Source organism: Arthrobacter sp. 01L42 (assembly GCF_056400005.1).
This window is the reverse complement of sequence record NZ_JBFTSL010000008.1, coordinates 1-201,091: the sequence shown is the minus strand read 5'-3', so window position 1 is coordinate 201,091 and position 201,091 is coordinate 1. Positions and strand designations below refer to the sequence as shown.

184 protein-coding genes, 4 tRNA genes, 1 pseudogene and 2 riboswitches are annotated in these 201,091 nt (G+C 66.1%); of the genes and pseudogenes, 104 read left to right on the top strand and 85 right to left on the bottom strand.

Annotated elements, in window-relative coordinates; all coding sequences use genetic code 11:
- Positions 1-312: 312 nt before the first annotated feature.
- Positions 313-1,275 carry an acyl-CoA thioesterase gene (locus tag AC1DN2_RS09680; RefSeq protein ID WP_476850152.1) on the bottom strand — a complete coding sequence of 321 codons (963 nt, stop codon included), beginning with the start codon at positions 1,273-1,275 and terminating at the stop codon, positions 313-315.
- 62 nt (positions 1,276-1,337) lie between these two features.
- On the opposite strand from AC1DN2_RS09680, the gene AC1DN2_RS09675 reads away from it, so the two are divergent.
- The gene (locus AC1DN2_RS09675; RefSeq protein ID WP_459385058.1) at positions 1,338-1,997 is read left to right on the top strand and encodes a DUF8185 domain-containing protein; all 660 of its coding nucleotides are present in this window, start codon (positions 1,338-1,340) and stop codon (positions 1,995-1,997) included.
- Between the two features lie 22 nt (positions 1,998-2,019).
- Here the strand turns inward: AC1DN2_RS09675 and AC1DN2_RS09670 are convergent, their stop codons facing one another.
- Positions 2,020-2,478: a globin gene (locus AC1DN2_RS09670; RefSeq protein WP_476850151.1), complete on the bottom strand. Its 459-nt coding sequence runs from the start codon at positions 2,476-2,478 to the stop codon at positions 2,020-2,022.
- 4 nt (positions 2,479-2,482) lie between these two features.
- Entirely contained in the window at positions 2,483-3,142 is a 660-nt protein-coding gene (locus tag AC1DN2_RS09665) for a mechanosensitive ion channel family protein (protein ID WP_028277840.1), read from the bottom strand.
- Positions 3,143-3,279: 137 nt separating this feature from the next.
- Between AC1DN2_RS09665 and AC1DN2_RS09660 the strand changes: the two genes are divergently transcribed.
- Positions 3,280-4,305 (top strand): NAD-dependent epimerase/dehydratase family protein, encoded by a 1,026-nt coding sequence (locus tag AC1DN2_RS09660; protein WP_476850150.1) that lies wholly within the window; start codon positions 3,280-3,282, stop codon positions 4,303-4,305.
- Positions 4,306-4,312: 7 nt separating this feature from the next.
- On the opposite strand, the gene AC1DN2_RS09655 is transcribed toward AC1DN2_RS09660, so the two are convergent.
- Together AC1DN2_RS09655 and pepN are read right to left on the bottom strand one after the other, a co-directional pair.
- On the bottom strand, positions 4,313-4,798 hold the full coding sequence (locus tag AC1DN2_RS09655; RefSeq protein ID WP_476850149.1) for an OsmC family protein: 486 nt from the start codon (positions 4,796-4,798) through the stop codon (positions 4,313-4,315).
- A gap of 86 nt (positions 4,799-4,884) precedes the next feature.
- Complete coding sequence (gene pepN / locus AC1DN2_RS09650; RefSeq protein WP_476850158.1) at positions 4,885-7,440, bottom strand: aminopeptidase N; 2,556 nt, start codon at positions 7,438-7,440, stop codon at positions 4,885-4,887.
- A 378-nt stretch (positions 7,441-7,818) separates the two neighbouring features.
- Here pepN and AC1DN2_RS09645 point away from each other — a divergent pair, with 378 nt between their 5' ends.
- The 3 genes from AC1DN2_RS09645 to AC1DN2_RS09635 all read left to right on the top strand — a co-directional run bounded on the left by AC1DN2_RS09645 (position 7,819) and on the right by AC1DN2_RS09635 (position 10,443).
- On the top strand, positions 7,819-8,820 hold the full coding sequence (locus AC1DN2_RS09645) for a hypothetical protein (protein WP_230009138.1): 1,002 nt from the start codon (positions 7,819-7,821) through the stop codon (positions 8,818-8,820).
- Positions 8,821-9,034: 214 nt separating this feature from the next.
- Positions 9,035-9,526, top strand: a complete 492-nt coding sequence (locus AC1DN2_RS09640) for a ribose-5-phosphate isomerase (protein WP_476850148.1) — start codon at positions 9,035-9,037, stop codon at positions 9,524-9,526.
- Complete coding sequence (locus AC1DN2_RS09635; protein WP_476850147.1) at positions 9,526-10,443, top strand: Fpg/Nei family DNA glycosylase; 918 nt, start codon at positions 9,526-9,528, stop codon at positions 10,441-10,443. Before AC1DN2_RS09640 ends, AC1DN2_RS09635 begins: the two co-directional genes overlap by 1 nt.
- A 96-nt stretch (positions 10,444-10,539) precedes the next feature.
- Here the strand turns inward: AC1DN2_RS09635 and AC1DN2_RS09630 are convergent.
- A tRNA-Gly gene (locus tag AC1DN2_RS09630) sits at positions 10,540-10,610 on the bottom strand.
- Positions 10,611-10,741: 131 nt separating this feature from the next.
- Here AC1DN2_RS09630 and AC1DN2_RS09625 point away from each other — a divergent pair.
- From AC1DN2_RS09625 to AC1DN2_RS09600, 6 genes are all read left to right on the top strand, one after another.
- Positions 10,742-10,816, top strand: a tRNA-Pro gene (locus AC1DN2_RS09625).
- Between the two features lie 68 nt (positions 10,817-10,884).
- A complete protein-coding gene (tig, locus tag AC1DN2_RS09620; RefSeq protein WP_476850146.1) occupies positions 10,885-12,279 on the top strand; it encodes a trigger factor in 1,395 nt (464 codons plus the stop codon).
- Positions 12,280-12,586: 307 nt separating this feature from the next.
- The gene (locus AC1DN2_RS09615) at positions 12,587-13,225 is read left to right on the top strand and encodes an ATP-dependent Clp protease proteolytic subunit (RefSeq protein WP_028277848.1); all 639 of its coding nucleotides are present in this window, start codon (positions 12,587-12,589) and stop codon (positions 13,223-13,225) included.
- 38 nt (positions 13,226-13,263) lie between these two features.
- Complete coding sequence (locus tag AC1DN2_RS09610) at positions 13,264-13,923, top strand: ATP-dependent Clp protease proteolytic subunit (protein ID WP_026266422.1); 660 nt, start codon at positions 13,264-13,266, stop codon at positions 13,921-13,923.
- A 131-nt stretch (positions 13,924-14,054) separates the two neighbouring features.
- On the top strand, positions 14,055-15,338 hold the full coding sequence (clpX, locus tag AC1DN2_RS09605) for an ATP-dependent Clp protease ATP-binding subunit ClpX (RefSeq protein ID WP_243177221.1): 1,284 nt from the start codon (positions 14,055-14,057) through the stop codon (positions 15,336-15,338).
- A 113-nt stretch (positions 15,339-15,451) separates the two neighbouring features.
- Positions 15,452-16,057, top strand: a complete 606-nt coding sequence (locus tag AC1DN2_RS09600) for a mycothiol-dependent nitroreductase Rv2466c family protein (protein WP_459386006.1) — start codon at positions 15,452-15,454, stop codon at positions 16,055-16,057.
- A 521-nt stretch (positions 16,058-16,578) separates the two neighbouring features.
- Here the strand turns inward: AC1DN2_RS09600 and AC1DN2_RS09595 are convergent.
- Together AC1DN2_RS09595 and AC1DN2_RS09590 are read right to left on the bottom strand one after the other, a co-directional pair.
- Complete coding sequence (locus tag AC1DN2_RS09595) at positions 16,579-16,725, bottom strand: hypothetical protein (RefSeq protein ID WP_155855732.1); 147 nt, start codon at positions 16,723-16,725, stop codon at positions 16,579-16,581.
- A 1-nt stretch (position 16,726) separates the two neighbouring features.
- Complete coding sequence (locus AC1DN2_RS09590) at positions 16,727-17,200, bottom strand: DUF6325 family protein (protein ID WP_243177222.1); 474 nt, start codon at positions 17,198-17,200, stop codon at positions 16,727-16,729.
- A 286-nt stretch (positions 17,201-17,486) separates the two neighbouring features.
- Between AC1DN2_RS09590 and AC1DN2_RS09585 the strand changes: the two genes are divergently transcribed.
- Positions 17,487-17,780: a putative quinol monooxygenase gene (locus tag AC1DN2_RS09585; protein WP_290370347.1), complete on the top strand. Its 294-nt coding sequence runs from the start codon at positions 17,487-17,489 to the stop codon at positions 17,778-17,780.
- A 90-nt stretch (positions 17,781-17,870) separates the two neighbouring features.
- Here the strand turns inward: AC1DN2_RS09585 and valS are convergent, their stop codons facing one another.
- A complete protein-coding gene (gene valS, locus AC1DN2_RS09580; protein WP_476850145.1) occupies positions 17,871-20,489 on the bottom strand; it encodes a valine--tRNA ligase in 2,619 nt (872 codons plus the stop codon).
- 106 nt (positions 20,490-20,595) lie between these two features.
- On the opposite strand from valS, the gene AC1DN2_RS09575 reads away from it, so the two are divergent.
- The 3 genes from AC1DN2_RS09575 (at position 20,596) to AC1DN2_RS09565 (ending at position 23,041) form a co-directional block, all read left to right on the top strand.
- Positions 20,596-20,985, top strand: coding sequence for a DUF488 domain-containing protein (locus AC1DN2_RS09575; protein WP_476850144.1), 390 nt, complete (start codon positions 20,596-20,598; stop codon positions 20,983-20,985).
- A 27-nt stretch (positions 20,986-21,012) separates the two neighbouring features.
- Positions 21,013-21,804: an SDR family oxidoreductase gene (locus AC1DN2_RS09570; protein ID WP_476850143.1), complete on the top strand. Its 792-nt coding sequence runs from the start codon at positions 21,013-21,015 to the stop codon at positions 21,802-21,804.
- 172 nt (positions 21,805-21,976) lie between these two features.
- Entirely contained in the window at positions 21,977-23,041 is a 1,065-nt protein-coding gene (locus tag AC1DN2_RS09565) for a glycerophosphodiester phosphodiesterase (protein WP_476850142.1), read from the top strand.
- On the opposite strand, the gene AC1DN2_RS09560 is transcribed toward AC1DN2_RS09565, so the two are convergent.
- The gene (locus AC1DN2_RS09560; protein ID WP_476850141.1) at positions 23,038-24,099 is read right to left on the bottom strand and encodes an endonuclease/exonuclease/phosphatase family protein; all 1,062 of its coding nucleotides are present in this window, start codon (positions 24,097-24,099) and stop codon (positions 23,038-23,040) included. The two genes, AC1DN2_RS09565 and AC1DN2_RS09560, sit on opposite strands and share 4 nt — an antisense overlap.
- A 444-nt stretch (positions 24,100-24,543) precedes the next feature.
- On the opposite strand from AC1DN2_RS09560, the gene ileS reads away from it, so the two are divergent.
- The 4 genes from ileS (at position 24,544) to ndk (ending at position 30,214) form a co-directional block, all read left to right on the top strand.
- A complete protein-coding gene (gene ileS, locus AC1DN2_RS09555; protein ID WP_476850140.1) occupies positions 24,544-27,906 on the top strand; it encodes an isoleucine--tRNA ligase in 3,363 nt (1,120 codons plus the stop codon).
- 3 nt (positions 27,907-27,909) lie between these two features.
- On the top strand, positions 27,910-29,268 hold the full coding sequence (locus AC1DN2_RS09550; protein ID WP_223917442.1) for a bifunctional folylpolyglutamate synthase/dihydrofolate synthase: 1,359 nt from the start codon (positions 27,910-27,912) through the stop codon (positions 29,266-29,268).
- 3 nt (positions 29,269-29,271) lie between these two features.
- Positions 29,272-29,727 (top strand): DUF4233 domain-containing protein, encoded by a 456-nt coding sequence (locus AC1DN2_RS09545; protein WP_476850139.1) that lies wholly within the window; start codon positions 29,272-29,274, stop codon positions 29,725-29,727.
- Between the two features lie 73 nt (positions 29,728-29,800).
- Positions 29,801-30,214: a nucleoside-diphosphate kinase gene (gene ndk / locus AC1DN2_RS09540; RefSeq protein ID WP_018773361.1), complete on the top strand. Its 414-nt coding sequence runs from the start codon at positions 29,801-29,803 to the stop codon at positions 30,212-30,214.
- A 142-nt stretch (positions 30,215-30,356) separates the two neighbouring features.
- Here the strand turns inward: ndk and AC1DN2_RS09535 are convergent, their stop codons facing one another.
- From AC1DN2_RS09535 to AC1DN2_RS09520, 4 genes are all read right to left on the bottom strand, one after another.
- The gene (locus tag AC1DN2_RS09535; protein WP_476850138.1) at positions 30,357-31,022 is read right to left on the bottom strand and encodes a hypothetical protein; all 666 of its coding nucleotides are present in this window, start codon (positions 31,020-31,022) and stop codon (positions 30,357-30,359) included.
- Positions 31,019-31,741 (bottom strand): dienelactone hydrolase family protein, encoded by a 723-nt coding sequence (locus AC1DN2_RS09530; RefSeq protein WP_476850137.1) that lies wholly within the window; start codon positions 31,739-31,741, stop codon positions 31,019-31,021. The genes AC1DN2_RS09535 and AC1DN2_RS09530 overlap by 4 nt, the downstream gene beginning before the upstream one ends.
- A 64-nt stretch (positions 31,742-31,805) precedes the next feature.
- On the bottom strand, positions 31,806-32,351 hold the full coding sequence (locus AC1DN2_RS09525; protein WP_043436539.1) for a flavodoxin domain-containing protein: 546 nt from the start codon (positions 32,349-32,351) through the stop codon (positions 31,806-31,808).
- Between the two features lie 165 nt (positions 32,352-32,516).
- Positions 32,517-33,188 carry a vitamin K epoxide reductase family protein gene (locus tag AC1DN2_RS09520; RefSeq protein WP_028277864.1) on the bottom strand — a complete coding sequence of 224 codons (672 nt, stop codon included), beginning with the start codon at positions 33,186-33,188 and terminating at the stop codon, positions 32,517-32,519.
- 482 nt (positions 33,189-33,670) lie between these two features.
- On the opposite strand from AC1DN2_RS09520, the gene AC1DN2_RS09515 reads away from it, so the two are divergent.
- The 20 genes from AC1DN2_RS09515 (at position 33,671) to AC1DN2_RS09420 (ending at position 54,168) form a co-directional block, all read left to right on the top strand.
- Positions 33,671-36,958: an Rne/Rng family ribonuclease gene (locus AC1DN2_RS09515; RefSeq protein WP_476850136.1), complete on the top strand. Its 3,288-nt coding sequence runs from the start codon at positions 33,671-33,673 to the stop codon at positions 36,956-36,958.
- Positions 36,959-37,106: 148 nt separating this feature from the next.
- Positions 37,107-37,204, top strand: a riboswitch (TPP riboswitch).
- A gap of 69 nt (positions 37,205-37,273) precedes the next feature.
- Positions 37,274-38,821, top strand: a complete 1,548-nt coding sequence (locus AC1DN2_RS09510) for a bifunctional hydroxymethylpyrimidine kinase/phosphomethylpyrimidine kinase (RefSeq protein ID WP_476850157.1) — start codon at positions 37,274-37,276, stop codon at positions 38,819-38,821.
- Positions 38,822-39,223: 402 nt separating this feature from the next.
- On the top strand, positions 39,224-39,532 hold the full coding sequence (gene rplU / locus AC1DN2_RS09505) for a 50S ribosomal protein L21 (protein WP_018773353.1): 309 nt from the start codon (positions 39,224-39,226) through the stop codon (positions 39,530-39,532).
- A 61-nt stretch (positions 39,533-39,593) separates the two neighbouring features.
- Entirely contained in the window at positions 39,594-39,857 is a 264-nt protein-coding gene (gene rpmA, locus AC1DN2_RS09500) for a 50S ribosomal protein L27 (RefSeq protein WP_009372867.1), read from the top strand.
- Between the two features lie 117 nt (positions 39,858-39,974).
- On the top strand, positions 39,975-41,564 hold the full coding sequence (gene obgE, locus AC1DN2_RS09495; protein ID WP_079555434.1) for a GTPase ObgE: 1,590 nt from the start codon (positions 39,975-39,977) through the stop codon (positions 41,562-41,564).
- Entirely contained in the window at positions 41,554-42,741 is a 1,188-nt protein-coding gene (gene proB, locus AC1DN2_RS09490) for a glutamate 5-kinase (RefSeq protein WP_476850135.1), read from the top strand. The genes obgE and proB overlap by 11 nt, the downstream gene beginning before the upstream one ends.
- A 26-nt stretch (positions 42,742-42,767) precedes the next feature.
- Entirely contained in the window at positions 42,768-44,153 is a 1,386-nt protein-coding gene (locus AC1DN2_RS09485; RefSeq protein WP_476850134.1) for a glutamate-5-semialdehyde dehydrogenase, read from the top strand.
- A gap of 80 nt (positions 44,154-44,233) precedes the next feature.
- Positions 44,234-44,473, top strand: a complete 240-nt coding sequence (locus AC1DN2_RS09480) for a hypothetical protein (protein ID WP_230011093.1) — start codon at positions 44,234-44,236, stop codon at positions 44,471-44,473.
- Positions 44,474-44,528: 55 nt separating this feature from the next.
- Positions 44,529-45,212, top strand: a complete 684-nt coding sequence (gene nadD / locus AC1DN2_RS09475; RefSeq protein WP_476850133.1) for a nicotinate-nucleotide adenylyltransferase — start codon at positions 44,529-44,531, stop codon at positions 45,210-45,212.
- Positions 45,213-45,219: 7 nt separating this feature from the next.
- Complete coding sequence (locus AC1DN2_RS09470; RefSeq protein ID WP_476850132.1) at positions 45,220-46,506, top strand: hypothetical protein; 1,287 nt, start codon at positions 45,220-45,222, stop codon at positions 46,504-46,506.
- A gap of 64 nt (positions 46,507-46,570) precedes the next feature.
- A complete protein-coding gene (gene rsfS, locus AC1DN2_RS09465) occupies positions 46,571-46,972 on the top strand; it encodes a ribosome silencing factor (protein ID WP_018773346.1) in 402 nt (133 codons plus the stop codon).
- A 162-nt stretch (positions 46,973-47,134) separates the two neighbouring features.
- Positions 47,135-47,207 (top strand) — tRNA-Ala (locus AC1DN2_RS09460).
- 180 nt (positions 47,208-47,387) lie between these two features.
- A tRNA-Ala gene (locus AC1DN2_RS09455) sits at positions 47,388-47,463 on the top strand.
- A gap of 219 nt (positions 47,464-47,682) precedes the next feature.
- Positions 47,683-48,504 (top strand): amino acid ABC transporter substrate-binding protein, encoded by an 822-nt coding sequence (locus AC1DN2_RS09450; protein ID WP_476850131.1) that lies wholly within the window; start codon positions 47,683-47,685, stop codon positions 48,502-48,504.
- Between the two features lie 36 nt (positions 48,505-48,540).
- Positions 48,541-49,206: an amino acid ABC transporter permease gene (locus AC1DN2_RS09445; protein ID WP_230008768.1), complete on the top strand. Its 666-nt coding sequence runs from the start codon at positions 48,541-48,543 to the stop codon at positions 49,204-49,206.
- Positions 49,193-49,990 (top strand): amino acid ABC transporter ATP-binding protein, encoded by a 798-nt coding sequence (locus tag AC1DN2_RS09440; protein WP_476850130.1) that lies wholly within the window; start codon positions 49,193-49,195, stop codon positions 49,988-49,990. The genes AC1DN2_RS09445 and AC1DN2_RS09440 overlap by 14 nt, the downstream gene beginning before the upstream one ends.
- Positions 49,991-50,074: 84 nt before the next feature.
- Positions 50,075-50,434, top strand: coding sequence for a zinc ribbon domain-containing protein YjdM (locus AC1DN2_RS09435; RefSeq protein ID WP_476850129.1), 360 nt, complete (start codon positions 50,075-50,077; stop codon positions 50,432-50,434).
- A gap of 14 nt (positions 50,435-50,448) precedes the next feature.
- A complete protein-coding gene (locus AC1DN2_RS09430; protein ID WP_476850128.1) occupies positions 50,449-51,564 on the top strand; it encodes an NAD(P)-binding domain-containing protein in 1,116 nt (371 codons plus the stop codon).
- Positions 51,565-51,664: 100 nt separating this feature from the next.
- The gene (locus tag AC1DN2_RS09425) at positions 51,665-52,810 is read left to right on the top strand and encodes a class I SAM-dependent methyltransferase (protein ID WP_476850127.1); all 1,146 of its coding nucleotides are present in this window, start codon (positions 51,665-51,667) and stop codon (positions 52,808-52,810) included.
- A gap of 155 nt (positions 52,811-52,965) precedes the next feature.
- Positions 52,966-54,168, top strand: a complete 1,203-nt coding sequence (locus tag AC1DN2_RS09420; RefSeq protein ID WP_476850126.1) for an ROK family transcriptional regulator — start codon at positions 52,966-52,968, stop codon at positions 54,166-54,168.
- Between the two features lie 15 nt (positions 54,169-54,183).
- Here the strand turns inward: AC1DN2_RS09420 and AC1DN2_RS09415 are convergent, their stop codons facing one another.
- Positions 54,184-54,381, bottom strand: coding sequence for a hypothetical protein (locus AC1DN2_RS09415; RefSeq protein ID WP_018773338.1), 198 nt, complete (start codon positions 54,379-54,381; stop codon positions 54,184-54,186).
- A gap of 431 nt (positions 54,382-54,812) precedes the next feature.
- Between AC1DN2_RS09415 and AC1DN2_RS09410 the strand changes: the two genes are divergently transcribed.
- Both AC1DN2_RS09410 and metE read left to right on the top strand, forming a co-directional pair.
- Complete coding sequence (locus AC1DN2_RS09410; protein WP_476850125.1) at positions 54,813-55,787, top strand: methylenetetrahydrofolate reductase; 975 nt, start codon at positions 54,813-54,815, stop codon at positions 55,785-55,787.
- A gap of 58 nt (positions 55,788-55,845) precedes the next feature.
- Positions 55,846-58,188: a 5-methyltetrahydropteroyltriglutamate--homocysteine S-methyltransferase gene (gene metE / locus AC1DN2_RS09405; protein ID WP_476850124.1), complete on the top strand. Its 2,343-nt coding sequence runs from the start codon at positions 55,846-55,848 to the stop codon at positions 58,186-58,188.
- A 191-nt stretch (positions 58,189-58,379) separates the two neighbouring features.
- Here metE and AC1DN2_RS09400 read toward each other — a convergent pair whose 3' ends face one another.
- Positions 58,380-58,886 carry a DUF2004 domain-containing protein gene (locus AC1DN2_RS09400; RefSeq protein ID WP_026537142.1) on the bottom strand — a complete coding sequence of 169 codons (507 nt, stop codon included), beginning with the start codon at positions 58,884-58,886 and terminating at the stop codon, positions 58,380-58,382.
- 113 nt (positions 58,887-58,999) lie between these two features.
- Here AC1DN2_RS09400 and AC1DN2_RS09395 point away from each other — a divergent pair, with 113 nt between their 5' ends.
- Positions 59,000-60,397: an aldehyde dehydrogenase family protein gene (locus tag AC1DN2_RS09395; protein WP_476850123.1), complete on the top strand. Its 1,398-nt coding sequence runs from the start codon at positions 59,000-59,002 to the stop codon at positions 60,395-60,397.
- A 430-nt stretch (positions 60,398-60,827) separates the two neighbouring features.
- Here the strand turns inward: AC1DN2_RS09395 and AC1DN2_RS09390 are convergent, their stop codons facing one another.
- From AC1DN2_RS09390 to AC1DN2_RS09380, 3 genes are all read right to left on the bottom strand, one after another.
- Positions 60,828-61,907 (bottom strand): NAD-dependent epimerase/dehydratase family protein, encoded by a 1,080-nt coding sequence (locus AC1DN2_RS09390; RefSeq protein ID WP_476850122.1) that lies wholly within the window; start codon positions 61,905-61,907, stop codon positions 60,828-60,830.
- Positions 61,904-62,914, bottom strand: a complete 1,011-nt coding sequence (locus tag AC1DN2_RS09385; RefSeq protein WP_476850121.1) for a beta-1,6-N-acetylglucosaminyltransferase — start codon at positions 62,912-62,914, stop codon at positions 61,904-61,906. Before AC1DN2_RS09385 ends, AC1DN2_RS09390 begins: the two co-directional genes overlap by 4 nt.
- A 432-nt stretch (positions 62,915-63,346) precedes the next feature.
- Positions 63,347-64,729 (bottom strand): PIG-L family deacetylase, encoded by a 1,383-nt coding sequence (locus tag AC1DN2_RS09380; protein ID WP_476850120.1) that lies wholly within the window; start codon positions 64,727-64,729, stop codon positions 63,347-63,349.
- 515 nt (positions 64,730-65,244) lie between these two features.
- On the opposite strand from AC1DN2_RS09380, the gene AC1DN2_RS09375 reads away from it, so the two are divergent.
- The 10 genes from AC1DN2_RS09375 (at position 65,245) to AC1DN2_RS09330 (ending at position 77,496) form a co-directional block, all read left to right on the top strand.
- Positions 65,245-66,582 carry a glycosyltransferase gene (locus tag AC1DN2_RS09375; protein WP_476850119.1) on the top strand — a complete coding sequence of 446 codons (1,338 nt, stop codon included), beginning with the start codon at positions 65,245-65,247 and terminating at the stop codon, positions 66,580-66,582.
- 270 nt (positions 66,583-66,852) lie between these two features.
- Positions 66,853-67,308, top strand: a complete 456-nt coding sequence (locus AC1DN2_RS09370; protein WP_476850118.1) for an acyltransferase — start codon at positions 66,853-66,855, stop codon at positions 67,306-67,308.
- Between the two features lie 14 nt (positions 67,309-67,322).
- Positions 67,323-67,877, top strand: coding sequence for a serine acetyltransferase (locus AC1DN2_RS09365; RefSeq protein ID WP_476850117.1), 555 nt, complete (start codon positions 67,323-67,325; stop codon positions 67,875-67,877).
- Positions 67,877-69,040, top strand: a complete 1,164-nt coding sequence (locus AC1DN2_RS09360) for a glycosyltransferase family 4 protein (RefSeq protein ID WP_476850116.1) — start codon at positions 67,877-67,879, stop codon at positions 69,038-69,040. Before AC1DN2_RS09365 ends, AC1DN2_RS09360 begins: the two co-directional genes overlap by 1 nt.
- 651 nt (positions 69,041-69,691) lie before the next feature.
- Positions 69,692-70,555, top strand: a complete 864-nt coding sequence (locus tag AC1DN2_RS09355; RefSeq protein ID WP_476850115.1) for a glycosyltransferase family 2 protein — start codon at positions 69,692-69,694, stop codon at positions 70,553-70,555.
- Position 70,556: 1 nt separating this feature from the next.
- Positions 70,557-71,567 carry a glycosyltransferase family 2 protein gene (locus tag AC1DN2_RS09350; RefSeq protein WP_476850114.1) on the top strand — a complete coding sequence of 337 codons (1,011 nt, stop codon included), beginning with the start codon at positions 70,557-70,559 and terminating at the stop codon, positions 71,565-71,567.
- Between the two features lie 314 nt (positions 71,568-71,881).
- Positions 71,882-72,871, top strand: a complete 990-nt coding sequence (locus AC1DN2_RS09345) for a glycosyltransferase family 2 protein (RefSeq protein ID WP_476850113.1) — start codon at positions 71,882-71,884, stop codon at positions 72,869-72,871.
- 67 nt (positions 72,872-72,938) lie between these two features.
- Positions 72,939-74,384 carry a lipopolysaccharide biosynthesis protein gene (locus AC1DN2_RS09340; RefSeq protein WP_476850112.1) on the top strand — a complete coding sequence of 482 codons (1,446 nt, stop codon included), beginning with the start codon at positions 72,939-72,941 and terminating at the stop codon, positions 74,382-74,384.
- A 4-nt stretch (positions 74,385-74,388) separates the two neighbouring features.
- The gene (locus tag AC1DN2_RS09335; RefSeq protein WP_476850111.1) at positions 74,389-76,632 is read left to right on the top strand and encodes a hypothetical protein; all 2,244 of its coding nucleotides are present in this window, start codon (positions 74,389-74,391) and stop codon (positions 76,630-76,632) included.
- A 63-nt stretch (positions 76,633-76,695) separates the two neighbouring features.
- Positions 76,696-77,496: a glycoside hydrolase family 16 protein gene (locus tag AC1DN2_RS09330; RefSeq protein ID WP_476850110.1), complete on the top strand. Its 801-nt coding sequence runs from the start codon at positions 76,696-76,698 to the stop codon at positions 77,494-77,496.
- A gap of 61 nt (positions 77,497-77,557) precedes the next feature.
- Here the strand turns inward: AC1DN2_RS09330 and AC1DN2_RS09325 are convergent, their stop codons facing one another.
- Positions 77,558-78,469, bottom strand: a complete 912-nt coding sequence (locus tag AC1DN2_RS09325) for a LysR family transcriptional regulator (RefSeq protein WP_476850109.1) — start codon at positions 78,467-78,469, stop codon at positions 77,558-77,560.
- 317 nt (positions 78,470-78,786) lie between these two features.
- On the opposite strand from AC1DN2_RS09325, the gene AC1DN2_RS09320 reads away from it, so the two are divergent.
- The 10 genes from AC1DN2_RS09320 (at position 78,787) to AC1DN2_RS09275 (ending at position 88,887) form a co-directional block, all read left to right on the top strand.
- Entirely contained in the window at positions 78,787-80,217 is a 1,431-nt protein-coding gene (locus AC1DN2_RS09320; RefSeq protein WP_476850108.1) for an NAD(P)/FAD-dependent oxidoreductase, read from the top strand.
- A complete protein-coding gene (locus tag AC1DN2_RS09315) occupies positions 80,214-80,975 on the top strand; it encodes a DUF1365 domain-containing protein (protein ID WP_476850107.1) in 762 nt (253 codons plus the stop codon). The genes AC1DN2_RS09320 and AC1DN2_RS09315 overlap by 4 nt, the downstream gene beginning before the upstream one ends.
- Complete coding sequence (locus AC1DN2_RS09310; protein WP_476850106.1) at positions 80,972-82,429, top strand: class I SAM-dependent methyltransferase; 1,458 nt, start codon at positions 80,972-80,974, stop codon at positions 82,427-82,429. Before AC1DN2_RS09315 ends, AC1DN2_RS09310 begins: the two co-directional genes overlap by 4 nt.
- A gap of 408 nt (positions 82,430-82,837) precedes the next feature.
- The gene (gene nrdH / locus AC1DN2_RS09305; protein WP_018773329.1) at positions 82,838-83,083 is read left to right on the top strand and encodes a glutaredoxin-like protein NrdH; all 246 of its coding nucleotides are present in this window, start codon (positions 82,838-82,840) and stop codon (positions 83,081-83,083) included.
- Between the two features lie 166 nt (positions 83,084-83,249).
- Positions 83,250-83,654 (top strand): class Ib ribonucleoside-diphosphate reductase assembly flavoprotein NrdI, encoded by a 405-nt coding sequence (nrdI, locus tag AC1DN2_RS09300; RefSeq protein ID WP_223916943.1) that lies wholly within the window; start codon positions 83,250-83,252, stop codon positions 83,652-83,654.
- 65 nt (positions 83,655-83,719) lie between these two features.
- A complete protein-coding gene (nrdE, locus tag AC1DN2_RS09295) occupies positions 83,720-85,840 on the top strand; it encodes a class 1b ribonucleoside-diphosphate reductase subunit alpha (RefSeq protein WP_476850156.1) in 2,121 nt (706 codons plus the stop codon).
- Between the two features lie 37 nt (positions 85,841-85,877).
- Positions 85,878-86,672 (top strand): NUMOD3 domain-containing DNA-binding protein, encoded by a 795-nt coding sequence (locus tag AC1DN2_RS09290; RefSeq protein ID WP_476850105.1) that lies wholly within the window; start codon positions 85,878-85,880, stop codon positions 86,670-86,672.
- Positions 86,669-87,643: a class 1b ribonucleoside-diphosphate reductase subunit beta gene (nrdF, locus tag AC1DN2_RS09285; RefSeq protein ID WP_223916933.1), complete on the top strand. Its 975-nt coding sequence runs from the start codon at positions 86,669-86,671 to the stop codon at positions 87,641-87,643. The genes AC1DN2_RS09290 and nrdF overlap by 4 nt, the downstream gene beginning before the upstream one ends.
- Before the next feature lie 494 nt (positions 87,644-88,137).
- Positions 88,138-88,395, top strand: a complete 258-nt coding sequence (locus tag AC1DN2_RS09280) for a hypothetical protein (protein WP_476850104.1) — start codon at positions 88,138-88,140, stop codon at positions 88,393-88,395.
- 66 nt (positions 88,396-88,461) lie between these two features.
- The gene (locus AC1DN2_RS09275) at positions 88,462-88,887 is read left to right on the top strand and encodes an acyl-CoA thioesterase (RefSeq protein ID WP_476850103.1); all 426 of its coding nucleotides are present in this window, start codon (positions 88,462-88,464) and stop codon (positions 88,885-88,887) included.
- Between the two features lie 552 nt (positions 88,888-89,439).
- Here AC1DN2_RS09275 and AC1DN2_RS09270 read toward each other — a convergent pair.
- Both AC1DN2_RS09270 and AC1DN2_RS09265 read right to left on the bottom strand, forming a co-directional pair.
- The gene (locus AC1DN2_RS09270; protein WP_476850102.1) at positions 89,440-90,009 is read right to left on the bottom strand and encodes a hypothetical protein; all 570 of its coding nucleotides are present in this window, start codon (positions 90,007-90,009) and stop codon (positions 89,440-89,442) included.
- A gap of 308 nt (positions 90,010-90,317) precedes the next feature.
- A complete protein-coding gene (locus AC1DN2_RS09265) occupies positions 90,318-92,726 on the bottom strand; it encodes an alpha/beta fold hydrolase (protein ID WP_476850101.1) in 2,409 nt (802 codons plus the stop codon).
- A 69-nt stretch (positions 92,727-92,795) separates the two neighbouring features.
- On the opposite strand from AC1DN2_RS09265, the gene AC1DN2_RS09260 reads away from it, so the two are divergent.
- Both AC1DN2_RS09260 and AC1DN2_RS09255 read left to right on the top strand, forming a co-directional pair.
- Positions 92,796-93,428: a TetR/AcrR family transcriptional regulator gene (locus AC1DN2_RS09260; protein ID WP_476850100.1), complete on the top strand. Its 633-nt coding sequence runs from the start codon at positions 92,796-92,798 to the stop codon at positions 93,426-93,428.
- Positions 93,429-93,454: 26 nt separating this feature from the next.
- On the top strand, positions 93,455-94,315 hold the full coding sequence (locus AC1DN2_RS09255; RefSeq protein ID WP_476850099.1) for a 3-hydroxyacyl-CoA dehydrogenase: 861 nt from the start codon (positions 93,455-93,457) through the stop codon (positions 94,313-94,315).
- A gap of 98 nt (positions 94,316-94,413) precedes the next feature.
- Here AC1DN2_RS09255 and AC1DN2_RS09250 read toward each other — a convergent pair whose 3' ends face one another.
- The 3 genes from AC1DN2_RS09250 to AC1DN2_RS09240 form a co-directional block, all read right to left on the bottom strand.
- Positions 94,414-95,220, bottom strand: coding sequence for an SDR family oxidoreductase (locus tag AC1DN2_RS09250; RefSeq protein WP_476850098.1), 807 nt, complete (start codon positions 95,218-95,220; stop codon positions 94,414-94,416).
- Between the two features lie 250 nt (positions 95,221-95,470).
- Positions 95,471-95,851 carry a nuclear transport factor 2 family protein gene (locus AC1DN2_RS09245; protein WP_476850097.1) on the bottom strand — a complete coding sequence of 127 codons (381 nt, stop codon included), beginning with the start codon at positions 95,849-95,851 and terminating at the stop codon, positions 95,471-95,473.
- Between the two features lie 271 nt (positions 95,852-96,122).
- A complete protein-coding gene (locus AC1DN2_RS09240; protein WP_476850096.1) occupies positions 96,123-97,625 on the bottom strand; it encodes a phospholipase D family protein in 1,503 nt (500 codons plus the stop codon).
- 386 nt (positions 97,626-98,011) lie between these two features.
- On the opposite strand from AC1DN2_RS09240, the gene AC1DN2_RS09235 reads away from it, so the two are divergent.
- A complete protein-coding gene (locus AC1DN2_RS09235; protein ID WP_476850095.1) occupies positions 98,012-98,317 on the top strand; it encodes a hypothetical protein in 306 nt (101 codons plus the stop codon).
- 139 nt (positions 98,318-98,456) lie between these two features.
- Here the strand turns inward: AC1DN2_RS09235 and AC1DN2_RS09230 are convergent, their stop codons facing one another.
- The 11 genes from AC1DN2_RS09230 to AC1DN2_RS09180 form a co-directional block, all read right to left on the bottom strand.
- Positions 98,457-98,975 (bottom strand): DUF2087 domain-containing protein, encoded by a 519-nt coding sequence (locus tag AC1DN2_RS09230; protein WP_476850094.1) that lies wholly within the window; start codon positions 98,973-98,975, stop codon positions 98,457-98,459.
- Between the two features lie 103 nt (positions 98,976-99,078).
- Positions 99,079-99,507, bottom strand: coding sequence for a nuclear transport factor 2 family protein (locus AC1DN2_RS09225; protein ID WP_476850093.1), 429 nt, complete (start codon positions 99,505-99,507; stop codon positions 99,079-99,081).
- Positions 99,498-100,304 (bottom strand): MBL fold metallo-hydrolase, encoded by an 807-nt coding sequence (locus AC1DN2_RS09220; protein WP_476850092.1) that lies wholly within the window; start codon positions 100,302-100,304, stop codon positions 99,498-99,500. Before AC1DN2_RS09220 ends, AC1DN2_RS09225 begins: the two co-directional genes overlap by 10 nt.
- Before the next feature lie 116 nt (positions 100,305-100,420).
- The gene (locus AC1DN2_RS09215; protein WP_476850091.1) at positions 100,421-100,915 is read right to left on the bottom strand and encodes a MarR family winged helix-turn-helix transcriptional regulator; all 495 of its coding nucleotides are present in this window, start codon (positions 100,913-100,915) and stop codon (positions 100,421-100,423) included.
- 260 nt (positions 100,916-101,175) lie between these two features.
- Positions 101,176-101,979, bottom strand: coding sequence for an SDR family oxidoreductase (locus AC1DN2_RS09210; RefSeq protein WP_476850090.1), 804 nt, complete (start codon positions 101,977-101,979; stop codon positions 101,176-101,178).
- Between the two features lie 23 nt (positions 101,980-102,002).
- Complete coding sequence (locus AC1DN2_RS09205; RefSeq protein ID WP_476850089.1) at positions 102,003-103,355, bottom strand: MFS transporter; 1,353 nt, start codon at positions 103,353-103,355, stop codon at positions 102,003-102,005.
- Between the two features lie 75 nt (positions 103,356-103,430).
- Positions 103,431-104,432 carry an alcohol dehydrogenase catalytic domain-containing protein gene (locus AC1DN2_RS09200; RefSeq protein WP_476850088.1) on the bottom strand — a complete coding sequence of 334 codons (1,002 nt, stop codon included), beginning with the start codon at positions 104,430-104,432 and terminating at the stop codon, positions 103,431-103,433.
- Between the two features lie 251 nt (positions 104,433-104,683).
- Positions 104,684-105,226 carry a 2,4'-dihydroxyacetophenone dioxygenase family protein gene (locus AC1DN2_RS09195; protein WP_476850087.1) on the bottom strand — a complete coding sequence of 181 codons (543 nt, stop codon included), beginning with the start codon at positions 105,224-105,226 and terminating at the stop codon, positions 104,684-104,686.
- Between the two features lie 182 nt (positions 105,227-105,408).
- Complete coding sequence (locus AC1DN2_RS09190; protein ID WP_476850155.1) at positions 105,409-106,341, bottom strand: LacI family DNA-binding transcriptional regulator; 933 nt, start codon at positions 106,339-106,341, stop codon at positions 105,409-105,411.
- A gap of 454 nt (positions 106,342-106,795) precedes the next feature.
- Positions 106,796-107,776 carry a porphobilinogen synthase gene (hemB, locus tag AC1DN2_RS09185; protein ID WP_476850086.1) on the bottom strand — a complete coding sequence of 327 codons (981 nt, stop codon included), beginning with the start codon at positions 107,774-107,776 and terminating at the stop codon, positions 106,796-106,798.
- Between the two features lie 218 nt (positions 107,777-107,994).
- Positions 107,995-108,921 (bottom strand): alpha/beta hydrolase, encoded by a 927-nt coding sequence (locus AC1DN2_RS09180; protein ID WP_476850085.1) that lies wholly within the window; start codon positions 108,919-108,921, stop codon positions 107,995-107,997.
- Positions 108,922-109,006: 85 nt separating this feature from the next.
- Here AC1DN2_RS09180 and AC1DN2_RS09175 point away from each other — a divergent pair, with 85 nt between their 5' ends.
- A complete protein-coding gene (locus AC1DN2_RS09175; protein ID WP_476850084.1) occupies positions 109,007-109,345 on the top strand; it encodes an ArsR/SmtB family transcription factor in 339 nt (112 codons plus the stop codon).
- Positions 109,346-109,936: 591 nt separating this feature from the next.
- Here AC1DN2_RS09175 and AC1DN2_RS09170 read toward each other — a convergent pair.
- Together AC1DN2_RS09170 and AC1DN2_RS09165 are read right to left on the bottom strand one after the other, a co-directional pair.
- Entirely contained in the window at positions 109,937-110,908 is a 972-nt protein-coding gene (locus AC1DN2_RS09170) for a diacylglycerol kinase catalytic domain-containing protein (protein ID WP_476850083.1), read from the bottom strand.
- A 9-nt stretch (positions 110,909-110,917) separates the two neighbouring features.
- Positions 110,918-111,979 carry an SPFH domain-containing protein gene (locus AC1DN2_RS09165; protein WP_476850082.1) on the bottom strand — a complete coding sequence of 354 codons (1,062 nt, stop codon included), beginning with the start codon at positions 111,977-111,979 and terminating at the stop codon, positions 110,918-110,920.
- A gap of 106 nt (positions 111,980-112,085) precedes the next feature.
- Between AC1DN2_RS09165 and AC1DN2_RS09160 the strand changes: the two genes are divergently transcribed.
- Entirely contained in the window at positions 112,086-112,820 is a 735-nt protein-coding gene (locus tag AC1DN2_RS09160; RefSeq protein ID WP_476850081.1) for an NUDIX hydrolase, read from the top strand.
- Positions 112,821-112,948: 128 nt separating this feature from the next.
- Here AC1DN2_RS09160 and AC1DN2_RS09155 read toward each other — a convergent pair whose 3' ends face one another.
- The gene (locus AC1DN2_RS09155; RefSeq protein WP_476850080.1) at positions 112,949-114,499 is read right to left on the bottom strand and encodes a M1 family metallopeptidase; all 1,551 of its coding nucleotides are present in this window, start codon (positions 114,497-114,499) and stop codon (positions 112,949-112,951) included.
- A 248-nt stretch (positions 114,500-114,747) separates the two neighbouring features.
- Here AC1DN2_RS09155 and AC1DN2_RS09150 point away from each other — a divergent pair, with 248 nt between their 5' ends.
- The 3 genes from AC1DN2_RS09150 to AC1DN2_RS09140 are packed head-to-tail and all read left to right on the top strand — an operon-like array spanning position 114,748 to position 118,207.
- Positions 114,748-115,275 (top strand): PadR family transcriptional regulator, encoded by a 528-nt coding sequence (locus AC1DN2_RS09150; protein ID WP_476850079.1) that lies wholly within the window; start codon positions 114,748-114,750, stop codon positions 115,273-115,275.
- A complete protein-coding gene (locus AC1DN2_RS09145; protein ID WP_476850078.1) occupies positions 115,272-115,985 on the top strand; it encodes an ABC transporter ATP-binding protein in 714 nt (237 codons plus the stop codon). The genes AC1DN2_RS09150 and AC1DN2_RS09145 overlap by 4 nt, the downstream gene beginning before the upstream one ends.
- The gene (locus tag AC1DN2_RS09140) at positions 115,982-118,207 is read left to right on the top strand and encodes an FtsX-like permease family protein (RefSeq protein WP_476850077.1); all 2,226 of its coding nucleotides are present in this window, start codon (positions 115,982-115,984) and stop codon (positions 118,205-118,207) included. Before AC1DN2_RS09145 ends, AC1DN2_RS09140 begins: the two co-directional genes overlap by 4 nt.
- 33 nt (positions 118,208-118,240) lie before the next feature.
- Here AC1DN2_RS09140 and AC1DN2_RS09135 read toward each other — a convergent pair whose 3' ends face one another.
- Positions 118,241-118,543 carry a DUF4193 domain-containing protein gene (locus tag AC1DN2_RS09135; RefSeq protein ID WP_476850076.1) on the bottom strand — a complete coding sequence of 101 codons (303 nt, stop codon included), beginning with the start codon at positions 118,541-118,543 and terminating at the stop codon, positions 118,241-118,243.
- Positions 118,544-118,706: 163 nt separating this feature from the next.
- Here AC1DN2_RS09135 and AC1DN2_RS09130 point away from each other — a divergent pair, with 163 nt between their 5' ends.
- Together AC1DN2_RS09130 and AC1DN2_RS09125 are read left to right on the top strand one after the other, a co-directional pair.
- Positions 118,707-119,087 carry a DUF7793 family protein gene (locus AC1DN2_RS09130; protein WP_476850075.1) on the top strand — a complete coding sequence of 127 codons (381 nt, stop codon included), beginning with the start codon at positions 118,707-118,709 and terminating at the stop codon, positions 119,085-119,087.
- Between the two features lie 179 nt (positions 119,088-119,266).
- Positions 119,267-119,587: a hypothetical protein gene (locus tag AC1DN2_RS09125; RefSeq protein WP_476850074.1), complete on the top strand. Its 321-nt coding sequence runs from the start codon at positions 119,267-119,269 to the stop codon at positions 119,585-119,587.
- A 159-nt stretch (positions 119,588-119,746) separates the two neighbouring features.
- Here AC1DN2_RS09125 and AC1DN2_RS09120 read toward each other — a convergent pair whose 3' ends face one another.
- Positions 119,747-120,457 carry a hypothetical protein gene (locus AC1DN2_RS09120; protein ID WP_476850073.1) on the bottom strand — a complete coding sequence of 237 codons (711 nt, stop codon included), beginning with the start codon at positions 120,455-120,457 and terminating at the stop codon, positions 119,747-119,749.
- An 81-nt stretch (positions 120,458-120,538) separates the two neighbouring features.
- Between AC1DN2_RS09120 and AC1DN2_RS09115 the strand changes: the two genes are divergently transcribed.
- The 3 genes from AC1DN2_RS09115 (at position 120,539) to cls (ending at position 123,218) form a co-directional block, all read left to right on the top strand.
- A complete protein-coding gene (locus AC1DN2_RS09115) occupies positions 120,539-121,009 on the top strand; it encodes a MarR family winged helix-turn-helix transcriptional regulator (RefSeq protein ID WP_476850072.1) in 471 nt (156 codons plus the stop codon).
- A gap of 75 nt (positions 121,010-121,084) precedes the next feature.
- A complete protein-coding gene (locus tag AC1DN2_RS09110; RefSeq protein WP_230011149.1) occupies positions 121,085-121,273 on the top strand; it encodes a hypothetical protein in 189 nt (62 codons plus the stop codon).
- Between the two features lie 478 nt (positions 121,274-121,751).
- Positions 121,752-123,218, top strand: coding sequence for a cardiolipin synthase (cls, locus tag AC1DN2_RS09105; RefSeq protein WP_476850071.1), 1,467 nt, complete (start codon positions 121,752-121,754; stop codon positions 123,216-123,218).
- An 82-nt stretch (positions 123,219-123,300) separates the two neighbouring features.
- Here cls and AC1DN2_RS09100 read toward each other — a convergent pair whose 3' ends face one another.
- From AC1DN2_RS09100 to AC1DN2_RS09075, 6 genes are all read right to left on the bottom strand, one after another.
- Positions 123,301-123,987, bottom strand: a complete 687-nt coding sequence (locus AC1DN2_RS09100; protein WP_476850070.1) for a TM2 domain-containing protein — start codon at positions 123,985-123,987, stop codon at positions 123,301-123,303.
- Positions 123,988-124,509: 522 nt separating this feature from the next.
- Positions 124,510-125,838: a wax ester/triacylglycerol synthase domain-containing protein gene (locus AC1DN2_RS09095; protein ID WP_476850069.1), complete on the bottom strand. Its 1,329-nt coding sequence runs from the start codon at positions 125,836-125,838 to the stop codon at positions 124,510-124,512.
- A gap of 234 nt (positions 125,839-126,072) precedes the next feature.
- Positions 126,073-126,621: a hypothetical protein gene (locus AC1DN2_RS09090; RefSeq protein ID WP_476850068.1), complete on the bottom strand. Its 549-nt coding sequence runs from the start codon at positions 126,619-126,621 to the stop codon at positions 126,073-126,075.
- A gap of 2 nt (positions 126,622-126,623) precedes the next feature.
- Positions 126,624-127,181, bottom strand: coding sequence for a hypothetical protein (locus AC1DN2_RS09085; protein ID WP_223916843.1), 558 nt, complete (start codon positions 127,179-127,181; stop codon positions 126,624-126,626).
- Positions 127,182-127,311: 130 nt separating this feature from the next.
- On the bottom strand, positions 127,312-129,531 hold the full coding sequence (locus AC1DN2_RS09080; RefSeq protein ID WP_476850067.1) for a transglycosylase domain-containing protein: 2,220 nt from the start codon (positions 129,529-129,531) through the stop codon (positions 127,312-127,314).
- A 14-nt stretch (positions 129,532-129,545) separates the two neighbouring features.
- A complete protein-coding gene (locus AC1DN2_RS09075; RefSeq protein ID WP_476850066.1) occupies positions 129,546-130,001 on the bottom strand; it encodes an LURP-one-related/scramblase family protein in 456 nt (151 codons plus the stop codon).
- Between the two features lie 285 nt (positions 130,002-130,286).
- Between AC1DN2_RS09075 and AC1DN2_RS09070 the strand changes: the two genes are divergently transcribed.
- Positions 130,287-130,787 carry a TetR/AcrR family transcriptional regulator gene (locus tag AC1DN2_RS09070; RefSeq protein ID WP_459385007.1) on the top strand — a complete coding sequence of 167 codons (501 nt, stop codon included), beginning with the start codon at positions 130,287-130,289 and terminating at the stop codon, positions 130,785-130,787.
- Between the two features lie 2 nt (positions 130,788-130,789).
- Here the strand turns inward: AC1DN2_RS09070 and AC1DN2_RS09065 are convergent, their stop codons facing one another.
- Complete coding sequence (locus AC1DN2_RS09065) at positions 130,790-131,806, bottom strand: alpha/beta fold hydrolase (RefSeq protein ID WP_476850065.1); 1,017 nt, start codon at positions 131,804-131,806, stop codon at positions 130,790-130,792.
- Between the two features lie 272 nt (positions 131,807-132,078).
- Here AC1DN2_RS09065 and AC1DN2_RS09060 point away from each other — a divergent pair, with 272 nt between their 5' ends.
- Positions 132,079-133,401 (top strand): right-handed parallel beta-helix repeat-containing protein, encoded by a 1,323-nt coding sequence (locus tag AC1DN2_RS09060; RefSeq protein WP_476850064.1) that lies wholly within the window; start codon positions 132,079-132,081, stop codon positions 133,399-133,401.
- Positions 133,402-133,423: 22 nt separating this feature from the next.
- On the opposite strand, the gene nicT is transcribed toward AC1DN2_RS09060, so the two are convergent.
- Positions 133,424-134,533 (bottom strand): Nickel transporter NicT, encoded by a 1,110-nt coding sequence (gene nicT, locus AC1DN2_RS09055; protein ID WP_476850063.1) that lies wholly within the window; start codon positions 134,531-134,533, stop codon positions 133,424-133,426.
- A gap of 203 nt (positions 134,534-134,736) precedes the next feature.
- Between nicT and AC1DN2_RS09050 the strand changes: the two genes are divergently transcribed.
- Both AC1DN2_RS09050 and AC1DN2_RS09045 read left to right on the top strand, forming a co-directional pair.
- Positions 134,737-135,252 (top strand): mycothiol transferase, encoded by a 516-nt coding sequence (locus AC1DN2_RS09050; protein ID WP_476850062.1) that lies wholly within the window; start codon positions 134,737-134,739, stop codon positions 135,250-135,252.
- Positions 135,253-135,264: 12 nt separating this feature from the next.
- A complete protein-coding gene (locus AC1DN2_RS09045; RefSeq protein ID WP_476850061.1) occupies positions 135,265-136,383 on the top strand; it encodes an aminotransferase class V-fold PLP-dependent enzyme in 1,119 nt (372 codons plus the stop codon).
- Between the two features lie 50 nt (positions 136,384-136,433).
- Here the strand turns inward: AC1DN2_RS09045 and AC1DN2_RS09040 are convergent, their stop codons facing one another.
- Positions 136,434-137,474 (bottom strand): Gfo/Idh/MocA family protein, encoded by a 1,041-nt coding sequence (locus tag AC1DN2_RS09040; RefSeq protein ID WP_476850060.1) that lies wholly within the window; start codon positions 137,472-137,474, stop codon positions 136,434-136,436.
- A 105-nt stretch (positions 137,475-137,579) separates the two neighbouring features.
- Positions 137,580-138,275 carry a maleylpyruvate isomerase family mycothiol-dependent enzyme gene (locus AC1DN2_RS09035; protein ID WP_476850059.1) on the bottom strand — a complete coding sequence of 232 codons (696 nt, stop codon included), beginning with the start codon at positions 138,273-138,275 and terminating at the stop codon, positions 137,580-137,582.
- 157 nt (positions 138,276-138,432) lie between these two features.
- Between AC1DN2_RS09035 and AC1DN2_RS09030 the strand changes: the two genes are divergently transcribed.
- The 5 genes from AC1DN2_RS09030 (at position 138,433) to AC1DN2_RS09010 (ending at position 145,460) form a co-directional block, all read left to right on the top strand.
- Positions 138,433-138,837, top strand: a complete 405-nt coding sequence (locus AC1DN2_RS09030) for a nuclease-related domain-containing protein (protein ID WP_476850058.1) — start codon at positions 138,433-138,435, stop codon at positions 138,835-138,837.
- 458 nt (positions 138,838-139,295) lie between these two features.
- A complete protein-coding gene (locus tag AC1DN2_RS09025) occupies positions 139,296-142,793 on the top strand; it encodes an Ig-like domain-containing protein (protein WP_476850057.1) in 3,498 nt (1,165 codons plus the stop codon).
- 231 nt (positions 142,794-143,024) lie between these two features.
- A complete protein-coding gene (locus AC1DN2_RS09020) occupies positions 143,025-143,453 on the top strand; it encodes a nuclear transport factor 2 family protein (protein ID WP_476850056.1) in 429 nt (142 codons plus the stop codon).
- 183 nt (positions 143,454-143,636) lie between these two features.
- Positions 143,637-144,608, top strand: coding sequence for a dienelactone hydrolase family protein (locus AC1DN2_RS09015; RefSeq protein ID WP_476850055.1), 972 nt, complete (start codon positions 143,637-143,639; stop codon positions 144,606-144,608).
- A 174-nt stretch (positions 144,609-144,782) separates the two neighbouring features.
- Complete coding sequence (locus AC1DN2_RS09010; RefSeq protein ID WP_476850054.1) at positions 144,783-145,460, top strand: glycoside hydrolase family 16 protein; 678 nt, start codon at positions 144,783-144,785, stop codon at positions 145,458-145,460.
- Between the two features lie 9 nt (positions 145,461-145,469).
- Here AC1DN2_RS09010 and AC1DN2_RS09005 read toward each other — a convergent pair whose 3' ends face one another.
- Complete coding sequence (locus AC1DN2_RS09005; RefSeq protein WP_476850053.1) at positions 145,470-145,808, bottom strand: hypothetical protein; 339 nt, start codon at positions 145,806-145,808, stop codon at positions 145,470-145,472.
- Between the two features lie 304 nt (positions 145,809-146,112).
- On the opposite strand from AC1DN2_RS09005, the gene AC1DN2_RS09000 reads away from it, so the two are divergent.
- Positions 146,113-146,766: an aspartate/glutamate racemase family protein gene (locus AC1DN2_RS09000; protein WP_230010018.1), complete on the top strand. Its 654-nt coding sequence runs from the start codon at positions 146,113-146,115 to the stop codon at positions 146,764-146,766.
- 91 nt (positions 146,767-146,857) lie between these two features.
- Here the strand turns inward: AC1DN2_RS09000 and AC1DN2_RS08995 are convergent, their stop codons facing one another.
- The 3 genes from AC1DN2_RS08995 to AC1DN2_RS08985 form a co-directional block, all read right to left on the bottom strand.
- Positions 146,858-147,973 (bottom strand): glycoside hydrolase family 16 protein, encoded by a 1,116-nt coding sequence (locus AC1DN2_RS08995; RefSeq protein ID WP_476850052.1) that lies wholly within the window; start codon positions 147,971-147,973, stop codon positions 146,858-146,860.
- 190 nt (positions 147,974-148,163) lie between these two features.
- Positions 148,164-148,295 (bottom strand): hypothetical protein, encoded by a 132-nt coding sequence (locus AC1DN2_RS08990; protein ID WP_476850051.1) that lies wholly within the window; start codon positions 148,293-148,295, stop codon positions 148,164-148,166.
- Between the two features lies 1 nt (position 148,296).
- On the bottom strand, positions 148,297-148,902 hold the full coding sequence (locus AC1DN2_RS08985; RefSeq protein ID WP_476850050.1) for a hypothetical protein: 606 nt from the start codon (positions 148,900-148,902) through the stop codon (positions 148,297-148,299).
- Between the two features lie 125 nt (positions 148,903-149,027).
- Here AC1DN2_RS08985 and AC1DN2_RS08980 point away from each other — a divergent pair, with 125 nt between their 5' ends.
- On the top strand, positions 149,028-149,732 hold the full coding sequence (locus AC1DN2_RS08980; protein WP_476850049.1) for a DNA alkylation repair protein: 705 nt from the start codon (positions 149,028-149,030) through the stop codon (positions 149,730-149,732).
- A 58-nt stretch (positions 149,733-149,790) separates the two neighbouring features.
- Here the strand turns inward: AC1DN2_RS08980 and AC1DN2_RS08975 are convergent, their stop codons facing one another.
- Both AC1DN2_RS08975 and AC1DN2_RS08970 read right to left on the bottom strand, forming a co-directional pair.
- Complete coding sequence (locus AC1DN2_RS08975; protein WP_476850048.1) at positions 149,791-150,996, bottom strand: cation:proton antiporter; 1,206 nt, start codon at positions 150,994-150,996, stop codon at positions 149,791-149,793.
- On the bottom strand, positions 150,993-151,241 hold the full coding sequence (locus AC1DN2_RS08970; protein ID WP_223916806.1) for a hypothetical protein: 249 nt from the start codon (positions 151,239-151,241) through the stop codon (positions 150,993-150,995). The genes AC1DN2_RS08975 and AC1DN2_RS08970 overlap by 4 nt, the downstream gene beginning before the upstream one ends.
- 201 nt (positions 151,242-151,442) lie before the next feature.
- Positions 151,443-151,645: riboswitch (cyclic di-AMP (ydaO/yuaA leader) on the top strand.
- 7 nt (positions 151,646-151,652) lie between these two features.
- Here AC1DN2_RS08970 and AC1DN2_RS08965 point away from each other — a divergent pair.
- Positions 151,653-152,339: a hypothetical protein gene (locus tag AC1DN2_RS08965; protein ID WP_476850047.1), complete on the top strand. Its 687-nt coding sequence runs from the start codon at positions 151,653-151,655 to the stop codon at positions 152,337-152,339.
- A gap of 145 nt (positions 152,340-152,484) precedes the next feature.
- Here AC1DN2_RS08965 and AC1DN2_RS08960 read toward each other — a convergent pair whose 3' ends face one another.
- From AC1DN2_RS08960 to AC1DN2_RS08940, 5 genes are all read right to left on the bottom strand, one after another.
- Positions 152,485-153,492 carry a sensor histidine kinase gene (locus tag AC1DN2_RS08960; RefSeq protein WP_476850046.1) on the bottom strand — a complete coding sequence of 336 codons (1,008 nt, stop codon included), beginning with the start codon at positions 153,490-153,492 and terminating at the stop codon, positions 152,485-152,487.
- Positions 153,485-154,162 (bottom strand): response regulator transcription factor, encoded by a 678-nt coding sequence (locus AC1DN2_RS08955; protein WP_476850045.1) that lies wholly within the window; start codon positions 154,160-154,162, stop codon positions 153,485-153,487. The genes AC1DN2_RS08960 and AC1DN2_RS08955 overlap by 8 nt, the downstream gene beginning before the upstream one ends.
- Positions 154,163-154,167: 5 nt before the next feature.
- On the bottom strand, positions 154,168-154,911 hold the full coding sequence (locus tag AC1DN2_RS08950; RefSeq protein ID WP_476850154.1) for a DedA family protein: 744 nt from the start codon (positions 154,909-154,911) through the stop codon (positions 154,168-154,170).
- Positions 154,912-154,913: 2 nt separating this feature from the next.
- The gene (locus tag AC1DN2_RS08945; protein ID WP_476850044.1) at positions 154,914-155,723 is read right to left on the bottom strand and encodes a phosphatase PAP2 family protein; all 810 of its coding nucleotides are present in this window, start codon (positions 155,721-155,723) and stop codon (positions 154,914-154,916) included.
- 162 nt (positions 155,724-155,885) lie between these two features.
- Complete coding sequence (locus tag AC1DN2_RS08940) at positions 155,886-156,443, bottom strand: dihydrofolate reductase family protein (RefSeq protein ID WP_476850043.1); 558 nt, start codon at positions 156,441-156,443, stop codon at positions 155,886-155,888.
- Positions 156,444-156,593: 150 nt separating this feature from the next.
- On the opposite strand from AC1DN2_RS08940, the gene AC1DN2_RS08935 reads away from it, so the two are divergent.
- Positions 156,594-157,700, top strand: a complete 1,107-nt coding sequence (locus AC1DN2_RS08935; RefSeq protein ID WP_476850042.1) for a serine hydrolase — start codon at positions 156,594-156,596, stop codon at positions 157,698-157,700.
- A gap of 27 nt (positions 157,701-157,727) precedes the next feature.
- Here the strand turns inward: AC1DN2_RS08935 and AC1DN2_RS08930 are convergent, their stop codons facing one another.
- The 3 genes from AC1DN2_RS08930 to AC1DN2_RS08920 are packed head-to-tail and all read right to left on the bottom strand — an operon-like array spanning position 157,728 to position 164,534.
- Entirely contained in the window at positions 157,728-160,868 is a 3,141-nt protein-coding gene (locus tag AC1DN2_RS08930; protein ID WP_476850041.1) for an efflux RND transporter permease subunit, read from the bottom strand.
- A gap of 1 nt (position 160,869) precedes the next feature.
- The gene (locus AC1DN2_RS08925; protein WP_476850040.1) at positions 160,870-161,337 is read right to left on the bottom strand and encodes a hypothetical protein; all 468 of its coding nucleotides are present in this window, start codon (positions 161,335-161,337) and stop codon (positions 160,870-160,872) included.
- Positions 161,334-164,534 (bottom strand): efflux RND transporter permease subunit, encoded by a 3,201-nt coding sequence (locus AC1DN2_RS08920; RefSeq protein ID WP_476850039.1) that lies wholly within the window; start codon positions 164,532-164,534, stop codon positions 161,334-161,336. Before AC1DN2_RS08920 ends, AC1DN2_RS08925 begins: the two co-directional genes overlap by 4 nt.
- A gap of 287 nt (positions 164,535-164,821) precedes the next feature.
- Here AC1DN2_RS08920 and AC1DN2_RS08915 point away from each other — a divergent pair, with 287 nt between their 5' ends.
- Entirely contained in the window at positions 164,822-165,016 is a 195-nt protein-coding gene (locus tag AC1DN2_RS08915) for a DUF1918 domain-containing protein (protein ID WP_476850038.1), read from the top strand.
- A gap of 15 nt (positions 165,017-165,031) precedes the next feature.
- Here AC1DN2_RS08915 and AC1DN2_RS08910 read toward each other — a convergent pair whose 3' ends face one another.
- The gene (locus AC1DN2_RS08910; protein ID WP_476850037.1) at positions 165,032-166,486 is read right to left on the bottom strand and encodes a DUF5129 domain-containing protein; all 1,455 of its coding nucleotides are present in this window, start codon (positions 166,484-166,486) and stop codon (positions 165,032-165,034) included.
- A gap of 103 nt (positions 166,487-166,589) precedes the next feature.
- Between AC1DN2_RS08910 and AC1DN2_RS08905 the strand changes: the two genes are divergently transcribed.
- From AC1DN2_RS08905 to AC1DN2_RS08890, 4 genes are all read left to right on the top strand, one after another.
- The gene (locus AC1DN2_RS08905) at positions 166,590-167,156 is read left to right on the top strand and encodes an LpqB family beta-propeller domain-containing protein (RefSeq protein WP_476850036.1); all 567 of its coding nucleotides are present in this window, start codon (positions 166,590-166,592) and stop codon (positions 167,154-167,156) included.
- Positions 167,153-168,817 (top strand): DUF5671 domain-containing protein, encoded by a 1,665-nt coding sequence (locus AC1DN2_RS08900; protein ID WP_476850035.1) that lies wholly within the window; start codon positions 167,153-167,155, stop codon positions 168,815-168,817. Before AC1DN2_RS08905 ends, AC1DN2_RS08900 begins: the two co-directional genes overlap by 4 nt.
- Positions 168,818-168,944: 127 nt before the next feature.
- Positions 168,945-169,142 carry a YegP family protein gene (locus AC1DN2_RS08895; protein WP_223916785.1) on the top strand — a complete coding sequence of 66 codons (198 nt, stop codon included), beginning with the start codon at positions 168,945-168,947 and terminating at the stop codon, positions 169,140-169,142.
- Positions 169,143-169,192: 50 nt separating this feature from the next.
- Positions 169,193-169,660, top strand: coding sequence for an SRPBCC family protein (locus AC1DN2_RS08890; RefSeq protein WP_476850034.1), 468 nt, complete (start codon positions 169,193-169,195; stop codon positions 169,658-169,660).
- A 69-nt stretch (positions 169,661-169,729) separates the two neighbouring features.
- Here the strand turns inward: AC1DN2_RS08890 and AC1DN2_RS08885 are convergent, their stop codons facing one another.
- Complete coding sequence (locus tag AC1DN2_RS08885; RefSeq protein ID WP_476850033.1) at positions 169,730-170,770, bottom strand: isopenicillin N synthase family dioxygenase; 1,041 nt, start codon at positions 170,768-170,770, stop codon at positions 169,730-169,732.
- 151 nt (positions 170,771-170,921) lie between these two features.
- Here AC1DN2_RS08885 and AC1DN2_RS08880 point away from each other — a divergent pair, with 151 nt between their 5' ends.
- The gene (locus tag AC1DN2_RS08880; protein WP_476850032.1) at positions 170,922-172,037 is read left to right on the top strand and encodes an alkaline phosphatase family protein; all 1,116 of its coding nucleotides are present in this window, start codon (positions 170,922-170,924) and stop codon (positions 172,035-172,037) included.
- Positions 172,038-172,043: 6 nt separating this feature from the next.
- Here AC1DN2_RS08880 and AC1DN2_RS08875 read toward each other — a convergent pair whose 3' ends face one another.
- From AC1DN2_RS08875 to AC1DN2_RS08865, 3 genes are all read right to left on the bottom strand, one after another.
- On the bottom strand, positions 172,044-173,234 hold the full coding sequence (locus AC1DN2_RS08875) for an alkaline phosphatase family protein (RefSeq protein ID WP_476850031.1): 1,191 nt from the start codon (positions 173,232-173,234) through the stop codon (positions 172,044-172,046).
- Positions 173,231-174,499, bottom strand: coding sequence for an alkaline phosphatase family protein (locus AC1DN2_RS08870; protein ID WP_476850030.1), 1,269 nt, complete (start codon positions 174,497-174,499; stop codon positions 173,231-173,233). The genes AC1DN2_RS08875 and AC1DN2_RS08870 overlap by 4 nt, the downstream gene beginning before the upstream one ends.
- Before the next feature lie 95 nt (positions 174,500-174,594).
- Positions 174,595-175,305 (bottom strand): endonuclease/exonuclease/phosphatase family protein, encoded by a 711-nt coding sequence (locus AC1DN2_RS08865; RefSeq protein ID WP_476850153.1) that lies wholly within the window; start codon positions 175,303-175,305, stop codon positions 174,595-174,597.
- Positions 175,306-175,500: 195 nt separating this feature from the next.
- On the opposite strand from AC1DN2_RS08865, the gene AC1DN2_RS08860 reads away from it, so the two are divergent.
- On the top strand, positions 175,501-176,304 hold the full coding sequence (locus AC1DN2_RS08860; protein ID WP_230010034.1) for a thioesterase family protein: 804 nt from the start codon (positions 175,501-175,503) through the stop codon (positions 176,302-176,304).
- Here the strand turns inward: AC1DN2_RS08860 and AC1DN2_RS08855 are convergent.
- Entirely contained in the window at positions 176,301-176,690 is a 390-nt protein-coding gene (locus AC1DN2_RS08855) for a DUF2177 family protein (protein WP_223916770.1), read from the bottom strand. The genes AC1DN2_RS08860 and AC1DN2_RS08855 overlap by 4 nt on opposite strands.
- Positions 176,691-176,706: 16 nt before the next feature.
- Here AC1DN2_RS08855 and AC1DN2_RS08850 point away from each other — a divergent pair, with 16 nt between their 5' ends.
- A complete protein-coding gene (locus tag AC1DN2_RS08850) occupies positions 176,707-177,453 on the top strand; it encodes a lipoate--protein ligase family protein (protein WP_476850029.1) in 747 nt (248 codons plus the stop codon).
- On the opposite strand, the gene AC1DN2_RS08845 is transcribed toward AC1DN2_RS08850, so the two are convergent.
- From AC1DN2_RS08845 to AC1DN2_RS08835, 3 genes are all read right to left on the bottom strand, one after another.
- Positions 177,411-179,039: a carboxyl transferase domain-containing protein gene (locus tag AC1DN2_RS08845; protein WP_476850028.1), complete on the bottom strand. Its 1,629-nt coding sequence runs from the start codon at positions 179,037-179,039 to the stop codon at positions 177,411-177,413. The genes AC1DN2_RS08850 and AC1DN2_RS08845 overlap by 43 nt on opposite strands.
- Positions 179,033-180,286, bottom strand: coding sequence for a CaiB/BaiF CoA transferase family protein (locus tag AC1DN2_RS08840; protein WP_476850027.1), 1,254 nt, complete (start codon positions 180,284-180,286; stop codon positions 179,033-179,035). The genes AC1DN2_RS08845 and AC1DN2_RS08840 overlap by 7 nt, the downstream gene beginning before the upstream one ends.
- Before the next feature lie 82 nt (positions 180,287-180,368).
- The gene (locus tag AC1DN2_RS08835) at positions 180,369-181,778 is read right to left on the bottom strand and encodes an SLC13 family permease (protein ID WP_476850026.1); all 1,410 of its coding nucleotides are present in this window, start codon (positions 181,776-181,778) and stop codon (positions 180,369-180,371) included.
- A gap of 123 nt (positions 181,779-181,901) precedes the next feature.
- Between AC1DN2_RS08835 and AC1DN2_RS08830 the strand changes: the two genes are divergently transcribed.
- The gene (locus AC1DN2_RS08830; RefSeq protein ID WP_476850025.1) at positions 181,902-182,609 is read left to right on the top strand and encodes a FadR/GntR family transcriptional regulator; all 708 of its coding nucleotides are present in this window, start codon (positions 181,902-181,904) and stop codon (positions 182,607-182,609) included.
- 6 nt (positions 182,610-182,615) lie between these two features.
- The gene (locus AC1DN2_RS08825; protein WP_476850024.1) at positions 182,616-183,941 is read left to right on the top strand and encodes a carboxylesterase family protein; all 1,326 of its coding nucleotides are present in this window, start codon (positions 182,616-182,618) and stop codon (positions 183,939-183,941) included.
- Between the two features lie 29 nt (positions 183,942-183,970).
- On the opposite strand, the gene AC1DN2_RS08820 is transcribed toward AC1DN2_RS08825, so the two are convergent.
- From AC1DN2_RS08820 to AC1DN2_RS08810, 3 genes are all read right to left on the bottom strand, one after another.
- Positions 183,971-184,633, bottom strand: coding sequence for a hypothetical protein (locus AC1DN2_RS08820; RefSeq protein WP_476850023.1), 663 nt, complete (start codon positions 184,631-184,633; stop codon positions 183,971-183,973).
- Positions 184,630-185,163, bottom strand: a complete 534-nt coding sequence (locus tag AC1DN2_RS08815; RefSeq protein ID WP_476850022.1) for an N-acetyltransferase family protein — start codon at positions 185,161-185,163, stop codon at positions 184,630-184,632. The genes AC1DN2_RS08820 and AC1DN2_RS08815 overlap by 4 nt, the downstream gene beginning before the upstream one ends.
- Positions 185,164-185,318: 155 nt before the next feature.
- A complete protein-coding gene (locus AC1DN2_RS08810; protein ID WP_476850021.1) occupies positions 185,319-185,576 on the bottom strand; it encodes a hypothetical protein in 258 nt (85 codons plus the stop codon).
- A 235-nt stretch (positions 185,577-185,811) separates the two neighbouring features.
- Between AC1DN2_RS08810 and AC1DN2_RS08805 the strand changes: the two genes are divergently transcribed.
- A complete protein-coding gene (locus tag AC1DN2_RS08805) occupies positions 185,812-186,798 on the top strand; it encodes a GNAT family N-acetyltransferase (RefSeq protein WP_476850020.1) in 987 nt (328 codons plus the stop codon).
- 23 nt (positions 186,799-186,821) lie between these two features.
- The gene (locus tag AC1DN2_RS08800) at positions 186,822-187,373 is read left to right on the top strand and encodes an N-acetyltransferase family protein (protein ID WP_476850019.1); all 552 of its coding nucleotides are present in this window, start codon (positions 186,822-186,824) and stop codon (positions 187,371-187,373) included.
- A gap of 45 nt (positions 187,374-187,418) precedes the next feature.
- Here the strand turns inward: AC1DN2_RS08800 and efeB are convergent, their stop codons facing one another.
- Together efeB and efeO are read right to left on the bottom strand one after the other, a co-directional pair.
- Positions 187,419-188,831: an iron uptake transporter deferrochelatase/peroxidase subunit gene (efeB, locus tag AC1DN2_RS08795; RefSeq protein ID WP_476850018.1), complete on the bottom strand. Its 1,413-nt coding sequence runs from the start codon at positions 188,829-188,831 to the stop codon at positions 187,419-187,421.
- Complete coding sequence (gene efeO, locus AC1DN2_RS08790) at positions 188,828-189,748, bottom strand: iron uptake system protein EfeO (protein ID WP_476850017.1); 921 nt, start codon at positions 189,746-189,748, stop codon at positions 188,828-188,830. The genes efeB and efeO overlap by 4 nt, the downstream gene beginning before the upstream one ends.
- Before the next feature lie 219 nt (positions 189,749-189,967).
- On the opposite strand from efeO, the gene AC1DN2_RS08785 reads away from it, so the two are divergent.
- Both AC1DN2_RS08785 and AC1DN2_RS08780 read left to right on the top strand, forming a co-directional pair.
- Positions 189,968-192,526, top strand: a complete 2,559-nt coding sequence (locus AC1DN2_RS08785; RefSeq protein WP_476850016.1) for an AMP-binding protein — start codon at positions 189,968-189,970, stop codon at positions 192,524-192,526.
- Positions 192,527-192,558: 32 nt separating this feature from the next.
- Positions 192,559-193,047 carry a hypothetical protein gene (locus AC1DN2_RS08780; protein ID WP_476850015.1) on the top strand — a complete coding sequence of 163 codons (489 nt, stop codon included), beginning with the start codon at positions 192,559-192,561 and terminating at the stop codon, positions 193,045-193,047.
- On the opposite strand, the gene AC1DN2_RS08775 is transcribed toward AC1DN2_RS08780, so the two are convergent.
- Both AC1DN2_RS08775 and AC1DN2_RS08770 read right to left on the bottom strand, forming a co-directional pair.
- Entirely contained in the window at positions 193,037-194,326 is a 1,290-nt protein-coding gene (locus tag AC1DN2_RS08775) for a cytochrome P450 (RefSeq protein WP_476850014.1), read from the bottom strand. The genes AC1DN2_RS08780 and AC1DN2_RS08775 overlap by 11 nt on opposite strands.
- 54 nt (positions 194,327-194,380) lie before the next feature.
- Positions 194,381-196,012 carry an FAD-dependent oxidoreductase gene (locus AC1DN2_RS08770; RefSeq protein WP_476850013.1) on the bottom strand — a complete coding sequence of 544 codons (1,632 nt, stop codon included), beginning with the start codon at positions 196,010-196,012 and terminating at the stop codon, positions 194,381-194,383.
- Positions 196,013-196,303: 291 nt separating this feature from the next.
- Here AC1DN2_RS08770 and AC1DN2_RS08765 point away from each other — a divergent pair, with 291 nt between their 5' ends.
- Positions 196,304-197,092: a GNAT family N-acetyltransferase gene (locus AC1DN2_RS08765; RefSeq protein WP_476850012.1), complete on the top strand. Its 789-nt coding sequence runs from the start codon at positions 196,304-196,306 to the stop codon at positions 197,090-197,092.
- Between the two features lie 28 nt (positions 197,093-197,120).
- Here the strand turns inward: AC1DN2_RS08765 and AC1DN2_RS08760 are convergent, their stop codons facing one another.
- Positions 197,121-198,563: an AAA family ATPase gene (locus AC1DN2_RS08760; protein WP_476850011.1), complete on the bottom strand. Its 1,443-nt coding sequence runs from the start codon at positions 198,561-198,563 to the stop codon at positions 197,121-197,123.
- Positions 198,564-198,619: 56 nt separating this feature from the next.
- The gene (locus AC1DN2_RS08755) at positions 198,620-199,378 is read right to left on the bottom strand and encodes a VOC family protein (RefSeq protein ID WP_476850010.1); all 759 of its coding nucleotides are present in this window, start codon (positions 199,376-199,378) and stop codon (positions 198,620-198,622) included.
- Between the two features lie 108 nt (positions 199,379-199,486).
- Here AC1DN2_RS08755 and AC1DN2_RS08750 point away from each other — a divergent pair, with 108 nt between their 5' ends.
- Positions 199,487-199,897, top strand: coding sequence for a hypothetical protein (locus AC1DN2_RS08750; RefSeq protein ID WP_476850009.1), 411 nt, complete (start codon positions 199,487-199,489; stop codon positions 199,895-199,897).
- Positions 199,898-200,404: 507 nt separating this feature from the next.
- Here the strand turns inward: AC1DN2_RS08750 and AC1DN2_RS08745 are convergent.
- Both AC1DN2_RS08745 and AC1DN2_RS08740 read right to left on the bottom strand, forming a co-directional pair.
- Entirely contained in the window at positions 200,405-200,905 is a 501-nt protein-coding gene (locus tag AC1DN2_RS08745; RefSeq protein WP_476850008.1) for a DinB family protein, read from the bottom strand.
- Between the two features lie 72 nt (positions 200,906-200,977).
- Positions 200,978-201,091, bottom strand: a pseudogene (locus AC1DN2_RS08740) (IS30 family transposase); the annotation flags it as partial.

Here is a 201,091-nt window from a genome sequence, read left to right as displayed (position 1 = left end):
GTGCTCTTGAGCCGGTCAAACACGAGGAAGAACTCTTCCTTCTGCTCCTGCGTGTATTTCCTGCTGGTTCGTGGTTCACCCGTTAAAGACGACACGGTCGTTGCAACTCCCAAAAATTCTGGGTGTTGCAACGACCGCTAGAACCCAAGCTGAACTGTTTCAGGGGGAGCCGGCTTTTTGTGTGCGGTGGGCCTGTGTGCCGTTGACGCTGTGTGCCGTTGACGCCGTGTGCCGAGGACACCGTGTCCCAGCCGCTGCTGGGGAGTACTGGCAGCCCTCGGCCTTGCGGATCTGGTGCTGCAGCGCCCTCGATCAGACGGCGGCCTGCACGGCGCCCTTCTCTGTGTTCTTCAGGTCGGTGTTTTTGAAGTCGTTCGGGACGCGGATCATGCCTTCCTGGGCCACCGTCGCCACGTGCCGGCCGTCCCGGCTGAAGATTTTGCCCGTCGCGAGGCCCCGTGCGCCCTGCGCGCTGGGCGATTCCTGGACGTACAGGAGCCACTCGTCGACCCTGACCGGCCGGTGCCACCACATGGCGTGGTCCAGGCTTGCCACGGACATCCCCGGCGTAATCCAGCTCATGCCGTGCTTGCGGAGGATGGATTCGAGCAAGGTGTAGTCGCTCGCGTAGGCCAGGGCCGCCCGGTGCAGGCCGGCGTCGTCGGGCATCGGACCGAAAGTCTTCATCCACACGGCGTTGCGGGCTTCCCGGGGTCCTTTGGCCGAGACATACAGTGCCGGATCGACGTGGCGGATGTCGAACGGCCGCTCGTAGGCCCAGTGCCGGGCCACGGGGTGATCGAACTTGCCCAGCAGGTCGGCCGTGCTCGGCAGCGATTCGGGGTCCGGGATCCCGGCGGGCATCTCGGACTGGTGCTCGATCCCCTCGTCCTCGGCCTGGAAGGACGCGATCATCGACAGGATGGGCATGCCCTCCTGATAGGCGTGGACCCGGCGGGCCGAGAAGGACCGCCCGTCGCGCAGTCGCTGCACACCGAAGGTGATCGGCTTGTTGGCGTCGCCGGGCCGGAGGAAGTAGCCGTGCATGGAGTGCACGCTGCGGTCCGGATCGACGGTGCGGCTGCCGGCTATCAGGGACTGCGCCAGCACCTGGCCGCCAAAGACGCGCTGCTTGGGCTGTTGCTGGGACGGACCCATGAAGATGTCCTCGTCCGTCCGGGCGCCCTCGAGCTCGCCGAGGTTGAGAAGTTGGATGAGCGAGGAGGTGGGGTCCTGGGTCGGGAGCCCCAGCAGTCCGGCTTCGGCTTCAGTCATGGTCTGACTCTAGACGGCGTCCAGCGCCGCTCCAAAGAAGCGCAGCCGGTAGAGTCAGTAGTGTGTCTGATGTCCTAACCCAGCCCCTGCAGTTCACCGATCCCCGCGACCTCGACGACCTGCGCACCTTCGCGACGCGCGCCAAGTCCATTGACGACGGCGCCATCCGGCTCCAGGCCGCGGGCCCCGTCCTGGCCGCCTACGTCTGCGTCCTGCGGCCCCGGCTCCTGGGCGAATCCACCCCCACCATCCTGGGCCTGCGGACCATGGCGCTGGCACAGCCGGCGGACACTGACGTGACAGTGCCGCTGTCCGCCGTGCTGGACCGCCTGGCACGGGCGGGGGAGCACGACGTCGAACTTCCCGTCCCGCCGGTGACCGTCAGCGAGTCGTGGGCCGGGATCGGCGCGCCGCGCGCCGGCTGGGAACTGCTCGGCACCGTCCAGGACACTGCCCTGCGGACCGCAGCGGAGGCCGGGATCAGGGAGATCGCCGCGATCATTCCGGACAAGCCCGGTGCGTTGATCGTCAACAATGCCAGGGCAACGGTCTGGGGCCGGGAACTGCCCGACGCCGGCGGCCTGCCGGCCGGGGCCGCGTTCGCCGCGCTCACCCTGGGCTTCCTGGCAGAGAGCGAACAACGGCTCTACCGCGCCGGGCGCTGGTTCCGGCTCAGCGGCACCCGCGGCCACGTGCTGGTCCGGACCGGCACCGGGCTCTAGGAAGCTCCGGCGCCCTCCGCGCTCAGGCCTCCGACGGGCTGTTCACCATGGACAGGGCTGCCCGCTCCATGTAATCCCAGAGCGTTCCCTCATACAGCGGCGGCAGTTTCAGGGCATCCACCGCGGCACGCATGTGGAACAGCCAGCGCTCCTTGGCCTCCGGCGTCACCCGGAACGGCATGTGGCGCATCCGCAGCCGCGGATGCCCGCGCTCCTCGCCGTACGTCGTCGGCCCGCCCCAGTACTGTTCCAGGAACATCAGGAAGCGCCGCTTGGCCGGGCCAAGGTCCTCTTCCGGGTACATGGCGCGCAACAGCGGATCTGTTGCGACGCCGTCGTAGAAGACGTCGATGAGCTTCACAAAGGTCTCGTGGCCGCCCACGGCGTCATAGAAGTTGTCCGTGTAGCCGGGCTGGCTGAACGGATCGTTCTGCAGCAGCTGCCTGGGCTGGCTGGGTTCGCTGGCGCTGGGAATCGTCATTTCACTATTCTCCGGCCTTCTGCTGGGGTGCGCTGTCGGCCTCGTCCGCCGGGGACGTCTCGGGCGGAATGTATGTGCCCTGGGAGCGGTTGCCCACGCGCAGGATTTCGCCGTTGCGCAGGTACCAGATGGTGCCGTCGTCGGCCCGGACCCGGGTGATCCGCAGGTTCATGGCCTCGACCGTGCCCACCACCTCGGAAGTCTCGATAATGTCGCCAATGCCGTACTGGTCCTCGAAGGTAATGAAGATGCCGGCGAGGAAGTCGCGGATCAGCTGCTGGGCCCCGAAGCCGATCGCCACACCGAGGATCCCGACGCTCGTCAGGATGGGAGCCACGTCCACGTTCAGGTACTTGAGCACGTACACGATGGTGAGGACGGCGATCAGGACGCCGACCACGCTGCGGAGCAGTGCGCCGATTGTCTCTGCCCGCTGGACGCGGCGTTCATGGTCCAGGGCGCGGAACGCCGGAGCCACCCAGCGGAAGTGCGACTTCTTGAAAAGTGTGCTGCCCGCCGCGACCCGTTTGGTGATTCCGGTGATCACGAAGGATGCCACCAGCCACACGGCGACGCCGATGCCCAGGCTGATGAGGCCGCCTGGCAGGTTGACAGCCGAGATGTCCGGTGCGGTGATGGGTTCGATGGTGGTCAGGCTGATCATCGGTGAGGGAAAACTCCTTGTTTACTGCAACCCTGCTGCCGGCCGGCAGCAGGGCTGGGCGTCCGGAAAGGCAGCTGGCGTTCGCCGGGCGCATAACGCTCTGGTCTACTTCAACATTAGCGCCGTAGCGTGGCCCCATGCGCATCCTGGTCCTTGGCGGCACTGTCTTCCTGTCAGCTGAAATAGCCCGGCAGGCCCTCGCCGCCGGTCACGACGTTACATGCCTGGCCCGCGGTACCGCCGCCGCGCCGCCCGACGGCGCCACCTGGCTGCGCGCGGACCGCGCGCAGGGGAAGGCCGCGTACCAAGGGGCCGCCGGCAGCGGCGGGTGGGACGCCGTCGTCGACGTCTCGCGGGACCCCGCCCAGGCACGGGAGGCCCTCGAGACGCTGGCCGGCTCGGCCCGGCACTGGACCTTCATCTCCAGCTGCTCGGTCTACGCTGACCACTCAGTGGCCGGCGAGGCCGAAGACGCCCAGATGCTCCCGCCGCTGGCCCCGGGCACGGAACTGACCATGGATAACTACGGCGAGGCCAAGTCCGCGATCGAGCACCTGACCCGGGAACTGGCAGGGGACAAGGCGCACCTCTGCCGCGCCGGCCTGATCGGCGGCCCCGGGGACGGCTCCGACCGCTACGGGTACTGGCCGGCCCGATTCGCCCGGGACAACGATCCCGTCCTGGTCCCGGACATCCCCGCCGACGCCACCCAGATCATCGACGTCCGCGACCTCGCGGCCTGGATCCTCACCGCCGCCGAAAACGGAACCACAGGGGCGCTGAACGCCGTCGGTGAGCCGGTGCCCTTTGCCGCCTACTTGGAGGAAGCCCGCCAGCTGGCCGACGCCGACTCAGAGGTGGTTGTCGCCCCCGAGGACTGGCTGGCGTCGCACGGTGCGAACTACTGGGCCGGCCCGGACTCGCTGCCGCTGTGGCTGCCGCCAGGCCACGAGGGCTTCGCGACCCGCAGCAACGACGCTGCCCGGACAGCAGGGCTGCGGCTCCGGCCCTGGATGGACACGCTGCGGGACACCCTGGCGGATGAACGCCGCCGCGGACTCGGCCGTGAACGCAAGGCCGGAATGAGCCCGGAGACGGAGCGCCGGCTGGTGTCCGAGTACCGGACAGAGGCCTCGGCCGGCCCGGCTGACGGCGCCGCCTGAAAACTATTCAGTCAGCCTGGCCCTCCACCACAGCCGTCGGCTCGTGCAACACCGGGAAGTTCACGCTGCGGGCGATGAAACAGACCTTGTTGGCCTCCACGTGGAGTTCCTCGAGGACATCCGGTGCCGCCGCTTCCGCCACCGTCACCCGGGGCTTCAGCGTGACGGATTCGAACTGCCCGCTGCCGTCCCTGTTGGTCCGCATCAGGCCCTCGGCCCGGTCCTCGTAGGCCGTCACCACAACGCCGTGCTTCACGGCCACGTGCAGGAAGGAGAGCATGTGGCACTGCGAGAGCGCGGCAAGCAGGAGCTGTTCGGGGTTGTAGCGCTCCCGGTCCCCGTGGAAGGTCGGATCGGCCGAGCCGCGCAGCACCGGCAGCCCGGGGATCTCGACGTCGTGGTCCCGTGAGTAACCGCGGTACGAGGACGTACCGGCCCCGCGGTTCCCGGTCCAGCGGACGGTCAGCGCATAGTGATGTTCGTCAAGGCTCATGACTCCAGCCTAGAACGACAGAACCCCGGCGCCGCACAGGGGCGGCGCCGGGGTTCCAGGCTTTCGGGGGTCCGGTGCCTTGGTCGTTAGCCGACGTCGGCCTGGCGGGCGCGCAGGGCGCGGGCAACGCCGTCGCGGTTCTCCAGCATCATCCGGCGCAGCGCCGCACTGCCCTCCGGCAGCGAGGCCAGGAACTCATCCGTGCGGTCCACCGTGGCCTGCGTGGTCAGCTGGGCCGGGTAGAGCCCGACGACGATCTGCGAGGCAAGCGCGTGGGTGCGGCTGGCCATGATGCCGGGGACGGCCTCGAAGTACTTCTCGGCGTACGGCTCGAGCAGGGACGTGTCCAGGACCCGGGTAAAGCCGGTCACCGCGGAGCCCTGCAGGGCGTTGGACAGATCGCCCTTGACCACAATCGATTCCCAGGCCTCGGCCTTGGCCTCCGGGGTGGGGATGGCGGCCTTGGCCAGGGCCGCCGCGTTCTGGCCGTTGGAGGTGTTGTCGTGCTCCAGTTCCTCGTCGATCCGCTCCTGCCCGGCGCGGCCGCCGGCCACGAGGGAGGCCAGCAGCTCCCACCGCAGGTCCTGGTCCACGCTCAGCCCATCGAGGGAAAGTGAGCCGTCCAGCAGCCCCGAGACCGTGTCCAGCTGCCCGGCACTGCGGGCCAGCAGGGCGTAGGACTTCACGAACTGCAGCTGGGCGTCCGAGCCGGCCGGCACCGCCGAGGCGAGCTCCCAGAGCTTGTCGGCCGCGGCCACGGCGGTCGCCTCCTGGTGCTCCTCGGCCACGTAGAAAGTCAGCGTGGTGGCCAGCTGCCGGAGCTGGACCAGGATCACGGAGGAATCGGATTCCTCGGCAATGTTGGCGAGGATCAGCTCCACGTACCCGCGGGCCGGGGACTCGCCGTCGCGCGCCGCATCCCAGGCCGAGCCCCACACGAGCGTGCGGGGGAGGCTCTGGCTGAAGTCCTTCAGGTGCGCCGTTGCGGTGGCGAGGGACTTCGGATCCAGGCGCACCTTGGCATAGGCGAGGTCGTCGTCATTGAGCAGGATCAGGTCCGGCTGGGCCAGGCCGGCCAGGGCCGGAACTTCGGTGCGCTCGCCGTCGACGTCGAGCTCCTCGCGGTGCACCCGCTCCAGCTTGCCGGCCCCGTTGAGGTTGTAGAAGCCGACCGCGAGGCGGTGCGGGCGCAGGGTCGGTTCGCTCTCGATCGCCGACTGCACGATGGCGAAGGACTCGATGGTGCCGTCCGCGGCCGCCGAGATTTCCGGTGTCAGGGTGTTCACGCCGGCGGTCTCCAGCCAGAGCTGCCCCCACCGTTCCAGGTCGCGGCCGCTGGCCTTCTCGAGTTCGGCCATGAGGTCGCTGAGCTCGGTGTTCTGCCAGGCGTGCTTGCTGAAGTACTCCCGCACCCCGGACATGAATTGCTCCGGGCCCACCCAGGCGACGAGCTGGCGCAGCACCGACGCGCCCTTGGCGTAGGTGATCCCGTCGAAGTTCACCTCGACGTCCTGGAGGTCGTTGATCTCGGCGAAGATCGGGTGCGTGGTGGGCAGCTGATCCTGCCGGTAGGCCCAGGACTTCTCCACGGAGGCGAACGTGGTCCAGGCGTGGCCGAACTCGGTGTTCTCGACGGCGGCCAGGTGGGACATGTATTCGGCGAAGGACTCGTTGAGCCAGAGGTCGTTCCACCAGCGCATGGTGACGAGGTCGCCGAACCACATGTGCGCGAGCTCGTGCAGCACGGTGATGGCGCGGCGTTCCACCTGGGCGTCGGTGACCTTGCCGCGGAAGACGTAGCCTTCCAGGATGGTGACGGCCCCGGCGTTCTCCATGGCGCCGGCGTTGAACTCCGGCACGAAGAGCTGGTCGTACTTCTCGAACGGGTACGGGCAGCCGAACTGGGCCTCGAAGAACTCGAAGCCCTGCCGGGTGAGTTCGAAGATGTTGTCCGCATCGAGGTACTGCATGAGCGACTTGCGGGCGAAGATGCCCAGCGGGGTGACCTTGCCCGCCGCCGACGTGACCTCGCTGCGCACCGACTGGTACGGCCCGGCGATCAGCGCGGTGACATAGGAGGACAGCCGCGGTGTCGGCGTGAACTCCCAGACAGAGCGGGCGCCCCCATCCGCGCCGGGGATGGTCTCCACCGGCACCGGGGTGGGGGAGTTGGACACGACATCCCAGTGCGAGGGGGCGGTGACGGTGAACGTGAAGCTGGCCTTCAGGTCGGGCTGTTCGAAGACGGCGAACATGCGCCGCGAATCCGGAACCTCGAACTGGGTGTACAGGTAGACCTCGTTGTCCACCGGATCCACGAAGCGGTGCAGGCCTTCACCGGTGTTCATATACGGGGCGTCGGCGACCACCAGCAGGTGGTTCTCGGCCGCGAGGTCCGGGAGCTGGATCCGGACGCCGTCGGAGACCTCGGCCGGATCCAGTTCGCGGCCGTTGAGGCTCACGCTGTGCACGGCGTGGGTGACGGCGTCGATGAAGGTCGACGAGCCCGGCTTGGCCCGGAACTTCACGGCCGTGGTGGAGCCGAAGACCTTCTCGCCGCGGGTCAGGTCCAGGCTGACCTCGTAGGAGTCGACGTCGATCAGGGCGGCGCGCTCGCGGGCTTCGGCGCGGGTCAGGTTCATACCGGGCAAAGGGGCCTCCAGAAGAAGATGGATACTGCCGGCCGGCCGCGGCCGCGGTCGCCGGCGATACTGTGAAATTATTCTTTCACGTTAGCGGCCCTTGGCAAGTTAGCCCGGTCACAACCGGCCCCAAGGCCTCGGCATCCAGCCCACGATTTGCCACGAATGGCCGCTTAGCCGATGCCCTTGGCGGCCATTCGTGTCAGATGGGTGCGGTTGGGGCGGCCACGTTGACGTTGCCCCGGCGGTCTCTTCTTGCTCGTGGCGAGGTCCGGGCGCCGGACTACGTGCCTGATCCCACATTTGCTTCCCGTCCAGCTCCTGACCTGCGCGCACGTCCCCAGATCCATCAAGGGGCGTCCGCGGTAGCGTTGGAGCATGGGAAAGATCCGTGACTCCGTCGATGCCAGGGCGTTGCGCTTTGCCATCGGTTTCCCCCTGATGCTGGCGGCAGGATTCGTGGTGTGTGCGCTTCTGGTACGCCCGGATCTGCCCGAGCCGCTGGCCGTCCGCTGGACCGCCGCCGGTGCCGCCGACTTCGCGCCGTTCGTGACGGTCGCGGGAGCCGGAGCCTCGCTGATCGTGGTGATTGGCTGGGCCGTGCTGCTGCAGGCCGTGCCGCTGTCGCGCCCCGCGATGATGCGCCGCATCATGATGGGCGCCGGCCTGTCCATGAGCCTGTTCGTCACCACAGTCCTTGCCGCCGTGCTTGTGGGCCAGCTGGGCCTGCCCGATGCGCGGGGATCCCATGTGGACGCCTCGGTCCTGGCCCTCGGCAGCGGCGCGGCCCTCGGCCTGGGCGTTGTGATGGGTTTTGTCTTCAAGGCCGACGAGCGCTGGTCCGTTGATGACGACGTCGCCGTCCGGCAGGCGCTCGAGCGTGAACAGGATCCGGATTTGGCCAGGGACCGGGTCAGCCTCTGGGTCCACGCCCGCAGCTCCATCTTCGTCATGCTCGGCATCGCAACGCTTCTGCCGGCCGCCCTCCTGACCGTTGCCGTGCCGTGGCTGTCTGTCCTCCTGGTGGCGGCGGCCCTGGTGGCCGCGGCGTTCCTGGTGGCCCGGATCCGGGTCGACCGCGGCGGCCTGCACGTCTTCGCGGCAGGCTTCGTCCGGGTCATGGAAGTTCCGGCCGCGGCCATCGACGCCGCGACGCCCAGGGACGTCACGGCGGCGGACTATGGCGGGTGGGGCTACCGGACCCATGGCAACACCACCGCGATGCTGGTCAGCAGCGGCCCCGCGGTGGTCATCGACCGCTCGGACGGGCGCCGGCTGGCGGTGAGCGGCGGCAGTGCCACCGCGGCGGACAATATCGCCCAAACGCTGTCCCGGGTGGCGGACAGGGCCCGGCGGAACGGCGGGACCACCGCCGTGTAGCACGGCCGTGTAGACGGCGGTGTCGGTCCCCGGTGGAGTAGGACGGTGGAGCAGGACGGCGGAGTACGACGGCGTGCCGGGCCTGTGTAACACGACCGTCCAGTGAGGGGTCTGGCGGGCTGCAGCAAGGTCCCGGGAGGCCCGGCCTAGTACGCTTGGACCAGACCCCAACCGCCCCGGCCGCCGCCCGGCGCCGCAATCGAACGGAACAGCCGTGACCATTTCTGACCTGCCCCGCGTGCACATTGCCACCGACCACGCCGGAATGGAGCTCAGCGCCCACCTGGTCAGCCACCTCGGCGCCAAGGGCTATGAGATGGTGGACCACGGACCGAAGGTCTACGACGCCCTGGATGACTACCCGTCGTTCTGCATCAACGCCGCCCTCGCCGTCGTCGCGGACCAGGAGGCCGGAACCCACGCCCTCGGCATAGTCCTTGGCGGCTCTGGCAATGGCGAGCAGATCGCCGCCAACAAGGTCAAGGGCGTCCGTGCCGCGCTGGCCTGGAACCTGTCCACCGCCCAGCTGGCACGTGAGCACAACGACGCCAACGTCGTCGCCGTCGGCGGCCGCCAGCACAGCGTCGACGAGGCCACGGAAATCATCGAGGCGTTCCTGGCCGAACCCTTTAGCAACGATGAGCGCCACGTCCGCCGGATCGGCAAGATCGCCACGTACGAGCGCACCGGCGAGGTCATCGACTAGTGCCGGAGGGGCATTCCGTCCACCGGCTGGCCCGCCAGTTCGGGGACGTCTTCGCGGGGGAACGGCTCGCGGTCTCCAGTCCGCAGGGCCGGTTTGCCCAGGGCGCGGCGCTGCTGGACGGCCACACCCTTGTCAGTTCCGTGGCGCACGGGAAGCACCTCTTCCTGGAGTTCGGGCACGGGCTTCTCCTCCATGTCCATCTGGGCCTCTATGGCGCCTGGGATTTCGGCGGTGACGCCACCTTCCGCGGCGCCTCCAGCATTGGCGCGCCCCGGAAGGTGGGGGAGCGGGAAGTCTACGACGACGCTGAGGCGGCCGGGCTGGCCGCATATGAGGGCCCGCCCGCGCCGGTCGGTGCCGTCCGCGTCCGGCTCGCCGGCGCGCACGGCTGGGCCGATCTCCGCGGCGCGACCACGTGCGAGGCGATCACGGACGCGGAAGCGGCGGCCGTACTGGCGCGGCTCGGCCCGGACCCGCTGCGGAACCTTCCGGGAGACCGGGACACCTTCAGCGCCACCGTGGCGGCCAAACGCACACCGCTGGCGGCCCTGCTGATGGACCAAAAGGTGATTGCCGGCGTCGGGAACGTCTACCGGGCCGAACTCCTGTTCCGGCAGCGGCTCAACCCCTGGCTGCCCGGCGCCGAACTGTCACCGGACGCGGCCCGCCGGCTCTGGGACGACACCGCGGCCATGATGACCGACGGCGTCCGGGACGGCCGGATCATCAGGACGCCGCCGCAGTACTGGAACGGGGCCGGAGCCGGCATATCCCGCGGCGTCCTGCCGGCCCCGGAGGAGGCGCACTTCGTCTACCGGCGGCACGGACTCGGCTGCAGGGACTGCGGAACGCCGGTGGCGCTGACCGAGCTCGGCGCCCGGAAGCTCTACTGGTGCCCGGCCTGCCAGCAGGCCTGAGCCGGTACGCCTGCCCTTCCAAGCCCCGGTCGCCGGGGCCTGGAGAGGAACGAAAAAAAGCCCCTCCGGAGAGGGGCTTTTTTCGTCATATTTCTGAGGGGACGACGGGAATCGAACCCGCGTAATCAGTTTGGAAGACTGAGGCTTTACCATTAAGCTACGTCCCCGGGATCTCACTGGAACTCCAGCAAAACTTCCGGGCGGCTGTTCAAGCCGGATACAACTAAACCCAATTCAAGGCCCCGGTGTCAAATGTGCAAATCGGCACAGTATGACCGTAGACTGTTCTGTGCACTTACGGGGTGTAGCTCAGCTTGGCTAGAGCGCCTGCTTTGGGAGCAGGAAGTCGCAGGTTCAAATCCTGTCACCCCGACTCTGCAAGCACTGCCAGCACGTGGCAATGCAGAACCCCATACCCCCCACACCAGGAGTACTTAGACTGTGAAGAGCGCTGTCGAGAACCTCACCCCCACGCGGGTCAAGCTCAATGTTGAGGTCCCCTTTGAGGAATTGAAGCCCAGCATCGCAGAGGCATACAAGACTGTTGCTTCGCAGATCCAGGTCCCCGGTTTCCGCAAGGGCAAGGTCCCCTCCAAGCTCATTGACCAGCGCGTTGGCCGCGGCTACGTCCTGGAGACGGCCATCAACGAAGGCCTCAACGGCTGGTACCAGGCCGCCGTGCAGGAAACCGGCATCCGCCCGCTGAGCCGTCCCGAGGTCGAGATCACCGAGGTTCCGGACCCGTCCGCCACCGACGGCGAGCTCAAGTTCCACGCCGAGGTTGACATCCGCCCCGAAATCGAACTGCCCGACTACGCAGGCATCAAGGTTGAGGTCGCCGCCGCCGAGTCCTCCGACGCCGACGTCGACAAGGCCCTGGACGAGCTCCGCGGCCGCTTCGGCACGCTGAAGTCCGTGGACCGCCCGGCCGCCGATGGCGACTTCCTGACGATCGACATCGCAGCCTCGATCGACGGCGCCGATGTTGACTCCGCTTCCGGCCTGTCCTACCAGGTTGGCGCCGGCACCATGCTCGAAGGCCTCGACGAGGCCGTCACCGGCCTCAGCGCCGACGAGGACGCCATCTTTGACACCACGCTGGTCGGCGGCGAGCACGCCGGCGAGTCCGCTCAGGTCAAGGTCACCGTCAAGGCCGTCAAGGAGCGCGAGCTCCCCGTCGCCGACGACGACTTCGCCCAGCTCGCCAGCGAATTCGACACCCTGGCCGAACTCCGTGAGGACCTCGCCAAGCAGGCCGCTGAGTCCAAGATTGTTGACCAGGGCGTCGAGGCCCGCGACAAGGTCCTGGACAAGCTCGTTGAGCTCGTCGAGGTTCCCGTCCCGGCGTCGATCGTCGAAGAGCAGCTCGAGCAGCACTTCAACGCCGAAAACGCCCACGGTGAAGGCGAGCACGACACCGAGGAGCACCGCGCCGAGGTCAAGGCCAACACCGAGCGCGCCTTCCAGAACGAGATCATCCTCGACGCCATCGCGGAGAAGGAAGAAGTCAACGTCAGCCAGAACGAGCTGATCGACTACATCGTCACCACCGCCAGCCAGTACGGCATGGACCCGAACCAGTTCGCCCAGATCATCGATCAGAGCGGCCAGGTGCCCATGATGGTTTCCGAGGTCCGCCGCCGCAAGGCACTGGCCGTCGTGCTGGGCCAGGCCGAGGTCACCGACTCCGAGGGCAACAAGGTTGACCTGAGCGACTTCGTCCGCCCCGGCGACGAAGCCGCCCCGGCCGCCGAGACCGTTGAGGACGAAGCGGCTTCGGCAGAAGCCAGCACCGAGGCCACGCCGAGCGATGACCCCGCAGCAGTGAAGTTCTAGCAGTCACTGAGGCTTAGAACAGTCGGCCCCCGGATCACCGATCCGGGGGCCGTCTGTTTAAGCCCCCGCCTTCGGCCATGCCCGGCCGGCACGGTCTGTTCGGGAGCCGGGAAGGGCCCGCATCCAGGACCCGGCGCGCGGGGTCCCGGCAATCGTGCGCCGTCAGCGAACAGCCCGGCGCCAGCGAACAAAGCGGGCGTGAAAACGGTTAGTGTCGCTGTAGGAAAGTTCAGTGATGTCGTCCAGTGGCGTCACCGTCGCCAGCGAGAGGTAAGTACATATGTCACAGCAAGCAGGGGCACCCCGGATGGCCACGGTCGATCCGGCAGCCCAGGATAACTACATTTACAACCGCCTGCTGAAAGAGCGCATCATCTGGCTCGGCTCCGAGGTCCGCGACGATAACGCCAACGCGATCTGCTCCCAGCTGCTGCTGCTCTCGGCGGAGAATCCTGAAAGGGACATCTACCTTTACATCAACTCACCCGGCGGCTCCGTCACCGCCGGTATGGCCATCTACGACACCATGCAGTTCATCCCGAACGATGTTGTCACGGTCGCCACCGGCCTCGCCGCGTCCATGGGCCAGTTCCTGCTCTCCTCCGGCACCAAGGGCAAGCGCTACGCCACCCCCAACGCCCGCATCCTCATGCACCAGCCCTCCGGCGGCATCGGCGGCACGGCGTCGGACATCAAGATCCAGGCCGAGCTGATCCTGCACATGAAGAAAGTCATGGCCGAGCTGACCGCGGACCAGACCGGCCAGAGTGTGGACACCATCCTCAAGGACAACGACCGCGACAAGTGGTTCACGGCCCCGGAAGCCCTCGAATACGGCTTCTTCGACAAGATCGCCGCACACGCCGGATCCGTGGCAGGCGGCGGCGGAACCAACGCCAACGGCTCCGGGAACAGCGGCGGCGCTGCGACAGCCACCGAGAACTGACCGGCAGGTAGACAGCAATGAATTCAGGAGCAATGAACATGAACTACAACTTCGGTTCGACTGCCGGCAACCTGCCGAGCAGCCGCTACGTGCTGCCCCAGTTCGAAGAGCGCACCCCCTACGGCTTCAAGCGCCAGGACCCGTACACCAAGCTGTTCGAGGACCGCATCATCTTCCTCGGCGTCCAGGTCGACGACGCCTCGGCCGACGACGTCATGGCCCAGCTGCTGGTGCTCGAGTCCACCGACCCGGACCGCGACATCACGCTCTACATCAACTCGCCTGGCGGTTCCTTCACCGCCATGACCGCGATCTACGACACCATGACGTACATCCGGCCCGAGATCCAGACCGTCTGCCTCGGCCAGGCGGCCAGCGCCGCCGCCGTGCTGCTCGCGGCCGGCACGCCGGGCAAGCGCCTCGCACTGCCGAACGCCCGCGTACTGATCCACCAGCCTTCGCTGTCCGGCGGACAGGGCGGGCAGGCCTCGGACCTCGAGATCCAGGCCGCCGAGGTCATGCGCATGCGCTCCTGGCTCGAGGACACGCTGGCCAAGCACTCCGGCCGGACGCCGGAACAGGTCAACAACGACATCGAGCGGGACAAGATCCTCACGGCCGCCGAGGCCATGCAGTACGGCCTCATTGACCAGGTCCTCGATTCCCGCAAGATCAAGCCCCAGGCAATCGCGCGCTAATCAGCAATCCGCGGCGCCGGTGCGGCATTCTTACTTGGCCGCACCGGCGTCCGCTTTCCACCCAACGGGCCCAAAGTGACCTAGAGTGGAACATGTCACAGCCAGCAGCAAGCTACTAAAGGGGTTCACACATGGCTCGGATTGGCGAGAGCACAGATCTGCTGAAGTGTTCTTTCTGCGGAAAGAGCCAGAAGCAGGTCCGCAAGCTCATTGCCGGGCCCGGCGTCTACATCTGCGACGAGTGCATCGAACTCTGCAACGAGATCATCGAAGAGGAACTCGCGGAAGTAGCTGACCTGGGCAGTTTCGAGTTGCCCAAGCCCCGCGAAATCTTTGATTTCCTGCAGGAATACGTGATTGGCCAGGAACCCGCCAAGCGTTCGCTCGCCGTCGCGGTGTACAACCACTACAAGCGGATCCAGGCCGGCCACGCGCCGAAGAGCGGCAGCCTCGCCGACGGCGTGCACCACGACGACGTCGAGATCGCCAAGTCCAACATCCTGCTGATCGGACCCACCGGCTGCGGCAAGACCTATCTGGCCCAAACCCTCGCCCGCCGCCTCAACGTCCCGTTCGCCGTCGCCGACGCCACGGCCCTGACCGAAGCCGGCTACGTCGGTGAGGACGTTGAGAACATCCTCCTCAAACTCATCCAGGCCGCCGACTACGACGTCAAAAAGGCCGAGCAGGGCATCATCTACATTGATGAGATCGACAAGATCTCACGCAAGAGCGAGAATCCGTCCATTACCCGGGACGTCTCGGGAGAGGGCGTGCAGCAGGCGCTCCTGAAAATCCTCGAGGGCACGGTGGCCTCGGTCCCGCCGCAGGGCGGACGCAAGCACCCGCACCAGGAATTCATCCAGATCGACACCACCAACGTGCTCTTCATCGTGGCCGGCGCCTTCGCGGGGCTCGAGGACATCATCGGTTCGCGGTCCGGGCGCAAGGGCATCGGATTCGGCGCCCCGCTCAACGAGGTCAAGAACACCACGGATTCCTACGGCGAGGTCATGCCGGAAGACCTGCTCAAGTTCGGGCTGATCCCGGAGTTCATCGGCCGGTTGCCCGTCATCACCACCGTCTCCAACCTGGACCGCGCCGCGCTCATCCAGATTCTCTCGACGCCGAAGAATGCCCTCGTCAAGCAGTACCAGAAGATGTTCCAGCTCGACGGCGTCGAGCTCATCTTCGAGGACGAGGCCCTCAACACCATTGCCGACCAGGCGCTGGAGCGCGGCACCGGGGCCCGGGGGCTTCGCGCCATCATGGAGGAAGTCCTGCTCCCGGTCATGTTCGACCTCCCCAGCCGCGACGACGTCGCCAGCGTCGTGATCACCGAAGAGGTCGTGACCAAGAAGGCGGCGCCCACGATGATCGCCCACGACGAGGTCAAACGGCGCAAATCCGCCTGATCCGGAATATTAACGCGGCATAGGTCGCTGTAATTTTTAGCGCGCCGTGTGCGTGATCCGCGCCGGCGCTTTCCCCGCAGACTTCCCTAAGGAGAACACCTGTGTCTGAAACCATGACCAACAAAGCCGACTTCTGGTTCGACCCGATGTGCCCCTTCGCCTGGGTCACCTCCCGCTGGATCGGTGAAGTCGAAGAAGTCCGCGACATCAAGACCGAGTGGCATGTCATGAGCCTCGCCGTGCTCAATGAGGGCCGCGAGGAACTGCCCGAGCAGTACCGCGAGTTCATGAAGAAGGCGTGGGCTCCGGTCCGCGTCATCACCGCCGCCGCTGAACAGCACGGTGCCGAATTCATCAAGGCGCTCTATGACTCCATGGGCACCAAGATCCACAACGAAGGCATCAAGGACATTGACGAGGTCATCGCCAAGTCGCTGGCCGAGGCCGGACTGCCGGCCGAGCTTGCCGCCGCGGGCCAGAGCGACGAATTCGATGCAAAGCTGCGCGCCAGCCACGAGGCAGGCATCTCGCTGGTCGGACAGGACGTGGGCACACCCGTCGTCGCCTTCAACGGCACGGCCTTCTTCGGCCCGGTCCTGACGCGCATCCCGCGCGGCGAGGAAGCAGGACAGATCTGGGACGCCACGGTGACCCTGGCATCCTTCCCGTACTTCTTCGAAATCAAGCGCAGCCGTACCGAAAGCCCGGTCTTTAACTAGGCCTGAACACGCCGGGCCGGGCCGCTGCCCGGCCTCCCGGGAGCCCCGGCAGAACTACTCCGATGTAGTTCTGCCGGGGCTCTTGTGCACAGCAGGCCGGAGGACAACAATGGAACTTACCCACTTCGAAAGAAGAGGGACGCAGGAACCAAAGATTCAGTGACACTCATCCGACGCAGCCTTCGGCAAAGTCAGATGATGGCTACCAGTGACGAGGTAGGAAGACCTGAAAGTCTAAGGATCCCGCCAGATTGTCTATGACGTCACGTGACAATCGAAAAGTCGAAGCCCCACCAACGGCTAACGCTGATGGGGCTTCCCCTTTGCCCAAAAACACCTTGCCCAAAAACAGTGCGGCCCAAAGCAGTGTGACCAAATTCGTCAGATCGCCGTCCAGGGGCGCTTCCCCGGTTGGGGGAGCGGGCATTGTTCAGGTGCGCACGACCCGGGAGGAGTCATGCGCACCTGCGGGTGCCCGGGGCCGGCTCCGCGTTGTCAGTCGCGGGGGTCAGCCGCGGGTGTTAGTCGCGGCGGTCTTCCCGGCGGTCGCCGCGGTCGTCACGGCGGTCTTCCCGGCGGTCGCCGCGACGGTTGATCCCGTGGGCGACGACAACGGCCCCGCCGACGGCGGCTGCGGTCCTGCGTCTGCGTCGTGCTGCCAGTGGCATGTCAGGCTCCTTCTATCGCTTCTTCAGGGGACTGGTCTTCGGCATCGGCCTGGAAGGCGGCGATGACGGCCTGGGTCGGGATCCGACCGCTGGCCACGAGTTGGCCGCCGGCCTTGCGGACTGCCGTGCCGAACGGGGCCGCCCACAGGTTCTCCCAGACGAGCACCGCGGCGGAGTGGCCGGGCGCGATCGTCTCGGCCAGGTCCATGACATCCTGCTCAGAGAGCACCATGGCCAGGTCGGCCTCGGCCGTGCGCACCTCGCCGAGCTCGCTCGGGTCCAGATCGGAGATCTCCGCCGTCTCGAGAGTGCCGTCCTCCATCTTCCTCAGGAACACCATGTCGAGCACCCTGACGAGGTCACGCTGGACCAGGTCCTCCAGGAACGGGGCGATCTGGCCCTTGCCGAAATCGGGTCCGGGGAATTCAACGACGATCCAGTCGACCGGCCCCAGTTCATCGAGTGTCTCAGTCATGCGTATGACCTCCGCTTCTTCTTGGGGTTCGAGGCGATCCGACGGACCGCTGCACCTTCATTCTGTGCCCCCGGTGAGGTGCGGCGCCTCACCCGTGCCGGGTGACCTCACTCCTCAGCGGTAGGACTTGCTTGTGCCGCCCCGGGTTCCGGGCCGAAGGAACAAGCCCGGCGGCCCGGCTGTTGCTTCCAATGACGGGGCAGCGGTCCCCGTGCCGTGATCTCCGGGCAACCCGCCCGGTTGTACCCGGTTTTGTCCTGTCCCCACCTGCGAACATTGGAGCGCCATGCCCGTTACAGCCCATCTCGACTTGAACGTCAAAGCCGAAGCCCTGCCCACGGCGCCCGCGGTGCTCCGCGATATTCTCTCCGATACGCGCGCCTTTGACGGCTGCCTCGGGGTCGACGTGCTGGTCGACAGCGCGGATCCGGCGCATTTTCTCGTGGTCGAACAGTGGGTATCGATGGAACACGACGCCGCCTATCGCGCCTGGCGCGCAGGCGACGGCGCGAGCGGGCTGGCAGAACTCCTGGCCGCCCCGCCGGTGCTGACGCACTTCGAGACGTCCTTCGCGGTCTGAGCCTCCCCGCGACGCCGAAGGGGCCCCGCCGGATCAGAATTGCTTCTCTGAACCGGGCCGAGGGCCCCTTCGTGTTGTTTCCGCCGGAGACTACGCCTGGACGGGCGGCTCGGCAGGTGCCAGCACGACGTCGCTGACGGCCAGTTCACCCTCGCCGGCGACAAGCGCCAGTTCACGGGCGTTGGCCGCGGCCTTGAGGTCGGCGAGGCCGGCCTTGAGCTGGGTCGTGCGGGATTCCGAGGCGGTGATCGTCGCGGACAGCACCTCGGTGCGCTGCTTGACCTTGGCCTCGGACTTGGCCTTGCGAATGCCGCTGAGCGCGGTGCCGACCGTGGCCAGGAGGGTAGTGTCGCCGTCGACCGTGATGGCGGAGGGCCACTGGGCGCGGTGCACGGAACCGGTGCGCCACCAGCTCCAGACTTCCTCCGTGGCGAACGGCAGGAACGGCGCGAAGAGCCGCAGGAGGGTGTCCAGGCTCGTCGCGAGGGCGGCCAGCACGGATGCCTGCTGCTCCTCGCCTGCCGCACCGTAGGCACGGTCCTTGATGAGTTCCACGTAGTCGTCGGTGAAGTTCCAGAAGAAGCTCTCGGTGATCTGCAGCGCCCGGGCGTAGTCGTAGCCCTCGAATGCCTTGGTCGCCTGCTCGACGACGTCGGCGAGCTGGGCCAGGACGGCCCGGTCTAAGGGGTTGCTCAGCACGGACAGGTCGCCGGAGACGACCGAGTCCTCGGTGGCGCCCAGGTTCAGGACGAACTTGGAGGCGTTGAGCAGCTTGATGGCCAGGCGGCGGCCGATCTTCATCTGCGCGATCTCGTAGGCGGTGTCCGCGCCGAGCTTGGCCGAGGCAGCCCAGTAGCGCACGGCGTCGGAGCCGTACTCCTCCAGCACATCCGTGGGCACAATGACGTTGCCCTTGGACTTGGACATCTTCTTCCGGTCCGGGTCCAGGATCCAGCCGGAGATGGCCGCGTGCTTCCACGGTGCGGTCTTCTGCAGCGCGTCGGCGCGGACGGCGGAGGAGAACAGCCAGGTCCGGATGATGTCATGGCCCTGCGGGCGCACGTCGAAGGGGTAGACCTTGGCGAAGAGCGCCTCGTCGGTGCTCCAGCCGCCCACAATCTGGGGGGTCAGGGAGGACGTGGCCCAGGTGTCGAGGACGTCCGCGTCGCCGGTGAAGCCGCCGGGCACGTCGCGCTGGGCTTCCTCGTAGCCGGGGGCCGCATCTGCCGCGGGGTCCACGGGCAGCTGCGCGTCCGACGGGACGATCGGTGCGTCGTATTCGGGGTTGCCGTCGGCATCCAGGGGGTACCAGACCGGTACCGGCACGCCGAAGAAGCGCTGGCGGGACACGAGCCAGTCGCCGTTGAGCCCCGAGATCCAGTTCTCGTAGCGGGAGCGCATGAAGGCGGGGTGGAACTCGATCTCGTTGCCGCGGCCGATCAGCCGTTCGCGCCGGTCCTCGTCGCGTCCGCCGTTGCGGATGTACCACTGGCGTGAGGTGACGACCTCGAGGGGCTTGTCGCCCTTCTCGAAGAAGTTCACCGGGTGCATGATCTTCTTGGGCTCGCCGTCAAGCAGTTCCGCGGCGGCCAGGAGCTCCACCACGGACTCCTTGGCACTGAACACCGTCTTGCCGGCGATGGCCGCGAAGTTGGCGCGGCCTTCTTCGGTGGTGATCCACTCCGGGGTCTCGCCGATGATGCGGCCGTCGCGGCCCACGATCGCGCGGGTGGGCAGCTGCAGTTCGCGCCACCAGGTGACGTCGGTGAGGTCGCCGAAGGTGCAGACCATGGCGACGCCGGAGCCCTTGTCTGCCTTGGCCAGCGGGTGGGCCTTGACCTCTACCTCGACACCGAACAGGGGAGAGGTGACCTTCTTGCCGAACAGCGGCTTGTAGCGCTCGTCGTCGGGGTTGGCCACGAGCGCGGCGCAGGCGGCCAGCAGCTCGGGGCGGGTGGTTTCGATGAAGATCTTTTCGCCGTCTTCGGTGAAGAAGGGGTAGCGGTAGTAGGCGCCAGCGACTTCGCGGTCTTCGAGCTCGGCCTGGGCCACGGCGGTGCGGAACGTGACATCCCACAGGGTGGGGGCCTCGGCCATGTACGCGTCGCCTGCGGCCAGGTTGGCCAGGAAAGCGCGCTGCGAGATGGCGCGGGACTTGTCATCGATCGTCCGGTAGGTCAGATCCCAGTCCACGGACAGGCCCAGGGTCTGGAACAGGTGCTCGAAGACCTTCTCGTCCTCGACCGCGAGCTCCTCGCACAGCTCGATGAAGTTCTTGCGGGAGATGACGTCGAAGTCGCGCTGGTTCTTGGCGGGCTCGGCCGGGGGGCGGTAGCCGGCGTCGTAGGCGATCGCGGGATCGCAGCGCACCCCGTAGTAGTTCTGCACGCGGCGCTCGGTGGGCAGGCCGTTGTCGTCCCAGCCCATGGGGTAGAAGACGTTCTTGCCGGTCATGCGCTGATAGCGCGCCAGGACGTCGGTCTGGGTGTAGGAGAACATGTGTCCCACGTGGAGGGATCCCGATGCCGTGGGCGGGGGAGTGTCGATCGAGTAGACCTGCTCCCGGGTGGTGTCCGGGTTGAACTTGTAGGTCCCTTCGCCAAGCCAGCGCTGCGTAAGCGCCTCTTCCAGCCCCTCCAGGGCGGGCTTGTCCGGAACGTTGATGGGGGCGGTGGTGGGCGTGTCTGTACCCTGATTGTCTTCAGCCATGGGCCAATTCTTCCACTAACTCCCATCCCCTGATGTACGGGATGCGGCCGGCGGCGGGATCTCCGGGTGTGGGCGCCGCCCAAGTAACGTGAAGTAGCATGCGCAGATGGGCAATTCTCAGGGTAATTCTGCCGGAACCTTCGTGATCAAGCGCATCTACGACGACCCTTCCGACGACGACGGCTGCCGGGTCCTGGTGGACCGGCTCTGGCCCCGCGGAGTCAGCAAGGAACGGGCCCACCTGGAGCTCTGGCTCAAGGACGTGGCACCGTCTGCACCGCTGCGCAAGGAATTCGGGCACATGCAGGAACGGTTCGCGGACTTCCGGGCGGCCTACGAAGCCGAGCTCGAGGGCAACTCGGCCGTGCAGACGCTGTACGGACTCGCGGCGGAGCACGGGAAAGTGACGCTGCTGTTCGGTGCACGGGACCCGGAGACCAACCATGCCCGGGTGCTGCAGGAGTTCCTGGAGCACGGCAGCAGCAGCAGGAAATGAGCCCGGCATTGCCGTTACTGTGGTGCCATGACTGAGGGAATCGACAACAACACACAAGAATTCACTGCAGCAGGAGCCAAAGCAGCAGTAGTCACCGGCGCCAGCACCGGAATCGGCGAGGCCACGGTGCGTGCGCTCCGCAAGGAAGGCTGGACCGTGTTCGCCGTCGCCCGCCGTGCCGACCGGCTCGAAGCGCTCGCCGCCGAAACCGGCGCCATCGCCCTTCCCGCCGATGTGACCGACGACGCCGATGTGGCCCGGCTGCTCGATGAGGTGACCCGCGCCGGCGGCATCGACACGCTGATCAACATCGCCGGTGGTGCCCGCGGCGCCGACAAGGTCGCCGGGGCCAAAACCGAGGACTGGGAATGGATGTTCCAGGTCAACGTGCTGGGCAGCATGAAGCTGATCCGCGCGTTCCTGCCCATGCTGCGTGCCTGCGGCGAGGGAACCGTGCTGAACCTGACCTCCACGGCCGGGCTCGCGGCCTATGAGGGCGGCGGCGGCTACAACGCGGCCAAGTTCGCCCAGCACGCCCTGACCGGCGCCCTGCGGCTCGAAGAGGCCGAGCACAACCTCCGCGTGATCGAGGTGGCCCCCGGGCTGGTGCAGACCGAGGAATTCGCCCTGAACCGCCTCGGCGACCAGGACGCGGCGGCCAAGGTGTACCAGGGAGTCGAGAAGCCACTGACCGCCGAGGACGTGGCCGATGTGGTCCGCTACGCCGTCGTCGCGCCGCACCACATCAACCTGGACCAGATCGTGATCCGCCCGGTGGCGCAGGCGGCCAACTACAAGCTGATCCGCAAGAACCAGTAGGGCGGGGCCAGGAGCGGGGCCAAGGGCGGGGCAAGGGGCCGGGACATCCGGCTGCGACACCTGACGTTCACCGAGGCGTGGGGCGCAGGTCAGGCTGCGCTGGTCCGGAGTTGGCCGGGGTTGGGCAAGGTGGCGCATGCAACTGCACACCACCAGAGTGGAGAACTTTCCCATGCGAACCCCGACGAAGCTCGGCGCTGCCGTACTCAGCGCAGCCCTGCTCCTCGCCGCCGCTGCCCAGGCAAACGCCGCCGAGGCCCACGCGGCCGACACGAACCCCAACAGCCAGGGCAACCACTTTGACCTCGAGGCCCATCGAGGCGGCATCGGCTTGACTGTCGAGTCAACCCTGGCGTCCTTCGCCAAGGGGATCGAGACCGGCGTTTCCACCCTCGAACTGGACCTCCAGATCACCAAGGACGGCCACGAGGTCATCACCCACGACCGCAAGATCAGCGGCCAGAAGTGCCTGGATACGGCTCCTGTCACGCCGAACGACCCACAGTTCCCCTACGTGGGCAAATACATCAAGGACCTGACGTTCGCGCAGGTCCGCAGCCTGGACTGCGGCACCCTCACGCTGCCCCAGTTCCCGGGCCAGGTGGCCTCGCCGGGCGCCAAGATGCCCACGCTGGCCGAGGTCTTCGCCCTGGCGGACTCGCACCGCGCCAGCCAGGTGAAGTTCAACATCGAAACCAAGGTCGAGGCAGGGGCGCCGCAGGAAACGGCCCCGCGGGAGCAGTTCGTCGACGTCGCGCTCCGCGAAATCAAGGCCGCCCACATGCAGAGCCGAGTCTCAATCGAGAGTTTCGACTGGGGCTCACTGCGCCTGGTCCAGCAGCGCGATCCCCAGATCCGCACCGTGGCCCTGACCAACAAGGACTTCCTCCAGGCAGGCCAGCCCGGCAAGTCGCCGTGGCTGGGCGGCATCGACGCCGATGACTTCGGCGGTGACCTCGTCGCCGCAGCCTCGTCCCTGGGCTTCGACGCCATCTCTCCCGTGCACGGCACGCCGCAGGACGGCGCCGTGACGGATCCGGGCTATGTTCCCTACGTCACCGCCGACATGGTCCGCCGTGCCCATGCGGCAGGCATGCAGGTCATTCCGTGGACCGTTGATGACAAGCCCACCATGCGGGCGCTCATCGGTGCCGGCGTGGACGGGCTGATCACGGATTACCCGGACCGGCTCCGTGACGTGATGGCCGAGTCCGGCATGAAACTGCCGCGCAGCTAGTCCGCCGCGGGGACGGACAACGTGGCCAGGACCGCCGCGTGGTCCGTCCCGGCCACCGGCAGCACGGCATAGCCGCTGCTGCCCACCTGCGGGCTGGTCACGATGTGGTCGATCACCACGCCCGGCAGCGGGGGCCCGGCCATCGGCCAGGTCGGAACCAGCCGTGCCAGGGCGGCGGCGCCCGCGTCGACGCGGGGGCCGCCGGGCCCGGTGCCGTCAGGGCCCTGAAGGATCTGGCGGAACTCGGCGTGGTCGAGGGTGGCGTTGAAGTCGCCCAGCAGCAGCATGCTGCCGGGACGGGCGGCAAGGCGGCCCAGGGCAGCCAATTCACTCCGCCACTGCCCGGCCCGGCCCCACACCGGAGCCTTGGTGTGCACGTTGGTCACGGTGAGGGGGGCCGGCCGGCCGCCGGCGTCGAGCTCCAGCTGCACCGTTGGCATGTGGAAGGCGGAACCGTCCACGGTGTCCACCGGAATGATCGGGCGTGAGGAGTACACGGCGCCGCCGCCCGCGCCGTCCCTCGAGCGGCTGATCCGGTGCGGAAGCAGCGCGTCCAGCCCCTCCGCGTCCAGCCGTTTTTCCAGGTCCGGGGAGAGTTCCTGGACGGCAAGGAGCCCGACACCGTTTTCACGCACCAGCCGGACAACTTCCGCGGCGTCCGCCTGGCCTTTCCAGGCGTTGAGGCTCATGACCGTAAGTTCCGCCGTCGGCGCCGGGGCTGTGGACTGTGCCTGCCCCGTGCTCCGTTGCTCGCCAGGCAGCGAATCCGCCTGTGGGGGCAGAAGCCTGTCCGCCACCCGGTCCGGCGGGAACAGCCACAGCAGCTGGAGGGCCAGGAGGGCGCCGGCCGGGAGTGCCGCCCAGGGACGCCGCCCCGGCAGCGCGAGCAGGAGGGCCGCGCCCGCAGGGAGCGCGAACCAGGGCGTGAAGGCCACGAGCTGGACCACCGGGGCCGGCCAGGGCCCCGGGACCGCCCGGAAGATGGATACCACCGCAACGGGCGCGGCGCAGAGGACAGAGGACACCTGCCACCGGCGGCTCGCGCTGCGGCGCTTCACGGGTAGGCCCGGGGCGGCCGGGGGACGGTCATGGCATGAGTCTATGCAGTCGGACCGCCGGCGTCGCCCCTCACAGCGGAGTTAGTAGCTGTGAAATGCAGTCGCACTGCCCGTCACTGCAGCGGGGCAGTGAAACGCACTATTTTCTCCGGTACCATCGACGTAGCAGCTTTGACCCGGCCATCACCGGTGAGCTTCCGGAAGAACACCCTCGCGTGAGGTGGAGATTTAGTCGCCACGGTGCGTGCACGGGCCAGTAGAACCGGACGGGTAAGCCCGTCACAGCAGTAATGAGCGGCCGACGCCGGTGCAGAACCTTTCGCGAAGGGGAGCGGACCGGTGGCGGTAAGTGAGGTGGTACCGCGGTCCGTGGTGTCGGAAGACAACAGGGCCGTCCTCGCATCCTGAATGCATGTGTTCACCAGCTCAACCCAGGATGTCGAGATGACTTATTACCCCAAGGCCTCCGCCACAGGCGCCGGCTCCACCACCTCTGCGTCAAACGCGGCTTCCAACGCAGTTTCCAACACCTCCGGGGTGTCTGCCTCCGTGAAGTTCCCGGAGATCGAAGAGCGCATCCTCAAATACTGGGACCAGGACGGCACCTTCCAGGCGAGCATCGACCAGCGGGATGCTGGTCAGGACGGGTCCAACGAGTTCGTCTTCTACGACGGCCCGCCCTTCGCCAACGGCCTGCCGCACTACGGCCACCTCCTGACCGGCTACGCCAAAGACCTCGTGGGCCGCTACCAGACCCAGCGCGGCCGCCGCGTGGAGCGCCGCTTCGGCTGGGACACCCACGGCCTGCCCGCCGAGCTGGAAGCCATGAAGCAGCTGGGCATGACGGACAAGACCCAGATCGAGGCCATGGGCATCGACAAGTTCAACGACGCCTGCCGCGCCTCCGTCATGAAGTACGCCGACGAATGGAAGAGCTACGTCACCCGCCAGGCGCGCTGGGTGGACTTCGAAAACGACTATAAGACGCTCAACGTCGAGTACATGGAGTCCGTGCTCTGGGCCTTCAAGCAGCTGCACGAAAAAGGCCTGACCTACAACGGCTACCGCGTCCTGCCGTACTGCTGGAAGGACGAGACGCCGCTGTCCAACCATGAGCTGCGCATGGACGACGACGTCTACAAGAACCGCCAGGACCAGACCGTCACGGTCACGTTCCCCATCACGGCAGGGGACTCGGAGCTGTCCAGGCAGCTCGCCGGGGTACAGGCACTTGCCTGGACCACCACGCCCTGGACGCTGCCCACCAACCTGGCGCTCGCCGTCGGGCCCGACATCAGTTACGTGGTCCTGCCGGCCGGCCCGCACGGGATCAAGGCCGCGGCGGCCGACGCCCCCGTCACGGGCAGCTTCCTGCTGGCCGCGGACCTCCTGGCCGCCTACGCCAAGGACCTCGGCTACGGCGACGGGGCCGAGGGTGCCGCCGCCGCGGAAGCCGCGATCACCTCCCGCCACACCGGCGCCGAGCTCAACGGCTTGAGCTATGAGCCGCTCTGGGACTACTTCCACGACGCCGAAAAGTACGGCACCGAGAACGCCTGGCGCTTCCTCGTGGCCGACTATGTCACCACCACCGACGGCACCGGCATCGTCCACCAGGCCCCCGCTTACGGCGAAGACGACCAGAAGATCTGTGAAGAGGCCGGCATCCCCGTTGTCCTCTCGGTCGACGAAGGCGCAAAGTTCCTGCCGCTCTTCGGCCACGGCGACCTCGCCGAAATCGCCGGGCTGCAGGTATTCGAGGCCAACAGGCCCATCACCCAGGTGCTCCGCGCCCAGGGCCGCCTGGTCCGCCAGGCCAGCTACGAGCACAGCTACCCGCACTGCTGGCGCTGCCGCAACCCGCTGATCTACCGCGCCGTGTCCTCCTGGTACGTCGAGGTCACCAAGTTCAAGGACCGCATGTCCGAGCTCAACCAGGACATCAACTGGATCCCGGGCAACGTCAAGGACGGCCAGTTCGGCAAGTGGCTCGCCAACGCCCGCGACTGGTCCATCAGCCGCAACCGCTACTGGGGCAGCCCCATCCCCGTCTGGCAGTCCACCGACCCGGACTACCCCCGCACCGACGTCTACGGCTCCCTGGCCGAAATCGAGGCCGACTTCGGCCGCCTGCCGCTGAACAAGGCCGGCCAGGTGGACCTGCACCGGCCGTTCATCGACGAGCTCACCCGCCCGAACCCGGATGACCCCCGCACTCCGGAAGAAGGCCAGTCCGTGATGCGCCGCGTCGAGGACGTCCTGGACGTCTGGTTCGACTCCGGTTCCATGCCCTACGGCCAGGTCCACTACCCGTTCCAGAACGAGGAATGGTTCGACACGCACAACCCGGCGGACTTCATCGTCGAGTACATCGGCCAGACCCGCGGCTGGTTCTACATGCTGCACATCCTTTCCACCGCGCTGTTCGACCGTCCGGCCTTCCGCAACGTCATCAGCCACGGCATCGTGCTGGGTTCGGACGGGCAGAAGATGTCCAAGAGCCTGCGCAACTACCCGGACGTCTCCGAGGTCCTGGACCGCGACGGCTCCGACGCCATGCGCTGGTTCCTGATGTCCAGCCCGATCCTGCGCGGCGGCAACCTCGTGGTCACCGAGCAGGGCATCCGCGACGGCGTCCGTCAGGTCATACTGCCGCTGTGGAACGTTTACAGTTTCTTCACGCTGTACACGAACGCGGCAGATGGCGGGCGCGGGTACGACGCGAAGCTCCGCTACGACGGCTACGCCGACACCCTGGACCAGTACCTCATGGCCAACACCGGGGACCTTGTCCGGAACATGACCACCCAGCTGGACAGCTACGACATCTCCGGCGCCTGCGACGAGCTGCGCAGCTACCTGGACATGCTCACCAACTGGTACGTCCGCCGCAGCCGCCAGCGCTTCTTCGACGAGAGTGTGGACGCCTTCGACGCGCTCTACACCGCGCTGGAGACCGTCACCCGCGTGGCCGCCTCTCTGCTGCCGCTGATCTCCGAGGAGATCTGGCGCGGCCTCACCGGCGGGCGTTCCGTGCACCTGGCCGACTGGCCGGATGCCGGACTGTTCCCGGCCAACCCGGGCCTGGTCGAGGCGATGGACCGGGTGCAGCAGATCTGCTCCACCGGCTCCTCGCTGCGCAAGGCCGCGAACCTGCGCGTGCGCCTGCCGCTGCAGGAACTCACGGTCGTGGCACCGGGCGCGGACGCGCTGGGCGGCTTCGCCGCCGTCGTCGCCGATGAACTGAACCTGCGCTCGGTCCGCCTGCTGGACGCCGAGAGCGCCTCCCCGGAGGAGTTCGGCATCGAGCAGAAGCTCGTGGTCAATGCCCGGGCCGCCGGCCCGCGCCTGGGCAAGAACGTCCAGCAGGCCATCAAGGGCTCCAAGTCCGGCGACTGGTCGGTCAGCGACGCCGGGGTGGTCACCGCCGGCGGCCTCGACCTCGAACCGCAGGAGTACACCCTGGAAACCGTCGTGGCCGAGGCCGCGGAAGGCGAAGGCTCACGCGCGGCCGCCGTGCTTCCCGGCGGCGGCTTCGTGGTCCTCAACACCGAGGTCACCCCGGAGCTGGAGGCCGAGGGCCTGGCCCGTGACATGGTCCGCGCCATCCAGCAGGCCCGCAAGGACGCCGGACTCAATGTCAGCGACCGGATCAGCACGTCCGTCACGGCGAAGCAGGACGTCGTCGAGGCGCTGCTGGCCAACGCGGAGCTGGTCAAGACCGAAACCCTGACCGTCGAGCTGGAAACCCTGGCGGCCGACATCAAGGACCCACAGGTCAGCGTTGCCAAGAAAGTTGGAGCCTAAACCATGACCGATGAATTCTCCGTTGAAAGCGTCTACGCCGAGCTGCTGGGCCGGGCGCCGGAAAACAAAATGGAGCCGCGGCTCGCCCCGCTGCACCGGGCCATGGAAATCCTGGGGGAGCCGAACAAGGCGTTCCCGATCATCCACGTCACCGGCACCAACGGCAAGACCTCCACGGCCCGGATGATCGAGGCCGGGCTGCGCGCCCACGGCCTGAGCACCGGCCGCTACACGAGCCCGCACCTGTCCAAGGTCACCGAGCGGATCAGCATCGACGGCGCCCCGGTGCCGGATGAGACGTTCGTCCGGATCTGGGACGAGATCCGTCCCTACCTGCAGATCGTGGACGGCGAACTCGAGGCGGCGGGCCAGCCCCGGCTGACTTACTTCGAGTGCCTGACGATCCTGGGCTTCGCGGTCTTCGCTGACCAGCCGGTCAACGTCGCCGTGATCGAAGTGGGCCTGGGCGGCATCACCGACGCCACGAACGTCGGCGATGGCCAGGTGGCCGTCGTCACCCCGATCTCGCTGGACCACACCGATCTGCTGGGCGACACCACCGGGGACATCGCCTACGAGAAGGCCGGCATCATCAAGCCCGGCAGCTTCCTCATCAGCGCGGCGCAGCCGGTCGACGCGGCCCAGGTCCTGCTGGAAAAGGCCAAAGAGGTCAACGTGCCGTTCCGCTTCGAGGGCGTGGAGTTCGGCGTCGAATCCCGCACCGTCGCGGTCGGCGGCCAGATGGTCACCATCCAGGGCATCGCCGGACGCTACGAGGACCTGCTGGTGCCGCTGCACGGCGCGCACCAGGCCGAGAACGCCGCCGTCGCCATTGCCGCGCTGGAAGCGTTCTTTGGCGGGGAAAAGGCGATCGACGCCGAGATCCTGCAGGAGGCCTTCGCCTCAGTCACCTCCCCGGGACGGCTTGAGGTGGTCCGCACCGCGCCGACCATCATCGTGGACGCGGCCCACAACCCGGAGGGCATCCGGGTCTCCGCCGAGGCCATCCACGAGGCCTTCAACTTCACCAAGCTGGTGGTGGTGGTCGGCGTTCTGCGGGAGAAGGACGCCGAGGAGATCCTGCGCCAGCTCAAGGAATCCCTGGGCGGCCTCGCCACCGAATACTGCTTCACCCAGTCCAACTCGCCCCGGGCCGTCCCGGCCGAGGACCTGGCCGAAATCGCGGTTGACCTGGGCTTCGGCGAGGAGAACATCCACGTCGCCGGGAAGCTCGATGATGCCCTCGAATGGGCCGTGGAACGGGCCGAAGCCGACGACGAGCCCGCCGGCGGGGTCCTCGTGACCGGCTCCATCACGCTCGTCGCGGATGCCCGGATCCTGCTCGGAAAGGCGGACGCTTAAGCGATGGCGAAACTCACCAAAGCCCAGCGCGAATGGCGCCCGGGCATGCCCAAAAAACGACGGTCGACGAAGGTCATGTTCGCCTCCACGGTCCTGTTGCTGGAAGCGTTCGTGGTGCTCTTCGGGACACTGGCCGTCTTTGGACTGCACCGGAACGAATATCCCGCGGCCCTGGTCTTCTCGGTGGGGATCGGCCTCTGCCTGGTCTTCATCTTCACGTGCGCGGTCCTCTCGAAGCCGTGGGGAGTGGCCCTCGGCTGGATCCTGCAGCTCGTGCTGATCCTGTGCGGCCTCGTGGAACCTGCCATGTACCTCGTCGGCGCGCTCTTCGCCGTGGCGTGGTGGTACGGGATCCGGACCGGCATCCGGATTGACCGGGAAGCTGCCCAGCGGGAGCGCGAGCAGGCTGACTGGGATGCGGCCCACCCCCAGGGCCCCGCGCCGGGAAAGAGCGCCTGAACGTCCATCCCGGGCACCTGGCCCGAACCCCGTAGACTTGACCCAAATCCCACCCCAACACATTGGAGCAGCTGTGAGCATTGAGCGCACCCTCGTCCTGATCAAGCCCGACGGCGTCGCCCGCAACCTGTCCGGCGCCATCCTGAGCCGGATCGAAGCCAAGGGCTACACCCTGGCCGAGCTCAAGAAAGTCGACGCAAGCCGCGAACTGCTGGAGCAGCACTACGAGGAGCACGTCGGCAAGCCGTTCTACGAGCCGCTGGTTGAGTTCATGCTCAGCGGCCCCGTGGTCGCCGCGATCTTCGAGGGCCACCGCGTGATCGAGGGCTTCCGCACCCTCGCCGGCACCACGGACCCGACGACGGCGGCGCCCGGTACCATCCGCGGCGACTTCGGCCGCGACTGGGGCCTGAAGGTCCAGCAGAACCTGGTCCACGGCTCGGATTCGGCGGAATCCGCCGAGCGCGAGATCAAGATCTGGTTCTAGCCCGAATTTCGGGACGGCCTCCGCCAGCGAGGGGACGGTTAAGGCCAATGTTCGTACCGGACATTGGCCTTAACCGTCCCCTCGCCGTTTGGGACCTCGCGGCGGGTGGGGCTTCGCTGCGTGCTCCGGGTCCGGAGACCTCTCATCGGCTGGCGAGGCGCACTAGATTCGAGAACTGACGGGTCTGCATGACCCAGTGCGCGGGCTCCAGCATGGCAATGCTCATGATAGGTTGCAGCCATTGTGGCCGTAGCGACCAGTACCCGCTGACCACCAGCCGGGTGCGCTCACCCGCGGCCTCCCGCAGCTCGAATCCCCAGAGCGAGTCGGTGTAATAGCGCGGCCGGGTTCGTGCCGGGTCGAATGGACGCCCGCGGAGATCGACCGACATACGCAGGCCCAGGAACCTCTCGGGTTCAAGCGCCGCGACCGCCCACCACTCGCTGCCGTCGGGCTTCGCCGCCAGACGGTCACCGATGGCGATGTCCTGCCACTCCGGATGGATGCGCCCTGCGCTGCGGCGCCCGAAATTATCGAGACGGTCCCAGCTGTACCAGCCGGCGCGATCCGTTCCCATCTGCACCAGCCAGGGCCACACGCGGGAAGGGGGCGCATCGATGGTCACCGCCATGGTCGCGCTTCGGGTGCTGCCCGGAATCAACCCGGCGCCCGGGTAAGGTCCCCGCGCTTCGTCAACGGTCGCACCCCAGCGAAGCAGGCGTGGCCGCGCAACGGCCAGGTATCCGGTGGTGAAAACGGCCACGGCACCCGCTGCCAGCAGGGATCCCCTCGGTGCAGGGTGCATCATCGCGCTTCCCCCTCAGTGATCAGGTGTTCCCGGAAGAACCCGAGGATGCGCAGGCGCGCGTCCTCGGCGGAGGGCTCGTGGTAACCGGCAGCGACCAGCTTCGCGAGCAACTTGTCCCCGAACGTGAGGTCCGACGGGCCATGCCTGTTGAGGAAGCCGTGACCGGCGTCGGGATAGACCTTGATGTCATGCTCTATTCCGGCCTCGGCGAGCAGCGGCTCCAGACGCGCCGGCACCTTGCGCACTCCGGGCCAGCGGTCCCTGGCGCCGTAGCTGCCAACGATGGGACAGGCGCGGGGCATTGCGCGGGCGGTCTCGTCATCCAGTCCGCCGTAGTTGACGCTTGCCGCGGCGAAGTCATGGTCCGGGGCCAGCATGAGGGCGAACCCGCCGCCCATACAGAAACCGATCACGCCGATCCGGCCGGTGCAGCCGTCCCGTCCGGCCAGCCAGGCGCGGGTGACGTCCAGGTCACCGAGGGGCCGCCAGCCGCGGATGAGGGACCACAAGCAGGCCGTCCTGGTGCCCCAGTAAAACAGGTCAGGTGCCACGGCGAGGAACCCCTCGCCGGCCAGCCAGTCGGCCTGGTCTCTGGTGTCACGGCTCAGGCCGAGTGCGTCATGGATGACGACGACGCCGGGCCACGGACCGGTACCGGCCGGCGTCGCCGCGTAGGCAGGCATGTCCCCTCGTTCGGCGTGAATGCTCACAACGGTCATGGGTCCTCCCGTGCACGCCCCACCGAGCCGGGCGCCGCGGCCGGGATGCGCAGTCCCGACGGCATTAGCCTGTGATGCTGCCTGAAGACGTGGACGAAGCAGGTTTAGCGAGTTGGGCCGTAATCTGATCCGTCCATTCGTCGACTGCCGCCCAGTCCCGCAAATCCCCAAATCGGCCGCCGGTGAGCCGGAACAACACCCGGAGCGGTGCCGGCATCTGGCCTGCCTGGTAGACGCCGGAGAAGAGTTTGTGGCCTCGAAGTGGAACTTCTTTGATCAGGACTTCTGCCAGACGTTCCTGTTGCATTGCCGCGCCGCGCCGGCGTATGGGCTTGGGCAGCGCATCCGCCATCCCTACACTGAAGGCCCAGACGGGCCGACTGGCCAACTCGCGGGCGTGGTGTTTGAAGAACAGCAAAGCCGGGGGCAGCCAGGCCTGGTTGTGGACGGCGCTGCCGACGACGACAGCCTCATAGCGGGAGAGGGCCCCGACGTCCTCCACGGACCGGCACTCTACCTCGCCCAGTGCACCCGCCATGCGGGATGCCATATGTTGTGCCATCTCCCGGGTGGAGCCCAGGGCGCTTGCGTAGGCAATTAGAACAGTCATCAAGAGGCCTCCGGTCTTCCTTCCTCCAGCCTTATGTAACCTGCGCGCGCGGGGTCGTGCCATAAGTCCCGACATGGGCCCGGACCCTCTCACCGAAGAGACGGCTAAGGCCAATGCCCAGCGCGAGCATTGGCCTTAACTGTCTCTTCGATGCGGTTGGGGCGTTTAGTAGCCGGAGGTTCCGATGAAAACCTGGATGAAGGCGAAGAAGATCGTCGCGACGACGGCGACGTACAGCAGCGCCGTAATGATCCAGCCGGAGTCGCCGATCACCTTGGTGGGACCGGCGGGCAGGGCAATCACGCCGTGGGAGATGTTCCGGACGCTCACCCAGACGAACAGCGGGATCATCACGGCCCAGACGATCATGCAGAACGGGCAGAGGATGTGGATGGCGTACAGGGCCTGGGACCAGAGCCAGACCACGAACGCGAAGCCCAGCGTCACGCCCGCCTGGAGCCCCAGCCAATACCACCGGGAAAACCGGGCGCCGGCGAGGATACCCATGGCCGTGGTGATGATCACGGCGAAGGCGACGATTCCGATGAACATATTGGGGAAGCCGAACACGGAACTCTGCGGTGTCTGCATGACCTGGCCGCAGGAGATCCACGGGTTCACGTCGCAGACCGTGACGTGGTTCGGGTCCTTCAGGACCTCCAGCTTCTCCAGCACCAGGGCCCCGGATGCGAGCCAGCCGATGACGCCGGTGATCAGCAGGAGCCAGGCGAACGGGCGGTCGCGGGTCATCGTGGGAAGGGGCCGCGCCGCGGGGGCCGGGCCGGAACCCGGTTGGTGCACGGTCGCGTCGCCGGCGGTGCTGGAGATGCTGGGCATGGAAATTGAGTCCTTTTTTAGTCGTCTTGACCGGGTGCTTCTTGCCCCGATTGTAACGCCGGAGGCTGAGCAGCGCCGGAGAACGGCCCCGGCCGCCGCGCCCGGCTGCACCTGTTGCACTTCCGGCCCCGCCTGCCCCTGCTTTCACGGCTCCTGTGAGACAATGATCGTGGCTGGAACCCGATCCACATCCGGATTCCGGTCCGGCGATTTTGTTTCAAGACCGCCAATGATGAGCAGGGAGCTGCGGATCCTCTGATTCCAGCTGTCCCGCAATGCCATTGGACGGCACCTGGTTGTGGCGTGTAGGTCAACGGGTTCCAAAACAATCTCGCCGGCCCTCCAGGGCTGCCGCACCCCACTGCCGGTGCGAACCTGAGGGTATCCAATTGACTTCTGTCAATGCCTGCGGGTGTTGACGCATATTTGCCCCAAGGGGCGCCGAATGTGGCGGCGCATCAGGGGCAGGAGTGTCGCCACATATGGATAATGACCAGGTAGTAGCCGGAAACGAAGAACTAGTAGTCACCGGGGAAGCGCAGGGAACTGCTGAAGCAGAGGCTCCGGTAGCGCCGAAGAGGGCCGTACGGACCCGCCGGAAGGCGCCCGTCGCCAAGGTCAACGCCGCGGAGGCGGCCGAGGCTGTCGCCGAAGCCGCGGCCCTGGCCGACGCGGCCGGTTCAGATGAGCCCGTCCGGGGCCGCCGTAAGCCGGCCAACGTCGAAGCAGCCGGATCTGAAACTGTTGAACCCGAAGCTGCTGTATCTGAAACTGCTGTATCTGAAACTGCTGCAGCCGAGACTCCGGCCAAGGCGCCCGCGCGGCGCACCCGGACCCGGAAAGCTGTAGCAGCCCCGGAACCGTTGCCTGCCTTCGCCGGCGACGCCGAAGCCGGCGCACCTGCCGCGGCAGAGGCCCCCGCAGCAGCTGGCACTGACGCAGCTGCCGCCGCAGAAGCCCCCGCACAAACGGCCGCAGAGACGGTTGCGGAAAAGCCGGTCCGGCGCCGCGCCAGCCGTGCCAAGGCCGCCCCGAAGACCGAAGACGCACCCGCAGCAACGCTCCCGGCCGAAGAGGCCCCCGCGGCGGAAGCACCCACCGCGGAAACCGCCGCAGCCCAGCCTGAAGAGCCGGAAGCCCGCCCCGAGGAAAGCCCGGCCGCGTCGCTGTTCATGGAACCGGGTGCCCTCACTTCCGTCATCTTCCAGGCCCCGGACCTGAGCACTGTGGTGCGTCCGGCCCCCGTTGCCGCCGCAGCAGCTGAGCCCGAGGACGAGGAAGGCGACGAGGACGAGGACGCCGGCAACCGCCGTCGGCGCCGCAGCCGCGGCCGGCGCGGCCGCACCCGCACCTCTGCCGAGTCCGACACCGAGTCGGAAGGCACCGAAGAAGAGGGCGACGAAGGTTCCGAGGTAATCCTTGAAGACGGTGTGACCTCCCGCCGCCGCCGCCGCCGTCGCCGTGGAGACCAGGACCTCGAGCTGACCGGCGGGGAAGGCGACGATCCGCCCAACACGGTGACCCGCGTCCGTGCGCCGCGTGCCATGGCCGAGGCGCCGGTGAACAACCGCGTCACATCCGTCAAGGGCTCCACCCGCCTGGAAGCCAAGAAGCAGCGCCGCCGCGAATCCCGCGACACCGGCCGCCGCCGTACCGTCATCACCGAGGCCGAGTTCCTGGCCCGCCGCGAGTCCGTGGACCGCCAGATGATCGTCCGCCAGCGCGACGACAGAATCCAGATCGGTGTCCTTGAAGACGGCGTCCTGGCCGAGCACTTCGTGTCCAAGACCCAGCAGGACTCCCTGATCGGCAACGTCTACCTGGGCAAGGTCCAGAACGTGCTGCCCTCCATGGAAGCCGCTTTCGTGGACATCGGCCGCGGCCGCAACGCCGTGCTCTACGCCGGTGAAGTGAACTGGGAGTCCGTCAACCTCGAGGGCAAGCAGCGCCGCATCGAGAACGCGCTAAAGTCCGGCGACTCCGTGCTGGTCCAGGTCACCAAGGACCCGGTCGGCCACAAGGGCGCCCGTCTCACCAGCCAGATCTCACTGCCCGGCCGGTACCTCGTGTACGTGCCCGGCGGTTCCATGACCGGCATCTCCCGCAAGCTGCCCGACGTCGAACGCAACCGCCTCAAGCGGATCCTCAAGGACCGCCTGCCCGAGGACGCGGGCGTCATTGTCCGCACCGCGGCCGAGGGAGCTTCCGAGGAAGAGCTGACGCACGACATCAACCGCCTCCGCGCGCAGTGGGAAGGCATCGAGAGCCAGTCGACGTCCACCAAGATCCTCGCCCCCGAGCTGCTCTACGGCGAACCTGACCTGACCATCAAGGTGGTCCGGGACGTCTTCAACGAGGACTTCTCCAAGCTGATCGTCTCCGGCGAGGAAGCCTGGGACACCATCGAGGCCTACGTCACCTACGTCGCGCCGGACCTCGTGGGCCGGCTCGAGAAGTGGACCAAGGACACGGACATCTTCGCGGCCGGGCGCATCGACGAGCAGATCCACAAGGCCCTGGACCGGAAGGTCTTCCTGCCCTCGGGCGGTTCGCTCGTGATCGACCGCACCGAAGCCATGACCGTGGTGGACGTTAACACCGGCAAATTCACCGGCTCCGGCGGCAACCTCGAGGAAACCGTCACCAAGAACAACCTGGAAGCGGCCGAGGAAGTCGTCCGGCAGCTGCGCCTGCGCGACATTGGCGGCATCATCGTGATCGACTTCATCGACATGGTGCTCGAATCCAACCGCGACCTCGTGCTGCGCCGCATGGTGGAGTGCCTGGGCCGGGACCGGACCAAGCACCAGGTGGCCGAGGTGACCTCGCTGGGCCTCGTGCAGATGACCCGCAAGCGGATGGGCACCGGGCTGCTGGAAGTCTTCGGCGAACAGTGCGAAACATGTGCGGGCCGCGGCATCGTCACCCACGACGAGCCGGTGGAGCACCGCCGCGCCAACACGGTCGCCGCGGAGCACTATGTGCCGCGCACCGAGGCGCAGCCTGCTGCCCGCCCGGAACGCAAGAGCCGTCGCCGCGGCCGGGGAGGCCAGGGCGGAGAGACCGCGCCGGCCGCACCCGCGCCCGTCCACGCCGAACCCACCGAGGCCGAACGCCACGCCAAGGCCGAGGCCACCCGTGCCGCGCTGGCCAACATCGCTGCCGCAGCGCACGCCGCGCACCTGCACGACGGGGAGGCAGCCGCAGCCAGCGACGCCGGGGCCCGCCAGGCCGCCGTCGACGCCGTCACGCAGCTCGCAGCCGCCGACGAGGCAGCCGGCCGCCCCGCAACGGTGCTGACGTTTGGCGGCGAGCAGGTGGCCCTGCCCTTCGTCGAGCACGCGGAGGACGCGCCGTCACCGGCCCTGACCCTGGACCTGCTGACCGAGGCCTTCGCAAACCTGGGCGAAGCCGAGGCCGGCAAGCCGGACCAGGCCGCCGGCCTGGCGGCCGGTCAGGCAGCAGCTGTTGCCGCACCGGAAGCCACGGCGCCCGAGGCGCCGTCGGCCGTCCGCGCTGCGGAGGCGCCGGCGTCACGCACAGCTGACACCACGACGCTGCGCGGCCGCCGCGGGCGCCGCAACCGGAGTGCCAGCCGCGCCCAGGGCGCAGCCAACGAAACCTCCGTGGAGCACCGCGAGGCAACCCGGCCGGCCGCGGCCGGATCGGTCCACGAGGCCAAGGCTCCCGCTGCGGCCGGGCCTGCGTCCATCCCGGCCGGCAACGAGCCGATCATCCTCGGCGTCGGCGTGCCGGCGTCGGAGCTGTAGTCCTCCGCGACTGACCACGTCCCCGTCCGGTCATTATTTCGACAGGTCGGGCCGCGGGTCCGGGTCATGGCAGACGTAACATACGTCCGCCCGGGCCCGGGCCCGCTCGTGCGTTAACGGGTCCTCCGGGTGGCAAGGGCTAGGCTGGAACACTGACACGGGGTGCCGGGCATCGGGCCGGCTGAGATCCAGACCCGTTGAACCTGTCCGGTTAGCACCGGCGAAGGGATGTCTTCCTTGTCCGCGAAATCGAATCCGTCCGAGTTCCTCCCGCCCAATTTTCTGCACAACGAGTCTCTGCCGGCCCCGCCGCGCATTCCCCGCGTGCTGGCCATCGCCGGCTCCGATCCCTCCGGCGGGGCCGGAATCCAGGCCGACCTGAAGAGCATCGCGGCGAACGGCGGCTACGGCATGGCCGCCATCACCGCCCTGACAGCGCAGAACACGCAGGGCGTGCGCGCCGTCCACGTCCCCCCGGCGGCGTTCCTCACGGCGCAGCTGGACGCCATCAGCGACGACATCGGCATCGACGCCGTCAAGATCGGCATGCTCGGTGACGCCGCCGTGATCGACGCCGTCCGCGGCTGGCTGGAAAAGGTGCGCCCCGCCGTCGTGGTCCTGGACCCGGTGATGGTCGCCACCAGTGGTGACCGGCTCCTGCAGGAATCGGCCGAGGCCGCCCTGCAGGCCCTCCTGCCGCTGGCGGACCTCATCACGCCCAACCTCGCCGAACTCGCCATCCTGCTCAAGGAACCCGTCGCTGCCGACTGGTCCGAGGCCCTGGCGCAGGGCAAGCGGCTGGCCGCCCTGACCGGCACCACCGTCCTGGTTAAGGGCGGACACCTCCAGGGCGCCGAGCCGGGGGACGGGTATGCCCACGACGCCGATGCCCACGACGTCGACGGCACCGGCGCCGGCACCGGCTGCCCGGATGCGCTGGTCAACACCGGCGGCCTGCTCGGCCAGGAAACGGTGGTGGTGCCGGGGGAGCGGATCGCGACGCGCAACAGCCACGGCACCGGCTGCTCCCTGTCCTCGGCCATGGCCACCGTGCAGGCCCGGGTGGGGGACTGGGAAGCGGCGCTGCGGGAAGTCAAGCCGTGGCTGCTGGGCGCGCTCCGCGAAGCCTCGGCCCTGGACGTCGGCTCCGGCAACGGCCCGGTCCACCACTTCCACCACCTGCAGCACCTCCAGGGCGGGCAGGGTCCGGCGGCGGGGGAGTTCGCCGCAGCCCTGCGCGCAGGAGCCGCGGGCCATCTTGAGGCGATCTACGCCCTGGACTTCGTCCGCGGGCTGGCCGACGGCACCTTGCCCGAGCACGAGTTCGCGTACTACCTCGCCCAGGACGCCATCTACCTCAACGGCTACTCCCGGGTCCTGGCCCGGGCCGCGGCGATTGCCCCCACCGAGGCCGAGCAGCTGTTCTGGGCCCGTTCGGCGCAGACCTGCCTGGAGGTCGAATCCGAGCTGCACCGTTCCTGGCTCAGCACGCGCCTCACGGCCTCCACCCTGGGCCCGGTCACGAAAGCGTATGTGGACCACCTGCTGGCCGCCTCGGTCTCCGGCAGCTATGGCGTCCTCGTGGCGGCGGCGCTGCCCTGCTTCTGGCTCTACGCCGAGGTCGGTTCCACGCTGCACCGGGAGTTCCTGGCCGGTGGCGCCCCCGGGGAGCACCCCTACGCCGGCTGGCTGCGGACCTACGCCGACGAGGACTTCGCCGCCGCGACCCGGCAGGCCATCGCGTACACGGACACGGCGGCCGGGCGGGCATCGGAGAGCGAGCGGCAGGCCATGGCCCTGGCTTTCCGGCAGTCATCGCGCTACGAAGTGGACTTCTTCGACGCGCCGCGGCTGTACGCCTGACGCGAGCTGGTCCGGACTACCGGTACGATGGTGGGGCACGGTTCCGGAAGTCGTTGCGGCAACACAGCTCAAGATGGTCAAGATCCCGGCCAAGAACATTGGCAGGGACTTTGCATCAAGATGTTGTGGCGCCTATCACGGACTACCCGCCGGAACCAGCCTCATTTGCGGCCGAAGACAAAATTAGCGTATTCTAGATCTTCGGTGCTTACGCCAACACTTGGGTTATGACCCTGAGAACGGTCCGCTTGGAATTCCAAATGGATTTGTTCCGGGGATAGCTCATGGGTTCCCCCGGGGAATCCACCGGCGTTGAGGCACAGCGTGAGCCGGTCCAAAGAATTTGGCCCCTGGTTCCGCACGCAAATCTAGTAATAAACGTCGAGAGAAGTGAGTTCCCCAGTGGTGTACGCGATTGTCCGCGCAGGCGGCCGCCAAGAGAAGGTTTCCGTTGGAGACTTCGTTACCCTGAACCGCGTCCCCGGTGGAGCCGGCAGCACCTTTGAGTTGCCCGCACTGCTCCTGGTGGACGGTGACAAAGTCACGTCTGCTGCTGCGGACCTGGCCAAGGTAACGGTTACGGCTGAGATCCTCGAAGACCTCCGTGGTCCGAAGATCGTCATCCAGAAGTTCAAGAACAAGACCGGTTACAAGAAGCGTCAGGGCCACCGTCAGGAACTGACCAAGGTCAAGATCACCGGTATCAAGTAACTCTTCGTTACTGTTCAGGTTCCAGCAGATTCCCCAGAATTTTTGAAGGCAGGCATTTCAAATGGCACATAAAAAAGGCGCGAGTTCCACTCGCAACGGTCGTGACTCCAACGCCCAGTACCTCGGCGTCAAGCGCTTCGGTGGCCAGGTAGTTTCCGCAGGCGAGATCATCGTCCGCCAGCGCGGCACCCACTTCCACCCGGGCGCCGGCGTAGGCCGCGGCGGGGACGACACCCTGTTCGCCCTGACCCCCGGTGCTGTCGAGTTCGGCACCCGCCGTGGTCGCCGCGTTGTGAACATCGTGGCTGCTGCAGCCGCAGAGTAACAATAAGTTCTAAATCGGTGGGGCGGGCCATTAGGTCCGCTCCACCGGTGTTTTAACCGCATTACAATCATCTTGGGCGCCTTTGGGGGTCCGGGGAACAGCACTGAGGAGATCCACGTGGCGAGCTTTGTAGACCGGGTAGTACTGCACGTATCCGGCGGTACCGGCGGTCACGGCTGTGTCTCCGTCCACCGTGAGAAGTTCAAGCCCCTCGGCGGTCCCGACGGCGGCAACGGCGGCAACGGCGGCGACGTCATCCTGCGCGTGGACCCCCAGACCACCACCCTGCTCGACTACCACCACGCGCCCCACCGGCACGCCACCAACGGCGGCCCCGGCATGGGCGACTGGCGCGGCGGCAAAAACGGCGAAACCCTGATCCTTCCGGTGCCGGTGGGCACCGTGGTGAAGTCCAAGTCCGGCGAAGTCATCGCCGACCTCGTGGCCGAAGGCGACGAATACATCGCCGCCGCCGGCGGGATTGGCGGCCTCGGCAACGCCTCCCTGTCCTCCCAGAAGCGCCGCGCGCCCGGCTTCGCGCTGCTCGGCATCGAAGGCGAATCCAGCGACGTCGTCCTGGAACTGAAGTCCATCGCCGACATCGCCCTCGTCGGCTTCCCCTCCGCCGGCAAGTCCAGCCTGATCGCCGCAATGTCCGCCGCCCGGCCCAAGATCGCGGACTATCCCTTCACCACCCTCATCCCCAACCTGGGTGTCGTCCAGGCCGGTGAAGTCCGCTTCACCATTGCCGACGTCCCCGGCCTGATCGAGGGCGCCAGCGAGGGCAAGGGCCTCGGCCACCACTTCCTGCGCCACGTCGAGCGGTGCGCCGCCCTGGTGCACGTGCTGGACTGCGGCACGCTCGAATCGGACCGCGATCCGCTCTCCGACCTCGCCATCATCGAGGCCGAGCTGGAGAAGTATGCCGTCGACATGAGCTACAGCGGGTCCGACGGCGAAGTCGTACCGCTGAACCACCGCCCCCGCCTCGTGGCCCTGAACAAGGTTGACCTGCCGGACGGCAAGGACATGGCCGAGTTCGTCCGCCCGGAGCTCGAATCCCGGGGCTACAAGGTCTTCGAAATCTCGGCGACGAGCCACGAAGGCCTCCGCCAGCTTGGCTTCGCCATGGCCGAAATCGTCAAGGCCGCCCGCGACGCCGTCGCCGCGACCCCGCCGAAGGTACACGCCCCCGTGCTGCGCCCCCGCGCCGTCAACGAGACCGGCTTCACGATCCGCCGCGAGGAAAAGAACCTTGAGCCGCTCTTCCGCGTCCTCGGCGACAAGCCCGTGCGCTGGGTCAAGCAGACAGACTTCACCAACGAGGAAGCGATCGGCTATCTCGCCGACCGCCTGGCCAAGCTCGGCGTCGAAAATGAACTGTTCAAGCAGGGCGCCAAGCCGGGCGACATGGTGGTCATCGGCGAGGACGACGGCGTCGTCTTCGACTGGGAGCCGACCATGATGGCCGGTGCTGAGCTGCTCGCCTCCCCCCGCGGCACCGACGTGCGCTTCGCCGACATCGGCGACCGCCCGACGCGTGGCCAGAAGCGCGACGAACAGCAGGAACGCCGCGACGCCAAGGCCGCCGCCCGCGCCGAGCTCGAAGCCGAACGCAAGGCCGGCATCTGGACCGAATCCGTCAGCAGCCGCCGCGCGCGGCAGCCGCTCAAGGAGAGTGGACTGGGCGAAGCCGATGACGAGTAAGGCCGTCGTCGAGCACCGGTCCCAGCCGCTCAGCGCTCAAGACCTCAAGGCCCAGGCCATCAACGCCCCGGACCGCACCGCGCTGTCCGGGGCGCGCCGGATCGTCGTCAAGGTCGGGTCGTCCTCGCTGACGTCCATCAAGGGCGGGATCTCCGAAGAGGCCCTGACCGGGCTCGCCGACGCCCTGGCGCACAAGCGCAACGCGGGCGCGGAGATCATCCTGGTGTCCTCCGGTGCGATCGCCGCCGGCCTCGCCCCGCTCGGCCTCGAGAAGCGCCCCCGCGACCTCGCCACCCAGCAGGCCGCCGCCAGTGTGGGCCAGGGCCTGCTGATGGCCCGCTACACCCACGCCTTCGGCGCGCACGGTGTCACCGTCAGCCAGGTGCTGCTGACCGCCGATGACTTCATGCGCCGCAGCCAGCACACCAACGCGTTCCGCGCGCTGGACCGGTTGCTGAACCTCGGCGTTGTCCCGGTGGTCAACGAAAATGACACCGTAGCCACCCACGAGATCCGCTTTGGCGACAACGACCGCCTCGCTGCCCTGGTGGCTCACCTGGTCCGCGCCGACGCGCTCGTGCTGCTCTCCGACGTCGACTCCCTGTACGACGGTCCGCCGTCGCACGGCGCGAAGCGGATTCCGCACGTCTCCGGCCCCCACGACCTCGACGGCGTCTCGATCGGCAGCACCGGCAAGGCCGGTGTGGGCACGGGCGGCATGGTCACCAAGGTCGAAGCCGCCAGCATCGCCGCAGGGTCGGGTATCCACGCCCTCGTAACATCCACGGCCAATGCGGCCGCCGCGCTGGCCGGCGAGGACGTGGGCACATGGTTCTCCGTCAACGGCGCGCGCAAGCCGATCCGGCTCCTGTGGCTGGCCCACCTGGCATCCGTGCGCGGCACCCTGGTGCTCGACGACGGCGCGGTCAAGGCCGTCCGCGACCGCCGCACCTCGCTTCTGCCGGCCGGAATCGCCGCGGTGAAGGGCGACTTCGAGGCCGGCGACGCCGTGGAGATGGTGTCGCTGGACAACACGGTGATTGCCCGCGGGCTGGTCAACTATTCGGCCGCCGAGCTGCCCCAGATGCTGGGCCGCTCCACCCATGAGCTCGGCAAGGCACTGGGCCGCGGATATGACCGCGAAGTTGTTCATGTTGACGACCTGGTGCTGGTCTAGGTTCCCCCGACGCCTAAACTGGAAGCATGACTGAGGCCCTGACTTCCGCTGCCGTGACTGATGTGCCTGCCGGCACCGTTCCCGCCGGTAACGCCGCGCCCGCCCAAGGGTTCGCCGCGGCGCCGGATCCGGCGGCGGCCCCTGGCACGGCAACGGAGACCGAAGCAGCCGTCCACGCGGTCGCAGACCGCTCACGCCACGCCGCCCACAGGATGGCACGCGCCAACCGGGCCTGGAAGGACCGGGGCCTGCGCGCCGTCGGCAAGGCGCTGGTGGATCACAAGCATCAGATCCTGGCCGCCAACGCCAAGGACGTCGCGGCCGGCCGGGCCGCCGGCACCAGCGCCGCCCTGCTGGACCGCCTGACGCTGACCGAGTCACGCATCACGGCCCTCGCCGCCGCACTGGAAAACCTCGCCACCCTGCCCGACCCCGTCGGGAACGTGGTGCGGGGCCAGACTCTCCCCAACGGGCTGCGCCTGCGCCAGATCAACGTACCCATGGGCGTGGTGGCCGCGATCTATGAGGCCCGCCCGAACGTCACCGTCGACATCGCCGGACTGGCCCTCAAGAGCGGCAACGCCGTCATCCTGCGCGGCGGATCCGCCGCCGCTGCCACCAACGCCGCCCTGATCACCATCCTCCGGGATGCGCTGGAATCAGTGGGCCTGCCCGCCGACGCCGTCCAATCCGTGGACCAATACGGCCGCGACGGCGCCAACGCGCTCATGCGGGCGCGCGGCCGGGTGGATGTGCTCATTCCCCGCGGCGGGCGCGAGCTGATCCAGGCCGTCGTGACGAACTCCTCCGTGCCGGTCATCGAGACCGGTGAAGGCAACGTCCATATCTTCCTGGACGCTTCCGCCAGCGAGGAAATGGCCGTGGACATCCTCCTCAACGCCAAGACCCAGCGGCCCAGCGTCTGCAACACCGTCGAAACGCTCCTGGTGCACTCCAAGTCCACTGTCCTTCCCGCGGTAGCCGCCGCATTGCGGGCTGCCGGGGTCACCCTGCACGTGGACCAGCGCATCCGCGCCGCCCTGCCGGCCTCGGTCCAGTCCGTGCCGGCCACGGAAGACGACTGGGCCACCGAATACATGAACCTGGACCTGGCCGTGGCCATGGTGGACAGCCTGGACGAGGCCGTCAGGCACATCCGCAAGTGGTCCACCGGCCACACCGAAGCGATCCTGACCAACGACCTCGCCAACGCCGAGCGCTTCATCGCCGAGGTCGATTCGGCGGCCGTGATCGTGAACGCCTCCACCCGCTTCACCGACGGAGGCGAGCTCGGCCTCGGCGCCGAAGTGGGCATTTCCACCCAAAAACTCCATGCCCGCGGCCCCATGGGACTGACCGAGCTGACCACGACCAAGTGGATCGTGCAGGGCGAGGGCCAGATCCGGGGCTAGCAACGCTGTAACATGGAACGGAAGACCGGAACGGCGGACACCTCCGCCGTCGTCAAATTTTGAACTCACTAGGGGAGAACATGCTGTCGCAGCAGATCGCCACTTTCGTCGCCGCCGCCGGCGAATCGGGCCACGAGGAACTCGCACCGCTCATTGCACCGCCGTTTGTCATTGGCGGCACCATGTTCGCGATCCTGGTGGTCCTGCTGCTGATCACCCTGTCCTACTCCAACCTGGGACGGCGCCACGTGGCTGTCGAGGAGCACTCGGACCCGCACCGCCAGCACCCGAACAAGCACGATCACGGCCAAGGTCACTAATATTTCCGCCCCCACGAAGCAGCGCGGCGCCCAGCGCCGCCTGCGTCTGGGTGTGATGGGCGGCACGTTCGACCCCATCCACCACGGACACCTTGTCGCGGCCAGTGAGGTCGCGGCCAAGTTCGACCTCGACGAAGTCGTTTTTGTGCCCACCGGCCAGCCCTGGCAGAAGATGGCCAAGAAGGTCAGCGAAGCCGAGCACCGGTATCTCATGACAGTCATCGCCACGGCCTCGAACCCGCGCTTCACCGTGAGCCGGGTGGACGTGGATCGTCCGGGACCGACCTACACGATCGACACCCTGCGTGACCTGCGGACCCTGCGTCCGGACGCCGATCTGTTCTTCATCACCGGCGCGGACGCCCTGGCCCAGATTTTGTCCTGGAAAGACATCGATGAACTCTGGTCCCTCGCGCACTTCGTGGGTGTAACCCGGCCGGGCCACGTCCTGGACGGCATGGGCCGCAAAGACGTCAGCCTCCTGGAGGTCCCGGCCATGGCCATTTCCTCCACGGATTGCCGCACGAGGGTGGCCGAAGGCAACCCGGTCTGGTACCTCGTGCCGGACGGGGTGGTCCAGTACATCGCCAAGTATGGCCTGTACCACGCCAGCCCCGACGCCGATCGCCTCGAAGCCGGACACGCCGGGACCGCCAACGCCGGAAACGGCGCGGCAGGGACTGCCCCCGCACAGCACGATCCAGCCTTTGAGATAACCCAACCAGCCAGCACTGAATGAGTTTGCCATGAGTCAGGAACAGCCTCCCATCCGCAGCCGCCGCGAATTGCGGCAGGCCAGAGATGAACGTCTGGACACTCCGGGCCCGGGCGAGCCGACGGAGGCCGAAATCACCGGCCGGAGCCGTCGCGTTGCCGACGCCCCGGTGGACTCTGTGCGTGCTGATTCTGTGCCCGCTGGCACTGAGCGGTCTTCCCAGGTCCGGGCACGGGACCGCGCCGCGCTGCGGACCATCAAGGAACTCGCAGAGAAGGAAGGCCAGCTGGCCGGCGGAGGGCCGCCCACGCGACGCCAGTTGAGGCTTTTGGAGCTGGCGACCGAAACGGCCCCGGCCACCCAGGCCAACACCATTGTCCCGGTGTCGCCGCGGACCCGGGCCACCCCGGTGGTTTCCCCGGCTCCGAAGGATGCCGCCTCCAAGGACGCCGCCCCGAAGGGCGCCGCCGCTGGGGCGGCCGCCCCGGCGCCCATGGACCCCGCTGCGCCCAAGGCTCCCGCGGCCGACGGCGCCGGACCGGGCGGGGCGACGCCCGAGGGCATGACCGTGGAGCAGGCGCTGGCCGCCCGCGAACTCCTCGCGGAGCAGGCCAAGAACCAAGTGGCCAAGATGGAACACATTGCGGCCACGGATCCGGATGCCGTTGATCCGGCCGTCCTGGCCGAGCAGATCGCCCTCGCCGAGCGTGCCGCGATCCTGAACCGCCGCGCCGCCGCCAAGCAGAAGCTTGCCGAACAAAACAGTCAGCCGGCGGCGCCCCGCAACGATCCGACCACGGCCAACAACCTGGCCATGGTCACACCCTTGGAATTCGAGAAGGTTCCCGGCGTGGAGCGGCCCGTCATGAAGCGCCCTGCCACGTCGTACGTTCCGGTTGTCACCAACCCGGGTCCGCGCGTGGACGCGCCACGGAAACCCGGCCTGCGGCGGCCGGGCATCTCCCGCCAGAAGGCCGCAGGTCCCGCCACGGGCTCTGCCGCTGGCAGGGCCGGCGTCCTGGCCCGTGCGGAAGCAGCAGCAAAAGCCGGAAAGGCAGGGTCGGCAAACGCGGCAAACGCGGCAAACGCGGCAAACGCGGCAAACGCGGGAAATTCGGCGGGGGAGGCCGAGGAAAGACTCGTGGGCGGGGAACCCGTGGCCGCGAATGCCGCCTACGGGCTCGAACCCCTGGATGCCGCTACCGCCGGACTCGGCCGGGCGCGCCGCCTGCGCATGCTCCAGCTCGGCGTCCTGGCGGTGGGGATCGTTGCCCTCATCGCCGGCATCACGCTGATCGTCACCGGGCTGGCCCACTAGGTCTCAGGCCGCCACTGGCGCCACATTTTCATCACCATAATTTTTCATCACTACAAGGAGTCCCGTGACTGCAACCGATTCATCCATCACTACCGCCCGCCACGCAGCCCGCGCTGCCTCGGAGAAGCTTGCCGAGGACATCGTGGCCCTGGACGTCAGCGAACGGCTGGCCCTGGCCGACGTCTTCCTGATTGCCTCGGCCCCGAGCGAACGCCAGGTCAACGCGATCGTGGACGGCATCGAGGACGAGCTCTCCAAGTTTGACCAGAAGCCCGTCCGCCGCGAGGGCCGCTCCGGCGGCCGCTGGGTGCTGCTGGACTACTCCAACGTCGTCATCCACGTCCAGCACGAGGAAGACCGCGTGTTCTACGCCCTCGAACGCCTGTGGAAGGACTGCCCCGTCGTCGATCTGCAGCTCGGCGACGACGCCTCCGCCAAGGCCACCGCCGGCACCGACACGGAGTAACGCCCGCGTTCAGGCCACCTCCGGACGCCAAACCGGGCCGAATATGCCCGATTTGGAATTTTCCGGAGGGCTGGTCTAAGATATTTGAGTTGCTTCGGAGAAATCCGGACAAAAAACCGGAACATCGCACGTCGGCAGACATGCTCGGAGCAGCGAAAATTCGGGGCTGTGGCGCAGCTGGTAGCGCACCTGCATGGCATGCAGGGGGTCAGGGGTTCGAGTCCCCTCAGCTCCACCGGATAATCCGCCGGAATCGAAAGATTCCGGCGGATTTTTTTGTGCCCGGTTCCATGCTGGATTTTGTGCCCCGTTCCACGCCCTGTTCCATGAGTCAGCGCGCCGATTAGCGCGAACGCGATTTGTGGTTTAGGCTATTCAGGTTGCTTCAGGGAGGACGAAACTTCCAGGCAAATGAGGGGCTGTGGCGCAGCTGGTAGCGCACCTGCATGGCATGCAGGGGGTCAGGGGTTCGAGTCCCCTCAGCTCCACCAGAAAGGGAATCACCGCCAGGCGGTGGTTCCCTTTTTCGTACCCTCCGCAGCTATGCGGGACTTCGAAAGTCGCATCCGTCAAGACCGTCTCATGACCGGACGTCATAAACTGTCATTTAGGCTCTCCACCCTGAGCTGGACCTTGCTATCGTCGCTAGGAGACAGCCGCCATGCGGCTTAGCTGGAAGGCCATTTCCGGCTCCACGACTAAGGAACATCATGAAGCGCACACGACTTTCCGTTATTGGCCTCATCGCTGCTGCAGGACTCGCCCTGGCAGGTTGCGGGTCGGCGTCCACTACCCCGGCCAGCTCAGCGCCGGCAGCCGGTGCGGACACCTCCCTCAGCGACGTCAAGAGCGCAGGCGTGCTCAAGGTCGGCACGGAAGGCACCTACAAGCCGTTCACGCTCCACGCCAACGGCAGCGGTGAACTGACGGGCTACGACGTGGAGATCATGAACGCCGTCGCCGCGAAGCTGGGCGTCAAGCCCTCCTACCAGGAGACGCAGTTCGACGCCATCTTCGCCGGCCTCGACGCCAAACGGTTCGACGTCGTCGCCAACCAGGTTTCCATCACCGACGAGCGCAAGGCGAAGTACGACTTCTCCACCCCGTACACGGTGAGCACCGGCGTGATCGTCACCAAGTCGGACAACGACAGCATCCACTCCTTTGACGACCTCAAGGGCAAGACCACGGCGCAGTCCCTGACGAGCAACTGGTACAAGCTGGCGCAGCAGAGCGGCGCCAACGTCGAGGCCGTCGAGGGCTGGGCGCAGGCAATCACGCTGCTCAAGCAGGGCCGCGTCGATGCCACCATCAACGACAAGCTGACCTACCTGGACTCCCAGAAGACCGACCACGACGCCGACATCAAGATTGCCGCCGAGACCACCGACAAGTCGCTGAGCGCGTTCACCCTGCGCAAGGGATCCACCAGCCTGACCGATGCCATCAACAAGGCCCTCGGCGAGCTGGCGGCCGACGGCACCCTGACGAAGATCTCCCAGAAGTACTTCGACGCCGACGTCTCGAAGTAGCCCTGTGCAAGCCGCAGAGAAACGCCGCGTCCGGGCATGAGCATCAACTGGGAACTCGTGTGGTCATCGCTGGGCCCGCTCCTGACGGGTGCGATCTTCGGCACCATTCCCTTGGCGCTGGCCTCGTTCAGCCTGGGCCTGCTGCTGGCTCTGGTGGTGGCCCTCATGCGGCTGAGCCGCAACCGCCTGGTTTCGGCGGTGGCGCGGACCTACATCTCCGTCATCCGCGGAACCCCGCTTTTGGTCCAGCTGTTCGTCATTTTCTACGGGCTCCCTTCCGTCGGAATCACCATCAGCCCCTGGCCCAGCGCCATCATCGCGTTTTCCCTGAACGTCGGCGGCTATGCCGCGGAGGTCATCCGGGCGGCCATCCTGTCGGTTCCGAAGGGCCAGTGGGAGGCCGGCCACACCATCGGAATGTCGCGCCGGCAGACGCTCGTGCGGATCATCCTGCCGCAGGCCGCCCGGGTATCGGTTCCGCCGCTGTCGAACACCTTCATCAGCCTGGTCAAGGACACGTCGCTGGCGTCGCTGATCCTCGTCACCGAACTGTTCCGCGTGGCGCAGCAGGTGGCGGCCTTCAGCCAGGAGTTCATGCTCTTATATCTGGAGGCGGCCGTGATCTACTGGATCATCTGCCTCGTTCTCGCCAGCGGACAGTCCGTCCTGGAGAAGAGATTGGACCGCTATGTCGCCCACTGAACCGCAACCCTCTGACGTTCCTGTCCCGGACGAGCCGCTCCTGACCGTCACGGGCCTGCGCAAGTCGTTCGGCCACCATGTTGTGCTCAAATCCATCGACCTTGAAGTCCGCCGCGGCGAAGTGGTCACGTTGATCGGGCCGTCGGGATCAGGAAAAACGACAGTTCTGCGCTGCCTGAACGGCCTCGAAGTGCCCGACGCCGGCGTCGCCGAATTCGCGGGGCAACTGACCGTGGACTTCGCCACACCGGTGGCGAAGAAGCAGGTGCTGGCCTTGCGCGACCGCAGTGCCATGGTGTTCCAGCACTACAACCTCTTCCCGCACAAGACCGTCCTGGAGAACGTGATCGAGGGCCCGGTCCAGGTGCAGAAGCGGCCCAAGGCGGACGCGATCCAGGAGGCCCGGGACCTGTTGGCCCGCGTCGGCCTGACCGGCAAGGAGAACAGCTACCCGTTCGAGCTCTCCGGCGGCCAGCAGCAGCGCGTCGGCATTGTGCGTGCCCTCGCCCTGCGCCCGCAACTGCTGCTCTTCGACGAGCCCACCTCTGCGCTGGACCCCGAGCTCGTGGGCGAGGTCCTGACCGTCATCAAGGAACTCGCTGACGAAGGCTGGACCATGGTGGTGGTCACCCACGAGCTCGCGTTCGCCCGTCAGGTGGCCGACGAGGTCATCTTCATGGACGGCGGCGTGGTGGTCGAACGCGGCCACCCCGACACCGTTCTGCGGGACCCGCGGGAGGAACGCACTCGGCAGTTCGTAGACCGCCTGCTGAACCCGTTCTAGGGCGCCCCGCCAGCGGCGAGAAAAAGCGGCGGGAATAAGCGGCAAGAATTCGGGCGGGCACAGGCGGCGACTAAACTTGGTCGGGTGAACGACTCCCTGCCCCCGTGCCCCGAATGCTCCAGCGAATACACCTACGAAATGGGGGCGCTCCTGGTCTGCCCGGAGTGCGCGCACGAATGGTCCGCATCCGCGGAGACTGACACAGAGGCCGACACCCCCGCGGCCGCGGTCATCAAGGACGCGGTGGGCAACGTCCTCGCCGACGGCGACACCGTCACCGTGGTCAAGGACCTGAAAATCAAGGGCAGCTCCACCGTCATCAAGGTCGGTACGAAAGCCCGCGGCATCCGCCTGGTCAACGGTGTTGGAGACCACGACATCGACTGCAAGGTGGACGGCGTGGGCCCCATGCAGCTCAAGTCCAGCGTCGTCAAGAAGATCTGACCGGGGACACGACCGTGACCGCAGAGACGGTGCGGGCGGCCGACGTCGTCGTGGTCGGCGCCGGCCAGGCGGGCCTGTCGGCGGCCTACCACCTTCAGCGCCGCGGCTTCGTCCCGGCCGGCGCTGACCCGGCCGGCCCGGCCGCGGCCGGGACGTACATCGTGCTCGACGCCGAGGACGGGCCCGGCGGAGCCTGGCGGCACCGCTGGAAGAGCCTGCTCATGGCCACGGTGAACGGCATCAGCGACCTCCCGGGAATCCCGCAGCCCGATGTGGACCCCGCCGAGGCCAGCTCCAGTTTCCTCACCCGCTATTTCGGCGGGTACGAGCACGACCTCGGCCTCGCGATTGAGCGGCCGGTCAAAGTGCAGTCGGTGAGCCGCGAGGACGATGACCCCGCCGGGCGGCTGAGCATCGCAACCTCCCGCGGCCGGTTCTCTGCCCGCGCCCTCATCAACGCAACCGGCACCTGGACCCGGCCATTCTGGCCCATCTATCCGGGCCAGGCCAGCTTCCGCGGCCGGCAGCTGCACGTCGCCGACTACGTATCCGCCGACGAATTCCGCGGGCAGCACGTCATCGTCGTCGGCGGCGGGATCTCGGCCGTCGGGCTGCTCGATGAGATCTCCAAGGTCACCACCACCACATGGTTCACGCGCCGGGTACCGGTCTGGCGCGAGGCCGCGTTCGACCGGCAGGCCGGCCACGACGCCGTCGCCCTGGTCGAGGAGCGGGTGCGCCAGGGCCTGCCGCCGCAGAGCGTCGTCTCCGTGACGGGCCTGATCTGGACCCCGGCCCTGCGCGCCGCCGCCGCTCGCGGCGCCCTGGACCGGCACCCCATGTTCACCGCGATCGAACCCGACGGGGTCCGGATGACTGACGGCAGCTTCCTGGCCGCCGGGGTCATCCTGTGGGCCACGGGATTCCGGGCCGAACTCGAACACCTCGCCCCGCTGCACCTGCGCGGACCCGGCGGCGGCATTGCAATGAACGGCACCCAGGTCGCGGGCGAGCCGCGGGTGCACCTCGTCGGCTACGGGCCTTCCTCGTCCACCATCGGGGCCAACCGGGCCGGCCGGGCCGCCGTCGCCGGAATCGTCACCCTGCTGGCCCGGTCCGGTATAACGTAAAACGTAAGACCTGCAGAGCAGCGCCGGGGGAGGCCTCACACCCGGCTCCCACTGCCAGCACCCATACCCAAGCCCGACAAGAAACGGCGGCACAACGCGCGTGGCGGACAACAGCTTCGAATCCCTCTTTGCCCGGCTGAGAAGATTCCCCGACGTCGAGGCCGACAACCTGCAGGCCTGGGACGCGACGGACAGACTCCTGCTGGACTCTGCCCTTGAGATGCCCGCGGCCGGCCTGCTGCAGCCCGGCGCCCGGCTCGCCGTGGTGGGGGACCGGTACGGTGCCCTGACCCTCGGTGCACTGGCCCTCGGTGCGGACGCCGTGCGCGTCCAGCAGGACCTCATCACCGGTGAACGGGCACTGCGGGCGAACGCCGGGGCCCTGGGCATCGACGGCGGCTTCGAGCACCTCCCGCTGGGCGCCGAACTGCTGGAGGGAGCCTCCCTGGTCTTGCTGCAGTTGCCCCGGTCCCTGGCGGAACTTGAGGAAATCGCCGACGCCGTGGCCCGCTACGCGGCGCCCGAGGTGGTGCTGGTCGCGGGCGGACGCGTCAAACACATGAGCCTGGGCATGAACGCCGTCCTGGCGCGCTACTTTGAGGATGTCCAGCCCCAGCTGGCGCGGCAGAAATCACGGCTCCTGCTGGCCCGGAGCCCCAGGCCGGTCCCGGCCGCGCTGCCCTTCCCGGTCACTGAGGTCAACGCCGAACTGGGCCTCACGGTCTGCGCCCGGGGCGCCGTCTTTGCCGGCACCGGGCTGGATATCGGGACCAGGTTCCTGCTGGACTTCCTGCCCCGGATGCCGCACGCCACCCATGCCGTCGACCTTGGCTGCGGCACCGGAATCCTCGCCGCGATGTACGCCCGCGCCAACCCCGGCGCCCGCGTCACCGCGACCGACCGGTCCGCCGCAGCTGTCGACTCAGCCCTGGCCACCTCCCGGGCAAACGGCCTGGACGGTCGGATCGACGTGCTTCAGGACGACGCCATGAGCTCCCTCCCGGACGCCAGCGCGGACCTGGTGCTGCTCAACCCGCCCTTCCACCTGGAAGCGGCGGTCCACTCCGGCGCGGGGATCAAGCTGATCGAAGCGGCCGGCAGGGTGCTTGCCCCCGGCGGGGAGCTCTGGACCGTGTTCAACAGCCACCTGCACTACCGGCCGGCCCTGGAACGGCTGATCGGTCCCACCCGCGAGGCCGGCAGGAATCCAAAATTCACGGTCACGGCCAGCACCCGGCGGCCTTGACGCAAGAAACTTTGTGTCGGTAAAGCGCAAGTGTGGGCGCACGCCTGCACGTAACGTACGATTCTGACAACTGCTGTGCGTGGCCAAAACGTTTAGAGGTATCAGTGACCGAGTTCCGGCAACCCTCGCCGAGGCGAGGGACCAACCTACCGAAGATGGGCGACTTCAACCTCACAGTCATCCTCGACGCCATCCGCCGCACGCCCGGCGGGCTGAGCCGGGTGGAACTGGCCCAGATTGTCGGACTCTCGCCGCAGACCATCTCCAACATTTCCCGGCGCCTGCTCGACCAGCACCTGATCGTCGAGGCAGGCAAGGAAGGCACCGGACCGGGCAAGCCCAGGACCATGCTCCGGCTGAATCCCGCGGGGATGTATGCCGTGGGCGTCCACCTGGACCCGGCCGTCCTCACGTTCGTCGTGCTGGACCTACTCGGCGCCGTCGTCCGGCACTCACGGATCACCACCCCGCCCGGCACCGACCCCAGGGCTGTCATTGACACCATCGCGGGCGAAATCAAGAGGCTCATCCTGGACTCCGGGGTGGACCCGGACCGGATCGCCGGGCTCGGGGTTGCGTCGCCGGGGCCCATCGACCTCAACGAAGGCGCCGTCGTGGACCCGCCGCTGCTGCCGGGCTGGGACCACGTGGGGCTGCGGGATGGCCTCGCGGAAGCCACGGGCCTGTCGACACTCATGGACAAGGACGTCACCAGCGCAGCCGTGGCCGAAACCTGGGCCGGGGGCCCCAGCGGCGAGGGCAGCTTCGTCTTCATGTATATGGGGACCGGGATCGGCTGCGGGATCGTGCTCAACGATGAAGTCGTCCGCGGGACCTCGGGCAACGCCGGGGAAATCGGGCACATCATCGTCGACCCGGGCGGTGCCCTCTGCGACTGCGGGCAGCGCGGCTGCGTGAAGTCCTCCGTCATTCCGCAGGTCCTCGTGGCGCAGGCTGAGGCGGCCGGGATATTGAATGGTTCACGCCAGGACAGGAGCGCACCGGCAGTTCAGGAACGGTTCGCCGAGTTGTGCGCGATCGCCGACGCCGGCAACGACGAGGCCAAGGAAATCATTCGTGGGTCCGCAGTGCTCGTGGCCCGTGCGGTGTCGGTCGTCACCAACGCCCTGGACGTGGACCGGGTAGTGTTCGGCGGCCCGTTCTGGACCTGCCTCTCAGCGGCTTACCTCGAGCTGGTCCCCGGACTGGTTGAGGCGAACAGTGCCACCCGGAGGATCCATGGGATCGAAGTCGTGGGCACGGGGGTAGGCGAGGACGTCGGCGCCGTCGGTGCGGCCTGCCTTGTGCTTGAACACACGCTGGCCCCGCGTTCCCAGCGCCTGCTCCTGGGCGACTAGACAGGCTAACCGGGCTCAGTCGATGTCCTCAACCACCGTCCCATACGGGATGGTGTCATCCAGATGCGCCTGGTGGCCGTGCGGGAGCACGAGAATCCGGACCCCGTGCAACCTCTCTGCCGCCGACTGCATGAGGACTGGCCGGACGGTGTTGATGAAGCTCTCGCTCTTGCCGGCGAGGTACTGCTGATAGCTGGCTGGAAGCTGGATCATGGCAACAGGATAGTCCTGCCCGGATGCGTTGGGGAGAGCGGGCCGCGTGGGGCGAAAATGGCACCTTGGGCGAACATTGTTCTGCCCGGCGCCGCAAACGGCCGTAAAGGTGCGTCTTAATTCGGGGACCGACTTGAAGGGCCCCACGGCCCGGCCTTAGAGTTCTATACAAGTTACCTCAGTAACGTGTCAGCGATCCTCCGCTGAAAGCTGCCCCCGGGCGGCCCAGGAGGGTGTGGGTGCCCCCATGTGGGTCTGACATTTGCTCACGGACAACTTCGTATCAGGCGTAACAGTCGCGGCTGCGCCCTGCTGAAGTTCCCTCCGTGTTCCCCAAACTCAATTCACTGACGACGGAGTTCCCGTTTCTGGTTCCGGTCCTTCGGGGCTTCCGGATCTCCCGGCGGCAGTGTTCAAAGCCAAGGACGCAAATGTCACCACCAAGCCTTATCGATACCCATCCCAATCTTGCCGGCGCGGCCCCTGTTGCGCTGTCCTACGAGCTGTTCCCGCCGCGGTCGCCCGCAGCCGCGGAATCCCTTTGGACCACCATCGGCGAACTGGAAGCCACAGACCCGGACTACGTGTCCGTGACCTACGGCTCCAACGGCTCCAACCGCAGCACCGCCGTCGATCTCGTCAACCGGCTCGTGCAGGAAACGACGCTCCGGCCCCTGGCCCACCTGACCTGTGTGGGGAATTCCCCGCAGGAACTGGCGGAGATCATCGGCGAACTGCTCGACGTCGGCGTCCGCGGCATCCTCGCCCTCCGCGGCGACCGGCCCAAGGATGGAGAAACCCCGCCGCCGGGATCGCTCCGGTACGCCCAGGACCTGATCGAACTCATCCGCCGCGTGGAGCAGCGCCGTTCGGCGCTGTTGTGCGCCGGCAGGGTCGCGGTCGGCGTCGCCGCCTACCCGACCCGGCACCCGGAATCCCCGAGCGAGGCGCACGACGTCGAGGTCCTGCTGGCCAAGCAGCGCTCCGGCGCCGACTTCGCCATCACCCAGGTCTTCTTCCACACCGAGCAGTACGCCGACCTCCTGGCCCGGGCACGCCGGGCCGGGGTGACCATCCCGATCATTCCCGGGGTCATGCCGCTCACCAGCCTCCGGCGGCTCGCCCGGCTCGGGGAACTGACCGGCGTCGAACCGGCCCCGGAACTCATCGAACGCCTCGCGGCTGCCGACACCGACGCCGAACGGACCCGGATCGGGGTCAGCGCCACCGTTGATCTCGCCAACGCAGCCCTGGACGCCGGAGCCCCCGGCATCCACCTCTACACGTTCAATGAGCACGCCGCGGCCCTGGACGTGCTGGACAAACTCGCGCTGCCCCGCCCGCACCGCGGCAACAAGAACAGCGGCAACCGGCACACGGCCAGCCGCCGCCAGCTCGCCAGCTGACCGCGCCAGGAAAACACAACTTCCCTCCGCACCACACCACCAACACTTAGGACTTCCCATGACTGCAGTGAACACCCCCAACCCCACTCCGTTCCCGGCCGCCTCGATCCTGGGCTACCCGCGCATCGGCCGCCGCCGCGAACTCAAGAAGGCCGTCGAGGCCTACTGGGCCGGCAAGATCGACGCCGCAGCCCTGGGCGCGGCCGCCAAGGAAATCCAGCTCGGCACAGCCAAGCGGCTCCAGGGCCTGGGCCTGACCGAAGCCGCCGCGGTGCCCGGCACCTTCTCCTACTACGACCAGGTGCTCGACGCCGCCGCCCACCTCGGCGCCGTGCCCGCCCGCTTCGGAAACCTCCTCAACGCGCAGGGCCAGCTCGACATTGACGGCTACTTCACCCTGGCCCGCGGCAACAAGGACCAGCAGCCGCTGGAAATGACCAAGTGGTTCGACACCAACTACCACTACCTCGTGCCGGAAATCGGGCCGGAAACCAACTTCGCGCTGACCTCGAACCGGATCGTCGAGGAATTCGAATACGCTCTCGCCAACGGCGTCGAGACCCGCCCGTACATCGTCGGCCCGGTCACGTTCCTGCTGCTGAGCAAGGCCTCCGACGACGCCCCGGCCGGCTTCAGCCCGCTGTCCCGCCTGGAGGACGTCCTCCCGGTCTACACGGCGCTGCTTCAGAAGCTCGCCGCCGCCGGCGCCAGCTGGGTCCAGCTCGACGAGCCCGCCCTCGTGGTGGACCAGGACACCCCGGCCGTGGAAATCCAGGCCGCCGTTGCCCGTTCCTACGAGGCCCTGGCCGCCGCGGCCCGGCGTCCGCAGCTTTTCGTCTCCACCCCGTACGGCGCGCTCAACGGCCAGCTCGGCACTCTCGCCGCCACCGGCATCGACGCCCTGCACCTGGACGTCTTCAAGGGCGAGGTCCCGTCCGCCGCTGCCCTGGCCGCGCTGGGCAACAAGACCCTCGTCGCTGGCGTCGTGGACGGCCACAACATCTGGCGCAACGACCTCGCCGCCTCCGCGAAGAAGATCGCCGAACTGAAGAAGTCGGTGGCCAAGCTGGCCATCAGCACCTCCACCTCCACGCAGCACGTCCCGCACGACGTCGACGAGGAAGTCCAACTCTCCGAGCAGCTGCGCAGCTGGCTGGCCTTCGCCGACCAGAAGGCCGTTGAAGTCGTCACCCTCGCCGGTCTGCTGACCGACGAGGCAGCCGTCCAGCCCGCCATCGACGAGACCACCCGCGTCATCGCCTCCCGCGCCGAGGCCGAAGGCGTCCGCCGCGGCGACGTCCGGGCCCGCACCGCCGCCCTGACCGGCGCCGACTTCAACCGCTCCGCCTACGCCGTCCGCGAGGCAGCCCAGGAGAAGGCGCTGCACCTGCCGCCGCTGCCCACCACCACCATCGGCTCCTTCCCGCAGACCGGCGAAATCCGCACCGCCAGGGCCCGCGCCAACCGCGGCGACCTCACCACGGAGCAGTACGAGCAGCTTATGAAGGACGAGATCAAGCGCGTCGTGGAGCTGCAGGAAGAGCTCGGCTTCGATGTCCTGGTCCACGGCGAGCCCGAACGCAACGACATGGTCCAGTACTTCGCCGAGAACCTCGAAGGCTTTGACGTCACCGTCCACGGCTGGGTCCAGTCCTACGGCTCGCGCTGCACCCGACCGTCCATCCTGTGGGGCGATGTCACCCGCAGCGCCCCGATCACGGTGAAGTGGGCCGAGTACGCGCAGTCCCTGACCAGCAAGCCGATGAAGGGCATGCTCACCGGCCCGGTCACCATCCTGGCCTGGTCCTTCGTCCGCGATGACCAGCCGCTCGGCGAGACCGCCAACCAGGTGGCGCTGGCCCTCCGCGACGAGATCGCCGACCTCGAGGCGGCCGGCATCAAGGTCATCCAGGTGGACGAGCCCGCCCTGCGCGAGCTCCTGCCGCTGCGCAAGGCCGACCAGGCCGCGTACCTGGACTGGTCCGTGAAGTCCTTCCGGCTCTCCACCGCAGGTGCCGCGGACGCCACCCAGGTCCACACACACCTGTGCTACTCCGAGTTCGGCGCCATCATCGACGCGATCGACGGCCTCGACGCCGACGTCACCTCGATCGAGGCCGCCCGCTCCCGCATGGAGGTCGTCCACGACCTCGAGTCCCACGGCTTCGGCCGCGGCGTTGGCCCGGGCGTCTACGACATCCACTCGCCCCGCGTCCCGGGCGAGCAGGAAGTCACCGAACTGCTCAGCACCGCCGTCAAGCACGTCCCGTCCCGCCAGCTCTGGGTCAACCCGGACTGCGGCCTGAAGACCCGCGGCTACGCCGAGACTGAGGAGTCCCTGCGCAACCTCGTCACGGCCACCAGGACGGTCCGCGCCGAACTGCTCTCAGCCGCCAAGTAACAGGCCACCAGGCAAGCAGCCGTCAGAGCCCGCTCCACGGACAAACGACGCCGGCCGGTCACCCTCCAAGGTGACCGGCCGGCGTCGTACGTTCTTGATCATCGATTGCTGGGCAGCCGCCGTTTTGCGCGCCCGGAAGGGCATCTACGGAGCAGTCGATGCAGGATTACCAGCGACTCAGGATGCCCGGGTCAGGACTCCCAGAGGATTTCGTCGTCGACGACGCCGTCCTCATCCGCGGAAGCGACGAGGACCTCGTCGGTGAAGTGCTGGCCCAGCGTGAAATCGAGGACGAAGTAGCGTTCCGGCTGGCCGGGGTAGATGCCCACGTGGCCGAGCTTGAGCGCCTTGAGGAAGACCTCGTCGGTCAGCTGGCTCTTGTCCTCGACGCCGAAGACCTTCTTGAGGTGTTCGTCCTTGATCGCGTTGCAATGGAAGTGGCGGTACTCCTGCGGACTGGTGCCTTCCTGGTCCAGTTCCTCGGCGATCATTTCGCGGACCTGGTCCACGAGTTCGGGCAGGAAGCGCAGGCGGTAGTCAACTTTATGCATGGCCGCTTCATCGAAATGGTCATGCGCGTTGACATTCAGGTCAAGCTCCACGGTCTGGCCCGCCAGCTCATGCGTGGCGGTGAGATTATGCTCCCGTCCGTGGTTGAGCTCGACCTCGCCGAAGTGCTTGCTCGCTACCTTGTTCATATCTTCAACATAGTCCTGAAAACCGGACCATTCCAGCGTTGGCAGGGTTTTCCGTACCGGAGTCACATCCGGTACCGGACCGGCGGACGGCCGCATGACTGTACATTGATCGGATGCAGCATGTAATCTCACCCGTCGGCCGTGCCCGGGCCGCGTTCGACGCCGGGACCACCCGCCCGCTCACCTGGCGGCTGGATCAGCTGCGCCGGCTGCGGCGCATGCTCGCGGAGCGGCACGCGGACTTCGCCGAAGCCCTCGCCCGCGATCTGGGCAAGCACCACACCGAGGCGCAGCTCGCGGAGATCGGGTTCGTGGACGCCGAGGCGGCGCACCTGGAGCGGCACCTCGAAGGCTGGCTGCGGCCCCGCCGCGTGCCGGTTCCTTTGACAGTGCGGCCGGCCCGCGCCTGGACCGAACTCACCCCGCTGGGCGTGGTGCTGGTGATCGGGCCGTGGAACTACCCGCTGCAACTGCTGCTCGCCCCGCTCGCCGGCGCCCTGGCCGCGGGAAACACCGTGGTCCTCAAGCCGAGCGAACATGCCCCGGCCACCTCGGCCGTACTGGCCCGCTGGATTCCCGAATACCTGGCCGGCGCCGCCGAAGTGGTTGAGGGCGGCATCCCGGAGACCACCGCCCTCCTGGCCGAACGCTTCGACCACATCTTCTTCACCGGGGGAGAAGCCGCGGCCAAGGTGGTCATGCGCGCGGCGGCCGAGCACCTGACCCCGGTGACGCTGGAGCTCGGCGGCAAGTCCCCGGCCTACGTCGATGCATCCACGGACCTGGCCACGGCGGCCAAACGCATCGCCTGGGGCCGGTTCATGAACGCCGGGCAGACGTGCGTCGCACCCGACTACGTCCTGGTCCGGGAGGAGGTCCTGGAGCCGCTGCAGGCCGAGCTGATCAAGGCCGTTACGGCGCTCTTCGGACCGGACCCGGCGGCGAGCCCGTCGTACGGCCGGATAGTCGATGACCGCCACTTCGCACGGCTCGCGGCCCTCGCCGACGCCAGCACGGTGGTGCACGGCGGACAGCGCGACGCCGCCAGCCGCTACTTTGCGCCGACCCTGCTGCGCCCGGCGCCCGGCGACGCCGTCATGGCGGAAGAAATCTTCGGACCCCTGCTGCCACTGGTGCCCGTGGACGGGCTCTACGCGGCCATCGAGGAGGTCAACGGGCGCGCCAAGCCGCTGGCACTCTACGTCTTCAGCAACGATCCGCAGACGCGCCGCGCCTTCGCCGGGCGGACCTCGTCGGGGGCCCTGTGCTTCGATGTACCGGCGGCCCACCTGTCAGTCCCCGGGCTTCCCTTCGGCGGGGTCGGCGGCAGCGGCATGGGGGCCTATCACGGGGAACATTCGGTGCGGACGTTCTCGCATGAGCGCCCCACCCTGGACAAGCCGCTGTGGCCGGACACGCTGGAACTGATCTACCCGCCGTACACCCGGACCAAGCACCGCATCATCGACGCACTCGTGGCGCCGGTCGGGAAGCGGGCCAGGAGGCGCTGAACGGCGCCGGCCTAACGGGGGCTTCAGCTCAGTCCTTTCGACCTCGACCCACCGCTGCCCGTCGTCCCACGGCTCCGCGTGGCCGAGCTGGGCCATGTCCTCGAAGCTCGCTCCCACGCCGTGCATCTGGAGGGTGCCGCCAAGCTCGTCCGTGGCTGCGCCGACGGCAGCTTCGAAATCGACGGGTTATCGGACGCGAGACGGGACTTTGAATAGTTTGCGCTCATGGCCTCATATGTCTGTATCGAGCCCCAGAGCCCCAGCGCCCCGGGCCAGACGGTTCGTGCCGTCCCGACCGTGTGAATCGAAAGCCCAAACGCTTTTCTGCTGCTGACACTGCTGCCAGAACGGAAAGAGCTAACCGCCTGCCTCACATCCTTCACGCGCCTCAGGAATTACAGGCCGGGCCAAAAGCGACGTCGCGCCTCGCTCAAGAGTGCTGCGTGCCGATCCATTCCAGGAGACGAGCGACCCCTTGGGCCGCGTTTGTTTGAGGGACATAGCCGAGCTGTCCTTTTGCGTCGGCGATGTCGGCATAGGCTGCACGGACGTCGCCGTGCCGAAATGCGCCTGTGATGGCAGGGGCCGGTGCACCCGTTTGCCTAGCAATCTCGTCTGCCAGTTCGAATAAGGTCAATGGTTCGCCGGATCCAATGTCCACCGTCAAATGCCCATCAATTTCGCTTCCGCATGCCGAAGCTAGCGCGGCGACCACGTCCTCGATGAATACGAAATCCCGCACAATGTTTCCGTCCTCGTATACCGGAATCGTCTTGTGATCACGCCCCAATTGTGCGAAGAGGCTGACGATGCCCGTATAGGGGTTGGTCAGAGACTGACCAGGACCATAGACATTCTGCAATCGGAGAACTGACAGGCTGCTACCACGGGCGCTCGCCCAAGCGCTGAGGATATGTTCCTGGGCGAGCTTTGTTGCTGCGTAAACATTGCTTGGGCGCGGTTCAACAATGCTCGCTCGATGCGCGAGAGGAACCGGACGGCCTGAGGATTCGACCGGGGGTGCCGGATCCCATTGTGAACGCTGCAACTGGGCAAGATCTCGCGCTGCTGCATAGAACTCGGTACCGTCTCGTTGAGCCCACTGTCCTTCCCCGTAGACTGCCCTGGACGACGCCAGCACAAAGCGTTCAGGTACATGCCCGGCACGGCTAAGGCCGTCGAGCAATTCGGTTGTTCCCACTACATTTACGCGACTGTGCCTGCTTGCTTCTGTCAGCGACTGCCCAGTACCCGTCTCAGCGGCGAGGTGAACAATCAGGTCCGGTTGAATCATCCTGAACAGCGCGTCCCATTGGGAAGGAACTGTTACATCGAACGGCAGGGTGACTGCTTCGGCAGGCAGTGAATCTGGCCACCCGCTCCGGTGAACCTGGGGATGCAAGGAATCAACGAGGGTGACTTCGGACCCTTGCTGAATGAGGCGGCCGGCCAGTTTCGAGCCGATGAACCCGGCACCACCTGTGATGAGGACGGACTGGTGACGTTTCATACTTTCTCCTCAGAGCTATCCGTGATGACGGAATCCAGCTGGTCCAGCACATCGGTATCGTGCGCACCGAACTTTCTGGCAAACAGTGCGTCCGAGGAACGCAGGTATTCAAGATCTCGCGAGCTGAAGACGTCCGGGCGACCAGATTGTGGGTCAGACCACCGGATAGCGTGCAACGGAGTGTTCTCTACCAAAATATTCTTATCGTTGAACAGGATCGTGGCGGTAGCCGATTCAAGCGGGATCACCGTGCGAATGTAATAGCGCACGAATTCAGGGTGGCGGTCGACGTAATCGACTACGTGTTGCATAGCCTTTTTCGAGAGCGCGAACCAGCAGTCGTTGTACCAGCACGGAAAGTCAGACGAGAACGGAGACCTCCGCTGCCTGATGCCGATTCGGGTCGGCAACCCCAGAACGGCAGGCGTTGTGTATATCGCGACCCGGCGTTGATGTCTCATGACGGCGCTAATGAACAGTCCGCGAAGATGACCCAGCTGGGACTGCCAACTGGCTGGCAGCCAATCCCCAATTCCGAGGTCTGGCACGGAGTAATACCTGTACATGTACCGAATGTCGCATTCGTGGCGTACGTCCGGGTCCTCTATTTCATCGATGCGCTGCCCACGGATAAAGGCGTCGGCACGACTTGCAGTCAACCGCTGGCGCAATACGCGGAGTGGGGCAATAGGGTAGTCCTGCTCAGAAAGGAGCATTACCCAGTCGACTTCAAGGTGGTCCAGAATCCATTTGAATGCCCGCCATCGGGCAGATTCCAGAGTCATGTCGCCCCAAACAATAGGCTCTTCGCTGTGGACGAAGTGCACATGAGGCGTGCTGTCAAATAATCCAGGACTCAATCTTTGCTGGAAGGAATCGTGGTGGATGACGATGGGCGAATCCGGCTCCGCTGTTCGCAGTGTTTGAACCAGCCGGAATAACTGCTCCCCCGAGCCGTATGAAGTGATGAAGTATGCGATCCGAAGATCACCAGCCGAAGACGTCACCGCGTGCCCCTATTCAAGTCATGCGCAGGACTTTGTCCCGCCAGGTTGCAGGAGGGAATGCGGCGAAAAGCCCACGGCGGGTCCGGAGCCTCATTCAGTGCGGGAATAGCCATGCTCACTGACGGCGACGGCGACGCAACGCTGGACGGGGGGAGAGAACTCGAAATTCGATTCGGAATGGACACAAATCTCTCCATTTCATGGGATCCATGGGTATTGGGGCACGATTCTTCGCCAGGGGGTTGGTGGGGCGGTACCGGAAAGTATCGGCCCGCGTGGGCTGTTCCCCATTCTTCTTGCCGATGGCTTTGCCTCGACTGACTCAGCCTATGATCGGGGTCTCCGAGCGGAACGAGTAGCTCCTACTTGTTTTTCGACCCGAGCATTACTTACCCGGGTCCGCCGGCCGATTCTGGCCCACCGCGGATGCGGTCAAGGCAAGGTTGGGCTGGAGTAGGCCTGGAGTTCCGCCAGACCCACATTGAAAGTCGTGCCGCTGACGGCGGTGACAGTTAGTCGCAGACTGGTTGTGGAGCGCGCAGCGAAGTCTATGGACGTGGCCTGCCCGGCATTGTTCAGGGAGGGCACGGCTACAGTGCTGCCGTCAGAGAAGATAAGGTTGGCGGCCGTGATCTGGTCGTCGGTGTTGGGCCGGTCGTACAGCACTACCCGGTTCAGGGTCACGGCGGCGGGGAATGCCAGGTTTAGGTAGCTTCCAGTCTTGCCGCCTGCGGTGGCCCATTCCCGCATGTAGTCGCCGGGGTAGCCGTCGATGACCCCGTCGATTGCCTTCGCCGCGGTCTGGCCGTCGGCGGAGTTCTGGGAACTGGCGGTGGCGGTCGCCGAAGCCGCGACGTTACCAGTACCCGGCGTCGGGGTGGGAGTCGGGGTGGGCGTGGGGGTGGGCGTGGGACTCGGGGTCGGCGCAGGCAATGCGACGGTGTATTGCCGGGAGAACCAGGCGCCCTCGGCGCGCGAGGAACACGCGGCGGCGGTGTTGCAGGTGTTGAAATCGAATTGCGCGTAGGTCAGGAAGGCTTTGGTCTTGGTGGTCAGATCGGGATCCGAAACGTTGGACGCTCGTTGGGCGGTGCCATACCCCTCAAATCCGGTGATCGTGTGAGGCCTTGTGTACTGCTGTTGCGCTGCCAGCACGAGATACCCGACGGTGTGGTGGTCGCTGTGGTCCCCGTCTGAATAACCGCCGGCGAAGTCAAGCGTGGCAATCTGGTCCGGCTGGTAGCTGTTCATCAATGTCAGCAGGGTACTCCCCAGCGTGGAGAGGGTGTAGGAGGAGGACCTGTCGACGGCGGTGATCCTGTTCAACGCGCCGAGATACAGTTTTTGCAGACTTTGGAAACCGTACCTGGACCCGCCACTTCCATCGAGCCACCCGTCGGGCAAGCGCATGAACGCCAGGGAAATGTTCGTAGCCCCGGAAAGCGTGGCCACAGGAATCGGGTGGCCGCCGATCCCGGCGTCCGCCGTCGTCCAGGTGTTCCCGACTCCGGCCAGCTGCGCGTAGGCGGCCTTAACCCCGCTCTCCCGCGATCTCCAATAGCTGGCGGTGTTGTTCGCATCGCCCGCAGTGAGATATACGGTGCGCACACACAAGCCGTTGCGAATCGCCGAGATGAGTGTGGGACTCATGAACAGCAGGTCGTCATCCTGGTGGGCGACAACGTTCATCACCGTTCCCGAGGTGCATCCCGTCGCCGCAACGGCGCCGGGGGCAACCGCGCTCGCCGGGAGGGCAACGATCGCCACGAAGGCCAGGACGACTTGGGAGAACCGGCGAAGCCGGGGGAAAAGCATTTGACTCACCTCACTGGTTATCAAGCAACTGCTGGTGAAGGCGGACGTTTCCACTTTTCGAAACCCGTTTGCGGAAGCACGCAAATGCCTCGGTTGCTCCTTACTATCGCGATGGCGCCTCTCCTTGTCAACGTTCCGCGCGGCAGCGGAAAAGACGCGAACGGTGCTGTCAGCGCGTTTCTGCCAAGGACGCGGGGACGTTGTGACAGTTCAAAGTGAAATGTTGCGGCTTCGCGGGCACCGCCTCGGCCAGCGGATAACAAGTGGGCTTACTTTCCGGAGCAGCTCGAAAATTCCTTAGCCAGTCACGCACTTTGCAAAATAAAGCCCCACCAGCGATGGTTTTGTGTCCGATCATGAAGGACACTGTGAACGGCTAATTAGACGCCGTAGCTGGGCGATTGCCTCGATCAAAGGGATGTTTCGTCCGAGGTGTTACATAAACGATTGTCAGCAGGTACGTTCAGAAGGATCCGAAGCCACGACGAGCTGCTCAATCAGCCCTAGGAGACCCTGTGAAGAGTACTGTGACAGCGGAACCCGGTCCGACCAGGGTTCTGGTCATCGATCTCGATCTGCCGATACCGGTGTTGGAGGCGGACGATCGGTATCAGTCGGTGCTGGTTATCGGCACTCGGGAGGATATCCCGTGCGGCGCCGTCCATGTCGACCTGGGCCCGAACAGGCCGGCCATCGCGGAGCAGCTGGAATGGCTGTTCGCCACGGCCGTCGGCGCCGTCCCGGCCCCCGCTGTACCCGACACCGCGTTGCCGGCCATCACAGTGGTCGTCCCCACCATCGTCGGCCGTCAGGAGGACCTGCAGCTGCTGCTGGACGGCTTCGCCCATGTCGACTACCCGCATGTCGAGTTTCTGTTGGTCGACAACCGCCGGGCCCTCCCGGATGACGATCCGCTGCCGGGACTGATGGCTGGCCGCAGCCGGATTCGCGTGATCCGCGAAGTCCAGCCGGGCATTTCAGCTGCACGCAATGCCGGGGTGTCGGCGGCAACGGGCGAAATTGTTGCGTTCACCGACGACGACGTGTTGGTCGAGCCGGGGTGGCTGCGGGCAATCGGCAGTCGGTTCACCAACGAGCCCTCTCTGGACGCCGTCACCGGCCTCATTCTGCCAGCAGAGATGGAGACCTCGGCGCAAATATGGTTCGAGCGGTACTACGGCGGATTCAGCGGTGAGCGCACATTCTCGCCGCTGACGTTACGGGCCGCGCCGGGGCCGAAGTGGTTGCGCGGGTCCCGTACCGTCGTCCAAGACGCTGCCGGCAACCGCGTCCGGGATTTCGCTGTCTATGGCGCGGGAGCCTACGGCGCAGGAGCCAATATGGCGTTCCGGCGGTCGACGTTGTTGAGGCTGGGGGGATTCGACCTCGCCTTGGGCACAGGGACCCCGGCCCGTGGCGGTGAGGATCTGGCCATGCTCATCAAGATTCTCTGGAGCGGCGGAGTAGTCGGGTACGAACCTGCCGCTGTCGCCCACCACCGGCACCGCCGGGAGGTCGACGAACTGCTGCATCAACTCCGCGGCAACGGGCTGGGCTTCACGGCGATGCTGACCTCGCTGATTCTGTCTGACCGCCGTCATCTGCTCGGGTTAGGATCCCAATTGCCGCTCGCCGGGTGGCGGATGCTCCGGCAAAGCCTCGCAAGAATCCGCGGAATGAAGGTGGGCGCCACGGCTCCGGCCCACGGCCCGAACATCGAGTTGTACCCCCGTCACCTAGTCATCAACGAGCTTCGCGGCTATCCCAAGGGGCCTCTGGCCTATCTACGCAGCCGCAGGCAGATGAAGGCCTGGAGTCCATCGACAGCATCGGGTCCTCCAGCGAAGCCCTGAGAGAGGCCTACACCCCAAGATTCCGAGCGAACAGGACGATCCATGTCAGTAGCCGAAAACCAGCGCCCGGCGCCTGCAAATGTTACCCACTCCGACCCGGCCCCCAGTATTTCAGGACCGACCGGACGCGGCCGCTTGGCGGGAATTGCCGCCCGGCTGCGCGAGGACGTCGAGCGGGCAACCCACTTCACCCTTTTCAGTTCCGTCGGCGGGTCCCCCTGGCTGCCTCGGGACTGTCGGCGGCGGCTGTACAACCTGGCCGGTGCTTCGATGAAATCTCCGCCCGGCATGATGTTCAAGCTCGCCGGGAAGGCTGCGAACCTCACAGTTGGCTCCCTGGTCTACATGAACCGGGGCGTCTTCATTGAGGCCAACGCGCCTGTGACAGTCGACGATTACTCCGGCTTCGGGATGGAAGCCATGGTCCTGACCAGCCATCATCCGATGACGCATGGTCGTATTCAGCCGGAGGCGGTGGGACGGCCGGTGAAGATTGGCAAGCGCGTCTGGGTCGGGGCCCGCGCAGTAATCCTTCCGGGTGCGGTGATCGACGACGACGTGGTCATCGCCGCCGGAGCCGTCGTGGCCGGCACGTGCGAGTCGTACGGTGTCTACGCTGGTGTGCCGGCCCGCCGTATCCGCGATTTCTCCCCGCACGAAGGCGAATGCGCTCTCCCGAAGAGTGAGTTCCCTCACGTCCGCGACGGGGCGGGAAGCTCACAATGAAGAAAGGTGGGGCCGTGGCCAACAAAGATGTTGCTGCACCGCAGACCCTCGTGAAGTGGGTATTCCAGGACTGGAGCGTCAACGCGGGGTATCGAGACTCACAGCTTGTCCTGGCGTGGTTCCGGCTCGCGCAATGGGGGTTTCGCCGCTGGGGCGCCGTCGGCAACCTGTTTGCCGTCGTCTACCGGCTGTTCACCTCGCTGTTCATCAGTGTTGAACTGCCCGCCGAGATACAAGTAGGGCCCCGCCTCCGGCTCTATCATCCGCACAGCGTTGTCTTGAACCCGGGGGTGACCTTAGGAGCGGATTGTATCCTCCGCCAGAACGTCACGATCGGCAACGTCATTCGACGCGACGGCACTGAAAAGGGTGTGGCATCGGCGGGCGACGGCGTCGAGTTCGGAGCAGGATGCGTCGTCGTGGGCGGCATTCACGTCGGAAACCACGCTCGAATAGGCGCGTTGGCGCTGGTCACTGAGAGCGTTCCCGAGAGAGGGGTGATGACCGGAAATCCTGCCCGTCTGGTTCGAATAGACGACCCTGATCATCGGCGGGCGGCGGCATCTTAATGAGGACGAGAATAACAGCGGACCGAAAGCGGTTGAACCCGGGAGGGCCGCTGCGGATCCTGGCCCATCTCCGCTCACTCGAACCTCTCGGCGGGGTCGAGATCTGCGTCCTGGAGGATGCCCTTGCACTTGCTGGTCGACGTCATCAGGTCGACATCATGTTCGGCACCGACGGTGTGCTGCGCGCCCCCTACGAGGCCGCCGGCGTCGGCTTGGAGGGCGGTTTCTCCTTCGACTTCCAACCCCAGCGGGCCGTCCGGGACCTCGCAGGCTTCGCAGGCGCCGCTCTCTCGGCGCGCAGGCAGCGTCCAGATGTGTTGTGGCTGAACAGGTTCGAGCACATCATCTGGGGTCAGGCCGTCGCGCGGGCCGCGGGGTGCGCCTTGGTCTGCCATCTGCACGCCCCGCCAATGTTTCGGCGGCTTCGCGAATTGACTTCCGGGGTGGCCCACTTTATCGCGGTCTCCGATTTCGTCCGCGACGCCTACATAGACGGCGGGGTGGATCCGGCCAAGATCACCACCGTGCACAACGCCATCCCGATGGACCACTACCCCTTCGGTGGCGCCGATGAGCGGGCCCGTGCGCGTGAACAGCTGAACCTGCCCGCCGGTGGCCCCATCGTGCTGTGCTACGGACAGTTGACGGCTGCGAAAGGTGTGTCTGACCTGCTCCGGGCGTGGTCGATCCTTAAACAGCGCGGCGTTGAGGGCACCCTGGTAATGGTGGGTCCATCGCCCGACAGCGACGATTTTGCCGTCCGACGGGGGCTGGACGGGCTGGACCCGCGTTTCTACCGGACTTATCCGATGACCCGCGACGTCATTCCCTACCTGCATGCCAGCGACGTCGTGGTATTCCCGACTCGGCTGCCAGAGACGTTTGGCCGCGTCGTTGTCGAGGGTATGGTTACAGGCCGTCCGGTGGTCGCCTCGCGTGTGGGCGCGGTGCCCGAAATTCTGAGCGGCCCGATGGCGGAGTTCCTGGTCGAACCTGAATCACCAGCTGATTGGGCCGAGAAGCTCGAGTCGCTGCTGGATTGGCGGGTCACCAGACCATTGCTCGGTGTGGAATGCGCCGAGTGGGTGGCAAAGCGGTTCCCGTTTGCGGCGCATGTAGACGCCGTCGAACGGATTCTCCTCGAGCACGGTCGAAGGCGTTAGACCCGAATCCTCGCCATAGCCCGGCGCCGGTTCGAAGCGCCGCACTCGTCTCCGCCGGTGCCCCGGCGGAGACGCCCTTCGTCACGCACCGCGGCTCTCCGCCCCGCCATCGGACCGGCTGGCGGACCACCCGCCGGCTCGCCGTCCGATCGCCGAGGACCTGGCGGAGCCAGACCCGTCTAGCTCCTTGCTCGCCGCCGGTGGGCCCGTGCTGCGGTCAAATATTACGTATTCAGCTCAATTGTGTCGGGTGCCACTGGGAAGCAGTTACGAGTCCTTAATCACAATTAGCATTCCTGCGTCCGGTCCCGCTGCCTACGCGAGTAGTTGGGAACATGCCCTATTACGGCCAAGTTCCACCGGGATACCGGGCTCCATGGCCGTACCGGGTCCCACCTCTCGGTCTGGACCTCATCGGCGGACCAAGTAGCAAGAGCCCTGTTCCCGCCAAAAAGACGAGTACTACGTACTCGGTTGTACCCCTCTAGCAGGCTTTTAGGCTCGTCTTGCCCGGGCATGGTCTCCCTTGCGAATGAAATTGAAATGTAAGGATTCCGCCGGACGCGCCTCTTGAAAGCGTCCCGAGAGCAAATTTGCGCTGTTTAGCAATTCTGGCGCGACGGCGCCGACTAATCCTCCAGAAATCATGAAGTGGTGAGGCTTGTGTCTATTCCCAGTCAATTTCCAATCTCTCAATCAGAACCCGGTACCTGGTCGCCGACTGCATCCGTCAGCGTAGTCATACCCACTTTGAATGAGGCAAAGAACCTGCCGTGGGTCCTCCGTCGCATGCCCTCGTACGTGGATGAGGTGGTCATCGTGGACGGGCGTTCGACCGATCACACTGTCGCCGTTGCCAAGGCTCTCCGCAGTGACGTCGTCGTGGTGGCCGAGCCCCGGAAGGGGAAAGGTGTTGCCGTCCGTGCGGGTCTGTCCGCCGCGTCGGGCGACATCATCGTCATGCTCGACGCTGACGGCAGTATGGACCCCCGCGAGATTGGGTGGTTCGTTTCCCCTCTTCAGCATGACTACGACTTCGTCAAAGGCTCGCGCTACGTCACCGGCGGCGGTTCCGAGGACATCACCTTGCTGCGGAGCGCCGGCAACCTCGCGCTGACGGCGTTGGCGAATGCCGTGCTCCGCAGCAACTACTCAGATCTTTGCTACGGGTACATCGCCATGCGGAGGGAATGCCTGGATGTTCTCCAGCTGGAATCCGACGGCTTTGAAATCGAGACAGAGCTGATTGTTCGGGCTGCCAGGGCGGGCCTGCGTATCGCCGAGGTTCCGAGTATCGAACTTGACCGGATATCGGGAAATTCGAACCTGCAGACGTTCCGCGACGGGTGGCGCGTCCTTCGCACGCTCGCGCGGGAGTGCGCCACGTGGGAGGCGCCCACGGCAGGGTCCCGCCCCGAGGCCCTTCGAAGGCTCAAGTACGCCTACCCGGACGTCCGCTTCCCGCGGACGCCCACGGACCCGCAAAGCATTCTGGCGGCGGCGGGAGGAATCTGACATGACCACTGCAATAGAACCCTCCAACGCTTCGGTAGTCATTTGCTCTTATACGGAGGACCGCTGGGATTTGTTGATGAACGTCCTGGACTCGGTAGCCGCGCAGACACTGGTCCCTCAACAGGTGATCCTGGTGGTCGATCACAATGTCGACCTCTACAAGCGCCTCGTTGCCACTGTCACGGATGTGATGCTCGTGGAGAACAGTGGGCCGCGAGGTCTGTCCGGAGCCCGCAACACCGGGGTAGGCCTGGTGGCGTCCGACATCGTGGCCTTCCTGGACGACGACGCCGTAGCGGCACCAACGTGGCTGGAGCGGCTGACAGCGCTCTACGCTGACCCGGATGTGCTCGCCGTGGGCGGGCGTGTTGAACCGGTGTGGGAAACGGGCCGCCCGGCCCATTTCGGCCAAGAGCTTGACTGGATTGTCGGGTGCAGCTATCGCGGTATGCCCAAGGTCGCTACCGAGGTGCGAAACATCATCGGGGCAAACATGTCCTTCCGCGCTGAAGTCATTCGCCAGGTCGGCGGATTCAATGTCGCACTCGGACGTCAGGGCACCAAGCCGGTGGGTTGCGAAGAGACCGAGATCTGCATCCGCTCCGTCATGGGGTCACCGGGGTCGCGGGTGGTCTACGAGCCGGCGGCCTTGGTCCACCACCACGTGCCGGCTCAGCGGGCAACTCTCAGATACATGCTGGCTCGCTCCTGGTCTGAGGGCACGTCCAAAGCCCAGATGAGCCATGTGGTGGGTCACAAGCGTGCTTTGGGCTCTGAGCGGCGGTACGTCCGCAACATCCTGCCGCGCGCGGTATTTGGAGGAGTGCGCGACTGGAGCCGCGGCACGGAGCCTGGGGGCCTCGCGCGGGCGGCAACCGTCCTGGCCGTGCTGGCGTGCACAGCTGCCGGCTACGTCCGCGGGCGGCAACTCGCCGCCGGCTCGGAACCGCAGCGCGCCATCTCGCGCACCGGACACGCCGAAGACTCTGCCATGGTCGGGGTAGGGCAATGAGCGGGCACCTTACAGAGGCGACGCAGGGAATCGAGGGGACTGACCTTCACCTCGTCCCGGCCATGGAAAGCCAAAATCCTCCGGACTGGCCGGGGGCGCGATGGGTGGGTTCCGTCGACTTGTTGAGCCTGCAACAGCATTCCCAACTTGTGCTGTTGGAATCTGACGGGTACGAGCGTGCCAGGTTGCTCTTACGCCAGGGTTCCCTTGTGCATGGCTTTGTCGACGTCGATGCCCCAGGCGGCCGAGTCGAACGCGGTGCGCTCGAGACCGCGGTGGGGCATCTGCCACAAGCACCCGCTGCCCCGGCTGCGGTGTCCACACCGTCAATCACCGTCGTCGTTTGCACCAGGGACCGGGACTCGTTGCTCCGGGCCTCTCTTGCCGGCATTCTGCGCCTCGATTACCCGAATTTCGACGTAGTAGTGGTGGACAACGCGGCCCGGACGACGGCCACACGGGACATGGTGCGCGAAGAGTTTCCGGATCCGCGGGTCCGGCTTATCGAAGAACCCATTCCAGGGCTCTCCCAGGCACGCAACACGGGGCTGCGCCACGCACACGGAGATATCGTGGCTTTCACGGACGATGACACCTCGGTGGACGGGGCCTGGCTCATGGAAATCGCGGCCGGCTTCGAACGCGCCCCGAATGCTGCGTGCGTTTCCGGGCTCGTAGCCAGCGGCGAGCTGCGCTCGGAAACCCAGGCGTACTTCGACGGGCGCGTCAGCTGGGCGGACAACGTCGAGCCCAGAGTATTCTCGCTCGCCGAACCTCCCGCCGATCTGCCGATGTTCCCATTCACGGTAGGCGCCTTCGGTACCGGAGCGAACTTCGCACTTGATCGCCGCACAGCGCTAAGCCTGGGCGGCTTTGACACGGCCTTCGGCGCCGGCACCCGCACGGGAGGCGGAGAAGACATCGACATGTTTACGCGGGTGCTGCTTGAGGGGCACTCACTGGTGGTGCAACCCTCCGCCATCGTCTGGCACCGCCATCGGGACGATTTTGCGGAGCTGCGCAGCCAGGCCCAGGCGTACGGCAACGGCCTCGGGGCCTGGATCACGAAAATTCTCCTGAACCCCCGGACTGCCCGCATGGCCCTCGCCCGCAGCCCGCACGCGCTCCGGCGGCTATTCTCGTTGGGTCAGCCCGCGGAGGGACAGGCCGTCCAGACGGAAAAAAGGGGTGACGGCAACGACCGCAAGATCGCCGAGCTCGGCCGCCTCGAACTTCTCGCGGTCGCTGCTGGCCCGCTGAATTACTTTCGTCAGCGCGCAGCCGGCGAGGGCGTGATTAAGTGAATGAGTTTAGTTCTCCGTCTCCAGGGAGCGGGTTCGACACTGTGCACGGTGAGAGGACGGCTGGATCATGAGCCAGGCGCAGAGCGAGGCAAGACCAAAAGCAGAGCAGCAGGGGGCATCAGATCTGTTTGGTCGAGGCATGCTGTACGTGCTCGGCCTGGCTCTGCAGTTCGTGGTGTCGGCCCTTATTTCGCCTGTTCTGGCGCATCTGCTGCCAGTAGCGGAGTTCGGGGCCTTGGCTACGGGGATTACGCTCCATCAGATCATTGTGGTTTTTGCAATGGTCGGAATGGATCAGGCACTGTTGCTGCAACGTATGGAGGATCGAAATTCGAAGGCCGCCCGGGGATTGATCGCGGTGAGCATAGCGATCGCCGTGATCGTTACCATTTTATTCCTCATAACCGCCCCCGCCTGGCGGATGGCACTAGGACTCGGTGACTACGCCGAGCTCCTCAACGTGATCATTCTCTGGACCGCGCCAACGGTTGCGGTCCAAGCGATGCTTGCTTTCTTGCTGAGCGAAGACCGAATACAACACTTCTTCATCATCAGCGTCCTTGCCACGGTCGGCGGGCAACTTCTTGGCCTCATCCTGCTGTTAACGGTGAGCAAAGACGCTTCGACTTTCGCGCTGGGAACGGTGGGCAGCCAATTTGTTGCTATGGCACTGGCCATAGTGTTTACAGGACCGAGGACCCGCGGGCTCGTCAACTGGCCGGTCACTAAACGTGCAATAAGACTGGGTCTGCCTCTCACCGCGGCAAGTATTGCCCTTTTCCAGCTCAACGCCGGCGACCGACTTGTCATTCAGGTGATCCTGGGGCCCGAGGAGGTGGGCCGGTATCAAGCTGCTTATGTCATGGGGTCGATTGCCCTTCTCCTCCTTTCCTTTACAAGCGGTGCGTGGACGCCAATCTTTGCTGCCATGAGCGACCATTCCGCACGGTGGGCTGCTGCGACGCATTCGAGGGATGCTCTGTACCGGCTCCTCCTGCCAGCGACCGCGGGCATGACCATGGCTGCGCCCCTGGCCCTTCAAGTGCTCTTGCCAGCCAGTTTCCGCCCGGAGGAGCTCACGATTGTTGTGTTCCTGGTCTGCCTCGCAGCTTTCCCAGTCGCCTCTGGCTGTACTTCTGGCCGGCTGCTGGTGATCTTGCGCCGCGGTAAGACGATAGGTCTGCTGACCAGCATCGCCGCCGTCGCGAGTCTGTTGCTAAATTTTGTCCTCGTCCCGCTCTGGGGAATCGTCGGAGCAGCTGCGGCGACCGTGTTGACGTATGCCCTCCTGGCGGCCCTCCAAAGGATGGTCCTTCCGGCAGAGCCGGTTTGGCGGAAGGTGCCGGCACGGCTCACCGCCGCAATTTTTGTCGTGGTCTCCGCCTGCGCCGTTTCGATCTTCCTTCCCCAAACGCTGGAGTGTAACCTGACGCGTGCGGTCATCGCGCTCGGTTGCCTGCCGTGGCTTATTGCAGAGGGCAAGCGTGCGCGCATGTCCATGCAGGAGGTTTAGCCTCATGAATTCATCGTTAGTAGACAACATGCTCGCCCGCACGCCCGTGTCGCCCGTGGTCAGGGCTTCGTCAGCCTATGACCGATTGCTCGCGCTCTGTGGGGTCTTGGCTGCCGGCCTGATCATGGCGAATCTTAGCCACCCGGCTCTTGCCGTGTTCGAATTTGCCGTCTGGATGATTTTGCCGGGCTGGGCCGTTGTGCGCTGGCTTCCTGTCGCGGACCCCTTCGCGCGCATGGTCTGGACAGGAACGACGAGCGCTGTGCTGGCCGCGGTCGCCGGCCTCGTCATGGCCTGGACCGGCAATTGGCATCCGCAACCGGTGGCCGCCGGCCTGCTCCTGGCAGCATCCGCGGCGGTCGTCTTCACCCGCGGAAGGGCAGAATTTCATTCCGCTCCTGCTCGTTGGTGGCTGAGCAGGCTGACCGAGCGCAGCTTCACCGGGTTCCTTCCGTGGCTGATCCTGGGGGCCGCCACCCTTCTCTGGGGCGTCGCGCTGGCGATGACCAACACTGGCCCTCTGGACGACTTCGGCCTACTGACCAAGCTTCCCGCAATCTGGTACGCGGCAGTGGCCATCGTTTTCGGCCTCTGCATTTGGGGTCTGGTGGCAAAAGCGATCACCCCGTCGTGGATCATGGGCTCCTCGCTTACGGCGCTCGTCATCATGCTCTACGGGTCGGCAAGCTTGCTTTCAAGCGTTCCCCGACTGGCATGGACCTACAAGCACATTGCCGTCACAGACTTCATCAGCGCCGCCGGCCGGGTTGATCCTTCACTCGACATCTACAACCGGTGGCCGGGCTTCTTCTCCGCCAGCGCTTTTCTCGGTCAAGCCTTCGGGTATCCCGATGCCCTCGCCTACGCCTCGTGGAGCGAGACCGCATCCGCGCTGGTTGATGTCTTTATAGTGGTTGCCATCGCCCGTGCGCTCTCCATCAATCCCCGGGTCTATTGGACCGCCGGGCTGGTATTCGCCCTGAGCAACTGGGTTGGACAGAACTATTACTCCCCGCAGACCTTCGCCTATACCCTGTACCTGACCATGTGCCTCACGATGCTCACATTCCTTCGCGGCTCACCCATCAAGGTAGTGGGTGCGCTCGAACGGTGGTGGACGCGACGTGGCCGAGTCGTGGAGCCGTCTGGCGACCCCACCCCCCGGCCCCTGCGAATCGCGGCCATCATCGCGGTTCTCGTTCTGCAAGCAGTTATTGCGGCAAGCCATCAACTCACACCGTACCTGGCCGTCCTCGGTCTTCTTCCTCTCTTTGTGCTCGGATTCTTCAGGCCCAAGTGGGTCGGTCCGGCCCTCCTGGGGATTGCGATCATCTACCTGCTGCCGAACTGGGACTACGTCGGCAATAGGTTCGGCTTCTTCAACGGGTCCGACGCGGTCGCCAATGCCACCAACAGGCCGGCTGATGCTGTGCCGAGTACCCCACCAGAACGATGGCAAGAGATCGGATTGATGGTGCTCTCCGCCCTGACGGGCATTCTCGCCAGCTTGGGCTTCATCCGTAATTTGCTCAACGGCCAGGTGCGGACGACATTACTGGTCGGCTGGTTGGCGATCGCCCCCGGATTTGTACTTTTCGTCCAGGCCTACGGAGGGGAAGCCATCCTTCGCGTCTACCTGTTTGCCCTGCCGTGGCTGGCCATTGGCGTGGGATGGTTCTTCTGGTCAGGCCGCCGCGTTTGGTCAGGTCGTCACGCCAATCGCCGGAGATCTGTCCCGGCAGTGATATCGCTTTCTGCCATGGCACTACTCTTCACATTCACCTACCTGCAGCCCGAACTGGACCACCGGGTTCCGGAAGGCGAAGTCAGTGCGGCCAAGTGGCTTGACGCTCACGTGCAGCCCGACGATCTGATAATGGGGATGCATCCGGCTCTATGGCAACGGTTTCCGTTTGCCATCGGCGCGAACTACTACAGTTACGTCGCGACCGGGATGGGCGCCGCTTCCGTGTCCGACCTGCTGGGGGCTGCACCGGATACATTCGGTGTCGCCGAAGTCAAGGAATTCGTAGCTGACTATTCTCCCAGCACGACCAAGACCTATATCATCTTCTCCGACAGCGAAGAGCAGAACGCGGTCCGCCTTGACGGGCTCGATGCTGCGGTGCTGCCCCGAGCCGAGCAACAGCTGGTCAGCGGAGGTGTGGAGAAGGTGCTGGACACTGGATCGGTTCGGGTCTATCGTCTAGTAACCCCTGGCGGGGAAGTGAGTTCGCTGAGTCCGTGACCAGGTCCTACAGGTCAGCGCTCCAAGGAATTTTCCAAGCTTGGTCCCAAGGGTTAGGGGCGAATGATGAATTTCAGAGCCAACGTACTGCGATCCTTAACGGCCATTGCGTCTGGAATTGTCATTTTGGCTGCCTCCTCGGGGGTGACGACTATGCCAACAGGCGACATTCCTGGATGGAGGCAGACTTATGCGCAAGACTTCAACACCCCGGCTGCCTTGGGCCGGATCGGTAGCGTCTATGGTCAAGAAATGCGAGGCTACTCGGGCCTGACGGACACCTCCGGCAACGGAACCTACAGTCCTGATCTTGTTTTGTCAGTTTCAGGGGGAAGACTCGATTATTTCCTTCATACCGCCGGAGGTAAGCCGCGAGTGGCTGCTGTCGTGCCGTTTGGCTATGACGGACAAAAGTACGGCAGATATTCCATCAGATTCCGCTCGGACTCTCTTCCAGGCTACAAGATTGCCTTTATGCTCTGGCCAACAAGCAATGATTGGAACGAGGGAGAAATTGATTGGCCGGAGGGTAATCTGAACGGCGCAATGCTTGCAACGTCAAGAATTAAGGGGTCCCTTGAAGGCGGAGTAATGGCGGTGGACCCGCCTATCCATAGCTACTCGCCGACGGACTCTTCTGGTTGGCACGTTGCGACAACCGAGTGGAGCCCTGGAAAGGTCAAGTGGTTCTGGGACGGTGAGTTGGTCAGCGAGACTACTTTGCCGTCCGGTGTGCCGGACACTACCTTCCGCTGGACCCTGCAAGCCGAGACTGAGGTCGGCGACGGCGCGACCTCGCCGTCCGACCAAATTGCGGGTCACCTTCAGATCGATTGGGCCGTTCAGTACGCCTACGCTCCGTGAGGCCAGCGCAGCGTATAGAACTAGCGCGCTGCCAAGCCATAACGCAGGTGGGAAGCGTTGGCTATTTTGTCTCGGGCCGGTGCATCGTCTCGGCCAGCAGCTCCACGAAGAGCTGGACCTGGGCCGTCCGTTTCTCATTGATCAGCAGGGCGAAAACATTCCGTGCCAGCCGGATCTCCGGCACATCGAGGACCACCACGCCGGCAGGCCGGTGCCGCAGGGCGAGGTCGGGGACCAGGGCGGCGCCGAGCCCGGCGGCGGCCATCTCAAGGCTCGCGTGGAAGTCATCGCTGTAGGCCACCACGCGGGGGTGCAGGTTGCAGCTCGCGAAGAGCCGTTCAATCACCGTGGCGTCGGACGTGCCGGGGTGGTGCATGATCCAGGGCATGTCCGATAGATGCGGCGCGGCGACCTTGGAATCCGTGCCGATGCCCCAGGCCGCCGGCAGCACCACGCGGAAGTCGTCGTCGCCGATCCACTGCCGGTCCACGGTGTGCGGCCAGGCGAGGCCGGACTGTCCCACCTGGTACACCAGGGCGACGTCGAGTTCGCCGCCGGTCCGCAGCCCCTGGATGGTCTGGGCCGGTTCCGCGACCGAGACCCGCAGGTCGATGCCGAGCTTCTTCCAGGCCGGGTTCCGCAGGATCGGCGGCAGCACATAGGTGGCGAGGCTCGGGAAGATGCCCAGCCGCAGCTCCTGGCTGGGACTTTCCTGCGCCCGGGAGGCGGCGGCCATCAGCGTCTCGATGTCCGTCAGGACCTTGGCGGCATGCCGGGTCATGACGACGGCGGCTTCGGTCGGCTGGATGCTGCGGGCCGCGCGCTGGAACAAGGTGACGCCGGTGTCGCGTTCCAGTGCCGACATTTGCTGGGAGACGGCCGAAGCCGTGTAGCCCAACCGGGTGGCGGCGGCCGCAAACGATCCAAGCCGGATCACTTCCACAAGGGTCCGGAGATGGACGGGGTTGATCAAGGGCTGCCCTTCGCCTGGTTGCGGGTCCACGGAGACGGGACCGGAATTCCCGCTTCATTGTGGCATACCCGGCCCTCCGGCGGCCGTGCCGGTCTGCGTGCTGATGTGTCTGCCGGAAGGTCCGCACGGAAAGTCTGCGCTGCGCGGCCGGGCCCATGCAGGAGAATCCGAGGAACCCAACTCGAGTGGCAGCTGACGGCGTCACTGGCGAGGGTCTGACAGCAGAACTGAAAAATCCCACATTCATACTCATCCGGCCGCCCGACGGCACCGAATTGCCCATAAGAGACTTCGGGCCAGACAACAGGAGCAGATCAGTGTCGCAAGCAGCAGGGATTCCGGCAGGCCGGCGCGTCGCCGTCATCGGCAGCGGAGTGGCGGGGCTGACCGCCGCGTACGTGCTGAACGGGCAGGACCGGGTAACGCTCTTCGAGGCCGACTCCCGGCTCGGCGGCCACGCCCACACCCACGATGTGCCGCAGCAGAACGGACCCACGCTGGGCGTGGACACCGGCTTCATCGTCCACAACGAACGGACGTATCCCACGCTCCTGCGCCTGTTCGCCGAGCTCGGCGTCGAAACCCAGGACTCCGAAATGAGCATGTCCGTCCGCTGCGACGGCTGCGGGCTGGAATACGCCGGCGCACGGGCCAAGGGGCGCGGGATCATTCCCCGGCCGTCCACCCTGCTGCGTGGCCGCTACCTGCGGATGCTGCTGGAAATCACCCGGTTCCACCGCCGGGCCCGCGCCCTGCTGGCCGAACCCGCCACAGGCACGGCAGTCGCCGGACACGAGCTCACCCTGGGGGAGTTCCTGGCCCAGGAGAAGTTCAGCAGCTATTTCATCTCGCACTTTATGACCCCCGTGGTCAGCGCCGTTTGGTCCTGCGACCCCACCACCGCGCTGGCCTACCCGGCCCGCTACCTGTTCACCTTCCTGGGCCACCACGGCCTGCTCGGCGTCAAGGGCTCCCCGCAATGGCGGACCGTCACCGGCGGCTCGCGCAGCTACGTCAACAAGGTCGCCGCGACCCTGCCGGACATCCGGCTCGCCAGCCCGGTCACCACGGTGCACCGGCACGCCGACGGCGTCGACGTCACGTCCGCGCTCGGTGCCGGGACCGTGCGCGAGACTTTTGACGCCGTCGTCATCGCCACCCACCCGGCGCAGGCCCTGCGCATGCTCACCGACGCCTCGGCGGCCGAGCGGGCCGCCCTTGGCGGCATGCCCTATTCGGTGAACCAGACGCTCTTCCACCGTGACGAGGCCGTGCTGCCGGCCAGCCCCAACGCCCAGGCCTCCTGGAACTACCGGCTGCCGTCCTGCGACGCCCGGCCGGACAAGGTCCTGGTCAGCTACGACATGACCCGGCTGCAACGGCTGGAGACCGTCGACGGCGGCCGGTACATCGTCAGCCTCGGCGAATCCGAGCTGATCGACGACTCCACGGTTCTGGACCGGATGGTCTACGAGCACCCGCAGTACACCCCGGAGTCGCTGGCGGCGCAGCAGCGGATCCTCGGACTCGGCGACGGGCGGCTGGCCTTCGCCGGCGCGTACCACGGCTGGGGATTCCACGAGGACGGCGCCCTGTCCGGCCTCAAGGCGGCCGCCCGGCTCGGCCGCGACTGGGGCCCGGTCAACAGCGACACTGTTAACATCGGCACGGTGGCCGTGGACCCGGACCTCGCGCCGCCCGCAGTCCAGCCGGCCGCAGTTCCGCCGGCCGCGGTGGAGGTGCCATGAGCGCGCCGGCCACCATCCATCCGGCCGGCCTCCACGGCGCGGCTATCTACCGCACTGCCATCGCCCATGTGCGGCGGACTCCGCTGCGCAACGCGTTTACCTACCGCAGCTACAGCTGGTATGTCGACGTCGACCATCTCCCGCAGCTGCCGCGCCTGCTGCGGCCGCTGGCGGGATTCCGGGTGGAGGACCACCTCGGTGATCCGGACGGCACCCTGCGCGGCAACGTGGAAAGCTACCTTGCCACCCAGGGGATAAAGCCCGACGGCGGGCGCATCACCATGCTTGCCAGCGCCCGGGTTTTCGGGCACGTGTTCAACCCGCTGAGCGTGTTCTGGTGCCATAGTGCCTCCGGTGAGTTGCGCTGCGTCGTCGCCGAGGTTCACAACACGTACGGGGAGCGGCACTGCTACCTCCTCGAAACCGACGCCACGGGCAGGGCGAGCGTCCCGAAGGCGTTCTACGTCTCGCCGTTCAACGACGTCGACGGCGAGTACCGCATGAAGCTCCCCGAACCAGGCGAACGGCTCGCCGTATCGATCGTCCTGGAACGGGAGGGACAGCAGCCCTTCATCGCCACCATGGACGGCGTCCGGCACCAAGCAAGCGTGCGGAACATCGTGTCCGCGGCGCTCGCCGTACCCGCGGCCCCGCTGCGTGTCGCGGCGCAGATCCGCTGGCAAGGCATCAAACTGTGGGCGCGCCGCCTGCCCATCATCAAAAAACCACACCACCCTTCACAGGAGGCAGTTCAGTGACAATGACCGAAGCGACCGGATCCGGTACGGGACGGGCACAGGGCACCACGCACAGCGGCGCAGTAAACGGCAGCGCAGTTGCCGGCAGCGCCGTCGACAGCGGGCTCGTCACCAGCAGGGTGCCCTACACCGTTCCCCAGCCTCCCGCCACCATCGACGCCGCCATCTGGCCCAGCATCGCCACGGTGCCCTCGAGCCTCAAGGCCCGTGTTGCCGGACGCGCGGCGGACGCCATCTTCAAGGCTGCCGTGCGCAGGCTGCCGCTGGAAGTCCGGTACCCGGATGGCACAGTATTGGGCAAAGCAGCACTGGGCACGGCTCCCTCCGACCAGGTACCCGCCGGCACCGCCCCTGGCGAGGCTGCCGCCGGCTATCCCGTCATGACCATCAACCGACCCGTTGCCTTCGCCACCCGCCTCGGCGACGGCGGCCTGATCGGCCTGGGCGAGTCCTTCATGGCCGGCGACTGGGACGCCGATGACCTCACCGCCGTCATGGAGGTGTTTGCCTCCCGCGTCGGCACGCTCGTTCCCGAGCCGCTGCAGAAGCTGCGCGGCCTGTACCTGCCGCGCCAGCCGCGCAGGGAACGGAACACGGAGAAGAACACCCGCTCCAACATCTCCCGGCACTACGACCTCTCCAACGAGCTCTTCGCCTCGTTCCTGGACAGCACCATGACGTACTCCAGCGCCCTCTTCCCGGAAAGCGGCGACGCCCTGCGGAACGTGGCCTGGGACGGGCTGGCCGCAGCGCAGCAGGCCAAGATTGACCGGCTGCTGGACAGGGCCGGCGTGAAGGAAGGCACCCGGGTCCTGGAAATCGGCACCGGCTGGGGAGAGCTTGCCCTGCGCGCCGCCGCCCGCGGCGCCACCGTCTACTCCGTGACGCTCTCCAGCGAGCAGCAGGAACTGGCCCGCCAGCGCGTGGCCGAGGCCGGCTACGCCGACGCCGTCACGATCGAGCTCAAGGACTACCGCGCCGTGGAGGGCGAGTACGACGCCGTCGTCTCGGTCGAAATGATCGAGGCCGTCGGCTTCGAATACTGGGCCACCTACTTCCAGACCATCGAGCGGGTCCTGGCTCCGGGCGGCAAGGTGGCCATCCAGGCCATCACGATCGCCCACGACCGGCTCATGGCCACCCGCACCAGCTACACCTGGGTGCACAAGTACATCTTCCCGGGCGGGGTCATTCCGTCCGTCCGCGCCATCGAGGACATCACGGCGAAGCAGACCGGACTGCGCGTCCGCGAACGCCTCGCCATGGGTGAGCATTACGCCCAGACGCTGCGGCTCTGGGAAGAGCGGTTCATGGCCCGCGAGAACGAGGTGGGGGCCATGGGCTTCGACGCGGTCTTCCAGCGGATGTGGCTGTTCTACCTCTGCTACTCCCGGGCCGGGTTTGAAACGGGCTACCTCGACGTGCAGCAGATCGTGCTTGACTCCGCCTCCTAGCCCCGGTGTTAGAACAATCACGAATCGCTTGAGGCGGGCACCACGGTGCCCGCCTCTTTCGTGTGCCCGGACACCAGATGTAGTGGCCGGCGCCACCAATCCGGGTCCCCGCGGCGGCGCGCGACACGCCGTCTGCGGTGCGACACGCGGGCGTGATTAATGTGGCTAACTACTCCACAGGGTGTGGATTTCGTCCGCCAAAATGGCGGAAATCCGGACATTTGGCGGGCCCCCTCCTGTGGATTAAAGGTGGGTTAAATGACATACTTGTAATACATCATCTTGGGGTCCACATGAGGCTCTTGCACTACATGTAGTATCGACATACAGTTCCAGCAGAGCATCAGCGCGGGACATCCGGAGCCGGGATTGCGCTCCACAGAAGACTTCAACAAAGGGGACAGGACCATGACCGTTACGGTTTACACGAAGCCGGCCTGCGTTCAGTGCAACGCGACCTACCGCGCGCTGGACAAGAAGGGCATCGCCTACCAGAGCGTCGACATTTCCCAGGACGCGGAAGCCCTTGAGCGCCTGAAGTCCCTGGGCTACATGCAGGCCCCCGTTGTCGTCACCGACCAGGACCACTGGTCAGGTTTCCGCCCGGACAAGATCGAAGAACTGGCGCAGGCTGCCGCCGTCGCTGTAGCCTGAAACGCCCTGTCGCCTGAAAGCCCAGGACGCCGCTACCAGGGAAGAATTCACGGTAGATGAGGTGACCACCGTGGCTGTAACAACTGAAGATCGGGTGGCTGCCACGGCTGACGGCGGGGAAGCGGTCAGCACGGCAGCACCGGCCACCACCACGCACTGCCGGCTCATCTACTTTTCCTCCACCTCCGAAAACACCGCACGCTTCGTTGCGAAGCTGGGCGTCGACGCCGCCAGGATCCCCCTTTACCCGAGGGACGCTCCGCTGGTGGCCCGGGAGCCCTACGTTTTGTTGCTCCCGACCTATGGGGGCACCGGGGGAGAGGGATCTGTTCCAAAGCAGGTCATCAGGTTTTTGAACGATCCGGGCAACCGGAAGCTGATCCGCGGAGTGATCGGCGCAGGAAACACCAATTTCGGGGACAACTACTGCATGGCAGGGGACATCATCGCCGCCAAGTGCAAGGTCCCGCACCTATATCGCTTCGAACTCATGGGGACGCCGGAAGACGTCAACCGCGTACAACAAGGATTGGAAGAGTTTTGGACACGACTGTCGCAGACAAAGCAGTAACTGAAGGCGCAGGCCTGCACACGGGCACCGGCACCGCCGCCGCCGCTGTTGAGAAGAAGCACGAGATGCCGGCCGCCTACAAGGGCCTGGGCTACCACGAGCTGAACGCCATGCTGAACCTCTACGGCCCCAACGGGGAAATCCAGTTCGAGGCCGACCGCGAGGCCGCGCACCAGTACTTCCTGCAGCACGTGAACAACAACACCGTGTTCTTCCACGACCTCGAGGAAAAGCTCGACTACCTCGTCAAGAACGAGTACTACGAGCGCGAAACCCTCGACCAGTACACGATGAACTTCATCCGCGAGCTCTACAACCGCGCATACAAGAAGAAGTTCCGCTTCGAGACCTTCCTCGGCGCGTTCAAGTTCTACACCTCCTACACGCTGAAGACGTTCGACGGAAAGCGCTTCCTGGAGCGCTACGAGGACCGCGTCTGCATGGTGGCCCTGCACCTGGCCCGCGGCGACGAGAAGCTCGCCACCCAGATGGTGGACGAGATCATCGAAGGCCGCTTCCAGCCGGCCACCCCGACGTTCCTGAATGCCGGCAAGCGCCAGCGCGGCGAGCTGGTCTCCTGCTTCCTGCTCCGCATCGAAGACAACATGGAATCGATCGGCCGGTCCATCAACTCCGCCCTGCAGCTCTCCAAGCGCGGCGGCGGCGTCGCCTTCGCGCTGACCAACATCCGCGAGGTCGGCGCGCCGATCAAGCAGATCGAGAACCAGTCCTCCGGTGTCATCCCCGTGATGAAGCTCCTCGAGGACAGCTTCTCCTACGCCAACCAGCTCGGTGCCCGCCAGGGTGCCGGTGCGGTGTACCTGCACGCGCACCACCCGGACATCTACCGCTTCCTGGACACCAAACGCGAGAACGCGGACGAGAAGATCCGCATCAAGACCCTCTCGCTCGGCGTCGTCATCCCGGACATCACCTTCGAGCTCGCCAAGCGGGACGAGGACATGTACCTGTTCTCCCCGTACGACGTCGAAAAGGTCTACGGCATGCCGTTCTCCGACGTCTCGGTCACCGAGAAGTACTACGAGATGGTGGACGATTCCCGGATCAAGAAGACCAAGATTAAGGCGCGCGAGTTCTTCCAGACCCTCGCTGAGATCCAGTTCGAATCCGGCTACCCGTACATCATGTTCGAGGACACCGTGAACCGGGAAAACCCGATCGACGGCAAGATCATCATGTCCAACCTGTGCTCGGAGATCCTCCAGGTCTCCCAGCCCACCACGTACCACGATGACCTGTCCTACGACCAGACCGGCAAGGACATCTCCTGCAACCTGGGTTCGCTGAACATCGCCAAGACCATGGACTCGCCGGACTTCGGCCTGACCATCGAGACGGCCATCCGGTCCCTCTCGGCCGTCTCGGACATGTCCAACATCACCTCGGTGCCCTCGATCGCCCGCGGCAACGACCAGAGCCACGCGATCGGCCTCGGCCAGATGAACCTGCACGGCTACCTGGCCCGCGAGCGGGTCCACTACGGTTCCGAAGAGGGCCTGGACTTCACCAACATCTACTTCTACTCGGTGGTGTTCCACGCGGTCCGCGCCTCCAACCTGCTGGCCATCCAGACCGGCCAGACCTTCGGCGGCTTCGAGAAGTCCAAGTACGCCTCCGGCGAGTTCTTCGACAAATACACCGAGCAGGAATGGGTCCCGCAGACCGAGAAGGTCGCCGAGCTGTTCAAGAACATCCACATCCCCACCCAGGATGACTGGCGCGAGCTGAAGGCCTCCGTCATGGAGCACGGCATATACAACCAGAACCTGCAGGCTGTGCCGCCCACCGGTTCGATCTCGTACATCAACAACTCCACCTCCTCGATCCACCCGGTGGCGTCCAAGATCGAGATCCGCAAGGAAGGCAAGCTGGGCCGCGTGTACTACCCGGCGCCGTACCTGACGAACGACAACCTGGAGTACTACCAGGACGCGTACGAGATCGGCTACGAGAAGGTCATCGACACGTACGCCGCCGCCACGCAGCACGTGGACCAGGGCCTGTCCCTGACGCTGTTCTTCAAGGACACCGCCACCACGCGCGATATCAACAAGGCCCAGATCTACGCCTGGAAGAAGGGCATCAAGACCATCTACTACATCCGTCTCCGCCAGCTCGCGCTGGAAGGGACCGAGGTGGAAAATTGTGTCTCGTGCATGCTTTGATCAACTGAAATCGGCTGATTTTGAGTGATCGGTTGAAATGATGGAAACGACGACGGCGACGGGCGGCTTGGTCTACGGCATCCGGCTTAGGCGGGAGGCCGAGTACCGTTATGTCGGTATCACGACTAAGACGGCCAGTCGTCGTTTCCATCAGCACCTGCGAGTGGCTGCTGAGGGCCGCAGGACGCCGTTCTACGATTGGCTTCGAAAACACGATCCGGCTGATCTGATCGCGGACGAGCTGGATTGGATTGAAGGTCTGCCTGAGCTGGGGCGGGCGGAGATCGAGTGGATCAGCTACCTGCGACGCGAAGGGGATCGTCTTCTGAACATTGCGGATGGCGGCCTGGGGCCGACCGGCGTCGTTTGGACCGAAGAACAGCGTGAAGCCGCCCGGTTGAGGTCAACGGGGCGAAAGGGGCTCAGCCGTTCAGGTGCCGATAACCCGTTTTACGGCGGCAAGCACAGCCTGGAGCAGCGGAAGAAGTGGGCGGAGGACCGCAAGGGAACTAACTCCGGACCGGAGAACCCGAACTTTGGGAAGTTCGGCCCGGAGCATCCAAGTTTTGGGCATTCGGTCGGTGACGAAACCCGCAAAGCACTTTCAGAAGCCAAGAAAGGTGCCGGCAACCCGAACTTTGGGAAGAAGGCCAGTGCCGAAACCCGTGCGAAAATGTCAGCCGTACGGAAGGGCCGTCCGATGCCTTCCAGCCAGCGAAACGCCCACACCAGACATCACACCAACAGAGGCATAGAGAAAGCCGACTGCAAGTATTGCGTCGAGGACTCAGCCAAACCAAGTCTCTCTTCAGAAAGCGAGTCGGAGTCATGACAGAAAAAGTAAAGCTTCTCAGCCACGTTGAAGCCATTAACTGGAACCGCATCCAGGACGACAAGGACGTGGATGTCTGGAACCGCCTGGTCAACAACTTCTGGCTGCCGGAGAAGGTGCCGCTGTCCAACGACGTGCAGTCGTGGGCGACGCTGACCCCGGACGAGCAGCAGCTCACCATGCGCGTGTTCACGGGCCTGACCTTGCTGGACACCATCCAGGGCACCGTCGGTGCCGTCTCGCTGATTCCGGACGCCCTCACCCCGCATGAAGAGGCTGTCTACACGAACATCGCGTTCATGGAGTCCGTGCACGCCAAGAGCTACTCCTCAATCTTCTCCACGCTGGCCTCCACCAAGGAGATCGACGAGGCGTTCCGCTGGTCCACCGAGAATGAGAACCTTCAGAAGAAGGCCCAGATCGTCATGGACTACTATCAGGGCGACGACCCCCTCAAGCGCAAGGTGGCCTCCACGCTGCTGGAGAGCTTCCTGTTCTACTCGGGCTTCTACCTGCCGATGTACTGGTCCTCGCGGGCCAAGCTGACGAACACGGCAGACCTGATCCGCCTGATCATCCGCGACGAGGCCGTGCACGGCTACTACATCGGCTACAAGTTCCAGAAGGGCCTGGAGAAGGTTTCCGAGGAGCGCCGGCAGGAAATCAAGGACTACACCTTCGAGCTGCTCTTCGAGCTGTACGAGAACGAGGTCCAGTACACGCACGACCTCTACGACTCCGTCGGCCTGGCCGAGGATGTCAAGAAGTTCCTGCATTACAACGCCAACAAGGCCCTGATGAACCTGGGCTACGAGGCCATGTTCCCGGCCTCCGTAACGGACGTGAACCCGGCGATCCTCTCGGCCCTGTCGCCCAACGCGGACGAGAACCACGACTTCTTCTCGGGTTCGGGTTCGTCTTATGTGATTGGCAAGGCTGTCAACACTGAGGATGACGACTGGGACTTCTAGTCTTCTTTTGTGAGATGTCGACCTAGTTTGAAGAATGGCACCCTATTTGGAAGAAACGCATCGTCTAGTTGGAAGTCTTCCAAATAGCTGTCACTAAAGCGGGCCTCGCACGGCAAATCGAGCAGGGCCCGCTTTGTGCGCTCTCAGCGGCTCTTGGCTTGTTGACGACTGCGCAGGGAGTCGGTTCCAGCGGACTTTTTGGAGTGCAGGCAGCGCATCGCTCGCTCCTGTTGTGCTCATTGAAACCTGGACGGCCCCGCACGCCATACGCGTGCGGGGCCATTTTTGCGGGACGCGACCCCAACATTTCCGCTTCATGGGCAAAGCTCACCCTTCAGGCGCTCACCGCTCAGGCCAGTGGCGCGCCGGTCCTACTCCGCCGTCCGTTACGGGCGGTCCTTCCCGTCCGGCTCGAGGAGGGCCTAATTGGCGGCGTCGCAAAGCCTCGATAGCCGGGCGGCGCTGGTGGAGTGTGACGGGTTTACCCTAGTTGCATGGAGAACCAGAGGGGCCCGTTGTATCTGGACGTCGCGGCGAAGGGCCTGTCCCTGGCGGGCGTTGTGATGATGGTTTTTGGGCATGGCGGTTGGTTCACCGTCGGTCTTTCCCTCGTGTTCATCGGCGTGCTGATTGGGGCATGTGCCGTGGTGGCCGTCCGTCGGGTGCGGTCGCCTGCCGGTCCCGCCCGCCCCACACTTTTCGGCTCGTGGGGCCGAAGGGGCGGCTCCTCAGACGAGGATACGGGCTCCTGAACCGCGGGGCGGATCGGCTGCTTGCGGCTTCGCGGAGCAGTATTGTGGCAAGCTAAGGGGCGCTGAATGGCGAAGGTACCGATTGTTTACAAGAGCACGCACCGGGTCAAGTTCTCCGAGCTCGACCCCTACAACCACGTGAGCACGGGGGAATACGCGACCTATTACGCAGATCACCGGATGGAGGGCCTGCGGGACTATGTCGGTTGGGATCTGGAAACGCTGGGCACATTGCCGTTCATGGTCTGGGTCCGGAGAATGGAGATCGACTTTCTGCGGCCTGCTCGGGGCGATCAGGAGATCACCATCATGTCGTTCGTGCGCGAGTTCCGCGGGCCCGATGCGCTTATCGAGTGCGCCATGGTCGATTCCGGCGGAACGAACGTGTCGCGCTGCGTCATGACCGTTGCCCACGTCGACAAGGAAACGAGTCGCGCGACGGACTGGCCGGCCGACGTCATGGCGCTGTTCTTCGAAAAAGAAGCCCCATGAGCGCTTCGGGTCGGTCTATGAACCGTTTATCGGTGACGAATGGTAACCACTCTCGGAACCAGGGACGAACAGGACCTTCGGTGACTACCTAGAGGCCGGAGTCGCGGGTCGCAGTTTTAACCGCTGGCAGAGATGTCGTTGACTTGCAGTTCGGCCGCAACCTCAAGGCGTGATCTGGGCGCCGGTCCACGGATTCGTGGGAGAGCTTGATGGGTTGATCGAGCTCCACCCGCACCCGCACGAGGATTCCTCGGTCCCTGGCTTTGAGCGGCATCGGAGGCTCCGAGTTCGGTGGGCTGGTAGAAGGACGCTCCCTGTGTCCGGCTCAGTGGGATAGGGCCGCGCCGTGCCCTTATTTGGCCAGCGCGAACTTCAACGATGCCATCCGGGCCTTGGGCTACGGTCGATCTGGCGCGACTGGAATGGATTGAGCCCAAACCCTGCGGCGGCCATCTGCCCGTGGGCTCTGGTTCGGCCTGTTGAAGTGTTCGTGGACCCTGACCTAAAGGTCCGGCCCGGCCGCCAGTGAGGCGGCCGGGCCGGGTCCGTCGGTCAGGTGTAGCTCAGGCTGACCAGCAGTGCTTTGAGTTGGGTGTATTGGGTTGTCGCCATCCAGGCTTTCGCGGCCTCCCTGTTCGGGAACCCCGGGTCGCCGAAAAGGACCCGGGTGAACAGTCCGCCGTTGGCAGTGGGGACGAGATTGCACCATGATGCGACGCCCTCGCCCCCCTTCAGCGACCGGGGATCAGTTAGCCCCATGAAGTAGGCATCGCCGTCACCAAAGGATTCCACAGCGAATCCGAAGACGGGCTTCCTGCCGTCCGGCGCCGTCATACCGGAAACTGCCTTGTGATCGAACACATGACGCGTCACGGGACCGCCAGTACACCCTGCAGTGACGCCGTTGGCCAGGAAGAGCAGATCGTTTCCCGCACCGTCAGCAACGATGACCTCAACGCCGGGGAGGCCGGCGGGCGGGTGCACGGTTCGCACGGTCCACGTCTCCGGATAGGCGAACGAGATGTGTCCGTCCGGGAACGTGAAGGTCTTCAGCGCGGCAGACCCGTGCTTGGCCGCTGAGGCGGGAACCTCCGACGCCGGTACCGCCCTGGCGGCAGGCACCGTCGGTCCTGCAGTGGAAGCAGGTGGGAAAGTTAACGTCGCCGTGCGGTCTGCCATGGTACTCACGGCAAGGCTCGAAGTGGCGGCCGGAGCCCCTGGCTGTGGCCCACAGCCGGCAAGGGCGAGGCCGATGGAAGAACCTGCGATGGTGACGGCAGTGAAGAGTCTGGCGCGATGTGAATGCATGGTGTAGCCCCCAATTCTTATGACGGCGGGCCGAATGTCCCGCTTGAAAGCAAAGTTTCCGGGACGCTGCCAGTAATTACAGCCAGGGCAAGTTATTTATGCCTTCCGATCGCCCACACGCCTCAGATGGCCGCCGCCTGCCTCCCCGCCGGCACCCGTGACAGGAAGTCCTCCACCACCGCGGCGAACTCGTCGGGCCGTTCGATCTGCGGCATGTGCCCCGTCTTCGAGAATGTGTACGACTCGGCGTGTGGCAACGCTGCCACTGCCGCCTCGAGGTGGCTGAACGGGAGGATGTGGTCGTGGTCACCCCAGACCACGAGCGTGGGAGTCTCCGATTGCGCCAACGCCCCGAGGAGGGCTCTCCGCCACCCGGCCCTGACGCCAAAGATGGTTCCGAGGTCGCGGGCGACGTCGAGGAGGGTTTGGCGGTGGGACGCCCGCTGCGACAAAGCGAACGCGTGGTCAATGCGGGCGTCGGTCACCAGTGCTTTGTCGTAGAAGATCGACTGGACGGTGCGGCGCGAAGCCACTGGATCCGGACGCAGCAGCAACGCCGCGAGCGGCCCGACCGCGAGCAGGCGCAATACCAGTGCAACCTCCTTGCCAAACCCGGCACTGTTCGCAAGAACCAGCGCCGAGACACGGTCCGGGTGTTCGGCGGCCAGTTTCATGGCGACGGCCCCGCCCAGCGAGTTTCCCATCACGGGGAGCGGCTCGTGCACCCCGACGGCGTCGAGGAAAGCCGGCAAGACGTCGGCCAGCTTCGCCAACGTCGCCGGCCCGGAAAGCCGTTCCGAGTAAGCAAATCCGGGCAGGTCCACGCTGTAAACGGCGTGGCGTGCCGAGAGCCGCTCGTGCTGCCCGTTCCAGTCCTCCAGGCTCTGGCCGATCCCGTGCAGGACCAGCACCGGGTCGCCGATGCCGGTCTTCCGGTAGCGCAACCGCGTGCCTGCGACGTCGACGTATCCCGTTCCCGGGAGCGCCAGGGGATCCCGGTGCACACATGGCGCCCCGCCGGACGCCCGCACCTGTTGTCCGCGCCGACCGAAACGGACCCGGTCGGTCAACCTGCCGGCCCTCAGGAGGGCAAAGTCTCGGAAGTAATTCTGGTGCAGCCGCCACGGTGAACCGGCACCCTGCCGCGGCAGCTGATCGGCCCCGCGGAAAATGTAGCCGGCCTTCAGGTCAATCAGGGAGGACAGCTCACCGTTGGCGACATCGGCAGGCGCCGCGGGCACCATCCAATGCAGTCCCCGCCGGTCAAGATGCTTCAGCAGCCGGCAGACGTAGCCTGCGACCAGATCCGCCTTCAGGGTCCACGATGCATTGGTGTACCCGATGGTGAGCGCAAAGTTGGGCACGCCGTCGAGCATCATGCCCTTGTAGGTCAGGGTCTTGCCCACGTCCACGGGCTCGCCGTCGACGGTGAGCGTCATCCCGCCAATCACCAGCAGATTCAATCCCGTCGCCGTGACGATGACGTCGGCCGGGATCGACCCGCCCGAGACCAGGTCAATCCCGTCCGGCGTGATCCGGGAGATCCTGTCGGTCACGATGTCGGCAGTGCCTGCGCTGATCGCGCGGTAGAGGTCCCCGTTGGGGATCGCGCAGACCCGCTGGTCCCACGGCTGATACGACGGCGCCAGGTGCGTGTCCACCGCAAAGCCCTGCGGCAGCTTGGCGACCGCCGACTTGCGCAGGATCGCTTTCATGGTCTCCGGCCGCCGTCGGCTGAGCTGGTACGTGAACATCGAAAAGAGAATATTCTTGACCCGAACGACGTCGTACGCCAGTTGCGCGGGCAGCTTGCCCCGGAGGCGGTCGGCCAGATGGTCGCGGGACGGCACGGGGGCGATGTACGTGGGGGAGCGCTGCAGCATCGTCACCTTCGCGGCTGACTTCGCCATGGACGGCACAAGTGTCACCGCGGTGGCCCCGCTGCCGATGATCACCACCTGCTTGCCCTCGTAATCGAGGTCGGCCGGCCAGTGCTGCGGGTGGACGATCGATCCGGCGAAGGTGTCGGCGCCCTCAATGGCAGGGGTAAACCCCTCGTCATAGCGGTAATAGCCCGAGCACACAGACAGGAAAGAGCATGTGAACGTGACCGCCTCGGCGGTGCCGGGTCCCGGGTCGCCGTGCCGGTATTCGCCCTCGGATGTGCGGACGGCCGTCACCGTCCACAGCGCGGTGTCGCTGGACCAGCCGGCAGAGACCACCCGGGTGTTCAGCCGGATCTGCGGAGACAGGCCCTCGTCCGCAATGGTCGCCTCGATGTAGTCGCGGATCGAATCGCCGTCGGCGATCGCCTTGACACCGGCCCAGGGCCGGAAGGAATAGCCGAGCGTGTACATGTCGCTGTCGGAGCGGACGCCCGGGTATCGGAAGAGATCCCAGGTGCCGCCCACCGTGCCCCGGGACTCCAGGATCGCGAAGGTCTTCCCTGGTGTTTCGCGTTTCAGCCGGCTCGCGAAACCTATGCCGCTCAGCCCGGCTCCGACAATCAACACATCCACGTGCGCGCTCATCACGCCAAGCTATCGACTTAAAGTCGAGAGAGTCAACACCGTGTTGATACCTCGCGTTAGGATGGGCGCATGGCTCCACGTGGAAGACGTACAGCACGGGTCTCGGGGGATGAACGCCAGGACGCGATCCTCACAACTGCCGAGGCGCTCCTTGGCGAGCGGTCCTTCGACGACGTTTCGATCGAGGAGCTGGCCCGCGGCGCCGGCATCTCGCGCCCCACCTTCTACTTCTACTTCTCGTCCAAGGATGAGATGCTGCTGGCCCTTCTGGACCGGGTGATCTCCGAGGTAGAGCACCGTGTCAGTGAGTTGCCGCGAAATTTCGAAAGTGACCCCGCGGGAGCCTGGACGCGCTCCATTGGCATGTTCGTTGAGGTGTTCGTGGCGCATCGCGGCGTCGCCACCGCGGCGATTGCAGCGCGGGCCCGCAACGACGAGGTGCGCGCCCTCTGGTCCAAATCGATGCAGTCCTGGGTCGATTTCTCGAGCGATGTCATCTCGTCGGAGCAAGCCCGAGGGGCCGCGCCGGACGGCATCGACGCCCATGACCTGGCCGTAAGCCTCAATCTCATGAACGAGCGGGTGATCACCGCCGTCCTCAACCGGGAGATTCCCGCGATCGCGGAGTCCCATGCCCTGGACGTGTTATCCACCATCTGGATCCGCAGTATCTATGGGTCCGTCAACCCCGGCCGTTCCTAGCGCCCGGGTGGAAAGGAAGAACCCGCATGCCCCACCAGATCAAGACCCTGACCGTGCTCGGCACCGGAGTGCTCGGTTCCCAGATCGCCTATCAGGCCGCCTTCCACGGATTCGCTGTCACCGCCTACGACGTCGACGGCGACGCCCTGGAGAAGGCCCGGGCGCGCTTCGCCCGGCTTGTCGGCATCTACCGGGCGGCCAACGTCGGCGGTGCCGGAGAGAGCAAAGCCGAGGCAGCTCTTGAAAACCTCCGCCTTACCTCCAACCTCGGGGACGCCGTCGCCGATGCAGACCTTGTGATCGAGGCCGTTCCTGAGCTGCTCGAGGTGAAGCGGGACGTCTACCGCACGCTCGCAGATCTGGCCCCCGCCAAGACCATCTTCGCCACGAACTCATCAACTTTGCTGCCCAGTGATCTCAAAGATTCCACCGGCCGCCCCGACCGCTTCCTCGCCATCCATTACGCCAACAACATCTGGGCGCAGAACATCGCCGAGGTGATGGGCACCGACGAAACCGATCCCGCCGTCTTCGACGCCGTCGTCGACTTCGCGCGAAACAGCGGGCTGGAGCCAATCGAGATCAGGAAGGAGAAGGCCGGCTACGTGCTGAACTCCCTGCTGGTCCCGCTCCTGAACGCGGCCGCCGGCCTGCTGCTGCAAGGCGTCGCCAGCCCGGAAACGATCGACAAGACGTGGCGCATTGCCACCGGAGCGCCGAGCGGTCCGTTCCAGATCTACGACGTCGTCGGGCTGGGAACCGCCTACAACATTGCCGCCTCATCGCCAGACCCCGGATCGCAGGCCTTCGCTCGGTACCTCAAGGACAACTACATCGACCAGGGCAAGCTCGGCGTCGAGACGGGCGAGGGTTTCTACACCTACTAAGTCTTCGCGTGGGCTGACGGACGGTGCTGGCGGACGGTGCTGACGAACGGTCTAGCGGAGGGGGAGTGGCTGCGGAACCGCTTTTTACACGGACCCGGTCAGCCCTGGCGGTTCGTGTCCAGGACGGTGACGTCCAGGGGCATGCGCCTGGCGCGACGGAGGCGTCCGGCCAGCACGTTGCGCACGCCGCGGGTCACCATGGTCGTCTTGGTCAGATACCGGAACTCGGCGGCGTCCGACGTTACCAGGTCCAGCAGCGGCCGCGCGGCGTCGTCAGGGGTCTGCCCCCACAGCCCGACGACGACCTGCAGCCCGCCCAGTCGATGCTCGTACCCGGGCTGGGACGTGACGTGCCCCAGCATGTCCGTGATCACCAGGCCCGGATTCATGCCATGCACCCGGACGCCGGTGCCCTTGGTCTCCACCCGCAACGTCTCGGTGAACTGGCGGACCCAACGCTTGCTTGACGCATACGCGTTCTGCAGCGCCACCGGCCCCTGGTCGCCGTGGCCGTACACGTTGACGAGGTCGCCGCGACCTTGGCCGATGAACACCGGCAACGCCACCCTCGACCCGTGGAACGTGCCGAGGATGTTTGTGCGCACCACTTGCGTGAAGTCCTCGACCGGCGTGGAGGCCGTCGGCCCGAAGACACCGGAGGCTCCGGCGTTGTTGACCCAGATGTCGAGCGTCCCGCGGCTAAGGGCCTCGTCGCGCAGGGCCTCGACGTCGGCCAGTTCACCGGTGTCGCACTGACGCCCGAATGCCACGATCCCTTCAACGTGCAGCCGCTCGACGGCGGCCGCGACGTCGGCGTCCGACCTGGACGCCAGCACCACCGTCGCACCCTGATGCCCCAGCAACCGGGCCATGGCCAACCCCAGGCCGCGCGTCGAGCCAGTCACGACTGCCACGCGACCGCGGAGGACATCTCGTCGCGAACCCATGCTTCTCTCATACGCGTAGTGACCGGGGAGAGCAAGGGCGCAGGCGTGGCGACAGTTCCGAGGTGGTTGTCCGCCGGGTGGTTCCCCGGCGGCGCTGTTCCATCGCAACGGGGCAATTGCCGGGGTCTGTCGGGACGCCGCGGACGGATTTAGACTGAATCATTTCGCGACGCCGGCGGGCTGGCGATGCTGAGCGGGCAACCGAAGATCAGCGGCCGCCTTGTCGTACGTAGTCGGCGGGATCGTAGTGGATCCGGAGTGTCGAGATCTTGCCGTTGTCGAAGCGGAAGAACTCTGCGAGCCGGACAATCCCTGCCGGCATGCGGGCGTCGTAGAGTATCGCGGAGCCATCTGCGCCGTGGACCTCTTGGAGGATCTCGAGGTCCGACACCGTGGCGATGAAGCCTTTTACGCCTTGGCAGAATCCGGCGGCCCCTGTGCGCTTCCCTGCGATCGGACCTTCAAATTCGAGGTCGTCGACGAGCAAAGTGCGCAGCTCGCCGTCGGGGTCGAACGCATCTATGCCGGCGGCCAGGATCCGGTAGTAGCGCTGGAGTACGTCTGGCGCAGCCTTGCTCAGCGTGGACATCGGCAGCTCCTCCCTAAGATTGAAATCTTCAAGCTCTGCACATCCATGAGGCGGAGAACGCGGTTCAATGTGGACCGGATCGTCGCCGGTCAGGTTATAGCCGTTGAGTACAGAAGTCACGACGTCGAGGAGGACTGCCGCTGCGGCGTGGTGCTCGCCGTCGTCTGTCTGGGATGCACGAAGGCTGAGGCGGAGACGCAACAGCGTGGCGGGGCTACAGTCCCCGGAGTCGTTCAGGCGTTCTGCTGGTTCGCGGCCGTCAGCGTCTTGCCTAGAACTGGGTAGTGCCGCGCAGCCGGCGGGGGCGGCCGTCTGGGTCCAAGAGGAGGCGGTTCATCGGATCGGCCCAGAGGCGTTGGCGGGCCGACACCGGCTCTGGAGTGTGGTGGCGCGCGTGTCCGGCGGGTCGGGGGGAGCGGCGGCCGGCTTCATGCCATTGGTCGAGAGCGTCTGCGGTGGTGTTCCAAAGTTTGAGCCCGGCCGCCGGGTCGACGAGCTGGGGATCGTTCTGCTCCAGGCCCAGGTGTTCGGCCCAGAGTTGGAGCCGGAGCTCGTGGGCCAAAGGCCGGAATGTATCGCGGCTGTTGTATGTGCCGGGCGCCTCCCGGTTGTCGACAGTCGTGTCGAGTACGGCGCAGGTGAGCTCGCTGTCGTTGGTCCAGGACCGGCGGTTGAAGTTGTCTGAGCCGCAGGTGAACCAGGTGTCGTCGATGATGCAGATCTTGGCGTGGACATAGATCGGAGTTCCCGCGCGGTTCTCCAGGTCGAACACGCCGACCCTGTCGGGCGCGACCCGACGCAGCATGCTGATGGCACGCAGTTGCCCGATCCGGGCCGCCGGCCCTGCGAGAGGCCCGTCAGCGTCGGGGTAACGGGGCACGACGGCGATCACGTTCAGGTCGGGATTCCGGTCGAGGGCCTCCGCGATTCCGGCTGCGACCTCTTTCGACCACAGGTACTGATCCTCGACGTAGATCAGCGAGCGGGCGCGGGCGAAGGCTTTCGTGTAGGCGCGGGCAATGCTGCGTTCCCCGTCGGGCGCGAACGGGAACGGGGGACGTTTCACCCCGTAGGTGCGCAGCAGCTGCACGGCGTGCTTGCCCGCCGGTGGCGGTGGCGGTGCAGTGGCCGGGAGCGGTTCGGGGTGCCGGGGCATACGGGCCAGACGTTGCAGCAGCATCCGGTAGGGGGTGCGCCGGTCCAGAGGATGCGGGTCGTTCCACCGTTCAGCAAATACTGCCAGGACATCTGCGACCACGGGGCCACGCAGTTCGAGGGCGGCATCGTGCCATGGCGGTCGTTTCCCGTACCGGGAATCCATGCTCACGGCCTGCGGGTCTCCCGCGTGGTCGGCATCGTCCCGACGGCTGTGCGAAAGGTCGATCCCGCCAACGAACGCGACATCCCGCGACGGGTTGTCACGACGGCGGATGACGAAGATTTTTTGGTGATGGGAGCCAAACAGGCGTACACGCTGATCCAGCAGCACCTCTCCGCCCGCGTCGTTGACCTGACGGCTTAGGAGCTCATTGGATCGGCCGCTGATCGGGGCCGACACGCGCTCTCCATGGGATCTCCAGACAAGGCCCCGCACTTCCACTCCCTCACGGGCCAAGCCAGCGAGCACCTCACCGATCGACGGTCCGTCCGCCAGCAGCCGCTCGTCGGCGTCGCCACGCCAGTCGGTGAACCACACGCGGTCCCCGGCCTGCAGAGCCGTCAACTCCTCATGCAGCCGGGCGAAGTAGGTCGCGCCATGAATCAGGGGCCGCACAAGATTGCCCTCCGACCACGGCGGCGATCCGGCATCGCCCGCGTGTACGTCTGTGGCCAAATTCCCCCGCTCGGCGCGGCTCAGAAACCACGTACCAGCATCACTGTCCACTCAGTCCTTCTTTCGGCGCCCGAGCCCAGGGCACTAGTGTCCGGTCTTCAACGTAGCGACTGTGCTGCCTAATGTCACCGACCGGGTCAAAGGTGCACGGTATCAGCGGACCAGCGGAATGCCCGCTCGTGTTGGGCGCCCACTTGAACTGATACGAAGGGATTGCTTGTAAGGAAGGCGGCGCAGCACCGGATCAAAGCCGCTCTCCGGCCCTACCGGGATGACGCTGGACGGCCTATCGTGGTCCTGACATAGCCCGAGGGAAAGGAACGACGATGTTCACCCTGCAGATTAGCTATCCGGTCCGGGACTACGAGGCCTTTAAGAGTGTCTTCGACAGCGATCCCGCAGGCCGCGCCGCCTCCGGCGCCCGGTCTGTCCGCTTGTTCCGGGACACAGAGGACCAGAACAGCGTAGCCGTGCTCCTTGACTTCGACACCAGGGACGCCGCGACCGGCTTTCTGGCAAAGTTGCGCAGCCAGGTGTGGGACAAACCCGAGGTCATCGGGCAGCTGATGACGGCAGCGCCGACAGCCAGGATTCTGGAAGAAATGGCCCGTGAGGGCCAGGGCGCGGGCTGACCGCTGAGAATCATGCTGGACTCGCGGTGGCACAAGAAACCGCGACATCCCGTGGGTGCCAATGTTGGCTCTCGGGCAGGTTTGGGCGCTATGAGAGCGTCGAGTTCAAAGCCCACGTAATGCCCGCATGGAGCCCGCGTTATGCCTGCCGGGAGTATGAGGAACCCGAGGCCGTCCGTTCCAGTAGTCCGAAGTCGATCATGTAGCGGCGCAGCATGACGACGTCATCGGTATAACTGAGCAGTCGTTCATTAACCTGCTTTTCCGTTAGGTGTTCGCCCGGCTCAAAAGCTTCGCTGACGATCCAGGCCAGGAGCTCCCGCCGTTCCGTCATGTTGGCTGGATACCTCTCGATCCGCCCCAAGCGCATGAAGCGGGCCAATCCGGTCTGCGGCTGCCGCCGGGGTTGCTGTGTGAGGAGGTCGCGGAAGATCGCCTCGGGTGCCTCAAGGTCACTGGCGGCATTGCTTTCCACAAGTCCTGACTCAAGGAGGGCAGCGATGGCCCGGTTTCGCCGGTGGTCATTCAGGTCCGCAAGCACGTCGGGGAGCTTGGCGCCGAGCACTATTTGCGCGTAGGCGGTCCGAGCGTCCGTGTTAGCGAGGGCTGCCACTACACGCCGCCAGTGCGGTCCACTCACCATCGTCGTTCCGGTCACAGCGTTTTCCTCACTCTGCATTTGCCCCCGCGGGCAGGCCGGCTTCGGGATCCAGGTCCGGTTCAGCCGACCTTGAGGGTCAAAAACGAAAGTCGTCGCAGACTTATACCAACACGCTTGCTTCGACGACTTTTGCGGTGTCGACAAATTGTTCGAAGCGGACGATGAGCCCGCCGCGGACGATGAAATGGTGGGCCACCCGGACGTTCAGGGGGTTCCCGGTTGCCCGGTGCGTGGCGGTGTACCTGGCGAGGACAACTACGTTTTCACCCTCTACGATGTACGTGTCGTCGTGGGCTACCCAGCCGTCCCAGTCCCGGCCGAGAATTTCCATGACATTGGAAGTGACCCCGTCGGGGGTGCGGTAGGTCCCTGCGAGGGGGAAGCCGGCCATCTCAGTCCATTCAACATCCGGGGCCATCGTGGCGCGGAGCGCTTCGAGGTCACCGGCTGCTGAAGCCAGATACTGCCGGCGGACGACATCGCGCGGGGAGGTTGAGCGGGCAAGTTCGGTGATGTCACTCAGCCCCATGTCATTTCCCCCTTGGCGACCTTGGGTCCGATTTGCGCCGCGATCAACATCCCGGAATTCGGGTAGCTTTCGATCAGGGCAGCCGTAACGGCCGCGGCATTTGCTGAGCGGGCGAGGATCCGTTCGAATTCCTGGAGGTAGGACCGTGTGTAGTCGATGGCTGTGGAATCGTTGGCCGTTCCCGGCAGCCGGTGGCCTGCGATGACGAGATCCGGGTTCAGGGCCCGCATCTGGTCAAGTAGTTCGATCCAAGCCGAGCGCTGTTCGGGGGTGGCCGTGTCTGCTGTCCAGACGTGTTCTTCCTGGAAGACAAGGACTCCACCGACGACTGCATTCTGATCGACGTTGTAGAGGTAGTGCCTGTCCGGTAGCAGGTCAGAGCCGCCTCGGAGTTCGAAGCGGTACCCGTCGAGTTCGATCGCGTCTGCACTCAGGGGCGCGATCGTTGCCAAGCGGGTCGGAAGATTGGCACCCAGTGCTGCCCACGCCTGGAGTTTACCTTCGTAGGTTGCCTGGATGTGCTCGATGACGATCGGTGTCGCCAGGACTGTGGCATTTGGGAACGCATCGGCGATGACTTCCAGGCCGAAGTAGTAGTCAGGGTCAGCGTGGCTGATGAAAACGGTTTCCAGTTCTTTACCGGAGTCCAGGATGGCCGCGACGAGACGGTGACCGTCGGCCCGGGTGAAGCCGGCATCCACGAGGAGGGCCTTTGATGGGCCGGTGATCAATGTTGCTGACTTGTTGGGTGAACCTGCGGGGAAGTCGAGATCCAAGACTTCAAAATGCAGCGACATGCTGGTGAACCTTTCTCGGATGCCCCGGAGTGTCCGAAGCGAGTCGCGCAGATACGCTTACTCAAATCCAACAATAGCTGACTAGTCAGCTATTCCCTAGGGATAAGACCGTTCGATCATGGCATGATCGGCAGGTGCTGTGCAGCGTTTTTGCTGATCTTCTTCACGGCCGCTGAGAACACCTCGGCTTCTGCGGGTGAGAGCAGGTCGAGCATGTACCGTTCAATATTTTCCACGTGGCGGGTGCTTGCCCGGAGGAGGACGTCTTCGCCATGTGTGGTGAGGCGGATGAGCTGGACCCGGCCGTCGACAGCAGAGCTCTCGCGTTCAATAAGGCCCAGCGCTGACGCCCTCTGCACCAGTCGGGTGGCTCCGCCAGACGTCAATACCCGCGCCTGCGCGATGTCACGCACTGGAATTCCCTTGTTGCCGCCCCTTGCCACCAGGAGGAGAAGTTCAAAGAGTGAATGGCTGAGCCCGAACTCCTGTTCCAGGGCGCGGCCGAGGAGAAACTCCAGCCGGTTCGCCGCACCCAGTAGGCGCCCGAAGACCAAGATGCGATGATCGTTGGCAGCCTCTTGGCCTGATCCAAATTCCGTTGCATTGTTCACCGTCCAACAGTAAGCGGAACTAACGGAGTGTCGCTTGCCTCTTGTCTAATTCGGGGGGCGAGAATCAGGAACATCACGAATGTCTATATCAGCGATTTCCTGCGTGCGGGAAGTCCATGAGTAATTCTGGACCGGAGGCCCGACCCCTCGCAGGTCGTTCACCCCGGCACAAAACTGGCCGGTTTGGAGGCCTATCAGCGGGCCCGGCCGGAGGGGCGAATCGAGCCGGCGGGATCGTGGTGGACAGCTTGGCGGCCGACTTAGCGGGAAAGCCAGCCCCCGTCGACGTTAATGACGGTTCCCGATAGATAGGTGGACGCCGCGGACGCGAGGTAGACCGCGGCCCCGCCGATTTCGTCGGGTTGTCCCCAGCGGCCTATAGGCATGCGGCTGCGCATGGCCTGGTACCGCGCAGGGTCTTCGCGGTGGGCTGCGGTGAGCTCTGTTTCCATGTATCCGGGGGCTATACCGTTGACTCTGATTCCATGGGGGGCCCACTCGTTGGCGAGGGCACGGGTCACTCCCAGGAGTCCGTGTTTGGATGCCGCATAGGAGGGTACTTCGACGCCTCCTTGGAAGGCATTGATGGAGAGGATGTTAATGATGCTTCCGGGCCGGTCCTCGTCGATCAGGGAGCGCGTGAACGCTTGGGAGAGCACGAAAGGTGTAGTCAGGTTCAAACCGATCACGGATTCCCAGTCTTCGAGGGTGGTTGCGAGCGCAGGACCGCGCCGGATCAGTCCGGCGTTGTTGACGAGGATGTCGGGCCCGTTCCCGGTTTCCTTGGCCCAGGTGATGATTTCTGCGGCCTGGTCCGGCGAGAGATTGGCAAGGTTCTGCGACCGGATCCGGCACCTGACGCCTTGCCCTTCCAGTTCGTCCTTGAATTCGTTCAGAGGCGAGAGGTCCAGCGCCATGACTTCTGCTCCGGCAAGTCCTAGGGCAGTGGCTACCGCACGGCCCAGTCCTCTGCCGGCGCCTGTGACGAGGGCAGTTTTGCCGTGCAGGGAGAAGGGGTTCGCCACGAGTGGCTGTCCGGCCGCAAGGGTTGCAGTGTTCCCCATTGCTGAACCGGGTCCGGCGGGCTTCATTTCGTGGTCTCCGGTTCGAGTACGCGGTCGTGCCGCAGTGATGATTTGGCGGTTTCCTTTGCCACAAGTGCTGCAATAAAGGTGATTGTTGCCGCTGTGCCGAGGTAGATGCTGACACCGAGGGTGTTTTTCTGGTCCACGCTGCCGAGAATGGCGATGGAGATGAGAGGTGCCAGTCCGCCGGCGAAGACCGATGCCAGCTGGTAGCCGAGGGAGGCGCCGCTGTAGCGGACGCTGGTGCCGAACAGTTCAGAGAAGAACGCTGCCTGGGGAGCGTACATGAACGTGGTGCAGACGAGGCCGACGACAATGGCAAGGATAATAAGTCCGTCGTTACGGGTGTTGATGAGCGGGAAGAAGACAAAGCCCCAAAGACCCGTGCCTGCCGCTCCGGCCAGGTAAAGGGGCCGGCGGCCTACGCGGTCGGACAGGGATCCGATGATCGGAGTGAGCACGAACTGGGCCACAGAGCCGATCAGCACGCCGGCTATGGCGACATCCTTGCGCATGCCCAGATACGTGACCATGTAGGTGATGACGACAATGCTGAAAATGTAGTAGGCGATGTTTTCGGCCAGGCGCATGCCCATGGCGATGGCAACCTCACGCGGGTATTTGCGCAGGACCTCGAAGATTGGGGCCTTGGTCTTCTCGCGCATGGATGCTGCCTTCTTGGCTTCGGCAAAGACGGGGGACTCCTCGATACTCAGGCGAACCCAGAGCCCGACAAGCACCAGCAGGGCGCTCAGGAGGAAGGGGATGCGCCAACCCCAGGCCAGGAAATCGCTGTCTGACTGCACTGCGGCCAGCAGCCACAGCACGACTGCGGCGATCAGGTTGCCCAGGGGTACGCCGGCCTGGACCCAGGAGGACCAGAATCCACGGTGCCGGTCATCGCCGTGTTCGGCGGCCATGAGGACAGCTCCGCCCCATTCACCGCCCACTGCGAAGCCTTGGAGCAAGCGGCAGAAGACGAGAAGCAGTGGAGCGGCAACTCCGATCATGGCGTAGGTGGGCAGCAGGCCAATGGCGAAAGTGGCCGCACCCATGAGCACCAGGCTGATGACGAGCATCTTCTTGCGGCTTACGCGATCTCCGAAGTGACCGAAGATGATGCCGCCCAGCGGCCGCGCGACAAAGCCGACAGCGTAGGTGCCGAAGGCCAGAAGCACTCCGGTTGCCGGGTCCTGGCTGGGAAAGAATACCGCTCCGAAGACCAGCGCTGCGGCTGATCCGTAGAGAAAGAAGTCATACCATTCGATGGCCGTTCCGATAAGGCTGGCAAATACGACCTTGCGGATGGGCGTCCGTGCGACGGCGACGGACGTCTGGGTGTGTGCGTTAACCATTGGGGGTCTCCGTTGGATGTGTCACGATGCTTGATGATGGCTTCTGGTTACGGTCAGCGTTGACCTGCAGGCGCCTTAGGGAAGGAGCACGACCTTGACGGCTTCGGCGTCGGCTGCCGCTTGGAGTGCGCGAGTGCCCTCGGTCAGCGGGAAGGTAGTCACCAGTGACGCCCACATGTCAGGCGCTGCCTCCAGCGCTGCCAGCGCGTTACGGTAGTCGAGGGCGACTGAGCCGTAGCTCCCGACAAGTTGAATCTCGTTCCTGGCCAGCACATTGATGTCCACTGCCGGGATCGACGGGAACAGTCCGGCGACGACGATGGTTCCACCCGGGCCAATATTTGCCACCGCAGATGACAATGCCTGGGCCGCGCCCGATGCTTCCAGCCAACCGTGCAACCCTCCCGGGGTCACATCCTCTGCCAGGATGGTATCTAGACCAAGTAACCGGGCCAGGGGCAGGCGCTGCTCTTCGTCGCGTGCTGCGCCGAGAAGCGTAACCCGATGCCCGCGCTGGTTCAGGAGCAACGCGGCCATGAGGCCTATCGGCCCGGGACCGCTAACCATGACACGGGCCTGGGCCGGTATTGATTGCTCCAGGCGTGTCACCGCGCGCAGGGCCACGGACAGCGGCTCTGTGAGGGCGAGAACCGCAGCGGGCAGATCATTGTCCACCGGCACGGCGCGGTATTCAGGGATGGAGAAGAGATCTGCGGCGGCTCCGTCAAATGAAAGCCCCAGCACGGTTCGATCCAGGCAAAGTTGACGAGTTCCACGACGGCACAGATCGCAGGATCCGCAGCCGTCGATGGCAATGGGCACAATGCGTTGACCGATCCACTGGCTGTCCGTTCCCGCTCCGATACCTACAACGACGCCGACCGCTTCATGACCCAGTGTCACCGGGCAATGCACCCATTCGTAACCCGTATCCTGACGCCACGCATGCACATCGCTGCCGCAGAGGCCGCAGGCCAGTGTCTGGACAAGGAGCTCGCCGGGAGCCGGGTCGGGCTTGGGATGCTCCTGCACCTGCACGTCTTTCGGTGAGGTGCTTTGTTTTCTAAGGGCTTTCACGGTCAACCCTGTACGAATTTGTTCATCGGTTCTTCTCCTTCGAAGTTCCGCAGTCGGTGGTAACGGCTGGTCCGTCGGCGCCGAACAGCGCCGGGGCAGGTTGACAGCGTCATTGATGTATCTGGATGCCGCCCGGTGCCGCTCCTGGCTGAAGTGGCCGCAGGAGCAGCACCGGACTCGGCCCCGGGTTGCGGCCGGTTGGTGGCGATTCCGGGAATCGCGGTCCGGCCCCCGAGGGGAGAGGAGGCCTCTTAGCGGATGAATTGGTCGACGTAGTCGGCGCCAAGGCCTACTGCTTCGTAGTGTGCCCGGGCAAGGGCAATCTTGGTGAAGACATCCTCAATGCCCGTCGGGTTGCCGTCGGGATCCACGTAGATGTAGGTGCCTGTGACGTGGAACAGGGTGGCCATTTCCTCGACCCCGTCAGGAACGACGAGCGTGTGGATATCGCCCGGTGTTTCGAAGGCGTAGGTGCCTTCTTCGGCCCACCATTCGTGCTCCAGGTAGTGCCATCGACCCTTCAGGGTGATCGCGTGAACCGGCCCGGCGTGCCTGTGGCGGGAGAGGATCCCGGATTTGCGCACGCGCAGGATGTTCACGAAATATCCCTGGCTCGCCGAGAGAATCAGCGGGCGGAAGGACACGTCCCTGGACTGGGGCACCCACAGGCGCTCGTCCGCGTCCAGGTCGAGTGCACCGGGCACGATGACGTCATCGATGATGCCGTAGGGCTGCTCGCCGCGGTAAGGAACGGCAGCCTCATCCATGGTTGCTTCAGCAGCATTCGCAGTCATTCTTCTCCTTCGAAGTTTAGGAACCGATGTGGATGTCACATCACTTGCGGAACTGAATCGATTAAGTTCGAACATGGCTAAAACCCGTTTTGCTGAATCGATTAAGTTAAGTATTCATGCCATCGACCCGGTGCGCAAGAGCTCTCGAGGATTTTTCTTGCCGGCTCACATTCGAGTGTGACTTAGCGTGTTGTGTCCCTGACTTGAAGGACGTGGGGGAGCACTATGCGCTCGGGGGGCCCGTCGTATCCCTGGATTCTGCGGAGCAGCAGTTCGAAGCCGCGCCGGCCCATCATTTCGCGGGGGACCGTCACTGTGGTCAGCTGCAGCGGCCCGGCGCTGGAGAAGCTCATGTCGTCGAATCCGGCGACCGCCAAATCCTCCGGTACCCGGAGCCCCCGTTCCCGGCAGACGTCGAGGACACCCACCGCGATCATGTCGTTGCCGCACAACACGGCATCAACCTGATGCCCGGCGCTCAAGAGCGTCCGGGCCCGAGCGGCCCCGGATTCCCGGGTCAGCGCACCCCACAGCCCGTCCTCGTTCACAACGGTCGCTCCCGCCATCGCCAGGCCCTCCCGGAAGCCCCGCTCACGGTCTCGGGAAACACTAGACGCGCCGGCGCCGCCGAGCACCGCGACTCTTGTCCGGCCTGTCTCCGCCACATGTTGTGCCAGCTCCCGGGCCGCAGCCAGATTGTCGACCACCACCGAATCGGCGGCAGCTCCCTCGAGCACTCGATGCAACTGTACGAAGGGGACACCGCGTCGGGTGAGGCTTTCAAGCAAGTCGCGGTCCTGATCGGCTACAGAGGTGAAGAGCAGGCCGGCCGAATTCCTGTCAAGCTGGGCCATTGCCGCTTCGGTCTGGCGCTCCCCATTTATGCCGACGTTGGAGACGAATACCTCGAAGCCCTCCAGGGTGGCTGCGGCGATCACTCCGCTGGCAAGATCAGGGTAAAACGGGTTGGCTATGTCGGCGAAAAGCAGGCCGACGGCATCTGTCCGTCCGCGGCGCAATTGCTGGGCTACTTTGTTGGGGCGGTACCCCAGGTCTTCCGCAGCAGTGAGGACGCGATCGCGTAGATCATCACTAACCCCGGGCCGCCCGCTCATTGCATAGGACACTGACGCGGATGAGACACCCACCCGCTGTGCAACGTCGCGGATGGTAACGCGCACGCTCTTATCCGGGCCTGACCGTGCTTCCGTCACCATAGACATCAGCTTATCCGTTTAAGAAGATTTGCGAGATGCGCTTTCTCCTTCGGCGGCGCTTAGCCATTTGGGCGTTTCTCCTGAGGTGCGCGCCGATGCGGCTTTCCTCTCCACGGAAGCCGGCCACCTGCTAGCCCGATGCCGAGTTTAGGACTTCGGGATACAGCAACTCGTCGGCTTGCCATCTCATCAAAGGATCCCTACTGAGACGGAACAGTGGCCTCAGGAGGCTAAGCGGGCCTCGCACGGAAACGGACCACGTGCTGGCCGGCTCTCGAGCTTGGGCCTATATTCCTTCAGCCAGCTGTGGCATTAGCCGGTAGGGCGCGTGGGATTGCTGGGCCGCCGTCCGTCATGCTTCTTTCAGCCACGCCGCGGCCTCGGATGCCCAATACGTGAGCATCATGTCGGCCCCGGCGCGTTTAATCCCAAGCAGCGACTCAAGGACGGCGCCGCGGCGGTCGATCCAGCCGTTGGCGGCCGCAGCTTCGATCATCGCGTACTCGCCCGAGATCTGATATGCCGCGACCGGTACTGTGCTTGTTGCGGCGACGTCCGCCAGGATGTCAAGGTAGCTCATCGCGGGTTTGACGATCACGATGTCGGCGCCTTCTTCGACGTCGAGTCTGACCCCGGTCAGTGCTTCGCGGCGGTTACCGGCGTTCATCTGGTAGGTTCGCCTGTCCCCGGTCAGTTGTGAATCGACAGCCTCTCTGAAGGGGCCATAGAACGCTGACGCGTACTTCGCTGCGTAGGCCATCACGGCGGTGTTCGTATGGCCCGCGCTCTCCAGCGCCCGGCGAACGGCCCCGGTGCCGCCGTCCATCATGCCGGAGGGAGCCACGATGTGTGCCCCGGAGTCGGCCTGGGCGATGGCCATCCGGCCATAGAGTTCCAAGGTGGCGTCATTGTCCACGTATCCCGTGTCGTCCAGTACGCCGCAGTGTCCGTGGTCGGTGAACTCGTCCAGACACAGATCACTCATCACGACGAGGTCATCGCCCACCTCCGCCCGGACATCGCGGATAGCTGCGTTCAGGACACCCTCGGGGTCCAGGGCGGCCGAGCCAACAGGGTCCCGGTGTGCCGGAATCCCGAACAGCATGATGCCGCCCAGTTCCTGTTCGGCGGCTCGTGCGGCGGCTCGCTTGAGCGAGTCTGTGGTGTGCTGCACGACGCCGGGCATGGAGCCTATGGCTGCGGGTTCGGTAAGGTCCTCCCGGATGAAGGCCGGCAGGATCAGTTCAGAGGCAGTGAGGCGGTACTCGGCTACCAAGCGCCTGATGGCGGGCGAACGACGGAGGCGCCGGGGTCGTGTCCGGGGAAAGCTCATGTCCTGTCCTTTTCTCTTTTATTGGCGGGTGTAGGCCCGTGTGTGGGCTTCGGCGGTTGATTAGCCGAGCAATCTGGGGGAAGAGTTGTTCGAGGTGACCTCCACGTTGAGCGTGTGACGAGGAGGTCGATGTGTAAGGGCGCAGCCATTTTGGATCGGGCTGACGATCTGTTGTTGCCCATCTTGCAGGGCGCCTCAACGGCGCCCCGATGATGTACCTACCGGGCGGGCAGCGCCGCGAGCAGGAACCGGGCCGCGTCGTCGAGGGCCTTGCGCCCCTCGGGGAGCCGGTCCTGGTGCATGTGCCAGACGTGGAACATCTCGGGCCAGACGTCCAGGCTCACTCGCACGCGATTCTCGGCCAGGTGCCCGGCGAGCCGGACTGCGTCGCTGAGCATGAGTTCGTTCTCCCCGATTGTGACCAGGATCGGGGGCAGTCCGCGTACGTCGGCGAAGACCGGGGATGCGTCCGGGTCATTCGGCAGTGCCCCGCCTAGGAAACTGCGTGCCAGCAGGTCCAGGACGGCCTTGCTGTTCAGCGGGTCGAGGCCTTCCCGGCTGGTCATCGACGCGCCTGTGTGCTCCAGGTTCGCCCAGGGTGACAGGGCAACCCCGGCTGCCGGCAGCGGCAACCCCAGATTGCGTGCCTTGATCATCACCGTGACTGTCATGGCGCCGCCGGCCGAATCACCTGCGACCATCAGACGCTCCGGGTCCTGACCCTGCTCCAGCAGCCAACGGTACGCGTCGACGGTGTCATTGATCGGCGTGGGAAAGGGGTGTTCCGGAGCCAGCCGGTAGTGCGGCAGGAACACCCGGGCGTTTAGTCGAACTGCAAAGTTTCCGGCGAGGCCGTGGTAGCCCGCCGGGCTGCCGACGATGTAAGCACCTCCGTGGATGTAGAAAAGGGCCCGGTTGTCCTCCACGGTCTCGGGCGTCACCACGATTCCTGGGATCCCTCCCATGTCCACCTCTTCGACGGTGACCCCTTCTGGGGTGGGATGGGCGGCCAGCATCTCGTCGTATGCGGTGCGCAGTTCATCGAGGGTCGTGTCCGACGGTTCTCCGCGGAGCAACGGGGGAAGGGCGGCCAGGCTGGAGCTCCAGTTGTGAACAGCGGTGGAAACTTCTGTGGTGATAGGCATGTTCGTTCCTTTCGAGGGGGAGGTTTAAGTTTTAGCACGTTCATCGGTAAATTGCGATATGACGATTTTGAGGTAGTCTTATGGAGTGCCTACAGATGAGAACCCAGGGACCCAGCTCCAGCAGGATGAGCTGCTTGCAGCACTGCGCGCACTCTCCAACCCACACCGCCTGGCGATCCTGCAGTGGCTCCGCGACCCTGTGACGAATTTTGAAGAACAGAAAGTCGACGCCACACGCTACGGGGTGTGCGTCTCAAGCATCAGGAAGCGTTGCGAGGTCTCCCAGTCCACCGCCTCGCAGTTCATGGCTACCCTCGCAGACGCGGACCTCGTGCAGACCACCCGCATTGGACAGTGGACGTACTTCGCCCGCAATGAGGCGGCCATCGACCGTTTCCGGTCCTCCGTGGCCACGGCTCTCTAAGCCTTCACAACCACTTGTCGCGGGAAAAGTGAGTGAAGGCAATGAGCCTGCTCGGCATCCCGGTGGGGCGCGTGCCGGGGCACCGGCCATGCTGACAGCACTACGCCGTAACCACGGGCGCGTCCAGGAGGCGGTAGGCCGGCGCTTGATATTCCGGCGCGGGTGCCTGGGCAGGTGCAGGCGCGTACACCGGCGCCTAGTAGGGGTTGGGGTTCTGGAAGAATTGGGCTTGGGGTGGCGGGGCAGTCGTGCCGCCCGCGTTGAAGGTGCCGATTCCGCCGGTACCTCCGCCGCTGAAGACCGGAGCACAGAAGCCCGAGCCGCCGCCCATTTCGTTCCCGCCTTGGCCGGCCGGTCAGGTTCCGGCGCTGGCCGGCACGGACGTGAGCAGCGGGCCGGCCGCAGCCAGCAGGACAGCGGCAGCGGTACCTGAGGTCTTCAAAGTTTCTCCCCAAGGACGGGCCCTGATCGGCGGCCCCTGAGTGATTCTGGCCGATGACCGGCGCGGACTCGAGGCCAGCGCGCTGGCCTTCGCGAACCGTGGCAAGTACGTGGGTGACCCCGCTTTTGTCGGTGTCCCCACTGCCGCGCTCACTGACCCGATTTTCGGCCAGGAGCGCGCCTGTCAGATTGACCCGCTGCAGGAGGCGCTAGCCGGAATTCCTGCCCCACCAGCCGCAGTGGCCGTTCGCCCAACTGGACCGTGATTTCCTGACCCCAGGATGCGGTGAGGTGGTCGTCCTCCATGCCGTCGCCGAACACCACGAGCTGGTCGGATGCAACGGTGACGCGGAGTCTTTCGCCTGCCTCCAGCGCACCCTCGGTCAAGGATGTGCCGGTGATGGGGGAGGGCCATGCCTCCCGGACGAACCACGCCAGTCGGGGGTCTGTTGGCGCCGGCAGGGTGCGCCCGCCGCGTTCGAGGGCGATGGAGGCGCACCAGCCCGTGGCGCCCGTGCCCGTGGAGACGATCAGGCCCGAGGAAGAGTGACGTTCAGCCTGGCCGGCCGGGGTCGTGAGCTGGTATCGGGCCGACTGGTGCGAGGCGTGCCCGATGAAGACCTCGTTGAGCCCCGAGAGCTCCTGCCCGTCATCGAGCCGTGCTGTCACTGTGGCGAGGTCCTGGCACTGCAGCCGCTCAACGGCGCCGGCCACAGCGGCGTCGTGCAGGAGCCTTGCGGCCGCCTCGGGCGAGTGTCGAACCAGAACCCCCGGGTTTGCTCCCGGTTCCGGATCGATCCCGATGACGGGCTGGGCGTTGAGGTACTTCGCCATGTTGGCCACGAGCCCGTCCTGACCGACCACGGCGATGACGTCCTCCGGTGTAAGCAGGAACCTGCTGAGGTCCGCGCGTTCCACTTCGGCGTGCCGCCATTCGGCCGGAACTGCGACGCGGACCGTCGCCAGGGCCGTGGTGAGCCGGTCGTGGCGCTCCTGCGCGTCTTGGAGGGTGCGGCCACGGGTGCGGAGGAAGAATTCGGCCTGGCCGCGGGTGGCGTGCCTGTCCAGGAGTTCCTGGAGTTCGGTCCGGCGGTGGACGATGACGAGGCGGGGGTTTGCCATGTCGGGATCCTAGTGTTCGAAGCTGCCGGCGGTGCTTGCCGCCACGCCGGCGGCAGCAGCCGGAGCCGCGCCGCTCGCGGGCTCCCTGAACAGCCCGGCCAGTGCCCCGCTGAGAAGGTCCGGCGTGATGGTGAGGTTGCCAATGTTGGGCAGTGATCCGGCTGCGTCGCGCAGGGCCAGTGCCAGCAGGGTGGCCTGTTCCATGCCGCTGTAGACCTCCATGGTGGCGGCCTCACGCGCCGCGGTTGCTTCGCCGACAATCCGGACCTGGTTCGCTTCGGCGGTTGCGCTGATACCTTTGCGTTCGGCTGAAGCCTGCGCCTCGATGAGTCCCGCTGCGGCTTTTTCCTCGGCCTGACGCCGGGCGTTGGCGCCTTCTTGGGCAACCAGGTGTTCGCGTCTGGTGGCCAGCTCGATCTGGCTCGCCATCTCATTCTCGGAGATGGTTCGTTCGCGTTCGACGGCGACCGCCCGGCGTTCGTACAAGGCGCGGTCTGCCTCGGCCTGGAGCTGTTCCCGGACCGGCGTCTGCAAGGCCCGTTCGACGTCGGACTCCGGCCGGACCGCCAAGACCTGCACGCCCAGGATCTCGATGCCGGTGGACAGGAGCCGGGCGTCAGCGCTCAGGGCCCCGGTGAGGATGGTGCGGAGCTGGCTGACTCCGCGTTCCAGTGCCTCGGCCAACGTGGTGGTGGCGATCTGGTCGATGGCGTGGCTCTGGCACAGCTGGCCGATGATCGTGGCCACCTGCTCCTTCCCAGTCGCAGGCGCCGCAGCGGCCGTCTGGAGGCCGAAGTCCAGCCGGTTGGAAACGGCCACCGGGTCGATGAAGCGGTAGGTCACGTTGGCTTGGACGCTGACGTCTTGGTGGTCACGGGTGATGGCGTGGAAGAGGGTGGGCAGTTCCTGATCATCCACAGGAACCTCGCTGAGCACAGAGTTAGCCGGCCGGAACCAGAAGGCCTGGCCGACTCCCCGGTGCCGGACCTCGCCCTTCTGCAGGTGGACGACATAGCCGGTGGGGCTGCCCAGGAAGTGGCTGATCCAGGGGTAGCGCTTGATGCTGGCCATGTGATTCTCCTAAACCGTTCGATGTTGTCGTCAATCTGACGATAACTAACTTTAGGGCTGCTTTTGAATTATTGTCAAGATGACGATAAGTGCCTACGATGGGTTCATGCCTGAATCCCACCCGGCGCCAGCGCGCTTCCCGGTGACGGTCGACGTCGTCGCCCTCACCGTGACCGACGACGTCCTGAACGTCCTGCTCATCACCCGCCTCATCGAGCCCTTCCGCGGCAGGCTCGCCTTGCCGGGCGGTTTCGTGCTGGCGGGTGAGGACCTGGCGACCGCGGCGAGCCGCGAACTTACCGAGGAAACCGGCGTCGAAGAGGTCCCGGGCCATCTGGAACAACTGGGAAGCTACGGCCCGAAGGGGCGCGACCCGCGCGGGGATGTGCTCACGGTGGCCCACCTGCTGCTCGCACCCAACTTCCCCGTCCTCTCCGCCGGGAGCGACGCCGAGCATGCCGCGTGGTACCCGGTCAGCCAGGTCCCGGGCGGCGAATTGCGGCTCGCTTTCGACCACGAGCAGATCCTCGCCGACGCCTTGGAGCGGGCGAAGTCAAAGCTCGAATACTCCCCGTTGGGGGCCGCGTTCTGCGGCGATGAGTTCACCATTGCCCAGCTCCGGGCCGTGTACGAGGCCGTCTGGGGCACGCGGCTGGATCCCCGGAACTTCCACCGCAAGGCCACAGGAACGCCGGGTTTTCTGGAAGACACCGGGCGGATGACGACGGGCGAGGCGGGCCGCCCGGCGGCGCTCTTCCGGCTCGCCCAAGCAGCCCGGCCGACCGCTGGCCAGCCGGCCCGGGCCGTGCTCAACCCCCAGCTGATGCGCCCGCGCGACTGACGCTCCATGGAGTCAGGGCTGATGGTGCGGGCCCAGGGCGGGTGGGTGGCCCGCAGGGCCATCGAGTGGGTGCGGGCCGGAGGAGCCGCGATCCCGGAGACTCCCCCCGATGTTCCAGAAGGCCTCTGTTACCGGAGTGTGCTCCGCGGCGTGTTGTGGGAATGTATGGGCGCGGATCCCGCGATCACGTGAGTTTTCGCTCCCGCTTGCTGTGGCATCGCCGGGCGGTCGCCTTCGCGCAGCCAGTCGTCAAAGAACGCGTCGAGCTGCTGGCCGGAGGCCTTTTCCATCACGGCTTCGAAGTCTTCCGTCGTCGCCGTCGAGTCGGTGTAGCGGCTCAACCACGTCCGGGTGCCGCTGAGGAATGCCGCGTCGCCGATCTTCGCGCGCAGCGCGTAGAGGGCAGCCGCACCGCGGAGGTAGACCTGGCCCGCGAACAAGTTGTCACGGCCCGGGTCTGCGATGTTCAGCGCCCAGCGGTTGTTCGCGTCGAGGTATGCCACCGCGGCCCCGAACTGTTTCGGCATCGTGGCCGTGCCTTGGTGCTCGGCCCACAGCCACTCGATGTACGTCGCCCAGCCCTCGTTCAGCCAGATGTCCTGCCAGTCGGACGGGCTCACCGCGTCTCCGAACCACTGGTGCCCGAGTTCGTGCACCACCGTGTATTCGTCCGCAACCTCCGAGTAGACCGGCCGCGTCTGCGTTTCCAGCGCATAGTCGACCGTGTCGTCGTCGACAATCGCGCCGAAGGCCTCGAACGGGTACCGCCCGAACTGGCCCTCAAGGAATGCGATCATCTTGGGCTGCAACGCAAGCGACGCCTTCGTCTCGGCCAGTGCCGCTCCCGTCACGTCCGCGTCGATCGCATTGATGATGGGCAGCCCGTGCGGACCGACGTCGTACGACAGGGCAAAGTCGCCGACGTTCGCCGTCGACAGATAGCTGGCCATCGGGTCCGAGGCCTTCCACGTCCACGTGGTCCATCCCGCCTTCGTCGCCGGCCGGCCGACGGGCAGGCCGTTCGCCACGGCCGTCTTCCCCACCGGCACCGTGATGCGGAACGTATAGGTCGCCTTGTCTTCAGGGTCGTCATTCACGGGATACCAGGTCGCCGCACCCTCGGGCTCGCTGACGACCATCGCACCGTCAGCGGTGGTGACCCAACCGTAGAGCGCTCCGGTGGTGTCGAGCGGCCGGCCGGTGATTCCGCCGTACTCGATCACGATCGACGTCGTCTGTCCGGCCTTCAGTTTCGGCCGCAGCCCGACCGTGAGTTCCCAGATCCGGTTCGCGTCGTTCTGCACCTGGGACCACTTGGCGGCCTTGCCGTCGACCCGGACCGACGTGACGCCGAGGCCGCGCAGGTCGAAGTTGAGCGACTCCAGGTTCTGCTTCGCACGGAGGGTGACAGTCGCGACCCCGCTGAGGCGGCCTGCGAGCACCGCGGGATTGGTTGGTGGCGTATAGCGGAGGGCGAGGTCGTAGTGCAGGACGTCGTAGCCGCCGTTGCCGTCGAACGGGAAATACGCGTCCCCGCTGCCGGGAGCGCCCGCTGTGTAATGGGGGTTGTCGTGGCTGGGCGCGGCCTGTGCAGCCCCGCTGATTGCGCCGACGCCGGCCACGGCCAGCACGAGGATGACCGCTGTCCGACGCAGGAGCCCCCTGAAGTGCTGCCTCATCACCGATTTCCTCCATCCAGGCCTCGGGATGTCCATTTGGGTGAAACAGCACGCCCGTTGTCCCGAGCAGAAACGATCTCGGTCTGAGAAGTCATGACCGTGCCCCCAATGCAGTTGTGGAATGTCGCCCATGATCCCCACCGCAACTTTGGAAAACCTTGGTACCGGTCCCACGTGAGGCCGCCGGGCCCACGAAAGCCTGCCGATGCGCTGGACTCCGACTATACACTGAGTGTATAGATGGAGGTGTGAACAACTCTCTTGCCCTCCTCGGGCTGCTGAGCCGGGAGCCCAGCTATGGGTACGACCTGAAGCATTCCTATGACCGCTATTTCGGCACCCAGAAACCGTTGGCATTCGGGCAGGTGTATTCCACGCTGGCCCGTATGTTCCGTGACGAGCTGATCATCGCCTTGGGTGAGGAGAGCGGCGGCGGTCCGGACCGCAAGAAGTATGAGGCCACCGTTGCCGGCAGGGACAAGGTGCGGCAGTGGCTCTTCACCCCCGATGTGCCCTCCGAAACCCTGCAGAGCGAGCTGTTCGCCAAGACCGTGGTCGCCTTGCTGCTCGACGACGACGCCGACCGGTTGTTGGATGCGCAGCGCGCCGAGCACATGGCCCGGATGCGCGAGTTGACCCGCCTCAAGCGCGACGCCGACCTGCTGCAGGTGCTGATGTGCGACTACGGCCTCTTTCACATCGAGGCGGACCTGCGCTGGATCGAGCTGACCAGTGCCCGGCTGACCGCACTCAAGAAGGAGCTCCAGAGCGCATGAGCACGATCGAGACCACTGCACCCATCCTCAGCGCCCGCGGTGTCCGCCACGCGTTCGGACAGACCGAGGCGCTGCGCGGTATCGACGTCGACGTTCACGCCGGTGAGGTACTCGCGGTCATGGGCCCGTCGGGGTCGGGTAAGTCCACCCTGCTGCACTGCCTGGCCGGCATCCTTGCCCCGGACGGCGGCGCCGTGGCCTATGCGCCCCGCGGCCAGGAGCCCGTCAGCATCAGCGGACTGGGTGAGGCTGAAAGGTTCCGGCTGCGTTTGACCGACTTCGGCTTCGTTTTCCAGTTTGGCCAGCTGCTGCCCGAACTCACGGCGCTGGACAATGTCAGCCTTCCCCTGCTTCTGGGCGGTACCAAACGGGCCGAAGCACGCCGGCGCTCGCAGGAAGTGCTCGAACGGCTCGGGCTGGACGGATGCACTGCCAAGCTGCCGGGGGAGCTCTCGGGAGGCCAGGCCCAGCGGGTGGCCATCGCCCGCGCCCTGGTGACCTCTCCCGCAGTCTTGTTCGCCGATGAACCCACCGGGTCCCTGGATTCCCTGGCGGCCGAGAACGTCCTGACGCTGATGCTGGACCTTGTCCGGGAAACCGGCACCACCGTAGTGATGATCACCCACGACGCCCGGACCGCCGCATATGCCGACCGGGAAGTGATCGTGCGCGACGGAAGCGTCGCTGCCGGCCACCGGGTGCTGGCATGAACCCGGCACTTCTGAAAATAGCGCTGCTTGGCAGCAGGTCCTCCTGGGGCCGGATGGCCGGTGTAGGCGGCGGCGTGGCAATCGGCGTGTGCCTGGTGCTCTTGCTGTGGAGTGCGGCGAACGGTCTGGCCCAGCGCGACGCGCGGGGCGCCTGGCTCCGCGAGCTGGGCCAGCCCTCGGTCACCCTTGCGCTGGCAGCCGACGGGCTCACCGCCAGCGGCCGTCCCGAACCGATCCCGTTGACACCGGACAAGATTCTGCTGGGATTCCCGGCAGATATCTTCCGTGACCAGCTCATCAGTCATCGCGACGTCGCCGCGCTCCCCACAACCACCGTGAAAATTCCGGGCATCGAGGCCCCGCCGGCACCGGGAGAATACTACGCCTCGCCCGCCCTGCAGCGACTGATCGAATCGACTCCGGCTGAGGAGCTGGGGGACCGGTACGGCCAGTTTGCGGGCGTCATCGACGACGCCGCCCTCCCGGGCCCAGATGCCTTGGTGGTCATCACCGGCGTTACGGAGGCCCGGCTCCGGCAGGGTCCGGCGGCAATGTTCGTCACGGACTTCACCACCAATCCCTACGGCGAGAGCGCCAGCCTGTACCGCACGGCGCTGCTGGTCGGCGGAATCGCGGTGCTGTTCCCGGTGCTCCTGCTGGTCAGCATCGCGACAGGCCTGGGCGCGGCCCAGCGCCGGGAACGCTTTGCCACCCTTCGCCTCATCGGCGCGTCGCCGCGGCTGATTTCAGGAATGGCGGCCGTGGAGACCGCCATCCCCAGCCTGGCCGGTGCCCTGCTCGGCGTCGTCATGGCGGCTGTGTTCGGGCCGGCCGCAGCCCAGATCCCCGTCAACGGCACCAGAGTGTTCGTGGCGGATTTCACCTTCGGCGCGGAATCTGCGCTGGCCGCCGTCGTGCTCGTGGTGGCTGCGTGCGCGCTGGTGGCCGCGGGGCGCACTGCCCGGACGGGCATTGGCCCGCTGGGAGTTACACGGGCCGTGCATGAGAAAGCGCCCACGCTGTGGCGGGCCGTGCCGTTGCTGGCCGGCCTGGCGGGCATGGCCACAGGCGCCGTGCTGGCCAGGATCGACACGGACGGCAACCCGTGGACTTCTCCGCTGCTGCTCGGCGGCTTCGCGCTGACCGCCGTCGGCATCGTCACCATCGGCCCGTGGCTGACCCGGATTGCCAGCACCATCGGCCTGCACCGGGCGCGCAGCGCAGCCTCCGTCATCGCCGCCAGCCGCATCAGCAGAACGCCCGTTGCCACCTTCCGCTCCGTGTCCGGGCTGGTCATTGCCGTCTTCATGGTCTCCGTCTTCGCCGGAGGCGCCAGCGCAATTGAAACCGCTGAACCGCCTGAGGCCCGTCCGGGATTGCTCCTGCCCACCAGCGTCTACGCGCTCGTGGCGCCCGGACACGCTGCCGGCCAGGTGTCGGCCGCTGCCCAGAGGGCTGGGGAACGTGCCGGAATCCGCGACGTCACCATCGGCTACGCCCCTGCTGCCCCCGGCCCGACGGGCATCGATGACATATACATCGCGGCCGGGGATGCACCGTCACTCGGGTTCCCGGAGAGCCGGGCAGAGCACCTTGCGGCCTTCGATGCGTCGTTCTTGAATTCCTGGACCACCGCGCCGGTCCCGCTCACGGCCGCGCCCGTCCAGAGCCTGGCCGGCCTGGCTCCGGTGGTCATGGTAGCCGGTACCGACGGGACACCTGCGGCGATTGACCGGGCGCGCACGGCCTTGAATACGTCGGGGGTCACTGCCACGCCCGCCACCTCCCGAGCGGACACCGCAACGACGAGCAGCGCCCGGCTCATCCAGGGGCTGGCGGCCCTTGCCTACCTCGGCGCCTTCGTCGCCGTAGTCATCGCCGGCATTTCGCTGGCCGTGTCCACGGCTGCCGCGATCCTGGACCGAAAACGCGTGCTGGGCCTGATGCGGCTGATGGGCATGCCCGTTGAAGTTGTTCGCGGGGTCATCGCAAGAGAGGCGGCGGTTCCCCTTGTGGCAGTGCTTCTGCTGTCAGCCGGGCTCGGATTCTTCGTGGCCTGGCTGATGGTTATCTCATTTGGCGGGGGCCGGAACATCACCTGGCCCGGCCCCGGATATTACGCCGCCCTGTCCTTCAGCATCCTGCTCGCACTGGCCGCAGTGGCAGCTGCCTTCGGCCTGGTCCGTTCCAGCACCGCTATCCCGGCCACCCGATTCGAGTAAGAACACGGACCTGGCTTTGGGCCTTCCCCGCTTCTAGCCCTCGCAGTCCGTGCAGTAGATATCGGTGCCGGACCGTCGGGCGATCTGGGAACGGTGCCGGACCAGGAAACAGGAGCTGCAGGTGAACTCGTCGTCGGCCTGCGGGATGACCTGGACAATCAGCTCTTCGGCGATGAACTCGCCGCCGGGGACTCCGGCCCCGTCCAGCCCGTCGGCCTCGTCCAGTTCCTGGACGACGCTGCGGGCGTCCGGTGCGTTGGCGGACTGAAGTGCTTCCAGGGAGTTTTCCTGGGTTTCCTTAACGTCCGAGCGGACTTCGTCGTAATCGGTTGCCACGTGGCTTGTTCGCTTTCTCGAGTCTTAACTAGGCTAAGTGCAACGTACGGCACCCCGCGGTTGTTCCGCAGGCGAGGCCAGAATCCACGCCGTGCGGCGTTCGCCGGCCACACCATGGGCGCGGTGCCGGGCGCCGCCGCAGTTCGGGCCTAGGATCAACGGCATGATGCAGGGACCAATCGACGCCGCCGACGGGAAGAACTCGCTCAGCGTCGATGCTGGGATACTCGAGAGCGTCTGGCGCCCGGGTTCCTTTGTGGACGCCGAAGATGCCAGGGACGCCATGCTTGCCGTGGACCGGATCAGTGGCGGGACGCCGATGCCAATGCTCTCCGAGATGACCGACGTGGTGTTCAGCGCGGCGGCCAGATACCAATTCGCACAGAGCAGGGGCGTGGTGGCCATCGCGGTCCTCGGATCCAGCACAGTCGACAGGGTGATCGCTTCCGCCACGAGCCGGGAGACCAAGTACCCGCACGAGTTCTTTACATCCAGGACCGACGCAATCGCATGGCTGAAGGAAGTCATCCAGAGCCGCGATTAGGAATTGCCACAGGGCCTGGCACCGCAATCAAATCCGCTCCCGATCCGAGACAGACCGGTCTTTCCCGTTGTAAAGTGTCTTCACGGTCTTCCGCCCCGCTGGCTCCAGGAATGTATGCAGGGCTCTCGGGATCGTGGCCGGTTCCGGGCTCTGCCGGAACGGGAACAAAGGAATCGCCAATGTCCATTGACTTGTCGTCCCGTGCGGAACCCTCACACGGACACACGCCCACGGACGCGTCGGTCAATGGGCCGGAGGACAGCTGGGCGCGGGGGATACGCCTGCAGGCCACCGAGATCATCGCCGAAGTGCTGTCTGATTCTTCGCCGGGGCAGGCCCGTGCACGGGAGCAGCTGTGCCGTTTGCTGCAGGCCAACCCGGGCCGGCCGGAAGCAGCGCTGGCGGAACACCTGATCGCCCTCCGGGAAGAAACTGCCCGGGACCGCCGAACCAACCTGACACTCGTCAAGGACGAAGGGGCGGCGGAAACGCCCGCATAGCCCCCGTCATCAGGCGCCGGACGGGCGCCGTTCAGCCGCCCGCCAACCCCTGCTGCATCACCGTCCCATCGAGCGCGTGCGCTATGGCCGCGCGGATGCGGGCGTGCTCGGAGGCTTTTCCGGGGAGGGAGCCTAGACCGGGCGGCCAGCTCGACAGGCTCACGGTTCGCGTCGGTTCGCGGCAGCCCGGCTCCGCGGCAACAGGAATCCGACGGCAACAAGCCAGAGGAGGCCGCCGAACCGCCCGACGGGCAGCAGGAACTGGAGCGGCTCGATCACCATGGAGAGGAAACTTAGTTCGGACAGGGCGGCGATGACCAGGCCGGCCCAGGCCAGCCAGCGCGGCACGAAGCGCAGGATGAGGGCGGGGACGGCGATTCCGGCGATGAGGAGTCCCAAGCCGACGACATAGGCGACGCCGCCCGTGATGAATGCGAGAAACGACAATGCATGGGTCAGCGGCACATCCGTGGTGATTTCCGGGCGGCTCAGGACCCACCCCACGGCGGCCGAGAGCATGAGGAACACCGAGGCGGCAATGCCGCCAAAGAAGCCGATTGCAGGCCCGGGGACGCGCACGCCAAGCCGGAGCTGCCGGGCGTAAACGGTGGCCGCAAAGATGCCGAGCGGGACCGCTGAGCCGAATTGGAACAGGCTGGCGAGCCGCACGGCGTCGGTGCTCCCGTGAAAATATGCCGCGACCTGGCCGGCGGGGGAGAAGGGCGAGACGTAGGCCTGCCCGTTGGTGAGCATCGCGCTGCTGAGCAGGGCTGCGATCGTGAGTCCCAGACTCACGGCCGCCAGGATGCCCGGGTTGGGGCCGCCGGATCGCGTCGACGGAGCAGTGTGGTGGGAGGACAGGTCAGTCATGATCGCTTCTTTCCGATAATTACGTCACAACTAAAATGATTCACCTGTTGAATGATTCTGTCAATGGCGTAATATTGGGGCATGGACTCACCGGATCCGCCGCGGCCGAAGCGAACCGCTTTCCTGCTGTCCCAGCTCGGGGCGCTGGCATCGGCACGCTTCGCCGAGCGCACGCGCGAACTCGGCTTGACCCCAAGCGACGCGGGTGTCCTCCGCCTGCTCGGCCGCAGCCCCGGACTGAGCCAGCGGTCCCTGGCCGACCGCCTGGGCGCGGTGCCGAGCCGCGTTGTTCCCCTCATCGACTCGCTGGAAAGGCGAGGGCTGGTGGACCGCGTGCGCAGCAGCGCCGACCGGCGGAACTACGAGCTCCGGCTGACGGCCGAGGGAACGAAGGTTCTCGGAGCACTGCGCGGAATCGCCGAACGGCACGAGACCGAACTCCTGGCCCCCCTGACCAGCGAACAGTCTGCGCAGCTGGGGATCCTGCTGGCCAGGTTGGCCAGCGCCCATGCCCTCGACACGGACCTGCATCGGGACACGAGGCCGGAATGAACCCGGCGTGCCGGCCGGTTCTTCGAGGCGATAGCCGTCCTTTTCAGCCGGCGGGCAGTGTGGGATCATCCCGGTATGGGCGAAAATACTGAACCGCGGGTGACCTTGCCCTCCGGCCCCGAGCGCCTGAAGGGCACGCATCACCGCGACGTTGATGGCTACGGAAATCCGATTACGCAGCAGCTGCGCATCATCGGTCAGCGGCGCCGCGAAGCCGAAGAAAAGCTCGACCGGCACCTGCAGGACGCACGCAAGAGCCACTGAGCGCGGCATGGGCGATGGTAAAGGCAGGCACCCGTGGGGTGCCTGCCTTTCCTTTCCGTGCCCGTCTACTTGGCGGCCACTGCGAACGGCGACGCCTTCTCGGGCGCAGCCACGGGCCCTGCCGCGGCTCGGAACGGGTTGCAGATCCTTACAGCCAGGCGGGCGGACTTTTCCGCGGACCGGGTCCGGGATTTCAGTCGCCTGCGGGCCCAGCTGGTCGAACCCGACTCGGAACTCGCGCTACGCATTTCCGGAATTTCACCCGCAGCGGGTGAGGCCCATGCCGGACCTAATGCAAACAATGGTCATACCCTCCAAAGAGAGGGCTGAGGGACAGGCCGTCCCGGAAACGAGAACGCATCTTTGAGAGCAGGAAAAGCAAATGAGTTTCCGGGAAGACTATTGGGATATTTTGACGAAACCAAGAGCCGGGTGCTGGTCTGACGGCGTTCGCGCCTTGAAGTACGTTTAGGCAGCCGTGCGCGGATTCTTCCAGGACGCGGAAACGTTTGCCTTGCTCCTGCTGGCGGCCCACATATTACTCGTGACCGTCGCAGCTGTCCTGGTGTCGATGAATCGCCGTCCATCCTCTGCCATTGCCTGGGTGCTCGCCATAATTTTCATACCGATCCTTGGTGCCGTCGCATATTTCTTCGTTGGTTACTCGAAACTGCCCAAGGCGCGCAGGGACAAACAGCGCGAAGTCAACGCTCTGGTCCTGTCACGGACTGAAGGCAGCCCGTTCATTAGCCGCGGCCTTGATTGGCCGGAATGGCTGCATTCGGCGGTGGTGTTGAACAGCAACCTTGGGGCCCTCCCTATGGTCTCGGGCAACAGTGCGACCCTGTTGGGCGAGTACAACGGAGCTTTCGATGCCATGATCGCTGATATTGATTCGGCCACAAGTTATGTGCACGTGGAGTTTTACATCCTCGTGCTGGACGCAACGACAGAGCCGTATTTTCAGTCGCTGGCCCGGGCACGACGGCGCGGCGTTGACGTGCGGGTTCTGTCCGATCATCTGGCTGGCCTGAAGTTCCCCGGCCGGAAAGAAACCCTGGAGTTCCTCCAGGAGATAGGGGCGGAATATCGCCCCATGCTGCCGGTGCGGCCGTGGCGTGGCGAATGGCAGAGGCCGGACCTGCGCAATCACCGGAAGATCTGCGTCGTCGATGGCCGCGTGGGATTCACGGGGTCCCAGAACCTCATCGACGCGAGCTACGACACGAAGAGCAACCTGAAGCGCGGGCTTCAGTGGCACGAACTGATGATGCGCGTTGAAGGACCAGTGGTCCGGGAGCTGGATGCGGTCTTCGCGACAGATTGGTACAGCGAAACGGGTGTGATCCTGCCACTGGATTCCAGCGCCATAGGCGTCAGCCATCATTCTGCACTCATCGACGCACAAGTCCTGCCCAGTGGCCCCAGCTTCGACAACGACAACAATTTGAAGCTCTACGCGACGCTTATCCACAAAGCTGAGCGTCGCGTCAGCATCACCAGTCCATACTTTGTCCCGGACGAATCCATCCTGATGGCTATTGTCACGGCAGCTGCGCGGGGGCTGAGCGTCGAGCTCTTTGTTTCCGAGGTCGGCGACCAGAGCATGGTCTATCACGCGCAGCGTTCGTACTACGAAGCACTGCTTCGCGCCGGCGTCAGGATTTACCTTTACCGGGCGCCGAAGGTGCTGCACTCCAAGCACTTCACTATCGATGAGGAAGTTGCGGTGATTGGGTCCAGCAACATGGATGTGCGTTCCTTCAGCCTCAACATGGAGGTATCCGTACTTGTGCACGGGCGCGATTTTGTGGACGCAATTCGCGGGATCGAAGACGGGTACCGCGTGGAAAGCCGCGAGCTGCAGCTCGAGGACTGGATCCGGCGGCCCGTAGCCCAAAAGGTATTCGACAATCTGGCGCGCCTGACCGCGTCTCTTCAATAGGGAACAGGTTCAGAGCCGACGGCGCTGCAAACACCGAGGCCCTGGCCCGGAAACCCCTGGACGTGCTCAGGCTCAGTCGGTGCTACCCGGAGGGCCGGTATTCCTGGGCCGTAAGGTGCCAGGCGGCTCCGGTGGTGCTGACTATCAGCGCGTATGTCCCTGGAGCCAGGCTGATGCCGATCGCCCCGGCGCCGGCCTTGGCCAGGGACAGCACGGTGAGGGCCGGTCCTTTCACGGGTTGGAGATAGGCAATGGCGGCCCCGGTGAAGGTGTACTCGATGTGAAGCCTGCCGGTGAGGGTTACGAGTGGGCCCGGGGGTTTTGTGCCGGAGGCCTCCGCGACGGTGACCCATTCTTTCACCGGGGGCGGCGCGGCCGGATGCAGCAGTGCGTTCATCGCGGCAACTGTGGCGCTGACAGTCCTGGTGACGGGGGCGGCGCTGACGCAGACCACCGCACCGGCGAGGGTGACGACCAGGACAGTCGAGGCCAGGCGCAGGCCGCGTCGCAGGGAGTTGGTCCCGGCCAACGGCATGGATGCGCCGTCGGCGGCGTACTCATTGGTGATCCGGAATAGGTCAATGAGCCACCAGATGCCGGCGCCGCCCAGCGTCAACAGCTTCAGGGTGCCGGTAAACGGCTTGTGGAGGTAGAACCTGTCCGCGCCGCTGAAGCCCAGGAACAATGACAGCAGCCACGCCGTGCGCAGGGAACGCATCGGCGGCGGGTCACCGTCGAAGACAAGCCCGTACTGCTCGGTCGTGGGCACATTCCCGATTCTGGAACAGCCACGTCCGGATGTCCACGGTCATGTGGTGTGCGCTTGCGACATGCACCGTCACGGTCCGTCCTGCGACTCGCGTTCCGGAGGCATGGTCGCTGCGGTGGCCGCAGCCGGTTCCGCCGGACGTTTTCCGGTGGCACTCCAGCTGGTGAGGAAGTCGAGTCGGCAAAGAGGGCGCGGCCCGAATGCTTAAAGTTATGGCCCGGTTGCGGGCAGGACACTCAGTCCATCGATTAGGGTCGGGGCATGACCTTGAGCTTGGACGGCCCGCCGGACATTCGTGAGCAGGAATGCTCCTGTTGCGCATGTCTACCGGAGGGACACGTCGAAGAGCCCCTGGACCGGGCGGATGACACACGATGGCGCCAGTCCGGGTTTTTGGACAAAGGTCCGTAAACGCCTGGAAATACGCCGTTAGCCAGCGCCCGGTCAGTCTCTTAGGATCCCACCCGCGGAGAATGCGCCGAGCCGTCGGCTCTTCATGACCGGATATTCTCGGGTCGAAGCTTATGAAGGCCCGGTCACCATCAGAGCTTCAAGTGCGCTGGAAAGTTCGTCACGCAGTCCCGTCAGGTCCGGGCAAGTCCCGGGATCGGCGATTGTGGTGATGGTCAGCGTGCCGGCGTAGGAGAAGACTGCAAAGGCAACCGTTACGTTACCGCTGATCGCTCCGAGTGGAATGATCCCGGTTACCGGCCTGCCCGCGATCGCCAGGGCTCGTTCGGGCCCCCGCAGGTTCGTGACGAATGTATGGACAAGGTGTTGGTGGTCTATGACGAAGCGGTAGGCGCCAAGGTGCGCTGCGGCCCGGGATATGGGGCCGATGATTGCAGTGGAGGCCCCGGGAGGCCGCTGCTTGACGCTCCTCATCGTTGCGGCAACAGTTGCCACCCGTCCCTTGGCCGGACCGACCGCGGGAACGGTCACCGGGATGATGCCGCTCCGGTTCCCCAGATAGGTGATTGTCGTGTGGCGGCGTGCCGAAAACAGCACAGAGATGACGAACTCTTCGACATATTCGCCCCGTGCCAGGAGCAGGCGGTGCAGGGCGGTCGCGACGGCGGTGAGGATGAGATCGTTGACGGTCGCTCCCTGCATGTGCGCGGCGTCTCTGACGGCCTCCATGTCGCAGCGGAGGACGGCAAGCGTCCGTTGCGGACCTGTCGGGCGGTTGAGTGAGGTGCGGGCAGCCCGGGGTTTGCCCGTCTGCCGCAGTTCGGAGGCTCCGGCGGCTGCGGTCCGCAGTGAGGCCGGGAGCCGGGCCAGTGCGTTGAATCGGCTCCTTGCAGCATCAATGGCCAGGTAGAGCGCCGAGTATGGAATCTCTGGCTCCCGGCGACCGTCCCACCCGGCTTCCGCGGCTGCCAGGGCCTCCAGGACGGCGAGACCCCCAATTCCATCCGTGAGGACATGATGGAAAACGAAAACAAGCGCTGACCGGTCCTGGCTCACGCCGGTGATGAGCTTGGCTGACCAGAGAGGACGGTCGCGGGACAGCGGCGCAGCGAGCATTTCGGCTGCAATGTTGAGCACGGCTTCCTCACCACCGGGCGCCGGACAGGCGATCACGCCCAGATGGTGTGCCGGATCAAAGCCGGAATCATCCGCCCAAATGGGCCGCCCGCAGCCGAGGGGGACAGAGACCAGCCGCTGGCGCAGCCGGGGGACAGCGCCGAGCCGACGCGCCAGTGCTTCCAGGAGGGGTGCCGAATCTTCGCTGCCGTCCGTGCTGAGCATGAGGATGGCCCCGACTTGCATTGGCGCTGAGCCGATGTCCGCGTCCAGGGACATCATGTCCTCGGCGCTCACCCGGTCAACATGTTGTCTTGGCGTCATTTTCGGTCCCCGGAACCAGATCTCTGAATTCTCTGCACTCCTGGGAGGGAAGAAAACAGCAACCCACAAGTTGCTGAGCAGAGACAGCCTGCGACCCGACGTGGTCGTCATGTCCTCACTGTTGGGTCTTTGGGGCCTAGACGCTAGGGCAGAACGTCCCGCTTGCCCGCCATAGCCGAAGAGCCACCAGCGGCGCTGGATGATTTGGAGCAACGACGGCGGCAAGCCCCGCCGCTAGGACGCTTTCGCGCTTGTGGTACCGGGGCCGGCGTTGACTGCTGCCGCCACCAGGCGGTCGAAGCTGGCGGTTCCGTTCTCCGGAGGCACAACCGTGAACACCGCAACCCATTTCTCGGGGGCATGTTTCTCCAGCGTTGACGCCCGGGCCACATGCAGGTTCAGCCCGGGTACGCCGCTGACAAGGAGCGGAAGCTGCTCGCCGGTCTTGGTCATGTGCCGGAATTGGCTGACCGACAATTGGTCACCCGGGCTGCTCGTGACCTCTGCGAGGGTGTCATTGATCCTCTTGGTCAGCCCCCGCATGAAGCGCTGCTGGGCCATGACCGTGCGCACCGTCAGAAGCGCGGCGAAGAAGAGGGTGAACAAAACCAGCGCACCGAAACTTCTGAGGAAGGGCAGAAAGATCATCAGGAACAGGCACAGAATCAGCCCCAAAATACTCGACATGATGAACTTGAAGACGGGGTTTTCGCCCGGTTTCTTTGACCAGCGAACGAGGGCGACGATGTCCTTCCGGGGCTGATCGCGCCGTGAAATTTCCATGATTAGTACCCCTTCACTTCCATGAGCGCTTCGGCCAGGATGATTGCCTCGCGTGCTTCCTTGAGATCGCCCAGCAACCCCATATCGGGAATGGCTCCTTTGGCCGCGGTGGAGCCGGCGATTTCGGAAAAGATGCTGCTCAACTTTTCGCGGTCCTGTGACAGCATCCGGGACGACGTCAGCTTAATTCTGCTCAGCTCAAGCTCCAGCAGTGACTTGTCGATGGCCTCACGACGCCCTTGCATGACCGCCAGCTTCTCGGTGACACGCTGGACACGGCCGCGGAGCATTGATTCCATCTTTCCTGCCACGACGTGGAGCTCGCACAGCGCGGTGTACGACTGCGGGGACCCGGAGTGAACGGCGAGCTGCTCACCGACGTAATGGCGCCGTCGTTCCCATTTCCGGACGGCGGACTCAGATGGTCCCAAGAGGAGGGAAACGGCTGCCAGTGCTTTGTCCAGCGACGCGGCCCGGGTGCTCAGGCTGCTGGTGGCGGCGTCCAGCCTCGACAGGAACGCGTCGTAGTTGTCGTGGGGCTGGGCGCTATCGGGATTCATGAGCCACCCGCGCGCGGTGGCGCGATTCCCCTCGCCGGAAATTGGCCCCGTCTCCCATGGCAAGAGGATAGAGGCTCCGGCCCCGTTGGCATAGAGTGCGGATTTGGATCCGGAGCATTTCGGGCCAGTGTCAGCGACACAGCGCACCACTAACACCGGGGAAGCACGGCGTGCGGGTCGTCGGGGGCGTGCGGCTCGCGGAGGGCGTCCGGGTCATGGACTCCGGCGGCGCCGGGAAGGGGTCGGTGGGGTAGTAACGGGCGACCTGTCGCATGTAGTTCGCCCACTGCGGGCCGGCGAGCATGTAGCCGTCAATGGCCTTGTAGAACTTGCCGTTGATGGTGATGTTCTGCCCGGGCCTCTTCTGGCCCTCCAGGGCGTCGCCGAAGAAGGAAGCCGTAGCGAGGCCGCTTGTGTAGCCCACCACCCAGGTGGCGCCATTGGTATTGGACGTGCCTGTCTTGGCCGCGACCGGGAACCGCTCCTGGACCTTGGGCTTGATGTAAACGCCGGACCCGCGTTTCAGCACGTCCTGCAGCACGGCGTTCACTCCGCGGGCGACCTCGGGCTTGATCGCCTTGTGACAGGAGCTGGTCTCGGCCGGCAGTTTCTGTCCCGCCGCGTCGTTCACTGCCGAAATGGCAATCGGCGTGCAGTAGGTTCCGTCGTTGGCAAAGGTGGCAAACGCGTTGGCCAGATGGAGAGGCGCCACGCCAATGGCGCCCAGCAGATTGCCCAGCTGGTGCATGTTGATTTGGGCGTTGTCCACGCCGCTGTGGAGCCCGGCGGCATCGACCATCTTCTGGATGCCGCAGAAGTCGAGTTGCGCGGCCTCGGCGAAGGTGGCGGTGTTGATGGAGTTATACAGCCCGTAGTCCACGCGCATGCGGCGGTAGTACCCGGCGTCGTTGTTCTGGAGGTCGTCCGCCGCGCCGAGGCTCTTCTGGCTGGTGCTGTAGGCCCCGAGCACCCTGCCGCAGCTTGATCTCCAGCGGAACCCGAGCGGATAGGAGCGCCGGGACGCGTCCACCATGGCGGAAAGGGACTTGCCCTCGTTGAGCCATTCGGCAAACGTGAACGGTTTCATGGTGGAGCCGGGCTGGAACCCGCCGGCGCCGTTGAGGTCGTTGCCGTTGGCGTCCTTGGAATCGACGTTGAAGTTCAGTTGCGTGTCGAATTTGCCAGGTGCCGGGAGAAACACGGTGTTTTGCGCCATCGCCAGGATCTTGCCGGTGCCGGGTGCGATGGAGACCATCGCGGCGCCCCACTTGTCCGGGTTGGCCCCGGCCGTGGCATCGACCTGCGCCTGCGCGGCCACTTGGAGCCGGCTGTCCAGGGTGGTGGTGATGGTCAGGCCGCCGCGGAACAGCTTCCGCTCGCGTTCGGCAATATCCGCGCCGTAGGCCGGATTGTTGAGAATGAGGTGGGAGACGTAGTCGCAGAAGTACGGTGCCATTTCCGCGCCGGCGCATCCCTGCCTCCCGGGGGTGATCTTGAGATCCACCGGGGCGGCCACGGCCGCTTCGTGCTGCGCTTGGGTGATGGCGCCATAGCTGAGCATCTTGGCGAGAACCTGGTTGCGCCGCTGGACGGCGTTTTCCGGATGGACGTCAGGATTATAGAAGCTGGGGCTGTTCACGAGGCCGGCCAGCAGGGCAGCCTGCGGCAGGGTGAGGTCCTTGGCAGTGGTGTTGAAGAAGTAGCGGGACGCAGCTTCGATGCCGTAGGCGTCCCGGGCGAAAAACACGATGTTCAGGTACCCCTCCAGGATCTGGTCCTTGGTGTATTTCTTCTCCAGTTCGACGGCGAGCCTCATCTCGCGGATCTTGTCGGCCATGCTCTTTTGCCCGTTGAGGACAATCTGGTCGCCCTTGTCCGCCGACACGAGGGATTCATTGAGCACGTTGGTGACGTACTGCTGGGTCAGGGTGGAGGCACCCTGCCTTCCGCCGTTGGTCAGGTTGGACACCAGCGCCCGGAGAATCCCCTGGGGGTCAATGCCGGCATGTTCGTAGAATCGCCGGTCCTCGATCGCGACGATCGCGTCCTTGATGTACGGGGACATTTGGTCGAGCCGGACCTTCACGCGGTTTTCAGCATAGAAGGTGGCGATCGGTTTCCCGTCGGCGGTGAGCACCCTGGTCGATTCCGACGGCGGATCAACAGTCAGTTCCGAGGGGAGGCTGTTGAACAATTTGATCGAGTCGCTGACGGCGACGCCGGTCGCGGCCACGGTGGGCACCAGAAGGCTGGCGGCCAGGACGCCGCACACCGCGCTCGCCGTCAGGAACCCGAATAGCCTCCACAGGGTCGTGGCTACTAGGGATCCGGTGCTTTTCCTGGGCGACATGCTGCCTGGACAGGCTAGGTCAATGAGTCGATGGCGACGGTGATCGCCAGGAGGAGCGGGACGTCCTCGCCGCCCGCGACTTCGACGCCGTAGGACTCGCGCACGCGGAACCACTTCTTGGAGATCGTGGCGACCGTTTGGCCGTCGCGCTCGATCTCGTACTCGTGGTCGACGATGTTGCCGTGTGCCTTCATGTCGGGGCCGCCTTTTACGTCGATCGAGAAGCGGTCCCGGAGCCCAACCAGGGCCTTGTGGACTGTCGCGGCGGTGTCGCCGCCGCGTTCGATGGCCACCTTGTCCCGGACCGAGAGCTTGCGCTCCTGGATGCTCGCCACCTCGTTTCCCGAGGTGTCCTCCAACACGAACGTGTCCCGGATTCGGACCGCCTTGCCGTTGACCTTGTAGGCGCGTTGGCCGTGGCTGTCTTCGATCCAGAAGTCGTCCCCGATCGACAGCAGTTTCTCGCGCATCTGAAACCGCTCGCCTATGGGTTCGTCATGCCGGTGCCGCAATAGTCCCATGCCCTGACCATAGGACCGCTCCGCCGGCCGGCACCTCACCCGAACCGGATGGTCCGGGCGGCTGAACTGTCCCCGCTGGTAACCTGAACATCATTGTTTGAGTAGTTGAATGGGCTGGGAGGGCCGGTGCCGGAAGTGCAGAAAGAACGCACCAAGCGGGCGGACGCCGTCCGGAACAAAGATGCCATCATTGACGCCGCGTTGACACGCCTCAGTGACAATCCCGGGGCAAGCATGGCTGAAATTGCTCGGGTTGCGGGGGTGGGCAGGGTGACCCTCTACGGCCACTTCGCAGACCGGAAGGACCTGGTTGGCGCGGTGTTCGAGAGGGCCATGGACCGCGCCGAGGCCGAACTCGCCGCTGTAGACATCGAGCAAGACACCTGGAACTCCTTGCAGGAGATCGTCCAGTCATCCTGGCGGGTCCTCCATCAATTTAACGCGCTTTTGGCGGCGGCCGAACCATACCTCTCAGCCGACCAAATCAGGGCTCACCACGACAAGCCGCTGGCCAGGGTGATGTCGGTGCTGGAAAAGGGCAGGAGTGAGGGGATCTTCCGTACCGATCATTCCCTCACGTGGCAGGCCGCCTGCTTCTACGCCATCCTCCACAGCGCGGCGGCCGAAATCCGGGCGGAACGACTGGATGAGGTCGCGGCGGCAAAGATCCTTCCGTCAACGATCCGGGCCCTCCTGGTCCCGCCGGACCTGCCGACCGATAAGTCTCTCCACTAGATCTACCGGGTGCCGCCGTGGCGCAGGAACTCGGTGATCTTCGTTGCCATGGCCTTGGACTGCGTCCAGTGCAGGTAGTGCTCGCCCCCAAGGGCCACCAGCTCGTGGCGCCGTACGTTGGCCAGCTGCCGTTCGTGCGCGCCGTACCAGTCCGGCTGCTGGTTCATCGTGTCCTGTGAAAGGAAGTAGAGCACCGGAAGTGCGTCGGGGTAGCGGAGATCCCGGAGCTTGGCGGCATTCTCGCCCATCCGGAGAGTTTCATCAGTGACTGCCGGGTTGCCGAAGTTCCAGCTCGTTATCTGACGCATTTGTTGGCGTTCTGCTGCCGTGAAGCTGCCGCCGCCGGGTTCTCCAAAACCCAGCGCCGTGGCCCAGCGGACCAGGCCTGTGGTCGACGGTGCGTGCGCCCACCAGTAGTCCGATGCAGGAGCCTCGGCGGGGTCGGTGGTTCCGCCTACGGACATCCTGCTGGCCGGAACGGTGGGGTCGATGCCGATAACGGCGGACACCTCCGCTGGATACTTGTTCGCGTAGTACAGCGTGGAAAAGCCGGCGATCGAGTGGCCCATGAGAGTGTATGGCGCCCTGATGCCGAGCTGTGACAGCACTTCATGAAGTTCTTCGGCGATGTTTTCAACGGTCCTTGGCCGGGCAGTCATGTCGCTTAAGCCGTAGCCGAATCCCTCAACAACCACTGTTCGGAAGCCGCGCATTTCCCGGACCAGGGGGGCAAAATCGAGCCCCGGGGCCGGGGTCCCGAGTCCACTGAGCAGCACGACCGTCGGCCCGGTCTCGCCGGTGCGGGTGACATTGATGGTTCCCTCATTGAGGTGAACCTTTTCGCCGTATGCGACCGTGTGGGACTTTTCGATCTGTTCCAGGATGAGATTGGCCGACGTCGAGACGGCGAGCAAGCCGGCCATGCTCAGCGCCACCACCCCCGCCATCCGCAGGCCCCGCCTCCACCGACGCTTGCGGGGCGGATTGTCCAGGGCTGGGCGGGTAGGGCGCGGCATCATGGCAAGACTCCAGGACGAAGGAACTGAGGTAGGCGGTGCGACGTCTCCGCGCTGGGACCGGTCCGGTCAGGCACTTTTGTTGACCAAAATAAATTATACAGCGCTGTTTGAGATAAAGCTCTGGAAGATCATGCCCAAGCTTTTTACAACCCCCGCCCACTAGGGTCGGCGGATGACCTAAGCCCGCGTCTCGACTCATGGCCGCAGCCTGAGCGGACATACTCAAGATCGCGGAGCTCTCCTCCGCTGACCATCAAACCGCGAGGATCGCCATGAGAATTAACTCCGTTCGCGCTGCCGTAACCACCCTGATCCTCACGGCCGGCTGGTTGGCGGTGGGCCTCCCGGCGCCGGCCCAGTCCGCGGGCACTACGTACTTCGTCAGTGCCGCGGGGAGCGACACCAATCCGGGAACCTCCAGCGCTGCGCCTTGGAAGTCACTGTCGAAGGTCAACTCGATCGTCCTCAAACCCGGCGACACGGTCAGTTTCCGCAGGGGCGACACCTGGGCCGGAGGCATTGTGACCACCCAGAGCGGAACCGAGGCCGCACCCATCACCTTGACCGGCTACGGGACCGGCAATGCCCCGACGATTACCGGCGGCAAGTCTGGAAACTGCATCAGGATCAACGGCAACTTCACCACCGTTGACGGACTTCGGGGCGTCTCCTGCGGCTACGCGGGCATCAGCGTCACCGGCGACCGCAATACGGTCCGGAATTCCAGTGCCTCCAACAACGCTGTTGGCATCAAGGCGGGGACCGGGTCTGACTTCGGGAAATACACCGGCAACGTCCTGACCAACAACAACGTCATGAACGTCCTGACGCAGGGCGCGAACTGCGGGACACCCCAGGCCGTGAACTGCAATGACGACTCGGGCGCTTCCGGCGTCCTGATCAACGGCAACGACAACGAACTTTCCGGCAACACGGTCAGCGGCTCCACTGCGTTTTCCTACGATTACACCCGCGACGGGGGTTCTTTCGAAATCTACAACGGCAGCCGGAACTACATCCATCACAATGTGTCCTTGGACAACAACAACTTCTCCGAGATCGGAAGGTCCTCCGGGACGGCCGACGGCAACACCTACCGCTACAACCTGGTCCGGTCGACCTGTGGTGCCAACTGTGCCCAGGCCAAGGGCTTGATCGCCCGCGGTGCAGGGACGTCCTTCGGACCGACGAACGGCACAGTCTTCGAATTCAACACTGTGTATCTGAACGGGCCGCAGTCCCAGGCCGTTGTCTGCCATGCGGGCTGCCCTGCATCGACCGTGATCCGCGGCAACATCCTGGCGGGCGTCAGGAACTCCTTGTGGATCAACGGCTCCGGTTGGACCGAGAACCAGAACGTCCTCAATGGCCCGGTCAACTTCGTGCCGAACAGCACGTCCACCACTGCGTCTGCGCGCTTCGTGAACGCACCGGCCGATCTCCGCCTGACCGGCACCAGCCCGGCCATCGACCGCGCCGGAACGAGCCTGTCCGCCGTCGACCTCGCCGGAAGTCCGGTACCCCAGGACGGGGACTGCAACGGGACGGCCGCTGCCGATTCGGGGGCCTACGAGTTCGACTCGCCCAGCTGCTGACCTACGTTGCGCCCGCATCCGCTCAGCTGGTGCCGGCGTGGCTCCAGCGCTGCTCGATCCGGCCAAATTTCCAGACGGCGAGCGCGATCAGCCAGATGATGACGAAGAGTCCGACGACGATGTACCCGACGTTTTCGAGGTCCAGCGAACCGATGGCGGCCGCCGGCCCCGATTCGAGTCCCAGTTTGTCCGCCACGAGCCCAAGCAGCACGGTGACACCGACCACCAGCGCCACAATCACCGAGAGCACCGTGACTGTGAGGTTGTAGAAGACCTTGCGGACCGGCTTCAGGAACGCCCACCCATAAGCCCGGGACATGAACACGCCGTCGGCGGTGTCGAAAATGCTCATTCCGGCGGCAAACAGCACCGGGAGGACCAGGATGGCGTACCAGGGCAGGGAGAAGGCCGCGGAACCGGCGGCGAGCACGAGCAGGGCTACCTGGGAGGCGGTGTCGAATCCCAAGCCCATCAGCAGGCCGACGGGATAGATGTGCCATGGCTTGGTGATCCGCCGGATGGTTCCGCCGAGGAGCCTTGCCAGGAAGCCCCGGTTGTTGAGCTGGTGCTCAAGCTCAGCCTCGTCCAGTTCCCCGGTCCGCATCCCGCGGAACACCCGGGCGATGCCGACCACCGAGACGAGGTTCATCAGACCGATCAGGATCAGGAACGTTCCAGCCACGACGCTTCCCACCAGTCCCAGCGTCTGCACCAGCGCCGAGTCCCCGTCCTGCACGGTGCCGGCCATGGCCCTCGCGCCGAGGGCCAGGAGCAGCGCCGCGCCGAACACCACGGTGGAATGGCCCAGCGAGAACCAGAAGCCCACCCCCAGCGCGGCCTTTCCCTCGCCGACCAGCTTGCGGGTGGTGTTGTCGATGACGGCGATGTGGTCGGCGTCGAACGCGTGCCGCACCCCCAGCAGAAAGGCGGTAACGCCCAGCCCCACCCCGTACACGCCGGAGCGGCCCAGCGCGAAGTTCTGCGGAGCCACGGCCAGGGTCAGCACACTCCAGCCGACCACGTTGAGCAGGAGGACGAAGCCGGTGATGCCGGCGAGATGGAACTTGTCCCGGCGTTCCCAGCGACTGGACGTCGCCCGAACCGGCTGCGCTACAGGCAACAAGTTGCTCATAATCCGTAAGGGTAGGCGCGGGGGTCGCCGCTGCCAAGACCTCGCGGACTGCGGAACTGCGCGTGGCCGTGTTGCCCCGTCATCGTCTCCGCGTGCGCCGTTGACACGGCGACGCCCGGCCCTATCCGCCGGTGCGGCCTCCATGCAAGCATGGGGATCACCGATCATGCAAGCACTCCGATCATGCACAGGGAGGGGACTCGATGAAATCCAATGAACTGCTGCTGGATGCCTTCGGCCGGATCCGTGAGACGGTGGCCGCGGCCCTGGCCGGGGTTGATGATGCCACCCTGCTCCGACGGACCGGAGGCAACGGGAATTCAATGGCCTGGCTCATCTGGCACCTCAGCAGGGTCGAGGACGCGCAAGTCGCCTCCGCCGCGGGCCTGGACCAGGTGTGGACCTCGGAGGGGTTTGCCGCCCGCTTCGGCCTGCCGCTCTCCAAGCGGGACACCGGCTACGGCCATACGAGCGGCCAGGTGGACGCGGTGCAGGCACCGCCGGAACTGTTGCTCGAATACTACGAAGCCGTCCACCGGCAGACCGTGAATTTCCTGGAGCACCTCGGCGACGACGACTTCGACCGCATCGTCGATACCCGCTGGGACCCGCCCGTCACCCTCGGGGTGCGGCTGGTCAGCACGATTGCCGACTGCCTCCAGCACGTGGGGCAGGCGGCCTACGCAAAGGGCCTGGACTCCGCGCGCGGGCACGGCTAGGCGGTCCGTGCCATGCAGGCGGCCGAAATTCGCGGACTCTTCCCGGGGCTACAGGAAACCATCTATCTCAACACCGCCTCGATGAACGTCGGCTGTGCACCCGCCCGCGAGGCGTACGAGCTGGCCGTCAAGCGATGGTCCGCCGGCAGGTTCGACTGGATGGATGCCGAGCGGGCAGGGGAGGAGGCCCGCACCATGTTCGCGGAGATCGTCGGGGCGACGGCGGGGGAGATCGCGATCGTCCCGGCCGTGAGCTCCGCCGCCGGGATAGTGGCCGCCAACCTGCCGCCGGCGAAGCGCGGCGAGAACGTCGTGGTTGCCGGGAACGAATTCGCCTCGAACTACTACCCCTGGCTCCTGCTCCGGAACCGCGGTTACGAGGTCCGCGCCGTGGCACCGGGCGGGGACGGCGTGACGGCCGAGGAATTTGGCCAGGCGGCCGACGGCGGCACCCGCCTGATCGCCGTGAGTGCCGTCCATTCGGCCAACGGCTACCGGGCGGACCTGGCCGCGCTCAGCCGGGTCGCGGCCCGCTCCGGCGCCTGGTTCTTCGTCGACGCCTGCCAGGCCGCGGGCGCGGTGCCCCTGGATGTGGTGCGCGACGGCGTGGATTTCCTGGCCGCCGCGAGCCACAAGTTCCTGCTCGGGTCCCGGGGCATGGGCTACCTCTATGTCCGCAGCGGACTGCTTGACCGGATCCAGCCCGTCGGTCCCGGCTGGAAGGCCGCGCGCAACCCGGCCGGGAGCTTCTACGGACCGGCCATGGACCTCTCACCCACGGCCTCGAAGCTCGACACCTCCTTGGCCTGGTTTCCCGCCCTGGCCGAGCAGGCGGCGCTCGGCATCTTCCGCAGGTTTGGCATCGGGGCCTTGCTCGATCGCAACGCCCGGCTCGCCCTTCACCTTCAGCAGGCCCTGGCGGCGCAGGGCTCCGCGTTCCGGCCGTTCGCCGAGCAGCACCGCTCCACGATCTTCTCCGTGCCGGTGACAGACACTGAGGCGGTCCTGGCGCGGTTCCGCCAGGCCAACGTGGTGGCATCGGTCCGGGAGGGCAGAATCCGGCTGGCGGTACATTTCTACAATCTGGATGAAGAACTCGATCGCGTGGCCGGGCTGATCGGGCGAGGGTGAGCGTCGGCCGTGCCTCCTCACGGAAAACTGGGGCCGCCCCAGCACCGTGACTATTCGCGCCCGTGGTCCTTGTCGTCGCTGGCGTAGGCGAGGCCGATCTGGCGCCGAACTTCGTCCATGGCCTCCATGACCTGAACGCTCTGCCGGGGCGGCAGGATGTCGTTGGCAATGGAGCCGGCCGCAATGAGCCGCTCCATTTCCCGCGCCTGGTATTGCATGCCGCGGCCGGTGACGGGTTCATCGAATCGCTCGACGATGTTTCCGTCGGCGTCGTACCTGGTGAAGGCCGACGGCGTGTACCAGACTGACGGGATCTCGATCCGGCCTTCGGTTCCGATGATCGACGCCTGGTTTGGTCCTGCTGTGTCCAGCGCGCAGTGCAGCACGGCCTGCTGCCCGCCACTGTATTCGAAGATCATCGCGGTCTGCCGGTCAACTCCGGTTTCAGTCATGCTGGCCGCTGCCCGGATCCCGGTCGGCGCCCCGAAGACGTCGAAGGCGAAGGAGACGGGGTAGATGCCCAGGTCCAGGAGCGCTCCGCCGCCCAGCGCCGGGTCGTTGAGGCGGTGCGCCGGATCCTTGGGCAGATTCTGGTTGTGGTCAGCGATCACTGTGCGGACCTCGCCCAGGGCGCCGGACCGAATCAGCTCACGGATGCGGACCATGTGCGGAAGGTAGCGTGTCCACATGGCCTCAAGGGCGATCAGCCCCTTCCTCTCGGCGAGCTCCACAATCTCCCGGGCCTGCCAGGCGTTCATGGCGAAGGGCTTTTCGATCAGCACGTGTTTACCGGCGTCCAGGGCCAACAGCGCATTCTCGTGGTGGAACGGGTGCGGCGTAGAAACGTAGACAACGTCGACGTCCGGGTCGGCCACGAGATCCGCGTAGCTTCCATAGGACGTGGGGATCTGAAACCGGGCCGCGAAATCGGTCGCGGATGCCCTGGTCCTGGAGCCGACGGCCTGGATCACTGAGCCGTTGTCGATCAGGTCCGGCGTTTGCAGCCCGGCGATGAACCCGGTGCCGAGAATTCCCCATCTGGCCCGCGGCGTGGAGGGACCTGCGGTGCCGGGTGTGGCGTGCTCTGACATGCGTTTGAGTTCCCTTCGAACATGCGGTCACGAAAGCATCGGGCGGCTCGTGGAGCGTCCACGCCTTCGCGGGACGTGTTCGTATCCTAATCCCGATGCCGGAACTCATGGTGTGAGCGGACCCCGAAGCACACGCAGGGCCGCGGCGGCGTCACCTTCAATGACGGCGTTCTCTGCCAGGTTGGATCGACCCCAAAGACCCAGATACATCACCGGCAACGGGGCGGAAATCAAGGCCACGGCGGCACCAGGTCCCAGTGTCCAGCTGGCGGCCCCTGGCACCTGGAAGGTCACAGCTTTGTCCGGGCGCGGCATCCGGTCCAGTCGCAGCTGCCGCGGCGCGAACATCGCCAGGACCTCGTCGACACCGTCGAGCATGAAATTGTCCGCCAGCACGGGGATCTCCAGGCCAAGCGCCTGGCAGGCGTCGACCAGGTGGATGGCATGTTCGTGGGCCTGTCGCCGAAGCCAGAACCGGGCGGTGCGCGGAGGCGGCCCAAAGTTCCAGCATTCGCTCTCCGGATCAAGGCCCGTCATCGTCTCGAGGAAGGGTGCGGTGCCCGCGAGAAACCAGGCCGCGGCGCCCTCGGCCGGCGGTGCAGGTTCCTGGACAAAGGTGCCCGTCCGGACCACCCCGGCTGCCCACCTCTCGATTGAGCCGAGATGCCCGAAGAGCTGCTCGAGCGTCCAGGCGGGGCACGCCGGAACGGCGCCGGCAAGCGTGTCCCGCGGCTGCCGGGCGAGCGTGCCGAGGTGGTCCAGGGAGCTGGCCAGCTCGGCCAGGAATTGATCGGGCGACATGGGAGGAGCCTAACGCGACGCCGGGGCCGGCCGCGGCTATACCGCTTGCGGCTGTATAGTTGCGCTGCCATCGGACCATGGGTCCGGCGCGGCGGCACCGGCGCCGGCCCCGTCACAGTAGGATGCCTCGCATGTTTCCCACACCACAATCGCGGCAATGAGCGGAAACCCCGCGCCCCTGACCGGACGATTTGCTGCCCAGTCCGTGATCGGGGAACTGTTGGCAGTTCAGGAGCTCGCTTCGCCGCGTTCGCTGTTCAGGCGGATGTTCGGTGCCAGCCCGTTGAGCGAGGCCAGCTGGCCCTGGTACCGGGGTGCGCTGGGCGAGATCGCCGTGGGCCGGATTCTGGCAGGGCTCGGGCCCGAATGGCTCGTGCTGCATGCCATCCAAGTGGGCTGGGGCTGGGCGGACATCGATCATGTGTTAGTCGGTCCCGCCGGCGTGTTCACTCTCAACACGAAGAACCATGCGGGTCAATCGATCTGGGTGGCAGGGCAAACCCTGATGGTCTCAGAGAAGAAGCTCCAGGTCAGCTGGGTGCAGCAATCCTGCACGCATTGATGAACCCGTAGGGGAGGCCCTCCAGCGGATGGCGCGCACCGCCGTCGCGAATCAACCCTCGGGCCCGGAACGCTGAGACGTTCCCCCACGCCCTCTCGTCCCCATTGGGGTCGCCCGGATTTCCGAAGAAGCAAGTGGGCAATCGCGTTCGCCCCAGTAGTGGGCAAGTAGCGCCCAAAAATAAAACGCGAATTACCCCGGAGAAGTCGGGTAGCAACCACTCGCGCGCTCTTCAAACCCCGCTTCTAGTCTCCGAAGTACTGGGTTAATAAAGTCAATGTAGTGGTCAGAAACGGGTCTCAGCCATGTTTGATCAAACAGAATTTCGGGTGTTGTCCGGCCATTTTAATGGCCTTCTTCGCGGTGGACGTAAGGGTGGGGCACCGCATCTCCGGAAGCACCGCGCAGCCGAGATCCACGCAACTTCGCACCGACAACGACCATGGTCCCGGCATCGCGTGTGGTCCCAGGGCGCCTGGGCGTCCGTGCTGGCGGCCTCGCTCGCACTTGCCGGACTGTCCCTCAGCGGGCCCGCCGTCGCGGACGTGGGGACCATCGCCCACGATTCACTGCGGACGGGCTGGGATAAGAATGAACCCGGGCTCTCGCCGTCGGCGGTCGCATCATCGAACTTCGGCAAACTGTTCTCCGCAACCGTGGACGGGCAGGTCTACGCCCAGCCGCTCGTAGTAGGCAGTAACGTGATTGCCGCGACGGAAAACAATGCCGTCTACGGGCTGGACAGCGCCACGGGTGCGGCAAGGTGGACGCGCAAACTCGGGCCGGCGTGGCCGGCGTCGACGGTGGGCTGCGGCGACCTCACGCCCAACATCGGAATCACGTCCACTCCCGTCTACGACCCGGTCACGAAGAGCGTCTACCTGCTTGCGAAGACGAATGACGGTGCAAGTGCCCGGTTCCCGCACTGGTATATGCACGCCCTGGATGTGGCGACCGGTGCGGAGAAACCCGGTTTCCCCGTCACCATCGAAGGCGCCCCGACAAATGACCCCAGCCGCCCGTTCAACCCGATGACGGCGATGCAGCGCCCAGGGCTGCTGCTCATGAATGGCGTGGTTTACGCAGGATTCGCCAGCCACTGCGACTACACCCCCTTCGTTGGTTATGTCGTTGGCGTGTCCACTAGCGGCCGGCAGACGACTATGTGGGCCACGGAGTCCGGCAACGCCAACGCCGAGGGCGGGATCTGGCACTCCGGCGGGGGACTGGTGTCCGACGGTCCCGGTCAAATCCTGCTAACCACGGGGAACGGCATTTCCCCCAAGCCAGGCCCGGGAACAAAGCCACCCACCACCCTGGCGGAGGCGGTGGTCCGGCTCCAGGTCGGCAGTGACGGCAATCTGAAAGCCACCGACTTCTTCAGTCCGGCTGACAACGCGAAACTGAACCGGAACGACGCCGATCTGGGCTCCGGCGCGCCCGTCGCGATCCCGGACGGCTATGGCACCGCTGCGCACCCGCACCTGCTGGCCCAAATCGGTAAAGACGGCCACCTGTATCTGCTGGACCGGGACAACTTGGGCGGCATGGCGCAGGGGCCCGGCGGAACCGACGCCGTCCTGGACAAAGCCGGTCCGTACAGCGGAGTGTGGGGGCGGCCCGCGTTCCTCGGGACGGCCAGCGGCGGATACCTCTACGTCGTCGAGAACAACGGATTCCTGAGAGCCTTCAAACTCGTGCCCGGCGCCAATGGCGGGATCAGCTTGGCCGCCGTAGGGACATCCGCCGGAACGTTCGGGTTCAGCTCCGGTGCGCCAGCGGTGACGTCCTCCGGCACAGACGGGTCCTCGGCCCTGGTTTGGGTAGTTTACGTCAGCGGTGGTACAGGGGCCGGTGCGGAACTGCGCGCCTACCGGGCATTGCCAGACAATACCGGGAACCTCAAGGAAGTGTTCAGCTCCCCACTGGGCATCGGGGCCAAGTTCTCCTCGGTGGCCACTGACAACGGCCGCGTGTACGTCGGCACCCGGGACGGGCACGTCATGGGCTTCGGCGCCCCGACAACATCGGCGGTAGGGGCAAAGAACACCGACCTCGGCAACGCCAAGGTGGGTTCCACGGTGACCGGCAGCGTGACGATCACGGCGTCGCGGGCGGTGACGGTCAGCTCCATCACGGCCGGGGTCCCGTTCAAGATCGGAACCGGACTCACGTTGCCCCGGACGTTGGCCAAGGGCGGGAGCATGGCGGTCCCCGTGACGTTCTCGCCGACGGTCCCGGGCCAGGCCGATGGTACGCTGACGGTCAAAACGGCGGACGGCGAGACCGACCTCCTCGGCGTCCACGCCGTCGGCACGAAGGAGGGCCTGGGCGCGACTCCGGCCGTGGTTCAGTTCACCGACGTCCCCACAAAGACGGTCAGCCGGCAGACGGTCAACATCGTCAACACGGGCACAACAGTCGCCAAGATCACCGGTGTTACATTGCCGGCCAACGCACAGCTCAAGGTCGACCCGGCCACGGTGCCGGTGGTGGGCAAGACCATCCAGCCGCTCGCGTCGATAGCGGTGTCCATGACGTTCAGTCCCACTTCGGCGACTCCGGTGGCCGATACGCTCGTTGTCGCCAGCGACCGCGGACAGGTGACAGTCAAGGTTGCCGCGACCGCCGTCTCAGGCGCGGCGCACCTGCAGATGCCGCGCTCGCTGGACTTTGGTGACGTCCCCGTCGGGACGTCGGTTACCAGGGCCTTCGAGATAAAGAACACGGGCAACGTCCCAATGACCATCACTAAGGCGAAAGCGCCGCAGGGGGTCTTCTCTACGGACGGTCCAATTGCCGAGGGCTTGAAGATTCCCGCGGGTGAATCCGCGTACCAGACTGTGACGTTCAAGCCGACGGCCGTCGGGCAGGCCGGAACTTCCGAAACCTATTACCTCATCACTACGGACGACGGCCAGGGCGCGCTGAAGGTGATGCTGACAGGCAAAGGCACCGACGACCCCATCGCTGCGTACGCGTGGAAAGTCGGCGCGGGTGACCCCCGGTCGAAATTCGGTCGGTCGCTGACTCTGGAGTACGCCGTGGCGGGAGGGAAGTGCCAGGACTATGTGCGAGGGGTGATCTGCTGGTCCCCCGCGACCGGAGCCCATTCTGTAATCGGTGAGATCTACAAACGCTACAAGGCGGCGGGCGCTGCCGCGGGCGTGCTCGGCTTCCCGACGACCGACGAGAAGGGCTCGACGGACGGAGTGGGAAGGTACAACCACTTCTCCGGGGCGGGCGGGTCCTCGATTTACTGGACCCCGACGACCGGGGCCCACTTTGTCCTCGGTGCGATCCGGGCCAAATGGACGGCGCTGGGCGCGGAGACAGGGGCCCTGGGCTATCCGATCACGGATGAGAAGCGCAGTCCGGACGGGGTTGGGCGGTACAGCGACTTCTCCGGTTCGGGCGGGTCCTCGATTTACTGGTCGAAATCGACCCAGGCACACGCAATTGTAGGTGCGATCCGGGCCAAGTGGGCGGCCGTGGGCGCGGAGACGGGCCTGGGTTATCCGACCACAGACGAAAGAGGCTCCTCTGACGGCGTGGGGAGGTACCAGCACTTTTCCGGCGGAGGTGGAAACTCGATTTTCTGGTCGCCGAAGACCGGGGCGCACTATGTGCTCGGTGCGATCCGGGCCAAGTGGGCGGCCGTGGGCTGGGAGACGGGCCTGGGCTACCCGACCACAGACGAGAGGGGCGCCGCTGATGGCGTGGGGCAGTACCAGCACTTTTCCGGCGGAGGTGGAAACTCGATTTTCTGGTCGCCGAAGTCCGGGGCGCACTATGTGCTGGGTGCGATCCGGGCGAGGTGGGCCTCCCTCGGCTGGGAGAGGAGCCGGCTGGGCTATCCGACCCGGGACGAGTATGCGGTTTCTGTCGGCCGGGCCTCGGACTTTCAACGCGGCCGCCTGACATGGAATTCGAGCACCTACAAGGTTACTGGCTAGCGGTGCCCGCGTCAGTTCAGGAATTCCCGGACCGATTGGCGCCTGGACCTCACCGGTCTGGGGCCGATCGGTCCGGACCTGTGCGACCTGACCTAATTGGTCTGGAACCGGGCGACGGCGGCGGCGTAGATCGACGATGCGGGCTGGCCGGGTCCCGGCCCTAGTGGGCGCCCGTTAATGGGCCTGTGCATGCAACAGAGCACGAGCTCCGCCACACCGAGGAGTGATCACATGAGCCAATTTATCCACCGCCTGCTTGCTGCGTTCAATGACCACGACCTTGAGGCAGCGGCTGCGTTGTTCCATGAGTCGTACAAAAGCGTGCAGCCGGTCCACCCGGGCAGGGCATTTGTGGGACGGGCGCAGATGCATGCGAACTGGGCGGCGATGTTCGCTGGCGTTCCCGATTTTCACGCAGAAGTGCTCCGCTCCGTGGACGACGGTAATACCACGTGGAGTGAATGGACCTGGGCCGGCACCCGAACTGATGGGCGTCCCTTCGACATGCGCGGGGTGACGATCTTCGAGATCGAGGACGGCCTCATTACGAGCGGAAGACTGTACATGCAAGAGATCGAACGAGGGGATGTGGGCATCGCAGAGGCAGTCCAGACGCTGACGGGACGCCGGCCCGACCGGCCCTCGGCACCCGGGGACTGAAATCGCTGGCCTCAGGCGGCTGGGAGAAGGCTGCGCGCGCGTTTGAGCGTTGTGGCCTGGTGCCGGGGCTGCGTCGAGGCGTCGTCGTTGTTGGGAAGTGGCGACGTCGGGCCGGTCTGTGCAGGGCCCTTGCCGGAAATCTGACTTCGGAGGAGGATGATCGGCACACTGAGGAGGCCTGCCATGACCCAGCTTGGCAAGTTCGAGAAGTACCTGATTGAGGAATTCTTCGACGACTACCGCGCCGGCGCCATGAGCCAGCACACGTTCACGCGCCGGGTGGCGTTCATCACCGGCAGCATGGCGGCCGCCTCGGCAGCGATGCTCCTGGTGGGCTGCACGCCCGAGGAGGTTCCCCGCAGTACCGACCCCATGCCGACGCCGACGTCGTCCGCGCCAGGGTCCGGGACCGCGTCCGCGGGCGCGGTGTCGGGGGCCAAAAGCCCGTTGTCGGTCCCGGAGGGCGCGGCCGGACTCACGACGGCGACCGTGCAATTCGCCTCGGACGGCACCGACATCAGTGGCTATCTCGCACGGCCCGACCACGGGGCCGCCGGGCCGGCCGTTCTGGTCTGCCACGAGAACCGCGGGCTGACACCGCATATCCAGGATGTGGCGCGCCGCTTCGCCAAAGCCGGATACGCGGCTCTGGCCCTGGACCTGCTGAGCAGGGAAGGCGGTACCGCGGGCATGGACCCGGACGCTGTCCCGGGAGCACTGACCCAGGCCGGGGCGCAGCGTCACGTTTCCGACTTCACGGCCGGCTTTGACTACCTGAACGCCCAGGACTTCGTTGATCACGGGCGGATCGCCATGAACGGCTTCTGCTTCGGTGGCGGCATCACGTGGCAGTCGGCGACTGCGATCCCGGGCCTGTTGGCGACCTCGGCGTTCTACGGACCCGCGCCTGACCTGGATAAGGTCCCGGCCATCAAGGCGGCCGTCTTCGGCGTCTACGCCGAACTGGACCAGCGGATCACCGGCGCCATGCCGGCGCTCCGGGATGCCTTGGCCAAAACGCATGTCCGGAGCGAGCTCAAGATCTATCCAGGCGTGGACCACGCCTTCCACAATGACACCGGGCCGCGCTACAACCAGGAGCAGGCCACGGCCGCATGGAACGACACGCTCGCCTGGTTTGGCAAGTACGTGTGAAGGCAAGTTTGTCTGGAGCATGGCCCTGACATGTCCCGACCGGATGGAGACGCGATGTTCGCAAACCGCAGAACCGCGGCGTTGAGCGCTGCAGGCGCCTTGGCCCTTGCCGGGTGTGGTGCCGCACCAGTGTCCAGGGAACGGGCGCCGGCGATAGACCGTGCGGCCGCCGTGATGGCTGGGACGCAAGCCGCCGTCTCCGACGGGACGCAGGCCGCCGTCGTCCGCGGATGGGGCCCAGTGGTGGCGGGGGACGAATTCAGTTACGCCGGGCCGCCTGATCCCGCGAAATGGAAGCTCTTCAAGGGGCCGGGGCACGCGGGCAAGGGGATCCGGAGTCCGGATGCGCTGGTGGTAGGCGGCGGGGTCTTGACTGTCAGCGGCGACGCCGCGGGCACCACCGGCGGCATGTCCGCCAGGTTTGCCCAACAGCGGTACGGCCGCTGGGAGGCCAGGATGAAAATTGGCCAGCGGGATCTGCAATATCACCCCGTTCTGATCCTGTGGCCGAACAACAACATCTCGTCCACGTGCGCCGAGATCGACTACGCCGAGGGGAGCGCTAACACCGCCCAAATCAAGTTCTTCCTGCACTACGCCTGCGGTGGCCCGAACTTCCAGACCACCGCGGCCAAGACGATCGACACCACACAATGGCACAACTATGCAGTCGAGTGGACCGCCGCCGGAATTGTCGGATACCTCGATGGGTTCTTGTGGTTTGTGGACACGAACCCGGCGCATCAGCCCATGGTAGGCATGCACCAAACGGTGCAACTGGACTGGTTTCCCAACGGGACGCCCACCAAACCCAGCCAGATGCAGGTCGACTGGATCCGCGTTTACCAGTAAGCGTTGCGCTTACTCGCCCGAGGCAAATTCCGGCCGGAACGGGCCGCCAGCCTCCGACGTCCCTTCGCGGGGCCCATCAAAAGCCTTCAACGCCGCAAGGTGCTCCAGCAGGGCCCGTTCCGGATGTCCGGGATTTGCAGCCAGCTGCTGGCGCAGCAGCTCCCGTGCGCGGGCTTGTTCCGGGGCGCTGTCGTCGAGGACGGCGTCAATGATTCTGGCGGCCTGATGTCGGATTCCGGCGGCAGATGAGGCATGTTGCGCACCGGATACCAGGTTCTCGGGATCCTGTACTTCGAGGCGTACTGGAGTGGACGACGGCTCCACCGACATGGCTGTTCCTTTGGTCATCGTTCCGGCTGAGTCCGGAACCGGCCTGCCGTCTTCCCCCAATCCCGGGTACTGCACCCGGGTCCTTAGACGGGCCACCGTGACAAACCTACAATGACGCCGGGTCGCCAACCACACGCGGGAGCGAAGTTTTCGCCAAGTTTCATGCACAAGGCACGATGCCGCTGCCCGCGGAATGCTAACGGCCGCCGGCGCCACGGGGCGTTTCCGCTGCAGCGCTTGTGTTGGTCATCTGCCCGAAAAGGAGCGGAAATACCCGCCAGGTAGCCTCGCACCAACGAATCCGTTCGAAAGGTAGTACGCCATGCGTGTTGGACTGATCCGGGTGATGACGACGTCGGACCGACGCCTGCTCCACGCCCACGGGAAACTCCTCCAGGAAGCATTCGGATTTACCGTCACATCCCGCTGTATTCCGGACCAGCCGTCCGGCGTCTATGACCAGGCGTCGCTCGAATCTGCGGCACCCAAGGTTGTCCGGCTGGCGAGGGACATGGCGGGGGACGCTGACGCCCTGATTATCAGCTGCGCGTCAGATCCCGGGCTGGCCGCCACCCGGGCAGCGGTGGATATCCCGGTTATAGGGGCGGGCTCCGCAGCGGCGGCCGCGGCTCTGACCTTCGGCGGCCGGATTGGAGTCTTGGGACTCGGCGCACACGTACCGGGCCCGATCTCGGATGCACTGGGCGAACGCATGCTGCTCATTGACGGGCAGGGGCGGATCGAAACACCCGACGCGTTCCTCATGCCTGCCGGGATTTTCGACGCCCTCGCCGCGGCCCACATGCTGGTTGACGCCGGCGCCGACATGATCGTCCAGGCCAGCACGGGCCTGAGCAGCATCGGCATGGCGGACGTGCTCCGCCGCCGGCTCGGGGTTCCGGTGATCGACGCCGTGACGGCAGCCGGTTCAATGCTGGTCTCAGCGGTAGCCGCCCGGGAACTTCAAGGGGTTTGAGTCCTGCCGCCTTTAGCGGCGCGTCCCCGGTCAACACCGAAGCAGCCCCGCGCCGCAATGTGGCGCGGGGCTGTCTGGCACCGGACCGGTCCTATTTGTAGACCCGGACCCAGTCGACCTGCATCTGTGAAGTCTTGGTGGCCGATCCGTCAGGGAACCAGTCCAGCTGTAGCGTCTGGTGCATGCCCACGGAGGGAAGGTGCGCCGGATTCGTGTCGGAGAAAGTCTTGACGCCATCGATGTATCCAGTGATGCCGGCCGGAGTCCACTCTACGGCGTAGTTGTGCCACTGGGTGGTGTCGATCGACTTGGTCGCATAGGTCTGGAAGTTCGAGCCGCCGCAGGCGTAGTGGAGGAAGAACTGGATCTTGGCCGTGCTGGAGCTGCCCTCGGCGTAGTCGATCTCGGCGCAGTTGGGCGAGGTGGTGTTGGGCCACAGGAGCACAACGGGGTGGTACTCCGTGTCGCGGGCGTTGGTCTTCATACGCGTCTCCCACTTGCCGTACTTTTGGTTCGCAAACTTGGCAGACATGCCGCCCGTGGTGCCGGCTGAGTTGCCGGTGACCGTGGCCATGCCGTTGGCAACTGACCACGCCTGCGGGCTCCGCACACCCTTGCCGGCATGTCCGGCGCCACTGTAGAGACCCCATTTGGTGGAGTCGGGGGCACCAGCCTTGGAGAACTCGTCACCCGCGACAACCGCACCCCAGCCCCGTGCGGTCGCGGCCTGGGAACCGTCGCCGGTCGCGGCGACGGCGGCCTGGGCCGCGACGGGCGCCGTTACCGCCGTCGGCGCCGGAGTGGCTGCCGCTTGGGCCCCAGCTGCCGGAGCGGCCGGCGCGGCCGGTGCGGCGACGGGCGAGGCGGCCGGAGTTGCCACGTCCGTTCCGGGAGCTGCCGGAGCAGCGTCGGTGCCGCCGACAGGTTTGGGAGTCGAGGGCGCCGCCGGCTTTGAGGCTGCGGCCGCCGAGGCCGTGGCCTTCGCGGCAGGATGCGCGGCTTGGGTTGCCGCCGAGGGCGTGGAGGCCGCCGCGGAAGGCGCCGCCCCCGTGGCCGGGGAAACGGCTGCGGCGCCTGCCGTGGGAGCGGCGCTGCACCCGGTCAGGGACAGCGCGCCCAGGCTCAGGGCAATCGCTATTTTGTTGAGCTGTGGTGCCGTGAGGCGTGTCTTCGACTGTGCATCTTTGAAGGTTGATATCTTAAACAATTGACCCCTCCGGGCTTTCGTGGCTGGCACGCACAACCGACGCTGCCAGGGCGTCGGATAATGCGGGAAGTTTCATCCGGCCCCTGCCGCGAGGCATGGGCGAGCAGACGCCGAACGGCGCAACGGCGCCCTGGAAAAGGGCGGTCCGGGGCCCTGCATTCGGGCCGGGCCTCAAGGCCAGCCGCCAACGTTACCGGACCGTTACCTCAGCCCGCAAACCTCCCGGGAAGATCTCGGTGGCCTGCCGGGCACGGCCGACGGAGAACTTGCTGGGGTGGGGGATCGCAACCTCGTCGTCCGGCGTGGAGATCCTGCTGGTCACCTCACTCTCCGGGCGGAAAATCGTAGGAGGCCGGGATCGTCGCCGGCGCGGTGCCGTAGGACAGGACGATCTCGTCGTGCGCCTTGAACGGGAGGTCCCGGATCCCGGCGTCGAACTTCCGGCCGTTCACGTAAACGGTCCAGCCGTCCAGTGAACCCCCACCGGTGCCGGGGGCGCCGCTGCCACCGAGGACGCCCCACTCCGTCAGGAGCTGCCCGAGGGTGAAGACCTGGCCGGCGGTGGGGGACTCGATGTGGACCACGCCCGTGGTGTCGTGGGTGTGCAGGGCTGAGATGCCGTTGGCCCTGTGGTCAGCTCCGGTGGTGATGCCGATATTGGCCGGCACCGCGATGGGCTTGCCGTCCTTCAGCACGTCCAGATGTGCGTGATAGTGGTCCACGTTGCCCTCCGCCGTCAGCACCGTGAGGCCGGCTTGGGCGATCCGGCCGGGCGCCCCCGTGATGTCTAAAGCAAAATCAGGGGCCGGCGCCGCGGATGCCGCAGGTGATTCGGGCGACGGTGCGGTAGATGGCGCAGGGGCAGCGCACCCTGCCACCCCCAGCGTCATGGCGGAAAATACGATGGCGAGTGTCAGCTTGGTGTGCATGGTTGCGTAAACCGCTTTCGATCGGAGGCTTGCCAGTTCAGTCTAGGCAGATGGTCCGGGCCCACCGCCCAGGACACCTTGGCACCGCGTTTCCGCCGCGAGCCGCGAGGGGAAAGAATGGACAGGTGAGTGATGCCGGCGAATTCATCGACCTCTCGCTGCAGCGCGAAGCTTCCTGGCGCCGCGCTGAGCAGCTTCAGGCGCGGCTGGAAACGGAGCCGGCGGGCAGCGGCCTCCGGTTCTACGGCACGTCCGTGGGCGCAGTGCGCGGCACCGTCCGGGATGCCGGCCGCCGCTATCCCGGGCTGTCCCGCGATGACGTCACTGCGCTGAGTTCCGAACTGTGGGGCTCCGGGCTCGGAGGCTCCGGCCGGGGGGCCGCGCCGGTTTTCGAGCGCCGGCTGGCCGCCGTGGTCCTGCTGCAGGCCAACGTGAAGCTGCTGACCAACTCCGACCTCACCCGGCTGGAGGGCTTCATCCGGCAGGCGCGGGTGCGGGACCTTGTGGATCCGCTCGCCGTCGACGTCGTCGGGCCCCTGGTGGACGGACTCGATGTTCTGGCCAGGGTGCGGGCCGACAGCGTGCTGGACCGGTGGGTGCGCGAGCCCGATGCCTGGCTGCGCCGGGCCGCGCTTCTCTCTCCGTTGCTGGCGCTGCGCGCGGGCGCGGGGGACTGGGACAGGTTCCTCCGGCACGCCAACGAGGTGCTCGGCGAGCCGGGCGGGACGTTCGACGCCGACGGCACAGCTGTCCGGGATGCAGTCTCCCGGGTCCAGGCAGAGATGGCAAAGTGGAGGCCGGAGCTGCAATTCACGTCAATTGGAGAATGACCCTCCGAAATTTCGCCGCCGGCTCGGCTTTGGCCCAGGCATTTAGACATTCGGACTGTCAGGCCTTCGGACCCCCCGGATCGCCCTGCCCAACGGCGCTGCCGGAATTTCCGGACTTGCCGCCGGCATTTGCCGGGACCGCGAAAGTCCTCGCCGCCCGTGACCCGGCGACGGCGCCCGCGGCTATGGTGACCAGCGCTCCCACCAGCAGGGCCGCGGCCTCGCCCGGGAGCAGGACCTGAAGCTGCGTGCCGATGCTCGCCGCAGCCACCGGTACGCCAAGCTGGGCCGCCGACAACACCCCGAGCGACAGCGGGAGTCCCAGGAAAGCCAGGTCGGCGTGGGCCAGCAGGGCCCCGGCCCCCAGCAACAGGCCGAGGGCCATCATGTCCGGGTGCCCGGCCAGGTCCCTTAGCGTCAGCGATGCACCCAGCCACACGAAGAAGAGCGGACCCAGGAAGCCGTCGCTGAGCGCGAACAGTTGCCGGGCCAGCCGCCGCGGTTCGCCGACCGCAGCCATCACCAGGCCGAAAGAAAAGCCCGCCATCATCACAGACACATTGCTCCACGTCGCGACACCGGCCAGGGTGAAGAGCACGGCCAGCTGGATCCGTAGCTCCAGGGCAAACTTGCGGCTTTCCGAGAGCCGGTGCACGCGCCGACGGATTCCCTGGCGCTCCAGCCAGCGCAAGCCGACAAAGAGCACTACCGCGCACCCGGTCACCGCGAGGACACCCAGCGCCGCCTGGACTGCGTGGGGCGGATCCACCAGGAGCGGCAACGCCACAATGCAGGCTGTGTCGGCTATTGCCACCTGCGCTGTCATAGCGACGACATCTGGCCCGCCGAGGCGCAGGGAATCGACGATTGGAAGCACCAGGGCGGCCGACGAGGAGGCCAGCAGCACGACGTAGAGGGGAGCATGTCCAGTCCCGAACAGCAGTCCGATGCCGGTTCCGATCACCACCGCTGCCGCTGCGGCCACCATCGCCCGGCGGGAGCCTTTGCCGAGGGCGCCACGGATGTGCGGATCCCGCACGGGAACGTGGGTGCCTGCCACGAACATCATCAGCGCAAACCCGATATTGGCCAGCAGGGTGAACGTCGGGTCCGCGGGGTCCACCAGGGCCAGGCCTGAGCGCCCGATCGCGATGCCGGCCAGCAGCTCACCCAGCATGACAGGCAAGTGCCAGCGCGCCGGCAGGGCCAGCAGGGGGCCAGCCAAGGCGATGACGGCGATCAGCGCCAGCGACAGGAAGGTCACGGTTCGCGGCGGCCGGCCGGCGCCGGGCCTGACCGCCGTTCCACCACCGCATAGGCCTTGCCGTCCAGGAAAGCCCAGTCGTTGACAACCATGTACCCGAGCGCGTCCACCCGGTCATTAAGGATGTGCTCGTCGAAACCCCCGTCGCGCGGTTCCGCGTCCCATGTGCTCACGTGGACGTCCCCGCCGTCGAGGATCAGCAGCTCGGTGTTGACGTCGAAATCCTCTTGGGGCTGAGTGCTCAACTGGCAGATGGCGACACAATGGCTGTTCATTTTCGGGCCTCCGCTTCCGGTGGTGCTGATGGCATCATCCTATGTTCGGAAACGGCGCCGCCCTATGGGCAAATTGCGGCCCGGCATCACGGCGCCGTTACCTTAATGTGACTTTCGGGTGCGGTTCGCGCTACGGTTGATGAGTGCCTGTTGTCTCCGATACGGGCGCTCCCCAGCCGATTGCCTAACTCTGCCGCGGCCCGGGGGTAACTCGCATCAACGTCCGGCAGAGACGGGGAAACCACTTTTGATCTGCTGATATGCAGGTCTTGGGGTGAAGCCGCACAGTGCCCGCAACGACGGGCCCGGGAGTGCGGCCGGGTGCCTCCCATCCGAATCCGACAGCTCACCTCGCAGGCATTGGGAGAGGCTACATTTTTCATGACTTCAGTCAATACTTTTGCGCGCCATGCCGCCGTCCTCGCCGCCGCATCCGGCCTGGTCCTGACCAGCGGAATGGCCGCCAACGCCGCCACCGCCCCCGTGCAGCGTGACTCTGCTCCGGCGTCGAACGTCGACGTCACCGGACAGGTCAGTGCCCCCGTCAGCGCCGATTCAAGCGTCAAGATCAGCTTCGAGCGCCCCGCAGTGGATTCTGTTGCCGCGCCGGTCATCGAACAGCCCGTCGCACCGGCTCCGGCTCCCGCTGCAGCCCCGGCGGCAGCGCCCAAGGCTCCGGCCAAGCCGGTCATCCAGGTGCAGGCCGCTCCGGCAGCAGCTCCGGCAGCAGCGCCGGCCGCGGCGCCCGCGGGCGGACGCAACGCCATCATGCTCTCGGCCGCCTACAGCCAGGTGGGCATCACCCAGGACTGCACCGCCATGGTGGAAAAGGCCCTTGGCGCCGCGGGTAAGCCCGTTGGCGACATCGGTCCCCGCGCGTTCCTTGGCCTTGGAACCGTTGTGGCGACGCCGCAGCCCGGTGACATGGTGGTCCAGTCCGGCCACGTCGGCATCTACGCCGGCAACGGCCAGGTGGTCAGTGGCGGCATGAACGGCAAGAACCAGACCATGGTCCACCCGCTGTCCTGGCTCACCGCGACCGGCGGCGTGACGTTCGTCCGCGCCTAAGCCGCACGGCCCCGACCCGGGGCCAGACAGTCCGGAAAGACCGGCGCTCGAGTTCCCTTGGGGGCAACTCGACCGCCGGTCTTTCCTGTCTCCGCATTCGGGAGTCCGGGATCCCGATGGCAGATCTTTCCCCGGCGGATGGACCTCAGGGATTCCCGCTGCCCATGAGCGGAAGCGTCAACTTCATGACGGTTCCCTCGTCGCCCGTCGCGGCCACCTCGACGGTGCCCCCGGCCGCGACGGCAATCTCCCGGACCAGGGCCAGGCCGATGCCAAAGCTCCGCTGTCCCTGTGAGGTGCCGGTGCCGGCCGTCCGCACGAACCGGTCAAAGATCCGGGCCTGATCGACGCCGGTGATTCCGGTCCCGGAGTCCGCCACCGTGATCACGGCGCGCTTCTGCTCGATTGAGGTCGTGATGGACACGCGGCCGCCCGGAGGCGTGTGGGCCAGCGCGTTGTCCGCCAGGGCCAGCACGGCACGCCGCAGCGCATTCTTCTCGATCCGGGCCAGCGGCCGGGCAGCGGCGGAGAATTCCAGACGCACCTGGCGCTGCTCTGCCACCTGCTGGAGGCTGCCGGCGACGCTGGCGGCAGCGTCGGCGAGGTCGGCAGGGGGCGCGGAACGGTCCGGGGCCTCCGCGGTTGCCGCGAGGAGCAGTTCGTTGACAATCCCTGTCAGCGTCGCGGCGTCCTCCCGGATCCGGGCCAGGTCGTGGCTTTGCCTGGAGCCGGGCACAGTGTTGCGCTGGGCCAGCTGGATCCTGGTGTCCAGGATGGTCAATGGCGTGCGCAATTCGTGGCTGGCGTCCTGGACAAAACGCCGCTCCCTTGCCAGGGCATCACTGAGGGGACGAATCGCGCTGCGCGCACTGAGCCACCCGACGATTCCGGCCAGCAGGATTCCCGCCACCCCGGCGATGATCATGGCTTCGAGGACGTCCTTGGAATCCAGGTAGGTGTAGGCCGTCCCGGCCGCCGCCGAGCCCGGCACTTCAGGATGGGCCAGTTGGTTCGTGAGGTACAGCGCCGTGGCGGCGAGCAGCCCGAGAACCATGACCGCGCACGCAGCACTGATCCGCACCGCGACCTTGAGGGAAGCCTTGCGCAGGATGGAGTGGTCCGGATTTCCGCCGGCCGGCCGTCCGTCACTCATGGGCTTCACCGATCTGGTATCCGAGGCCGTGCACCGTGCGGATCACAGCTTTGGAGATCTTCCGGCGCAGGTGATGAACATAGGTATCGATCACGCCGGGCTGTTCCGAGGCGTGGAAGCACGCCGCGAGGAGCTCATCCCGGGTGAAGACGCGGTCCGGTTCCGCGGCCAGGGCAGCCAGCAGCTGGCCTTCCTTTGCGGTCAGTGACACCGTTTGCCCGTAGACGGAACGGACGGAGCGCTGCGTTGGATCCAGTTCCCAGTCCCCGATCGCCACCGGTGCCGGGGCCGGGGGAGTGAAAGTCCGCGTCAGTGCGCGCAGGCGTGCTGCCAGTTCGCCGGCGTCGAACGGCTTGGTCACGTAATCGTTGGCTCCGGCGTCCAGGCCCCTGACTTTTTCGTCGGCATCGCCCAGCGCGGTCAGGATCAGGATGGGCGTGGCAATGCCTTTCGACCGCAAAGCGGTAATGAGGGCGATGCCGTCCATGGCGGGCAGCCCGCGGTCCACCACCATGATGTCCCAGCTCCCGGTCAGCCCCTGGTGGAGGCCGTCGCGGCCGTTGGTGACCAACTGGACCCGGTAGTCCGGGTCCAGGAGCTCGGCGATGAGCGGTCCCAGGACGGCGTCGTCCTCGACGAGCAGCAGGGACGGAAGGTCAGCGGAGGTCATGTCAGCTATTCTTCCGCGGCCATTTCCTCAGTCCGCAGTCCGGCCCCGGGTTCTTCTGCCGTGTCGCCGGCGGCTTTGTCTGCGGTTGCGGCTGCGCCGCGGGAGTTCCGGCGGCGTTTGAGGAGCTGCACCACCCCCGGCACGACGGAGACGAGCACCATGGCCACGACGATGGCGTCGATGTTCCTGGCGATGATGTCAAAGTGCCCCAGCCAGGTGCCAAGCATCGTCACGGAGGCTGCCCACGCGACGGCGCCGGTGATATTCCACAGGGTGAAGGATTTGTAGTCATAGCGCGCGGTCCCGGCGGTCAGCGGAGCAAACGTCCGGACCATGGGGACGAAGCGGGCCAGCACGACGGCGGCCCCGCCGTGGCGGCGGAAGAAGTCCTCCGTGGTGGTCAGGTGCGCTGTCTTCAGGATCCGGGCGTCGTCCTTGAACCATCGCCGGCCAAATTTCCGTCCGAGCATGTAACCGACCTGGTCCCCGGCGACCGCGGCCGCGGTGACGATGCCGATCAGCACGGGCAACGTCAGTTGCAGCTGCTGGTGCAGAAGTCCTGCTGTGAACAACAGGGAGTCGCCGGGCAGGAAGGGAAAGAGCACGCCCGATTCGATGAAGACCATCACCGCGATCACACCCAGGGCGGCCGGGCCCAACCCGGCGAGCAGGCTTGCGGGATCCAGCAGGGACAGTGTTCCGGCGGCGTGGACGGCCGGAAGGGCGGCAAAAACGTCGATGGCGGGCATTCTCATTTCTCCTCACTGCCCAGCGGCCGGCTGCCCCAACGGGCCCGAATCCGCTCCGCTATCCGCGGCGCGAGAAGGTTCCACAGTCCCGCGAGCAGGACCACAGCCGCGCTCGAGGCCAGGAACGACGCCGCGACATCAGTGGGGTAGTGAACGCCGATGTACAGCCGTGACCAGGCTACGACGAGGGCCATCACGGCCGCCGCGAGGGCCGTGACCTTGGCCCAGCGGGTTCCACGGGCCAGGAAGTACACTGCGAATCCCAGTGCCACCGCAAATGACACGTGGCCGCTCGGGAAGCTGTTGGAACCCGTTTCCGGAGCCAGGGGATCGAACAGCAGGGCAGGGCTGGGCCGCTGGCGGGCCACGAGGAGCTTGAAGAATTCACTTGCCACCCAGCCGGATGATGCCACGAGGCCGAAGGCAATCGCCTTGGCCAGGCCGCCGCGGAAAAGCCAGATGTACAGCGCCGCGGCGCCGATCAGCGCGAGGCCCGCCACCGGGCCAAACACAACATTCAGCGCCATCGCGACGGCGGTCAGGGCGGCGGCGTGGTGCTGGCTCAGGTCCTGATCGACCCCGAGCTCGGCGGCACTGAAGCCGGGTGTCAGCTGCGCCGCCAGGCCCAATGCCACGACGGCGGCCGACAGCAGGACGCCCAGCACTAACCAGTGGCGGACCTGGGGGAGGGCCCACAGCCGGGGACCCGCGGCGGGGCGCACGGCGTCGGGACGGCTTGGTGCTCCACTTCGGCTGAGTGCTCCAGCACCGCCCAGCGGCGCATCGCTCTTAACAGGGGCAGGTCCAGTCATGGGTTCCTCCGGCTCGGGACAAGGGCGCCCGGACAGGCGACGACTCCCACTCTTCCGCCAGCCCGTTAAGAAACGCTTAAGAAAGTGACGCGGCGCCGGCCGCAGCGCCGTACGCAGCGCCGGCCGCAGCGGGGTGCCGCAGGCCCGGCTGCTCCGTGCCGGCTACGCGGCGTAGCGCAACAGCGCCACCCCGTTGCCGAAGGCGCGCGTCTCCAGCAGCCGGAGCTGGGCTTTGCTGTCCGCAGCCTTGAACATGGGCCGGCCCCGTCCGATCAGGACCGGATGGACGTACAGCCAGTATTCGTCGATCAGCCCGAGCCGCCGGAAGGTGTCGGCCAGGTCTGCCCCGCCGAGGGCCAGGTCCCCGCCCGGCCGCTCTTTCAGGGCCAGCACTTCTTCCGGCACCACATCCCGGACCACAGTGGTGTTCCAGGCGGCAGTTGTCAGCGTCCGCGAGTACACGATCTTGGGCATGTCCCGCCAGATCCGGGCGAACTCGGCCATCACTGCGCCGGCGGCCGGGTCCTGGTCCGCGGTGGGCCAGAACTCTTCCATCAGCTCGTAAGTGACGCGGCCGTCAAGGAAGGCACCCATGGTGCTGAGCTGTTGGTTGAAATGGCGGTGCAGCTCGTCGTCGACCATGTGCCAGCTGATGTCGCGGTCCGGGCCCTCGAAGAATCCGTCGAGGGACACCTGCATGGCCAGGATGATTTTGCGCATCGCCGCTCCTTACGTTTTCACCAGCGTACGCCGCTGCTTCGGATGGCAGACCCACTTTTTCCCGGAGACGTGCCCTTGCGCGGGAAGCCGCTTGCGGGAAGAATGCTGGAAGTCTATGGCCCCACCGCGGTCAGTCACCTTCGGGGAAGTATGATGCCTTCGAACGATTCGAACGACAGCACGGGGCCGGTCCCGAAGCCTGAGCCGGCGCCGCGGCACTACCGCTCCGGCGGGCACCGGGCCAACGACGGTTCCCGGCCCGGTCTGCGGTCCCGCGCCCGGCGTGATGGGAGGACCCGGCGACAGTATCTGACGGCGGCCGCCGTCGCACTGGCCCTTGTGGCTGCCGGTGTCTATGCAGGCGTCCAGGCGGCGCTACCCGTTGACCCGCCGGCCGCCGCAGCGACGCCGACGGCGCCGGTCACGGATGCCGGCCGGACCGTTCCGCCAGCATCTGACCTGCCCGCAACTGCTTCGCCAGCAACTGCTTCGCCCGCGGCCGGCGCCGTCCCGGCGGCCGCCGGGAAGCCCGCTGAGATCCCCGCCGTGCCTGCCGTCGCGGTCCCGGCCATTGACCCGGAACTGGACAGCCAGATCAACGGGATCATCGCGGCCAACAGTGCCTATGCCCTGGGGGTGTCCTTGATCGATGTCTCCGACGGCGTGGTCCACGGCTACGGGATCCAGGACAAGTTTGTGGCCGCCAGCACGGCAAAGATTCTGGCCGCGTCGGCGTATTACCACCTCGTTGAGACCGGCCGCGCCTCGCTGACCGCCCCCATGGGCAACTCGACTGCCGGCACCCAGATCCGCCGGATGGTCCAGCAGAGCAACAACGATTCGTGGGCGCTGATCCTGCGGGCGGTCGGTGCGCGGGGCATCACGGATTACGCCGCCTCGATCGGGATCACCTACGACCGCACGGTCAACCTGCTGACGCCCGCAGAAATGGCCAGGACCCTCCAGTTGCTCTACACGGGACAGCTGCTCAATGCCCGCAACACCGCCCAGCTCCTGTCCTATATGCAGAACACCAACTTTGAGACACTGATCCCGCCGGCGGTTCCGCCCGGGGTAGGGGTTCACCACAAGTACGGGCTGCTGTTCGGAAACCTGCATGACGCGGCCGTCCTGGACAAGGACGGCCGGGCCTTCGTGTTCGTCGTGTACACCCGCGGCAGGAATTACTCCGATATGGGCCCCCGCACCCAGGTCATTCAGCAGCTCACCCGGACCGTGACCGCCGCCCTGTTCTGATGGTTGGGGTTCTGGCGCCGGCCGCTGTTAGACGGACACCGGTCCGGCGGCAGCGCGTTCCTTCTCCCTGGTCTTCCTGGACTTGGCGAACCGGAGATAGAGCGAGGGCACGATGAACAGATTGAGCAAGGTGGAGGTGACCAGGCCGCCCAGGATAACCACGGCCATGGGGTGTTCAATTTCATGGCCCGGGATGTTGCCCATGACAACCAGGGGTACCAGGGCCAGCCCGGTGGCCAGGGTAGTCATGAGGATGGGCGAGAGCCGCTCCGCCGCCCCGCGCATCACCAGGTCGCGGCCGAAGGTTTGGCCTTCATAGGTTTCCAGATGCTGGCAGTGGTTGATCAGCAGGATGCCGTTGCGCGCGGCGATCCCCATCACCGTGAGGAAGCCAACGAGGGACCCGAGGGACAGGACGCCGCCGGTCATGTAGGCGGCTATGACCCCGCCCACCAGGGCTACCGGCAGCGTCAGCAGCGACAGGATGGCCAGCCGCCAGCTGCGGAAGGACGCCTGCAGCAGCAGGAGGATCAGGACAAGGGCCGCCGCGGAGTAGATCATCAGGCGGTTCGTTGCCGCCTCGCGCTCGGTGTATTCGCCGAGAAGCTGCACGCTGTATCCTGCTGGCAGATCCAAGTTCTCCAGCCGCGACTTCAGCTCGCCGGCTACGGTTCCCAAGTCCGCTCCCTGGGCCAGGAAGGATCCCACCTCGACGCGGCGGGATCCGTTGGTGCGATCAATCTGGTTCGGCGTCGCCTGCAGGCTCACGTCCGCGACGTCGGCGAGGCGAACCCGCGCTCCGCTGGGCGTATCGATGGGCAGATCCTCGATGGCGGTGACGGACGAGCGGGTGGCCGGGGTGCTCCAGACCTGGACGTCGTAGGCCCGGCCGTCCCGGAAGACGTCGCCGACTTCCTCGCCTGCCACGAGTGTCGCGGCCGCACGCCGGACATCTCCCGGTTTGAGGCCGTACTTCTGCGCCGCGGCCAGGTCAACCGTCACGGCGATCTGGGGGACTTCCACCTCGAGGGAGACGTGCGGGTTCTGGGTGCCCTGAATCGAGTCCATGATGGTCTTGACCCGTTGGGCCTGTTCCCGGAGCACGTTGAGGTCGTCTCCGTAGACCCGGACCAGGATGGGCTCGCTGGCGCCGGTGATGACCTCTTCAATCCGCTCCTTCAGATAGGTCTGGACGTCACGGTGCAGCCCCGGGTAACCTTTGACCACTTCCTCCACGGCGGCCACCGTCTCGTCGTAGTCGGCGTGGCGGTCGATGCTGATCCAGTGTTCGCCGGCATTGACACCGACGATTTCGTCCGCGGCGAATGCCTGCCCGATGTGCGTGCCGCAGTTCAGGACGCCGGGGACCTTGAGGAATTCCTCACAGCCGCGCTGGGAGATCCTGAACTCTTCCGCGGCAGAGGTTCCCGGTTCCGAGATCCAGTGCATCAGGAAGTCCCGTTCCTTGAACGTGGGGAACAGGGACGAGCCCATCAGGGGAGCGAGGAGCAAGCCCACGACGGCAAGCACGCCAAAGCCTGCGTAGCCGAACCGGGGCCGGTTCATGGCCTTGGACAGGGCGGCGTGGTAGCCGCGTTTGAGCACACGGACCAGCGGCGCATCGCGTTCTTTCAGTTTGGCGTTGCCCAGCAGAATCAGGGCAAGAGCCGGCGTCACTGTCAGCGCCACGAACATGGAGGCCAGGACAGCCAGGGTGTAGGAGACGGCCAACGGCCGGAAGAAGACGCCGGTCAGCCCGTCCAGGAAAAAGATCGGTACGGCGGCGACCACAATGATCAGGGTCGCGTAGACGATCGGGCTCCGCATCTCCAGGGAGGCTTTCAAAACCACCGATGCCGCAGATTCGTCACTGCCCCGGGCGCGTCGCTGCCGAAGCCGGCGCATGATGTTTTCGACGTCGATGATCGCATCATCGACCACGACGCCCACGGCTATGACCAGCCCCGCGAGGACCATCGTGTTGATCGCACTGGAGGTGAAATAGAGCACCAGTGCGGCGGTGAGCAGGGACAACGGAATGGCGACGATGCTGATCAGGGCCGTGCGCCACTGGAAGAGGAACGCCACGAGGATCATGACGACCAGCAGGCAGCCCAGCAGCAGCGCGATGCTGAGGTTGGAGATCGCCTCCTCGACGAAGCTGGCGGGCCGGAAGATCGTGGTGTCGAAGTTGATACCGCTCAGGCCCGGCTGCAGCTCGTGGAGGGCCTCCTCCACGCCTTTGGTCACGTCCAGTGTGTTGCCCCAGGGCAGCTTCTCGACGATCAGCATGAGCCCGTGACCGTTGTTGATCACGGCGTCACCAATCAGCGGCTGATGGTCCTCGACAACTTGGGCAACGTCGCCCAGGTGCAGTGCCACGCCGTCCTTTTCCCGGATCGTCACCTGGGCCAGATCCGCGGGCGTTTGGATCGGCTGGACGTGGCGGACGCCCATCCTTTGGGTCGGACTGTCAATGAAGCCGCCGGTGCCGATGAAGCGTCCTGGCGAGTACTTCAGCAGCCCGGCGTCGAGGGCGCCGGCGGTGACTTCCATGACCTGGTTGAGGGAGACGTTCTGGGCCTTGAGCTTGTCAGGCTCCACCTGGACCTGCAGCATCTGGAGCCGCTCGCCCCAGATGGCCACGTTGGCCACCCCGGGGACCCGCAGCAGACGGGCCCGGATGGTCCAGTAGGACAGCATGGACATTTCGATGAGCGAATGTTCCGACGACGTCATCCCGATCTTCATCACGCGGCTGGTCGCGGACAGCGGCTGCAGCATCACCGGCGGGGCCGCCCACGTCGGCAGCGCCGCGGTCACCGACGCCATCCGTTCCGAGACGAGCTGACGGGCGTTGAGCAGGTCAGTGCCCTGATGGAAGAGCAGCACGATCGAGGACAGCTGGGGCACGGACTTGGACCGTATCTCGTCCAGGCCCGGCATGCCGCTGACCGCGGCCTCGATCGGCACACTGACGAGCTCTTCGACTTCCTGGGCGGTCAACCCGAGGCATGCGGTCTGGATTTCGACGCGCGGCGGGGCGAACTCCGGGAAGACATCCACGGAAGCGGCACCCAACTGCAGGGAACCGAGCAGCATCACGGCGCACGCGAGGGCGACAACAACCGTCTTGAAACGGAGGCTGATCCCGATGAGCCAGCGCATGTCACTCGGCCGTATCGAATTCGGTGCCGAGAAGTTCCTCGGCCCCTGTCGTGACAACCACGGTCCCTGCCGGCGGCCCGTCCGTCAGGACGGCGACGTCGCCATTGATGCGCTGGACGGTGATGGACTGGCGGACGTAGACCTGGGGCTCGGGGTTGGTGTAGACCCATGCGTTGCCCGAGCTGTCGTAGAGTATGGCCCCGTAGGGGACGGTGAGCTTCCCGGTCTTGGGATCTACGGCAACCACAGCTGTCGCGATCCCGACCCGTTCAATGGCGTGCTCGGTGAGGGTGAGCCGGTGAAGGTCCGTGCCGGGGACTTCAGCGATAGCCGCCGGTTCGCCTTCGGACGGTGCGGCCTCCGGCGCCTGGGCGCAACCTGTGGCGGAGAGAGCGGTGAACGCCGTCACGAACAGCGCAAGGATGAAAACCGCGACCTTGTGGCCCCTCGGCGAAAGTGTGGAGTTCACGACGCATCCTGGCTTTCAGTTTGTGCTGCGGTGCCCTGACCGGTCCGCGCGCTGGGTGCTTGCTTCGGCTCGAACCGAAGCAGCACAGCGGGCACAACAAACAGGGTGAAGAAAGTTGTTGTCAGCAGGCCGCCCCAGATGATCACGGCTAGCGGCAGGATAATTTCCGTTCCGACGACGCCGCCCAGAAGGACCAGGGGCAAAAGCGCCAGGGCCGTGATCACGGTGGACATCAGGATGGGTCCCAGTCTCTCCTTGGTTCCGCGGACCACCAGCGCAGGCCAGGGCGCCGAAGCATCTGTTGCCCGTAAATCCCGGACCTGGCCCGTCAGCAGGAGTGTGCCGCGCACGGCGATCCCCAGCACAGCGGCGAAGGCGACCAGGGCCACCAGCGAGTTGACCCCGCCCGTGGCCTGGGCGGCCAGCACACCGCCGGACAGTGCCAGGATCAGGCCCAGGAAGAGCGGGCCGGCGAGCCGCCAGCTCCCCGTCGCCGTCTGCAGCAGCACCAGGATGCCGGCCGCGGCAACCGCCGCGAGCAGCCAGAGCCACTGGTAATTGTTCTGCTGCTGGGCGTATTGGGTGAGGATCTCGGCGTGATAGGAAATCGGGAACTGCATCTGCTGCAGGGCCGTGTTGATGTCTCCTTCGATGTCGCCCAGCGGACGGCCCTGGATGTCGGCCTTCACATCGATGCGCCGCGAGGTGTCGTCGTGCAGGATCACGGACTCGTTCCCGACCATGGTCACCTGCGCGACGTCGCCGAGTCGGGCGTGCCCGCCGTTAGGTGTGTCAATGATCAGGTTGCGGACGCTGTCCAGGCTGCTGCGGGTGGCTGCATTCCCCTTCACGATGACCGAGAAGACCTTCTGCTGTTCGTACAGGTTGCCGACTTCGATGCCTTGCAGCAGGGCGGCAGCCGCGCGCCGTACATCACCGGGGACGACGCCGGCTTTTTGGGCCGCGGCGAGGTCCACTTTGACCTCGGCGATCGGCTGTTCGGGGGGCAGGTCGACGTGGGGATTAACGACGCCGGCTGTGTGCTCCAGGATTGTTTGGACCTCCGCCGCCTTCTGCCGCAGGACTGTCGGGTCCAGGCCAAAGACCCGCACGGCAAAGCCGCTATCGGCTTCTTCGCGGATCCGGTCGATGCGTTGTTGCGGGTAGGTGGAAATTTTGCTGGTCAGGCCCGCGTAGCCGGCGATCACGCGGTCGACGGCGGCGGCCGTGTCCGGGTAGGACGCGTCCGGGGCCACGGTCACCCACAGCTCGCCGGAGCTGACGTCACCGACCTGATCCGAAGTGATCGCGCGCCCGACGTGTCCTCCGACATTGGCCACGCCCGGGACGGTGCGCAGTTCTACGGCAGCAGCCTCGGTGATCCGGCTCATTTCCTGGTCCGAGGTGCCTGCTATCGCGCTCCAGTGCACCACCAGGGTCTTGTCCGCCAGCACCGGCACCACAGGACGGGTCCCGGCCAGCTGGGGTGCGAGCGCCAGTCCGGCCACCGCCAGCACCGCCGCGGCTGCGAATACCCACCGCGTCTTTTGCGTCAGCCGCGTCACGGTCCGGCCGTAGGCGCCTTGCAGCCGCGCCAAGGAACGCCGTTCCGGCGCCTTGGAACCGACCGGAAGGACGAACGCCAGTGCCGCCGTGACCGTGAGCGCCACGATCATCGAGACAACCAGGGCCAGCAGATAGCTCTGGACCAGGGGTCCGAACAGGGCACCGTTCTCACCGGAAATAAAGAGCGCGGGCATGACGGCCAGCGCCATAATCAGCAGCGAATAGAGGATTGGCGTGCGGGCTGCCCGCAGGGCGCCCGGGATCACGGAGTCGCGTCGGCGCTGGTCCTGTGACTGGTCCAGGCCGGCCTCCGTCCCGCCGTCGGCAGTTTCGTGGCCGGACCTGGCCGCGGCGCTGCGTGCCCGCGCGATGCCGTTCAGGTCTTCCGCGACGTCGCCTACGATGACGGCCAGGGCAAGCACCATGCCGGCCAGGACCATGGTGTTCATCCCGGTGCCACGCAGATCGAGCACCAGCGCTGCCGCGGTCAGCGATACGGGAATCGTGATCAGGGTGATCAGGGCCGTGCGCCAGGAACGGAAGAAAGCGCCAAACAGGGCAACGATCAGCAGCAGCGCGATCAGCGCAGCGACGCCGAGCGTCCCGACCTCTTCGTCGATAAAGGAGGCCTGCCGGTAGACACTGGTATCGATCACGACTCCGGGCAAGCCGGGCTGGAGCTCCCGGAGGACCTCGTCAACGCCCCGAGTCACGTCCATCGTGTTGGTCTCCGGGAACTTTTCGATGACCAGCAGCAACTCGGCTTCATTGCTGAGCAGGGCGTCGCCGATCAGAGGCTGGTGGTCGGTTGCCACCGTTGCCACGTCTTTGAGCAGGAGATTGCCGGCCGGACCTTGGACAGGAACCTGGCCCAGGTCTTCCGGCGTGGTGATAGGCAGGACATGCTGGACGCCGATCCGCTGGTGGCCCGTCTCGAAGAAACCGCCGGTGCCCGGTGTGGATGCTTCCAGGTAGCTCAGTGGCGAAACCCACACGGAGTTGCCGGTCGTCTTGATGATTTCGTCCAGCGTGACGCCCTTGGCTTCGAGCTGTGCCGGGTCCACCAGGACTTGAAGCTGCTGGTCGCGCTGGCCCCAGATCGCCACGTTCGCGACGCCGGGAACGGCAAGGAGTCCGGGCTTCATGGTCCAGCGGGCCAGCACGGACATGTCGATGGCGGACATGTTTTTGGACGTTAGCCGGACCATCATGACCCGGCTGGTCGAGGACAGCGGCTGCATGAGCACTGGAGCCGCCGAAACATTCGGCAGTGCACGCGCCTGGGTCAGCCGTTCCGAGACGAGCTGGCGTGCCCGCAAAATGTCGGTCCCCGGCTTGAAAACCATCTGGATCGACGAAAGGCCGGGCACGGATTTGGACCGGATGGCTTCAACCCAGGCCACCCCGTTCAGCAGGTCGGCCTCCATGGGCGAGGTGACGAGTTGCTCAACCTCGGCGGCCGAGAGTCCCAGGGCTTCAGTCTGGATCTCTACCTGCGGCGGGGCGAATTCCGGAAAGGCGTCCACGGACATGCCCGGCAGATTGGTGAGCCCGAGGGCCAGGATTCCTGCCGCGGCGGCCAGGACCAAGAGCCGGAACTGCAGCGTCCAGCGCACGATTGCATTCATCATGGCCGGTACCCCGCTGGCTCCACCGTGGTGCAGGGGCTGGCGGGATTACGTCCGCGTCGGCTTCGTCGGCCGTCGGGGTGGGCGGAGGGAGGGGGCGGGTCGTGGAGCGGTCCTGCCGCGAAACCGATCACCGGGAAAACGGTGCTGACTGCTTTTCCTGCTTGGCCAACTGCACATTTACTATTCACGGCGCGGCTCCTCAACCTCAGGCCATAGCGCCCCCCAGCCGATAAGAGCCATAATGATCTTCGGGCACACAGGCGTCAATAGGGATACAGGTGACCGCCATGAAGGCAACCGCAGGGGACCGCATCATCATCCGGGGGACGACGGTCGAGTCCACGGACCGGCACGGTCTGATCCTTGAAGTGAAGGGTGCCGACGGTGCGCCGCCGTACCTGGTCCGGTTCGACGACGGCCACGAAACGATCATGTTCCCCGGTGGGGATTTCGCCGTCGAAAAGGCCGCGGGCGGGCCCTAGGTCCGTTAGCGCGCCCTAGAAACTCGACGAGCTCCCGGACCCGGAAAAGCTTCCGCCGCTGGACCCGTACCCGGTGGTGGTGCCGCCGCCGCGCGCGCTGCTGACGCTGCTGATGCCGCTGCTGAAGCCGGTGTTGAAGCTCGGGACCGAGAAGAAGTAGTAGGACGGGTACACCGTTCCGAGGATGCTCGGCTCGTACGTGCGGCCGTATTTTGCCTTCGTTCCCGCCTGCGCGCTGTCCATTTCCTCGCGCATGAGCCCGGCTTCCTTCTCATTGCGGGCAAAGGCCTGGATCAGGGTGTCGGCGTGATTTTTCAACAGCTCCGATAGGTGGGTCCGGGCGTCACGCAACCTGTCCAGCGCCGTTTCCGGTGTGATGGAGCCGTCCGCCAGCTCCGTCGACCAGCGCTCCATGTCGCGCCGGCTTTCATCGCGGAAGGACCGCAGTGCCAGCGACGTCCCCGAGGTTCCCTCGGCCCGGCGCTGGCTGAGCAGGTCTTCCACGCCGTCCAGATCGTTGCGGAACGGCGCGAGCTGGCGGTCCCAGGCGGCAGGCCAGGACGAGCCCCGGTTGAGCAGGGCATTGGTATCGGCGATCACGTCGTCCAGGGCGTCGAGTTCGGCCGCGGCGTCGGCGTAACTCCGGACCAGTTTGAGGTTGGGCCGGCGGCTCAGGTCCCTGCTGCTGAGGGCGTGTACCTGGGTGGAAAGTTCGGTGGCCGTACCGTAGCGGTTCACGAACGTGCGGTGCTTTTCCAGCACCGTGCTCCCGTACCGGGAGGACTCGGGAATGGTGCTGGCGTTGAGCTCGGTCACCTGCAGGTCCATGCTGACATTGGCGTAGCTGGCGTCGCCCCGGGCCAGTTCCTTCCGGCTGGACACCCGGGTCCGCCACCGCACGATCAGCCAGGCCGCGGCTCCGCAGACCGCGGCGACCACCGCCGCCCAGGCTGTGACGAGGAAGGCTGTGGAACGGTACCACGGCTGATTGATGAGTTCGGCGCCGCGGCGGATCCCGGCAATGGTGCCCTCGGTCCACTGCGCATCGCGAAGCAGCTCTTTGGCGGCGTTCTGGATGTCCTCGCGCTGTTCGGGCGAGACCTTCCGGTCCTCACCCATGTACGTCCCCACATGCCGGCCCACCGGATCCAGGGCGAAGATGAACAGTCCGTCTGCCCACTTCTGCCCGTCGGCACTGATCCATTCGGGATATTCGGTGCGGGCGAACCGCAGGACTTCTTCGTTCAGATTGTCGGCGGCAGTGCCGTTATAGGTGTAGACCGCAACTTTGGTGGGCTCATAAAAGTCGGTGGCCTGAACCGCCGGCAACAGCGTCCGCTGGTCCAACACCCCGGCGCGGTCTTCAATGACGACGGCGGTCGGCGTCGTGGCGAGCGCGGCCGGGGCCCCGACGAGAAGGCCGGCCATCAGCACAACAGCAGCGGCGAGGGCTTTGCGCATGATTCCCATTTTCCGAGCGTAGTGGCTGGCTTTGGCTGCGTCGACGCGGACGCCGCGGAAAGGGGACGAAAGACATCGTGACCGTGCGCTGGACGGCGTCCATACTTGCGCCATGAGGCCGCCGCCTGAAGGACTGCCGGAGGAACCCCGCCCGGAGGATCCCGGCCCGGAGGATCCCCGCCCGGAGGATCCCGGCCCGGAAAAGCCGGGGGAGGCGGGGGAGCCGCGCCGCACCAGGGCTGACCGGACCCTGCTGGCCATCATGGCCGCGATCGCGGTGATCGTCATCATCGCGCTGGCAGTGGTCTTCACCCGCGGGGAGCCCGCGCCCCTGGCCGAGTCAACGCCCGCCGGCGTCGCGCAGCGCTACGCCGCCGCCGTCATTGCCGGGGATGAGGCGGCCGCCTCCGCCTACCTGACGCCGGCCGCCCGGAGCAAGTGCACAACCGGGTCACGCCCCTCGGCCCGGAACCTGCGAGTCACGCTGGTGTCCACCACCGAGCGGCCGGAATCCGCGGACGTGAGGGTGCTCATCACCGTGTCCGAGCCGGGCGGTCCCTTCGGCAGCGCCGAATACCAGGTGGAGGACGCGTTTGACCTCGTTCGGGCGGGCAACGGCTGGCTGATCGACACCGTGCCCTGGCCCCTGGCAGTGTGCACCGGCGAGGCGAAGCAATGAGCGCCCAAGGGACAGTGCGCCGGCTCATCACCTACGCGTTGCTGTTCGCACTGGTGGTGACCACCGCCGTCGGGCTCAGCGGACTGCTGGGCCGCCTGCTGGTGGCGGGGACAGAGCTGGCCCCGGACGACGTCGCCGGGCTCGCGCGCTCGCTGGCGTTCGCCCTGATTGGCGGGCCGCTCGCGGCCCTCTTGTGGTGGGCGGTTTGGCGGCGGCTCGAGGACCCGGAGGAGCGGTCCGCCATCGGCTGGGGTCTCTACCTGGCAGGCGCCTACCTGCTCGCCCTGCTCATCGCGGCCACCAACGTGCTGAACACTCTGTCCTCGCTGATCGGCGGGCAGGGCCTTCAGTGGCGGCTGTCCCTGGCCACAGGTCTGGTGTGGGCTGCGGTCTGGGCCTGGCACCGGTGGATGTGGCGTGACCCCCGGAAGAATCCGACAGTCCTCTCCGGTGTCCCTACGGTGCTCGGCTCGGTGCTGGGGCTCGTGCTGGGCGTGGGCGGCGCCGTCGCAGCCTTATCCACCTTGCTGGATGCCGCCCTGCGGGGAGCCGCGACGGAGGTGTCGGTGGGCAAACCGTGGTGGGTGTCGGCGCTGCAATCCCTGGTCTGGGCCGTCGGCGGAACCATTATCTGGTGGTGGCATTGGAATCACGACGGCGGCCGGAGGCTGCGGACCGGGCTGGCCGACGTCGCGCTCATCACGGTCGGGGTGCTTGGCGCCGGCGTTCTGACCTTGGGCGGAGCCGGGGTGGCGCTCTTCGTGGTCCTTCGCCTGCTGTTTGACCGTTCCGAACCGCAGGAGCTCCTGCTGGAGCCCCTCGCGCCGGCTGTGTCTGCGGCCGCCATCGGCTGCCTCGTCTGGGTCTACCACCGCAACATCGCGCGCGGGCGCTCAGAGGCCACGCTTCAGGGCGGCAGGCTGGTGGCCTCCGGCGTCGCCCTGGTCGCGGCAGCGTCCGGGATAGGCGTGATCGTCAACTCGGTCCTCGCCATGACGGCGACGCCGCTGGCCGGCTCCGGGGCGCGGACGCTGCTGCTTGCGGGAATCAGCTCGCTCCTGGTTGGCGGGCCGGTCTGGTGGCTTGCGTGGCGGCGCGTGGAGCAGGCGGCGGCGACCGGCGCCGGCCTGAACGCGCGCCGGATCTACCTGGTGGCCGTGTTCGGCCTGAGCGCCGTGGTGGCGGTGGTCACGCTGCTGGTGATCGGGTTCCGGATCTTCGAGTTCGTCCTGGGCGAGGTCAGCGGGGGAAGCCTCGTGGACCGGATCCGCGCACCCCTGGGGCTCCTGGTCGCCACGGGACTCGTGTTCGGGTACCACTTTGCCGTGTGGCGGCAGGACCGCGCCGTGCTCGCCGCGGCCGGTCCGGTCCGTCCGCGAACCATCGGCCACGTGTTCCTCGTGGCGGGATCCGACCCCGCACCGCTGCGGCGCGTCATCGGCGAGGTCACCGGGGCCGGCGTCACGGTCTGGAAACGGGCCGACGGCGGTGCCGGCACTGCCGGCGCTGCCGGTGCTGGCGTTGCCGGTGGGGACGTCGCGGGCGATGCCGGGGCCGAGGAGAAGCGGTTGGCGGCCGCACTGGAGGGTGTGGCGGCGCCCCGGGTTCTGGTCGTTGCCGATCAGCACGGGGGAATTGAGGTCATCCCGCTGCAGGGCTGACCGGCCTGTCCTGAGCCTGGTCGGGCCGGGCAACCGAAGGACTCTGGTCAGCCGGTTGCGGCGGGGCTAATCTGATCCGTGCCGGCTCCCCGGCCGGCCACAACAACGGAGAAATCAGGGATGCAGCATGGCTGGCAAGTATGAGGTCTACAAAGACAAGTCCGGCGGATTCCGGTTCCGGCTTAAGGCCTCCAACGGCGAGGTGATCGCCTCCTCGGAGAGCTACAAGACCAAGGCGAGTGCCATGGGCGGGGTCGAGTCCGTCAAGAAGAACGCGGCCTCGCCGGTGGTCGATCTGACGGAGGCAGCCGCTGAGAAGGGGTGAACCCGCAGGGCACGCGCCCGGTTGGGCCGGTCACCGCCTAGGATTGCCGCATGTCTACTTATGAAGTTACCCGCAGCGCAGTCATTCCAGCCCCGGCGCAGGAGATCTTTCCGCTGGTCAACAGCTTCCACGAATGGACCAAATGGTCCCCTTGGGAGGCCGTTGATCCGGCCATGGAACGGAGCTACTCCGGCAGCGAATCCGGCGTCGGTGCCAAGTACACCTGGAGCGGAAACCGCAAGGCCGGCTCCGGCACCATGGAAATCGTGGACACGGCCGAGCCGCGCGACATCAAGATCCGTCTGGAATTCACCAAGCCCTTCAAAGCGGTCAACCCCACCTCCTTCACGTTCACGCCCTCCGGTGACGGCACTCAGGTCACCTGGACGATGACCGGGGAGAACAAGGGCATCGGCAAAGTGTTCGCCCTGTTCATGAACATGGACAAAATGGTCGGCGCCGACTTCGAAAAGGGCCTGGCCTCGCTGGCCGGCGCCGTGAAACAGCGACAGGCCTGAGTCGGGACGCCGCCGGGCCGCCCCGGCGGCCCGTCATTCCCGGCACGTTGGCCGGTGAACTGCTGCCGTTCAGGTCTGCCCGGCGCTCCGGACCAGTTCCGGGTGATGAATCCGGGCGACCTCGGGGTGGGCCCGCAGCCAGCCTTTGAGCACGTTTGCGCCGTAGGACGCGAGCATCGGATTGTCCGGATCATCGGTGACCCCCCGGGACCGGGCCGCGAGTGCGGGCGGCAGGGGCACTGGCTCAATGACGGCATCGAGCCGGGGCGAGAAGAAGAAGGGGACCGTGTAGCGGTCGACGCCGGCCGGGGGCGCCTCGACGCGGTGGATGGTGGCGGCCAGGTAACCCTGAGTCGCGACTTCGAGCATTTCGCCCAGGTTGATGACCAGGGCCCCCGGAATGGGTTCGACCGGAATCCAGCTGTCCGTGCCCGGCGGGAGTACCTGCAGGCCGCCGACCTGGTCCTGGAGCAACAAGGTGACAAAGCCGTAGTCCGCGTGCGCGCCGACACCCTGCGGACCGGCATCAGCGACGACGCCGCCGACGTAGTGGACCAACTTGGCCATCCAGGCCGGTGAGTCCCGGAAGGGTTCATCGAAGTATCCTTCGGGCAGTTCCAGCGACACGGCGATGGCGCTGAGCAATTCGGCCCCGACGCCGGACATCCGTTCCGCCCAGGCCATGCACACGGTGCGCAGCTCGGGCAGCGCCCGGTCCGGCAGCAGGTTCGGCCCTTGGACCAGCCAGTACGGCTGATCCGGCGGGTAGTCCTCCACGGCGGGACGCTCCGGTCCAAAATCCAGCTGCTCCCGCGCGTCCGGCCGCCCCTGGGTGATTTCGTGGCCCAGCCGCGTGTAACCGCGGAAATGCGGCGAGAGCCGGTTGTCCAGTTCCAGCCGTGATGCAAGCGGAAGCTCGAAGAAGCGCCGCGTGACGTCGAAGAGCTCATCCACCTCGGCGGCAGAGGCCCCGTAACCGGTCAGCTGGAAGAAGCCCACCCGGTGCGTGGCGTCGCGCAGTGCATCAATAAACGCCGGGTCAAACCTGCCGTCGCGCCCCCTGGCGGTACTCAGGTCCAGGAGCGGAATGGAATCCGATGGTGCGCCCATGAGTGCAAACTACCACCACAGCATTCACTACTGAACTCATTCCCAGCAACCGTGCAGGGTCCTCGCGGGTTTTCTTGACCGCGGTGTGAAAGAGTGCAGACACTGAAGCCGCCAAATCCACGCTGACAGGTCAATCAGAAAGCCGGAATCCATGAGCCGGACTGCCACGAAAAATCATCGACGAATCGCCGCGCGGCTGCTTGTTGCAGCAGTCCTGGTGGCGTCGGCAGCGGCGTGCGAGCCGGGGCCGCCGGGCGCCAGCCCGGGTCCCACTGCCGGGGGCACCGCCACCGCGGGGGCGGCGTCGAAGCCCGGGCACGTGTTCGTCATCAATCTCGAGAACAAGGGCTACAACAAGGTGTGGGGCGCAAGCTCGGAGGCCCCCTACCTGTCGCAGACGCTCCGCAGCCAGGGCGTCCTGCTTTCCAAGTACTACGGGATCGCCCACAATTCGAACCCGAACTACCTGGCCCAGATCTCCGGCCAGCCGTCCAATGCCATGACGAGGGAGGACTGCCCCACCTACGCCGCGTTTGAGCTGACGGGGACGGGCGCGCTCGGCCTGGCGGAGGGCGCCGGCTGCGTCTATCCGGCCTCGGTCCCCACGGTCGCCGGGCAGCTCAGCGCCGCAGGCAAGACCTGGAAGGGTTACATGGAAGACATGGGCACGCCGTGCCGTCATCCCGAACTCGGCGGGCAGGACACCAGCCAGGGCGCCAAGGTGGGTGACCAGTACGCAACGCGGCACAACCCGTTCGTGTATTTCCAGGCCATCACCTCGTCACCGGACTGCCAGAGCAACGTGGTGGACTTCAGCGAACTCCGCGGCGACCTCCAGTCCGTAGCCACCACCCCGAACCTGTCCTACATTTCGCCCAATCTTTGCAATGACGGCCACGACAACCCCTGCGTCGACGGCAGCCCAGGCGGACTGGCCGCCGCCGACACTTGGCTGAGCCAGCAGGTCCCGGCCATCCTGGATTCCCCGGCCTTCCGGCAGGACGGGATGCTGGTGATCACCTTCGACGAGTCCGAGGGCAAGACCGTTGGGCCCTCAGGGCTGCTGCCCGGAGGGACGGCCGGCGGCAGGATTGGTGCGCTGGTCCTCTCGCCGCTCACCAAGGGCGGCACGACGTCGGACCGGCCCTACAACCACTTCAGCCTCCTGGCCAGCATCGAAGACGCCTTCTCGCTCCCGCGCCTCGGGTACGCCGGGGCGCCGGGACTGGACAGTTTCGGCGGAGACGTATTTAACGCCGGGTCCTAGCGCGCGTCACCCCTGGACGCCTGCGTTGTAGACGTCGAGTCCGAAGCGGTTCAGTCCAGGGGCTCCCGCGTAGCCCAGGTACGGCAGGCCGAAGGTGTCTTCGATGCTGGCCAGCAGGCTGTAGTGGTTATAGGGAGTAGTGGACCAGGTTCCGCCCCTGGTAAAGGGTGAGATCACGAGCGCGCCGACGCGGCCGCCGCCCGGGCCGGTGATGCCCGGCTCGGGTGAGTTGGGTCCGGCGGTTTCGCCGCAGCAGGCGGCGGCATCCGACTGCGGGCCGTCGGATTCGTCGAAGGTGACCACCAGGACGCCGTCCTGTTTGAACGCCGGGGAGGAGGTGATGGCCGGCACCCATTGCCTGAGCCACTCGTCGGCGCTGGCCAGGCCACCCGGCTGTCCGTCCACGCACGGGGCGTCGTGGCCGTCGTGGCAGAGGTTCGGCGTAATCATGGACAGATTGGGGGTCGTGGCGGTCGACGCGAGGTCTGTCTTCAAGGCGCTGAGGTCGACGTCGTTCTTGGCACAGTCCGGGGAGCCGGTGATCCCGGCGAAGTAGACGAAAGGGTTGTGACGCGTCGCGTACTGGTCCCCGACCTTGGCCTTCTGAGTGTCGTCCACCGCGCCGAGGGCCGGATGCCGGCAGGGCGTTCCCATGTCTTCCATGTAGCCCTTCCACGTCTTGCCTGCGGCCGTCAGTTGCCCGGCCACCGTTGGCACGCTGGCCGGGAAGACACAGCCGTCTCCGACCGCCTGGCCGGGACTGGCCGTGCCACTTCCGACAAACGGTGAGTAGGTCTGGCAGTCGGCCTGCATTTGGGGGTTGGGGCCTTGGCCGGAAATCTGGGCGACGTAGTTCGGCTGAGAATTGTGGGCCGTGCCGAAGTACTGGTTCAGCAGCACCCCCTGGCCCCTGAGCGTCTGGGACAGGTACGGGGCGGCCGACGCCGGGCCCCACGTCCCGTCGTAACCCTTGTTTTCCAGGTTGATGATGAAGACATGTTTGGCACCGGGCAGGTAACCCTGGCCCGAGGTGGCTGTCGGAGCGCTGGCTGTGGCAGCCGGCTGGGCCGGTCCGCAGCCGATCGCCGCCGCCGCCAGCAGGACAAGGGCCGCGGCGGAGGCCCGCAGAGCTGGCCTGCGGACCCGCCGGAGGGGCCCGGGGGCCGCAGTCGTGGTTTCTGTGGTGGTGGGGTTCACGGGAGTTTCCATCCGTCGGCGAGTGCTTTCTGTTTGAGTCCGGACCATTCCTCGGCCGGCGGCGGCCCCACGGGGGTGCAGGCCGGGCCGGCCACGAAGGGCGGGACCAGGTAGGTGGGAGCGGTCAGGTTTGCCGGTGCGCCGAAGTCCAGGACTTCGGCGATGTTGCGGGCCGCGCTGTCCCGGGGCGTCAGCGGAGGCAGGTTCCACCGCCATTCGATGGCCTTCAGTACGGACGTGTGATCGTAGATGTCGTGGGCGACGTACCGGCGTCGGGCGCGCGGGGAGATGACCACGGACGGCACCCGGAAGCCCCTCAGCGCCGTCGCGGCGCTCATGTCCGGGGCCGTACCGGGGGCGACGTGGTCGTAGAAGCCGCCCCACTCGTCATAGTTGATCACCAGCAGCGTCTTGGCCCACCCCGGGCCGGTGGTGACGGCGTTGTAGACCTCGGCGAGAAATGTCTCCCCGGAGCGGATGTCCGCGTGCGGGTGGTCATCGCCGGATGTTCCCGATCCCTCGTCGGTGAACCGCGGATCCACGAAGGACACCGCGGGCAGGCTGCCGGCGCCGGCGTCAGAGAGGAATTCGGAGTAGTGGTGCGAGATCCCGAGGTACTTCGTGCCCCAGAGCGCGGTGAACGGGATATCGCCGTAGTAGTACTTTCCGTCCACCCCGGCGGCGGCCAGCCGGTCCCAGATGGTCGGGAGCGTGGATGTCACGGTGGAGTTGTGCAGCCGGTCGGTGGCCGCCGCGTGCTGGTAGAACCTGTTCGGGTAGGTTTCGGCCATCGTGGCGGCAAAGTACCGGTCGCAGACCGTCCAGTCCGGGCCGGCCTGGCGCCAGAAATCGAGGTCGGCCGCGTCGTAATAGCCGACGGCGAACTCGTCGTTTTCCCCGGCCAGGAGCCAACCGTTGTTCTTGCCGCCGTTGTACTGGATCCGGCCGCCCTCGTACGAGTGGTCCGGGTCCGGGTGGCCGCAGCCCTGGAAGTCCGTCAGGTGGTGCGTGGTGTGCGGAGTCCCATAGCGGTCCGTGAAGCTCAGGCCGGCCTGCTGGCCGTCTGAACCGGGCAGCCAGCCCAGGAAGTGGTCGAAGGAACGGTTTTCCATCATCAACACGATGATGTGGTCAATGCCGGATGCGGCGGCCGGGGGCAGGGCGGCAGTGGCGGCCTCCGCTGCCCGCCAGCTGTTGCCGGCGGCCAGCGCTGTGGCTGCGGCCGTTCCGGCGGCGGTCAGGAACGTGCGTCTTGAGAAGTTCACGCCCAGCAGTAGATCACAGGCAGATTACGAGAAGCCTGCCTTCGATGCCCGGTTCACCGGGTGTTCACCGGGTGTTCGTACCCCCGGACCGGCCGCTAAGGCTCCGCGGGTCCTGAACCGTTGGGGGGCGCCTCCTGGCCGTATTCGGCCGTGATCAGGATGGGAAGGTGGTCCGACGCGCCTCGGGCCAGGGTTTCCACGCTTTCGATCTCCAGCCCCTGGGAAGTGGCAAAATCGAAATGGCCCTTGAAGACCTTGTACCGGGTGTAGGTGCGTCGGTCACTCATCGTGAGGTCGTAGCCGGCGTCCTTCATCTGCGCTGTCAGGGACTTGGTGAAGAACGGATAGTTGAAGTCGCCCACCATCAGGGACATCAGCCCACCGCCCATGCTGAGCAGCTCGGCGTGGGCGGCATGGATCTGGTTCCGGCGCAGTGAGTTCGATGCCGTCAGCGGTGCCGCGTGGAAGGACGCGATGACGAGTTCGTGGTCGGTCTCGTTGTCGGTCACACGCGTACCGATGAGCCGCTCGTGCGCGGGGGAGAGGACACGGTCGTGCATGGACTTCTTAAGGGCGAAGGTCTTGGTCTCGTAGGCCGTGAAACGGCTCATGCGGTAATAGATCGCCAGGCCCAGCCGGTTGCCCTTGGTGGAATCGGCCAGGTGCAGATCCCCGATGGTCTCCGGCAGATCGTCCGTATCGCACTCCTGGAGGCACAAAGCATCAATCTCGAAATCACGTGCCAGATCGACCAGCTCGCCGCTGGCCGCGTGCTTGCGGAGGTTGTAGCTGATGACTCTAAGCAGGGGGAGCACCTCTTCGGTGAATAGTCGTTAAAACCTCACCCGAGTCTACCCAGTCCGAGCGGATCGGTTGGGAACAAGCGCAACGCGCGTCCGGGGTCCGCGCCGGATCGGAGCCGGAAACACAGCGGCCGGGAACACTGAAAGCGCAGCAGGATAGTGTGTTCTGGAATCACCAGCCATGCGAAAGGGCGGACGTTGACTGCTGCACTACCGGAACTTGCCGAGGGCGATTTCTACTACGAGGTCCTGGGGGACGGGCGGTTCCGCTCCACCATCCACGCCCAAGGCGCCTGGAACGAACACGAGCAGCACATGGCCCCCGCGTCCGGCATCATGGCCGACCGCCTGGCCCGGCATGAGCCCCGCGAAGACATGCGCATGGCGCGGCTCAGCTACGAAATCCTCGGGCTGATCCCCGGCGGTGAGTTCGAGATCGTGACCTCCACCCTGCGCCCGGGACGGACCATCGAACTGGTGCAGGCCGAGCTCGTTTCCGGCGGGCGCACGGCCATTCGCGCCACGGCCTGGCGGATGATCACCTCTGACACGTCCGCCATCGCGGCCTTCGAGGATCCCAGGATTCCGGCGCCGGAGGACTGCGAGCCGTACGACGCCGCGGCCGTCTGGCCCGGCGGCTACATCGCCTCACTGCACATGCGGATCGCCGAGGGCCACCGGGCGGGCTCGGGAACCGTCTGGCTCCGCACCGACTACCCGCTGACAGACCGGGCGGACAGCGGCGACCTCGCCCGGCTGGTCGGCCTCGTGGACACGGCGAACGGCATTGCCGCCCGGGTCCCGCCGGGCAAGGGCAGCTACGCCTTCCCCAACCTGGACCTGCAGATCCACATGTACCGGCAGCCGGAGGGGGAGTGGCTGGGGCTGGACAACGAAGTCACGTTCGGTACGGACGGGATCGGGCTCACCTCCACGGTGCTGCATGACCTCACAGGCCCGTTCGGACGCGCGGAACAGATCCTGACGCTGCGCAGGTCCTAGTTCGAGTGGAAGACGAGCCAGCCGGCCAACGTGGCCAGCGCCGTCAACACGGCACCCCAAAGGATGTCCACGACGATCAGCTGCCACGGCCACGTCTTGAGCGTGGCGGCATTTGTCAGATCGTAGGTGGCGTAGCCAAACACGCCCAGCGCGGCACCGTAGCCCACAGCGCTGAGCCAGCTGCCGCCGTCGAGCGCTGGCGTCAGGGCAAAGAACACGATCCCGGCAATGTAGATCACGTAGAACACCACCGCGTAACCTAGATTGGGCTTGTCGGCCATCAGGTCACCGATCTGGCGGCGGTAGAACGGGTTCATCGTCTTGAGCCAGATGGCGTCGATGATGGCGAATGCGGCGGCTACGACGAGGAATTGCAGAATGACCATAAGGGAGCATAACAACATGCCGCAGGCGCCAGCCGGGTCCCGGACACTTACGGTGGTGCGGCAGCAGGAATCACTTGGCGCCGCGGCCGACCTCGACTTCGCGCTCGGGCTCCTCCAGAAGGTCAAAACCGGCTCGCTGGGTCCCACCCTGCGGCTGTACCGGCCGGTTCCCACGGTCGCCTTCGGCCAGCGCGACACGCACCTGCCCGGCTTCGAGGCCGCCGCCAACGTCTGCCGGCAGCTGGGCTTCGAGCCGCTGGTCCGCAAGGCCGGAGGCCGCGCGGCGGCGTACCACGAGCGAACCCTCGTCATCGACCACCTGGAACCCGATGCGGACGCGATTGCCGGGGCCAAGGGGAGGTTTTCGCGTTTCGGCGAACTGCTCGCCGGGGCACTGCGCGACGCCGGGGTGGATGCCGGCGTCGGTGAGATCCCGGGGGAGTACTGCCCCGGGGAGTTCAGCGTGCACGGCAGCGACCCGGAGGTCCCCGAGCACCGGATCAAGCTGGTCGGCACCGCCCAGCGGGTGGTCGCCGGCGGCTGGCTCTTCAGCTCCGTGATCGTGGTGGCGGACTCCGCCCCGATCCGCGCGGTCCTGGAGGCCAGCTACGCCGCCCTCGGCCTCGAATGGGACCCCGCGACGGCGGGCGCGGCCGATGACCTGGTGCCGGGCCTGGACGTCGAGGCGGTCGAGGCCGCGGTGATCGCCGCCTACGGACGCTACGCCCCGCTCAGCCACGCGGAGTTCTCGAGCCTGCTCTGAGCCTCATCTAGCGGTGACCCCGCCGGGCGGCGTCCCTCCGCCGGCGCAAGGACGCTGCCCAGGTTGCGGTACTTCGCCAGGCGCCGGGGGAGCAGTTCGTCGACTCCTGCCTTGGAGAGCGTGGCGAGTTCGTATTCAATGGCGCGGCCGAGGCGACTGCAGAAGGCCAGGGCCTCGTCGGCGGCGTTGGGGCGTTCGTCCACGATGTGTTCCACAAGTCCGTTGGCGTGCAGCGACGCGACGTTGACGCCCTGGGCCTCGGACATGGCCGCGGCGAAGCCGGTGCTCCGATGGACGATCGCGCTCGCGCCTTCCGGCGGCAACGGCGACAGCCAGGCGTGCTGCGCGGCGATGGTGCGGTCCGCGGGCAGGAGGGCCAGTGCCCCGCCGCCGGCCCCCTGGCCGAGCAGCACGGACACCGTGGGTGCGTTAATCCCGATGAGGTCGTGCAGAGAGCGGGCGATCTCGCCGGCCAGGCCGCCTTCCTCGGCTTCCTGGGACAGGGCGGCGCCGGCGGTGTCGATGACGGTGACCAGCGGCAGCCCGAGCTCCTCGGCTAGGCGCATGCCGCGCCGGGCCTCCCGGAGGGACGCCGGCCCCATCGCCGTCTGTCCCAATGCCGTCTGTCCCATGCCTGTCGGCCGCGTCGCCCGGGGCCGGGTGTGGCCGATCACGACGCAGGATTCCCGGCCGAAACGGGCCAGGGCCAGCTGGAGGCCGGGGTCCTTTTCGCCCTGGCCGGTGCCGTTGAGCGGAAGCACGTCCCGGGCCCCGTGCGCCAGCAGCTGCCGGACATCCGGCCGGCGGGGGTCGCGGGAAATACCGATGGACTCCCAGGCGCCGGCGCCGGACGGCTTCACGGACAGTGTGGCGGGCGCGGCGACCGGCGGGCGGGGGCCGGTGACCAGGATGCCCAACGCGCGGTCGACGACGTCGGACAGCTGCCAGGGCGGGACCACCGCGTCAATCAGCCCTTTGTCGAAGAGGTTCTCCGCCGTCTGGACGTTCTCCGGGAACGGGGTGGCGTGGAGGGCCTCGTAGACCCGGGGTCCGAGGAAGCCGAGCAGGGCGCCGGGCTCGGCGGCGGTGATATGGCCGAGGGACCCCCATGAGGCCATGACGCCTCCCGTAGTGGGATGACGCAGGTAGACCAGATAGGGCAGCCCGGCCTTGCGGTGGGTGCGGACGGCGGCGCTGATCTTGACCATGGAGAGGAACGCGACGGTCCCTTCCTGCATGCGGGTCCCGCCCGACGCCGGACCGGCCAGGAGGGGCAGGCCCTCGCGGGTGGCCCGTTCGACGGCGGTGACGATCCGTTCCGCGGCGGCCTGGCCGATGGAGCCGGCGAGGAACCGGAACTCGCTGACGATCACGGCCACCCGGCGGCCGCGGATCAGGCCTTCGCCGGTAAGGACGGATTCGTCCACGCCGGTCCTGGCCCGGGCGGCGGCCAGTTCCTGCCGGTACTCGGGGCCGGGATCGGGGTCCAGCACGGGCGCGTCCCAGCTGCGGTAGGACCCGGGATCGAGGACCGCGGTGATGAGTTCGGTGGCGTCCAGGTGCCGGACCTTCTGCCGGGTCAGCATGCCCGGGGGCCTTCCTGGCCGGTGACTGTGGCCGCGCCCGCTGGGGTGCCGGGTGTCAGCCCCAGCCACCGCCGGATCTGCTCCCCGTCCTGGTCCAGCAGCGGCGGCGCGGTGTGGGATTTCAACGTGGTTTCGGTGGTGCCGGCGGCGCTGAAGAACCGCAGCGGCGGGCCGGGCAGGCTCACGGTGCCGAGGATTTTGTGCTCGACGTCGACCACCAGACCCTGCGAGTGGACCTGTTCCCATTCGTAGACTTCGTCCAGGGTTCTGACCTTGCCGGCCGGAATGCCGGCGTCGTTGAGTTTGGTGAGCAGCGGCTCCGCCTCGAAATCGGAGAACACCCGCTCCACTTCTTCGATGACTTTCTCGCGGTTGCGCACGCGGTCCGCATTGGTGGCGAACTCCGGCCGCGCGGCGTCGATCCCGAACGTCGAGGCGAACGTTTTCCAGAGCTTTTCGCTTCCCACGCTGATCTGCACCCTGCCCTGCCGGCAGTGGAACAGTCCGTAGGGGGCAATGGACGGGTGCTGGTTGCCCTGGGCCTTCGGCACTTCGCCCGCAACCGTGGCCCGGGTGCCCTGGAAGGCATGGACCCCGATCAGGGCCGCGAGCAATGAGGTGCGGACGATCTGGCCCTGGCCGGTCCGCTCACGCTGGAGCAGCGCCGCGAGGGTCCCGAACGCCCCGTACATGCCGGAGAGGAGGTCGGCGATGGGAACCCCGACCCGCTGCGGATCGTCCGGCCCGGATCCGGTCAGGGACATCAGCCCGGCCTCGCCCTGGAGGATCTGGTCGTAGCCGCTGCGCTGGGATTCGGGCCCGTCGTGCCCGAATCCTGTGATGGAGAGGACCACCAGCGCCGGATTCAGGGCGTGCATCTGCGCGGCGGAGAATCCGAGCCGGTCCAGGACGCCGGGACGGAAGTTCTCGATGACCACGTCGGCGCGTTCCAGCAGCTCACGCAGCACTGCCCGCCCGTCGTCGCTCTTCAAGTCCAGGGCAATCGATTCCTTGTTGCGGTTGCAGGAGAGGAAATACGTGGCCTGCGGATCATCCTCGGGGCCCACGAACGGCGGTCCCCAGCCGCGGGTGTCGTCGCCGGTACCGGGGTTCTCCACCTTGATCACCCGCGCGCCGAGGTCAGCCAGCATCATCCCGGCATGCGGGCCGGCGAGCGCGCGGCTCAGGTCCACTACGAGATAGCCGGTGAGGGGGCCTTCGGCGTCGGGCATGGGTTCGGTGCTCATGGACGTGTTCCTTCTTTGGTCGGTCGTGGCGGGCGCGCGGTGGGCTTGCGCGGTTGGTTGATTTGTCGGCTGCATCCAGCGGTCACATCCAGCCCGGGACTACCATGACCAGCCAGGCGACGGCCGGTCCGACGGCGACGACGATGCCGCTGTAGGCCAGGATCTGCTTGTAGAACCTGTCCTTGTCCACGTCCTCGGGCGCGTTGGCCAGGACCAGGGCGCCGTTGGTGGAGAACGGGGACACATCCACGATCGTGGAGGCCACGGCCAGGGCGGCGATCACGCCTACGGCGCCGACCTCGCCGGTGGCCAGGAACGGCACCGCCAGTGGAATGAGGGCCGCGAGGATGGCAGTGGAGGAGGCGAAGGCCGAGACGATTGCACCGATGTAGCAGATCAGCAGCGCGGCGAGCAGGGGCATGCCGAGATCCGCCACTCCGCCGGACACGAATGCGATGGTGCCGGCTTCTTCGAGGACGCCCACGAACGTGAGCATGCCGCAGATGAGCAGGACCGTGGACCAGCTGATCTTGTTGACGGCGCCCTTCTGCGCGGCGGGAGACACGAGGGCGAGGACGATCGCGATGGTGATTGAAACAAAGCCGACGTCCACCTTGAATCCGAGCGAGATGACGGCCAGGGCGATCAGGCCAAGGATGGTGATGAGCTGGGGCATGGATGCACGGGCGCCGCCGGCCGGAGGTGCGACGGCCGGGGCGGGACCGGCAGCCGAGGATGTGCCGGAGCCTGAGGTGCCCTTGGCCGAGACGCCGGCGGCGGAGATGTCGGATCCGGACCCCTGCAGCGTGACGCCGGCCGCGCGCGCACCCACGCTGACGGACAGGCGCTTTTCTGCGGCCTGTTCCACCAGCCGCCCGCCCGGGGTGGACAGCAGTTTGCCGCCGCCGAGGACGACAAACAGCACCAGCGCGATGGCCAGGTTGAAGAGGAAACTCGCCAGGAAAATCGCCATCGGGTTGGCGTCCAGCTCCGTCCTGGCAATGATGCTGTTGACGGTGACGCCATAAACGGCGATGGGGGAGAAGCCGCCGGCCTGCGCGCCGTGGATCACCATCATGCCCATCATGAGCGGATTGATTTTGTGTTTGGCGGCGAAGCTGAGGGCGATCGGCGCGATGATGGCCACGGCGGCCGGGGAGAGGGCGCCGACGGTGGTAATCACCGCGGTGATGGCGAACATGACCCACGGGATCAGGGCAACCTTGCTGCCGACCAGCCGAACGGCGCCCCGGACCAGCAGGTCGATGGTGCCGTTGTTTTGCGCGATGGCGAACAGGTAGGTAACCCCGACGATGGTCAGGAACAGGCCGCCGGGGAAGTTGGCAAGGATCTCGTTGGTGGACATCCCCAGCACCACGGAGCCCAGCAGGAAGGCGCCGACGAAGGCCAAGGCACCCATGTTGAGCGGCAGCACCGTGGCCAGAAGGAACATCACCGCCAGGATGATGATGGACAGGACGGGAGCGGACATCGTTGTTCCTCCGGATCGAAGTGGTTCGTGACTGGCTTAGTGGCCTAGCCTCCTAGACACTAGGTGTCTTTGTCAATAGTTCTCCGGTAGTCTTAGGGGTCAGGACAGGCTGGAAGGACGCGCATGGCAAAGCAGGCGGCAACGCATCAGATTTCCCGCGTTTCGCGGCCCCGGCTTTACGAGCAGCTGGTGGAGCAGATCATGGACTTCATCGAGACCGCCGAGCTGGGCCCCGGGGACACGTTGCCGGCCGAGCGGGAACTTGCCGAGCGGTTGGGGGTTTCCCGTGCCACCCTGGCGCAGGCCCTGGTGGCCCTCGAGGTGCTTGGCGTGATCGACGTCCAGCACGGCACCGGAGCGGTGCTGGTCTACCGGCCGAACGTTCCCTCCGTGATCAAAGGCCTCCGCGAACACCGGAGCCGTCTGCCCGAGATCGTTGAGGCGCGGAGCACGCTGGAGGTCAAGCTGGCCGAACTGGCCGCGGCCCGCCGCACGGAGCAGGACATGGACGCGATCGATCACGCCCTCGAAGCCATGGCGTTAGAGGTCGCCTCGGGAGACCGCGGCGCACGCGGCGACGAGCTGTTCCACCAGGCCGTCACCGCCGCGGCCCACTCGGCAGTCCTCGCCCAGCTCATGACCTTCATTGCCGGCATGGTCCTGGAAACGCGCCTCGAATCGCTCGCACAGCCCGGCCGGCCGGAGCAGTCGCTCGCCTCCCACCGCAAGATCGCCGACGCGATCAGGTCCCGGGACTCGGCGGCCGCCGCGGCGGCGATGCTGGAGCACATTGATCTTGTCTCCGACGTTGCCCTCCTGAAGAACAGCTAGACCGGAATGAACGTGAACCTTTCCTTCGATCCGCCGTGTGGCCCGATCACCGGATGGCGCGACGGCGCCGTCGTGCGTGCCGCCGGCATTCCCTACGCCACCGCGGAACGCTTTCAGCCGCCCGCGCCGGCACCCGACTGGGCCGAGACGCTCGAGGCGACATCCCTGTCTCCGGCGTGCCCGCAGGCGCCGGTGCCCTTCCTGGATCACGTGCTCGGCACCCGCTACGGCGAACTTCCGGGCAGCGAGGATTGCCAGCGCCTGACCATCACCCTGCCTGCCGATCTCCACGACGGTGAACGGCTGCCGGTAATGGTGTGGCTGCACGGCGGGTCCTACACGTCCGGTTCCGGGGATCTGGCGATCTTCGACCCCGCAGCGCTGGTTGCCGAAACCCGGGTGATCGTCGTTTCGGTGACCTACCGGCTGGGCCTCTTCGGATATTTGTCCACCAGCACCGGCCGTCCCGCCAATCTGGGCCTGCTCGACCAGATCGAGGCGTTCCGGTGGGTGCAGCGCAACATCGCATCCTTCGGCGGCGATCCGGGCCGCGTCACCGCGTTCGGGCAATCCGCAGGGGGCGACGCCGTCGCGCACCTCATGGCGACCCCTGACGCGGCGTCGCTCTTCCAGCGCGCCATCATTCAAAGTGCGCCGCTGGGCATTACCCGGGGGCGGGAAAGGATGACCGCCGCCATGGGGGTGGCCGCGGAGGCGGTTACCGCCGCGACTCCGGCGATGGACGTCGTCGCTATTGAAGAGGACGTGGCGCGGGCGGCGAGGAAGTTCGGTCTGATGGCTGCCATGCCGTTCGGGATCCAGTACGGGCATTCACCCCTGCCCGAGGAATCCGGGCTTGACCGGGCCTGGAATGCCGCTGCCCCGGCGATCGACATCCTGATCGGCTACACGGCGGAGGAAGCCCGGCTGTTTCTGCCGCGCAGCCCGCGCCTGGGCCGGGTGGCGAGGATTCCCGTGGTCGGCAGCGCAGTGCTCAAGGCAGTCACCTGTGTGGTTACGGAAGTGGTGTACGGCAAAGCGGCCAGGCAGTTTGCCAGGCGGCATGTACGTGCGGGCGGCCGGGCCCACAGCTACGTGCTGTCCTGGCGCGCACCCGGAAATCTCTATGGCGCCGCGCACACAGTCGACCTGCCCCTGCTCTTCGGCCACCAGCGCACGTGGGAAGGCGCCGGACTCCTGGCGGGGGCGACGTGGGACGAGATCAATGCCCATGGCCGGGCGATGCGGGCGCTGTGGGCACAGTTCGCCTACGGGGAAGGCCTCGGGTCCCGGGGAGAGATTCCCGGCTCGCTCCGGTACCGCTCGGTCTGAACTCCCGAGGCATTGCCCGGCGTGCGCTGTCACCCCCGCTGGATCAGGACCGCAGCGATCACCCAGAGGAGCGCCGCGACGCCGGTGGCGAGAACCGGGCGGTTCCACGTCGTGGTCACTGTTCCACCGGAGGAGTGGAGTCCAGCGGCGCGGGCGTCGTGCCACGCCTGGGCGATCCTGTCGCGGCCGGTGACTACCTCCGGCTGCCGGATGCGCTCATTGCCGGGGAGCATGCTGTGCGGCCGGCTCTTCAGATCGCTGACATGCTGAAAGCCGGAGTCGAACGAGCCCGGCGGGGTCGGAGCGCCCCAGCTGACGTACTTCTTGCCCGCGGCCCTGACGGCGACGGCATAGCGGACCTCGATGTCCTCAACCGTATCGAACGGTATCCGGTGGTCGCGCAGTCCGTTGATCAACACAAACCCGCCGCTCTCAACGCGGAGGCACGGGCGCCACTGGGCTGCATAGACGAACCAGGACACCAGAACCAGCCAGGGTGCGGCGTCCATCACGGCGCTGGGTTCTCCGCTGGCCGCCAGCCAGTACAGTGTGCCGGCAGCACCGGCCCATACGGTTGCGGCAACGGGCCGGCCCGACGCCGAGCGGTGCGTCCGGGCTCGCCGCGCGGACCGCTGAGTGGACGCTGGGCAGTCCGTCCGCGGCAGGTGCACGTTCTCTTTTGACGCTTTCAATGGTCCCCCTCCATCGCCCGGGCCGTCGCCGGGTTGAGAGCAATGTAGCGCACGCCGTGTCCGGATCGGTGGTCAAGGGTGAAACCCGGATACTCGGGAAAGTCGCCCACACGATCGGGGGTGAAGCCGAGTGCCTCGTAAAAGCCGATGGCGGAGGGACTTGCCTGCCAGTCCAGGATCATTGGCTGTGGCCTGGCCCGTGACCAGTCGAAGATGAAGTTCATGAGGGCCCGGCCGGTGCCGGCCAGACGCGTGTCGGGGTCTACAAAGACGTCATGGACCCGGCCCGTCGTGAAGTCAGCCCGCAGGCCCGGCCCGAAATCCTGAGCGAGGCCGTAGCCGAGCAGCCTGGTGCGTGCCGGAGCCACAGGGAGGCACCATGAGGCGTCGGCAAGGAACCGGGCGAAACGGCTATGGAAAACCTCGGGCGGAACCTCCTGTGCGGCTGGAGTGAAGGCGATGGACAACCGGCGCACCTCCGCCGCGTCTTCCGGCCTCGCTGCGCGCACCACCAGCTCTTTCGGCGTCACGTGGGCACTTTCCCTTGAATCATCGCCGACATTCGATCAATCCTGTGGACGGAATAGTTGATGCCGCGTTTGCGGCTCAGCGCAGCATAGATGCTGCAGCGACTATTGACATAGTCAATTTCAGCTGCGGTGACCCGGCCGAAAGACGGGAGTGCTTACTCAGTGAGCTCGGCCAGAACTTCGGCCGCGTCCGTATTGCCGGCGGATGCCAGACGCCGAAGCTCGTCCAGATCTTCCTTCTCAGTGGCGAGTTCAACCAGCTGATCCTCAGCGTCGCGGCTGCCGCCGTCGGCAAGTTGCCGCAGCTCCTCGAAATCTTCCCGCTCCGCGGCCAGCTCGATGAGCTCGCCGATGGCGTCGTTGTCACCGCGGGCAGCCCGCTCACGGAGAATGGAAAGTTCAGAATCTGACATGGCGTGGCCTTCCAAGAAAACGGTTCTGCTGGACTCTTCTGGCCCGAGGAGGGATTTGACCTCATCGCGATCGGGGGAGAGGCATACAGGGTGTGAGTGCAGGCTACCGCGCCAAAGGAATCGGCCGAAAGCCTCTGTTCCTGTTTCCAACCGGTCGCTGGGTGGGATAGCACCTGTTTCCTTGTTCGAAGATGCCGTCCGGAAGCCGCAGCTTTGAAACGAATAGACTGCCAGGATGCTGACCGGACAAGCAAAAAATCTGGCGATCAATCCGGCGACAGCCGCTGATGCGGATCACTTCGCAGCCGACGCGCCATGGGCCAGAGCCGATGAATGGCGTCCCGGGGGATCATCGCTGGTGGCAAAGTTCGGTGCAGAGCCAGTGGGGATCGCTGTCTCAGCCACCAACCGCGTCCATCCAACTCGGGACACGGTCAACGTTTTCGTGCGTGAGCAATACCGGCGGCAGGGTATCGGTTCGGCACTGGTGAAATCCATTCAAAGGCGTCGTTGGATGCCACTGTCCGTCAAAGCCCATCCGGGCACGATTGCGCACGAGTTTTACAGATCGCTGGGAGCTGTGCGCTATCAAATGTGTCCGCCCGAGCAGATCGATACCGCGAGTATTGAAGTGCTCCGATGGGCAAACGAAAACCGCTGTGGCGGCATCCTCACAGGAGATCGAATAGCTCTGGATCAACTGAATGAAGCATGGACGGAAATGTATGAAATCGTGCACGCGCCATGGTCACCTACTGGGTCGCGCGCGACACTCCTCGCTGAATTCCGCCCCATGATCCAGAAAGAACTGGACCGGTCCCGAAGCGTATTCGTCGTCAGGAATGACCGGATTGCTGCGGCGTGCTTTGTCTTCGGTACTGACAGGGATCCGGAAGTGGAGGCAATATGCGAATCCCTGGACCAGGCCAACCGCTTGGCGCGTCTCGACGTCGCCGCATGCATGGCAGAAGTTCTGGTGAGCGCCGGCGGTACCCCAGTCCTGTTTGACGGACACATCACCGACCCACACTTCTTTCCGATTCTCCAACTAATTCCGGGTGTTTCGGGCCGGGCACTGGAACTCCTCGAAATTCCAAGGAATCGGGTCTCACCGCAGGAGTCGATTCGTGCTGTGATGTCTGCGTGGCTCCTCGCCGCAGCCAGCGTCCTCGTCATCTGCTACCTTGCCCGCCGCCTCGCGCGCGCCGCCCGGCACCGGTGACCGCAGTTGATAGATTCTGGACCATGACCACTCCGGACATCAGTGTCAGGGCAGCAACCGTGCACGACGCCGCACGGCTGGCCGAGATCCACATCGCGGCCTGGCGGGCCACTTACCGCGGCGTCATGACCGATGAGTACCTGGACGGTCTCGACGTCGACCGCGCGGCATCCGCCTGGCGCCGAAACATCCTTGAACCCAGGCAAGGGACCATTCACCTCGTCGTCCAAAGCGCCGATGCGGTTGCCGGGTTCGCCATCCTCGGCCCTGCTGCCGGCGACCCGGACCCGGGAACCGGTCAGCTCCACGCGATCAACGTGCATCCGGACTGCTGGGCGCAGGGCGTAGGTTCCGTCCTGTTCGCGGCCGCGGAACAACAGCTGATCGAACTCGGCTATGACCGGGCATTTCTCTGGGTTGAGAAAGGCAACGATCGGGCTATCAGCTTCTACACCAACCGCCGTTGGCTCGACGACGGAGGGACCCTGGAAGATACGAGATTCGATCCGGCTGTGGCCGAGAAGCGCCACAGCCGGGTCCTCCCGCCCGGAACGGTCCCGTCTGCCACGCAGTGAGCTCTTCGGCTCCCGGGCGGCTGCCCGCAGCGGTGACTGCCGCCGTCATGCGAAGAGACCTTCGCCGATGAAGCCTCCCGCCCGGATGCCCGGCGGAACCGCGAACAGGCCCGAGCCGGTGTGCTTGAGGTATTCCAGGGCCAGTGTGTCCTCCTTCGCCATGGCCAGCTGCATGGGCACATAGTGGGTCCTGGGGTCCGTGACGAACGCGATGAAGAACAGTCCGGCGTCGAGGTGCCCCAGGCCGTCCGAGCCGTCGGTGTAGTTGTAGCCGCGCCGGAGCATCTTGACGCCGTCGTTCTGGCTCGAGTGCGCGAGCCTGACGTGGGCGTCCAGCGGGATCAGTGGTTCCCCGCCGCGCCCCTGGAGCTCGAAGTCGGGGGCGGTGAATTCCTCGCCGCCGGAGAGCGGGGCCCCGGCGCCCTTGGTGCGCCCGATCAGCGCTTCCTGTTCCCGCAGTGAGGTGCGGTCCCAGATTTCGATGTGCATCCGGATCCGGCGCGCCACGAGGTACGTGCCGCCGGCCATCCAGCCCTCTTCCGGGCGCGTTCCCTGGCCTGCCCACACGTGCTCCCCAATCAGGGCGGTGTCCTCGGCTTTGAGATTGTTGGTGCCGTCCTTGAAGCCGAAGAGGTTCCGCGGGGTGGCCTGTGACCTCGACGTGGAGGACGTCCGCCCGAAGCCGAGTTGGGACCAGCGGACGCGCGACTGCCCGAAGCCGATGCGGGCAAGGTTGCGGATCGCGTGGACGGCCACCTGGGGGTCGTCGGCGCAGGCCTGCACCACGATGTCGCCGCCGGTGCGTCCCGGCTGGAGGTCGTCGCCTGGGAAGTGCGGCAGGTCGATCAGTGCGTCCGGGCGGCGCCCCTCGAGTCCGAAGCGGGCCTTGCCGTCCTTCTCGAACAGGCCGGGGCCGAACCCGAAGGTGAGGGTGAGTCTGCCGGCGCCGAGGTCCAGGGCCTCACCCGTGTCCTCGGGCGGGGCGTCGTAGGGGCCATCGACGGCGCCGCTGCTGCCCGTGCTGCGCCCCTCGGTCATCGCCACGGCGGCGGCCGTCCAGTTTTTCAGAAGCCGGATGAGCTCTGCACGGTCCTCCGTGACGAGGTCGAAGGCTGCAATGTGAAGGCGGTCCTGGGCCGGCGTGACGATGCCGGCCTGCCGGTCACCGTGGAAGGCGATGATGTCGCCGGGCTCTGCCGCTGGGGCGGCCGCGGCCTCGACGGCGTCGTGACTGAGGAAGCCAACCGCCAGGCCGGCGACGGCGCCCGCGCCGCCGGCTCCTGCCAGGGACAGGAGCCCGCGGCGGGACAGCCGGCCCTTTCCCGAACCGGGGGCTGCGGGCGGCGCGGGCATGGCGGCGGCTCCCGGTGGCTTGGCTGGTTCCGGTGCGCTAGCTGATTCGGGGGCGCCGCCGTCGGGGGTCTGGCGGGGGCTGCCGCCGAAGGGGCAGCCGGTCACGGGGCTATTGCCGAAGCGAGCTTGGCCAGGGGCTCGCCCAGGGCATCAACCAGGGAGGCGAGTTGCTGCACCTGGGCCTGGCTGAGGTCGTTGTAGTAGACGAAGCCTGCGCCGGTGGAATGCTGCTTGAGCCCGGCCTGCAAGGCGGCGAACTTGGCCTCGAGCGCTTCGGCCAGGGCCGGGTCCTTCTGCTGCAGCGCAGGCAACAGGCTCTCGAAAGCGGTCCGGGCTCCGTCAACGTTGGCCTGGAAGTCCCAGAGATCGGTGTGGGACCAGATTTCTTCCTCCCCGGTAACTTTGCCGGTGGCCACCTCGTCCAGGAGTTCCTTGGCGCCGTTGCCGATCTTGTCCGCGGAGAGTTCCACGGTGCGGGTCCGCTGGGCCAGGTCCTCGGTGTCGGCAACAAGCTGCGTGGCGATGGCGGCACGCTCCGCCGGTGCGAGGGGAGTGTAGCCGGCCGGCGGGAACAAGTCCTTCTCGGCCCGGTGCCAGCCGGTCCATTCCTGGCCGGGTGCGAGGTCGGCTTCACGGGCGTCGAGCTTGGGGTCCAGGTCCCCGAACGACTCGGCGACCGGCTCGATACGCTCCCAGTGCATGCGCGTGGCGGCATAGAGTCCGCGGGCCTTCGTCGCATCCCCGGCGGCGTAAGCCGCCGCGAATGACCTCGTGCCGGTAACCAGCTGATCGGTCTGATCCACGACGAAAGCGGAGTATTGCCGGGTGCCGGTGTCCAACAGGCCCTGAAGATGGGCGTCGACGCCGGTACTGCTCGTGACCTGGATGGGTCCGGCGGCGCCCGGGTCCTTTGGGTTGCCCATACAGCCGGCCAGGGCCAACGGAACTGCGGTTGCCGCGGCCAACAGGGCAAGCGTCTTCCGGAACCGGGGGGCATTTTTGGGCAGGGGGATGCTGGGCATGGTGTTTCCTTGGATCGGTGGGGTGGAGCAGTGCGGTGCGGTGCGGTGCGGGGGAGGGGAGGCAGGGGTACGGGACCGAGTGGGCTTCCCCGGCAACATTGCCGATGCAATCCCGACTTAGGTACACCTAAGTAAGGAGGATACCGATTCGCGGCGATTACGCAAACCTTTCGTACCCTAATTTGGATTAGGTAAGCCTAATCTAATAACATCGTCCGGGTGACCACGCAGCTTGACTTCATGCGGGTGCCCTTTGCCGCCGATCTTGCGAGCTACGGGGACAGCCCAGCCATCCTTACCGACACCCTGGCAATGACGTACCGGGAGCTGGCGGAGCGGGTCGATGCCTTCGCCCTCCGGCTTGGCACCACACGGCGCCTCGTGGCGCTCGCCGCAGCCAACGACCTCGACTCTCTGGTGGTCTATCTGGCGGCCCTGGCCGGCGGCCACCCGCTGATCCTCCTGCCGGAGGACAAGCCGGCCGCCCTGGAATCCCTCGTCGCGGCCTACGACCCCGACGTCGTTGTCCAACCCGGCAACGGGCAGCTCCTGCTGGACGAACGCCGGACCGGCACCCGCCACGAGCTTCACCCGGACCTCGCGCTCCTGCTCAGCACCTCCGGATCCACCGGCTCGCCCAAGCTCGTGCGGCTCTCGCATGCGAACCTGCAGTCCAACGCCGAGTCGATTTCCGAGTACCTGAACATCGGGCCCGACGACCGCGCGGCCACGACGCTGCCCATGTCCTACTGCTATGGGCTGTCCGTGATCAACAGCCACCTGCTCCGCGGCGCCGGACTGGTCCTGACCGGCCTTTCCGTGGTCGATCCGTGCTTCTGGGACCTCTTCCGAGGCCGCGGGGCGACGTCTTTCGCGGCCGTTCCGTACACCTTTGAACTGCTGGAACGGACCGGGTTTGCGGACATGGATCTGCCCGGCCTGCGCTGCGTCACCCAGGCCGGGGGCCGGCTGGCGCCGGATTCGGTGCGGAACTACGCCGAACTGGGCCGCCGAAATGGCTGGGAATTTTTCGTGATGTACGGCCAGACCGAGGCGACGGCCCGGATGGCGTACCTGCCTCCGGAGCTGGCGGCCGAGGTGCCGGGCGCGGTGGGCGTCCCGGTGCCCGGCGGCTCGTTCCGGATCGACCCCGTGCCGGGGCTGGAACACGGCGAACTGGTCTACAGCGGCGCCAACGTCATGCTTGGCTACGCCGAATGCCCGGCGGACCTTGCCGCAGGCCGGACCGTTGCGGAGCTCCGCACCGGCGACCTCGCCAGGCTGCACCCGGCGGGCGTCTACGAAGTGGTGGGCCGGCGCAGCCGGTTCGTCAAGATCGTGGGGCTGCGCGTGGATCTGGGACAGGTGGAGCAGCTCCTGGCGGATCTCGGTGTGCGGGCGGCCAGCGCCGGGACGGACGACGGAGTCGTCGTCGCCGTTGAAGGCGACCACGACGCGCACCTGCTGGGCAAGGTCCTCGCCCAGGGCATGGGGCTGCCGCGAGCCGCCCTTGAGGTGCACGCCGTCGACCATCTCCCGCGCCTGGCAACGGGCAAGCTCGACTACAGGGGCGTCCTGGCCCTGTCCCGGCCGAAACCCGGGCCGGCACCCGCCCCCGCAGCGGAAACCGGCGCGCCGGACAATAGTCCTCCGGACAGCGTCCGGGGGATCTTGCAGGACGTGCTGGAGTGCGCCGACATCGCGGACAGCGACACGTTCGTGTCCCTGGGCGGGGACTCGCTCTCTTATGTGGCCGCGTCGGTGCGGCTGGAACAGGCGCTGGGCCATCTCCCGCGGGACTGGCACGTGACGCCGGTCCGGGATCTGGAGCCCCGGCCGCGCACTGCACCGGGCCGGACGCGTCGTCGCTTCTTTGCGCCGGTCGAGACGAGCATTGTGCTGCGGGCCGTCGGGATCGTCCTGATCGTGAGCACACATGTCGGTCTGTTCAGCTGGCAGGGTGCGGCCCACGTGCTCATGGCCGTGGCCGGTTGCAACTTCGCCCGCTTCCAGCTCTCCGGGAAGCGGGTCCCGCGGCTGCGGCGGCAGCTGTCCAGCGTGGCAAGAATCGTCGTGCCGAGCATGGCGTTCATCGCGGTGGCGTACCTGATCACCGACAACTACTCTCCCACCAATATCGTGCTGCTCAATGCCGTCCTCGGGCCGGAGGGGGTGAGCACCCAGTGGCATTTCTGGTTCATCGAAGTTCTTGTTTACCTGCTTGTGGGGTCCGTGGCACTGCTTGCCGTTCCGTGGGCGGACCGCGCCGAGCGGCGCTTCCCCCTGCTCTTTCCGCTGGCGCTGACCGGCGTGGGGCTCCTGACCCGGTATGAGCTGGTGAACCCCGGGGTGCCGCACACGGCGCCTGCTCTCTGGCTCTTCGCGCTGGGTTGGGCTATCGCACGGTCCCGGACCTTCGCCCAGCGTTGCCTGGTCTCTGTCGTTGCAGCAGTGACCGTTCCGGGATTCTTCGAGAACCCCGGCCGGGAGGCCACGCTACTCGCCGGGATCCTGCTGCTCATCTGGCTGCCCAGCATTCCGGTGCCGAAGGTCCTCCGCCGCCTCTTGGTGGTGCTCGCCAGCGCCTCCCTCTACGCGTACCTGGTCCACTGGGTGGTCTATCCGCCGCTGGCCGGGATCAGCCCTGCCTTGGCCGTGGCAGGCTCGCTGGCCGCGGGCGTGGCCTACTGGGCGCTCTGCCTGCGCTTGATGGGGGCGGTCAACCGCCGGCGGGCAGGCGCAGGCAACGATCCGGGTACGAATTCAGCACAACAGTAGGCGCCGACTGCTGTACCAGCGACACTGACGGCATGGTTTTCTGTCTGAAAGACAGCGGGCGGCGCTCCGCGATCCGTGCCACGGTTGGCGCATTGGTGCTGGCTGCCTCGATCTCGGGGTGCTCGTCCTCCACCGGTGGGGAACCGCCGTGTTTCCCGCCCGCCTATTCGCTGACCCCGTCGGAAGCCAAACCGGGGCAGAGCGTGACGGTGGCAGCGCCGGACGCTGACTGCAATCCCCGCTACGGCAAGAACGCCCGTATCCAGGTGAGCGTCACCGACGCCACAGGCGTGGAGGTTGTCAACACCACCACCGCCATGAACGACGCCGGGGGGTTCACCTATACGTTTGTCGTTCCCGCCCGGACAGCTGTGGGGGATGCCGCCGTAACCGCGGTGCCCTACAACATTGACTGGTGCGATGACACCGGCAGGAACAACCGCGTGGCGGGCGCTGGCGACCTACGACTGGAACGGGTGTCCTGTGTGTTGCCCATGAAACCTCTAACCGTCACCCGCTGAAGTGCATTTTCCGGGCGACTGCCGGCAAGGGCTTACCCGGGGCGAGGACGCCGTCGATGTCTACCGGGAGGTGGGAGGGGCCGCGCAGGAACGGGCTCGGCCGGTACGGCGGTGGGTCCGAGACCAGCCGCGGGTTCTCCAGCCTGGTGGCGAATTCAGTGAGTGCGATCTGCGCTTCCAGCCGGGCCAGGGGCGCCCCGAAGCACAGATGAACCCCGCCCCCAAAACCGAGGTGCTGGTTGTTGGCCCGGTCAGGGATGAAGAGCCCGGGGTCAGCCACGTGGGCGGGGTCGCGGTTGCCCGCAGCAAGGACCAGGGTGAGGGAGGCGCCGGCCGGGATGGTGGTGCCGGCGATGTCGATGTCGTCGAGGGCGGTGCGGAACGGGACGAAATGCACGGGCGGCTCGTAGCGGAGCAGTTCCTCGACCATCGGGATGGCCAGGCCGGGGTCAGCGCGCAGCCTCTGGAGCTCGGCCGGGTGGCGGAGTAACGTCAGTACGCCGTTGGAGATGAGGTTCACGGTGGTTTCATGTCCGGCGATGAGCAGGAGAAGCCCGGTGCTCACCAGTTGTTCGTCCGGCATGCGGCCCTCCGGGCCATCGTCGGTGGCCATCGCTGAAAGCAGGTCAGTCCCCGGGGCCTGCCGGTGGGCGTCGACCAGCTCTTGCATGAACGCTCGCAGTTCCGTGCCGGCTTCAATCCTCTTCTTTTGCTGGGTTTCGGGATCGAGTCCGGGATCGGTCGATTGCAGGGCCAGGTCCACCCAGACCCGGAAGCGCTGTTCATCTCCCGGGGGCACACCGAGAAGTTCGCAGATCACCGTGACGGGCAGGGGATACGCCAGATCATCGACGACGTCGATCCGGCCGCGGTCCGACATATTGTCGACCAGATCGGTGACAATTTCCGCCATCCGCGCCTCCATCCCGGCCACCCTGCCAGGCGTCGTGGGCGGCCCGAAATGCCGCATGGTGATCCGCCGGAACTTGTCGTGATCAGGGGGATCCATGCTGAGGAAAGTCGGCGTCATGCCGGCGCCGTCCCCGTCCCCGTCCTCACCGACGGCGGCGCCCGCCGCGGCGGCAGCCGGGTTGCGGGTTATGTCGGAGCTGACCCGTGGATCGTGCAACAGGGCGGCGATCTCCGCGTAGGTGCTCACGAGATAGCTGCCGTCCGGAAGTCGTCTCACGGGGGTTTTGCGGAGTTCGTCGTAGAACGGGTAGGGGTTAGCCCGGTTGGTGTAGTCGAGGATCTGCTCCCAGGTGCTGGGCTCGGCCATGGCGAAGGCTCCTTGGGTCGTGGGCCGGTGGCTGCCGGTCTCCGGTGCGGCGCTTTACGGGAGGCGGCGGTCAGTCAATCTGGCGCGCCGCTCATTGGGATAGTGACCGGTCACGACGACGGTCGCATCCTGGGTGGGGCTGGCGGCGGGCTGGAACCCGGCCGGTACGGGCTGCGCATCCTCGGGCTCGTCAATATGGTGGAACGACGGCGGGAAGGGCGCCGCCTGGTCAATCAGCGGTTCATAGAAGTCAAGCCATTTGTTCTGGTTGAACGCCACTGCAGCCACGATCCGGCCCTTGTAGCCGTAAACGGCCAGGAACCGCCGAGATCCGACCGATCCTTGCACGATGGCGACCTCATCGGCGACCGAGGGCACACCCACGCTCTTGATTTCGGTGCCGAACTGGACCGACCAGAATTTGGGCACAGCCAGGTGCGGCCACCGTTCGGTTTCGCCGCTGACCATATTGTGCGCTGCAACCTCGGCCTGGGAGATCGCGTTGCCCCAGTGTTCGACGGCGAGGAACTGGTAGCCGAACATCGGCTGCGGGGCGCGGGATACGTCGCCGGCGACGAAGACGTCATCGGTGACCAGCCCGTTGACGTCGAAAGCCCGGCAGCCGGCGTCGCACGCGACACCCCACACGCCGCTCGCCAATCCGGAGCCTGCGAGCCAATCACCGTTACGAACGGTCCCCAGCGCGGCGACCGCGATGTCCACGTCAAGTGTTGTGCCATCGGAGAGGCGGGCGCGGCGCAGCTGTCCGCCGGCATCGCCTTCCAGTGCAACGACCCTGACGCCGCAGCGCAGATCCACGCCGTTCTCGATCTGAAGCTCCCCGGCAATTGCACCGATCACGCTGCCGAGCGCCGCGCCGAGCGGTGCCGGGCCCGCCTCGGCCACGGTGACCGGCAGGCCAAGTTCGCGGCACACCGAAGCGACTTCGCAGCCGATGAACCCGGCGCCAATGACCAGGACCCGGCGAGGGCGCGCGGCCAGGAGCTGCCGAAGCGTTGCCGCGTCCTCGCGGGTCCGCAAGGTCAGCACGCCTGCCAGCGCCGCCTCCGCCGCGTTTGGCCAGGACCGGGCCCGCACCCCAGTGGCGATCAACAACTTGTCGAATCCGATCCGGCCACCGTCGGCGAGATGCACCTGCCTGGCGGCGAGATCCAGACCCGTGGCCGCGACGCCCAGACGCCAGTCGGCGTCGATTGCCCGGCGGCGCGGCAGCGACGTGTCATCGGACGGCACCGACCCGGCCAGGACCTGTTTCGACAGCGGCGGCCGGTCATACGGCTCGTGCGCTTCCTCACCAATGAGAGTCAGCGAGCCCGTGAACCCTTCCTCGCGCAGCCGCTCCGCCGCACGGAGCCCGGTCAGTGACGTGCCCACGATGACAATCCTGCCGGATCGAAGGAACGTGCCCCCGTTGCCCCCCGCGGCAGCGGCCGTTCCCGGGGCGTCTTCGGGAGGCCGCGGCCTGTGCGGCTCCTCAAGCTGGTCGAGCCGGATGGCCTGGACGGGGCAGGCCGCGGCTGCCCGCCGGATCCTCGTGCGCTGCGCCTCGTCAGGGTCCGGGTCGTAGGTAAGTGCCTCGTCCCCCTGGATCGTGAAGACCTCCGGGGCGAGGAAGGCGCATTGTGCGTAACCCTGACACTTAGTGAGATCGACGACGAGCCTCATGCCGAACTTCTCCCTGTTTGCTCAAGCCAATCGAGTCTAAGCCTCGCGGGCTGGCCGCGGAAGAGGCCTGCGGCCGGGTACGACGAGGCTGCGGAGGCCCTCCAGAGCGGAGCGTGGGGGATCTTGCGGCGGGGGCGGACCTTGGCCACGTGGCCGCGCTGGGGGCGGCGGCAGGAGTGCAGGTGACACCTAGCCATCGCTCCGGCCGGGTTGCCCTCAGTGAGGGAACTTGAGCGCCGGGTGTCCTATGTCCTGTATCCGGCGTCCGGCGTGGCTGTAGGGTGGACGCCGATGACTCTTTCTGAAGAACTTCTTGTGGCGTACGACCAGCAACTCCGGACAGCTGCAGAGACGCCCGGTGCCAGCGGCGTGGAACGGCTGGGTCCGCTGCGGCTGGTGACCTTCGCAGGCGGCAGGGGCTTCGTGACCTATCAGAACCTCGATGGGGCCAACACCCTGACGATCGCGCAGTGGGTAGCCGAAGCGCTCGCGTTTTACCGCAGCGATCCCGCAATCGTGCGGGTCGAGTGGAAAACCCGTGGTCACGATCATGCGCCCGGACTCCACGGGGCACTGCTCGACAACGGATTTGAGCCTGATGAGACCGAGTCGATCATGATCGGACCGGCAAACGCCTTGACGGTGGACGTCCAGCTCCCGCCCGGCGTCAGCCTGCGGCCGGTGAGCGCAGAACGGGACATCCGCGCCATGAGCGCGATGCAGGACGAGGTTTTCGGCGTTGACGTCTCCGACGGCAACGCCGACGCAATCCTGAAACGCATGGCGCGCGACGACGGCATGGAACTGTGGGTAGCCGAACACGAAGGACTGATCGTGAGCGCTGGCCGCCTCGAGCCGGTGCCGGATACGGAATTCGCGGGCATCTGGGGCGGGGCGACGCGACCAGAATGGCGTGGTCAGGGTATCTACCGGGCCCTCACCGCCGCCCGGGCCCGGGCCGCGCTGACGCTCGGCAAGAGACTCATCCACAGTGACTCGACTGAATATTCGCGACCGATCCTGGAACGCTATGGATTGCTGCGAGTCTCAACGACCACCCCGTACCGCTGGCGGCGCTGAGGGCCCAAGCGCAGTGGCGCGGTACGTCCTAGCCCCCGGGATGGAAGGCCGCCGGCGGTCCGGGGAACGGTCCGCCCATGCCCTCAGAGCCGTCTCCGGTGCCGCTGCCGAGAAGGCTTCGGGTGAGCGCGGCGCTGTCGGCCATCAGGTCATCCACAGCCTTCTGAAGATGATGGTCCGCCACCGGCACGCCGTCCAATGCGCCGGCAACGACCGCACGGCGGACGAGTTCGCGTGCGAACGAAGCGGTGGTTCCTTCGGTGCGGGCGGCGGCGTCTTCAATCGAGTTCGGACTGAGGGGAATACCGCGGGCATACAGTTTGATCAGTGCAACCCGCTCCGCCTGGGCAGGCATGGGAATTTCCACGGCCAGGTCCACACGGCCGGGACGCTGCGCCAGGGCGCGTTCCAGCATGTCCACGCGGTTGGTGGTGAGGACGAACGCCACGTCGGCATCGCTGGCCAAACCGTCCATGGCGTCCAGCACCTCGAATAGCAGCGGCTGGGGTCCGTGCCCGAAGCTGCGGTCCTCGGCGATGAGGTCGCAGTCCTCAAGGACCACGATGGAGGGCTGCAGCGCCCTGGCCATGGTGGCGGCTTCTGAGATCCTGGCGAGCGATCCTCCCGAAAGAAGGATTGCTGTGACACCTTCGCTCCGGCTCAACAAATACCGCACCGTATGGGTCTTGCCCGTCCCCGGCCTGCCGTAGAGCAGGACGCCGCGTTTGAGGTGCTGGCCGTACCTGATCAGAGACTCGCGGTGCTCGGCGATACCTAAGGCGTGGTCCGACACTTTCTCCAGCAGGCCATCCGGCAGGATGACATCCGACGCGGCAAGGACTGGCCGTGCATGGAACGTCACCCCGGCCGCGCTGGGACCATACTCACCCATCACCAGGGAAATGACCTGTCCCTTGAGCACGCTGCGGTGCTGCATCCGACGGCGGAACTCCGAGAGGAAGCGTGCGGCCTTATCTGTAGCGCCGGCCAAAACCTCAAGGGACGCTGACTGCCGGCCATACCGGGGGTTGGCGTCCCGCTGCAGCACGGCGATGGGACTGCCTCCATGGCTGAACAGCCAGAGCCCCAGTGCCACGGCCTGCCGTTGTTCGTCCGGCCCGACAGCTAAGTTGGCGTAGTCCGGCTGGGACAGGGGGAACTGCGGATATAGCTGGGACTGCTGCAGCATGTCGCTCAGCGAGTGATGGTGGCGTTGGTCGCCGCCGCCGATGCCCACGAGCCGGAACTCAGGATCCTCGGCGGCGAGCTCTTCCATGAGGATGTCTGCGTCCACGAATCGGTGCGGCGGAATCTCCTCAACCACTACCGACACTGATTCGGCCCGGACCGCCAAATGCTCGGTGAGCGTAGTCAGCAGCTGGGTTCCCGGTTGCCCCCGACGCTGCCCGGACTGCGCAAGCTCCACGAGCCGCGCGAAATCGTCGATGAACTTCCCCAAAATTTCATCCATGGGCTGACCCTACCAGCGCCGCCAATCGGTGTGGCGCTCATGCTCTCCAGCAAGCGTCAGCCGGTGGTTGCGCTGACCGCGACGGTGCCGCCCTGGGGGTCCCTGATCACGGCGCTGCGATATCCCGGCGTGTCCATGGGTGCCATCAAGATGCTGCCACCCAGGGCTACGGCCTGCCGGGCAATGACGTCCGCGTCGCGGACGGCGAAATTGACGCTCCAATGCGGCGGGACCGCGACGCCGTCCGTGGCTGCCACCACCGCCACTACCCGGCCGGAGCGGAGCCACCGCGAGAAGGGGGCGTCCGGGACGGGTTCGAGTTCCCAGCCGAACATTGCACCGTAGAACGCCTGGGCCCGCCCGACATCTGTGGTGTGCAGCGAGCTCATGGCCCAGGAATTCGGCTCGTTGGCCAGCTGGGCGCCGTCGTTCCCTCCTGCCTGCCGCAGGCAGAACGGGACGCCGGTGGCATCGGCGAGCACAGCAATACGGTCATCCGGGCCGGCACCAAACGGCGCCAGGCGCTTGCCCCCCGCCCGCTCGGCACGAGCCAAGGCTTCCCCGACGTTTACGACACGCACGTGGGTGATCCACCCCGGCGGCGATTGCGGCGGCGCCTGTCCGATTCCGGCAACCAGCTGACCGCGGAGGCGCGCAGCGTAGTAGAAGCCGTCGAGCCCGGGCGGCATCGGAATGGGGTCGTCGAAAGTCCACCCGAAGAGCGGACCGTAGAAGTCCTTGGCCGCCTGGGGGTCGGGCTGCCAGGTGTCGACCCAGCACGGAGCGCCGACTGAGGAGGTATCCCGCGCTGTCATTGAAACCCTTTCTCCGGGGCCCGTTACGCCGCGAACATTGTTTCCCAAGACCGCGGAGTGGATCAAGACCCAACTGCGATTCCGGCGAGGCAAACTGCCGAATCCTCCATGACCGAGGGGAAAACACCGTCGCTCGGAAAACCTGGCACCTGTGCGGTAGGCTCGCCAACATATTTCTGGCCAATTGGGGGAACCATGAATAAAGGAATGAAAACTGGAATTGCAGCCGTGGCGCTCACGCCACTTCTCGCGCTGGGGCTGTCCGCCGCATTCGGAGCATCGAAATCCGGTCCTGCTGGCACGGCAGTTGATGCCTCGGATCATCCCGAGTGCTACAACGAGGCCAGGCTGAACGATCCGAATGACTTCTGCTACCGAACGATGGGACCGTGGAACAGCACCCGATCCTCGGACGAGGAAGTCCGGAGCATGATGTCCGTTGAGCGAATGGTGAGGGCCGGCAAGACCGTTCAAGAGATCCAGCGTTACTACCCGGAATACGCCCCGTCCACGAAATGACGGCCAGCGCATCGGCCGGTTGACCTCAACCGCATCCCACATCTTTCCGGACTGTAGAGACGGTGAGCAGCGGATTACGGGGATGCCGGCCCAAAAAGCCGCAGGTTAATTGTTACTCTCTTTTCCTTTTGTGCGGCAAATGCAATTGATATTCTGATTTTGGTCATGCAGAGGCTGCTAACTTCGTTGCGGGAGTTCCTATCTCATGGCCACCAAAGTCTTTGTCGCCGGCAATGCCGTCGCCCCGTTCACGGCGTTCGCCTTGAGATCGGACACGACATCCGGCCGGCCCGGTTCCTTGCGCGCCCCCGCTTTGCTGTCTGAGCTGGCCGGGGCGCGATTACGCCCCCGGCACGCGGAACCAGAGCCGGAACCCGGCCTTCCCTAGACCAGCGCGGATGCGGCCCTGTGAAAACCAATCGGGGGTGGCCGCATCCGCGCTCACCCGCACCCATGGTGCAATGCGGGTCTTCCGGTTTAGAACCTTGACCCGGGCGGCCGGTGCCGTCAGGTGCGCGCAGCGAGGATCTGCTCGCGCAGAATATCCGCGTGGCCGCAGTGCTGGGCGAGTTCCCTGAGCATGTGCAGGTAGACCCACCGCAGCGGCAGCGGGCCGCGCCGGTTGCCTCTGACAAGGTCGTCAAGGCCGAGCGAAGCGGCCCGACGCCGTGAGTCCCCGCAGGCCTGGAGATAGGCGGCCTGGAGGCCCGCGATGGTGTCGTCGTCCGCCAGAATGAACGATTCGTCGGGGGCGGCCGGAATGCCGATCACCGCCCGGGGCCGGCACGTGATGGCCTCGTCAAACCAGACCTTCTCCACGAAGGCGGCGTGCTTGACCAGCCCCAGAAGGGTGGTCCGCGACGGCACCAGCGAGGCCCGGGCCTCCTCTTCGGTGAGTCCGTCCAGGCAGGCGTGCAGGTCCGCACGATGCTCGTCGAGGAATGCATCGAACTGGGTACGCAGGTCCGCGGCCAGTGTTGCCGGATCCATGCTGGGGTGAGAGGTCATGGCCCCACATCCTATGGCGGAAAAGCCCGGTCCGGAAGGGCGAATTCTAGGAGTCGTTGCAACACCTGCTGGTTAGGTGGTTTGTAGTAAATCACGCAGACGCTCGGCTGGGGTATCCCAGCCGAGCGTTTTACGTGGGCGGCCGTTGAGCTCCTGGGCGACGTGTTCGAGGTCTTCCGGCCCGTA

Bases quoted from the DNA above. Each gene is read 5' to 3' on its own strand.
- AC1DN2_RS09680 (WP_476850152.1), bottom strand. From the start codon at position 1,275: ATGACTGAAGCCGAAGCCGGACTGCTGGGGCTCCCGACCCAGGACCCC.
- AC1DN2_RS09670 (WP_476850151.1), bottom strand. From the start codon at position 2,478: ATGACGATTCCCAGCGCCAGCGAACCCAGCCAGCCCAGGCAGCTGCTG.
- AC1DN2_RS09665 (WP_028277840.1), bottom strand. From the start codon at position 3,142: ATGATCAGCCTGACCACCATCGAACCCATCACCGCACCGGACATCTCG.
- AC1DN2_RS09660 (WP_476850150.1), top strand. From the start codon at position 3,280: ATGCGCATCCTGGTCCTTGGCGGCACTGTCTTCCTGTCAGCTGAAATA.
- AC1DN2_RS09655 (WP_476850149.1), bottom strand. From the start codon at position 4,798: ATGAGCCTTGACGAACATCACTATGCGCTGACCGTCCGCTGGACCGGG.
- pepN (WP_476850158.1), bottom strand. From the start codon at position 7,440: ATGAACCTGACCCGCGCCGAAGCCCGCGAGCGCGCCGCCCTGATCGAC.
- AC1DN2_RS09645 (WP_230009138.1), top strand. From the start codon at position 7,819: ATGGGAAAGATCCGTGACTCCGTCGATGCCAGGGCGTTGCGCTTTGCC.
- AC1DN2_RS09615 (WP_028277848.1), top strand. From the start codon at position 12,587: ATGGCCACGGTCGATCCGGCAGCCCAGGATAACTACATTTACAACCGC.
- AC1DN2_RS09610 (WP_026266422.1), top strand. From the start codon at position 13,264: ATGAACTACAACTTCGGTTCGACTGCCGGCAACCTGCCGAGCAGCCGC.
- clpX (WP_243177221.1), top strand. From the start codon at position 14,055: ATGGCTCGGATTGGCGAGAGCACAGATCTGCTGAAGTGTTCTTTCTGC.
- AC1DN2_RS09600 (WP_459386006.1), top strand. From the start codon at position 15,452: ATGACCAACAAAGCCGACTTCTGGTTCGACCCGATGTGCCCCTTCGCC.
- AC1DN2_RS09595 (WP_155855732.1), bottom strand. From the start codon at position 16,725: ATGCCACTGGCAGCACGACGCAGACGCAGGACCGCAGCCGCCGTCGGC.
- AC1DN2_RS09590 (WP_243177222.1), bottom strand. From the start codon at position 17,200: ATGACTGAGACACTCGATGAACTGGGGCCGGTCGACTGGATCGTCGTT.
- AC1DN2_RS09585 (WP_290370347.1), top strand. From the start codon at position 17,487: ATGCCCGTTACAGCCCATCTCGACTTGAACGTCAAAGCCGAAGCCCTG.
- valS (WP_476850145.1), bottom strand. From the start codon at position 20,489: ATGGCTGAAGACAATCAGGGTACAGACACGCCCACCACCGCCCCCATC.
- AC1DN2_RS09575 (WP_476850144.1), top strand. From the start codon at position 20,596: ATGGGCAATTCTCAGGGTAATTCTGCCGGAACCTTCGTGATCAAGCGC.
- AC1DN2_RS09570 (WP_476850143.1), top strand. From the start codon at position 21,013: ATGACTGAGGGAATCGACAACAACACACAAGAATTCACTGCAGCAGGA.
- AC1DN2_RS09565 (WP_476850142.1), top strand. From the start codon at position 21,977: ATGCGAACCCCGACGAAGCTCGGCGCTGCCGTACTCAGCGCAGCCCTG.
- ileS (WP_476850140.1), top strand. From the start codon at position 24,544: ATGACTTATTACCCCAAGGCCTCCGCCACAGGCGCCGGCTCCACCACC.
- AC1DN2_RS09550 (WP_223917442.1), top strand. From the start codon at position 27,910: ATGACCGATGAATTCTCCGTTGAAAGCGTCTACGCCGAGCTGCTGGGC.
- AC1DN2_RS09545 (WP_476850139.1), top strand. From the start codon at position 29,272: ATGGCGAAACTCACCAAAGCCCAGCGCGAATGGCGCCCGGGCATGCCC.
- AC1DN2_RS09535 (WP_476850138.1), bottom strand. From the start codon at position 31,022: ATGATGCACCCTGCACCGAGGGGATCCCTGCTGGCAGCGGGTGCCGTG.
- AC1DN2_RS09530 (WP_476850137.1), bottom strand. From the start codon at position 31,741: ATGACCGTTGTGAGCATTCACGCCGAACGAGGGGACATGCCTGCCTAC.
- AC1DN2_RS09525 (WP_043436539.1), bottom strand. From the start codon at position 32,351: ATGACTGTTCTAATTGCCTACGCAAGCGCCCTGGGCTCCACCCGGGAG.
- AC1DN2_RS09520 (WP_028277864.1), bottom strand. From the start codon at position 33,188: ATGCCCAGCATCTCCAGCACCGCCGGCGACGCGACCGTGCACCAACCG.
- AC1DN2_RS09515 (WP_476850136.1), top strand. From the start codon at position 33,671: ATGGATAATGACCAGGTAGTAGCCGGAAACGAAGAACTAGTAGTCACC.
- rpmA (WP_009372867.1), top strand. From the start codon at position 39,594: ATGGCACATAAAAAAGGCGCGAGTTCCACTCGCAACGGTCGTGACTCC.
- proB (WP_476850135.1), top strand. From the start codon at position 41,554: ATGACGAGTAAGGCCGTCGTCGAGCACCGGTCCCAGCCGCTCAGCGCT.
- AC1DN2_RS09485 (WP_476850134.1), top strand. From the start codon at position 42,768: ATGACTGAGGCCCTGACTTCCGCTGCCGTGACTGATGTGCCTGCCGGC.
- AC1DN2_RS09480 (WP_230011093.1), top strand. From the start codon at position 44,234: ATGCTGTCGCAGCAGATCGCCACTTTCGTCGCCGCCGCCGGCGAATCG.
- nadD (WP_476850133.1), top strand. From the start codon at position 44,529: ATGGGCGGCACGTTCGACCCCATCCACCACGGACACCTTGTCGCGGCC.
- AC1DN2_RS09470 (WP_476850132.1), top strand. From the start codon at position 45,220: ATGAGTCAGGAACAGCCTCCCATCCGCAGCCGCCGCGAATTGCGGCAG.
- AC1DN2_RS09450 (WP_476850131.1), top strand. From the start codon at position 47,683: ATGAAGCGCACACGACTTTCCGTTATTGGCCTCATCGCTGCTGCAGGA.
- AC1DN2_RS09445 (WP_230008768.1), top strand. From the start codon at position 48,541: ATGAGCATCAACTGGGAACTCGTGTGGTCATCGCTGGGCCCGCTCCTG.
- AC1DN2_RS09440 (WP_476850130.1), top strand. From the start codon at position 49,193: ATGTCGCCCACTGAACCGCAACCCTCTGACGTTCCTGTCCCGGACGAG.
- AC1DN2_RS09420 (WP_476850126.1), top strand. From the start codon at position 52,966: ATGGGCGACTTCAACCTCACAGTCATCCTCGACGCCATCCGCCGCACG.
- AC1DN2_RS09415 (WP_018773338.1), bottom strand. From the start codon at position 54,381: ATGATCCAGCTTCCAGCCAGCTATCAGCAGTACCTCGCCGGCAAGAGC.
- AC1DN2_RS09410 (WP_476850125.1), top strand. From the start codon at position 54,813: ATGTCACCACCAAGCCTTATCGATACCCATCCCAATCTTGCCGGCGCG.
- metE (WP_476850124.1), top strand. From the start codon at position 55,846: ATGACTGCAGTGAACACCCCCAACCCCACTCCGTTCCCGGCCGCCTCG.
- AC1DN2_RS09400 (WP_026537142.1), bottom strand. From the start codon at position 58,886: ATGAACAAGGTAGCGAGCAAGCACTTCGGCGAGGTCGAGCTCAACCAC.
- AC1DN2_RS09395 (WP_476850123.1), top strand. From the start codon at position 59,000: ATGCAGCATGTAATCTCACCCGTCGGCCGTGCCCGGGCCGCGTTCGAC.
- AC1DN2_RS09390 (WP_476850122.1), bottom strand. From the start codon at position 61,907: ATGAAACGTCACCAGTCCGTCCTCATCACAGGTGGTGCCGGGTTCATC.
- AC1DN2_RS09380 (WP_476850120.1), bottom strand. From the start codon at position 64,729: ATGCTTTTCCCCCGGCTTCGCCGGTTCTCCCAAGTCGTCCTGGCCTTC.
- AC1DN2_RS09370 (WP_476850118.1), top strand. From the start codon at position 66,853: ATGAAATCTCCGCCCGGCATGATGTTCAAGCTCGCCGGGAAGGCTGCG.
- AC1DN2_RS09360 (WP_476850116.1), top strand. From the start codon at position 67,877: ATGAGGACGAGAATAACAGCGGACCGAAAGCGGTTGAACCCGGGAGGG.
- AC1DN2_RS09350 (WP_476850114.1), top strand. From the start codon at position 70,557: ATGACCACTGCAATAGAACCCTCCAACGCTTCGGTAGTCATTTGCTCT.
- AC1DN2_RS09340 (WP_476850112.1), top strand. From the start codon at position 72,939: ATGAGCCAGGCGCAGAGCGAGGCAAGACCAAAAGCAGAGCAGCAGGGG.
- AC1DN2_RS09335 (WP_476850111.1), top strand. From the start codon at position 74,389: ATGAATTCATCGTTAGTAGACAACATGCTCGCCCGCACGCCCGTGTCG.
- AC1DN2_RS09330 (WP_476850110.1), top strand. From the start codon at position 76,696: ATGATGAATTTCAGAGCCAACGTACTGCGATCCTTAACGGCCATTGCG.
- AC1DN2_RS09315 (WP_476850107.1), top strand. From the start codon at position 80,214: ATGAGCGCGCCGGCCACCATCCATCCGGCCGGCCTCCACGGCGCGGCT.
- nrdH (WP_018773329.1), top strand. From the start codon at position 82,838: ATGACCGTTACGGTTTACACGAAGCCGGCCTGCGTTCAGTGCAACGCG.
- nrdE (WP_476850156.1), top strand. From the start codon at position 83,720: ATGCCGGCCGCCTACAAGGGCCTGGGCTACCACGAGCTGAACGCCATG.
- AC1DN2_RS09290 (WP_476850105.1), top strand. From the start codon at position 85,878: ATGATGGAAACGACGACGGCGACGGGCGGCTTGGTCTACGGCATCCGG.
- nrdF (WP_223916933.1), top strand. From the start codon at position 86,669: ATGACAGAAAAAGTAAAGCTTCTCAGCCACGTTGAAGCCATTAACTGG.
- AC1DN2_RS09280 (WP_476850104.1), top strand. From the start codon at position 88,138: ATGGAGAACCAGAGGGGCCCGTTGTATCTGGACGTCGCGGCGAAGGGC.
- AC1DN2_RS09275 (WP_476850103.1), top strand. From the start codon at position 88,462: ATGGCGAAGGTACCGATTGTTTACAAGAGCACGCACCGGGTCAAGTTC.
- AC1DN2_RS09265 (WP_476850101.1), bottom strand. From the start codon at position 92,726: ATGAGCGCGCACGTGGATGTGTTGATTGTCGGAGCCGGGCTGAGCGGC.
- AC1DN2_RS09260 (WP_476850100.1), top strand. From the start codon at position 92,796: ATGGCTCCACGTGGAAGACGTACAGCACGGGTCTCGGGGGATGAACGC.
- AC1DN2_RS09255 (WP_476850099.1), top strand. From the start codon at position 93,455: ATGCCCCACCAGATCAAGACCCTGACCGTGCTCGGCACCGGAGTGCTC.
- AC1DN2_RS09245 (WP_476850097.1), bottom strand. From the start codon at position 95,851: ATGTCCACGCTGAGCAAGGCTGCGCCAGACGTACTCCAGCGCTACTAC.
- AC1DN2_RS09235 (WP_476850095.1), top strand. From the start codon at position 98,012: ATGTTCACCCTGCAGATTAGCTATCCGGTCCGGGACTACGAGGCCTTT.
- AC1DN2_RS09225 (WP_476850093.1), bottom strand. From the start codon at position 99,507: ATGGGGCTGAGTGACATCACCGAACTTGCCCGCTCAACCTCCCCGCGC.
- AC1DN2_RS09220 (WP_476850092.1), bottom strand. From the start codon at position 100,304: ATGTCGCTGCATTTTGAAGTCTTGGATCTCGACTTCCCCGCAGGTTCA.
- AC1DN2_RS09210 (WP_476850090.1), bottom strand. From the start codon at position 101,979: ATGGGGAACACTGCAACCCTTGCGGCCGGACAGCCACTCGTGGCGAAC.
- AC1DN2_RS09205 (WP_476850089.1), bottom strand. From the start codon at position 103,355: ATGGTTAACGCACACACCCAGACGTCCGTCGCCGTCGCACGGACGCCC.
- AC1DN2_RS09195 (WP_476850087.1), bottom strand. From the start codon at position 105,226: ATGACTGCGAATGCTGCTGAAGCAACCATGGATGAGGCTGCCGTTCCT.
- AC1DN2_RS09190 (WP_476850155.1), bottom strand. From the start codon at position 106,341: ATGAGCGGGCGGCCCGGGGTTAGTGATGATCTACGCGATCGCGTCCTC.
- hemB (WP_476850086.1), bottom strand. From the start codon at position 107,776: ATGAGCTTTCCCCGGACACGACCCCGGCGCCTCCGTCGTTCGCCCGCC.
- AC1DN2_RS09180 (WP_476850085.1), bottom strand. From the start codon at position 108,921: ATGCCTATCACCACAGAAGTTTCCACCGCTGTTCACAACTGGAGCTCC.
- AC1DN2_RS09170 (WP_476850083.1), bottom strand. From the start codon at position 110,908: ATGGCAAACCCCCGCCTCGTCATCGTCCACCGCCGGACCGAACTCCAG.
- AC1DN2_RS09165 (WP_476850082.1), bottom strand. From the start codon at position 111,979: ATGGCCAGCATCAAGCGCTACCCCTGGATCAGCCACTTCCTGGGCAGC.
- AC1DN2_RS09160 (WP_476850081.1), top strand. From the start codon at position 112,086: ATGCCTGAATCCCACCCGGCGCCAGCGCGCTTCCCGGTGACGGTCGAC.
- AC1DN2_RS09155 (WP_476850080.1), bottom strand. From the start codon at position 114,499: ATGAGGCAGCACTTCAGGGGGCTCCTGCGTCGGACAGCGGTCATCCTC.
- AC1DN2_RS09145 (WP_476850078.1), top strand. From the start codon at position 115,272: ATGAGCACGATCGAGACCACTGCACCCATCCTCAGCGCCCGCGGTGTC.
- AC1DN2_RS09140 (WP_476850077.1), top strand. From the start codon at position 115,982: ATGAACCCGGCACTTCTGAAAATAGCGCTGCTTGGCAGCAGGTCCTCC.
- AC1DN2_RS09130 (WP_476850075.1), top strand. From the start codon at position 118,707: ATGATGCAGGGACCAATCGACGCCGCCGACGGGAAGAACTCGCTCAGC.
- AC1DN2_RS09125 (WP_476850074.1), top strand. From the start codon at position 119,267: ATGTCCATTGACTTGTCGTCCCGTGCGGAACCCTCACACGGACACACG.
- AC1DN2_RS09120 (WP_476850073.1), bottom strand. From the start codon at position 120,457: ATGACTGACCTGTCCTCCCACCACACTGCTCCGTCGACGCGATCCGGC.
- AC1DN2_RS09115 (WP_476850072.1), top strand. From the start codon at position 120,539: ATGGACTCACCGGATCCGCCGCGGCCGAAGCGAACCGCTTTCCTGCTG.
- AC1DN2_RS09110 (WP_230011149.1), top strand. From the start codon at position 121,085: ATGGGCGAAAATACTGAACCGCGGGTGACCTTGCCCTCCGGCCCCGAG.
- AC1DN2_RS09095 (WP_476850069.1), bottom strand. From the start codon at position 125,838: ATGACGCCAAGACAACATGTTGACCGGGTGAGCGCCGAGGACATGATG.
- AC1DN2_RS09090 (WP_476850068.1), bottom strand. From the start codon at position 126,621: ATGGAAATTTCACGGCGCGATCAGCCCCGGAAGGACATCGTCGCCCTC.
- AC1DN2_RS09085 (WP_223916843.1), bottom strand. From the start codon at position 127,181: ATGAATCCCGATAGCGCCCAGCCCCACGACAACTACGACGCGTTCCTG.
- AC1DN2_RS09080 (WP_476850067.1), bottom strand. From the start codon at position 129,531: ATGTCGCCCAGGAAAAGCACCGGATCCCTAGTAGCCACGACCCTGTGG.
- AC1DN2_RS09075 (WP_476850066.1), bottom strand. From the start codon at position 130,001: ATGCGCGAGAAACTGCTGTCGATCGGGGACGACTTCTGGATCGAAGAC.
- AC1DN2_RS09070 (WP_459385007.1), top strand. From the start codon at position 130,287: ATGGCTGAAATTGCTCGGGTTGCGGGGGTGGGCAGGGTGACCCTCTAC.
- AC1DN2_RS09065 (WP_476850065.1), bottom strand. From the start codon at position 131,806: ATGATGCCGCGCCCTACCCGCCCAGCCCTGGACAATCCGCCCCGCAAG.
- AC1DN2_RS09060 (WP_476850064.1), top strand. From the start codon at position 132,079: ATGAGAATTAACTCCGTTCGCGCTGCCGTAACCACCCTGATCCTCACG.
- nicT (WP_476850063.1), bottom strand. From the start codon at position 134,533: ATGAGCAACTTGTTGCCTGTAGCGCAGCCGGTTCGGGCGACGTCCAGT.
- AC1DN2_RS09050 (WP_476850062.1), top strand. From the start codon at position 134,737: ATGAAATCCAATGAACTGCTGCTGGATGCCTTCGGCCGGATCCGTGAG.
- AC1DN2_RS09045 (WP_476850061.1), top strand. From the start codon at position 135,265: ATGCAGGCGGCCGAAATTCGCGGACTCTTCCCGGGGCTACAGGAAACC.
- AC1DN2_RS09040 (WP_476850060.1), bottom strand. From the start codon at position 137,474: ATGTCAGAGCACGCCACACCCGGCACCGCAGGTCCCTCCACGCCGCGG.
- AC1DN2_RS09035 (WP_476850059.1), bottom strand. From the start codon at position 138,275: ATGTCGCCCGATCAATTCCTGGCCGAGCTGGCCAGCTCCCTGGACCAC.
- AC1DN2_RS09030 (WP_476850058.1), top strand. From the start codon at position 138,433: ATGAGCGGAAACCCCGCGCCCCTGACCGGACGATTTGCTGCCCAGTCC.
- AC1DN2_RS09020 (WP_476850056.1), top strand. From the start codon at position 143,025: ATGAGCCAATTTATCCACCGCCTGCTTGCTGCGTTCAATGACCACGAC.
- AC1DN2_RS09015 (WP_476850055.1), top strand. From the start codon at position 143,637: ATGACCCAGCTTGGCAAGTTCGAGAAGTACCTGATTGAGGAATTCTTC.
- AC1DN2_RS09010 (WP_476850054.1), top strand. From the start codon at position 144,783: ATGGCTGGGACGCAAGCCGCCGTCTCCGACGGGACGCAGGCCGCCGTC.
- AC1DN2_RS09005 (WP_476850053.1), bottom strand. From the start codon at position 145,808: ATGACCAAAGGAACAGCCATGTCGGTGGAGCCGTCGTCCACTCCAGTA.
- AC1DN2_RS09000 (WP_230010018.1), top strand. From the start codon at position 146,113: ATGCGTGTTGGACTGATCCGGGTGATGACGACGTCGGACCGACGCCTG.
- AC1DN2_RS08985 (WP_476850050.1), bottom strand. From the start codon at position 148,902: ATGCACACCAAGCTGACACTCGCCATCGTATTTTCCGCCATGACGCTG.
- AC1DN2_RS08965 (WP_476850047.1), top strand. From the start codon at position 151,653: ATGACTTCAGTCAATACTTTTGCGCGCCATGCCGCCGTCCTCGCCGCC.
- AC1DN2_RS08960 (WP_476850046.1), bottom strand. From the start codon at position 153,492: ATGAGTGACGGACGGCCGGCCGGCGGAAATCCGGACCACTCCATCCTG.
- AC1DN2_RS08955 (WP_476850045.1), bottom strand. From the start codon at position 154,162: ATGACCTCCGCTGACCTTCCGTCCCTGCTGCTCGTCGAGGACGACGCC.
- AC1DN2_RS08950 (WP_476850154.1), bottom strand. From the start codon at position 154,911: ATGCCCGCCATCGACGTTTTTGCCGCCCTTCCGGCCGTCCACGCCGCC.
- AC1DN2_RS08945 (WP_476850044.1), bottom strand. From the start codon at position 155,723: ATGACTGGACCTGCCCCTGTTAAGAGCGATGCGCCGCTGGGCGGTGCT.
- AC1DN2_RS08940 (WP_476850043.1), bottom strand. From the start codon at position 156,443: ATGCGCAAAATCATCCTGGCCATGCAGGTGTCCCTCGACGGATTCTTC.
- AC1DN2_RS08935 (WP_476850042.1), top strand. From the start codon at position 156,594: ATGATGCCTTCGAACGATTCGAACGACAGCACGGGGCCGGTCCCGAAG.
- AC1DN2_RS08930 (WP_476850041.1), bottom strand. From the start codon at position 160,868: ATGCGCTGGCTCATCGGGATCAGCCTCCGTTTCAAGACGGTTGTTGTC.
- AC1DN2_RS08920 (WP_476850039.1), bottom strand. From the start codon at position 164,534: ATGATGAATGCAATCGTGCGCTGGACGCTGCAGTTCCGGCTCTTGGTC.
- AC1DN2_RS08915 (WP_476850038.1), top strand. From the start codon at position 164,822: ATGAAGGCAACCGCAGGGGACCGCATCATCATCCGGGGGACGACGGTC.
- AC1DN2_RS08910 (WP_476850037.1), bottom strand. From the start codon at position 166,486: ATGGGAATCATGCGCAAAGCCCTCGCCGCTGCTGTTGTGCTGATGGCC.
- AC1DN2_RS08905 (WP_476850036.1), top strand. From the start codon at position 166,590: ATGAGGCCGCCGCCTGAAGGACTGCCGGAGGAACCCCGCCCGGAGGAT.
- AC1DN2_RS08900 (WP_476850035.1), top strand. From the start codon at position 167,153: ATGAGCGCCCAAGGGACAGTGCGCCGGCTCATCACCTACGCGTTGCTG.
- AC1DN2_RS08895 (WP_223916785.1), top strand. From the start codon at position 168,945: ATGGCTGGCAAGTATGAGGTCTACAAAGACAAGTCCGGCGGATTCCGG.
- AC1DN2_RS08890 (WP_476850034.1), top strand. From the start codon at position 169,193: ATGTCTACTTATGAAGTTACCCGCAGCGCAGTCATTCCAGCCCCGGCG.
- AC1DN2_RS08885 (WP_476850033.1), bottom strand. From the start codon at position 170,770: ATGGGCGCACCATCGGATTCCATTCCGCTCCTGGACCTGAGTACCGCC.
- AC1DN2_RS08880 (WP_476850032.1), top strand. From the start codon at position 170,922: ATGAGCCGGACTGCCACGAAAAATCATCGACGAATCGCCGCGCGGCTG.
- AC1DN2_RS08855 (WP_223916770.1), bottom strand. From the start codon at position 176,690: ATGGTCATTCTGCAATTCCTCGTCGTAGCCGCCGCATTCGCCATCATC.
- AC1DN2_RS08850 (WP_476850029.1), top strand. From the start codon at position 176,707: ATGCCGCAGGCGCCAGCCGGGTCCCGGACACTTACGGTGGTGCGGCAG.
- AC1DN2_RS08845 (WP_476850028.1), bottom strand. From the start codon at position 179,039: ATGCTGACCCGGCAGAAGGTCCGGCACCTGGACGCCACCGAACTCATC.
- AC1DN2_RS08840 (WP_476850027.1), bottom strand. From the start codon at position 180,286: ATGAGCACCGAACCCATGCCCGACGCCGAAGGCCCCCTCACCGGCTAT.
- AC1DN2_RS08835 (WP_476850026.1), bottom strand. From the start codon at position 181,778: ATGTCCGCTCCCGTCCTGTCCATCATCATCCTGGCGGTGATGTTCCTT.
- AC1DN2_RS08830 (WP_476850025.1), top strand. From the start codon at position 181,902: ATGGCAAAGCAGGCGGCAACGCATCAGATTTCCCGCGTTTCGCGGCCC.
- AC1DN2_RS08825 (WP_476850024.1), top strand. From the start codon at position 182,616: ATGAACGTGAACCTTTCCTTCGATCCGCCGTGTGGCCCGATCACCGGA.
- AC1DN2_RS08810 (WP_476850021.1), bottom strand. From the start codon at position 185,576: ATGTCAGATTCTGAACTTTCCATTCTCCGTGAGCGGGCTGCCCGCGGT.
- AC1DN2_RS08805 (WP_476850020.1), top strand. From the start codon at position 185,812: ATGCTGACCGGACAAGCAAAAAATCTGGCGATCAATCCGGCGACAGCC.
- AC1DN2_RS08800 (WP_476850019.1), top strand. From the start codon at position 186,822: ATGACCACTCCGGACATCAGTGTCAGGGCAGCAACCGTGCACGACGCC.
- efeO (WP_476850017.1), bottom strand. From the start codon at position 189,748: ATGCCCAGCATCCCCCTGCCCAAAAATGCCCCCCGGTTCCGGAAGACG.
- AC1DN2_RS08780 (WP_476850015.1), top strand. From the start codon at position 192,559: ATGGTTTTCTGTCTGAAAGACAGCGGGCGGCGCTCCGCGATCCGTGCC.
- AC1DN2_RS08775 (WP_476850014.1), bottom strand. From the start codon at position 194,326: ATGGCCGAGCCCAGCACCTGGGAGCAGATCCTCGACTACACCAACCGG.
- AC1DN2_RS08770 (WP_476850013.1), bottom strand. From the start codon at position 196,012: ATGAGGCTCGTCGTCGATCTCACTAAGTGTCAGGGTTACGCACAATGC.
- AC1DN2_RS08765 (WP_476850012.1), top strand. From the start codon at position 196,304: ATGACTCTTTCTGAAGAACTTCTTGTGGCGTACGACCAGCAACTCCGG.
- AC1DN2_RS08760 (WP_476850011.1), bottom strand. From the start codon at position 198,563: ATGGATGAAATTTTGGGGAAGTTCATCGACGATTTCGCGCGGCTCGTG.
- AC1DN2_RS08755 (WP_476850010.1), bottom strand. From the start codon at position 199,378: ATGACAGCGCGGGATACCTCCTCAGTCGGCGCTCCGTGCTGGGTCGAC.
- AC1DN2_RS08750 (WP_476850009.1), top strand. From the start codon at position 199,487: ATGACCGAGGGGAAAACACCGTCGCTCGGAAAACCTGGCACCTGTGCG.
- AC1DN2_RS08745 (WP_476850008.1), bottom strand. From the start codon at position 200,905: ATGACCTCTCACCCCAGCATGGATCCGGCAACACTGGCCGCGGACCTG.